The following is a 229,669-nucleotide window of genomic DNA, read 5'->3' on the forward strand; positions in this document are numbered from 1 at the left end:
CCGGTTCGCCGGGCACGAAGTAGGCCGACACCAGGATCAGTTCACGGTGCACGCGCTCCAGGTCCGGCGCCAACTGCTGGCTCATCAGCAGGTGCGGATCGGGGTCGCCGCTGGACAGCACCTTGCTCGGCGCATCCCATAGCGCTTGGCTGTGGGCCCAGATCAGCTCGTTGCGCCAGGTGTCCAGGCGCGGTTCGGTCTGGTAGGCCATCAGGCGGTCGTACAGTGCCGGGCGCTGCACCCGCGCCTGTGCCAGCCAGACCTCCAGCCGTTGTCGGCTGCTGTGCAGGTCGTCGGCGTCCGGGGTGCGCCAGAGAAAATCACCGATCGGCCGACTCAAGGCGCTGTTCCAGTACTGGTCGAAGCTATGCCCGAGCTGTTCGGCCACCGGACCGACGCCGAGCAGGTCGATGTCGGTGAAGTTGAGGTTGGGCTCGGCATCGAAGTACTCATCGCCCAGGTTACGGCCGCCGACGATGGCCATGCTGTTGTCGACCAGGAACAGTTTGTTGTGCATGCGCCGGTGTTGCAGCGACAGGTTGAACAGCCGTCCGAGGGTGCGGGTCAGGCCCGTACTGCGGCCAAGGTGCAGCGGATTGAACAGGCGGATCTGGATGCGCGGGTGGGCGTCCAGGGTGGCGATCAGGTTGTCCAGGCCATCGCTGGTGGTGTCGTCGAGCAGGATGCGCACGCGCACGCCGCGGTCGGCGGCACGCAGTAGTTCGTGGACCAGGGCGCGGGTGCTGAGCCCGTCGTGGACGATGTAGTACTGCAGGTCGATGCTGGTCTGGGCATGGCGGATCAGCTCGGCGCGGGCCCGAAACGCCTCGCTGCTGTTGGGCAGCAGGCGAAAGCCGGAGCGCCCCTCGTAGGGCGCGGCCTGGCGCTGCACCGAGCGGCCGAAGGCGGAGTCGGCGGCAGGCAGCGCCTGGCTGACATCGCGCGGGGTATCGACGCTGGCGCAGCCCTGCAGGCCGAGCAGCAGCGTCAGCAGCAGGGGCAAGGCTCGCTGGAGACTCAAGGGGGATCGTCCTGTGCGACGGGTCACGTGAAAACCTTGGACCATGCAAGGTCGTGCAAAGTTACCCGCCGTTGTCGTCCTGCGCCAGTAGCCGGCACGCGGTTTCACCGACCTTGCGCACGGCCGCCTCGATCTGCGGCGTGGCCCGTGCGGCAAAATTCATGCGCAGGCAATGCCGGTACTTGCCCGAGGCCGAGAAGATGCTGCCCACGGCGATCTGCACGCCTTGATCGAGCAAGGCGCGGTTCAGACGCAAGGTATCGAAACGCTCCGGCAGCTCGACCCACAGCATGAATCCCCCTTGGGGTCGGCTGGCGCGGGTGCCGGGTGGAAAATAGCGGGTGACCCAGTCGCTCATCTGGTCGCGGGCACGCTGATACTGCGCACGCACCCGCCGCAAATGCGGCTGGTAATGGCCCTCGGCGATGAAGTCGGCGATTGCCAGTTGCGGCTGGCAGGCCGTGCTGCCGGTGCTGATGTACTTCATGTGCAGCACCCGCTCCAGGTAGCGCCCCGGCGCCACCCAGCCGACCCGCAGGCCGGGGGCGAGGGTCTTGGAGAACGAGCTGCACAGCAGCACGCGCCCGTCCTCGTCGAACGACTTGAGCGTGCGCGGACGCGGGTAGGTATAGGCCAGGTCGCCGTACACATCGTCCTCGATGATCGCCACGTCATAGCGCTGGGCCAGGGTGAGCAGCGCCTTCTTGCGCGCCTCGGGCATGATGTAGCCCAGCGGGTTGTTGCAGTTGGGCGTGATCTGGATGAGCTTGATCGGCCATTGTTCCAGCGCCAGTTCCAGGGCCTCCAGGCTGATGCCGGTAACCGGGTCGGTGGGGATCTCCAGCGCCTTCATGCCGAACCCTTTGAGGGTCTGCATGGCGCCGTGGAAGCTTGGCGAATCCACCGCGACGATGTCGCCGGGCTCGCACACCGCGCGGATGCTGGTCGACAGCGCCTCATGGCAGCCCGTGGTGACCACCAGGTCGCCCGCTGCCAGGGTGCAACCGGAGTCCAGCGCCAGGCGCGCGATCTGTTCGCGCAGGCCTAGGTTGCCGTGGATGTTGTCGTAGTACAGCCCCGGCATGTCCAGGCGCCGGCTGAGCTGGGCGAGGCTGCGCAGCAACGGCTTGAGGGTGGGGCTTTCGATGTCCGGCATGCCGCGCCCGAGCTGGATCACGTCGGGACGAGGGTTGGCGCGAACCAGTTCCAGCACCTGCTCCCACTGCGAGATATCCACCGGTCGCTGCGCCGGACGGCTGATGGCTGGGAGCGCCGGCACGCTCAGGTGCTCGGCCACGAAATAACCCGATTTGGGCCGTGGCGATACCAGGCCCGCCTCTTCCAACTGCCGATAGGCCTGCTGCACCGTGCTCAGGCTGACGCCGTGCTCCAGGCTCAACGCCCGTACCGAGGGCAAGCGCTCGCCTGGGCGGTACAGGCCTTGTTCGATGCGCGCGCCGAGCAGTTCTGCCAGGTTCATGTACAGGTTCACGGGCATACTCCACCGCAGGTTGATCGGCATGACCATACAGATCGGCTGAAGATACGCCATTCAGGTGAAGTATCGCCACATCTGTATGGCGATAATAAGGTTCTTTTGGATCTGTATCGTCGTCGGCCCACAGCACATGCTTGTGTCAGGTTTCGATCACGGGAAGACACGACGATGACGGGAATGAGCGATGTGCGGCTACTACTGCAGGCTGACGAACTGACTGCAGGGCAGTCACCGAAGGTGTCCTGTACGCCCACCGGGCTCGGGCTCGGGCGCTGGGGGCTGATGCTGCATCGCTGGCAGTCGCGCAAGGCCTTGCGCGAGCTCAGCGACGAGCAGTTGCGCGATATCGGCCTGAGCCGCCAGCAGGCCTGGGAAGAAGGCTGCAAGCCGTTCTGGCGCGGTTGATCAGAGCAGTTCCTTGAGCCGGTACCAGAGCATGCCCAAGGCCAGCAGCGGCGAGCGCAGCAACTTGCCGCCCGGGAAGGTGGCATGGGGTACCTGGGCGAACAGGTCGAAGCGGCCGCTGTGCTGACCGCCGATGGCTTCGCCGAGCAACCGTCCGGCCAGGTGCGTGGCGTTGAGGCCGTGACCCGAATAGGCCTGGGCGTAGTACACATTGGGCTGCTCGGGCAGGCGACCGATCTGCGGCAGGCGATTGGCGCCGATGCCGATCATGCCGCCCCACTGGTAGTCGATGCGTACCCCGGCCAGTTGCGGGAACACCTTGAGCATCTTCGGGCCCATGTAGGCGGCGATGTCCTTGGGGTCACGCCCGGAATAGTGGCAGGCGCCGCCGAACAGCAAGCGGTGGTCGGCGGACAGACGGAAGTAGTCCAGCGCCACGCGTTGGTCGCACACCGCCATGTTCTGTGGCAGCAAATCGCGAGCGCGGGCCTCGCCCAGCGGCTCGGTGGCGATGATGTAGCTGCCGGCGGGCAGCACCTTGCCGCCCAGTTCGCGGTTCAGGTCGTTGTGATAGGCGTTGGTGCACAACACCAGGGTGCTGGCGCGCACCCGGCCGCGCGCCGTGTGCACCTGCACCTGCGGGCCGTAGTCGATGCGGGTCACCTCGGAGCCTTCATGCAGCTTCACGCCCAGGCGCGCCGCGACGGCCGCCTCGCCGATGGCCAGGTTCAGCGGGTGCACGTGGCCTGAGCCCATGTCCACCAAGCCGCCGACGAAGCAGGCCGAATTGACCACGCTGCGGATCTGCGATGCGGGCACCACGCGCACCTCGTGGCGGTAGCCCAGGCTGCGCAACTCATCGGCGTCGGCGGCGAACCCGTCGAGCTCGGCCGGCTTGTAGGCGAGGTCGCTGTAGCCCCAGGTCAGGTCGCAGGCGATGGCATGCTGCTCGATACGTTCGCGGGCAATCTGCACGGCTTCCAGGCCCATCAGCTTGAGGCTGCGTACGCCGTCTGCGCCGATGACCGGCAGGAACTGCTCGACGTCGTGGCCCACGCCGCGAATCAACTGCCCGCCATTGCGCCCGCTGGCGCCCCAGCCGATGCGCCGGGCCTCGAGCAGGACCACGGAGAAGCCGCGTTCGGCCAGTTCGATGGCGGTATTGAGCCCTGAGTAGCCGCCGCCGACGATGCACACGTCGGCGCTGTGCTCGCCTTCCAGGCACGGGTAGTCCGGTTGCGGCAGGCGGCTGGCGGCATAGTAGGAGGCAGCGTGCTGGGCGCTGTGGATCATGACCGGGTTCCTGGGGCTGGGCGAAAAGCTGCGAGGATAAGCGGGGCGCGCGGGGGCGGCAATGGCCCTATAATGCCTGGCCTCTCAATGACACGCCGACCATGTCCTGCACCCACAAGATCCAGTTCCTGCGCGAACTCATCCCCTCGTTCGAATGCGAGCCCGGCTGCCACGACTGCTGCGGTCCGGTCACCACCTCCAGCGCGGAGATGGCGCGTCTGCCGCGCAAGACCGCGGCCGAGCAGGAAGCTGCCTTGCAGCGCCTGGATTGCGTGCACCTCGGTCCTCAAGGTTGCACCGTCTATGCAGAGCGCCCGCTGATCTGCCGCTTGTTCGGCACCACCCCGCGCTTGGCCTGTCCACGCGGTCGCGGGCCGCAGACCCCGATCGAGCCGCAGGCCGAGCAACTGATTCATGTTTACATCGCCAGTACCCGCCAGGTGCTGGTCTGAGGTTCAGTCCGGAATCGGCAGGCAGAGGCTCTCCTTCACCTCCTCCATCACGATGTAGCTTTTCGATTCCCGCACATGGGGCAGCTTGAGCAGGATGTCGCCGAGCAGCTTGCGGTACGACGCCATCTCCGAGATGCGTGCCTTGACCAGGTAATCGAAGTCGCCGGAAACCAGGTGGCATTCCAGCACATGGGGCAGCTTGAGCACGGCGCGGCGGAACTCCTCGAAGGTATCGCCCGACTTGTAGTCCAGGCTGATCTCGACGAACACCAGCAGGCTGCCCTTCAAGTGCTGCGGGTTGAGCCGGGCGTTGTAGCCCATGATGATCCCCTCGCGTTCCAGACGGCGCACGCGCTCGGTGCAGGGCGTGGTGGACAGCCCGACTTTCTCGCCCAGTTCAGTGAACGAGATGCGCCCGTCGCTTTGCAGGATGCGCAAGATGTTGCGGTCGATCTTGTCCAGTTCCCGCTTGCTCTGGTGCTGGGTTCTCATAGGGGATGCCCCTCCGTCTAAGGCGTTCGTGCCGAGAATTCTCGCCAAATATAGGCGCTTATATAGTGAAATGCACTGGCCTGAGATTCTTATACTGCGCGCATCCATGCCATTTCGAACAACACAGCGGTGCGCCGCGCATGAGGGATAGACGATGCGAGTTCTGGTACTTGGTAGCGGTGTGATCGGTACCGCCAGTGCCTACTACCTGGCCCGGCAAGGTTTCGAGGTCACGGTGGTCGATCGCCAGCCGGCGGTGGCCATGGAAACCAGCTTCGCCAACGCAGGCCAGATCTCGCCCGGCTACGCTTCGCCCTGGGCTGCACCGGGCGTTCCGCTCAAGGCCATCAAATGGCTGCTCGAGCGGCACGCCCCGCTGGCCATCAAGCTCACCGGCGATGTCGATCAATACCTGTGGATGGCGCAGATGCTGCGCAACTGCACCGCCAGCCGTTATGCGGTGAACAAGGAGCGCATGGTGCGGCTGTCCGAATACAGCCGCGACTGCCTCGACGAACTGCGCGCCGAAACCGGCATCGCCTACGAAAGCCGCACCCTGGGCACCACCCAGTTGTTCCGCACCCAGGCCCAGGTGGATGCCGCGGCCAAGGACATCGCCGTGCTCGAGCAGTCCGGCGTGCCCTACGAATTGCTCGACCGCGATGCCATCGCCCGAGTCGAACCCGCCCTGGCAGGGGCCAAGCACCTGTTGGCCGGTGCCCTGCGCCTGCCCAACGACCAGACCGGCGACTGCCAGCTGTTCACCACCCAACTCGCGGAAATGGCCGTGAAACTGGGTGTCGAGTTCCGATTCGGGCAGAACATCCAGCGCCTGGATCAGGCCGGCGACCGACTCAACGGCGTGTGGATCGACGGCAAGCTGGAAACGGCTGACCGCTACGTCCTGGCGCTGGGCAGCTATTCGCCGCAGTTGCTCAAGCCGTTGGGCATCAAGGCCCCGGTGTACCCGCTCAAAGGCTATTCGCTGACCGTGCCGATCACCGACGCGGCCATGGCGCCGACTTCGACCATCCTCGACGAAACCTACAAGGTCGCCATCACCCGCTTCGACAACCGTATCCGGGTCGGCGGCATGGCTGAAATCGCCGGCTTCGACCTCTCTCTGAACCCGCGTCGGCGCGAAACGCTGGAGATGATCGTCAACGACCTTTATCCTCGCGGCGGCGACCTGAGCCAGGCCAGTTTCTGGACCGGCCTGCGCCCAGCTACCCCGGATGGCACGCCGATCGTCGGCGCCACCGCGCTGAGCAATCTGTACCTGAACACCGGTCACGGCACCTTGGGCTGGACCATGGCCTGCGGCTCCGGCCGCCTGCTGGCCGACCTGATCGCGCGCAAGAAGCCGCAGATCAGTGCCGAAGGTCTGGACATCTCGCGCTATGGCCAAGCCGGTGAAGTCGCTCGGCAGGGCCGTCCGCTGTCGGCCCATCAGTAACGACGATGACCGGTTGAGCCCGCCCCCGGTAGGCGCGGGCTCAACCGCGATGAATGCCCCATCTGCCCATAACCAGATCCACCAGAAGGCTGCCCCATGCGCCCCGCCCGTGCCCTGATCGACCTCCAAGCGCTGCGTCACAACTACCGTCTGGCCCGTGAACTGGCCGGTGCCAAGGCCCTGGCCGTGGTCAAGGCCGATGCTTACGGCCATGGTGCGGTGCGCTGTGCCCTGGCGCTGGAGGCCGATGCCGACGGCTTTGCCGTGGCCTGCATCGAGGAGGCGCTGGAGCTGCGCGCCGCGGGCATCAAGGCGCCGGTGCTGCTGCTCGAAGGGTTCTTCGAGGCCAGCGAGCTGGCGCTGATCGCCGAGCATGACCTGTGGTGCGTGGTCCATTCGCTGTGGCAGCTCGAGGCCATCGAACAGCATCCGGTGCACAAGCCATTGAACATCTGGCTCAAGCTCGACAGCGGCATGCACCGTGTCGGCCTGCACCCGAAGGACTACCACGAGGCCTATCAGCGTCTGCTGGCCAGCGGCAAAGTGGCGCGCATCGTGCTGATGAGCCATTTCTCCCGGGCCGACGAACTGGACGCGGCGACCACCGAACAGCAGGTTGCCGCCTTCGAGGCCGCGCGCCAGGGCCTGACCGCCGAGTGCAGCCTGCGCAATTCCCCGGGCGTGCTGGCGTGGCCGAACACGCCGAGCGACTGGGTACGACCGGGCATCATGCTGTACGGCGCCTCGCCCTTCGAGGTCGAGCAGGCCCAGGCGGCGCGCCTGCAGCCGGTGATGACCCTGCAATCGCGCATCATCAGTGTGCGTGAGCTGCCCGTCGGTGAGCCGGTGGGCTATGGCGCGCGGTTCACCAGCACGCGCCCGACCCGCGTCGGCGTGGTCGCCATGGGCTATGCCGATGGCTATCCGCGACACGCCCCCAGCGGCACGCCGGTGGTGGTCGCGGGCAAGCGCACGCAACTGATCGGCCGGGTGTCGATGGACATGCTCTGCGTCGACCTCACCGAGGTGCCCGAGGCGACCGTCGGCAGCCCGGTGGAGTTGTGGGGCAAGCAGGTGTTGGCCAGCGATGTGGCGCAGCAGGCGGGCACCATCCCCTATCAGATCTTCTGCAACCTGCGCCGGGTGCCGCTGGAGTACCAGGGCCAATAAGGTCGTTCGCGGCGGTGAGAGGCGGTCGTGTTGTAAATACTGAACGGCATTGCCATGATATCGTTCACACTTTGCCTCCCCACGACCGTTTCTGGAGACCCACGCTTTGGACGTTGGCGAACGACTGCAAGCCATCCGCAAGCTCAAGGGCCTGTCCCAGCGCGAACTCGCCAAACGGGCGGGGGTGACCAACAGCACCATCTCGATGATCGAGAAAAACAGCGTGAGCCCCTCGATCAGCTCGCTGCGCAAGGTGCTCAGCGGCATTCCCATGTCGATGGTGGAGTTCTTCTCCGTCGAACTGGCGCCGGAAAGTCCCACGCAGATCGTCTACAAGGCCCACGAGCTGATCGACATTTCCGACGGCGCGGTGACCATGAAGCTGGTCGGCAAGTCGCACCCCAACCGCGCCATCGCCTTTCTCAACGAGGTGTACCCGCCCGGCGCCGACACGGGTGAAGAAATGCTCACCCACGACGGCGAGGAGACCGGCATCCTGCTCGAAGGTCGCCTGGAGCTGGTGGTGGGCACCGAAACCTTCCTGCTCGAAGCCGGCGACAGCTACTACTTCGAAAGCACCCGCCCGCACCGTTTCCGCAATCCGTTCGATGAGCCCGCCCGGCTCATCAGCGCCGCCACCCCCTCGAATTTTTGATCCAGCTCAGGCTATTGCGTCGCCAATACCCCTTTACGCAGTAGGGTCGTTCACGCCCTCAGGGCTTGTCGCTATACTCGGCCGCGCTCGCCAACCGTGGCCGCGAGCCTGATCAGCCACCATGAGGGTGTACGCGTGAACCCAATCAAGAAGATGCTGGCCGTACCAGCAGCCCTGTTCGCTGTGTGGGCGCTGAGTGCGACCGCAGCGACCAACGACGACATCGCCAAGCGCCTGGAGCCGGTCGGCAAGGTGTGCATCCAGGGCCAGGAATGCCAAGGCATGGCCGTCACCGCTGCGGCCGCCGGCGCTGGCGCCAGAAGCGCCGACGACATTGTCGCCAAGCACTGCAACGCCTGCCATGCCACTGGCCTGCTGAACGCGCCGAAGATCGGCGACACGGCGGCCTGGAAAGAGCGCGCCGATCACCAGGGTGGTCTGGACGGCATTCTGGCCAAGGCCATCACCGGCCTTAACGCCATGCCGCCCAAGGGCACCTGCGGCGACTGCTCGGACGACGAGCTCAAGGGCGCTATCAAGAAGATGTCCGGGCTCTGATCCCACGCCAGAAGACGGTGGTGTAAACGCGGCCTCGTGCCGTGAACCGGTCGCAACGAACGCGGGTCGTCGTAGCATTTGCACGACAGGTCGGGAGCCACACGCTCCCGGCAATGGTCACATCCTGTACGCCTCACACGCCGCAGGAGCTTCCAATGCCCCACCGTTGCTCGATCGACCACGCCGTCGATCAGGCCCTGGCCCGTCTCCCGGCCCATATCCACATGGGCTTGCCGCTGGGGCTGGGCAAGCCCAATGCCTTCGTCAATGCGCTATACGCCCGCATCCGCGCGCTACCCGAGCGCCGCCTGACAATCTATACCGCCCTCAGCCTGGGCCGACCGTCGCTCGGCGAGGGCCTGCAGCAGCGCTTTCTCGAACCCTTCCTGGAACGGGTGTTCGCCGATTACGAAGAGCTCGACTACCTCAAGGACCTGCGCGACGACACACTGCCGGCCAACATCCGCGTCGAGCAGTTCTTCATGCAGCCCGGCTCCCTGCTGCACAGCGCGTCTGCCCAGCAGGACTACGTCAGCAGCAACTACAGCCACGCCGCCCGCGACATCAATGCCAAGGGCCTGAACCTGATCGCCCAATTGGTCGCCGCCACGCCGGAGCGCCCGGAGCACCTCAGCCTGGCCTGCAACCCCGACATCACCCTGGACCTTCTGCCGATGGTCGCCGCACGCCGCGCCGCTGGCGAGACCGTGCTCATGCTCGGCCAGGTGCATGCCGAATTGCCCTACATGCCGGGCGATGCCGAGTTGCACATCCAGGCCTTCGACCTGCTGATCGACGAAGTCGAGCAGCGGCGCCTGTTCAGCACGCCGAACATGCCGGTCACCGTCCAGGACCACTGCATTGGCGTGTACGCCAGTACGCTGGTGCGCGATGGTGGTACGTTGCAGATCGGCATTGGTGCCATGGGCGATGCGGTGGCGGCGGCTCTTCTGGCGCGCCAGGCCGACAACGCCGCCTACCGGGCGCTGCTGGACGACTTCGACCTCAGCCCCTGGCGGTCCCTGATCGACCGTGAAGGCGGGCAGGACGACTTCGCCCAGGGCCTGTATGGCTGCAGCGAGATGTTCGTCAACGGCCTGCTGACGCTGGCCGAGGCGGGCGTGGTGCGGCGTCCGGCTGATGAGCACGGCGTGCTGGTGCACGGCGGCTTCTTCCTCGGCCCGGCCGATTTCTATCAGCGCCTGCGGCACATGTCGCTGGAGCAGCGTGCGCGTTTTTCCATGACGGCCATCAGCTTCATCAACGAGTTGTACGGCGACGAAGCGCTCAAGCGCCGGCAGCGGCGCGACGCGCGGTTCGTCAACACGGTGTTCGGCATGACCTTGCTGGGTGCCGGGGTGGCCGACCAGTTGGAAGACGGCAGGGTGCTCAGCGGCGTCGGTGGGCAATACAACTTCGTCGCCCAGGGCCACGCATTGCAAGGCGCGCGCTCGATCCTGCTGCTGCGCAGTTGGCGTGAAGCCGGTGGCGAAGTGAGCTCGAACCTGTATTGGCAGTACGGGCATTGCACCATCCCGCGCCATCTGCGCGACATCGTCATCACCGAATACGGCATCGCCGACCTGCGCGGGCAGACCGACAGCGAGGTGATCGCACGGCTGTTGGCGATCAGCGACTCACGTTTCCAGCAAACGCTGATGGCCCAGGCCAAGAAGTCCGGCAAACTGGCGCAGAATTTCGCCTTGGACGCCCGCTTCACCGACAACACGCCCGAACGCCTGGAGGCGATCAGGGCGCGGCATGCGTCGATGTTCGCCGAGTACCCGCTGGGCAGCGACTTCACGGCTCAAGAGCAGGACGTGCTGCGTGCGCTGAATTGGCTCAAGAGCAAGTTCAAGCTGAGCGAAGCGCTGGCGCTGGGCAAGGCAGCGCTGGATGCGCCCGAGCCCGAGGCGTATCCGGCGCACCTGGCGCGAATGAACCTGGCGCAGCCCGAAGGCCTGAAGGAGGAGCTGTATCAGCGCTTGCTGCTGGCGGGCCTGCACGCGACCCGCCGCTTGTAGCGGGGGTCACTCGATGAAGGTGACCACACCGCCTGCCAGCGACTGCACCCGCGCCAGCGACTCGACACGGTAGCCCTGGCTGTCCAGCTCGGCGCGGCCGCCCTGGAACGACTTCTCGATGACGATGCCCAGGCCTGCCACGGTGGCCCCGGCCTGCTTGATGATCGAGATCAGCGCCTGCGAGGCCTTGCCGTTGGCCAGGAAGTCGTCGATCACCAGCACGCGGTCGCTGCTGTTCAGGTGGCGCGGCGAAATGGCCACGGTGTTCTCGGTCTGCTTGGTGAACGAGTACACCGACGCGGTGAGCAGGTTCTCGGTCAGGGTCAGCGACTGGTGCTTGCGGGCGAAGATCACCGGCACGCCCAGTTTCAGGCCGGTCATCACGGCCGGCGCGATGCCGGAGGCTTCGATGGTGACGATCTTGGTCACGCCGGCATCGGCGAACAGGCGGGCGAACTCGTCACCGATCAACTGCATCAGGGCAGGATCGATCTGGTGATTGAGAAACGCGTCGACTTTGAGAACCTGATCGGAAAGCACGATGCCTTCTTCGCGAATCTTCTGATGCAGTGCTTGCACTGTGTATTCCTCGATGTAGCAAAAGTCGCCGCATCCAAGGGTCGCGGCACAGGTTGAAAGAGTAGGGGTGATTCAGCGTTTGAGCATGGCCCGAATGTCGGCCAGTGCGTTGTTGCCTCGGGCGGCCTTGACCTCCACCGGGGCGTCGTCCAGGCCTTCCCAGGCCAGGTCGTCCGGTGGCAACTCGTCGAGGAAGCGGCTGGGGGTGCAATCGATGATCTCGCCGTACTGCTTGCGCTTGGCGGCGAAGGTGAACGCCAGGGTCTGGCGCGCGCGGGTGATGCCCACGTAGGCCAGACGGCGTTCTTCCTCGATGGTGTCGGCTTCGATGCTGGAGCGGTGGGGCAGGATTTCTTCTTCCATGCCCATGATGAACACGTAGGGGAATTCCAGGCCCTTGGAGGCATGCAGGGTCATCATCTGCACGCCCTCGGCGTTTTCTTCCTCTTCCTGCTGGCGTTCGAGCATGTCGCGCAGCACCAGCTTGCCGATGGCGTCCTCGATGGTCATGTCACCCTCTTCGTCTTTCTCCAGGGTGTTCTTCAGGGCGTCGATGAGGAACCAGACGTTGCCGATGCGAAAATCCGCGGCCTTGTCGCTGGCGGTGTTCTGGCGAATCCAGTTCTCGTAGTCGATGTCCTTGACCATCTCGTGCAGCGCGGCGATCGGGTCGTCCAGGGCGACCTTGTGGCGCACGCCGTCGAGCCAGTGCTTGAAGCGCTGCAGGCGCTCGGTGTAGCGCGCGTCCAGGTGCTCGCCCAGGCCCAGTTCCTCGCTGGCGGCGTACATCGACACACCGCGCTCGGTGGCGTAGTTGCCGAGCTTCTCCAGGGTGGTCGAGCCGATCTCGCGGCGTGGCACGTTGATCACCCGCAGGTAGGCGTTGTCGTCGTCCGGATTGACCAGCAGGCGCAGGTAGGCCATGAGGTCCTTGACCTCCTGGCGTCCGAAGAAGCTGTTGCCGCCGGAGAGGCGATAGGGCACCTGGTGGTGCTGCAGCTTCAGCTCGATCAGCTTGGCCTGGTAGTTGCCGCGGTAGAGGATGGCGAAATCGCTGTAGGGGCGGTCGGTGCGCAGGTGCAGGGTCAGGATTTCCATGGCCACGCGTTCGGCCTCGGCTTCCTCGTTCTTGCAGCGAATCACGCGGATTTCGTCGCCCACGCCCATCTCGCTCCACAACTGCTTCTCGAAGTCGTGGGGATTGTTGGCGATCAGCACGTTGGCGCAGCGCAGGATGCGGCTGGTGGAGCGGTAGTTCTGCTCGAGCATCACCACCTTCAGGGACGGGTAGTCCTCCTTGAGCAGCATCAGGTTTTCCGGGCGCGCGCCGCGCCAGGCGTAGATCGACTGGTCATCGTCGCCGACCACGGTGAACTGGTTGCGCAGGCCGATGAGCATTTTCACCAGCAGGTACTGGCTGGCGTTGGTGTCCTGGTATTCGTCGACCAGCAGGTAGCGCACACGGTTCTGCCAGCGATCGAGCACGTCCGGGTGCTCCTGGAACAACTTGACCGGCAGCAGGATCAGGTCGTCGAAGTCCACCGCGTTGTACGCCTTGAGCGTGCGCTGGTAGTGGGTGTAGACGATGGCGGCGGTCTGCTCGCGCGGGTTGCGCGCCTTTTCCAGGGCTTCGGCGGGCAGGATCAGGTCGTTCTTCCACGACCCGATCATGTTCTTGATCTCGTCCAGGCCGTCGTCGCCGGAATATTCCTTCTGCATGATGTCCGACAGCAGCGCCTTGATGTCGGACTCGTCGAAGATCGAGAAACCTGGCTTGTAGCCCAGGCGCTGGTGTTCCCGGCGGATGATGTTCAGGCCCAGGTTGTGGAAGGTGCACACCGTCAGGCCCCGGCCCTCGCCCGGGCGCAGCAGGGTAGCGACGCGCTCCTTCATCTCGCGCGCGGCCTTGTTGGTGAAGGTCATGGCGACGATGTACTGGGCACGGATGCCGCAGTTCTGGATGAGGTGGGCGATCTTGCGCGTGATCACGCTGGTCTTGCCGGAGCCTGCACCGGCGAGCACCAAGAGAGGGCCGCCGACGTAGTCTCGGGCTTCCTGTTGCCGGGGATTGAGTCGGGACATGCTAGAAACCGGGGGTGACCAGAAAAATAGCCGCGCATTCTAGCAGGCATGGGGGGGTTGTGGCGCGACCGTCCGACCGGGCACTGTCGGGTTTTGCCACAATTGCCCAGGCGGCGCGTTTGGCGCAGGATGCACCCCGAAATCCGTCGTAAAGCCGGGCAGGGACCGCCACGTTTAAAAGTGAGAATCATTGCTAATTGTCGGTTAGCATATGGCTACTCGACATCATCGGTCCACGGCCTAAGGAGCCCGCTTGTCCACGCCCACCGAACCCTTGCGTCTGCTGCTGTTGGCCGAGGAGCCGCTTTGGGCCGCCCTGTTGCGCGACTGTGCGCGACCGTTGGCCGACAGCGCCGTGTTGCTGACCGCGCCGAGCTGGGAGGCGGTGGACAGCCTCTTCGCCCATGATCGCCAGGCGGTGGTGCTGGCCACGCCCGAGTTGCAGCCAGCGGTGGGCCGCTGCGCGTTGCCGGTCATCCTGCTGCTCGACGCCGAGCCGGATAAGGCGCCGGAGGGCGTCAGCGATTGGCTGGTGCGTGACCAGTTGAGCAGCGATACGCTGCGTCGCTCACTGCGCCATGTGCGCGAGCGCGGCGCGCTGGTGGCCTCGTTGCAGCGCTTGGCCGAGCAGGACCCGCTCACCGGCATCGCCAACCGCCAGGGCTTCCAGGCGCTGCTGGCCGCACGCTTGACCCAGCATGGCGGTCGCGGCCTGGCCCTCGGTCACCTGGACCTGGACACCTTCCGCCACGTCAACGACGCGCTCGGCCATCAGGGCGGCGACCGGGTGATATTGCAGGTGGTGCACCGGCTCAAGCAGTTGCTGGGGGCCGACGATCAGTTGGCGCGCCTGGGTAGCGACGAGTTCGCCCTGCTGATCGACACCCGCCACGACACCGGCCGCGCCGAGCGCATCGCCGAGGCCATCGTCGAAGCCCTGGCCGAGCCCTACTGGGTCGATGGTGAAAGCCTGTTGCTGGGGTGCAGCCTGGGCCTGGCCCACGCCCGCGCACAGGCGGGCGCCGACCCGCTGATGTGGCATGCGCACATTGCCATGCGCCAGGCCAAGGGCGTCCAAGGCTGCACGTACCATGTGTTCAACGAGCGGATCAATCGTCATGCCCGCAGCCTGGCCGACCTGGAAAGCGAGCTGCGGCGGGCGCTGCGCCGCGATGAGCTGGAGCTGCACTACCAGCCGCGCCTGGACCTGGGCGCGGGACGTATAGTCGGTCTGGAAGCGCTGGTGCGCTGGCGCCATCCGCAGCGTGGCCTGTTGGCACCGAGCGAGTTCGTACCGCTGGCCGAGCAGAGCGGGCTGATCGTGCCGCTGGGCTACTGGGTGATCTGCCGCGCCCTGCGCGATATGCAGACCTTGCAACTGCGCGGCCTCGATCCCTTGCACATGGCGGTGAACCTGAGCTTCCGCCAGTTCCAGGACAGCCAACTGCTGGCCACCCTGAGTCGACTGATCGTCGAGCATGGCGTCGATGCGCGCTGGCTGGAGTTCGAACTGACCGAAACGGCGGTGATGCGCCGCAACGAGGTGGTGCGCCAAACCATGGATGCCCTCGGGCGGCTGGGCGTGCGCTTCTCGCTGGACGATTTCGGCACGGGCTTCTCGTCGTTCGTGCACCTGAACAGCCTGCCCATCGCGCTGCTCAAGATCGACCGCAGCTTCGTCGCCGGCATGGAGCAGCGCGAAGAAAACCGCAAGCTGGTGCACGCGATGATCAACCTGGCGCACAACCTCAACCTGGAGGTGGTGGCCGAAGGCGTGGAAAGCGAGGAACAGATGGCCTTGCTGCGCGAGTTTGGCTGCGACCAGGTGCAGGGCTTCCTGGTGAGTCGGCCTCTACCGGTGGACGAACTGATGGAGTACCTGCTGGAGGCGTGCGGCGGGGAGCGTGCGGGTCAGGCGCCGCCGTGAACGGGGCGCGCGTGAACCCGCGCCCATGGATCAACGCCGCGAGATCCCCGAGGCTAGCGGCTGGCCACCACCGGCCCTGTGCAGCAACCGCCTCATCCGCCACTCGAACGCCAGGGTCAGTGCCACCGCGGCGCACGCAAGACCCAGCGCCAGTCCCCACCAGATGCCCACGGCGCCGCCACCGAGGGTGAACGCGAACAGCCAGGCGGCGGGTGCACCGACCAGCCAGTAGCACAGCAAGCCGATAACGAAGGTAGTCTTGGCATCCTTCAAGCCACGGATCGAGCCCATGGCGATGGTCTGGGTGCCGTCGAACAGTTCGAACCACGCCGCCACCATCACCAGTTGCACGGCCAGCGCGAAAATGTCGGCGAAGGCCGGATCATGGCGGTCCACCAGCCAGCCGACCAGGGTGTCCGGGAACAACCAGAACAGCACGGCGAAGGCGAACATGATCACCGCGCCCATGCCGATGCCCACCCGCCCGGCGCTGCGGGCCGCCAGCAGGTTGCCGGCGCCGTAGTACAGCCCGACCCGCATGGTCACCGCGTACGACAAGCCGGTCGGCACCATGAACGCTGCCGAAATGATCGGCAGGGCAATCTGGTGCGCGGCCAGCTCCGTGTTGCCCAGCACGCCCATGCACAGGGCGGCGAAGGCGAACAGGCCCACTTCGACGATGTACGTGCCGCCGATCGGCAGGCCCAGTCGCCACAGTTCGCGCAGCGCCTCCAGCGACGGCCGCAACAGGCCCTGGCGCAGGGGATAGGCGTCGTAGGCGCGGTGCCAGCGGATATACAGCGCCAGGGCGACCGCCATGCCCAGCGACACCACGGCGGTGACCAGGCCGATGCCCATCAGGCCGAGTTTCGGCAAGCCGTACAGCCCCTCGATCAGTGCATGGTTGATCAGGTAGTTGAGCACCGTGCCCACCAGGCTGATGACCATCACCGGGGTGGAATGGCCCAAAGCACTGGTGAAGCCGCGCAGGGCCATGAAGGTGAGGTAGCCGGGCAGCGCCAGGGGTAGCAGCGTGAGGAACTGCATGGCCATCTCGACGTTGTCCGGGCGCTGGCCGAACAGCAGCAACAGCGGCTTGAGGTTCCACAGCGCCAGGCCGGCAGCCAAGGCCAGGCCCCAGGCCAGCCACAGCCCGTTCTGCGCCAGGCGCGTGGCGCCGGCGATGTCGCCTGCGCCCTTGCGGAAGGCCACCAGGGTGCCGACGGCGGCGATCACGCCCAGGCAGAAGATCGACACGAACGAATAACTGGCCGCGCCCAGCCCGCCGCCGGCCAGGGCCTGCGGGCTGATGCGGGCCATCATCAGGGTGTCGGTGAGCACCATCAGCATGTGCGCCAGTTGCGAGGCGACCAGAGGGCCTGCCAGGCGCAGCAAGGCCTTGAGTTCGGTGGTGGGCGCGACGTGCATGGGGCGGAGTCCTTCGGTGTGGGCGCGGCGATGAAAGTAGACGATTCTGCGGCCTCGGTCAGGTTTGCACAAAAGGATAAATGCGATGCGTAGCATGAGTTGAACTCATGCAGCTAAGATCCACTTCGGTCACGCCATGTCCTTTTTACGGGAGCCGCATGTCTCGTCAGTTGCCTGCCCTTTATGCGTTGCGCGCATTCGAAGCCGCGGCGCGGTTATGCTCGTTCACCCGCGCGGGCGAAGAGCTGTCCATCACCCAGAGCGCGGTCAGCCGGCATATCCGCACCCTGGAAGCGCACTTCGGCTGCCGCCTGTTCATCCGCCACGGTCGCAGTTTGCAGCTCACCGAAGCTGCTCGCCTGCTGTTGCCCGGCGTACGCGACGGCTTCGCCGCCCTGGAGCGCGCCTGCAACACCCTGCGTGGCGAGGACGACATGCTGCGCATGAAGGCGCCCTCGACCTTGACCATGCGCTGGCTGCTGGCGCGCCTGAGTCGTTTTCGTCATTTGCAGCCGGGCAACGAGGTGCAACTGACCAGCGCCTGGATGGACGTGGACCATGTGGACTTCAACCAAGAGCCTTTCGATTGCGCCGTGCTGCTCAGCGACGGCAACTTCTCCGCCGACTGGGAAGTGCGTCGACTGTTCGCCGAGCTGTTGATTCCGGTCGGTGCACCGCAATTGCAGGCCGAGGCCCCTTGGGATGCGCAGCGGCTGGCCGGGACCGAGCTGCTGCACCCCACCCCCGACCGCCGCGACTGGCGCAGTTGGTTGGCGCGCATGGGTCTGAGCGAAACGGTGCCGATCACAGGTGGGCAGGTGTTCGACACCCTGGAGTTGGGCATGATCGCCGCCGCCCGTGGCTACGGTGTGTCGATGGGCGACCTGCTGATGGTGGCCGAGGACGTTGCCGCCGGCCGCCTGAGCCTGCCCTGGCCCACCGCTGTGCCCAGCGGGCTGGACTACTACCTGGTATGGCCACGCACGCGGCCCGGTGGTGAGCGTCTGCGGCGCTTGAGCGCCTTCCTGCAGGAGGAAGCCGCGTCGATGGATCTGCCGGACGTGGAAATCCTTGACGCGCGCTGATGGCGTTAATCACGCGATGCCACACTGATTTGTCGCAAGATTTTTCATGAAATCCCTGCGCACCGCTTGAGTGGCGCGAAGTGGAAGTGAACAATGTTCGCTTTCGTATTCCCGCCGAGATTCGCCATGAATTCCCGCTCTTCTTTGCTTGCCTGGCTGTTGTTGCCGGTGCTGGCGCTGTGCAGTTGCCTGGCTGTGGCCGAGTCCCCCGCAGAAGCCACCAAGGCCCTGCATCTGCTGGACTACATCGGCGCCGACTACCCGTCGACGGTGCGCGATGGCCAGGTGCTGGACGACCCGGAATACCGCGAGCAGCAGGAGTTCGGCGCAGTGCTGGCGGAGCTGCTCGCAGGCTTGCCGGCCCATCCCGAGCGCGATGCGCTGGTGCAGGGTGTGCAGGCGCTGCGCCAGGCCATCGACCAGCGTCAAGCGGGCGCAGCGGTGGCCCATCAGGCGCGACAGTTAGGCGCGCGCCTGGCGGTGGCCTACGAGGTCAGCCAGGCCCCGGTGATCACCCCGGACCCGGCGCGCGGCGCATCGCTGTATGCGCAGAACTGCGCGATCTGCCATGGCGACACGGGCGCCGGCGACGGTCCTGCGGGCGTCGGCCTGGAGCCTGCGCCGGCTAACCTGCGCAACGTCGAGCGGCTCGACCAGTTGAGCCTGTTCGACCTGTACAACACCCTGGGGCTGGGCATCGAAGGCACTGAAATGCCGTCGTTCGCCGATCAGCTCGACGAGCGTCAGCGTTGGGACGTGGCCGCCTACATCGCCAGCTTCAGCGCCGACCCTCAGGCTGGCAAAGGCGAGGTCACCTGGAACATCGCCGATCTGGCGCGTCAGACCCCGGCCGAAGTCGCCGCCAACCAAGGCGCCGAGGTCGTGGCGGCATTCCGCGCCCAGCGTGCCCAGCCGCCGCAGGTCAAGCGCGGGCCGGCGCAGTTGCTCGACTACACCTCCAGCACCCTGGACAAGAGCCTGGCGGCCTATCGCGAGGGCGATCACGACCAGGCCTACGACCTGTCGGTGGCGGCCTACCTGGAAGGCTTCGAGCTGGTGGAAAGCTCGCTCGACAACATCGACGCGCAGGTGCGCAAGGACACCGAGAAGTCGCTGATGGCTTACCGTCAGGCGCTGCAGGACGGCTTGCCGGTGGAGCAGGCGGTGCAGCGCCTGGACGAAGCCAAGGTGAAACTGGCGCAGGCCGCCAAGCTGCTAGGCAGCGATGGCCTGAGTTGGTCGCTGAGCTACGTTTCCGGGCTGCTGATCCTGCTGCGCGAAGGCCTGGAAGCGATCCTGGTGCTGGCGGCGATCCTGGCCTTCCTGCGCAACACCGGCCAGCAATCGGCGGTGCGCAGCGTGAACATCGGCTGGGCCCTGGCGTTGCTCGCCGGCTTTGCCACCTGGGCGCTGGCGGCTTACGTAATCGACGTCGGCGGCGCCCAGCGCGAGCTGCTCGAGGGCTGTACGGCGCTGTTCGCCGCCGTCATGGTGCTGTGGCTGGGGGTGTGGATGCATGACCGGCGCCACGCCGACGCCTGGCAGGACTACATCAAGCGCAGCCTGCTCAGCGGTGGTGGGCGCTTCGGCTTCGCCCTGCTGGCGTTCTTCTCGGTGTACCGCGAGCTGTTCGAGGTGATCCTGTTCTATGAGACCTTGTGGTTGCAGGCCGGTCCTGCAGGGCATCAGGCGGTGCTCGCCGGTGGCGCCACGGCGATGGTACTGCTGGTGGGGCTGGCCTGGGTGATCCTGCGTGGTTCGGCGCGCTTGCCGCTGTCGCTGTTCTTCAGCATCAACGCCGCGTTGCTCTGCGCGCTGTCGGTGGTGTTCGCCGGACATGGCGTGAAGGCGTTGCAGGAAGCCGGCGTGCTGGGCACGCGGCCAGTGCCGTTCTTCGAATTCGACTGGCTGGGCATTCATGCCGATGCCTATTCGTTGGCTGCGCAGGCCGTGGCCTTGCTGGCGGTCGTGCTGCTGTACGGACGCTCGTGGATGGCCGAGAAGCGTCGGGCGGCGGCGAATTGAGGTGGCGCTTGCCCTGCGCCAAGTTGGGTCCGACACTAGTGTCCTTTTGAACGACGGAACTCCCCCCATGCGCATATGGATCGACGCCGACGCCTGCCCCAAGGCGGCCAAGGACCTGATCGTCAAATTCGCCCTCAAGCGCAAGCTGGAAGTGGTGATGGTGGCCGGCCAGGCGGTGGCCAAGCCGGCGTTCGCCATCGTGCGCCTGATCGTGGTGCCCAGCGGCATGGATGCCGCCGACGATTATCTGGTCGAGCATGCCGTGCCCGGTGAGCTGGCGATCTGCAGCGACGTGCCTCTGGCCGATCGGCTGATCAAGAAGGGCGTCGCGGTGCTCGATCCACGGGGGCGTGAGTTCGACGAGCGCAACATGGGCGAGCGTCTGGCCGTGCGCAATCTGTTCACCGAATTGCGCGAGCAGGGGCAGGTGGGGGGCGGGCAGGCGCCTTATGGCGAGCGCGAGAAGCAGGCCTTCGCCAATGCCCTGGATCGTATCCTGACGCGGTTGTCCAAAGGCTGAACAGAAGGGGGCGTCTGGCGCCCCCTGGGCATTTACTGATCGTCTTCGTGGGTCAGTTCGAGCACACGGTCGACCAGCTTGTAGATACCGCTCGCCGCTTCGCTGATCGAGGTGGCCAGCATGTAGGCCGGGGTGCTCACCAGCTTGCGCTGGGTGTCTTCGACGATGTCGTGCACATCGCAGTCTTCATGGGTGCCGCCCATCTGCACTACCGCTGCGCTGGTGTCGGCGTCGTTGCCGATGGTGCAGACCACGCCTGGACCATAGATTTTCGCGGCCAGCGCCGGCGAGATGCAGATCAGACCGACCGGCTTGCAGGCGGCGGCGAAGGCTTCAGCCAGCGCCAGCACATCGGGATGCACAGTGCAGTTGGCGCCTTCGACGGCGAAGTTGGACAGGTTCTTGGCGGCGCCGAATCCGCCCGGCACGATCAGCGCGTCGAACTCCTCGGCCTTGGCTTCGCGCACGTCCTTGACCTCGCCGCGGGCGATGCGCGCCGACTCCACCAGTACGTTGCGCGACTCGGGCATGGCTTCGCCGGTCAGGTGATTGATGACGTGCAGTTGTGCCACGTCCGGGGCAAAGCATTGCACTTGGGCGCCGCGCTGGTCGAGGCGCAGCAGGGTGATCACGCTTTCATGGATCTCGGCGCCGTCGTAGACGCCGCAGCCCGATAGAATCACCGCGACTTTTTTTGTCATGTTCGTTACTCCCGTGTCGAGACGCTCGAAATCCTGTCGTGTGACGCATTGGATCGCACGCGCCGCCCGGTGTTCATTCGGCGCGGGAGGTCGCGGGCGATCGTTATGACGTCAGAGGCAAAGGCTTCAGTGCTGTTCGTTGCGCGGCTCGGTTGTCGGCTCCGCCTGGCTGGCCAGCGCGGCGGCCTTGCGCTCGGCGCGGCGATTGCGCACATAACGGCGCAGCCAGAGCAGCGCACCGAGCACCAGCAGGGCGCCCAGCACCCACAGTTCGTAGCGCTTGATGTTGCCCAGCATGCCTTCGAGGATGGCGCCGAAATGGTAGGCGGCCGCGCCTAGGGCCAGGGCCCAGATGGCCGCGCCGATGCCGTTGAGCAGCAGGTAACGCCGGGGTGGGTAGCCAGACAGGCCGATGGCCACCGGCATCACCGTGCGCAGGCCATAGACGAAACGGAAGCTCAGCACCCAGATGTCCGGATGACGTCGGATATGCTCCAGGGCGCGGTCGCCCATGGCCTGCCAGCGCGGCTTGCGGGCGAGGATCTTGCGCCCGTGACGACGGCCCATGAAGTACCACAACTGATCCCCGGCATAACTGCCGCAGAACGCCACCAGCACCACCAGGGAAATGTCCATGTACCCACGGAACGCGAGAAATCCTGCAAGCACCAGGATGGTCTCGCCTTCAAAGAAGGTGCCTAGAAAGAGGGCGAAATAGCCGAAATCATGCAGGAATTGTTGAAGCATGTTCTGAGATGCTGGCGAAATGAACGCGCAGCCTACCCCTTCACGCGTCCGGGGGAAAGTGTCCAAATGTGTCTCAAAGTGAACATTTCCTACACGCTAGTGCCCTGCGGCTACAGGTCGCAGGGTTGCCCTTCCCTGTAACCTAGGCGTCATAATGGACGCTTATAACTGTCGCGCTAGCCCGCCTGCGCGGGCTTCAGGAGTCTGCCGTGAGCTTTACCCCCGCTAACCGTCTGTTTCCTGCCACCCGCCTGCGTCGCAACCGCCGGGACGATTTCTCCCGTCGGCTGGTTCGCGAGAACACCCTGACCGTCGATGACCTGATCCTGCCGGTGTTCGTCCTGGACGGCGAGAACCGCCGCGAGGACGTGCCGTCGATGCCCGGCGTCGAGCGTCTATCGATCGACCTGCTGCTCGAAGCGGCGCAAGGCTGGGTGGAGCTGGGCATTCCGGCGCTGGCGCTGTTCCCGGTCACGCCGGTGGAGAAAAAGACCCTCGACGGTGCCGAGGCGTGGAACCCTGAAGGTATCGCCCAGCGTGCCACCCGTGCCCTGCGCGCGCGCTTCCCGGAACTGGGCGTGATCACCGACGTCGCCCTCGACCCGTTCACCACCCACGGCCAGGACGGCATCCTCGACGAGGAAGGCTACGTACAGAACGACATCACCGTCGATGCCCTGGTACGTCAGGCGCTGTCGCACGCCGATGCGGGCGCCCAGGTGGTGGCACCGTCGGACATGATGGACGGCCGCCTGCAGGCCATCCGTGAAGCCCTGGAGCTGGCCGGGCACGTCAACGTGCGCATCATGGCCTACTCGGCCAAGTACGCCAGTGCCTACTATGGCCCGTTCCGTGACGCGGTCGGCTCGGCGCTGAACCTGGGCAAGGCCAACAAGGCCTCCTACCAGATGGACCCGGCCAACAGCGACGAGGCCCTGCACGAAGTGGCCACCGACCTCGCCGAAGGCGCCGACATGGTCATGGTCAAACCAGGCATGCCGTACCTGGACATCGTTCACCGGGTGAAGACCGAATTCCGCGTGCCGACCTTCGTGTATCAGGTCAGCGGCGAATACGCCATGCACATGGCCGCCATCCAGAATGGCTGGCTCAGCGAAGCGGTCATTCTCGAATCCCTCACCGCTTTCAAACGGGCCGGCGCCGATGGCATCCTCACCTACTTCGCCGTGCGTGCCGCTCAATTGTTGAGAGGGCAGTAACGCCCTCACAGGAACTCAGATGAATAACGAAGTGCTCACCGCTGTCGAGATCAAACACGCCAAGGCCCTGCCGGAGGAGCTGGTGCAGACCCCGCCGGACCTGCCGACGGCGCCTGAGCCGGAGCCGGAACCGGCTGTCGAGGCCGCCGCGCCGGCGCCGGCCCCGGCTCCAGCCATTGCGGTGCCGAGCCTGGACGACAGCAGCCTGTACATTCATCGTGAGCTCTCGCAGCTGCAGTTCAACATCCGCGTGCTGGAACAGGCGCTGGACGAGTCCTACCCGCTGCTGGAGCGTCTGAAGTTCCTGCTGATCTTCTCCAGCAACCTCGACGAATTCTTCGAGATCCGCGTGGCGGGCTTGAAGAAGCAGATCAATTTCGCCCGCGAACAGGCCGGCGCCGACGGTTTGCAGCCGCACCAGGCGCTGGCGCGGATCAGCGAACTGGTGCACATCGAGGTCGACCGTCAGTACGCGATCCTCAACGATGTGCTGCTGCCGGAGCTGGAGAAACACCAGATTCGTTTCATTCGTCGCCGCTACTGGACGCCCAAGCTCAAGACCTGGGTGCGCCGCTACTTCCGCGACGAGATCGCGCCGATCATCACGCCCATCGGCCTCGACCCGACCCACCCGTTCCCGCTGCTGGTGAACAAGAGCCTGAACTTCATCGTCGAGCTCGAAGGCGTCGATGCCTTCGGTCGCGACTCGGGCCTGGCCATCATCCCGGCGCCGCGTCTGCTGCCGCGGGTGATCCGTGTGCCGGAAGAAGTGGGTGGCGCGGGCGCCAATTACGTCTTCCTGTCGTCGATGATCCACGCCCACGCCGACGACCTGTTCCAGGGCATGAAGGTCAAGGGCTGCTACCAGTTCCGCCTGACCCGTAACGCCGATCTGGCACTGGATTCCGAAGAGGTCGACGACCTGGCCCGCGCGCTGCGTGGCGAGCTGTTCTCGCGTCGCTACGGTGACGCGGTACGCCTGGAAGTTGCCGACACCTGCCCGAAACACCTGTCGGACTACCTGCTCAAGCAGTTCAGCCTGAGCGAGAGCGAGCTGTATCAGGTCAATGGACCGGTCAACCTGACCCGCCTGTTCAGCATCACCGGCCTGGACAGTCACCCGGAGCTGCAGTACGCGCCGTTCACCCCGGCCATTCCCAAGACCCTGCAGAACGCCGACAACCTGTTCAGCGTGATCAGCAAGCAGGACATGCTGCTGATGCACCCGTTCGAGTCCTTCACCCCGGTGGTCGACCTGCTGCGCCAGGCCGCCAAGGATCCGCATGTGCTCGCCGTGCGCCAGACGCTGTATCGCTCCGGCGCCAACTCCGAGATCGTCGATGCACTGGTCGACGCAGCGCGTAACGGCAAGGAGGTCACGGCGGTGATCGAGCTGCGTGCGCGCTTCGACGAAGAGTCCAACCTGCAGATGGCCAGCCGCTTGCAGGCCGCGGGCGCCGTGGTGATCTACGGCGTGGTCGGGTTCAAGACCCACGCCAAGATGATGCTGATCCTGCGCCGCGAGCAGGGCGAGATCGTTCGCTATGCGCACTTGGGTACGGGTAACTACCACGCCGGCAACGCGCGTCTGTACACCGACTACAGCCTGCTGACCTCCGACGACGCCCTCACCGAGGACGTCGGCAAGCTGTTCAGTCAGTTGATCGGCATGGGCAAGACGTTGCGCATGAAGAAGCTGTTGCATGCGCCGTTCACCCTGAAGAAGGGCATGCTCGACATGATCGCCCGCGAGACGCAGTTCGCCCTCGACGGCAAGCCGGCGCACATCATCGCCAAGTTCAACTCGCTGACCGATGCCAAGGTGATCAAGGCCTTGTACAAGGCCAGCCAGTCGGGTGTGAAGATCGACCTGGTGGTGCGCGGCATGTGCTGCCTGCGGCCAGGCATCGCCGGGGTGTCGCACAACATCACGGTGCGCTCGATCATCGGTCGCTTCCTGGAGCACACCCGGGTGTTCTACTTCCTCAATGGCGGCGACGAGCAGATCTACCTGTCCAGTGCCGACTGGATGGAGCGCAACCTCGACAAGCGCGTCGAGACCTGCTTCCCGGTCGAGGGCAAGAAGCTGCTGCTGCGGGTGAAGAAGGAGTTGGAAAGCTACCTGACCGACAACACCCAGGCCTGGACGCTGCAGCCCGACGGGCGCTATGTCCGTAGCACGCCGACCGGCAACCAGAACCCGCGCAGCGCCCAGGCGACATTGCTGGAGCGCCTGAGCAATCCGGTGTTGAACGTACGCTAGCCGCGCAGCGGTAGGGCGGTGGCAGCGGCGCTTCGCCGCTGCGACTGATATCCAGCAAAGCGCGTCGCGGGGCCTGACACCGGCCAGGCCGGTGTTCGCGGCACCCGGCCGCTTGCACAGGTTCAGCGAACGCTGAGAATGAACCCCACCCGCGCCAGCCACTCGGCTTCGTTGGCGAAGTCGGCCTGGGTCAGTTGGTTCTGTTCCAGCCAGCCTTCGGGGAAGACCACTTCCAGGCTGTCGTCGTCAGCCTTGAGTTCCACCTTGGGCATCTGCTGGGTGCCGCGAATATGGTGGAAGAGAATGGCGAAGCGCAGCAGCACGCACAGGCGGATCAGCTTCACGCCGTCGTCACCGAATTCGGCGAACTTGTCCTTGGGAATGTTGCGGCGGTGGCCACGCACCAACAGCGCCAGCATCTGCTGGTCTTCGCGGGAGAAGCCTGACAGATCGGAGTGCTCGATCAGGTAGGCGCCGTGCTTGTGGTAGTGGTAATGGGCGATGTCCAGACCGATTTCATGCACCTTCGCCGCCCAGCCCAGCAAGTCGCGCCAGTTGCCGTCTTCCAGGTCCCAGGCCTTGGCCACCTGGTCGAAGGCGTGCACAGCTTTGCGCTCCACGCGCGCGGCCTGACCCTGATCGACGTGGTAGCGCTCCATCAGCGAGTTCAGGGTGCGCTCGCGCACGTCCTCGTGGTGATGGCGCCCCAACAGGTCGAACAGCACGCCTTCGCGCAGGGCGCCGTCGCAGTGGTCCATGCGCTGCAGTTCCAGGGCGTCGAAGATCGCTTCGAGAATCGCCAGGCCCGCCGGGAAGATCGCGCGGCGGTCAGGCTTGACCCCTTCGAAGTCGATCTTGTCGACCTCGCCGAGCTTGAACAGCTTGCGCTTGAGCGAGGCCAGTCCTTCGGCGTTGACTTCGCCGCTGCCCTGGCCGTTCGCCTTGATCGCCGCACCGATGGCCCGAATGGTGCCGGAAGAGCCGATGGCCTCGTCCCAGGTCAGGCGGTGCAAGGCGTTTTCAATGCTCATCAGTTCCAGGCGCGCAGCGGTGTAGGCCTGGGCATAGCGTGCCGGAGTGACCTTGCCGTCGCGGAAATAGCGCTGGGTGAAGCTCACGCAGCCCATCTGCAGGCTCTCGCGCAGCAAGGGTTCGAAGCGCTGGCCGATGATGAACTCGGTGCTGCCGCCGCCGATGTCGGCCACCAGGCGTTTGCCCGGCGTGTCGGCCAGGGTGTGCGACACACCCAGGTAGATCAGGCGGGCCTCTTCACGACCGGAGATGACTTCCACCGGATGGCCAAGGATGGCCTCGGCGCGCTGGATGAACGCGTTGCGGTTGCGCGCTTCACGCAGGGCGTTGGTGCCGACGATGCGCACGGCACCGGCGGGCATGCCGTTGATCAACTGGGCAAAGCGCTTGAGGCACTCGAGGCCGCGCTGCATGGCTTCTTCGCTGAGCAGGCGGTCTTCGCTGATGCCGGCGGCCAACTGAACCTTCTCCCCCAACCGTTCCAGAATGCGGATCTCGGTATGGTGGGCCTTGGCCACGACCATGTGGAAGCTGTTGGAGCCAAGGTCGATGGCGGCGATCAGGGACAGGTTCTTCGCGGTGGTATGCGGCATATCTGGTTGTTCTCGGTCGATAACCCGGCAATCCTGACATGATCGCAGGCTGACGCCAACGCGCGGCATGGCAAGGGTTGACGCAAGGCAATGTGCGGATGGCCTGCATGACTGCTCGATGAAGGCCTGGAACGGATCCTATGACGCTTGTATGACAGTTTCATTCACAGCGTCTTGCCCAACTATAGTGACACTCAATCGCTCGCGACTTCCGATAGGCCGTGGGTACGGCTATGATGGGCCACTTTTTTCGCTTTCGACCTGGAGAACGCCATGAGCAGCGATCTGATCAAACACGTCACCGACGCCACTTTCGAGGCCGAAGTGCTCAAGGCCGAAGGCCCTGTACTGGTGGATTACTGGGCTGAATGGTGCGGCCCCTGCAAGATGATCGCCCCGGTGCTGGACGACATCGCTTTGAGCTACGATGGCAAGCTGACCGTCGCCAAGCTGAATATCGACGATAACCAGGAAACACCCGCCAAGCACGGCGTGCGTGGTATCCCGACGCTGATGCTGTTCAAGAACGGCAACGTCGAAGCGACCAAGGTAGGCGCGCTGTCCAAGTCGCAACTGACTGCGTTCATCGACGCCCACCTGTGATGTGAGGCGCCCCGCCGACGCTTGATGCTGTGCGCATGAGCGTGTCGGGGCTGCTTCGTGGCAAGTCTTGGGTGAACCGCGTCTCCCGTCCCCTGGGTCCGGTTTCCACCGTCAAAACCACTAGACGCCCAAAAAAGCAAGTGTTACATTCGGCCTCGCACTGCTTCTCCAGTGCCCTCTGCATGCCGTCGCCGACGCACTCCCAATTCGAATCAGTACGCGATCCTGTCGCCAATCTAGCGGCGCGGCTTCATTAAGCCAGAAGCTTAATTCCCCCCCTTCTTACATGATTACGTCACTCCCCTTATGAACCTGACAGAACTCAAGCAAAAGCCGATTACCGATCTGCTGGAAATGGCCGAACAGATGGGCATCGAAAACATGGCCCGTTCGCGCAAGCAGGACGTGATTTTCGCCCTGTTGAAAAAACACGCCAAGAGCGGCGAAGAAATCTCGGGTGACGGCGTGCTGGAGATTCTCCAGGATGGATTCGGTTTCCTGCGTTCGGCAGATGCCTCGTACCTGGCCGGCCCTGACGATATCTACGTCTCGCCCAGCCAGATCCGCCGCTTCAACCTGCGCACCGGCGATACCATCGTCGGCAAGATCCGTCCGCCGAAGGAAGGGGAGCGTTACTTCGCGCTGCTGAAGGTCGATACCATCAACTTCGACCGTCCGGAAAACGCGAAGAACAAGATCCTCTTCGAAAACCTGACGCCGCTGTTCCCCAATCATCGCCTGAAGATGGAAGCCGGTAACGGCTCCACCGAAGACCTCACCGGTCGAGTCATCGACCTGTGCGCGCCCATCGGCAAAGGTCAGCGCGGCTTGATCGTCGCCCCGCCGAAAGCGGGCAAGACCATCATGTTGCAGAATATCGCGGCCAACATCACCCGCAATAATCCCGAGTGCCACCTGATCGTCCTGCTGATCGACGAGCGCCCGGAAGAAGTGACCGAGATGCAGCGCACCGTGCGCGGCGAAGTGGTCGCCTCGACCTTCGACGAGCCGCCGACCCGCCACGTGCAGGTCGCCGAAATGGTCATCGAGAAGGCCAAGCGCCTGGTCGAGCACAAGAAGGACGTGGTCATCCTGCTGGACTCCATCACCCGTCTGGCCCGTGCCTACAACACCGTGATTCCGAGCTCCGGCAAGGTGCTCACCGGTGGTGTCGACGCCCATGCCCTGGAAAAGCCCAAGCGCTTCTTCGGCGCCGCCCGTAACATCGAGGAAGGCGGCTCGCTGACCATCATCGCCACCGCGCTGGTCGAGACCGGCTCGAAGATGGACGAGGTCATCTACGAAGAGTTCAAGGGTACCGGCAACATGGAACTGCCGCTGGACCGTCGCATCGCCGAGAAGCGTGTGTTCCCGGCCATCAACATCAACAAGTCCGGTACCCGCCGCGAAGAACTGCTGACTGCCGACGACGAGCTGCAGCGCATGTGGATCCTGCGCAAGTTGCTGCATCCGATGGACGAAGTGGCGGCCATCGAGTTCCTCATCGACAAGCTCAAGCAGACCAAGACCAACGATGAGTTCTTCCTGTCGATGAAGCGCAAGTAAGCGTTTCATCGCGGCAAAAGTGGGGGCCGCTACGTGTTTCATCGCCGGTGAACCTGCTCCTGACGGGGCGGTTCACCGGCGACGAAGCAGGTAGCGGCCCCCACTCATTTCAGCCAAACACGTTACACTCTGCACCCCGACCGATACGGCCAACATGAGGCTCACGCATGCAGTATCGCGATCTACGCGACTTCATTCGCGGCCTGGAGCAGCGCGGCGAACTCAAGCGCATCCAGGTTCCGATCTCGCCCATTCTGGAAATGACCGAAGTCTGCGACCGCACGCTGCGGGCCAAGGGCCCGGCGCTGCTGTTCGAAAAGCCCACCGGCTTCGACATGCCGGTGCTCGGCAACCTGTTCGGCACGCCCGAGCGTGTGGCCATGGGCATGGGCGCCGAGTCGGTGAGCGAGCTGCGTGAGATCGGCAAGTTGCTGGCCTTCCTCAAGGAGCCCGAGCCGCCGAAAGGCCTGAAGGATGCCTGGTCGAAGCTGCCGATCTTCAAGAAGGTCGTGTCCATGGCGCCGAAGGTGATCAAGGACGCGGTGTGCCAGGAGGTGGTGGTCGAGGGTGAAGACGTCGACCTGTCGCAACTGCCGATCCAGCACTGCTGGCCGGGTGACGTCGCGCCGCTGATCACCTGGGGGCTGACCGTCACCCGTGGTCCGAACAAGGACCGACAGAACCTGGGTATCTACCGCCAGCAGGTGATCGGTCGCAACAAGGTCATCATGCGCTGGCTGAGCCACCGTGGCGGTGCGCTGGACTACCGCGAATGGTGCGAAAAGCATCCGGGCCAGCCGTTCCCGGTCGCCGTGGCGCTGGGTGCGGACCCGGCGACCATCCTCGGCGCGGTGACACCGGTGCCCGATACCTTGTCGGAATACGCCTTTGCCGGCCTGCTGCGCGGCAACCGTACCGAACTGGTCAAGTGCCGTGGCAACGACTTGCAGGTGCCGGCCACCGCCGAGATCATTCTCGAGGGCGTGATCCATCCGGGCGAGATGGCCCCCGAAGGCCCCTATGGCGACCACACCGGCTACTACAACGAAGTGGACAGCTTCCCGGTGTTCACCGTCGAGCGCATCACTCATCGGCACAAGCCGATCTACCACAGCACCTACACCGGCCGTCCGCCGGATGAACCGGCGATTCTGGGCGTGGCGCTGAACGAGGTGTTCGTACCGATCCTGCAGAAGCAGTTCCCCGAGATCGTCGACTTCTACCTGCCGCCCGAAGGCTGCTCGTACCGCATGGCCGTCGTGACCATGAAGAAGCAGTATCCGGGGCACGCCAAGCGCGTCATGCTGGGCGTGTGGTCGTTCCTGCGACAGTTCATGTACACCAAGTTCGTTATCGTCACCGACGACGACATCAACGCCCGCGACTGGAACGACGTGATCTGGGCCATCACCACGCGCATGGATCCCAAGCGTGATACGGTGATGATCGACAACACGCCGATCGACTACCTCGACTTCGCGTCGCCGGTATCGGGCCTGGGGTCGAAGATGGGCCTGGATGCCACCCACAAGTGGCCGGGCGAGACGACACGCGAATGGGGCCGGGTCATCGTCAAGGACGATGCCGTCACCCGCCGCATCGATGAGCTGTGGGACCAGTTGGGAATATAGAGTGATGCAGGTGACCTTGCAGCCGTCCGGCGCGGTACTGTCCGTGCAGCCGGGCGAAAGGATTCTGGAAGCAGCGCGGCGCTTGGGTTACGAGTGCCCGAGCAGTTGCCGCAACGGCAACTGCCATGTGTGCGCGGCATTGCTGGTGGAAGGGCGGGTACGCCAGGACGGCGAGGTCCGCGATCAGGGTGAGCTGTTCACCTGCATCGCCGAGCCGCTGGAAGACTGCGTGCTGTTGTGGGATGGGGTGTTGGCACTCGGTGAACTGCCCGTGCGCGCGCTGGCCTGCAGCGTCAGCGAATGCGTCGAGGTCGGCGGCGATGTCTGGCGCGTGCGCCTGCGCGCGCCGGCTGGCAAGCTGCCGCGCTATCACGCCGGGCAGTACCTGCTGATCGAGCGCGACGGTGCGGACAAGGCCGCGTTTTCCCTGGCCTCGGCGCCCCACGCCGGACGGGATCTCGAACTGCACGTGCTGGCCCGCGAGCGCAGCGCCGTGCAATTGATCGAGCAGTTGCAACGCACGGGCATGGCGCGCGTCGAGCTGCCGTTCGGCGATGCCCATCTGGCCGAGCTGCCCGACGGTCCGTTGGTGCTGATCGCCGCCGGCACCGGCATGGGCCAGATGCACAGCCTGATCGAGCATTGCCGTGCCCACGGCTTCGAGCACCCGGTCCACCTTTACTGGGGCGTGCGGCGCCCGGATGAGTTCTACGCCATCGAGCACTGGGCGCAGTGGCAGCGCCTGCCCAATCTGTTCCTGCACAAGGTGGTCAGCGACCTGTGTGGCTGGGAGGGACGCTGCGGGCTGTTGCACGAGGCGGTGCGCGAAGACATCGCCGACCTCAACAGCGTGCATGTGTATGCCAGCGGCTCGCCGAACATGGTCTATGCCACGCTCGATGCCCTGGTGGAAGCGGGCATGGATGCACACCGCATGCGCGCCGACGTCTTCGCCTACGCCCCGCGCAATTGAAGCGACGGACGTGTCGCAATGACACGTCCGCAGTAATAACCAAAGTTGCAGGCGTCGATTATAAGGTCGCCATTATTACTGGATGCATGAATAACTTTTAATCTATTCATAACCGTCGTTCCGGCTGTCGGTATTGTGCATAAAACTGTGTTCTCGGGGCTTGAGATACTCTGCGCAATTGACTTAAGTTATGCGCATGGACTTCACCCAGCGTCGTATGCGCTGCCCCAGACGGCCAGCGGGCGCTGGCGGTGCAAGTTCTTGGGCTCTGTCCGAACTGTATCTGCACTCGCCCATACTGCGTTCAAACAGACCCCAGTCCATGCTTTGCACAGGAAACAACGGCGGCAGCCTATGTCGGTACTTGAAAGTTCTAAGTGGCAAGTGTCCTATCCCCCTTCGCTGGATTTCGGCCAGCAACTGACCCCCGATCAACTGCATCTTTCGATGCAGGCGACCATGTCCCGTCATGAAGGCGGGCCGGTGTGGCTGTTCGCCTATGGCTCGCTGATCTGGCGTCCGGAATGCGATTCGGTGGAGCGCCGGCGCGCGCGCGTGCATGGCTATCACCGCGGTTTGTACCTCTGGTCCCACGAGCACCGCGGCACGCCGGAATGCCCAGGCCTGGTGTTCGGGCTCGACCGCGGCGGCTCGTGCAGCGGCTTCGCCTATCGCCTGGAAGAGCGCTGCCTGGAAGATTCCTTGCGCGCCTTGTGGCAACGCGAGATGCCGTTCCCGGCGTATCGTCCGCACTGGCTGACTTGCCGCCTGGACGACGGCAGCAAGGTACAGGCGCTGGGCTTCGTACTCGAGCGCCACCTGCCGTGCTACGCCGGCAACCTGCCCGACAGCCTGCTCAGCCAGATCCTCGCCAATGCCAAGGGCCGCTTCGGCACCACGCGCGACTACGTGGAACAGACGCTCAAGGCCCTGCGCACGCACCAGATGCCCGACCGTGGCCTGGAGGCGCGTTTCCAACGCTGCCACGACGCCCGCCACGCTTGAAGCTCACTGGCCGACGCCGATCCACTCCACCAGTGCCCGGACCTTGGGCACTTCTGCCGCATGCTCGGCGTAGGCCAGATAGTGCTTGCCCGGGCTTTGCATCGCATGCTCCCAGGCGATCACCAGGCTGCCTTCGGCCAATTCGCGGCTGGCCAGGTAGCGCGGCACCAGCGCGACGCCGCAACCCGACTGAGCGGCACTGAGCGCCATGTAGAAGGTATCGAAGCGCGGCCCCTGGTAGCTGTTGTCGGTGTGCAGGCCCTGCTCCAGGAACCATTCATGCCAAGCCTCGGGCCGCGAGGTGCTTTGCAGCAATACCCTCGCCGCCACATCGGCCGGACCCTTCAGCGCCCCCTCGCTGAGCAGCTCCGGCGCGCACACCGGCACCACCTCCTCGCCGAACAACTCGATGCAGGTCGCGCCGGGCCAAGTCCCTCGTCCATAGAAGAACACCACATCGGCCGAGCCTTGCAGCAAGGCGAAGGGCTCCATCTCGTTGCGGATGTCCAGGTGAATGTTCGGGTGGCGCTTGCCGAAGCCCTTGAGCCGGGGGATCAGCCAGCGCACGCCGAAACTCGGCTGGGTGGCGACCTTGAGCACTTCGGTCTGCTCGCCGTAGGTCAGGACGTAGCGGCTGGACATGTCCAGCTGAGTGAGGATCTTGTTCACCTCGGCCAGGTACAACGCGCCGGCCGGGGTGAGCTGCAAGCGCCGGCGGATGCGCAGGAACAGGTGATGGCGCAGCAGCTCTTCGAGCTGCGCCACCTGTTTGCTCACCGCGCTCTGGGTCAGGTGCAACTCCTGCGCGGCACGGGTGAAGTTCAGGTGGCGAGCCGCCGCCTCGAAACACTGCAGGGCCGTCATCGACGGGACCAGGCGCTTGGACATGGTTGTTCTCGAGGCAGTCAACCATTCCCGAGGGGAATGATTAGAGGAATAAAGGTCATTTGTGGCAGCGAAGCAATCCGATTAATACTGATTGCCAGTCACTTTTCAACTGTCCAAACGATTCCAGGAGAAGCACCATGGTTACTGGATTGCTCGAGCGTCTCGGCGTTGCCGCTGCGGATTACACCCAAGGCGAACACCCTGTCCACACGCCGATCGACGGCAGCCGCATCGCTTCGGTGACACTGCTGGGCAAGGACCAGACCGTGGCCTGCATCGACCGTGCGCAGCAAGCCTTCGAGCGCTGGCGCGATGTGCCGGCCCCGCGCCGTGGCGAGTTGGTGCGCCTGTTCGGCGAGGTGCTGCGGGCGCACAAGGCCGAATTGGGCGAACTGGTGAGTATCGAGGCGGGCAAGATCACCCAGGAAGGCTTGGGCGAAGTCCAGGAGATGATCGACATCTGCGATTTCGCCGTCGGCTTGTCGCGTCAACTGTACGGCCTGACCATCGCCTCGGAGCGCCCCGGCCACCACATGCGTGAATCCTGGCACCCGTTGGGTGTGGTGGGCGTGATCAGCGCGTTCAACTTCCCGGTGGCGGTGTGGGCGTGGAACACCACGCTGGCGCTGGTGGCGGGCAACGCCGTGGTATGGAAGCCTTCGGAGAAGACCCCGCTGACTGCCTTGGCCTGCCAGGCGCTGCTGGGCCAGGCGCTGGACGCCTTCGCCGATGCGCCGCAGGGACTGAGCCAACTGGTGATCGGCGCCCGTGAAGCCGGCGAGGCCCTGGTCGACGACCCGCGTGTCGCGTTGATCAGCGCCACGGGCAGCACCCGCATGGGCCGCGAAGTGGCGCCACGGGTGGCCGCGCGCTTCGGCCGCTGCATCCTGGAACTTGGTGGCAACAATGCCATGATTCTCGCCCCCAGCGCCGACCTGGACCTGGCCGTGCGCGGCATCCTGTTCTCCGCCGTGGGTACCGCAGGTCAACGCTGCACCACCCTGCGCCGACTGATCGTCCACCGTTCGATCAAGGACGAAGTGCTCACTCGCCTCAAGGCCGCTTACGCCAAGGTGCGTATCGGTGATCCCCGCCAGGACAATCTGGTCGGTCCGCTGATCGACCAGCAGTCGTTCGACGCCATGCAGGGCGCGTTGGCCCAGGCCCGTGACGAGGGGGGTGCCGTGTTCGGCGGCGAGCGGCAACTGGCCGAGCGCTATCCGAATGCCTACTACGTGGCGCCGGCCATCGTCGAGATGCCGACCCAGAGCGCGGTGGTGCGTCACGAAACCTTCGCGCCGATTCTCTACGTGCTGGCCTACGACGATTTCGACCAGGCCTTGCACCTGAACAACGCCGTGCCGCAGGGCCTGTCGTCGTGCATCTTCACCACCGACGTGCGCGAGGCCGAGCGCTTCCAGAGCGCCTCCGGCAGCGATTGCGGCATCGCCAACGTCAACATCGGCACCAGCGGCGCCGAGATTGGCGGCGCCTTCGGCGGTGAGAAGGAAACCGGTGGTGGACGCGAGTCCGGCTCGGATGCCTGGAAAGGCTACATGCGCCGGCAGACCAACACCGTGAACTACTCCCGCGAGTTGCCGCTGGCGCAGGGCATCGTCTTCGACTGAGCGATCTGAATACGGGGCCCGGCGTCGGTCCGCGCCCCTGCAAGGCTAGGACAAGAACAACATTGCAGGAGCCGGGCCATGTCCGATCTGCGTCAAGCCTGTCTGTGGGAAACGATCACCCGGCCAAGCGTCGCCGTCCAGCCTCTGGCCGGCGAGCGGCGGGCCGATGTCTGCGTGATCGGCGCTGGCATCACCGGGTTGTCAGCGGCGTTGCACGTGCTTGAGCAAGGCCGTTCGGTGGTAGTGCTGGAAGCGCACGAAGTCGGGCGTGGCGGCTCCGGGCGCAATGTCGGCCTGGTCAACGCGGGCACGTGGATTCGTCCCGACGATGTCGAGGCGACCTTGGGGGCCGAACGTGGCGGGCGACTGAACCAGGTGCTCGGCCAGGCGCCGGCCGAGGTCTTCGCCCTGATCCAGCGTCTGGGCATCGAGTGCCAGGCCAGGCACCAGGGCACCCTGCACATGGCGCACAACGCGGCCGGCATTGCCGATCTGCAGGCGCGCCAGGCGCAATGGCAGCGACGCGGCGCCGATGTGCAACTGCTGACTGGCGCCGCCTGCCGCGAATACTGCGGCACCGAGCAGATTGCCGCCGCGCTGCTCGACCGCCGCGCCGGCACTCTCAATCCCATGGCCTACACCCAAGGGCTGGCCGACGCCGTGCAGCGGCTGGGCGGCGTGCTGTTGCAGCAGTCGCCGGTGCAGGCGCTGGTGCGTGACGGCGACGGCTGGCAGGTGACAACTGCCGGCGGTAGCGTGCGGGCGCAGCAGGTGGTGATCTCGACCGGCGCCTACACCGAAGGCGACTGGAACGTGCTGCGCAAGCAGTTCTTTCGCGGCTACTACTACCAGATCGCCTCGAAACCGCTGCAGGGGGCGGCGGCGGACCAGATCCTGCCCCACGGTCAGGGTTCGTGGGACACCCGCACCGTGCTCAGCAGCATCCGTCGCGACGACCAGGGCCGCCTGCTGCTCGGCAGCCTCGGGCGGGTCGACAACAAGCCAGCCTGGTTCGTGCGCCGCTGGGCCGACCGCATCCAGCGTCACTACTTCCCGGAACTGGGCCAGGTGCCGTGGGAGATGCACTGGACCGGCTGCATCGACTTCACTCCCGATCACCTGATGCGCCTATTCGAGCCGGCGCCGGGGGTGGTGGCGGTGACCGGCTACAACGGCCGGGGCAACACCACGGGCACGGTGATCGGGCGCGCCTTCGCCGAGTTTCTGCTCAAGGGCGACCACCAACACCTGCCCATTACCTTCTCGCCGATGAAGCCGGTCAGCGTGCCGTCGTTGCGTACGCTGTTCTACGAATCAGGCTTCTCGCTGTATCACGCGGGGCAGTGTCTGCGGGTCGTGCTGTAGGTGAATAATGATTTTGGTTATTAATAAATAGCTTCTTATTCCTTTGAGAATATAACTGTCTCCTTATACTGGTGCCCCAAGACACCCCAGTTCCAAGGAGGCGACCCCATGCGCAGTGCATCCATTCGTTACCTGATTGTGCCGGGCTGGCAAGGATCGCCAGACAATCACTGGCAGAGCCATTGGCAGCGCAGCCTGCCCAACAGCGTCAGGGTCGAGCAACTGGATTGGCTGACGCCGCAGCGCGGCGATTGGGTGGCGGCGCTCGACCAGGCCATCGTCGCCGAGCGTTCGCCGGTGATCCTGATCGCCCACAGCCTGGGTTGCATCACCGTGGCCCATTGGGCGGCGCAGGCCAGCCCGAGCGCGCTACGTCAGGTCCACGGCGCCCTGCTGGTGGCGCCGGCGGATGTGGAGCGGCCGACCTGCGCGGCGGCGTTGCGCAATTTCGCACCCATTTCCACGCAGCCGTTGCCGTTCCCCAGCCAGGTGGTCAGCTCGGACAACGACCCGGCCGTGAGTGTGCCGCGCGCACTCGCCTTGGCCAGCGCCTGGGGCGCGGAGGTCGGGCTGCTGAGCAATGCCGGGCACATCAACGTCAAGTCCGGCCACGAACGTTGGGAGCAGGGCTTCGCCTATCTTTTCCGGCTGCAAGGGCGTATCGACCAGCAGGCCCTGCGTCGCGCCTGAACACGCTTTTCACCGTTGCACCGCGCGCTGCGGGGCGGGAGTCTGCCATGAGTTTCAATCACCCTTTTGGCCAGCCGTTGCTGACCTTTCCCGAGCTGGACAAGAGCCCACTGAGCATCCGCGCCAAGGCGCTGGTGTTCGTCGATCCGCGCTCGCAGCAACTGCGTGAGGCGCTGGAGCGCCTGGCGCCACAGCCGCTGCCGGTGTTGATCCGCGGTGAGACCGGCACCGGCAAGGAGTTGTTGGCGCGGCAGATTCACCGCGCCAGCGACCGTGCCGGGCTGTTCGTTTCGGTCAACTGCGCAGGCATCAGCCACACCTACGCCGATGCCGAGCTATTCGGCTACAGCGCCGGCATTCATGGCGGCAGCGCCAGCAGCCGTGCCGGCTGGTTCGGCTCGGCCAACGGCGGCACCTTGTACCTGGACGAGATCGGCGATTTGCCACTGACGATCCAGGGCAAGCTGCTGGCCGCCTTGGAGAATCGCGAGGTGACGCGGGTCGGCGCGCAGCAGCCGCAGGCGGTGGACGTGCGCCTGGTCGCCGCCTCCAGCATCGACCTGGCCCAAGCGGTACGCGCCGGGCGCTTCAATGAACGGCTGTACCTCTACCTGCACGAAGGTGAGCTCGAGCTGCCGCCGCTGCGCGATCGGGTCGGTGACATCCTGCCGTTGGCCGAGTATTTCGTCGGTATCTACAGCGCCCGCCTGGAGCGGGGCGTGGCGCTGATCAGCGAGGCCGCGCAGCAGGCGCTGGAGGCGCACAGTTGGCCGGGCAATACCCGCGAGCTGGAGAACGTCATTCACTTCGCCTTGCTGCAGGCCGAGGGTGAGGAAATCCTGCCGCAGCACCTGGACCTGCCGGACCGTTCGCCTCTGGCCAGCCTGGAGACGCGGCTGTCCCAGTTGGGCCGCAGCCGCGAGCCGCAGACGCTCGCCGCACTGCGTGCACTGCTGCAGAAATATCTGACCGAGCTCAAGCCTGGCGCGGGCTAGAGGGGATTCAAAGTGCTCAGAAGCGAAAGCCATGATGGCTTTTTGTTTTTGGAATAAGCATTGAATTAAAAGATATTGTTAGGGCATAAAAATTACCGGTATTGTCCGCTCCACGCCCGCCGCTTGCGGTGCGGCACCTGAATTCGCCATCGTCGATGGCCTAGGCTCAAGAACAAGGATCACCATGAAGAAGACCCTGCTGACCACGGCGTTCGCCGCTGCGCTGTCCCTGTCTGGCCTGTCCCAGGCGGCCGAGAAACTGGTGGTGGCGGCCACGCCCGTGCCCCACGCCGAAATCCTCGAGCTGATCAAGCCGACCCTGGCCAAGGAAGGGGTGGATCTGGAGATCAAGGTCTTCACCGACTATGTGCAGCCGAACGTACAGGTGGACCAGAAGCGCCTGGATGCCAACTACTTCCAGACCCTGCCGTACCTGAAGAACTTCAACGAAGGCAAAGGCACCCATCTGGAAACCGTGGTCGGTGTGCACGTCGAGCCCTTCGGCGGTTACTCGAAAAAGGTCAAGAGCCTCTCCGAGCTGAAAGACGGCGCCACCGTCGCCATCCCCAACGAGGGCAGCAACAGTGGCCGCGCTTTGCTGCTGCTGCAGAAGGCCGGGCTGATCACCCTGAAAGACCCGAGCAACGCCCTGGCCACACCGAAGGACATTGCCCAGAACCCGAAGAAGCTCAAGTTCCGCGAGCTCGAGTCGGCCATGCTGCCGCGTGTGCTGGATCAGGTCGACCTGGACATGATCAACACCAACTATGCACTGGAAGCGGGCTTGAATCCGGCCAAGGACGCCCTGGTGATCGAGGGCAGCGACTCGCCTTACGTCAACTTCCTGGTCGCCCGTCCTGACAACAAGGACAGCGATGCCATGCAGAAGCTGGCCAAGGCCCTGACCAGCCCGGAAGTGAAAGCCTTCATCGAGAAGAAGTACCAAGGCGCAGTGCTGCCAGCGTTCTGATTCGCCGCTTCAGCGCTCCACCGGAAAACGCCGACGCTTTTGCGTCGGCGTTTTCGTTTGTGGAAACACAGGGCGAGTAACACTCAGCGCGCGCCGTTCAGCGCCTTGTACAGGGCCAGCAGCCATTGCAGTTGTTCAGGGGTGGCAGGAGGAGTGGTGTGGGGCATGGGATCATCGCTCAAGGCCGAAGTGCCTGTCGTCCGGGAGCTGTTTGAGGGCTTGGGACGAGGAAAGATCCGGAGAGGGCAGATGAAATTTCCAAGCCGGTAAGTGGGTGATATCAATATGCAATAAAGGTATTTAGAGAAAATTTCTTATGCCTTTAGAGTCTACCCATGGTGCCCACCGGCGCCCTCCACGATGACCCGCGCCGCTGAGCGAACCTCGCGCCGCACAGGGAATGTTCGCCATGTCGTACCCCGTAGAACCTGCACCGAGACGTCGTCCATGACGTTCGATACCGCCTTCTTGCTCAGCACCTTGCCCGCTTTCGTCAGCGCCGTCGGCGTGACCCTTCAGGTCGGGTTGATCGCCATCGCCACGTCGCTGCTGGTGGCCCTGTTCAACGCCGCACTTCTGGCGCTGCGCACGCCCTACCTGTGGCGCATGGTCAAGGGCTACGTGGAATTGGCTCGTAACACGCCGTTGCTCATCCAACTGTTCTTCGTCTACTTCGCACTGCCGAGCCTGGGCCTGAAGGTTTCCGGCTTCGCGGCGGCGATCATCACCCTGACCTTCATGGGCGGCGCTTACCTCACCGAGGTGCTGCGTGCCGGCGTCGAAGCGGTGCCGCGTGCGCAACTGGAATCCGGGCGCGCCATCGGCCTGTCCGAGGGCCAGTTGCTGCGCCATGTGATCCTGCCCCAGGCCAGCATTCTCAGCCTGCCGGCACTGTTCGCCAACTTCATCTTCCTGCTCAAGGAGACCACTGTGGTGTCGGCGGTGGCGGTGCCGGAAATCCTCTACACCACCAAGAACTACATCGCTTTGTACTACAAGACCTACGAGATGCTCACGGTGCTGACGCTGCTGTGCGTGCTGCTGTTCCTGCCCCTGTCGCTGCTGCTACGGGCACTGGAAAGGAGGCTGCAACATGGCCAGTTCGGCAATTGAGCTGTTGCTGGTGTCCTTGCCGCAACTGACCAGAGGCGCGGCGCAGACCTTGGCCATCTCGGGGCTGGGCATCGTTTTCGCGACCGTGGGCGGGGTGTTGTATGGCGTGCTGGCCACGCTCGGTAGACGTACGCTGAACATCGCCCTGCAGGTCTACCTGGAGCTGTTTCGCGCCATTCCGGTACTGGTCTGGCTGTACCTGGTGTTCTTCGGTCTGCCGATCGTCTTTTCCGTAAGCATTCCCAGCTTCTGGTGCGCCGTCCTGGTGCTGGGACTGTGGGGCGCCAGCGAGATCGGCGAGGTGGTGCGCGGTGCGCTTACCTCGCTGCCGCGCGGACAGCGTGAGGCAGGGCTGTCGATCGGCCTGTCCGGGCTGCAGCTGTATGGCTACGTGTTGCTGCCCCAGGCGCTCAAGCGCATGACGCCGCCGACCATCAACCTCTACACCCGCATCGTCAAGACCAGTTCGCTGGCCGTGCTGATCGGCGTGGTCGAGGTGATCAAGGCCGGCCAGCAGATCATCGAGCGCACCTACGAATCGGTATTGATCTACGGCGCTCTGTTCCTGTTCTTCTTCTTCGTCTGCTATCCGCTTTCGGCCGCCTCGCGCGCGCTGGAGCGCCGCTGGGCACATTCATGAATGCATTGATCGAATTCCAGGGTTTCAACAAGTTTTTCGGCGAGCACCAGGTGCTCAAGGACATCGACCTGCAGGTGCAGGCCGGCGAAGTGGTGGTGATTCTCGGCCCCAGCGGCTGCGGCAAAAGCACGCTGCTGCGTTGCCTGAATGGTCTTGAAGCTGCGCACAGTGGCAGTTTGCGCCTGGACGGGAAGGAATTGTTGCAGCCCGGCACCGACTGGCGCCAAGTGCGTCAGCGGGTCGGCATGGTGTTTCAGAGTTACCACCTGTTCGGTCACATGAGCGTGATCGACAACCTGTTGCTCGGCCCGCTCAAGGTGCAGAAACGTCCGCGCGCCGAAGCCCAGGCGCAGGCCGAGACGCTGCTGGCGCGGGTCGGCTTGCTGGACAAGCGCGATGCCTTCGCGCGCCAGCTCTCAGGCGGCCAGCAGCAGCGTATCGCCATCGTTCGCGCGCTGTGCATGAATCCCCAGGTGATGCTGTTCGACGAGGTCACCGCTGCCCTCGACCCGGAAATGGTCAAGGAAGTGCTGCAAGTGATCCAGGGCCTGGCCCGCGACGGCATGACCCTGCTCATCGTCACCCACGAAATGGCCTTCGCCCGCGCGGTGGCCGATCGCATCCTGTTCATGGAGGCCGGCAGGATCCTTGAACAGAACGACCCCGAGAGTTTTTTCAGTCGACCGCAAACCGCACGCGCGCAGCAGTTCCTGGACAAGTTCTCCTTCGTCGAAAGCCTGCCGAAGACAACGCACAAGGAGCTGTCATGAAAACTGCCCACCTCACCAAGCTGCTGGCACCGCTGTTCGGCCTGGCGCTGCTGGCCGGCTGCGACAAGCCGGCCGATTCCTCGGCGGCAGCCAAACCCGCTGCCTCGGCCAGCTACCTGGACACCATCAAGGCCCGCGACAAACTGATCGTCGGGGTCTTCACCGACAAGCCGCCGTTCGGCTTCGTCGATGAAAAAGGCCGCTATGTGGGCTTCGATACCGACATCGGCCGCCGCTTCGCCAAGGACCTGCTCGGTGACGAGAACAAGGTCGAGTTCGTGGCCGTGGAGCCAGCCAGTCGCATTCCATTTCTGCAGAGCGATAAAGTCGACCTGATCCTGGCCAACATGACCGTCACCCCGGAGCGCAAGGAAGCGGTGGATTTCACCAACCCCAACCTGCGGGTGGCGGTGCAGGCCATCGTCGCCGACGGTAGCCCGGTAAAGGCCCTCGACGACCTGGCGGACAAGACCATCATCGTCACCACTGGGACCACCGCTGATATCTGGCTGAGCAAAAACCACCCCGACTGGAAGCTGCTCAAGTTCGAGAAAAACAGCGAATCGCTGCAGGCCTTGGCCAATGGGCGCGGCGATGCCTATGCCCAGGACAACCTGATCCTGTTCAGCTGGGCCAAGCAGAACCCCGGCTATCGCGTGTTGCCGCAATTGCTGGGCGAGGAAGCGCCCATCGCGCCGGCGGTGAAGAAGGGCAACACCGAGCTGCGCGACTGGGTCAATGCCGAGCTGGCCAGGCTCGGCGAGGAGAAATTCCTGCTCAAGCTCTATGACCAGTACGTGCGCAAGGAGCTGAGCGACGATACCCCACCTGAAAGCGTGATCGTCGAAGGCGGCAAGTGGCAGGGCTGATCGCCCATTCAAGCCCCTAGCGCGCCGGCACCAGGCGCAAGGTGCTCTGCGCCGGGATCACGCCCATCTGCACCTTGCGGTAGCGCCCTTGCACGTAATCCTCGGCCTGGTCGGCGTAGTGTCGGTCGAACGGCACGCCGCTCTGGCCCACGGGGTTGATGGTCAGGGCCTGGGCCGGGTCGGCGAAGTCGATCAGGCGCCGGGTCGAAGGCCCGTAGTTCACTGGCCAGGGCGCCGGGCCGATCTTCGCCGAGAGGTTGTTCGGCACTTCATGGCTGCCGGGCGCGGCGAAGGGGCCGACGTTGAACAGCAGGTTCAACGGCTTCTGCTGCCCCAGCGGGTGATTGTGGCTGAGGGTGTGGGCCTTGCCCCATTGCCAGAGGCCCGGATCGTCGCCGTACAGCTCGCGCAGATGCGCCAGGCTGCGCTGCCAGGCCAGGCGTACGATGGCGGTGCGGTCGGTGGGTTGCGGGCTACCGCGCAGCGTCCACCAGGGCGAGTCCACCTCGGCGGCCAGGCGCGGTAGCGCGGCATCGATGGCGCGGGTGTTGATCAGCGCCTGGAACCAGGTATCGCCCAGTTCGTCGTGCAGCGCAGCGTAGGCCAGCTCGTAGAGGAACTGGTTGAACAGCGTGGCGCTGGTGGACTCCAGCGGATAGTCGCCACCCCAGGCGGCCAGTTGCTCGACCAACTCCTGCTGCTCGACGCCTTCGGCCACCTGCCGCAGGGTATTCAGCAGCGGCGCGAGAGTGCGTGGGCCGTAGTCGGTACGCGTATCGAGCTGCAGGGCCTGGCTGTTGTCCAGGTCCCATTTGACGTGCGCAGCGGACAGTTGGCGCTCCAGTTGTCGACCACGGTCGGGCAGGTTGTAGTAGCCGGGAATGGGCATCGCCGCCGGGGGTTGATAGTTGGCCGAGACGATGTAGCCGCTGGCCGGGTTCTCTTGCTGGGGGTTGGCGCTGAAGGGATAGAAGCCAAGCTTGTCGGCCTGGGCACTGCTGCCGTCGAGGATGAACGTGGGGTTGACGCCCTGTGGACGGATCGGCAATTGCGCGGCTGCCCACCAGCCGATGTCGCCCGCGGCGTTGGCCCACACCAGGTTCAAGCCCGGTGCGTGGATCTGCGCGGCGGCGGCGCGCATCTTGTCCAGGCTGTCGGCGCGATTGATCTGGTAGAAGGCCTCCAGAATCGGATTATCGGTCTCCAGGAAGGCCCACCACAGGGCGACCGGCGTAGCGCCAGCGGTGTCGCCGAGCACGTCGTTGACGATCGGGCCGTGGGGCGAGCGGCGCAGGATGATGCTCAACGGCGCCTCGCCCTTGACCGCGATCTGCTGCTCGGTGTGTTCGAGTCTGTGCCACTGGCCGTCGACCAGCACCTGATTGGCGTCGTCCGGATGGGTCTTTTCGGCGATCAGGTCGACGTCGTCGTTCTGGAACATGGTCAGGCTCCAGCCGAAGTCGCGGTTGTGCCCCAGCAGGGCGAACGGGTTCAGCGCCTGGAAGTGACCGTACAGGTTGAAGCCGGGGGCCGACAGTTCGGCCTCGTACCACACCGCCGGCACTGCGAAGCCGATGTGCGGATCGCCGGCCAACAGCGCTCGGCCGCTGCGCGTGCGGCTGCCGGCCACGGCCCAGGCGTTGCTGCCTTCGAACTGGGCCATACCCGCATCGCCCAATGCTTCGTGGCTCAGCCGCGCCAGGTTTTCCAGGCTGCGCCAGTCGCTGGCGGCCAGGGCCGGGCGCAGTGCGCCGTCCGGATGCCAGTCGAGGTCGAAGATTTTCAGGTAGTCGGGGCCGAGTTGGTCGCGGATGTAGGTCAATGCCGGTTCGGTGCGGAATGCGGCGGCGAAGCTGTAGGCCAGGTAGCCGGCGACGCTCAGGGTGTCTTCGGCGGTGAAGGGGCGTTCGGCGATGCCCAGCAGGTCGAACTCCACTGGCCGCGGATGGCTGCTTTGCCAGCTGTTCACACCGTCGAGGTAAGCCTGCAACGCCTGCCAGGACCGTGATTGAGGATCTGCGCGTGCGGCCATGCGGGCCGCCTGCTCGCGAATGCGCAGGCTGCGAAACAGCGTGTCGGTGGGCACCAGCTTGCTGCCCAGCACCTCGGCCAGCTCGCCACGGGCCAGGCGCCGTATCAGTTCCATCTGGAACAGTCGGTCCTGGGCGTGTACGTAGCCCAGGGCGCGATACAGGTCGGTTTCGTTGGCGGCCTGCAGGTGCGGCACGCCGCGTCCGTCGTAGCGCACGGCCACCGGTGCGCTCAGGCCGGGCACGGTCGCTTCGCCGGCACGTTGTGGCAGCTTGGCGTGCACGTACCAGTAGCCGGCGCCCGCGGCGCTGGCCACGACCACCGTCAGCAGCATCAGACGACGTTTCATGGGACTCCCTGTGATTTTGCGCGGTGCGCGAGGTCAGATGATCAGCGCAAAAGCGCCTCGAAGAACAGACCCCCGCAGGAGTTTCCATGTCCCTGAGCGAAAAACAGAAGATGCTGGCCGGGCAGCTCTATCACGCTGGCTGTCCCGAGCTTCAGGCCGAGCAGATGGCCAACAAGCGCTGGATGCAGCGCTACAGCGAAAGCGCCTTGCTGTCGAAGGAGGCGCGCCATGCCTTGCTGCAAGCGCATTTCGCCGAGGTCGGCGAGGGCGTGGTGATCCGCCCGCCGTTCTACTGCGACTACGGCTACAACATCAGCGTGGGCAGCAACACGTTCATCAACTTCAGCGTGGTGATCCTCGACGTGCTGCCGGTGCGCATCGGCGACGACTGCCAGATCGCGCCCTCGGTGCAGATCTATACCGCTGACCATCCGCTGGATCCGGCCATGCGCCGCACGGGCCTGGAAAGCGGGCGGCCGGTGACGATCGGTAACAACGTGTGGATCGGCGGTGGGGCGATCATCCTGCCGGGCGTCACCATCGGCGACGACGCCGTGGTCGGCGCCGGTAGTGTGGTCACCCGCGATGTGCCGGCCGGCGCGGTGGTGGTGGGTAATCCGGCGCGGGTGCGCGATTGATCAGGACCGCCAGGGGCAGTAGCAGCCGCTGGCCAGGGCGTTGGAGGCATCGACGTGGCGGCCTTGCAGCAGCGCGCGCAGTACCGGTTCGATGAAGCTGTTGCTCGAATTGCACACCGCCCCTGCACTGTAGGGGCCGAAGTAGGCGAGCCGGCCTTCGCGGTCCCAGATGGCCACGGCGGGCGAGGCGGGAAGCTGTTCGCTGCCGGGCAGCTCGGCCAGGGGTTGCAGGGCGTCGAGGTTGGCCGGAAGCTGGCCATGGCTGCCGGGCTTGCGCAGCACATGGAAGGTCACGCCCTGGGGCGCGAAGTGCTCGACCAGCTCGGCCAGGTGCTGCTGGTTACCGACGTTGCACGGGCAGGCCGGGTCCCAGAAGTGCACCACCCGGATCGCTCCCGGCCCGGCGAGCCCGGCCGGCAGGCGCAGTGTGCTGCCCTCGAACAGCGTGGCGGAATCGTCGAAGGTGCGCAGGTAGCGAGACTGGAAGCTGTCGTAGGCCCACCACAAGGCGGCGGCGCAGAGCAGGGCGGCAAGCAGGGTACTGAGGGTCTTCATGGGGTGTCCGCGATGGGGCGGCGGCACTCTGGATCGAGCGCCGGGCGAAGTCGTCAGCTTGCCATGGCCGGGCGCAGAGCTGAATATCGCAGATCAATACTTGCGCGACTGCGGACTTTTCGATGCTGCCGACCTTTCACCCCGACCTGCTGCGCGCCAGCTTCGCCCCCTTGGCCACTCGCCAGCCGCTGTCGCCGCAGGCCCAGGACTACCAGCGCTTCTACGGGCTCGACCTGCCGGTGACGTCATGGCTGGGCGGCTTCAGCGTGGCGGGCTTCGACCTGGCAGGGCAGGTGTGGCTGCCGCAGGCACCGGTGGCGACGCTGTTCCTGCTGCATGGCTACTACGACCACATGGGCCTGTACCGCCACGTGATCGACTGGGCGCTGGGCCAAGGCTTCGCAGTGATCGCCTGCGACCTGCCCGGGCACGGCCTGTCCAGCGGCGCACGCGCCAGCATCGCCGACTTCGCCGTGTATCAGCAGGTGCTCCACGCGCTGTTCGAGCAAGCGCATCTGCTCGATTTGCCGCGGCCTTGGCATCTCTGTGGACAGAGCACTGGCGGCGCCATCGTGATCGATCATCTGCTGCATTGCGCTGAGCAGAGCCCGGCCGACGGCCAAGTGATCCTGCTGGCACCCTTGGTGCGGCCACGGGCCTGGGGCTGGTCGAAGTTGAGCTACCGGGTGCTGCGTCATTTCGTCGATGGCATCGAGCGGCGCTTCACCGCCAACACCAACGATCCGGCGTTTCTCGCCTTCCTGCAGGGCGACCCGCTACAGCCCCGGCGTTTGCCCACGGCGTGGGTCGGCGCCTTGATGGCCTGGGTCCGGCGCATCGAGGCGGCGCCGCACAGTGGGCGTCGGCTGCTGGTCGTGCAGGGGGAGGCCGACGGCACGGTGGACTGGCCGTACAACCTCAAGGTGCTCAAGGACAAGTTCGACGAACCGGACATCCTGCTGCTGCCCCAGGCTCGGCATCACCTGGCCAATGAGCTGCCGGACATCCGCCAGTGCTACTTCGCCTTTCTCGACCAGCGCCTGCTCAGTTGAGCTCGGCGCTGCTCTGCCCCACGGCCAGGCCCGCGCGCACGGCGGCCAGGGCGGCTTGATAGTAGGCCTTGCCTGGCGCCGACTCGGCGAATTCGACGAAGCGCTCCAGCTCGTCGTCGCTCAGGTCGCGGTAGACGTACAGCAGCGTGTTGTTGAGGTCTTCGCCGATTTCGTTCATCAGGCGCTGGCGCTGGCCGTCGAGCAAACCTTGGGCCTGACCGTTGCCGAGCAGGCCGGGAATCATCGAGCTGAGGCTGTCGGCGGCGACCCCGGCGATGGCCAGGCTCACTTCCGCGCCGGCTTCGCGGGCCGGAAGCGCCTGGGCCAGGTGACCGATGGCCAGCAGGCGGTTGTCGCTGGCTTCGATCCTGGGCAGGCCCTTGGCGTTCTTGGCCAACTGATCCTTGCGGGTGGCCAGCAACTCGGCGGCGACCACCTTGCGCCCGACCGAGGACTGGAAGAACGCCAGCGCGGGCGCCGGGTTCTTCAGCTTGGCGCGCAGTTGGGCCTGGGCGCGGGTGTCCATGGCCTGGGCCTGGAAGCGCTGATTGCTGTTGTTGACCAGGGCCTGGAACAGCGCTGGAGGCAGGCTGTTGCGGTAGCGCAACTGGGCGGCGCCGAGGGCGTCGTTGAAGTGGGCGCGTTGCTCAGGCCAACCCGCGGCCTTGTACAACTGGTCGAGGCTGTCTGCCCAGACAGGCATGGTGCAGATCATCAGCAGAAGCAGGGAAAACAGACGGCGCATTCAGGACTCCTGTCGGCAGGTCGCCATTGTCCGTGGGGCGGCAGGCCTTGTCGAGATATCCGCGCGCTTCTCGGCCAAGCGGCGCTGTGCGCGCTCGGGGCGAATGGATATGATGCGCGCCATGCCTAATCCCCTCGAACATCCCTTGCTGTCGGCCGTGGTCGACGACCTGGCCACCCGTGGCTGGTCGCAACAGCCGCTTTTCCTGCCCGACGCGCTGGCCCGTGCGCTGGCGGCCGAATGCCGTCGCCGTCATGCCGAGGGCGAGCTCAATCCCGCCGGGGTCGGCAGGGGCGCGAGCCAGGAAGTGCGCGAAGCGATTCGCGGCGACCAGATCCAGTGGATCGATCCCGGCCAGGCCGAGCCGTGCGACCGCTACCTGGAACTGATGGACACCCTGCGCCTGGCCATCAATCGCGGCCTGTTCCTCGGGCTCGAGGATTTCGAGTGCCATTTCGCCCTGTATCCGCCCGGGGCGTTCTACCTCAAGCACCTGGACCGCTTTCGCGACGACGATCGGCGCATGGTCTCGGCGGTGCTCTACCTCAACCACGACTGGCAACCGACCGAGGGCGGGCAGTTGCGCATGTTCCTCGCCGATGGCGTCGAGCGTGACGTGCAGCCGCAAGCGGGCAGCCTGGTGGTGTTCCTGTCCGGCGATATACCCCACGAAGTGCTGCCAGCGACGCGCGAACGCTTGTCGCTGACCGGCTGGTTCAGGCGGCGCGGCAATGATCCGTTCTGATTTGCCGAAGGTCCTGGTCAGCGCCTGCCTGCTGGGCCAGCCGGTGCGCTACGACGGGCGCGCCAGTGGCCATCCGCAGGTGCTCAGGCGCTGGCAGGCCGAAGGCCGGGTGGTGCCGCTGTGTCCGGAAGTGGCTGGCGGGCTGCCCACGCCAAGGCCGGCAGCGGAGATTCGCGGGGGGCAAGGTGGCCAGGTGCTCGACGGGCAGACCCAGGTGATCACGGTCAGCGGCGAGGATGTCAGCGCAGCGTTTCTCGGCGGCGCCCAACAGGCGCTGGCGCTGGTGCGACGGCATGCGATCAGGGTAGCGGTGCTCAAGTCCGGCAGCCCGTCCTGTGGCAACCGACTGACCTACGATGGCACCTTCAGCGGTGTGAAGGTGCCGGGCGAAGGGGTGGTGGCTGCACTGTTGCGCCGTGAGGGCGTGCGGGTGTTCAGTGAGCTGGAGCTGGAGGAGGCTCGGCAGGCGCTGGAGTGACGGACGGCGCCGTCTCGGCCTTCGTCTCGGGGTCGAGCCACTTGTGTTCCAGCTCGGCGGTTCGTCCGCTGTCCTCAAGCCGCTGCAATGCATTGTTCAGCGCGCTCTGGAACGCAGGGTTGTCTTTCTGGAAGGGGATGACCAAGGTCTTTTCGGCGAACGGCTGACTCAGGTCGAGCGCGCCTTGGCTGGCGGATTGACCTGCTAACGGTGTCAGGGCGATATCGTACATGCCGCTTTGCACACCGGGCAGCACCTCGTTGGCCGGCGCTTCGACGAACTGCGCGCGCACGTCGAGTTCACGCGCCAGTTCCTGGCCGAACTCGATATCGAAGCCGGTCAACTGCTCGTCTTTCTTGAACGCGTAAGGGGCGTTGTCGGCCTGTACGGCGATGCGCAGCTCGCCCCGGTCGTAGATTTCGTCGATCAGCTCGGCCTGGGCCAGTGGGCTGATGAGGGCTGCCAGCAGCAGGCCAGTGGTCAAACGCATGGAATTCCCTTCTGATTCTCGGCAGATGAAGTCAGCTCGCCGAGGCTTTTGGGTCGGCCAGGGTCGAACGCTGCCTATGACCCCGGTTTCGGGCGTATGTTTGAGGCAGGCGGGGAATTTTTCAGTGGGGATATTTCTGAACAGGCGGTAGGCGAGTGCGCAGCCTGTTTGCGACCGGTCCGGTTTCCCGGACCGGTCTTATCGATCAGAACAGCACGCGCGAGCGGATGGTGCCTTTGACCTGTTGCAGCTTCTCCTGCGCCAGGTCCGAATACTCGGCGTCGACGTCGATCACCACATAGCCGACTTTCTCGTCGGTCTGCAGGAACTGGCCGGAGATGTTGATACCGTTTTCGGCGAACACCTTGTTGATCTCGCTGAGCACGCCCGGAATGTTCTCGTGGATGTGCAGCAGACGGTGCTTGCCCGGGTGCGCCGGCAGGGCCACTTCAGGGAAGTTGACCGAGGACACCGAGGTGCCGTTGTCGCTGTACTTGACCAGCTTCTCGGCCACTTCCAGGCCGATATTGGCCTGCGCCTCGGCGGTGGAGCCGCCGATGTGCGGGGTCAGGATCACGTTGTCCAGGCCACGCAGCGGGCTTTCGAATTCTTCGTCGTTGGAGCGCGGCTCCACCGGGAAGACGTCGATGGCGGCGCCGATCAGGTGCTTGTCCTTGATCGCGTTGGCCAGGTGGTCGAGCTCGACCACGGTGCCGCGCGCGGCGTTGATCAGGATCGAGCCTTTCTTCATCGCGCGGATTTCTTTCTCGCCGATCATCCACTGGGTGGAAGGCAGCTCAGGCACGTGCAGCGAGACGATGTCGGCCAGGCCGAGCAATTCGTTCAGGCTGGTGACCTGGGTGGCGTTGCCCAGCGGCAATTTGGTCAGCGGGTCGTAGAAGTACACCTGCATGCCCACGCTCTCGGCCAGGACCGACAACTGGGTGCCGATCGAGCCGTAGCCGACGATGCCCAGCTTCTTGCCACGGATCTCGAAGGAGTTGGCCGCGCTCTTGATCCAGCCGCCACGGTGGCAAGAGGCATTCTTCTCGGGGATGCCGCGCAGCAGCAGGATGGCTTCGGCCAGCACCAGTTCGGCCACCGACCGGGTGTTGGAGTACGGCGCGTTGAATACCGCGATGCCGCGCTCGCGCGCCGCGCCCAGGTCGACCTGGTTGGTGCCGATGCAGAAGCAACCGACCGCGACCAGTTTCTTCGCACAGTCGAAGACCTCTTCGGTCAGCTGGGTGCGCGAGCGGATGCCGATGAAGTGGGCATCGGCGATCTTTTCCTTCAGTTCGGCATCCGGCAGCGAGCCCGTGAGGTACTCGATGTTGGTGTAGCCAGCAGCTTTCAAGGTGTCCACGGCGTTCTGATGGACACCTTCGAGAAGAAGGAACCTGATCTTGCTCTTGTCGAGAGAAGTCTTGCTCATCTGCGTAAACCTGTATCCCGGAGAAAAAATGGCGAAGAGGGGCAAAGCGGCGCGGCGACGGGCTTTGGACGGGCCTTAGCACGATCGGCGGGGGCGCTATGCTAGCATACGCGACACCGTCTGAGCTTATCCCGACAGGTGAAGAGTGCTCAGGGTGACCATGAATCGTTCGAGAGTTCTGCCGATGACCGACCACGCGGTAATTGATGAGCTGAAGACCCTGGTAGACCCTGGCAAGGTCCTCACCGACCCCGCCTCGCTGGAGGCCTACGGCAAGGACTGGACCCAGCACTACCCGCCCGCGCCCACGGCCATCGTGCTGCCCAAGACCGTCGAGCAGGTCCAGGCCATCGTCCTTTGGGCCAATCGCCATCAGGTCGCGCTGGTGCCTTCGGGCGGCCGCACCGGGCTGTCCGGCGCTGCCGTGGCGGCCAATGGCGAGGTGGTGGTGGCGTTCGACGGCATGAACCGCATTCTCGACTTCAACCCCTTCGACCGCACCGTGCGTTGTGAGCCGGGCGTGATCACCCGCCAGCTCCAGCAGTTCGCCGAAGAGCAGGGTTTGTACTACCCGGTGGACTTCGCCTCCAGTGGGTCGAGTCAGATCGGCGGCAACATCGGCACCAACGCCGGCGGTATCAAAGTCATCCGCTATGGCATGACGCGCAACTGGGTGGCGGGACTGAAGGTGGTGACCGGCACCGGCGAGTTGCTGGAGCTCAACCGCGACCTGATCAAGAACGCCACCGGCTACGACCTGCGCCAACTGTTCATCGGCGCCGAGGGCACCCTGGGCTTCGTGGTCGAGGCCACCATGCGCCTGGACCGCGCCCCGCGCAACCTCACGGCGATGGTGCTGGGCACGCCGGATTTCGACTCGATCATGCCGGTGCTGCATGCCTTCCAGGGCAAGCTCGACCTCACCGCCTTCGAATTCTTTTCCGACAAGGGTCTGGCCAGAATCCTCGAGCGCGGCGACGTGCCTGCACCGTTCGAGACGCCGTGCCCGTTCTATGCCTTGCTGGAATTCGAAGCCAGCACCGACGAGGTGGCCAACGAAGCACTGGCCACGTTCGAGCACTGCGTGGAACAGGGCTGGGTGCTCGACGGAGTGATGAGCCAGAGCCAGACGCAGTTGAAGAACTTGTGGAAGCTGCGCGAGTACCTGTCCGAGACCATCTCCCACTGGACCCCGTACAAGAACGACATTTCGGTGACCGTCTCCAAGGTGCCCGCGTTTCTGCGCGACATCGATGCGGTGGTGGCCGAGCACTATCCGCATTACGAAGTGGTCTGGTACGGCCATATCGGCGACGGCAACCTGCACCTGAACATCCTCAAGCCCGAACACATGAGCAAGGACGCGTTCTTCGCCTCCTGCACCACGGTCAACAAGTGGGTATTCGAGATCGTCGAGCGTTACCACGGCTCGATCTCCGCCGAGCATGGCGTGGGCATGACCAAGCGCGATTACCTGGGCTACAGCCGCTCGGCGGCGGAAATCGCCTGCATGAAAGCGATAAAGGCGGTGTTCGATCCGAACGGCATCATGAATCCGGGTAAGATCTTCGCTCCCGAATAAAAGCAGTTCCAGAGGAGTCGGCCATGAGTTATCAGCACCAGTACGTAGACGGTACGCGTATTCATTTCCCGCTGGGCAAGGTGGTGTGCATCGGCCGCAACTACGCCGAGCACGCCAAGGAACTGGACAACCCCATCCCCAGCGAGCCGCTGCTGTTCATCAAGCCGGGCAGTTGCGTGGTGCCTCTGGAAGGCGGCTTCAAGATCCCCTCCGAGCGCGGTTCGGTGCACTACGAGGCCGAGATCGCGGTGCTGCTGGGCAAGCCGCTGTCCACCCAGCCCACCGTCGAGGAGGTGCTCGATGCCATTTCCGGCTATGCCCCGGCGCTGGACCTGACCCTGCGCGACCTGCAGGCCAAGCTCAAGGAAAAGGGCCTACCGTGGGAGTTGGCCAAGAGTTTCGACGGTGGCTGCGTGCTGGCGCCCTTCGTGGCGGCGTCGAGTTTCGCCGACGTGACCGACATACCCGTGCGCCTGACCATCAACGGCGAGGTGCGCCAGGATGGCAGCAGCGCGATGATGCTCAACCCCATCGTGCCGATCATCCAGCACATCGCCGCGCATTTCTCGCTCCAGGCCGGCGACGTGATCCTCACCGGCACTCCCGCTGGGGTCGGGCCGCTGAACGTCGGTGACGAACTGGTGCTGGAACTGCCAGGCGCGAGCCGTTTCGAGAGCCGCGTGCTCTGAACGGACCCATCCAGGCGGGCTGCGCACGCGTTTGCGGCTGCAGCCAGCCTGGGCGATTGACCATTTTTTCACACCCCGTGCGGATAATGCGCGCGTCCTCGCCCGCATCAGGAACCGCGCATGCCCGCTGCCTCCCACGCTTCCGCCCGCCGCAAACGCCCGTTCTACCGACGCTGGTCGTTCGCCTTCGCCGCGATGGCGGTCATCGCCTATGGCGTGGCGATCGCCATGCACTGGGACGATCGCGCGGTGCTGTGGATCAAGGAGCGCTTCGAGAGCAAGGCCGAACGCCAGCAGAGCGTGTGGCTGCCGGACTACCGGGTGGACATCGACGCCAAGCACTTGCCAGGTATGGCGGACGACGAAGCCTCGGACCTGTCCTTCAACCCGCAGACGCGCACGCTGTTCGCGGTCATGGGCAAGAACCCCTTCCTGGTCGAGCTCACCCTCGAGGGTGATGTGTTGCGCCAGATCCCGCTGTTGGGCTGGACCAACCCTGAGGGCGTGGCCGTGCTCGATAACGGTCAGATCGCCATCGTCGATGAGCGCAACCATGACCTGACCGTGGTCAAGGTCGATCCGGGCACCACCGCGCTCACCCGCGCCGACTTCCCCAACTACGACCTGGGTGAATCAGATGAGCGCAACAAGGGCTTCGAGGCCATCGCTTGGGACCCGCAACGCCAGCGTCTGGTGATCGGCGAAGAGCGCCCGCCGCGTCTCTATACCTGGAACACCGATGGACGTGGCCCACTGATGGGCAGCAAGCAGCCGTTGCCCAACGATCAACTGGACCTGCGCAATCTTTCGGCACTGGCGGTCGATCCGCGCACCGGGCATCTGCTGGTGCTCTCGGCGGACTCTCACTTGCTGCTGGAGCTGGACGAGAAGGGCAAGCAAGTCAGCTTCATCAGCCTGCTGGGGGCTTTCAACGGGCTGAAAAGTCGCATTCCACGTGCCGAAGGCGTGACCATGGACGACCAGGGGAACCTGTACATCATCAGTGAGCCAGCGCTGTTCTACCGCTTCAAGAAGTCCTGAAGGCGCGCGTCTGACGATGATGGCATTAAGCTTTGTTTCAGCGGGACGTGGTTAAATCCGCCACCTTTCGTCGAGTCCTGAGCATGCGCCGTCACCTGCGTCTTCCCTTGATTTTCGTGGCTTTCCTGTCCGTGGCCCTGCTGGCGACGGCGGCCCATGAGTTTCGCCTGTTCGAGCGCGGCTGGTTCAACCTGCGCACCTGGTGGCAGCCCAGCGATCAGGGGATGGGCCTGGATCGCTATCGCGCGGTGATTCAAGCCCAGCCTATCGATGGGCTGGACGACGACGTGTCCGCGCTGACCTTCGATCCCGAGCGCAAGACCCTGTTCACCGTCACCAACGCCCGCTCCGAGCTCATCGAGTTGTCGCTGGCGGGGCGCATCCTGCGGCGCGTGACGCTGGTCGGCTTCGGCGATCCGGAGGCGGTGGAGTACGTCGGCCCCAACAGCTACGTGATCACCGATGAGCGCCAGCAGCGCCTGATCCGGGTGCACCTGGACGATGACACGCGCACGCTCGATGCCAGCCAGGCCGAGCAATTGACCCTGGGGATCGGCCTGAACGGCAACAAGGGCTTCGAGGGCCTGGCCTACGACTCGGCCGGCAAGCGGCTGTTCGTGGCCAAGGAGCGCGACCCGATGCTGATCTACGAAGTCCGCGGTTTTCCCCACGACCAGCCCGGCCAACCCTACGCCGTGCAGGTGGTGCAGGACCGTAAACGGGATCGGCGGCTGTTCGTACGCGACCTGTCCAGCTTGCAGTTCGACGAGCGCAGCGGTCACCTGCTGGCGCTGTCAGACGAGTCGCGCTTGGTGCTGGAGCTGGACGTGGAGGGGCGGCCGCTGAGTACCTTGTCGTTGCGCAAGGGTTATCAAGGGCTTGAGCGCACGGTGCCGCAGGCCGAGGGCATCGCCATGGACGATGCCGGGACGCTGTACCTGGTCAGCGAGCCGAACCTGTTCTACGTGTTCAAGCCGGCCGCCGACTGAGCAGGGGCTGCTTACTCCGCCTTCAGGCTCTTGACGCCTTCCGGGGTGCCCAGCAGCAGCAGGTCGGCGGGCCGCGCCGCGAACAGGCCGTTGGTGACCACGCCGACGATGGCGTTGATTTGCGCTTCGAGCTGCACCGGGTTGGTGATCTGCAAGTTGTGCACGTCGAGAATGACGTTGCCGTTGTCGGTCAGCACGCCCTCGCGGTAGACCGGGTCGCCGCCCAGCTTGACCAGTTGGCGCGCCACATGGCTGCGGGCCATGGGAATGACTTCCACCGGCAGCGGGAAGGCGCCGAGGACCGGCACCAGCTTGCTGGCGTCGGCGATGCAGATGAAGGTGCGGGCCACCGCCGCGACGATCTTCTCGCGGGTCAGCGCGGCACCGCCGCCCTTGATCAGGTTCAGGTGCGCATCGCTCTCGTCGGCGCCGTCGACGTAGAACTCCAGTTCGCCCACGCTGTTCAGCTCATAGACCGGGATGCCATGGCCCTTGAGGCGCTCGGCGGTGGCCTCGGAGCTGGCGACCGCACCGTCGAAGGCGCCTTTGTGCTGGGCCAGGGCGTCGATGAAGCAGTTGGCGGTCGAGCCGGTGCCGACGCCGACGATGCTCTTGTCATCCAGCCGCGGCAGAATGAAGTCGACGGCGGCCTGGGCGACGGCCTGTTTGAGTTGGTCCTGGGTCATGCGGGCTCCGGAGGGGCGGGAGGTTTTCTGAAGGGCGCTAGTATAGCCACTCCACAGGCTTTGCTGTGGTCGCCCGACCGGGCGCTGGGGTAGACTTCCAGCCCCTGTCCCGCGGCCCAGTGATGTGTTCAACATGCTCGAACAGTACGTCAAGAAGATCCTCACCTCGCGCGTCTACGACGTCGCGGTCGAAACCCCGCTGCACAGCGCCGGGCAACTGAGCAAGCGCCTGGGCAACCAGGTCCTGCTCAAGCGCGAAGACCTGCAGCCGGTGTTCTCCTTCAAGATCCGCGGGGCGTACAACAAGCTGGCGCAATTGAGCGCCGAGGAACTGGCCCGTGGCGTGGTCACCGCCTCGGCGGGCAACCATGCCCAGGGCCTGGCATTGGCGGCCCGCGAGCTGGGCATCAAAGCGACCATCGTGATGCCCAAGACCACCCCGGAAATCAAGATCGAGGGCGTGCGTTCGCGCGGCGGCAAGGTGGTGCTGCATGGCGACTCCTTCCCCGAAGCCCTGGCCTACTCGCTGAAGCTGGTCGACGAAAAGGGCTTCGTCTATATCCACCCCTATGACGACCCCCACACCATCGCCGGGCAGGGCACCGTGGCCATGGAGATCCTGCGCCAGCACCCTGGGCGACTCGACGCGATCTTCGTGCCGGTCGGCGGCGGCGGCCTGATCGCCGGCATCGCCGCCTACGTGAAGTACCTGCGTCCCGAGATCAAGGTCATCGGCGTGGAGCCGGACGACTCCAATTGCCTGCAGGCGGCCATGGCTGCAGGCGAGCGCGTGGTGCTGCCACAGGTCGGGCTGTTCGCCGATGGGGTGGCCGTGGCGCAGATCGGCCAGCACACCTTCGACATCTGCCGGCACCACGTGGACGAGGTGATCACCGTCAGCACCGACGAAATCTGTGCGGCCATCAAGGATATCTACGACGATACCCGCTCGATCACCGAACCTGCTGGCGCTTTGGGCGTGGCGGGCATCAAGCGCTACGTGGAGCTGACCGGGGTCAGCGGGCAGACGCTGGTGGCCATCGACTCCGGCGCCAACGTCAACTTCGACCGCCTGCGGCATGTGGCCGAGCGCGCCGAACTGGGCGAGAAGCGCGAGGCGATCATCGCTGTGACCATCCCGGAGCGCCCGGGCAGCTTCAAGGCCTTCTGCGAGGCCATCGGCAAGCGCCAGATCACCGAATTCAACTATCGCTACCACGCCGACAAGCAGGCGCACATCTTCGTCGGCGTGCAGACCCACCCGGAGACCGACCCGCGCGCAGCGCTGGTGCAGCACCTGATCGACCAAGGTTTCCCGGTCACCGACCTCACCGACAACGAACTGGCCAAGTTGCACATCCGCCATATGGTCGGTGGCCACTCGGCAGCCGCCAGCGACGAGCGGGTGCTGCGCTTCGAATTCCCCGAGCGTCCCGGCGCGCTGTTCAATTTCCTCGACAAGCTGGGCGGTCGCTGGAACATCTCGATGTTCCACTACCGCAACCACGGGGCGGCCGATGGTCGGGTGGTGGCGGGGTTGCAGGTGCCGGAAGACGAGCGTCACCTGCTGCCCGATGCCTTGGCCAAGATCGGCTATCCCTACTGGGACGAAACCGATAACCCGGCGTACACGCTGTTCCTGGGCTGAGCGGCTACGCTTGGTTGCAGAACGCGCCTGATCGCGGCGGCGGATCGCTGCCGCCACACGGACTCCAGTGCCCGAAGGACATGACATGGAACACCTGACCGCCCTCAAGACCTTGCACGTCCTCGCCACTGCGCTGCTGCTGCTCGGTGCACTGGGGCTGGCGATCCTGACCTGGCGTGCCCGTCGCCAGGGCGATGCCCAGGCTTACGCCAAGCTGCTGCGTCGTCCGCTGGTGTTCGTCTGGTTGGTCATGGGCCTGTGCCTGCTGAGCATGCCGTTCACGGGCTGGTGGCTGGTGCACCTGGTGGGCTGGCCGCTGGGGCAGACCTGGGTGCTGGCCTCGAGCATCCTCTACACCCTGGGTGCGCTGGCCGTCTGGTGGCTGCTGGTGCGCCTGAACCGCCTGCGCAAGGCCGAGCCCGTGGGGCTGCGGCTGACCTTGGCGCTGGCGGTGTTCAGTGGCGTGTGCTTTCTGTCGATCGCCGGCTTGATGGGTGCCAAGCCGGTCTGAGGGCTCATCAGTCGCGCAGCGAAATCACCGGCCAGCCACGGCGTTCGGCTTCTGCCTTGAGCTTGGGATCGGGGTCCACCGCCACCGGGTGGGTGACTTGCTCGAGCAGCGGCAGGTCGTTGAGCGAGTCGCTGTAGAAATAGCTGTCCTGCAGGTCGTAGCCGTTCTCCAGCATCCAGCGCTGCAGGCGCGTCACCTTGCCTTCACGGAAACAGGGTATATCGGTGCTACGCCCGGTGTAGCGCTCGCCGTCGCGCTCGCATTCGGTGGCCAGCAGAGTGCGCACGCCCAGGCGGCGAGCGATGGGTGCGGTGACGAAGCGGTTGGTGGCGGTGATGATCACCAGGTGATCGCCGGCGTCGCGGTGCTGTTGCAGCAGGGCCAGGGCCTTGGGCTGGATCAGCGCTTCGACGCAGTCGCGCATGAACTCGCGGTGCCATTGATCGAGCTGGGCCGGCTCGGTGGCGGCGAAGATTTCCATGGAGAAGGCCAGGTAGGCCTGCAGGTCCAGGGTGCCGTTCAGGTAGTCCTGATAGAACGCGTCGTTGCGGTCTTTGTAGGCGACGGGGTCGAGAATGCCCCGTTCACACAGGTAGTCGCCCCAGGCGTGATCGCTGTCACCGCCGAGGAGGGTATTGTCCAGGTCGAATAAAGCCAAACGCATGGGGTTTTCTCGCAGAAGCCTCCGGGAAGAAGTCCCGCAGAATACGGAGTTTTTAGCGCGCTGCCCATAAGCGATGGCGGGCGCGTTGCTGCGCTCGCAAGCTTTGTGGAACAATGCGGCGACATGCGTTTTCGAGGTTGCTGCCGTGATCGACCCGGATGGTTTTCGCCCCAATGTCGGGATCATTCTCACGAATGATGCCGGACAGGTGCTATGGGCTCGGCGGATCAACCAGGATGCCTGGCAGTTTCCCCAGGGCGGCATCAACCCTGACGAAACCCCAGAAGATGCCCTGTACCGCGAGCTGAACGAAGAAGTTGGCCTGGAACGCGAGGATGTGGAAATACTTGCCTGCACCCGCGGCTGGTTGCGTTATCGTCTGCCTCAGCGCCTGGTGCGTACGCACAGTCAGCCGCTGTGCATCGGCCAGAAGCAGAAGTGGTTCCTGCTGCGCCTGGTGAGCAACGAACAGCGGGTGAGAATGGACCTGACCGGAAAACCGGAGTTCGATGGCTGGCGATGGGTCAGCTACTGGTATCCGCTGGGCCAGGTGGTGACATTCAAGCGCGAGGTGTATCGCCGCGCGCTGAAAGAGCTAGCCCCGCGCCTGCTGACGCGCGACTGACGACGGAGTTCGACCCCGAGCCATGCTCAATACGCTGCGCAAGATCGTCCAGGAAGTGAACTCCGCCAAAGATCTCAAGACGGCGTTGGGGATCATTGTCTTGCGCGTCAAGGAAGCCATGGGCAGCCAGGTCTGCTCGGTCTACCTGCTCGACCCGGAGAGCAACCGCTTCGTGCTGATGGCCACCGAAGGCCTGAACAAGCGCTCCATCGGCAAGGTCAGCATGGCGCCCAACGAGGGCCTGGTGGGCCTGGTCGGCACCCGCGAGGAACCGCTGAACCTGGAAAACGCCGCCGATCACCCGCGCTACCGCTACTTCGCCGAGACCGGCGAGGAGCGTTTCGCCTCCTTCCTCGGCGCACCGATCATCCACCACCGTCGCGTGGTCGGGGTGCTGGTCATCCAGCAGAAGGAACGGCGTCAGTTCGACGAGGGCGAGGAAGCCTTCCTGGTGACCATGAGCGCGCAGCTCGCCGGGGTCATCGCCCACGCCGAGGCCACCGGCTCCATTCGTGGCCTGGGCCGTCAGGGCAAGGGCATCCAGGAAGCCCGTTTCGTCGGTGTGCCGGGCTCGCCCGGTGCCGCTGTCGGGCGTGCGGTGGTCATGTTGCCGCCGGCCGACCTGGAAGTGGTGCCGGACAAGACCGTCGAAGACATCGACGGCGAACTGAAACTGTTCGAGAACGCCCTCGAAGGCGTGCGCGCCGACATGCGCAAGCTGTCGGCCAAGCTGGCGACCCAGTTGCGCCCCGAAGAACGGGCGCTGTTCGATGTGTACCTGATGATGCTCGAAGACGCCGCGCTCGGCGGCGAAGTGGCCGAGGTCATCAAGACTGGTCAGTGGGCCCAGGGCGCACTGCGCCAAGTGGTCGGCGAGCACGTCAACCGCTTCGAGCTGATGGACGACGATTACCTGCGCGAGCGCGCCTCCGACGTCAAGGACCTCGGTCGACGCCTGTTGGCGTATCTGCAGCAAGCACGCTCGCAGACCCTGGTCTACCCCGACAACACCATTCTGGTGAGCGAGGAACTCACCCCGGCGATGCTCGGCGAAGTGCCGGAAGGCAAGCTGGTGGGCCTGGTGTCGGTGCTGGGCTCGGGCAACTCGCATGTGGCCATTCTGGCCCGGGCCATGGGCATCCCGACGGTGATGGGCCTGGTCGACCTGCCATATTCGAAGGTCGATGGCATCGAGATGATTCTCGACGGCTACAAGGGCGAGGCCTACACCAACCCCAGCGAAGTGCTGCGCAAGCAGTACAGCGACGTGGTCGAGGAAGAACGCCAGTTGGCCCGCGGCCTGGATGCCCTGCGCGAGCTGCCTTGCGTCACCCCCGATGGCCATCGCATGCCGCTGTGGGTCAACACTGGGCTGCTGGCCGACGTCGCCCGGGCTCAACAGCGCGGCGCCGAGGGCGTGGGCCTGTATCGCACCGAAGTGCCGTTCATGATCAACCAGCGTTTTCCCAGCGAAAAGGAACAGCTGGCGATCTACCGTGAGCAACTGGCCGCCTTCCATCCACTGCCGGTGACCATGCGCACGCTGGACATCGGTGGCGACAAGGCACTGTCCTACTTCCCGATCAAGGAAGAGAACCCCTTCCTCGGCTGGCGCGGTATCCGCGTCACCCTCGACCACCCGGAAATCTTCCTGGTGCAGACCCGCGCCATGCTCAAGGCCAGCGAGGGCCTGAACAACCTGCGCATCCTGCTGCCGATGATCTCCGGCATCCATGAGTTGGAAGAGGCACTGCACCTGATCCACCGCGCCTGGGGCGAAGTGCGTGACGAGGGCACCGATGTCCCGATGCCACCGGTCGGAGTGATGGTGGAAATTCCGGCCGCGGTCTACCAGACCCGCGAACTGGCCCGGCAGGTCGATTTCCTCTCGGTCGGCTCGAACGACCTGACCCAGTACCTGCTGGCGGTGGACCGCAACAACCCAAGGGTCGCCGACCTCTATGACTACTTGCACCCGGCAGTGCTGCAAGCCTTGCAGACGGTGGTGCGCGATGCCCATGCCGAAGGGCGACCGGTGAGCATTTGCGGCGAGATGGCCGGTGATCCGGCAGCCGCCATCTTGCTGATGGCCATGGGCTTCGACAGCCTGTCGATGAACGCCACCAACCTGCCGAAGGTGAAATGGATGCTGCGTCAGGTGAACTTGAGCAAGGCCAGCGAACTGCTCAGCGAAGCCATGAGCCACGACAACCCGCAGGTCATCCACAGCTCGTTGCAGTTGGCGTTGAAGAATCTCGGTCTAGCGCGGATGATCGGGCCGAACAAGACCCTGTGAGCGAAAAGCGCCCTGATAGCGCGGCCTGGCGCCGATGCGTCAGGCGCTGACTTCGACTTCGCCCAAGTGCCCGCCGAACGGCCCATAGCTGCGCTCGATCATCCGTCTTCTGCCCTGATCGTCGACGATCAACACGGTACTCGCCCGCGTCCCGTAGTTCTGGCTGGCAATGAACACGCTCGACAGCAGCCGCTCGGTCGCGAGGCCAACGCCCGTCTCTGGCAATGCCTCGTCGGGCGCCGTCGCGTCATCGGCCAACATCGCCAAAAAATACTGCGCGCTGGGCGTCTCCAGCGCCGCCTCGAACGCCTGCCGCGCCTTCAGCAGCTTCGGCCACGGCGTATCCAGCGCAGCGTTGGAAAGCCCATAGACGCCCGGCTGCAACAGCCGTGGTAGCGCCTCGTGCGCGTTCACATAGCCCAGCACCTGGCCGTCGCCGGCCAGCAGATTGAACCCTGAGTAGTGGCTGCTGCGTTCGGCGACCTGCTGCAGGTACGTCGTCACTGCCATCTCGCCACGCAGAAACGCCGCCACCAACTCGCCACGCGAGCGCGCCCCCTGCGGCTGACGCGGATCGCGAATATTGGTCAGCGCCGCGAAGCGCCCGCCCGGACCGATGCCCAGCCACGTGCCGCCGGCCTCCAGGTCGCGACCGGCATACACGCCCGGAGCGTCTTCCCAGGCGCTCAGAGACTGGGCAGGGCGGGCGTAGAACTCGTCACGGTTGGCCGCGACGATCAGCGGCTGGGCATGACCCGGCCGCCAGGCGAATAGAATCAGGCACATGCTGGGGCCTCTGGCTGAGTCTGCCACTGTAGCGGCTGCCTGGCGCTCGCGCATCAACCTGACGCAGAGTTCACTAGAGCCGTGGCCCCGGCTTCCGTTACCATGCCGGATCGCATTCTCTGGGCCTGCGAATGGAATTCGTACTCTATCTGCTGTTGGGCGCCTGCGCCGGTGTGCTCGCCGGCCTTTTCGGCGTGGGCGGCGGCATCATCATCGTGCCGGTGCTGGTGTTCAGTTTCACCCTGCAAGGCTTCGATGCGTCGATTCTCACCCATCTGGCCGTCGGCACCTCACTGGCCACCATCGTCTTCACTTCGATCAACGCCGTGCTCGAGCATCATCGCAAGGGCGCCGTGCAGTGGCCGGTGTTCCTGTGGATGACGGTCGGCATCCTCATCGGTGCCGGGATCGGCGCCAAGACCGCCTCGTTGATCCAGGGCCCGCTGTTGCAGAAGATCATCGGCGTGTTCGCCTTGCTGGTGGCGCTGCAGATGACGCTCGACCTCAAACCCAAGGGCCGTGGCGGTGTCCCCGGCAAACCTGGACTGATCGGTGCGGGCGGAGTGATCGGCTGGGCCTCGGCGATCTTCGGCATCGGCGGCGGCTCGCTGACCGTACCCTTCCTCACCTGGCGCAGCCTGTCCATGCAACAGGCCGTGGCCACCTCGTCGGCCTGCGGTCTGCCGATCGCCCTGGCCAGCACCCTGAGCTTCATGGTGCTGGGCTGGGGCGAACCGCACCTGCCCGCGCACAGTCTGGGTTATGTGTATCTGCCTGCGCTGATGGGTATCGCCGTCACCAGCATGTTTTTCGCCCGCTTCGGCGCACGACTGGCGCATCGGTTGTCGCCGCGTCTGCTCAAGCGTCTGTTCGCCGCGTTGCTGTTCTGCGTCGGCTTAAGTTTTCTGATCTAGAGGAACCTCCATGCTGCCTTACCCGCAGATCGACCCCGTGGCCCTGTCACTCGGGCCGCTGAAAATCCACTGGTACGGCCTGATGTACCTGATCGGCATTGGCGGCGCCTGGCTGCTCGCCACCCGCCGACTCAACCGCTTCGATCCCACCTGGAGCCGCGAAAAGCTATCCGACCTGGTGTTCTGGCTGTCGATGGGGGTGATCGTCGGTGGGCGCCTGGGCTATGTGCTGTTCTACGACTTGCACCAGTACCTGGCCAACCCGACCCTGATCTTCGAGGTGTGGAAGGGCGGCATGTCGTTCCACGGCGGCTTCATCGGCGTGATGTTGGCGGCCTTGTGGTTCGGCAAGCGCAACAACAAGTCGTTCTTCGAGCTGATGGACTTCGTCGCGCCGCTGGTGCCTATCGGCCTGGGGGCCGGGCGCATCGGCAACTTCATCAACGCCGAGCTGTGGGGCAAGCCCACCGACGTGCCGTGGGCGATGATCTTCCCGCCGTTCAGCGACCCGGCGCAGTTGCCGCGTCACCCATCGCAGCTGTACCAGTTCGCCCTCGAAGGCGTGGCGCTGTTCGCGATCCTCTGGCTGTTCTCGCGCAAGCCGCGTCCGACCATGGCGGTCTCCGGCATGTTCGCGCTGTTCTACGGGATCTTCCGCTTCATCGTCGAGTTCGTCCGCGTGCCGGACGCCCAGCTCGGCTACCTGGCCTGGGGCTGGCTGACCATGGGTCAGATTCTCTGCGTGCCGATGATTGTCGCTGGCCTCGGCCTGATCTGGTGGGCTTATAATCGCAAACCCACGGCGACACCCGCCCACTGAAATCCCACGGCAGGGGCGATCCCCCTGCCGTGCTTGCCACAGGTAGGCCATGAAACAATATCTAGACCTGGTCCGTGACGTCATCGACAACGGCACGCTGCAGGGCAATCGTACCGGTATCCGCACCATCAGCCTGCCTGGCGCCATGCTGCGCTTCGATCTGCAGAAAGGCTTTCCGGCCATCACCACGCGCAAGCTGGCGTTCAAGTCGGCGATCGGCGAAATGGTCGGTTTCCTGCGCGGCGTGAGGAACGCCGGCGAGTTCCGCGAGCTGGGCTGCAAGGTCTGGGATCAGAACGCCAACGAAAACGCCCAGTGGTTGGCCAACCCGTTCCGTCAGGGCCATGACGATCTCGGCGAAATCTACGGTGTGCAATGGCGCCAGTGGCCGGGTTACAAGCGCATCGCGCTGAGCAACCCGGCCGCCATCGAAAAGGCGCAGCAGGCCGGATTCCGTCAGATCGCCCAGGACGAAGAGGACGGCCAGGCGTTCGTCATCCTGTACAAGGCCATCGACCAGGTGCGTCAGTGCCTGGATACCATCGCCAACGATCCGGGCAGCCGACGCATCCTGTTCCACGGCTGGAACTGCGCCCAGCTCGACGAAATGGCCTTGCCGCCGTGCCACCTGCTGTACCAGTTCCACCCCAATGTCGAGACCCGGGAAATCTCCCTGACGCTGTACATCCGCTCCAACGACCTGGGCCTGGGCACCCCGTTCAACCTCACCGAGGGCGCGGCGCTGCTGTCGCTGTTCGGGCGTCTCACCGGCTATACCCCACGCTGGTTCACCTACTTCATCGGCGACGCCCATGTGTACGAAAACCACCTGGAGATGCTCAACGAGCAGATGAAGCGTGAGCCGCTGGCAGCGCCGAAGCTGATGATCAGCGAGCGCGTACCGGAGTTCGCCAAGACGGGCAAGTACGAACCCGAATGGCTGGAGAAGATCGAGCCGAGCGATTTCTGGCTCGAAGGCTATGAGCACCATGCACCGATGACCGCGCCCATGGCGGTCTGATTCCTACCGCGCTGCCGGGGCGCACCGATCCCCGGCAACGCTGCGACTTCCTACATCCCGACTCCAGTCCGATCAATGCCCGTGGCTACGCCCCACGTGCGAATGCTCGATCTCCGGCGCCGTCACCGCGCCATTGACCTCCAACTGCTGCAAAATCGCGCATTCCTCCCCCTGCACATTGCACTGCCGGCGCAACTCCACCAGTTGCTGTTGCAGCGCCACCAGCCCGTCGATCCTCGCCTGTACGTGCTCGATATGCTCGTCGATCAGCGCATTGACGCTGCCGCAGGCCCCCTCGGGACTGTCGCGCAGGCGCAGCAGGCTGCGGATTTCGTCGAGGGTCATGTCCAGGGTGCGGCAGTTGCGGATGAAGGTCAGACGCTCCACGTGCGCCTGGGTATACAGCCGGTAATTGCCTTCGCTACGGGCCGGTTCGGGCAGCAATGCCTCACGCTCGTAGTAGCGAATGGTCTCCACGGCGCAGTCGGTCACCTTGGCCAATTCTCCGATCTTCATCGCGCGTTCCCCCTTGAGTGCTTGACCCTATAGTGGCTACAGGGTGTTCACTTGGCAACAACACCCCGTCAGTGGGCACTCTCGATCAGGGCGAACCTATGAACCAGCCGGTCAGTCACCACCATACGCATGAGCACGATCACGATCATGGACACGATCACCAGGGGCACGATCACGGCGGCCATGGCCACTCCCATGCCAGCCCCGGCGGCAGTTGCTGCAGCACCCGCGCGGCTGCGCCTGCCTTCGTGCAACTGACCGACAAAGCCAGTGACGGCGCGCGCCTGAGCCGCTTCCGCATCGACGCCATGGACTGCCCCACCGAGCAGACGCTGATCCAGGACAAACTGGGCAAGCTCGCCGGTATCGAGCAACTGGAATTCAACCTGATCAACCGTATCCTCGGCGTGCGCCATACCCTAGACGACACCGCGTCCATCGTGCGTGCCATCGACAGCCTGGGCATGAAGGCCGAACCCCTGGCCGACGCAGACGACGGCAGCGCCAGCGCGCCGGGCGCGCACAAGACCCGCTGGCGGCCGCTGGTGCTTTCCGGGTTGGCCGCCATCGCTGCAGAAGTCGTGCACTTTTCCGGTCTGGCGCCGGAGTGGCTGGTGGCCGCGCTGGCGCTGGCCGCTATCCTCGGCTGTGGCCTGGGCACCTACAAGAAAGGCTGGATCGCCCTGAAGAACCGCAACCTCAACATCAACGCGCTGATGAGCATTGCCGTCACCGGTGCGGTGCTGATCGGTCAGTGGCCGGAAGCGGCCATGGTCATGGTGCTGTTTACCCTCGCCGAGGTGATCGAGGCGCGCTCGTTGGATCGCGCGCGCAACGCCATCAGCGGCCTCATGCAACTCGCCCCGGACATGGCCACCGTGCAGCAGGCCGATGGCCAGTGGCGTGAAGTAGAGGTGCGCGAGGTGGCGATCGGTGCGCGGGTGCGGGTGCGTCCGGGTGAGCGTATCGGGCTGGACGGCGAGGTGGTCGAGGGTCAGTCCAGCGTCGATCAGGCGCCGATCACCGGCGAAAGTCTGCCCGTGGAGAAGGGCCTGGGCGACAAGCTGTTCGCAGGCACCATCAACCAGGCCGGGGCGCTGGAGTACCGTGTCACGGCTGGCGCTGGGCAATCGACCCTGGCGCGCATCATCAAGGCCGTGGAGCAGGCACAGGGCGCGCGGGCACCGACCCAGCGCTTCGTCGACCAGTTCTCGCGGGTCTACACGCCGGCCGTGTTCGCCATCGCCCTGGCGGTGGCGTTGATTCCGCCGCTGTTCATGGCCGGCGCCTGGTTCGACTGGGTCTATCGCGCGTTGGTGCTGCTGGTGGTGGCGTGCCCCTGTGCCTTGGTGATTTCCACGCCGGTGACCATCGTCAGCGGCCTGGCGGCGGCGGCGCGCAAGGGCATTCTGATCAAGGGCGGTATCTACCTTGAAGGTGGTCGCAAGCTCGATTACCTGGCGTTGGACAAGACCGGTACCATCACCCATGGCAAGCCGGTGCAGACCGACTTCACCCTGCTCGACCCGCGTTTCGACAGCCGTGCACAGGCGCTCGCCGCCAGCCTCGGTGAGCGCTCCGACCATCCGGTGTCGCACGCCATCGCCCAGTATGGCCGCGAACAGAACATTGCCCTGAGCCCGGTCAGCGAGTTCGCGGCGCTGGCCGGGCGCGGCGTGCGCGGCGAGATCGACGGTGAGGTCTATCACTTGGGCAACCATCGCCTGGTGGAGGAACTGGGCCTGTGCTCTCCTGCGCTGGAAACACAACTGGACCGGCTGGAGCGTCAGGGCAAGACCGTGGTGCTGCTGCTCGACCGCTCCGGCCCGCTGGCGCTGTTCGCCGTGGCCGACACGGTCAAGGACAGCAGCCGCCAGGCCATTGCCGAGCTGCATGAACTGGGTATCAAGACGCTGATGCTGACCGGCGATAACCCGCACACGGCCCAGGCCATCGCCGCCCAGGTCGGCATCGACCGCGCCGAAGGCAATCTGCTGCCGGCCGATAAGCTCAAGAGCATCGAAGACCTGTATGCCCAAGGGCATCGGGTCGGCATGGTCGGCGACGGCATCAACGATGCCCCAGCCCTGGCCCGCGCCGAGATCGGTTTCGCCATGGCCGCCGCCGGCACCGACACCGCCATCGAGACCGCCGATGTGGCGCTGATGGACGACGACTTGCGCAAAATTCCGGCGTTCGTCAGGCTGTCACGCCAGAGCGCGGCCATTCTGATCCAGAACATCGTACTGGCCCTGGGGGTCAAGGCAATCTTCCTGGCCGTGACCTTCGCCGGCCTGGCCACCCTATGGATGGCAGTGTTCGCCGACATGGGCGTGAGCCTGCTGGTGGTCTTCAACGGCTTGCGACTTCTACGTAAGTAGCAGCGGCAAGTTTTGAGCGGCAAGCTTCAAGCTGATCGAGGGGAATGTGCGATTGATGAGACGACGCCTGACCGCTGTGACTTGCCGCTTGCAGCTCGAAGCTTGCGGCTGGCCGCCCCTCTGGGGCGGCCCCCTATGCTGAGCGCCGAGCTGAGGGCGTTCTATATGGTGGCGCGTCTGGGCAGCATCACTCAGGCGGCGAAGAAGCTTGGGCTGAGTCAGCCGACGGTGACCACGCAGGTGCGCAACCTGGAAAGCCAGTACGGCATCGAACTGTTCTACAGGGGCGGGCGGCGGCTGGTGCTCAGCGACGAAGGCGTGCGCTTGCTGCCACGGGTCAAGGCGCTGCTGCAGCAGGAAGCGGACATCGAGTTCGAGCTGCGCAATGGTGCTCAGGGGCAGGGCAGCCTGCGTCTGGCGGCTACGGCGCCGTACTACATGCTCGACCTGGTGAAGGTCTTTCGTGAGCGGCTGCCGCAGGTCGAGGTGACTGTCGAGATCGGCAACTCTCAGCAGGTGCTGGAGATGCTCGAAGACTACCGCGTGGATGTCGCTGCCTCGTCGCAGTGTGTCGAGGATGCGCGCTTGGTTCGGCGGCTGTTGGGCAGCGATCCGCTGGTGGTGGCGGTGCACCGTAGCCATCCGTTGGCGCAGCGCCAGCACGTGACCATCGAGGCGCTCGCCGGGCACTGCCTGCTGATGCGCGAACGCGGCTCGACCACGCGCCAGCTTACCGAACGGCTGCTCGACGAGGCTGGCGTCAAGGCGGGCGCATTGCTGGAGATCGGCAGTCGCGAGTCGATCCGTGAAGGGGTGCTGCGCAATATCGGCGTCAGTGTCATCGCCCGCCATGAAGTGCCCCTGACCCCGGAACTGCGCGTGCTCACCCTGGAGCATGCGCCGGTGATGCACGAGTACCTGTACTGCCTGAAGGAGCGTCGACAGGCGCGCTTGCCGGCCGCGTTTCTGGGCGTTGCCCAGGAAGTGGCGGGAGTCGGGTTCTAGACGCGGTGTGAAAAGCCCGCGCCAACCCAAATCTGCCAATACCACCATCGCTCACTTTGCCCCAACCGCCACGCAACCTTCGCACGGCATTCCTAGCATGGCTCCATCTCTTCGATGAGGCCTTGCCATGAACCTCGCAACTCCCGGCACGCACCTGCACGTGCGCGGCATTCACAAGCGCTTCGGCGCATTCACCGCGCTGAACGACGTGAGCCTGGACGTCGCCGCCGGCGAGCTGGTGTGCCTGCTCGGCCCCTCCGGCTGCGGCAAGACCACGCTGCTGCGCTGCATCGCCGGGTTGGAACACCAGGACCAGGGCACCTTGTCCATTGGCGAGCGGGACATCTCCGAACTGCCGCCCCAGGCGCGCGACTACGGCATCCTGTTTCAGTCCTATGCGCTGTTTCCCAATCTCACCGTCGAAGCCAACATCGCCTATGGCCTGAACGGTTGCGGTCGGGGCGCGTCACGCCAACGGGTGGGGGAGATGCTCGCGCTGGTCGGCCTGACCGGTAGCGAGAAGAAGTACCCGAGCCAGTTGTCCGGCGGCCAGCAGCAGCGGGTGGCGCTGGCCCGCGCCCTGGCGCCGGCCCCCTCACTGTTGCTGCTCGACGAGCCGATGTCGGCGCTCGACGCTCGGGTGCGTGAGCACCTGTGCGGTGAACTGCGCCAACTGCAACGTCAGCTTGGCATCACCACGCTGATGGTCACCCACAACCAGGATGAAGCCATGCTGATGGCCGACCGTATTGCGGTGATGAACAACGGCCAGGTCGAGCAGTACGCCACTGCGCAGGCCCTCTACGACCGACCCGCCACACCCTTCGTCGCCGAGTTCGTCGGCCAGGGCAACTGGCTGCCGTTCCAGCGCCACGACGACCAGCACGCCAGGGTCGGAGGCCTGAACCTGCGCCTGGCGCCGGGCGCGGGCAAGGCTCGTAGCGGCAGGCTGTTCTGCCGTCCGGAAACGATCACGGTCAACCCCGTCGTGCATGAAGAAAACCTGTTCCCGGCCAAGGTCCGCGAAATCACCTTCCTCGGTAATCGCTGCCGCCTGAGCTTCGAGTTGCAAGCGCTGCCGGGCCATGCCTTGCTCGCCGAGCTGGCACCTGAGGTCATGCCTCGGCTGCGCTTGCAGGACATCTGGGTGGCATTGCCGCCTCAGAGCCTGCAGGTGTTCGCCTGAGATGGGCCTGTCAATATCCGTGTCCTCGCCGTCTGCCAAGGCTGGAGCACGCGCGGGTGTCGCGCTCGGTGACCGGGTCTTCGTGGTCGGTGGCAAGGCTCTGCTGCTGGTGCTTCTGCTGCTGGCGGTGCTGCTGCCGCTGCTGGCGATCTTCTGGCGCGGCTTCAGTGGCGACGCGGGCCAGGGCGGTGGCCTGCAGGCGGCGGGTGAATTATTTGCCAGCGCCCACTTCCGCTGGCTGATCGGCAACAGCCTGACGGTAGGCCTGAGTGTGGCGCTGATCGTGGTGCCACTGGCCTACCTGTTCGCCTACGCCTTGCAACGCACGCTCATTCCGGCCAAGGGCCTGTGGCGGGGCATCTCCCTGTTGCCGCTGTTGGCCCCTTCGATGCTGCCGGCCATCGCGCTGGTCTATCTGTTCGGCAACCAGGGCCTGCTGCGCGGGCTGCTGAACGACAACATCTACGGCTTCTGGGGCATCGTGCTGGGCGAAGCCATCTACACCTTCCCGCATGCGCTGATGATTCTGCTGTCGGCCTTGTCGCTGGCCGACGCCCGGCTGTTCGATGCCGCTTCGAGCATGGGCGCAGGGCCCTGGCGGACGTTTCGCAGCATTACCTGGCCCGCGACGCGGCAAGCGGTGTTCGCCGCATTCTGCCTGGTCTTCACCCTGACCATCACTGATTTTGGCGTGCCCGTGGTGGTCGGCGGCGACTATCAGGTATTGGCCCTGGAGGCCTACAAGGCGGTGGTCGGCCAACAGCAGTTCGGCCGCGGCGCGCTGATCGGCATGGTCCTGCTGGTGCCCGCGCTGCTCAGTTTTGCCGTCGATGCCTGGCTGCGTCGGCGGCAAAGCCAGGCCATGAGCGGGAGGGCCGAGGCCTTCGTGCCGTCACCGTCGCGGGCGCGCGATGCCGTCTTCCTGGTGCTGGTACTGGTGGTCTGCGCGGCGCTGTTGGCGGTGATCGGCATGGCCGTGTACGCCTCGCTGGTCACCTTCTGGCCCTACAACCTGACCCTGTCGTTCAAGCACTACTTGTTCGAGGACACCGCTGGCGGTGGCTGGCTGGCCTACCGCAACAGCGTGACACTGGCGCTGTGCAGCGCGCTGATCGGCAGCCTGGTGATCTTCACCGGCACCTATCTCATGGAGAAGACCCATGGCCAGCGCCTGCTCACCCAGAGCCTGCGCCTGCTCAGCTTCATCCCCATGGCGGTGCCGGGGCTGGTGCTGGGGCTGGGCTACGTTTTCTTCTTCAATCTGCCGGGCAATCCACTGCATGTGTTCTACGGCAGCTTGTCGCTGCTGGTGTTGTGCACCATCGCTCACTACCTGACCACCGCGCAGATGACCGCCAGCACCGCCCTGCGTCAGCTCGACGGTGAGTTCGAGGCCGCCGCGCTGTCGCTCAAGGCGCCGCTGTACCGGCACTTCCTGCGGGTCAGCGTGCCGATCTGCCTGCCGGCGTTGCTGGACATCGTGCGCTACCTGTTCGTCTCGGCGATGACCACGGTGTCGGCGGCGATCTTCCTCTACAGCCCGGACACCCTTCTGGCCGCCGTCGCCGTGCTGAACATGGACGATGCCGGCAATGTCGGCGGCGCTGCCGCCATGTCCACTTTGATCCTGCTGACCAGCGCCAGCGCCTCGCTGCTGCTGGCCGCCGCCTCACGGGGGTTGCTGCGCCGCTCCCAGGCCTGGCGTCAGCGCACCCCCATGCCCTGATCCGACTGCCCACTCCAAGGAACCGACTCATGTTCAAGCCACTCGCTCTTGTCGCTGTCGTCTGCGCCGTGTTCAGCCTGCAGGCCCAGGCGGCGACCACTCAACTGACCGTCTACACCGCGCTGGAGGCCGAGCAGCTCAAGCGCTACAAGCAAGCCTTCGAACAGGCCAACCCGGATATCCAGATCAAATGGGTGCGGGACTCCACCGGGATCATCACCGCCAAGCTGCTGGCCGAAAAGGATCGCCCCCAGGCCGACGCGGTGTGGGGCCTGGCGGCGTCCAGCCTGGCCATTCTCGACCAGCACGGCATGCTCGAACCCTATGCGCCCAAGGACTTGGGCAAGATTGCGCCGAACTACCGCGATGCCGCCAACCCTCCGGCCTGGGTGGGCATGGACGTCTGGGCTGCAACTGTATGCTTCAACACCGTTGAGGCCGAAAAGCAGGGCCTGAGCAAACCGCTGAGCTGGCAGGATCTGACCAAGCCTGAGTACAAGGGCAAGATCGTCATGCCTAACCCGGCCTCGTCAGGAACCGGCTTTCTCGATGTCAGCGCCTGGCTGCAGACCTTCGGCGAGGCGCAGGGCTGGGCGTACATGGACGCGCTGCACCAGAACATCGGGCAGTACGTTCATTCCGGCTCAAAGCCATGCAAGCTGGCAGCAGCAGGAGAATTCCCCATCGGCATCTCGTTCGAGTACCCGGCCGTGCAGCTCAAGCGCCAGGGCGCGCCGCTGGACATCGTGCTGCCCAAGGAAGGCCTGGGCTGGGAGATCGAAGCCACCGCGCTGATCAAGGGCACGCCCCAGGCCGACGCGGCGCGGCGCCTGGCGGACTTCTCGGCGAGCCCGGTGGCGATGGCGCTGTACAAGGAAAACTTCGCCGTACTCGCCGCGCCGGGTATCGCCAAGCCACAGACCGAATTGCCAGCGGACTATGAGCAGCGTCTGATCAAGAACGACTTCGTCTGGGCGTCGACGCACCGCGACCAGATCCTGGCCGAATGGCGCAAGCGTTATGACGGCAAGTCGGAGAAACAGGCGCCTTAGCCGCTTTTCTTGAAGGCCTTCACGCGGTCGATCGAAGCGTTGTGTGCGAACACCACATACACCAGTTGGTGCTCGATCGCCGTGCGGATGCTGTCGATGGTGTCCTGCTGCAGATTGGAATTGCGCATGAGCTTGGCCAGAAACTGCAGGTCCTCGACCAGCATATCGGCGCTCATCTGCAGGCGTTTCAGCGGCCAATCCAGTTCAGGCTTCTGTTCCTTTTTCAGCACATCGTTGACGTGGCTCTTGAGGCTCGCCAGCAAGGTGTCCATCTCGGTGTCGGCCGAGTTACGGATCTTGATGCTTTCCAGTGGGCTGATAGCCTTGTCCGCCTGGAAATCGGCGATGTACGCATCGAACATACGGTCATTGGACTTCAGATGCAGGCTCATTTCACATACCTCATAGGGCGTGAGTGGATGCTTGGAGTCTGCAACCCGCCGCGCTCGGCGGCTACTGACAGAATTATCAGGTGCGGACGCTAAGCGATCTGCCCGCTGAGGATTTCCACCTGCTCCTGGCGCTCCGCCTGATTGACCCGCGCCCCGGGATTGAGCGTCGACCACTGCGGATGCGCCCGCGCTCGGCGCAGGGCCTCTGGCAGCTTGCCTTCACGCCAGGCCTTCTCGTCCAGTTCGGCCAGGTGCACCCGCTCTTGGGCCGCATGACCGCGGCTGTCCAGCGCCTGCATCAGTTGCTGCTGACGCAGGGCCAGCAGGCGCAGCACGCTGTCGTCGACCGTCAGTTCGCGGCGGCCCTTGAACTTGCCCATCAGGCGCGAGCCGTAGCTACGCGCTGTTTGCAAGGCGCCGCCTGCAATCGCGCCGGCCAGGGCGGCTGCGCCCAGGGTCAGACCGCCGACCAGCAGATCGACGCCGGCACCGGCTGCGGCGCCAGCGGCTACCCCGCTGCCCAGGCGCACCCCCAGCAGCTTGAGGGTTTCCGGGTTGAACAGGTCGTCGCCCCAGCGGCCGTCGAGCAGCGGCAGGTCGCTGGCGTGGGCATCATCGCGGCGGAAGGCATACAGCTTGAGCAGCGCCTCGACGCAGCGCTGTTCGCGCTGGCGCACATCCTGGCGCAGGGTTTCCATGGCCCTGGCTTCGGCGGCCGGCTCGGCTTCGACGCTGCGTCGGCAGGCGGCGCAGTCGAGCAGCAGTTCAGCGACCAGGCGCTTGCCGCTGTGCTGGCGGGCCACACGCTGGGCCTGCTGGTCGTCGATCAGGCGCTGCAAGGCCGGACGCGCATCTTCCAGCATCAAGGCCAGGCTTTCGTACAGACGTCGCTCGCCGTCCTCCGGCGGAGCCACGCTGTCGAACCGCACCAGCGCGTGCAGCCCCAGGCGGGCCAGGGCTTCACGCCACTGTGGCTCGCGGTGCGTTTCGCTGGCGACGAAATTGAGTACCGGCAGCAGCGGTTTGCCGCAGCCGGCCAGCACTTCCAGTTCGTCGCGGTACTTGGCCAGGACCGGTTCGCGGGCGTCGATCACATACAGCCCAGCCGTGCTCGCCTGCAACTGGCGCAGCACCTTGGCCTCCTGTTCGAAGCGCTGGCGCGCCTCGGCGCCTTGCAGAAAACGCTCCAGCCGCGCCGGGCCGTCGAGGCGTTCGCCCGGACGTTCGAGGCGCTCCAGGTAATCGAGCAGGGCGATGGCATCTTCCAGGCCCGGGGTGTCGTAGAGCTCCAGCAGCGGCTCGCCCTCCACCGACAGCCGCGCACCTTCCACATGGCGTGTGGTACTGGGCCGATGGCTCACCTCGCCGAAGCCGACATCGCGGGTGAGCGTGCGCAGCAGCGAGGTCTTGCCGACGTTGGTATGGCCGACCACGGCCAGTTTCAGCGGCTCAGTCATGGCCATGCTCCAGCCAGGTCAAAGGGGAGGTGTCGGTATGGGACAGGCCGAGGCGATCCAGGGCCTCGTGCCAGTTGGCCAGGCGCGCGGCGTCCGGGGTTTGTCCGGCAAGCGTGGGCAGCAGCCAGATGTGTGTGCTGCCGGCGTTGCGGGCCAGTTCAGCGAGCAGCGCCAGGCTGCCGCGGTCAGGCGAGCGTTGCGGGTCGCAGGCGATCAGCAGGCGCGCGGGCGGGAAGCGGCTCAGTTGCTCCAGGAGCTTGTGGCGCGAGGCTCGGGAGTCGAGCACGCCGGCATCGGTGATCGCTGCCGGCAGCCTCGGTGGCCAGGTGCGCTGTTCGTCCAGCTCCAGGCCCACCAGTAGGGCGCCACTGCTGCCGGCTTCCAGTTGGCCGGCGGCGAACTGCGGCAACTGTTCGGGCGCTGCGTCCTGTACGCCAAGCCGCTCGCTGTGCGGCATCAGCGCGTCGCGCAAGTGCGCATGGCCGGGCAGGTCGAGGTCCAGCGTCAGCCGTTGGCGCCCCTGATGCCAGCGCCACAGACACAGGCTGGCCAGCAGCAGACGCGGTAGCAAGCCATACACCAGCACCACGCCGAGCAGCCAACTGGCCCAGGCCTGACGGGCGAGGTCCAGACTCGGCGACGTCGCGCCGCTGGCGCGGATCATGGCCTCGTCCGGCACGCTGAAGCCCAGCAGCGAGGGCAGGGCGCCAAGGGTTTGGGTGAGGGCGATGAAAGGCTCGGGGGCGAGCAGCGTGGTTTCCCAGACGAAGCCGTAGCGCCGCGCCGTCAGCAGCGCCAGCAGCATGCCCAGGGCCGCGCTCATGGCCAGCAGCCACAGGCCATGCACCAGCAGGCCCAGCAGCCAGCGGCCCAGGCGTTGGCGCTGCAACAGCACCAGCAGGGCGGGCGCCAGGTGTGCGGCCTTGGCATCGCGGGCGAAGCGTTCGCTGAGCCATAGCCATAGCCGCCCGAGCGCGGCGCCCTGCTCGCCGGCAAAGAAAAAGCCCAAGGCCCAGCCGAGCAGCAGTACCAGGTTCAGCCCCAGCAGGCTGCCCAACGCCCAGAACACGTTCACCGGTCGTTGGCCATCGCCCAGGGCGGCCAGGCCAAGGCCGGCACCGCTGAGTACGGCGATGAGCATCATTGCCAGCAGGGCCAGGCGCGCGCCTTGTTTCCAGTGGCGCAGGGCCTGGCTGATGCCGTCGCGCTCGGCCAGCCACAGGGCACGGGTCTCGATGCGCGTGGCCAGGTCACCGCCTTGTTGGCGGGCGCGGCGGTTGGCCTCCTGGTCTTCCAGGGGGCCGGCCTGTTCTTCGCGCAGGCGCACGGCTTCGGTGAGCCAGCGGCGGTCCAGTTCGGTGGGTGCAGTCACGGGGTTTTCCAGTACACAGGTCGGGCTCAAGCATAACCCAGGCGCCGGGTGCTATCCTCGCCGACATGAAGACATCACTCCCCCTCAGCCTGATCGCGGCGCTCGCCGAGAACCGCGTGATCGGTATCGACAACTCCATGCCCTGGCACCTGCCGGGGGATTTCAAGTATTTCAAGGCCACCACGCTGGGCAAGCCGATCATCATGGGCCGCAAGACCTGGGACTCGCTGGGCCGACCACTGCCGGGCCGGCTGAACCTGGTGGTCAGTCGTCAGCCGGGGCTGACCTTGCCGGGCGCCGAGGTGTTCGCCTCGCTGGAAGCGGCCGTGCAACGGGCCGAGCAGTGGGCGCGCGAGCAGGGCGTCGAAGAGCTGATGCTGATCGGCGGGGCGCAGTTGTACGGGCAGGCGCTGGAAAAGGGTTTGGTGAGTCGCATGTACCTGACCCGGGTGGAGCTGGCGCCGCCAGGCGATGCCTGGTTCCCGGCGTTCGAGCCGGCGCAGTGGACGCTCGCCTCGGCCGCGAGGCAGGTCGAGGAAGGCAAGCCGGTGTATCACTTCGAGGTGTGGGACAAGCGCTAGGCTCTGTCTGAAAAGCCCTGATACTTGGTGATCCTGCGTTGAAAACAGCCTGGATCGCCAGTCCGGTCGGAATGCTCATTTACAACCAGTAAAGTCGAGCGCGACTCCGACCGTTCCTCGGCTGTTTTCGCCTTGTCTCCCCGGCGTTTCAGAACTTTTCAGACAGAGCCTAGGAACGGCGCAGGGCCGTCCCTAGGCTCACGCTCAGGAATGGCTCAGTTCGGCGTGTTCATCGTCCGCCAGCACGGCTTTGTCGGTCTGCTTGAGCAACTGACTGGTGACCACACCGGCGGTCATCGAACCGTTCACGTTCAATGCCGTGCGGCCCATGTCGATCAACGGCTCGACCGAAATCAGCAGCGCCACCAGCTCGACGGGCAGGCCCATCGCCGGCAGCACGATCAGCGCGGCGAAGGTGGCGCCGCCGCCGACCCCGGCCACACCGGCCGAACTCAGGGTGACGATGGCCACCAGGGTGGCGATCCACAGCGGATCGAAGGTGTCGATGCCCACCGCCGGCGCGACCATCACCGCCAGCATCGCCGGATACAGCCCGGCGCAGCCGTTCTGGCCGATGGTGGCGCCGAACGAGGCGCTGAAGCTGGCGATCGACGGCGGCACGCCCAGGCGCTGGGTCTGCGCCTCGATGTTCAGCGGAATGCTGGCGGCGCTGGAGCGGCTGGTGAAGGCGAAGGTGAGCACCGGCCAGACCTTGCGCAGGAAACGCAGCGGGCTGACGCCGGTCAGCGCCAGGATCACCCCGTGCACCACGAACATCAGTCCCAGGCCCAAGTAGGACACCACCACGAAGCTGCCCAGCTTGAGGATGTCCTCCAGGTTGGAGCTGGCCACCACCTTGGTCATCAATGCCAGCACGCCGTAGGGCGTGAGCTTCATCACCAGGCGCACCAGGCGCATGACCCAGGCCTGCAGCACGTCGATGGCCGACAGCGCGCGCTGGCCTTTGTCCTGGTCATCCTTGATCAGTTGCAACGCTGCCAGGCCGAGGAACACGGCGAAGATCACCACGCTGATGATCGACGTGGGCTTGGCCCGCGCCAGGTCGCCCACCGGATTGCTGGGAATGAACGACAGCAGCAGGCGCGGGATGTCGAGGTCGGCGACCTTGCCGGCATAGTCGCTGTTGATGGTCTGCAAGCGCGCGGTTTCCTGCACGCCGGCCACCAGGCCCTCGGCGCTCAGGCCGAACAGGTTGGTCAGGGCGATGCCGATCAGCGCGGCGATGGCGGTGGTCAGCAGCAGCGTGCCGATGCTCAGGACGCTGATCCGCCCCAGCGCCGAGGCGTTGTGCAAGCGCGCCACGGCGCTGAGGATCGACGCGAAGATCAGCGGCATGACGATCATCTGCAGCAGGCCGACGTAGCCGTTGCCGACCAGGTCCAGCCAGCCGAGGGTGGCCTTGAGCACCGGGTGCCCGGCGCCGTACAGCGTATGCAGCACCAGGCCGAACAGCACGCCCAGCACCAGGCCGAGGAGGACCTTCTTGGCCAGGCTCCAGTCGGTACGGCGGGTTTGCGCCAGACCCAGCAGCAAGGCCAGGAATGCCAGCAGGTTGAGAGAAAGCGGCAGGTTCATCGAAGCTCCGTGAAGCACAAGTAGGGATCGCCTCTGTGAGCGATTGCGAACGGAAATGCTAACAGGCTGAAAACAAACGAATTTATACCTAAAGGTAATGTGCATAGTCGCGTATGGAATAACGCGGTGTCGCTCATGGACAATCAACGCGGCGTTTGCAGCCTTTCAAAGGTCGGTGTCAGACGCCTGTCTGTCATCAATCCGCACTAGGCTTCGGCGGTCCCGTCTCAGGAAAACGTAGCTCATGACCGTATCCCGACTGCTTACCGGTAGCCTCGCCCTGCTGCTCAGCGCCAGCACCTGGGCCGCCACCGAGCTCAAGCACTGGCCTGCCGAGGCCGCCAAACAGCTCGACGCGATGATCGCCGCCAACGCCAACCAGGGCAACTACGCGGTGTTCGACATGGACAACACCAGCTACCGCTACGATCTGGAAGAAGCGCTGCTGCCGTTCATGGAGAACAAGGGCCTGCTGACCCGCGACACGCTCGACCACTCCTTGAAGCTGATTCCGTTCAAGGACACCGCCGAGCACAAGGAAAGCCTGTTCAGTTACTACTACCGCCTGTGCGAAATCGACGACATGGTCTGCTACCCCTGGGTGGCGCAGGTGTTCTCTGGCTTCACGCTCAAAGAGCTGAAGGTCCAGGTGGACGAGCTGATGGCGTCGAAGACGCCGATCCCGGCCACCTATTTCGAAGGCGATCAGCGCAAGACCACCGAGGTGCAGCCGCCCAAGGTGTTCGCGGGTCAGGCCGAGCTGTACAACAAGCTGATGGAGAACGGCATCGAGGTCTACGTGATCTCGGCGGCGTCCGAAGAGCTGGTGCGCATGGTCGCCTCCGATCCCCAGTACGGCTACAACGTCAAACCGCAGAATGTCATCGGCGTCAGCCTGCTACTCAAGGACCGCGCCAGCGGCGCGCTGACCACGGCGCGCAAGCAGATCAGCGCCGGTCACTACGACGCCAAGGCCAACGAAGGACTGGAGTTGACCCCGTACCTGTGGACCCCGGCGACCTGGATGGCCGGTAAACAGGCGGCGATCCTCACCTACATCGACGAGTGGAAGCGCCCGGTGCTGGTGGGCGGCGATACCCCGACCAGCGATGGCTACATGCAGTTTCATGGCGTTGACGTGGACAAGGGCGGCATCCACTTGTGGATCAACCGCAAGGCCAAGTACATGGATCAGTTGAACGGCATGATTGCCAAGAACGCGGCGGCGCAGGCCAAGGAGGGGTTGCCGGTGACGGCGGACAAGAACTGGGTGATCGTCACGCCGGAGCAGATCCAGTAAAGGATCTGCCCCGAAGGCGGGGGCTCAGGCCTTGAGCAGATGCTTCCAGGCGCGGCTCTGCTCGATGGCGCGGGCCTGTTCGATGCGCGCTTCGAGCAGGGTCAGGGCAGGCGCGTCTTCGGCCGCTTGATCCTGCGCCTCGGGCTCCGTTTCGCCCAGCGGCTGTTCGGCCAGCTCGTGCAGCTTCTTCAGGTCGCCGTACAGGCGATCCAGTTGCGGGGCTTCGAGCACCTGCCGCGCATGGCGCAGCCAGGCCAGCAGTTGTTCCAGGCGCGGCAACTGCTCGCCGAGGTCTTCCGGGCGCTGGATGTACAGCGGCAGCTTCAGCGCGCGGCCTTCCTCGCCCAGCTCATGCTGCAGCCAGCTGGCCAACTGCGCCAAACCCTGACGCTCGCCGCGGCCCTTGCGCTCGCTGGTCCAGGCACGGGCCAGCAGCCAGCGCGAGGTTTCCAGGGAGAACTGGCCCCAGCGAGTGTCTTCGAGCTCTTCGGCGAACTGCTCGGGCGCGGCGCGACGAATGTCTTCGTCGTGATTGCCGGCCTGCACCAGCGGCCGCCAGTCTTCCAGCAGGGCGTCCAGGCGGCTGCGCAGGTCGCGGGTGCTGGCGCGGGGTGCGGCCTGACCCAGGCTGCTGGTCAGCGCCCGCAGTTCGGCCAGGCACTGCACCCAGTCCTGCAGCAGGCGCCAGTGGCCGTTGTGGCGGTATTGCTCGGCCAGACGCTGGCTGCTGCCCAGCAGTTGCCAGGCCAACGCGGCGTAGGCGTCGTCCACGCTCATCTCGGCATCCAGTTCCACCTGCGGCAGGCCCAACTCGTAGCTGTCCGGCTCCATCAGGCGATAGCCGCGCTCGGCCTTGCTGATGTCGCAAGGCATCAGCGGCAAGCTGGCGGACAGCTCGGCCGCCAGCTCCAGCAGGGCTTCGGGGGCGCCTTCGCGCAGTTCCAGCTCCAGCTCGCAAATGGCTTCCTTGCGCTTGCCGGCGATCACGAAGCCTTGGTCCAGGGCGGCTTCGATCACCACCTTGGCCTTGCCGCGACCCCAGGAGATTTCAGCGTATTCACGGGTGAAGTCGGTGGTGAACAGCGGCTTGATGGTCTTCTTGTCCAGCTCGGCCAACTGCTCGGGCCAGCAGGTGGCGTCGAGCTTCTTCAGGTCCAGCTTGACCTTGTCCAGGTGCCACTCGTACTCGTTGCGCTCCGACAACCCCGCGACGCTCTGGCCGCGGCACTTGAGGGTCTGGATGATGACCTCGCCGTCGCGGCGCAGGCGCAGGGCCACGCGCGCGGCCGCCAGGTCGCGCTCGGGGGTGTCGAAGTACTGGTTGAGCAGCTCGCGGGTCTGCCAGCCGGACTTGTTGCGCTTCTTCAGCAAGGGGTGCTCGCGCAGGGCGGCAAGGGTCTCGCGGCTGGCGCGGAGCTTGAGTTCGGTTTCTGTGTGCATCGCTGGCTCGAAGGAAGGCGTGGTTGGCGCAGAGTCTACAGGAGTTGCCCTGTCAAGGGACGGCATTGCTATGATGGCCGCCATGCTTCCGAGGATTCCGCGCATGCCGTTGCCATCGCTCAAAGACCAGTTCGCCGCGCTGATCGCCGCGCCATCGGTGAGTTGCACCCAGGAGGCGCTGGATCAGTCCAACCGCCCGGTCATCGACCTGCTGGCCGGTTGGCTGGGCGACCTGGGCTTTCGCTGCGAGATCCAGCAGGTCACCCCGGGCAAGTTCAACCTGCTGGCCAGCCGCGGCAGCGGGCCGGGCGGCCTGGTGCTGGCGGGACACAGCGATACCGTGCCGTTCGACGAGCAACTGTGGAAAACCGATCCGCTCACGCTCACGGAAGTGGACGGGCGTTGGGTAGGGCTGGGCAGTTGCGACATGAAAGGCTTCTTCGCCCTGGTCATCGAAGCGGTGCTGCCGTTGCTGGAGCACGACTTCAAGCAGCCGCTGCTGATCCTCGCCACCTGCGACGAGGAAAGCTCCATGTCCGGCGCTCGCGCCCTGGCCGACGCCGGGCAGCCGCTCGGGCGGGCGGCGGTGATCGGCGAGCCCACCGGGTTCAAACCGATCCGCATGCACAAGGGCATCCTCATGGACCGCATCGACATTCTCGGGCGCAGCGGCCATTCGTCGGATCCCAGCCTGGGTCATAGCGCGCTGGAGGCCATGCACGCGGTGATGGGCGAACTGATGGGCCTGCGTCAGCAGTGGCAGCAGACCTTCCGCAACCCTCAGTTCAGCGTGCCCACCCCGACCTTGAACCTGGGCTGCATCCATGGCGGCGACAACCCCAACCGCATCTGCGGCCAGTGCGCCCTGGAGTTCGACCTGCGCCCGCTGCCGGGCATGGACGTCGAGCAACTGCGCGCGGCCATTCGCGAAAAGCTGGTGCCGCTGGCCGAGCGGCATGAGGTGCGCATCGATTACGCGCCGCTGTTCCCCGAGGTGCCGCCGTTCGAGCAGGCCGCTGACACCGAACTGGTGCAACTGGCCGAACGCCTCACCGGCCACCGTGCCGAGGCCGTGGCCTTCGGCACCGAAGCGCCGTATCTTCAGCAGCTCGGTTGCCAGACCATCGTGCTCGGCCCTGGCGACATCGCCTGCGCCCACCAGCCCGGCGAGTACCTTGAAATGTCACGTATCGAGCCTACCGTGCGTGTATTGCGCGACCTGATCCGGCACTATTGCCTGAGCTGAATATCCAACGCCCAGATTCGTCCTGCCCAGAGGAGACCGCGCGTGACCGCAAGCCTGTTCCGACGATGACTTTCCACCGTTGTGCGCCTTCACCCGTCTCGTTCACTTAGCCACAGGCCCTGTCATGCCCGAATACGTCACTTGGCTGCGTCATGCCTCCCCGTACATCAATGCCCACCGCGACTGCACCTTCGTGGTCATGCTGCCGGGCGATGGCGTCGAACACCCCAACTTCGGCAACATCGTCCACGACCTGGTCCTGCTGCACAGCCTCGGCGTGCGCCTGGTGCTGGTCCACGGCTCGCGCCCGCAAATCGAAAGCCGCCTGGCCGAGCGTGGTCTGGCCCCGCATTACCACCGCGGCCTGCGCATCACCGATGCACCGACCCTGGACTGTGTGATCGATGCCGTCGGCGCGCTGCGCCTGGCCATCGAGGCACGCTTGTCGATGGATATCTCCGCCTCGCCCATGCAGGGCTCGCGCCTGCGCGTGGCCAGCGGCAACCTGGTCACCGCACGGCCCATCGGTGTGCTCGAGGGCGTGGACTACCACCACACCGGCGAGGTGCGACGCATCGACCGCAAGGGCATCAGCCGCCTGCTGGACGAGCGCTCCATCGTGCTGCTGTCGCCGCTGGGCTATTCGCCGACCGGGGAAATCTTCAACCTGGCCTGTGAAGACGTCGCCACCCGCGCGGCCATCGAGCTGGGCGCCGACAAGCTGCTGCTGTTCGGTGCCGAGCCGGGCCTGCTCGACGAGCACGGCAAGCTGGTGCGCGAACTGCGCCCGCAACAGGTGCCGGCGCACCTGCAACGGCTGGGGAGCGACTACCAGGGCGAGCTGCTCGACGCCGCAGCCGAAGCCTGCAAGGGCGGTGTGGCGCGCAGCCATATCGTCAGCTATGCCGAGAACGGCGCGCTGCTCACCGAGCTGTTCACCCGTGACGGCGGCGGCACGCTGGTGGCCAAGGAGCAATTCGAGATCGTCCGCGAGGCGAGCATCGAGGACGTCGGCGGCTTGCTGGAACTGATCAGCCCACTGGAGGAGCAGGGCATTCTGGTGCGGCGCTCGCGCGAGGTGCTGGAGCGTGAGATCGAGCAGTTCAGCGTGGTCGAGCGCGACGGCATGATCATCGCCTGCGCGGCGCTGTACCCGATCGCCGAGTCCGACGCGGGTGAGCTGGCGTGTCTGGCGGTGAACCCCGAATACCGCCACGGCGGGCGCGGCGACGACCTGCTCGAACGCATCGAGACGCGGGCGCGGCAGGCAGGTCTGAAAACCTTGTTCGTGCTGACGACGCGCACGGCGCACTGGTTCCGCGAACGCGGCTTCCAGCCCAGTGGGGTGGAGCGGCTGCCGGCAGCGCGAGCTTCCCTGTACAACTTCCAGCGCAATTCGAAGATTTTCGAGAAGGCGTTGTAAGCCTGAAAAAACGCCGCCCCAGAGGGCTAATGCTGTTCACTTAAAGAGTGTTGGGGCCGCTTCGCGGCACAAGGCCGCTCCCACAACGTCCGCGTGACCCCAGAAACATGGGTTTATACGGCTCCTGTGGGAGCGGCCTTGCGCCGCGATGGGCTGCGCAGCAGCCCCAATTCCAGCAATACAGATCTTAAGTGAACCGCGTTACGCCCCGGAGGGCGGCGTTTTCAGTTACACGGTGTGCAGATACCAGTTGTACTCGAGGTCGGAGATCGAGTGTTCGAACTCCTCCAGCTCGCTCTCCTTGCACGCGACGAAGATGTCGATGTACTTCGGATCGATGTACTTGTTCAGGATCTCGCTGTCGTCCAGCTCGCGCAGGGCATCGCGCAGGTTGTTCGGCAGGCTTTGCTCCAACTGCTCGTAGGAGTTGCCTTCGATCGGTTGGCCCGGTTCGATCTGGTGGGTCAGGCCGTGGTGCACACCGGCCAGGACCGCAGCCATCATCAGGTACGGGTTGGCGTCGGCACCGGCCACGCGGTGCTCGATGCGCACCGCATCCGGCGAGCCGGTCGGCACGCGCAGGGCCACGGTGCGGTTGTCCAGGCCCCAGCTCGGCGCGTTCGGCACGTAGAACTGTGCGCCGAAGCGGCGGTAGGAGTTGACGTTGGGGCACAGGAACGCCATGGAGGCGGGCAGGGTCTCGAGCACACCGCCGACCGCGTGACGAAGCGCGGCGTTCTGCTCGGGATCCTCGCTGGTGAAGATGTTGTTGCCATCCTTGTCCAGCACGGAAATGTGCACATGCAGGCCATTGCCCGCCTGGCCCGGGTAGGGCTTGGCCATGAAGGTGGTGTCCATTTCATGGTCGTAGGCGATGTTCTTGATCAGGCGCTTGAGCAGCACAGCATAGTCGCAGGCCTTCAGCGGATCGGGCACATGGTGCAGGTTGACCTCGAACTGCGCCGGGGCGCTTTCCTTGACGATCGCGTCGGCCGGGATGCCCTGCTCTTTCGCGCCTTCAAGGATGTCCTGCAGGCAGTCGGCGTATTCGTCCAAGTCATCGATCAGGTAGACCTGGGTCGACTGCGGACGCTTGCCGGAAATGGGTGAGCGCGGTGGCTGCGGACGGCCATTCACGTTCTCCTGGTCGATCAGGTAGAACTCCAGCTCGAACGCCGCGCAGATGGTCAGGCCCATGTCGGTGAACTTGCTCACCACCTGGCGCAACACTTCCCGTGGATCGGCGAAGAACGGCTCGCCCTCGAGTTCGTGCATGGTCATCAGCAGTTGCGCAGTCGGGCGCTTCTGCCAAGGTTCGTTGGAGAGGGTGTCCGGAATCGGATAGCAGATGCGGTCGGCATCGCCGATGTCCAGGCCCAGGCCTGTGCTTTCGACGGTCGAACCGTTGATGTCCAGGGCGAAGAGGGAGGCAGGCAGGTTGATGCCTTTCTCGTAAACCTTGTGAAGGCTCGTGCGTTCGATCCGCTTGCCACGAACCACACCATTCATATCTGCAATCAGAAGGTCAACGTAGAGAACCTCAGGATGTTCCTTAAGGAACGCGTTCGCTTCGTTAAGCTGAACGGCACGCGGGGGTACCGACATGATGCAACACCTTTGTTGTTAAAAATATCAATCAAGGAGAGCTTGCAGACCCAGTCAATCGAAAAGCCAAACTGATGTCAAGCGGCGCTCCAGATGCCCTGAAATGGCACGTCAACGGCATTTTTGCTGCATTGGAGGGCGTGCCATTATCCGCCAAGTCCGTATGAAAGGGCTACGGCGATGTCGCCGTATTTTATTTTTTACGGGGGTGTTGTGAAAAAAAATGAACGAGGCTAAGCTCGATCGCAACCCATAACAGTAATAATACGAGGGTCACATGGTCCGCCAGCCGCGACCTGAAAGCGCTGTCTGCACGGTGCAGCCAGGTCTTTTCGACGCTTGCCGCCCGGTCCCTGCCCGCCAGTGCCGCACCCGCCGTGCACTGGCCGCAATAATTGACGACCGGCATGCTCGACCCTCGCTCCGTAGCAGTTTACTGCACGCCTTTCCCGCTTCCTGCCCGTTACCGTTTACACCGCCTGGCTGCCTGCGCCAGGGTTTTGCTTTGGTAACGTACTGCATCCAGAATCAATGCACGGGCCCGTTCGGGCTCGGCCGCGCCGTGCGTGCCGCCTTCGGGCCGCGCCAGGCGCCAGTAGCCCCCGGCCCGTTGGGCCTGGGTCAAACGACCTCCTGAGGTATTTATGAGCAACAACCTCGACCAGCTCACCGATTGGTTGAAAGAACACAAGATCACCGAAGTCGAATGCCTGATCAGCGACCTGACCGGCATCACTCGCGGCAAGATCTCGCCCACCAACAAATTCATCGCTGAAAAGGGCATGCGCCTGCCGGAAAGCGTTTTGTTGCAAACTGTGACTGGCGACTACGTCGACGACGACATCTATTACGACCTGCTCGACCCGGCCGACATCGACATGATCTGCCGCCCCGACCAGGACGCGGTCTATCTGGTGCCCTGGGCCATCGAGCCCACCGCCCAGGTCATCCACGACACCTACGACAAGAAGGGCAATCCGGTCGAGCTGTCGCCGCGCAACGTCCTGAAGAAAGTGCTCAAGCTCTACGCCGACAAAGGCTGGCAGCCGATCGTCGCGCCGGAGATGGAGTTCTACCTGACCAAGCGCAGCGAAGACCCGGACTTCCCGTTGCAGCCCCCAGTGGGCCGTTCGGGCCGTCCGGAGACCGGTCGCCAGTCGTTCTCCATCGAGGCCGCCAACGAATTCGACCCGTTGTTCGAGGACGTCTACGACTGGTGCGAACTGCAGCAACTCGACCTCGACACCTTGATTCACGAAGACGGCACTGCGCAGATGGAGATCAACTTCCGTCACGGCGACGCGCTGCACCTGGCCGACCAGATCCTGGTGTTCAAGCGCACCATGCGCGAGGCCGCCCTCAAGCACAACGTGGCCGCCACCTTCATGGCCAAGCCCATGACCGGCGAACCGGGCAGTGCCATGCACCTGCACCAGAGTGTGATCGACATCGCCACCGGCAAGAATATCTTCTCCCATGAAGACGGCAGCATGAGCACGCTGTTCCTGCACCACATCGGTGGCCTGCAAAAGCTCATCCCCGAAGCGCTGCCGCTGTTCGCGCCGAACGTCAACTCGTTCCGCCGCTTCCTGCCGGACACCTCGGCGCCGGTGAACGTGGAGTGGGGCGAAGAGAACCGCACCGTCGGCCTGCGCGTGCCGGATGCCGGCCCGCAGAACCGCCGCGTGGAGAACCGCCTGCCGGGCGCCGATGCCAACCCCTACCTGGCCATCGCCGCCAGCCTGCTGTGCGGGTACATCGGCATGGTCGAAGGCATCGAGGCCAGTGCGCCGGTACAAGGTCGAGGCTACGAGCGCCGCAACCTGCGCCTGCCGCTGACCATCGAGGATGCCCTGGAGCGCATGGAAAACAGCCAGGCGCTGGAGCCGTACCTGGGCAAGAAGTTCATCACCGGCTATGTCGCCACCAAGCGTGCCGAGCATGAAAACTTCAAGCGCGTGATCAGCTCCTGGGAACGCGAGTTCCTGCTGTTCGCCGTGTGATCAACCCTGCGGCCGCCAGCGCGCGGCCCTCGGACCCTGGAGAAACCGATGAGCGTCAACAATCCGCAAACCCGTGAATGGCAGCAGTTGAGCGGCGAGCACCACCTGGCCCCGTTCAGCGACTACAAGCAGTTGAAGGAAAAGGGCCCGCGCATCATCACCAAGGCCAAGGGCGTGCATCTGTGGGACAGCGAAGGCCAGCAGATCCTCGACGGCATGGCCGGCCTGTGGTGCGTGGCGGTTGGCTACGGCCGTGAGGAACTGGTGCAGGCGGCCGAGCGGCAGATGCGCGAGCTGCCCTACTACAACCTGTTCTTCCAGACTGCCCACCCACCGGCGCTGGAGCTGGCCAAGGCGATCACCGACGTGGCGCCGGCGGGCATGAGCCATGTGTTCTTCACCGGCTCCGGCTCCGAGGGCAACGACACCGTGCTGCGCATGGTGCGTCATTACTGGGCGCTCAAGGGCAAGCCGCACAAGCAGACCCTCATCGGCCGGGTCAACGGCTATCACGGCTCTACCGTGGCCGGCGCCAGCCTGGGCGGCATGAGCGGCATGCATGAACAAGGCGGCCTGCCGATCCCGGGCATCGTCCACATCCCGCAGCCTTACTGGTTCGGCGAAGGCGGTGACATGACGCCCGACGCCTTCGGTGTGTGGGCGGCTGAGCAGTTGGAAAAGAAGATTCTTGAAGTCGGCGAAGACAACGTCGCGGCCTTCATCGCCGAGCCGATCCAGGGCGCCGGCGGGGTGATCATCCCGCCTGACACCTACTGGCCGAAGATCAAGGAGATCCTCGCCCGCTACGACATCCTGTTCGTCGCCGACGAAGTGATCTGCGGCTTCGGCCGCACCGGCCAGTGGTTCGGCAGCGACTACTACGACCTGGCGCCGGACCTGATGACCATCGCCAAGGGCCTGACCTCCGGCTACATCCCCATGGGCGGCGTGATCGTGCGCGACAAGGTGGCCCAGGTGCTCAGCGAAGGCGGCGACTTCAACCACGGCTTCACCTATTCCGGTCACCCGGTGGCGGCAGCGGTGGGGTTGGAAAACCTGCGCATCCTGCGCGAAGAAAGCATCGTCGAGCGTGCTCGCGACGAGGTGGCACCGTACTTGCAAAAACGACTGCGTGAGCTGCAGGACCATCCCCTGGTGGGCGAGGTGCGCGGCCTGGGTCTGCTCGGCGCGATCGAGCTGGTCAAGGACAAGGCGACCCGCAGCCGTTACGAGGGGCAGGGTGTGGGCATGATCTGCCGCAACTTCTGCTTCGACAACGGCCTGATCATGCGCGCGGTAGGCGACACCATGATCATCGCTCCGCCGCTGGTGATCAGCCACGCCGAAGTGGACGAACTGGTGGAAAAGGCGCGCAAGTGCCTGGACCTGACGCTGGAAGCCATCCGCTAGCCCTTTGCTAGGCTAGCGATGTGACATTAAGTGCTCGCCAGGCCTTGCCGTTGTTGAAACGGCGCCTGGTAACTTGCCAGACTAGCGGCTGTTTCAGTCGCCCGTCTTGCACCACGGGGACCTGGCCGCTGAACAGATGGCTACTAAGAACATTCTGGAGCACAACGCATGAAGAAAATGGGCAAGACGCTGCTGGCTGCCGCTCTGATGGGCGCCATGGCCACCGCTGTTCAGGCTGAAGACAAGGTGCTGAACGTCTACAACTGGTCGGACTACATCGCACCGGACACCATCGCCAAGTTCGAGAAGCAGACCGGCATCAAGGTCAAGTACGACGTCTTCGACAGCAACGAAACCCTCGAGGCCAAGCTGCTGGCCGGCAAGTCGGGTTACGACATCGTGGTGCCGTCGAATAACTTCCTGGCCAAGCAGATCAAGGCGGGCGTCTACCAGGAGCTGGACCGCTCCAAACTGCCGAACTGGAAAAACCTCGATGAAGACCTGCTCAAGGCCGTCGGCGATGCCAGCGACAAGGGCAACAAATACGCCTTCCCCTACATGTGGGGCTCCATCGGCATCGGCTACAACCCTGAGAAGGTCAAGGCGGCGCTGGGCATCGACAAGATCGATTCGTGGGACGTGGTGTTCAAGCCCGAGAACATCGCCAAGCTCAAGAGCTGCGGGGTGAGCTTCCTGGATGCGCCGACCGAGATGCTGCCGGCCGCACTGCACTACCTGGGCCTGCCCACCGACAGCACCAAGAAGGAAGACCTGGCGGCGGCCGAGGACCTGTTCCTCAAGATTCGTCCGTCGATCACCTACTTCCACTCCTCCAAGTACATCGGTGACCTGGCCAACGGCAACATCTGCCTGGCCGTCGGCTACTCCGGTGACCTGGAGCAGTCCAAAGCCCGTGCCCATGAAGCGGGCGACAAGGTGAAACTGGACTACATCATTCCGAAAGAAGGCGCCGGTACCTTCTACGACATGGTGGCCATGCCCAAGGACGCGGATCACAAAGAAGCGGCCTATGAGTTCATGAACTTCCTGCTGCAGCCGGAAATCATGGCCGAGATCACCAACGCCGTGCGCTTCCCCAACGGCAACAAGGCCGCTACCCAGTACGTGAACAAGGACATCACCAGCGACCCGAGCATTTATCCGCCGGCCGAGGTGAAGAAACAGTTGTACGCGATCGCTGCGCCCGAGGCTGCGGCTCAGCGCGTGATCACCCGTATCTGGACCAAGATCAAGTCGGGCAAGTAACGCCGATGCGTCACCTCTGGGCCGCCGAAGCGCGGTCCAGAGCGCTTTTAGCGCGATTGTCGATTGCGGCATCGACGCCACGCAGGTAAGTTGCGCGGCCGTTTCGCGTGTACGGCCACACCCCGACGCCACCGAAGGCTCTGATTGTGAGGACCCACCCCTTGTCTATCTCTGTAGTGCGCAAGGCCATGATGGCTGGAGCAGGTCTGACGCTGGCCCTCAGCGTTCAAGCGGCGCCCACGGTGCATATCTACAACTGGTCGGACTATATCGGCCCCAACACGCTGGCCGATTTCGAGAAAGAAACCGGCATCAAGCCGGTGCTGGACGTGTTCGATTCCAACGAAACCCTGGAAGGCAAACTGCTGGCCGGCAACACCGGCTATGACGTGGTGGTGCCGTCCAACCATTTCCTCGGCAAGCAGATCAAGGCGGGCGCTTTCCAGCCGCTCGACAAGCAACTGCTGCCCAACTATTCCAATCTCGATCCGGCGCTGATGAAGCGTCTGACCAAGAACGATCCGGGCAACCAGTACGCGGTGCCTTACCTGTGGGGCACCAACGGCATCGGCTACAACGTTGACAAGGTCAAGGCCGCGCTGGGTGTGGAACGCATCGACTCCTGGGCGGTGCTGTTCGAACCGGAGAACATGAAGAAGCTCTCCAAATGCGGCGTCGCCTTCCTCGACTCGGCGGACGAAATGCTGCCAGCGGTGCTCAACTACCTGGGGCTGGACCCCAACAGCAGCAACCCCAAGGACTACCAGAAGGCCGAGCAGAAACTGCTGGCCGTGCGTCCCTACGTGACCTATTTCCACTCCTCCAAATACATCACCGACCTGGCCAACGGCGACATCTGCGTGGCCGCCGGTTTCTCCGGCGATGTATTCCAGGCCAAGGCGCGCGCCGCCGAGGCCAAGAAGGGCGTGAACCTGGCCTACGCCATTCCCAAGGAAGGCGGCAATCTCTGGTTCGACGTGCTGGCCATCCCCAAGGACGCCAAGAACGTCGAGCAGGCCCACGCCTTCATCAACTATTTGCTGAAACCTGAGGTTATCGCCCAGGTCAGTGACTACGTCGGTTATGCCAACCCCAACCTCAAGGCTGGCGACCTGATGGATCAGGCTGTGAGAACTGACGCCGCGGTCTACCCACCGCAGGAAGTGCTGGACAAGATGTTCGTCAACGCGGAGTTGCCCCCCAAGGTGCAACGTCTGATGACCCGCAGCTGGACCAAGGTCAAGTCGGGCAAGTAACCATCCAGACCCGGCGCGGCCCTGCACACAGGCCGTCCGGGCATCAAAATCTTGTTGGGAGTTTCACTCATGGCAGTTGCCTCCGGTGCCTATAAGAAAGCCCTCGAGGGTGGCCAGCAACCCAAGCAGGTGCTGGTCAAGATCGACCGGGTCACGAAGAAGTTCGACGAAACCGTCGCCGTGGACGATGTGTCCCTGGAGATCCGCAAGGGCGAGATTTTCGCTCTGCTCGGCGGTTCCGGATCGGGCAAGTCCACCTTGCTGCGCATGCTCGCCGGCTTCGAACGTCCCACCGAAGGGCGGATCTTCCTCGATGGCGTGGACATCACCGACATGCCGCCCTACGAGCGGCCGATCAACATGATGTTCCAGTCCTACGCGTTGTTCCCGCACATGACCGTGGCGCAGAACATCGCCTTCGGCCTGCAGCAGGACAAGATGCCCAAGGCCGATATCGAAGCCCGCGTGACCGAGATGCTCAAGCTGGTGCACATGACCCAGTACGCCAAGCGCAAGCCGCACCAGCTCTCCGGCGGCCAGCGTCAGCGCGTGGCCCTGGCCCGTTCGCTGGCCAAGCGCCCCAAGCTGCTGCTGCTCGACGAACCGATGGGCGCGCTGGACAAGAAGCTGCGCTCGCAGATGCAACTGGAACTGGTGGAGATCATCGAGCGGGTCGGCGTGACCTGCGTGATGGTCACCCACGACCAGGAAGAGGCCATGACCATGGCCCAGCGCATCGCCATCATGCACCTGGGCTGGATCGCCCAGATCGGCTCGCCTGTGGATATCTACGAGACCCCCACCAGCCGCCTGGTCTGCGAGTTCATCGGCAACGTCAACCTGTTCGAAGGTGAAGTGATCGACGACGCCGAAGGCCACGCGCTGATCGCCTCGCCGGAGCTGGAGCGCAAGATCTACGTCGGTCACGGCGTCAGCACCTCGGTCGAGGACAAGCACATCACCTACGCACTGCGTCCCGAGAAGCTGCTGGTCACCACCACCCAGCCCGATTTCGAGCACAACTGGTCGCGTGGCAAAGTCCATGACATCGCCTACCTGGGCGGTCACTCGGTGTTCTACGTGCAACTGCCCAGCGGCAAGATCGTCCAGTCCTTCGTCGCCAACGCCGAGCGCCAGGGCGCACGGCCGACCTGGGACGACGAAGTGTTCGTCTGGTGGGAAGACGACAGCGGCGTGGTACTGCGCTCATGAAACCACGAAAGCTCAAACGAGCCCTCAAGCGCATCGTCCCGGAGGGACGCCACCTGGTGATCGGCGTGCCGTTCATCTGGCTGTTCCTGTTCTTCATGCTGCCGTTCTTCATCGTGCTGAAGATCAGCTTCGCCGAAGCCGACGTGGCCATTCCGCCGTACACCGAGATCTACACCTACGTCGAGGACAAGATCCAACTGGTGCTGAACCTGGCCAACTACGGCCTGCTCACCGAAGACGACCTGTACATCTCGGCCTACCTGGGTTCGCTCAAGGTCGCCTTCTTCAGCACCCTGCTGTGCCTGCTGATCGGCTACCCCATGGCCTACGCCATCTCCAAGGCGCAGAAGGAGTACCAGACGGTGCTGCTGCTGCTGATCATGATGCCGACCTGGACCGCGATCCTGATCCGCGTCTATGCCTGGATGGGCATCCTCAGCAACAACGGGCTGCTCAACAGCTTCCTGCTGTGGACCGGGCTGATCGACCAGCCGCTGCAGATCCTCAACACCAACCTGGCGGTGTACATCGGCGTGGTCTATTCGTACCTGCCGTTCATGATCCTGCCGCTGTACGCGAACCTGGTGAAGCATGACCAGAGCCTGCTGGAAGCGGCCAGCGACCTGGGCTCGAGCACCTTCAACAGCTTCTGGAAGATCACCGTGCCGCTGTCGAAGAACGGCATCATCGCCGGCTGCATGCTGGTGTTCATCCCGGTGGTGGGCGAGTTCGTCATCCCCGAACTGCTCGGCGGCCCGGAAACCCTGATGATCGGTAAAGTGCTCTGGCAGGAATTCTTCAACAACCGCGACTGGCCGGTGGCCTCGGCATTGGCCGTGGTGATGCTGGCGATCCTGATCGTGCCGATCCTGCTGTTCAACCGCAGCCAGGCCAAGGAAATGGAGGGCAGGGCATGAAGCGCTTCGGTTTCTCCAAGCTGATGCTGGTGCTCGGCTTGCTGTTCATCTACTTGCCGATGCTGATCCTGGTGATCTACTCGTTCAACGCCTCGAAGCTGGTGACGGTGTGGGGCGGTTGGTCGGTGAAGTGGTACGTCGGCCTGCTCGACAACACCCAGTTGATGGGGTCGGTCATGCGCTCGCTGGAAATCGCCTGCTACACGGCGGTGGCCGCGGTGGCGCTGGGCACGTTGGCCGCCTTCGTGTTGACCCGGGTCACCCGCTTCAAGGGCCGCACCCTGTTCGGGGGCCTGGTCACCGCACCGTTGGTGATGCCCGAGGTGATCACCGGTCTGTCGCTGTTGCTGCTGTTCGTGGCCATGGCGCAGATGATCGGCTGGCCGCAGGAGCGTGGCATCGTCACCATCTGGATCGCCCACACCACGTTCTGCGCGGCCTATGTGGCGGTGGTGGTGTCGGCACGCTTGCGCGAGCTGGACCTGTCGATCGAGGAAGCGGCGATGGACCTGGGTGCCAAGCCGTGGAAGGTGTTCATCCTGATCACCATCCCGATGATCGCGCCGTCGCTGGCGGCCGGTGGCATGATGTCCTTCGCCCTGTCGCTGGATGACCTGGTGCTAGCCAGCTTCGTGTCCGGCCCCGGCTCGACCACCTTGCCGATGGAGGTGTTCTCGGCGGTGCGTCTGGGCGTGAAGCCTGAGATCAACGCCGTGGCGAGCCTGATCCTGCTCTCGGTGTCGTTGGTGACCTTCCTGGTGTGGTACTTCAGCCGTCGCGCCGAAGAACGCCGCCGCAAGGCCATCCAGCAGGCCATCGAGGAAGGGGCTGCGGCGAACGTCGGCCAGCCCCAGGTCCGGCGTCCGGTGCAGACGGCTGCGTCGACCTGACCGGGCCTGTCGCGGGTAAGTCGCTGCTGCGATCTACCCGCGACCGGCACGCCCGCGTATCCACGCCAGACCGCATCTCCCTGCCAACGCCGACCGATCCGCTCCACCCCGCACGATCACCCGATCGTGCACCTTCGGCTAATCGGGCCAGTTCCACATCGGTCGATCCAGCATGCCTTGGCCCACCAGCACGGTCTGGCCCAGGGCCTTGTCCAGTTGGATCGAATTGCACCGTTCATCCTGTTCCAGCGCCGCCACCAGACGCGGCGCGTGGGACACCACCCATACCTGGCAGTCGCGCGAGGCCCGCACGATCAGCCGCGCCAGCGCCGGCAGCAGGTCCGGGTGCAGGCTGGTTTCCGGCTCGTTGAGCACCATCATGCTCGGCGGCCTGGGCGTGAGCAGCGCCGCCACCAGCAACAGGTAGCGCAGCGTGCCGTCCGACAGCTCTGCAGCGCTGAGCGGGCGCAGCAGGCCGGGCTGGTAGAAGCGCAGGCTGAACAGCCCACCGGCCTCGGCGTCGACCTTGACCTGGGCGCCGGGAAAGGCGTCGCTGACCGCCGCGTTCAGCGCCTGCAGGTCGCCGATCTCGTCGATGGTCTGCAACGCCGCCGCCAGGTCGCGGCCGTCGTGATGCAGCACCGGGGTGCGGGTGCCCAGGCGCGACTGGCGTGCCGGGGCGTCGGGGTCGGTGCGGAAGTGGTCGTAGAAGCGCCAACTGCGGATGCGCTCACGCAGGTGCAGCACCTCGGGCGAGCCGTGCAGACTGCCCACCTGGTCGAACAGGCTGTCGAACTCGCTCAGGTGCTGGTGCAGGACCTGCCACTGACGCCCGTCGCGCGCCTTGACCATCGCGGCCTTGCGCTGCACCAGCAGGCTGGCGGGTCGGCACACCGGTCCTGCCCACAACGCCTCCTGCTTGATCTGCGGATCGAGGGCGAACTTGGAGCGGGTCGGTGGCGGTAAACCCAGGCTGATGGCATAGCCGAAGTCGTCCCCGGCGAAGCCCATTTTCAGGCGCTTGACCTCCTGACGCGGGCCACCCTCGACCGCGACCTCGCCCGACAGCATGCGCCGGGTGATGTGTTCCGGCCCGGCCCAGAACGTGGAGTCCAGACCGCCCTCGGCGGCCAGGGCATTGATCACCCCGCCGCGACCGGTTTCGGCCAGCAGGCGCAGGGCCTTGTACAAATTGGATTTACCACTGCCGTTGGCACCTGTGATCACATTCAGTGGTCCCAAGGGCATGACCAGTTCGTTGATCGAGCGGTAGTTGGCGATGGCCAATGTGGTGAGCATGTGCGGTCCTCGACGCGGGTGCGAGGGCGCAGTATGGTCCATCGGCAAGCTTGGCCGCTGTACGTCGTTACTGTTTGTGGAACCCTGAACTACCCTGAGCAGTCGCATCCCACGAATCATTTGCGCGCAAGCAAGGAGCCGGCATGTCGTTTACGCGTGCGCTGTCGATCGTCTTTCTGGGGGCGATGAGCGTGCTTTCAGGCTGCGAGGGAAAACCGCCCGCCGCAGAGCTGCCGCGTGTCGGTGTGACGCGCGTGGAGTCGCGCGACTTCGCCGCCAACGTCACCCTCACCGGCGATATCCAGGCACGGGTGCAGACCGACCTGTCGTTCCGCGTGGGCGGCAAGATCATTGCCCGCAGCGTCGATGTGGGCGACCACGTGAAGGCCGGGCAAGTGCTTGCGCGCCTGGACCCCAAGGATCTGCAGAACAACGTGGACTCGGCCAAGGCTGCCGTGTTCGCCGAGCAGGCGCGGGTCACCCAGACCCGCGCCGCGTTCGTGCGCCAGCAGAAACTGCTGCCCAAGGGCTACACCAGCCAGAGCGAGTACGACTCGGCCGAGGCCGCCCTGCGCAGCAGCCAGAGCGCGCTCAAGGCTGCCCAGGCGCAACTGGCCACGGCCCGTGAGCAGTTGGGCTACACCGGGCTCGTGTCCGAGGCGGACGGGGTGATCACTGCGCGCCAGGCCGAGGTCGGGCAGGTGGTGCAGGCCACCATGCCGATCTTCTCCCTGGCTGCCGATGGCGACCGCGATGCCGTGTTCAACGTCTATGAATCACTGCTGGTGGCGCCGTCCAGCGACGAAAGCATGACGGTGCGCTTGCTGGACAACCCCAAAATCCAAGCCCAGGGGCGCATCCGCGAAGTCACGCCCACGGTGTCCGCCCAGAGCGGCACGGTGCAGGTCAAGGTCGCCCTGCGCGAGGTGCCGCCGGCCATGCAGCTCGGCTCGCCGGTCACCGCCACTGCCCGTGCCCAGGCCCGGCCCAGCGTCGAGCTGCCCTGGTCGAGCCTGACCAAGGCCCTGCACGCGCCGGCGGTGTGGGTGGTCGGTGACGGCGACAAGGTCGAGTTGCGCAAGGTTCAGGTGGCGCGTTATCTCACCGGGCGCGTGGTGATCGGCGAAGGCCTGAAAGGCGGCGAAGCCGTGGTGGTCAGCGGCGGGCAACTGCTGCATCCCGGCATGCAGGTCGAGACCGTCGATGCCAAGGCCCCGGAGGTACAGCCATGAAGGTGCTGCTGATGATGCTGGGCGCCCTGGTGCTGTTGGGCGGCTGCAAGGGCGACGACGACAAGCCCGAGCCGGTGCGGCCGGTGCTGTCCACCGTGGTGCAGCCTTTGTCCCAGGCGCAGTTGGGCCGCTTCGCCGGTAACATCGAGGCGCGTTATGAAAGCACGCTGGGCTTTCGCGTGTCCGGTCGCATCGCCCGGCGCTGGGTGGATGTCGGCGCGCAGGTCGAGGCAGGCCAGACCCTCGCCACCCTCGACCCCACCGATCAACAGAACCAACTGCGCGCTGCCGAGGGCGACCTGGCCAGGGTCCAGGCGCAGTGGATCAATGCCCAGGCCAACGCCCGCCGCCAGCAGCAACTGTATGACCGTGGCGTCGGCGCCCAGGCTCAACTGGACATCGCCCAGACCGACCTGAAGACCAGCAGCGCCTCGCTGGAGCAGGCGCGCGCGTCGGTCAGCCAGGCCCGTGACCAGTTGGGCTACAGCACGCTCAAGGCCGATCACGCCGCTGTGGTCACCGCTTGGCGCGCCGAGGCTGGGCAAACGGTGAGTGCCGGCCAGGAAGTGGTCACGCTGGCGCGCCCCGACGTCAAGGAGGCGGTGATCGACCTGCCGATCCCGGTTGCCGAGCAGCTCAGCCCATCGCTGGTGTTCACCGTCGCCTCGCAACTGGACCCGAGCATCGCCACCACCGCCACCCTGCGCGAGCTCGAGCCCCAGGCCGATGCCGCCACCCGGACCCGCCGCGCGCGGCTGACCCTGGCCAGCACGCCGCCGGCCTTCCACCTGGGCACTGCAGTGGGTGTCACCCTCAGCTCGGCCATCAGCCCACGTAGCGAGCTGCCGGCCACCGCGCTGATCGAGCGCGAGGGCAAGACCCTGGTGTGGGTGGTCGATCCGCAACAGCACAGCGTAGCGACCCGCGAGGTCACGCTCATCGACCGCGACGCCAAGCGCATCGTGGTCGCCAGCGGCTTGCAGCCGGGCGAGCGCGTGGTCACTGCGGGCGTCAACAGCCTCAAACCGGGCCAGCCGGTCAAAGTCGACGAGGACGCACGATGAAAGGACGCTTCAACCTGTCGGACTGGGCGCTCAAGCACCAGTCCTTCGTGTGGTACCTGATGTTCGTCGCCTTGCTGATGGGCGTGTTCTCCTACATGAACCTGGGACGCGAAGAAGATCCGTCCTTCACCATCAAGACCATGGTCATCCAGACCCGCTGGCCGGGCGCGACCCAGGACGAAACCCTGTACCAGGTCACCGACCGCATCGAGAAAAAGCTCGAAGAGCTGGATTCACTCGACTACGTCAAGAGCTACACCCGCCCCGGCGAGTCGACGGTGTTCGTGTACCTGCGCGACACCACCCAGGCCGAGGACATTCCGCAGATCTGGTACCAGGTGCGCAAGAAGATCCAGGACATCCGTGGCGAGTTTCCGCAAGGCTTGCAGGGTCCGGCCTTCAACGACGAGTTCGGCGACGTGTTCGGGTCGATCTACGCCTTCACCACCGATGGTTTGGACCTGCGCCAGTTGCGCGACTATGTCGAGCAGGTGCGCGCCGAGGTGCGCGAAGTGCCGAACATCGGCAAGGTCGAGACCATCGGTGTGCAGAACGAGGTGCTCTACCTGAACTTCTCCACCCGCAAGCTGGCGGCGCTGGGCATCGATCAACGCCAGGTCATGCAGGCCCTGCAAGCGCAGAACGCGGTGACCCCGGCTGGGGTGATCGAGGCCGGTCCCGAGCGCATCTCGGTGCGTACCACGGGCCAGTTCGCCTCGGAGAAAGACCTGCAAGTGGTCAACCTGCGCATCAACGATCGTTTCTTCCGCCTGGCCGACATCGCCGACATCGAGCGCGGCTTCCAGGATCCGCCGGCGCCTATGTTCCGCTACAACGGCCAGACCGCCATCGGCCTGGCGATCGGCATGAAGAAGGGCGGCAACATTCAGGAATTCGGCAAGGTCCTGCGCGAGAAGATGGACGCCATCACCGCCGAGTTGCCGGTCGGGGTGGGCGTGCATACCGTGTCGAACCAGGCGCGGGTGGTCGAAGACGCCGTCGGCGGCTTCACCAGCGCGTTGTTCGAGGCGGTGATCATCGTGCTGGTGGTCAGCTTCATCAGCCTGGGCATCCGTGCCGGGCTGGTGGTGGCCTGCTCGATCCCGCTGGTGCTGGCGATGGTCTTCGTGTTCATGGAGTACAGCGGCATCACCATGCAGCGCATTTCCCTGGGCGCGCTGATCATCGCCCTGGGCCTGCTGGTGGACGATGCGATGATCACCGTGGAGATGATGGTCACGCGCCTGGAAATGGGCGAGAGCAAGCAGGAGGCGGCCACGTACGCCTATACCTCGACCGCCTTCCCGATGCTCACCGGCACCTTGGTCACGGTGGCCGGCTTCGTGCCCATCGGCCTCAACGCCAGCTCGGCGGGCGAATACACCTTCACCTTGTTCGCGGTGATCGCGGTGGCGCTGCTGGTGTCCTGGGTGGTGGCGGTGTTTTTCGCCCCGGTGCTCGGGGTGCACATCCTCAGCAGCAAGGTCAAACCCCATGACGAAGAACCGGGGCGCATTGGCCGCGCCTTCGAGGGCAGCCTGCTGTGGTGCATGCGCCATCGCTGGCTGACCATCATCGGCACCGTGCTGCTGTTCGCCCTGGCGCTGTTGAGCATGCGCTTCGTGCAGAACCAGTTCTTCCCGTCCTCGGACCGGCCGGAAATCCTGCTCGACCTGAACCTGCCGCAGAATGCCTCGATCCAGGAAACCCGTCGCGTGGTCGATCGCCTCGAAGCGACGCTCAAGGACGATCCGGACATCGACCACTGGAGCACCTACATCGGCCAGGGCGCGGTGCGCTTCTACCTGCCGCTCGACCAGCAATTGCAGAACCCGTATTACGCCCAGTTGGTGATCGTCAGCACGGGCCTGGAGCAGCGCAACGCGCTGATCGCCAAGTTGCAGGAGCGTCTGCGCAAGGACTTCGTCGGCATCGGCACCAACGTGCAATCGCTGGAAATGGGGCCACCGGTGGGCCGGCCGATCCAGTACCGCGTAAGTGGCAAGGACATCGACGAGGTGCGCAAGCACGCCATCGACCTGGCCACCCTGCTCGACAAGAATCCCAACATCGGCGAGATGATGTACGACTGGAACGAGCCGGGCAAAGTGCTGCGCGTGGAGATCGCCCAGGACAAGGCGCGGCAGTTGGGGCTGTCGTCCGAGGACGTGGCCAATGTGATGAACAGCATCGTCAGCGGCGCGCCCGTCACCCAGGTCAACGACGAGATCTACTTGATCGACGTGGTGGCGCGGGCCAAGGACAGCGAGCGCGGCTCGCCGGACACCCTGCAGGACCTGCAGATCGTCAGCCCCAGCGGCGTGTCGATTCCGCTGCTGTCGTTCGCCACGGTGCGCTACGAGCTGGAGCAGCCGCTGGTGTGGCGTCGCGATCGCAAACCGACCATCACCATCAAGGCCTCGGTCAATGGCGACATCCAGCCCACCGACCTGGTGGCCCAGCTCAAGCCGAAGATCGACGAGTTCGCCGGTTCCCTGCCGGTCGGCTACGAAGTGGCCACCGGCGGCACGGTGGAGGAAAGCGGCAAGGCCCAGGGTCCGATCGCCAAAGTGCTGCCGCTGATGCTGTTCCTCATGGCGACCTTCCTGATGATCCAGTTGCACAGCGTGCAGAAGCTGTTCCTGGTGGCCAGCGTGGCGCCGCTGGGGTTGATCGGCGTGGTCCTGGCACTGGTACCGACCGGTACGCCGATGGGCTTCGTGGCGATTCTGGGGATACTCGCGCTGATCGGCATCATCATCCGCAACTCGGTGATCCTGGTGACCCAGATCGATGCCTTCGAGGCCGATGGCTACGCGCCGTGGGATGCCGTGGTGGAGGCTACCAATCACCGCCGCCGACCGATCCTGCTCACCGCCGCGGCGGCCAGCCTGGGCATGATCCCCATTGCCCGCGAGGTATTCTGGGGCCCGATGGCCTACGCCATGATCGGCGGCATCATCAGCGCAACGCTGTTGACCCTGCTGTTCCTGCCAGCGCTGTACGTGGCCTGGTACAAGATCCGCGAGCCGCAGGAAAAACACTGAGGCCGCTGGCTGCACGCTCCTGTAGGCGCACTGGCGCCGCGCCTACAGGGATCGCGGGGTCAGGCCTGGATGTGACCTTACTAAAAGTTATATAAACATTCTTAAACATTATTTTTAAGAATATCCCGCCCTCACTACTATTGCCCTCAAGCCAGGCGCAATTCCTCCCCTCTGCCCGGCACCCCGACTCAACGGAGAACGAGCATGAGTGCATCGCTGCGCAGCATCGACGGACAGGACGAAGCCACCATTCTGCGTGAGATCCAGAGCGCCCTGCGCGACCTGCGCTATGGCGCGGTGGAGATCACCGTGCACAACGCCCAGGTGGTGCAGATCGAGCGCAAGGAGAAGTTTCGCCTGCAGCAGCCAGGGCAGAAGTCCGGCTGATCGCCAACACCTCTAATTAGAAAACACCCTTTTCAGGAGCTTCAGCATGTCCATCCGCCGTTACGCGCTCGCCGCCCTGGCCAGCGCTGTGTTTGCCGGTTCCGCGATCGCCAAGGACTACGAACTGCTCAACGTGTCCTACGACCCGACCCGTGAGCTGTACCAGCAGTACAACGCCGAGTTCATCAAGCACTGGCAACAGGCGCATCCGGACGACAAGGTGAAGATCCAGCAGTCCCATGGCGGTTCGGGCAAGCAGGGCCGGGCAGTGATCGACGGCCTGCGCGCCGACGTGGTGACCTTGGCGCTGGCGGGCGACATCGACGAAATCGCCAAGCTCGGCAAGACCTTGCCCGAGAACTGGCAGACCCGCCTGCCGGACGCCAGCACCCCCTACACCTCGACCATCGTGTTCCTGGTGCGCAAGGGCAACCCCAAGGGCATCAAGGATTGGGGCGACCTGATCAAGAAGGACGTTTCGGTCATTACCCCGAACCCGAAAACCTCCGGCGGTGCCCGCTGGAACTTCCTGGCTGCCTGGGCCTACGGCCTGAAGAGCGGCGGCAGCGAGGACAAGGCCAAGGCCTACGTGCAGGAGCTGTTCAAGCATGTGCCGGTGCTCGATACCGGTGCGCGCGGCTCGACCATCACCTTCGTCAACAACGGTCAGGGTGACGTGCTGCTGGCCTGGGAAAACGAAGCCTTCCTGGCGCTCAAGGAAGACGGTGGCAGCGACAAGTTCGAGATCGTCGTGCCGTCGCTGTCGATCCTGGCCGAGCCGCCGGTGGCGGTGGTGGACAAGAACGCCGAGAAGAAAGGCAATACCGCGATCGCCACCGAATACCTCAAGTACCTGTACAGCCCGGCCGGGCAGAAGATCGCTGCCGAGAACTTCTACCGTCCCCGTGACGAGAAGGTCGCTGCCGAGTTTGGCAAGCAGTTCCCGAAACTGGACCTGGTGACCATCGACAAGGACTTCGGCGGCTGGAAAACTGCACAGCCGAAGTTCTTCAACGATGGCGGTGTGTTCGACCAGATCTACCAGGCGCAATGAATCACCGGGGCTGCGTTGCGGCCCCCGAATGCAACACCCTTCAGTAGCCTGCAGCGGCCCGGGAGCGCTCCCGGGCTGCGTGCGTTCAACCAGGGATTCCTATGTCACGTCGCATTTCCCCCGTCATACCCGGCTTCGGGCTGACGCTGGGCTACACACTGGTGTACCTCAGCCTGATCGTGCTGATACCGCTGGCCGCCATGTTCATTCATGCCGCCCAGCTCACCTGGGAGCAGTTCTGGACCATCGTCAGCGCACCGCGTGTGCTCGCTGCGCTGAAGCTGAGTTTCGGCACTGCCCTGTGCGCCGCGCTCATCAATGGGGTGATCGGCACCCTGTTGGCCTGGGTGCTGGTGCGCTACACCTTTCCCGGCCGCAAGATCATCGACGCGATGATCGACCTGCCGTTCGCCCTGCCCACCGCCGTGGCCGGCATCGCCCTGACCGCGCTGTATGCGCCGTCCGGCTGGGTCGGTCAGTTCGCCACCGACCTGGGCCTGAAGATCGCCTACACGCCGCTGGGCATCACTCTGGCGCTGACCTTCGTCACCCTGCCGTTCGTGGTGCGCACGGTACAGCCGGTGCTCGCCGACATCCCGCGTGAAGTCGAGGAAGCCGCCGCGTGCCTGGGCGCCAAGCCGTTGCAAGTGTTCCGTCATGTGCTGGCGCCGGCGCTGCTGCCGGCCTGGCTCACCGGTTTCGCCCTGGCCTTCGCCCGAGGCGTGGGCGAGTACGGTTCGGTGATCTTCATCGCCGGCAACATGCCGATGAAGACCGAGATCCTGCCGCTGCTGATCATGGTCAAGCTCGACCAATACGACTACACCGGCGCCACCGCCATCGGCGTGCTGATGCTGGTGGTTTCCTTCATCCTGCTGCTGCTGATCAACCTGCTTCAGCGGCGCATCGAAACCCCTTGAAGGAGGCCCGGTCATGTCTTCATCCACTCTGAACGCAAGCGCTGCCGCCAATGCCGCCCGCCGTGGCAGCGCCACCTCACGGCGCGTGCTGATCGGCCTCGGTTGGCTGGTGTTCGCGCTGTTCCTGCTGCTGCCGCTGGTGATCGTGGTGTCGCAGGCGCTGAAAAACGGCTTCGGCACCTTCTTCGAGGCGATCTTCGAGGCCGACGCGCTGGCGGCGCTCGAACTCACGTTGCTCGCCGTGGTGATCTCGGTGCCCTTGAACCTGGTGTTCGGTGTCAGCGCTGCGTGGTGCGTGAGCAAGTACAGCTTCCGTGGCAAGAGCGTGCTGGTCACCCTGATCGACCTGCCGTTCTCGGTCTCGCCGGTGATCGCCGGCCTGGTCTACGTGCTGATGTTCGGCGCCCAGGGCCTGTTCGGGCCGTGGTTGCAGGACCACGATATCCAGATCGTCTTCGCCCTGCCGGGCATCGTCCTGGCGACCATCTTCGTCACCGTGCCCTTCGTCGCTCGCGAACTGATCCCGCTGATGCAGGAGCAGGGCACCCAGGAGGAGGAGGCCGCGCGCCTGCTGGGCGCCAACGGCTGGCAGATGTTCTGGCACGTCACCTTGCCGAACATCAAGTGGGGCCTGATCTACGGCGTGGTGCTGTGCACCGCCCGGGCCATGGGCGAATTCGGCGCGGTGTCGGTGGTGTCCGGGCACATTCGCGGCGTCACCAACACCTTGCCGCTGCACGTGGAGATCCTCTACAACGAGTACAACCACGTGGCGGCCTTCAGCGTGGCCAGCCTGCTGCTGATCCTGGCGCTCTTCATCCTGCTGCTCAAGCAGTGGAGCGAGAACCGAATTAACCGCCTGCGCCACAGCGCCGCGGAGGAATGAGTCATGTCGATCGAAGTTCGTAACGTCAGCAAGCGCTTCAACAGTTTCCAGGCCCTGAACGCCATCAACCTGGATATCCACAGCGGTGAGCTGGTGGCGTTGCTCGGCCCGTCCGGCTGCGGCAAGACCACCCTGCTGCGCATCATCGCCGGTCTGGAAACCCCGGACGATGGCAGCATCGTGTTCCATGGCGAGGATGTGTCCGGCCACGACGTGCGCGATCGCAACGTCGGCTTCGTGTTCCAGCACTACGCCCTGTTCCGTCACATGAGCGTGTTCGACAACGTCGCCTTCGGTCTGCGCATGAAGCCCAAGGGCGAGCGGCCGAGCGAAAGCCGCATCGCCGAGAAGGTTCATGAGCTGCTGAACATGGTGCAGCTCGACTGGCTCGCCGACCGCTACCCCGAGCAGTTGTCCGGCGGGCAGCGTCAGCGCATCGCCCTGGCCCGCGCCCTGGCGGTGGAGCCCAAGGTGCTGCTGCTCGACGAGCCGTTCGGCGCCCTGGATGCCAAGGTGCGCAAGGAGCTGCGCCGCTGGCTGGCGCGTTTGCACGAGGACATCAACCTGACCTCGGTGTTCGTCACCCACGATCAAGAAGAGGCCATGGAAGTGGCCGACCGCATCGTGGTGATGAACAAGGGCGTGATCGAGCAGATCGGTTCGCCGGGCGAGGTGTACGAGCAGCCGGCCAACGACTTCGTCTATCACTTCCTGGGCGACTCCAATCGCCTGGCCCTGAGCGAAGGCAACCACGTGCTGTTCCGTCCGCATGAGGTGTCGCTGTCGCGCCACGAGACCGAAGGCCATCACGCCGCCGAGGTGCGCGACATCCGCCCGCTGGGCGCGACCACGCGGGTGACCTTGAAGGTCGAAGGGCAGAGCGAGCTGATCGAGGCCGAAGTGGTCAAGGACCATGACAGCCTCACCGGTCTGGCGCGCGGCGAGACGCTGTTCTTCCGGCCCAAGGTCTGGCAGAAGGTGACGGACGTTTGAGTTCGCGTGCCGCTCATGAGGGCTGCCGAGCAGCCCTCTGAGGTTCAGTCGTTGTCGGACTCGAACAAGCGCTGCAGCTCGACCCGGGCTTCCTGCGCGGTCTGCATCACCTTGGCGCGGTCGTCACGCACACGCCCCTGGGCCTCCAGCACCTGCTGGTCGTGCTCGGTGAAGCGCTGGATGCGATCGGCCGCCTGGGCCTCGCTCAGGCCCAGGCCGATCAGGGTCAGGCGGGTCATCTCCAGGCTCGAGTAATACGTCTCGCGAATCGGCTCGGCACCTACGTCCACCAGCTTGTGCACATGCTGGCGGTTACGCGCCCGGGCGATGACTTTCAGGTGCGGGTATTCCTGTTTTACCCGTTCGGCGATGCGCACGGCGGCCTCGGCATCGTCGATGGTGATCACGAAATACTCCGCCTGGCCGACCTTGGCCGCATGCAGCACCTCCGGGCGCAGCGGATCGCCATAGAACACCGGCGCCTGCTCGAAGGAGCGGGTCATTTCGATCGCATCCACCGAGGTGTCCAGCGCGATGAACGGCACCTTCTGCGCGCGCAGGATCCGCGCCACGATCTGGCCCATGCGGCCCATGCCGATGATCACCACCCGTGGCGTATCGGCCTGGATGCTGCGGTAATGCTCGGGCACCTCGCGGGCCGGCGCCGGGCGTTTGATCAGCCGCGCGCTGGCCAGCAGCAATAGCGGCGTGAGGGCCATCGACAGGGTGATGGTCATCAGCAGCAGGTCGTAGGTGTAGGCGTCGAACAGGCCCTCGTCCTTGCCCAGCTTGAACACCACGAAGGCGAATTCGCCGCCAGCGGCCAGCACCAGTCCCAGGCGTAGCGCGCTGACTCGGCTCAGCCCGCCGACCGCGCGTCCCACCAGCATCAGCAGCGGCAGTTTCACCGCTACCAGCAACAGCGTCAGGCCCAGCAGCAGGACAGGTGCGTCGAGCAGAAGACCGAGGTTGGCGCCCATGCCCACGCTGATGAAGAACAGCCCCAGCAGCAGCCCCTTGAAGGGTTCGATCTGCGACTCCAGTTCGTGCCGGTACTCCGAGTCCGCCAGCAGCAGGCCGGCGAGGAAGGCGCCCAGGGCCATGGAAATGCCGGCCTCTTCCATCAACCAGGCGGTGCCGATCACCACCAGCAGCGCTGTGGCGGTGGACACCTCCGGCAGCCCGGTACGAGCGACGATGCGAAACAGCGGGCGCAGCAGGTAGCGCCCGCCGACGATAACGATGGCGATGCTGCCGACGATGCGCAGGCCATGCTCGAGGTTGTCGCCGTGGCTGTTGTCCGGTCCGCTGGCCAGCAGCGGCACCAAGGCGATCAACGGAATGGCTGCGATGTCCTGGAACAGCAGGATGGCGAAGGCCAGACGGCCGTGCGGGGCATTCAGTTGCCGGCTTTCGGCCAGGCTCTGCAGGCCCAGCGCGGTGGACGACAGCGCCAGGCCGAGGCCCAGCACCACCGCAGCAGACAGCGTCTGGCCGAAGCCGAACCAGGCGATGGCGCCGATCAGGCAGCCGGTCAGCAGCACCTGCGCCAGGCCTGCGCCGAATACCGCCTTGCGCATCAGCCACAGGCGCCGCGGCGAGAGTTCGAGGCCGATGATGAACAGCAGCAGGACCACGCCCAGCTCGGAGATGTGCGCCACGCTTTCGGTGTCGCGAATCAGGCCCAGTGCCTGCGGGCCGATGGCGACCCCCGCCAGCAGGTAACCGATTACCGCGCCCAGTTGCAGGCGTTTGGCCAAGGGCACGGCGACCACGGCGGCAAGCAGGAAGATGACGGCGGTCTGCAGCAGGCTGCCTTCTGGGGGCATGGGGAAACTCCGGAAAAAGAGGCGTGGTCATAATGCCATCAGAAAAAAGTGCACGCTTGCCACTAAAGCGCTAATCTCCTGCGTGAAGCGCTCCCTTGCGCGTTCAGATCATCTGCCAGCCCGCAGCTTCGGGTTGTCCGGCAAAGGTCATACAGGATATCCGTCGACAGACCGGCGGACAGGAGCACAGGATGCTTACCCATCGCGTAGTGGTTGCTCAGCTCGATCCGCGGGTGCTGATTCCAGCCACCCCTGTCTTTCCAATCGTTTCTACCGTTCCGATTTAACCCCTGCATGACTCACTCCGAGGCTCATTCGCGCGTCTCGGCGCACAGGTGAGCCTGAGTTTCGACAACGTGGAAATGGACTTACAGCCGCTTCGATATTCGACGACTGTGCTTTGAAACCGCTGTGCCCTCCCAACTTGCCTAAAGGAATCTGAGCAAGATGAAACTCTCCTCACAGAAATCCGTTTCTGCGCTAGCACTGTCCTGTGCCCTCGGCTTCATGGCCTGGAGCCCTTCCAGTTCCGCCTGCAACATGGAGCCTTACATCGCCAGTGTGTGCGTCATGGCGTTCGGCAATGGAACGCCTCAACTGCAAGGCTTCGGCAACAACCAGTACGTTCAGGCCGCAGGCCAGACGCTCAACATCAGTCAGTACAACGCGCTGTTCGCACTCATTGGTACGACGTACGGCGGGGATGGGCGAACCAACTTCATGTTGCCTGACCTGCGCGGTAGGGTCATCGTCGGTTTCGACAGCCGCAACAGTGCGCAGCCGATCGGGAAAACGGGGGGCGCCGTGTCGCTCAAGCTGAGCATCGCGCAATTGCCCCCGCACGCGCTGCCGCTGAACAACCTGCCGGTGTCGATGAGCACCGTAACGGCGACCACCACGCTCTCCAGCCTCAGCGCCACTGCCAATCTGTCTGGCGTGAAGCTGGTCGGGCCGACCACCGGCCTGAAGTTGAACGGTTCTTCCTCGGGCGGGACCGGGACTCCAGGCGGGAACCTTCTGGGCAAGAGCGGCGGCGCGCAGGGCAACCTCTACAGCACCGCTGGTACGCCTGACGCGGTCCTCAATGCCGCGTCCATCTCGGGTGACCTGACGATGACGGTGAATAACGGCATCACCGCACCGGTCACGGTGACAGGCAATGCCACCACGACGCTGAACGGCAGCGCCCAGGTGAGTGGCGCGACCGGATCCATTGGTGGCGGTGCCGATGTACCGACGATGCCGCCCTATCTAGTCATGCCTTATTTCATCGCCGTCAGTGGCATCTTCCCCTCGAACAATTAGTCGGCGTTCGGCGTCGGGCGCGCGACTCCGCGCGTGCCGGCGCATGATTCGGACAAGGAGTCGTCGTGCGTCCAATCCTGTGGTTATTACTTTTGTTGAGTACGGGCGCGAGCGCTGCCCTGACGCCGTCCCCGGTACGTGATTTGCGTGTGGGCCTGGAGCGTGCGGACAAGGCCATGGCCGAGGCCGACTATCGGGTGGCCTATCAAGAGTATTCCCTGCACGCCGATAACAATGGACTGGCTCAATTCGCCCTGGGGCTTATCGAACAGCGGGGCTGGGGCCGGCCTGCCGACCCCACGGCAGCCTGTGGATGGTTCGGTCGTGCAGCGCACGCCTCGATCCCGACGGCCCAGCAATTTTACGGTGACTGCTACGCCCAAGGCATCGGTCTTGCGGTGGATGGTCAGGCGGCACTGAAGTGGTATCAGGCGGCAGTGAACGGTGGACTGGTCGCGGCAGCCTGCGCAGCCGGGCAGCTGTATATCGAAGGGCGACTGGTGGACAAGGATATCCCGCGCGGTCTGGCCCTCTGTACCTCGACCGCCCAGGCGCAGTCGACGCCCGCGATGATGACTTTGGCGGCGTATTACCAGAAAGGCAGTGAAGTGCCGCAGAACCTGACTCTGGCCAGGTTCTGGTACGAGCAGGCTGCACAACGGCATGTTCATGAGGCGCAATTTCAGCTCGGCCTGATGTTGAGCGAGGGGCAGGGCGGGGAGGCCGATCCGCAGAACGCCCGGTTCTGGCTGGAGCATGCGGCGATGGAGGGCTACGCACCGGCCTACCTCGCCACCGCCATCCTGTATGCCAACGCACCCGTCGATCCTCAGACAGGAGTGCTGACGCCCAAGGACCTGGCGAAGATCTACATGTGGAACAGCGCCGCGAAATCGGCGACGCACAATCAGCAGCAACTGGCCGAGATCGAGCGCATAGAAAAGCTGGTCCTGGCCGTAATGCCCGAGCAGTGGAAACCCGAGCTGGACCGCCGGGTGGCGGAGCATCTAGCCAATGCCAGCAAACCCGATGCAATCGCGCAGTAAGCATCGGCATATAACAACGAGCGTATGCATCCGCATGGGAAGTCGACCATGAATCACGTCTACCGTCTTGTCTGGAGCCCGGCGCAACAGGCTCTGATCGCAGTCTCCGAGCTCACCCTCGGGCCTGGCAAGAAATCCCTGCGCAAGCTGTCCGTTGCCGTGATGGTGATGGCGAGCGCGGCCACTCCCCTGGCGCATGCGGGGCCACAAGGCGGTGAAATCACGGCGGGTGCCGGTAGCATCAGCCAGGCGGGCACCACCACGACCATCACTCAGGGCACGCAGAACCTCTCGGTCAACTGGCAGTCGTTCAACACCAGCAGTGCCGAATCGGTCAAGTTCGTGCAGCCTTCGAGCAGCGCCATCGCCGTCAACCGTATCAGCGATGTGAACCCCACGCAGTTCTTCGGCCAGTTGGACGCCAATGGCAAGGTCTATCTGGTCAACCCCAACGGCATCGTGTTCGGCGCGGGGTCGCAGGTGAACGTCGGTGGACTGGTGGCCTCCACACTCGATATCAGCGACCGGTCGCTGTCCGATCCGGCCCGCACGTTCAGCGGCAACGGTGCGGGCAGCATCGTCAACCAGGGCACCATCACCACCGCGCAGGGCGGCTACGTCGCTTTCCTCGGCAACAAGGTCGATAACCAAGGAACCATCAATACGCCGGGCGGCACGGCCGCGCTGGCCGCAGGCAGCGAGGTCACGCTGTCGTTCACCGGTGACAAGCTGGTCAACCTTCAGGTGGACAAGGGCACCCTGCAAGGGCTGGCGAGCAATGGTGGGCTGGTGCAGGCCGATGGCGGTACCGTGCTGATGTCGGCCGGGGCCAAGGACGCCGTGTTGGCCAGCGTGGTCAACAATACCGGCATCGTCCAGGCGCGCAGCGTGCAGAACATCAACGGCACCATCGTGCTGGGCGGCGGCGCTGACAGTACCGTCAGCAACAGCGGCACCCTCGATGCGTCCGGCACGCAGGTCGGCCAGACCGGGGGCACGGTGAAGGTGCTGGGCGAGACGGTGGCGCTGGCCGCCCAGAGTGCGATCGACGTGAGCGGCGACCTGGCGGGCGGCACCGCACTGGTGGGTGGCAACTTTCTTGGCGCCAGGCCTGAGCGCAATGCCAAGGCGGTCACCGTGGCGGCCGGCAGCCGCATCAAGGCCGACGCCATCAGCCAAGGCAAGGGCGGCAAGGTCGCGGTGTGGTCCGATGGCAGCACCACGTTCAACGGCGCCATCAGCGCCCAGGCCGGGCGCAACGGTGGCGACGGCGGATCCGTAGAGACGTCGGGCAAGCAGTTGAGCGTCGGCGCTGCGGCTGCGGTGACCACCCAGGCGTCCAAAGGCCAGGCAGGCGAATGGTTGCTCGATCCTCAGGACCTGAGGATCGGTGGTTTCTCTTCTGATCCATACGACATCAACTACGACCAGATCTCGCAGGCACTGGCCAACAACAACGTCACCATCAAGACCGGTCAAAGCGTGTCGTGTGCCGGCGTGGGTTGCAGCGCGGGTGTCTCGGGTAATGGCGACATCATCCTGCTGGACGGTATTTCCATCGGCAGTGGTTACTGGACCGGTTCGACTACCTTGACCCTGAGCGCTCTGCGCAACATCAGCTTCCGAGGCTCGGCGAGCATCGACGCCAGCGGCGGCAACGGCAGCATCGTGTTGCGTGCCGACAACATGGCCAGCGGAATCGGCACCATCGACATGGGCCGCAATGGCACGGTCTACGCCAACACTGGCTCGGTCAAGTTCTACTACAACCCCACCAGCTACACCTCGCCGACCGCGTATGAAAGCCTGATCGATCCGGACTACGGCAACAACCTTGTCAACGCGAGTAATTTCAATGCCTACATGCTGGTCAACGTCGTGGGTAGTGCTGCCAGCAAGACCTACGACGGCACAACGTCTGGTGTTGTCAGCGGCCTCTCGGTGCTGGGGAGCGGCCCGTCCGATGCCACGGTCGATTTGAGTGCTGCTACGGCGTCCTTCGCAGACAAAAATGCAGGGGCCAACAAAGCGGTCACGATCAGCGGTGTGACCCTCAGCGGCCCTGGTGCAAGCAAATACGCGCTCAACGGCTTGGACAGCAAGACCGCCACGATCAACAAGGCGACGCTCACCCTCACTGGCGTTACCGCGAACAGTAAGACCTATGACGGCACCACCGCCGCCACGCTCAGCGGTACTGCAACAGGCAACGGCCTCATTGCCGGGGATGTGGTTTCGGTCGTGGGCTCTGGCGCAGGCAGCAGCTTCGACAGCAAGAACGTGGGCACCGCGAAGGCCGTTACCCTCAATGGCTACACGCTTTCCGGCGCATCCGCAGGCAACTACAACCTGGTCATGCCAACGGGGCTGACTGCCAATGTCACCAGGGCCAACCTGGCGGTATCGGGCGTCAGCGCACAGAGCAAAACCTACGATGGCGGTACGGGCGCTACGCTGTCTGGCACGGCTGCCGTGTCAGCGTTGGGCAGTGATGTCGTGGCCGTGTCCGGCACGGGGACGGGCACTTTCGCTGACAAGAACGCAGGTTCGGGCAAAGCGGTGACTGTGGGTGGGTATACCCTGGTTGGCACCGATGCAGGCAACTACAACATCGTTCAGCCCACCGGCGTGACGGCGACCATCAGCAAAGCCAACCTGGCCGTCTCGGGCATCGCTGTGGCCGACAAGGTCTACGATGGCACTACGGCGGCGTCACTGGCCGGCAGCGCAACGGTCGCGCCGATTGGCGCCGATGTGGTGTCGGTGACAGGCTCAGGCAGCGCCAGCTTCGCCGACAAGAACGTCGGCGCCAACAAGGCGGTCAGTGTGTTCGGCTACGCGCTGTCGGGCGCGGATGCTGGCAACTACCAACTGGCGCCATCCTCAGGCCTGACGGCATCTATCAGCAAAGCGGACCTGGCGCTGTCGGGCATCGTTGCCAGCGACAAAACTTACGACGGCACCCGCGCGGCCACCCTCAGCGGGTTCGCCGTGGTTCAGCCGATTGGCGCCGATGTGGTCTCCGTATCGGGTAGCGGCAGCGGGCAATTCGTCGACAAGAACGCGGGCACTGGCAAGACGGTGTCGGTGACCGGCTACGGCCTGAGCGGTGCTGACGCCGGAAACTACAACCTGGTGTTGCCGAGCAATCTCACGGCCAACATCGGCAAAACCAGCCTGGTCGTTTCTGGAATCACCGCAGGTGACAAAACCTACGATGGCGGTACCGCCGCGACGCTGAACGGAACGGCCTCTGTGGCCGCGCTGGGCAGTGATGTGGTGTCGGTAGGCGGTACCGGCACTGCCGAGTTCGCCGACAAGAATGCTGGCTCGGGCAAGGCTGTGAGCGTGACCGGATACACCTTGGTCGGCGCCGACGCGGGCAACTACAACGCGGTCCAGCCCAGCGGCCTTACGGCCACCATCAACAAGGCCGATATCACCGTCAGCGGACTGAGCGTCGCTGACAAGACCTACGACGGCACCACCGCCGCGACTTTGTCGGGTAGCGCTTCGTTGACCCCATTCGGCAGCGATGTACTGAGCCTCAATGGCGCGGCTTCGGCTGCGTTCAGCGACAAGAACGCGGGCGTTGGCAAGTCGGTGCTCGTCAACGGCTTCACCCTCAGCGGTGCTGACGCTGGCAACTACACTTTGCGCCAGCCCACCGGGCTGACGGCCACCATCGCCAAGGCCGATCTGGCCTTGTCTGGCCTTGCGGCCAGCAGCAAGACCTATGACGGCACCACGGCCGCTACGTTGAGCGGAACCGCCAGTGTCACGGCGCTTGGGTCGGATGTCGTGTCGATTGCCGGGACTGCAAGCGGCAATTTCGCCAGCAAGCAAGCAGGCGTCGGAAAAGCGGTTTCCGTGACAGGTTATTCATTGGTCGGCGCCGATGCCGGCAACTACAACCTGGTGCAGCCAAGCAACCTGACGGCCGATATCGGCAAGGCCACGCTCGGCATCGTGGGTATTTCGGCAGCAAACAAAACCTACGACGGTACCACCGCCGCGAATCTCACCGGCACCGCCACGGTCAATGCCTTTGCTAGCGATGTGGTGTCGGTGGGCGGCCCAGTCACGGCGTCCTTCGCCGACAAGAACGTCGGCGCGGCCAAGGCTGTCACCGTAACCGGCTTCACCCTGTCCGGCGCCGACGCGGGTAACTATGACGTGCTCCAGCCCAGCGGCCTCTCTGCCAGCATCGGCAAAGCTGACATCAGCGTCACAGGCGTGAGCGCCGCCAACAAGACGTACGACGGCACCAGCGCCGCGACCTTGTCGGGTATCGCTACGGTGAGCGGGTTCGGCAGCGATGTGCTGAGCCTCAATGGCACTGCTTCGGGCGCCTTCAGCGACAAGAATGCGGGCGTTGGCAAAGCGGTCCTCGTCAACGGCTACACCCTCACCGGTGCCGACGCTGGCAACTACAACCTGCTTCAACCTGTGGCGTTGACCGCCACGATCGACAAGGCGAACTTGGCGTTGACCGGGTTGAGCGCCAACGGCAAAACCTACGACGGCACCACCGCCGCCACGCTGAGCGGGATCGCCAGTGTCTCGGCGCTCGGGGCAGATGCCGTGTCTGTTGTCGGCAATGCAAGCGGCAACTTCGCTGACAAGCAGGCCGGTCTTGGAAAGACGGTCTCCGTCACGGGTTACTCGCTGGTCGGCGCCGATGCCGGCAACTACAACCTGATGCAGCCAGCAAATCTCACTGCGGACATTGCCAGGGCCACGCTGGGCATCGTCGGTATCACGGCAGTGAACAAGACCTACGACGGCACCGCCGCCGCGAATCTCACCGGCACCGCCACGGTCAATGCGTTTGGCAGCGATGTGGTGTCGGTGAGCGGCCCTGTCACGGCGTCTTTCACCGACAAGAACGTCGGCGCGGCCAAGGCTGTCAGCGTAACCGGATACACCCTGTCCGGCGCCGACGCCGGCAACTACGAGGTGGCACCGCCCAGCGGCCTCTCTGCTAGCATCGACAAAGCTGATATCAGCGTCACAGGCGTGAACGTCGCCAACAAGACCTACGATGGCACCACCGCCGCGACCTTGTCGGGTATCGCTACAGTGAGCGGATTCGGCAGCGATGTGCTGAGCCTCAATGGCACTGCTTCGGGCGCCTTCAGCGACAAGAGTGCGGGCGTTGGTAAATCGGTCCTGGTCAACGGCTACACCTTGACCGGCGCGGACGCGCGCAACTACGCGCTGATCCAGCCAAGCGGCCTGACCGCCACGATCAGCAAGGCCAACCTAGCGCTGACCGGGCTTGGGGCCAACGACAAAATCTATGACGGCACCACGGTGGCGGCTTTGAGCGGAACCGCCAGCGTCTCGGCCATCGGGGCTGATGCCGTTGCGCTTTCCGGCAGTGCAATCGGCCGCTTCGCCGACAAGAACGTGGGCGCGGGCAAGGCCATTTCGGTCACTGGCGTGACGCTGGTGGGCGCCGATGCCGGCAATTACAACTTGGTGCAGCCGGCCAACCTGTCGGCCGACATTGCTAAAGCCACGCTTGGCATCACCGGTATCGCGGCCGCCAGCAAAACCTATGACGGCTCCACGGTGGCGACCCTGACGGGGACTGCTTCGGTCAATGGGTTCGGGTCCGATGCGGTTGCCGTCGGCGGTACGGGCACGGCCACCTTCGCCGACAAGAACGTCGGCACGGGCAAAGCCGTCACGGTCAGTGGCTATAGCCTCAATGGCGCCGACGCGACCAACTACAGTCTCGTCGCGCCCAGCGGGTTGACCGCAGCGATCACCCCGGCCAGCGTGTCACTCGCCGGCATCAATGCCCGCTCCAAGGTGTTCGATGGCACCACCACGGCCTTGGTCGATGCCAGCAGCGCGTCGTTGACAGGAGTGTTCACGGGCGACGACGTGGCGCTCGTGACCGCAGGCGCATTCGCCGACGCCACCGTCGGTGCGGGCAAGACGGTGAATCTGACCAGCCGGCTGCTGGGCGCTGACAGCTCGAACTATCTGCTCACCGGCCAGACGGTGGCGCTGGCGGACATCACGGCGGTTTCAGTCACCGTGCCCGTCACCCCGCCGGCACCGGTCCTGCCTGTCGTCAGGGTGCAGACCGCGGTCGCGCAGGTGCAGTCGTCCATCCTCGCGCCGCAGGCCACCGCGCAGCCGCAAGCGTTGAACCTGTCTTCGACCCTCGACATCCGCGATGACCAACAGGTCAAGACCGACCAGCAGCGTACAGAAGGCGATCGCAAGACCGCCCTGCTCAACACTGCCTCCGGCTTCGCCACGCCTGCTCCCTTGTTGAGCATCCAGAACGGTGGTGTGCAACTACCGCCCGTAGCCGCCCGCACCCAGCGATAATTTCAATGAAAAAAACTACCGTATCGTCGCTCCGTTACCGCCCCATGGCCGCCGCTCTGATGGTGGCCTGCATCACCCAGCCCTTGTCCGCCCAGACATTCCCGGACGCGGGCGTGATCCTGCAGCAGGTAGAGCCGAGCCTGCCACCTGTCCCGTCGTCGTCGGCACCGGCCTTGCAAACCCAGACCGGGAGCCCGACCGCGCTGCCCGAGTCGCCGCCGTTTCTGGTCAAGAAGCTACTGATCACTGGCAACACCCAGTTCACGGCCGATGAGCTGCATGCGTTGGTCGCGGACCAGGAGGGCCAGGCGCTGACCCTCTCGCAAATCAACGCAGTGGCCGGTCGGATCACGGCCTACTACCAGCAACGGGGCTATCCGTTGGCGCGGGCCATCATTCCTGCCCAGACGATCCAGGATGGCAACGTCACGCTCCTGGTCGTCGAGGCGCGTTACGGCCAGGTGCGACTGGACAACCGCAGCGACGTGCGCGACGGCCTGCTGAACTCCACGTTGGAACCGCTGCGCAGTGGCGCCGTGATCGATGACCCGTCACTTAACCGCAGCCTTTTGCTGCTCTCGGACATTCCGGGCGTGGGCGTGGCGGCCACGCTCAAACCGGGCGCGGCTGTCGGCACCTCCGATCTGGATGTCGCGACGGTGGACAATCCGGCGCCGCTGGCGACCGTTGCGCTGGACAACTTCGGCAACCGCTACATTGGCCGCGAGCGTCTGTCTGCCAACCTGAGTCTGCTCAACCCACTGCGACTGGGTGATGTATTCACGGCGACCCTGGTGTCCGCCGGAAGCGACATGAACTACGGGCGTCTGTCCTATGAGGCCTTGCTCAATGGACAAGGCACGCGCGCCGGAGTGGCCTACTCGCATCTGAAGTACCGCCTGGGCAACGACTTCGACGAATTGGATGCCAACGGCACCGCCGACTTGGCCAGCGTCTGGATCAGGCACCCGCTGTTGCGCAGCCGGGACAGCAACCTTTACGTGCAGGCGCAGTTCGACAACAAGCGTTTGCGCGATGACATCGATGCCACCGGCATCAGCAACGATCGTCACCTCAACAACTGGGTGCTGAGCCTCAATGGTGACCTGCGAGATGACCTGCTGGCGGGCGCTGTCAGCGCCTGGAGCGTCGGCTTGACCAGTGGCCGTGTGATCACCGATGAAGCGCCCGTGCAAAGGCAGCCCGAGGGTGGATTCTCCAAGCTCAATGCCAACTTCTCCCGCTTGCAGGGGCTGACGGCGAGCGACGCGATCTACCTGAACCTCGCTGCGCAGTGGAGCGATGTCAATCTCGACTCGGCGGAAAAACTGACGGTCGGCGGCCCCTATAGCGTGCGCGCCTACGACATCGGCGCGTTGTCGGGCGATACCGGCTATGCCGGCACGCTCGAATGGCGCCACGAGCTGGGTGCAGGATGGGCTGGCCGTTGGCAAGCGATCACCTTCTTCGACAGCGCCTACGTGAAAATCAATCGCCGACCCATTGGCGGCACCGATAACAGCGCCACCTTGTCCGGTGCGGGCGTGGGCTTGAACTGGAGTGGCCCGCAGCAGTGGCGTGCCTCTGCTTCAGTGGCTACGCCGGTGGGCAATGAGCCTTCGGTGGCGGGAAGTCAGTCGTCGGTGCGGGTCTGGGCGACGCTCAGCAAGGCGTTTTGAGCCGGTCGCCAACGGCTTGGCGTTAACTGCCTGGCCGATACTGCAGAGCCTCGGCCAGGTGCGCGCGTTCGATACGCTCGGCCTGTTCGAGGTCGGCCAGGGTTCGCGCCACCTTGAGCAGCCGGTGGGCCGCGCGCAGCGACAGGTTGAGCCGTTCGCAAGCGTTCTCCAGCCAGGTCATGTCGGCGCTGTTCAATGCACAGTGCTGACGCAGGCCCGGCAAGGTGAGAAACGCATTGGCGCAGCCCTGGCGCCGCTGCTGGCGTTCGCGGCATTCGGCGACCACGGCGGCGACGCTGGCGCTGCCTTCGCCGCTGGCCTGGTGGCTGAGGGTGGTGCTCTCGCGCGCCACGGTCAGGTGCAGGTCGATACGGTCAAGCAGGGGACCAGAGAGTTTGTTGCGGTAGCGCTGGATCTGTTCCGGGCTGCAACGACAGCGCGCTGCCGGGTCGCCCAGATAGCCACAGGGGCAGGGATTCATCGCTGCCACGAGTTGAAAGCGTGCTGGAAAGCGCACCCGGTCTCTGGCCCGCGATACCACGATCTCTCCAGACTCCAACGGCTCGCGCAGCACCTCCAGCACCCCCCGCTCGAATTCCGGCAACTCGTCGAGAAACAGCACCCCTTGGTGCGCCAGGGTGATTTCGCCGGGCTGTGGCCTGCTGCCTCTGTAGGCTTTCGAAATAGCTGCGAACCCATTACGCTAGAGGCCGCGGACCATGGCATCTGGTTGCATAAATAGATGCGAAAAATTTTCGAATTGGATGCGACAGAATTGAAAATTACTCGAAATAGCTGCGACCAGCCTAAACAGGTCCGCACGATCAAGCCGACTCGTCGCAGCGTCTCGGGCTTTCTGCCCTTCCGAGGTGCAGGTGGCGTGCCGTTCGAGTCGCTGCTCGAGCGCGACTTCCTCAAGCGCATGAGGTTCTCTCATCGCGTTGAATCAGTGATTGCTCAGCCTGTTCGGGTGGATTTTGTCGACGCACTCGGGCGTGCTCAGACCTATACCCCCGACTTCCTCGTGCACTACCGCCAGCCACTGGGCGTCGACTACATGAACTACATCAAGCCGATGCTGGTCGAGGTCAAGCCCGCCTACGAATGGCGCAAGAACTGGCGCACCTGGCTGGGGAAATGGAAGGCAGCGCGTCGCTACGCGCGGCAGGAAGGCTGGACCTTCAGCATCTACGACGAATCGCGCATCCGTGGACTGCCGCTCGACAACATCACGTTCCTGGAGCGGTTCGAGCGTTTGGACTTTGATCGGGAAGATATCGACATGGTCCTGAAAACACTCCACGAGATGGAGTTTGCTCCTGTGCACTATTTGCTTGCGCGCCACTTCAAGGGCGTATACCGCGACCGTGGTGTGGCACTGTTGTGGCACCTGATCGCAACTGGACGGGTAGAGTGCGATATCACCGAGCCTTTGAACGAATATCTTGAGCTTTGGGTGGCCACGCCATGAACATCTATGAAATCGACACGGACGAGCACCTCGTCCCATTCGAGCCGTCCAGGGAGCGTGTGCGTGTCGAAGTGGGCGAGATGGTCCGCCGCGACAAGCAGGTCTACCGCATTGTCCAGTTGCTCGACTTTCAGAATGTCGTCGGCGTGGAGGTCGAGACTGGCCGAAGTGTCTCGCTCCGAATTCCAGAATTGCAGACCGTAGAGCAAGAGCGAGTTGATGGTCTTTACGTCAACTACGACATCTCGACAATCAGCTCGGATGAATGGGCTGTTGCCCAAAAGCGCTTTTCGGCGATCAAGCCTCTATTGCGTGACTCGGTTCTGCCAAGAAGCAGCGTAGAGGCGCGCGCCAAAGAGGTTGGTGTCGACACTGCCACGCTTTATCGTTGGTTGGATCGGTACCAAAGTTGGCAGGAGGTGCTGGCGCTAGTCCCACGCAAGCGTGGCTGGCAGTCCGGCAATAGCCGGTTGAGCGCCCAGGCGAATCAGCTCATTGATGAGGTGGTTGATAAGCACTATCTGACAACTCAGCGTCATTCCGTCCAGTCGACGATCAAAGAGATCGAAAGGCAGGCCAAAGCGCTTGGTCTCACCCCCCCTAGCGCATCAGCGATCAGGGCCAGGATCAAGCGAATTCCAGAGAAGATCGTGTTGCGTCGGCGAGGTTTCGCTGATCAGGCTCGTAATCGGCACACACCATCCGTTGGCCAATTCCCCGGAGCCGACTATCCGCTGGCAGTCGTCCAAATTGACCACACGCCAATCGATCTGATCATTGTGGATGACCGGCACCGCAAGCCGATTGGCCGTCTGTGGCTGAGTTTGGCAATCGACCTGAACTCGCGGATGGTCGATGGCTACTACCTTGCGTTGGAAGAGCCCTCCGAGATCTCTGTCGCTATGTGCCTGGCGCACTCCATTCTGCCTAAGGAGGATTGGCTTAATCTCCATGGCATCCAAGGCGAATGGCCAGTGTGGGGTTTCCCTCGTGTTGTCCATACGGATAACGGCCCTGACTTCCGGACCGAAAACTTCCGCCGCTCGTGCGCGAACTACAACATCGAGAACCAGTTCCGGCCGGTGAAGCGGCCTAAGTATGGTGGCCATATCGAGCGGCTACTCGGTACGTTCATGAGAGAGCTGCATGCGCTGCCTGGTACCACGCACAGCAACGTTTCCGATCGAGAGGGCTACGATTCAGACAAGCACGCGGCCCTCACGATGAGTGAGTTTGAAGAGTGGCTGGTGCGGACCATCATCCTCTACCACAACAACTACCACTCCGCGATTTACATGAGTCCGGCGCGTAAATGGCATCTCGGATTCTTTGGAAGTCGTGAGGTCGATCCATTGGTGAGCATCCCACCGCGGCCTGCGGATCCTCTCACGGTCCAGCTGGATTTCATGCCGTCTTACCGTCGAACGGTGCAACATTATGGTGTGCAGCTTGATGTGTACTACTACTCGGAGGCTTTGCGGCACTGGATCGGGACGACGGACCCTGAAACCGGCCAGGCTCGCAAATTCGTTTTCAGACGAGATCCTCGTGATATCAGCGTAATCTGGTTCTACGACCCTGTACTCAAGCAGTACTTCCGGGTGCCAGTGGCCAACCAGGCGTTTCCAGCAGCAACGTTGTGGGAATTCCGTGCCGCGAAGAAGCAGGCCGTTGACGAAGGACGGAAGCACATTGACGAGGCGCTGATCGCCAGGATGATCCTGGAGCGTCGTCAGATCGTGGACACGGCTTCGGCAACTACCAAGAAGGCGCGTCGGGACGCGCAAAAGAACAAGGTGCACAGCAAGAATTCCACGCCGGCGCGTCCTGTTAAAGTACCCGTGGAGGCGCCACCTTCAATTTCTGCGAGTGACGGGCTGCTGCTCGATGATGTTGATCTGATCGGTGATATCCAATGACTGAGTACGCACATCTACACGCAGATTTCAGACCCGTGCTGCAACTGTCGGACCGCGAGCGTATCCGATTCATGGGCGAGCCTCGCTGGATTGGGTATCAGTCTGCCCATCACATCTTGGACAGCTTGGAATGCCTGCTTGATGCGCCTAAGCGAGCGAGGATGCCCAATTTGCTGATCGTGGGGGAGCCGAACAATGGCAAGACGACGATTATTCAGCATTTCGACAATACTCATGGTAAAGGCTATACCAACGACAACGCCGAGCCTGTCAGGCCGATTATCGTGGCGGAGGCCCCACCTTCGGCGGAGGAAAAGGATCTCTACGTTGCTATCCTGGACCAGCTGTGGATGCCATACCGAACCACGGATTCCAAGGTCACCCTTCGCTTTCAGGTCATCCACGCATTGCGCCATCTCAATGTGCGCATGTTGATCATCGATGAGATCCACTCACTGCTTACAGGGCCTGCTACGAAGCAGCGTGAGGTGATGAATGCGATCAAGATGCTGTGTAACACGTTGGTGATCCCGATCGTTGGTGTCGGAACACCTGATGCCGTACAGATTCTTCATCTCGATCCTCAGCACGCCAGTCGATTCGATGTCATCAAACTGGATACTTGGAAGCTCAATGCCGACTTCCAGCGCCTGTTGAAGGCTTTTGAAGCAGTGCTGCCGCTCAAGAAGCCATCATCGTTGTTCAAGCCAGAGCTAGCTCAGCTGATTCATTCGATCTCGGGGGGAAATACCGGTGACCTGCATGGCTTGTTGATGGAGTGCGCCAAGGAAGCCATTACTTCTGGTAAGGAGTGCATTGATCGACAACTCATCGAGAGTAAGTCGTGGAAACGACCTACACGTGGCATCCGGGAGCTCATTGTTTGAGCCCCAGATGGCCACTCACTCCAGCGCTGCTGCCCGACGAGCTTTTTTCGTCCTGGTTGGTGAGAACAGCGCATGCTCATGGTTGCACCTTGGATGTTTTGACGGGGGCGACCGAGACTGGCCCGAAGGCCTGGCACCATGATGTTGATCGAGGCGTCAGCGAGCTGCAGATTGCTGGGCTTTCCAGGCAGGCGGGTATCTCGCCTCAAGCGTTGTCAGCTAGTACCCTCTTACCCACAGCCCAGGGCTTGCATCGGTTAGATTGGTTGCATCGGAGCAGCGTCTGGCCCTGGTTGCTGGTTGCCGGCTGTCGCAACGCGGCCCGCGCAGGTGGCCTGCAGTGTTGTCCTGCCTGCATCAGCACATGCCCACCGCATTATCAGATCCAAGCTCGTCTGGCCTGGCACACGTGCTGCGTAACGCACCACATCCAATTGATCGACCGTTGCTCTAGCTGTTACGCAGTGCTCCAGCCAGCTCTGCTCAAGCCCACTGTCACCTTGGATCACTGCCACCAGTGTCTATCTACGCTGCACGGGGCGCCCTTTCCTGAAGTGGACCCAGGCGCCCTGGCTTTCCAGGTATATGCTGACCAGACTTTTGGTCGGACAGCATTCTTCGGGAAGGTTGAGCTGACCTTCAGCGACTGGATGTTCGTCTCGCGCGTTATGGTTTCCATGATCCAGGGTTTCTTGAGACATCCCTCTACCAGCGCGAAAGCGTTTTGCCATTCGATGGACCTAGAGGGTTTCGACAAGCTTCAGCGCTCGACTCTGGGGCTGCCCTTTGAGTACTTGAGCTGTGCAGAGCGCTCTGGGCTGCTCGGGGTGGTTTGGGCAATAATGCAGGCTGGGCCCGAGCGATTTTTACTCGCTGCAGCCGAAGCATCTCTTCCGTTGTCGTCCCTACCGTTGCCAAGAAGATCGGCATCTTTGATTTTGTCAGCGTTGTCCACAGCCCTAACCAAGCACACGCCTCATCAATGCCCCCAGCATGCAAATGACCCAGGCCTGCATAAGGCGGGCGATGTGCTGCGGTCTTGGGTGCGCTTGCAGAGAAGGATTCGTAGAGATGGTATCCCCTGAAATACCCCATGGTGCGGGATGCCATGGTTGCGGTCGCGTAATGGCTAAGACCAAGAAAATCTACAAAGGGCAACGCTATTGCAGTACGTGTTACCCGCGGCTATTCAAACGACGAATGTGTCCGGGGTGTGGGAATCATGCTCGACTTCCCATTAAGCAACTGAATCCGGCGCTGGATGCTCACTGCAGTGCATGTGAACGCGCGGGACCCTGCGTACGCTGCGGTAAGACGGAGTTCGAAGTGGGTATGCGCACGGCGTATGGGTCGGTGTGCAAGAGCTGTATCCCGTATTTCCGACATCCTGAGCCGTGTGAGGCCTGTGGGAAGCTTTCTCAGCGGCTCGCCATCAGCTCAGTTACAGGGCAACGAAGTTGTCAGAAATGCCGAGAGCCCGCAAAGGCGACATGTCCAAGCTGCCGCCGGCACAGGGTGTTAGTCGAAAATGCGCACGGCGAAATGCGGTGTAAAGCTTGCCACGAGGACGGCGAGCGACCGTGCCCATCATGTGGAAAGCACATGCCGGCCGGTCGCGGCACTGAATGCGAGCCGTGCTATTGGAGTGCGCTTCTGTCCAAGCGTGTTGCGATCAACTTAAATGGTCTCAGTGCAATTCTGGGCGAAGCCTTTAAGGCGTTTTCACTCTGGTTGCTCGAGCGGAGCGGCCCACACAAGGCGGCTCTGAGCATCAATGGTCACTACCTCTTCTTCCGCGAACTGGAGGTGACCTGGGGCAGCGTGCCGTCCTATGAGCTGCTTCTCGATCATTTCGGGGCAGCCAAACTGCGTCGTGCCGAAAACCCAATGCGCTGGCTCGCTGAATCCGGTCATGTGCATGTCTGCGAAGCGAGTCGTGAACACCACACTGAACAACGCCGGATCGATGCTGTTTTGGCTGAGCTGGAGGAAGGCTGGTCACGAAAGCTGTTGTCCGGTTACTACGCGGTCTTGTCGTCTCGCGTCAGTCGACAGGAAGCAGATCTGCGCTCTGTCCGGCTGGCTCTGAGGGCTGCAACGAACTTCCTCAAAAGTGCGCGGCTGGCTGACGAGGTGAGTCCTGGGATGAAGGCGGTAGAAGCCTTTTGGCGGAGTTCTCCAGGTCAGATTGCAGCCGTCACCGGATTTATTGGCCACCTAAATAGAACCTATGGCCTGCAGCTGGAAGCGAAGCCGGACAAGCGCTGGCTGCAGAAAGCGAAGAAGGCGAAGGCCGAGCGAGAGCTCGTGGCCTTGCTATGCAATCAGGACCAGCGAGACTTCGAAGTTCGCTGGATCGCCAAGGCGCTGCACTATTTCCATGATCTGCCTCGTATTAGCCGGAAAGCGCTGGCGTACAGGGCCGAGCGTTTCGATAACACGGACGGTTTCAGCGTTGAGCACGGCACCTCCAGGCTGTGGGTACCTGCAGCCAGCAGTTTCCTTGGCTCGCAGGAACTGAGGAAATCCTAAACAAGTTTGATCTTCATCTGCCCGAACGCATTTATGAACCTGCGACGGTGAACGAGAGCCTTCCCGTGCGGGCGGTGGCGGAAAATTATCGTTTCGTTGGGGAAGAGCCCAAGAACGTCCCAGAAATTGCCCAGCGCCCGGCGCGTTGCATTGCATACCCTGTTGATGAATTGCTCCATCTCCACTGGATCAGTGATGTTGCAAGGCATCAATACTCCAGAGTAACCAATAGGCTTCTTGTTCTTTTCGTCCGGTTCAGCCCGCTGGATCTCGAAACAGAGGTAAGCCTGACCATCAACGGTGATGCGTAGCACCATCATCCCTCGACGCTCAGTAAATTCTGCGTCGAGGTAAATCCACCGCAGGGCTTTACCCTGATCAGGTCTCAGCCCCTCGGCAGTGAATAGGATGATTCTAGGTGTAGTGCTCGAGCAGAATCTCGGCGGCGTGTACCAGCTCACATCGGTTACACGACCAGGGTTGTCTTTCTTGATCGATAAAAATGCGTGCCAGACGTCGTTCAAGAACCCAAACGACTCCACTTCAGCATCGGGAGTGTTATCAGCCACATGCTCTGATTTACCCACACCTTTTCTTCGGCCGGAACCTGTACCGTTCGCGTGCGTCTCTGGTTTCGGGGGGCGTGGTCCCAGACGGCCTCGATCTGTTTGGATGACATTTCTGACCGTTATGACTTTACGTGCTTTACCTAAACGAGCGAACGGTGGGGTTTTGACGATAGTGATTTCGGCATGACCATCCGGTTCGATGTAGGATTCTTCGGCAAGGAACTCCTCGGCCTCAGCGGTGCGTACAGTTACCGGCATGACAATGCGGCCTCCGTCCTTCCCATCGCTGCTATCGAACTGGTTTGTGGTCCACTCCACCGGCGTACCGTCGGGCTCGCTAGCACCGGCCAAGTTCAGTGACAGGAACGTGCTCCCGTTGTTTATCCATTTGCCATAGCAGCGCAGTCTCGCGGGTCCGGAGAACCAAGGTTCAACTCGAGGAAAGACTGCGTCCCCAGGTCTGGACGTCACGAACTGGTTGTTCAACCTGCGCACCTGTTCCTCGGTGTAGTCGTCATAGAGCAGGTGGCCCAGAAAGGCGGAATCGTATTTTCGGGCCTTGTGTGTGGGCCTGACGATCCAGGCGTGCTCGTCCCGTTCGGGAGGGTCGTAGAACACGGACAAAATGTTTGGATAGAGCAACGTGGTGATAGCGCGGCAGACGTCCATGTTGCGGGCATAGGCTTTGACGAAAAAGTCGATGCAGGGGACCAGCAGGTTCTTTTTATTCCCGTCTTCGTCTTCCTCTTCGAGCTTGAAGTTAAGTAAATGGCCCCGGTCGTACTTGTATCTCAGGGGATACTCACTGTCAGAGAAGACGTGCTCCATGTCTTCATGAATTAACTGCTCTCTGGAGGTGATGGACCATCCTCCTGGTGAGAAATCCACATCACGTTCTAGGCGTGTGAGCTTGGTATCCGAGATGCACCGGCCTTCGCGCCAAATTGTGCCGATGCCGTAATGAGGCACGTTACTCAGTGGGACTAGCGCACGCGTGTCTGGACCTGGGACATTGTCATAGAGCCGTTTGAGATGGAGCTCCACCAGCGGCATTGTTTTGGCACGTGCGTTGTGCCGGATATGGTTATGCCACCAGACAATGTGGTCTCCGTGCAGCTTTGCGATTGCGCTGTCAGGGGTGCGCAGGTCTGATCTGGGGTACGAAAAATCGATTCGTTCAACCGGCTGGACCAAAACTCCGCTCCCATAATGGTAATGTGCCAGCCTGGAGTGTACCCAGCCGGCAGCTAGCTTGCGACGCAAAAATGACGCTTTTTTTTCGGCGCAAGGCGTCTAGTGCGGTGCGTCCGATCGTGCGACATCAGTGACGTGCTGAGCTACTGCAACACCTTTGATGCCTGTACCTTCTCTATCCTTGACCCAAAAGAGGTCGCTCCAATCGAGCTGTGCCTGCCTACCCCGAAGAATTCAAGATCGAAGCGGTCAAGTAAGTGACCGAAAAAGGCAAACCTGTCACCGAGGTCGCCCAGCGCCTGGGCATGTCCGTGCACAGCCTTTACGCCTGGATCTGTAACTTTAAAAATCCCCAAGGAGATAAGCTGATGTAGCGGGGTAAGCCACTGCGGCAGTAGAAAAAGTTCGTATCGGTTTAGCTTAAGCTCATTGGATTTACTAAGTCGAGGGTCTTGATAAGCGGTAATTTACGATTCCTAAGCGCATTCAAACAGGTGGTTTCATCGTAAGGTGTTCCGGAGTTCTATGGGGCCCCACGTAAATTCGAAATGGTACTAAAGTTTCTTCCTGATCGTGATTGTGACTGGGTTATTTGTCTATTTTAATTGGCGCATAGATCTCGGGAGAGCATATCATTATCCCGGCAAGCAATTCGGATTGCTTCATGGACTGATTTGGCTCGAGTGGGAACCCAGTAGTTATCAACTACTACGTATCGTATTTCTTCTGCCCTATTTCTGAGCGCCATTCGCTTCAGTGTCGCATCGATTATACTAAGTGCTTTATTTCTGGGCTCTACTTCATAGGCTATGTCGAAGACGGCGGCCTCTAGCTGTAGATAATCTCTGCTATTCAGGGGGGGAAGTCTGAATCTATGGTTTTCTCCTGCAGAAATAGTTTCGCCATCCAGTTCGTGGAACTCAATAATTGGGACCGTGCTAGTGTTCCCACCGGGTATAACGGCTTTGCCATTCCTCATTTCTCCATAAATTGCACGGGTAGTTTTTGCAATGACCGGCTGTGCGGGATATGAAATCTCAAATTTCTTTACGACGATGTCGGCAGGTGAGTCATTATTTAGAGAAAAAATGTAGGAGCGACCATGCGGCTTCTCGAAGGTGAGCTTTGGGTCGCTAATTAAGAATTTGTAGGAAGTCGCAACTATAATCCCAAGCAAGCCTGCGCCAGACAATGCTTGAAGTATCGAGAAAACCGATTTTTTGTATTTCCCTTTTCGGGTCTTTCGTCTATGTTTTTCTTTATGTTTCATTTGGATTCCCTGTCTGGAAGACATCTTGCGCGTCGTTAGCTACAATATGATATTGGATTGTAAGGAGACATGCGAACACGGCCACGCCTTTTGACTGGATTCTTGGCAAGGAAGCATGCTTCTGACAGCAGCTTTTGACGCTAAGGATTGCTGCGTTGATCGTCGAGCGTATTCGGTCGGGTAGTCACATTTCCCAATGCGATCGCCGAAAGCCAAGCTCTTAACTCTGTGCTGTGAGGGGGCGCTTACCAGTGAAGCACTGGAAACAGGTCGAGCAACAAAGATAAACTGACCGCCGCAGGGGAGGTACGAGCATGAACAGCATTAGGGCTCTCACTCAGGAACAATCCTCGACCGGCCTGAAGGTGGCGCTTCGGATAATCAATGCCTGGCAAGCTACGCCTGCACAAGCGTGCAGTATTCTCCGCATCTCATCGTCCACGTACCGACGGGCAGTGAAAGGGCTCGCTGCCGGTCGCCGGCTCGATCTCGACCAGCAACAGCGCATCGGGTTGGTGCTGGGAATACATGCATCCCTGCGCGTCGTCTTCACTAATCAGGCGAACGTCCTTGGTTTCCCTGCCCTTAAGAATGACAATCCCTTCTTTGAAGGCCGCTCTCCTGTTGAGGTAATGGCTCAGGGTGACCTAATTTCTATCTACGAAACGTTCAAGCGCATCCAGCGTCTGGAATGGCTCGCTCAGCCTTGAGCGTGTGGTTCAAGATTGTATAACTAAGGTCGGTATCCAGGCTTAAAACTGACATATACACTTCAATTGCAATTGGTTAGTTTAGCATCAGCAGTATTGGGTGCCGCATATCTGCCATCGCGTTGATGGCTGCAATGCGCTCGATCAATAGAAGTTGTCGATCACTTGCTCCTCAGGATAAGATAGTTGCGAGGAGTTTATTGATATTAAAGGTGAGGTGATTAGTCGCCCTGCCGATGTTCGCCTCCTCGGTTTGCCGTCTACCACGGCAGGCTAAAGCGCGTGGTTTACGAGTTGCCTGCCACTCGTCGACTAGTGGAAGAAAACCTAGGAATCGCTGGAGAAATACTGGACAAAAAGCCACCATAAGCGATAATCTTACGCATAGCTTAGTGCAATGGCTTTTTACTGCTCAGCACTTTAAATGGAATGGAGTCCTAAAAATGTTAGCTCGCAATGATTCAGCCTGTTAGTTGTACTGCTTAGGGCAAGAATTGGTTTCATGAGTTGACGACTCTGAGAAACAACCTTATGGCAGGGCATATAAAATGGCGAACGGAAAAATACTTAGGCAGCTCTTAAAGGCGGGGGCGATCGGAGACCAGGCGGCGTTCCGCCGTGCCTCTGAAGCTATTATCGAAGAAGAGCGCCAAAAGCAGCATCACTTACTTGCAAACGATTTAGAGCAAATCCTCTATGGCGGGGATATGCATATTCAGTCTGCCCGAAAGCCCCAGTTTGCTGCAGACATCCCCGTAGACAAGGAGCGTGGGCTCCCTTTGCTCGACATCAGACCTCCCAAGCGATCGCTGGAGGAGATCATTCTCCCCGAGAGCAGTGCGTCGATGATCGAGGAAATGCTGGAGGAACATCGCCGATCAGACGTGCTGCGCAGCTATGGCATGAAGCCGTCAGGCAAAGTGATTTTCTTTGGCCCGCCCGGATGTGGTAAGACCTTGGCTGCGGAGGTCATTGCCTTCGAACTGGATCGTCCGCTTGCCATTGTCCGTCTCGATGCGTTGGTCTCCTCTTTCCTGGGTGAGACAGCAGCCAATTTGCGGAAGGTTTTCGATTTCATCGCCAAACATCAATTGGTCGTTCTTTTTGATGAGTTTGACGCCATTGGGAAGGAGCGCGGCGATAGCGGTGAGCACGGTGAACTCAGGCGCGTAGTTAATGCCGTTTTGCAGATGATGGATGCCTATGACGGGCAGAGCCTGATCCTGGCGGCAACCAACCATGAAAATATTCTCGATTCGGCAATTTGGCGTCGATTTGATGACGCTATTGAGTTTCCGCTGCCCGATCGTAAACAACTGACAGCATTGTTGCAGCTCAAGCTGCGGGGCATTCGCCGCCAGTTCGAGCTAGATGACGCCGAATTACTGAAAGAATTCGATGGCAAAAGCGGTGCGGATGTTGAACGTGTTGTTCGGCGGGCTGTTAAGCGTATGATATTGCGGAACCAAGAGTTCCTTACCGTCAAAGAGCTGCGTAATGCACTGGTGCGAGAGGGACTTCGAAAGCACTAAACCGCTGCTATCAAGGATGATGAATTGGCCACTTACAAGCACCTCAGCTTCGAGCGCGAGAACCTGGACAACCGCCGGCGGACGAAAAATCCGCCTAAGTTCACCAAGCGTGATGACCTGCGCGGTCATGGGCAGAAGCTCAATGGTTACTTCGCAACAGCGGCAGGTCTCGCAGCGAAGCAGCACAAGTCTGCGGAGAATTCCCCGTTTGTGTTCAAGCTGCAGTACGACGGGGCCATGACCTTCGAGAATCTCCAGAAGCATGGATTGGAGTTCATCAGTCAGGAAGGCAAGCAGGTTTGCGTGGTGTTCGCGACTGAAGCGGGCTTGGCCATTTTCCAAGACCACCTAAGCAGGCTGGGCGTGCTCGGACAGAGTGTCAGCTACAAGCAGATCCTTGAGGCCATTGAGGTTATTGATGCGTGGTCTGCCGAGGACCGAAAGAGCTGGGCCTTGCGCAACATTGGCCTGCCAGATGACGAAACGTTCAAGCTGGATGTAGAGCTGTGGCCGCATCATGTAGCCAATCACCCTGCACGTATTCGCCTTTGCGCAGCATTTGAGAAGTGGCTGGGTGAGGTCGACATTAAGACTATCCACAAGCTAAATTTCGACAGCCTGGTGATGTACCGCGTCGAGGTAAACAATGCTCACGCGGAGATGTTGCTGGAGCATAGTGACGTGCGCTTGGTCGACCTAATTCCTCAGACCGGTATTTCCTATCCCCAGCTGAACCGCGACATTGTCGACATTCCAGCGAACATCCCGCGGCCTCCTGAAGATGCGGCGCGTGTTTGCATCCTCGACAGCGGAATCAATACCAACCACCCACTGCTCCGTTCGGCCATAGCGGAAAGCGAATCGTTCGTTGCTGATCAGGACGCCTTCGACGAGGCCGGCCATGGCACCGCCGTGGCCGGCATTGCACTTTATGGTGATGTGGAAGCATGCGATCGAAGCAACTTCTGGCATCCCCAGTTCTGGCTGTACAACGGCAAGGTCATGCGCAAGTGCCCAGACACCAGCAATGCTGTGTATGACGAGCACACGGTAGAGGCGACGTTGACAGAGGCGGTGGAGCACTTCGTAGATCTGGGGTGCCGGATCTTCAATTTGTCGTTGGGGAACAGTAATGCCCCCTACGACGGAACACACATCCGGGGCCTGGCCTATATCCTTGATGTGCTCGCTCGCAAACACAACGTGCTATTCGTCGTTTCAACCGGCAATTTCACCGGTTCTGAGGAGCCGCCGGTGCCCTTGAACAGCTGGCGGGAGGAGTACCCCGAATATCTCTTGCACGAGCGCAGCGTGATCATTGACCCTGCACCTGCGTTGAATGTGCTCACCGTGGGCAGCATTTCCCGACATGACGCCACTTTCGATAGTCAGCGACATCCTGAAATCCACCAGCTGTCGCCCGCATCGGAGAACCAGCCTTCGCCGTTCACCCGGCATGGCCCATCAGTAAAAGGCGCTTTGAAGCCCGAGCTGGTGGCCCATGGCGGTAACCTGGCGTGTCCGGTGCATTACAAGGATCAGCAGTGGAAGACCGACATGCGCGGTCTGGGCGTGCTGACCATGAACCATCAGTTCCAAGGCAATACGCTGTTCAAGGAAATCAGTGGTACTAGCTTCTCTGCTCCTTATATCACTCACCTGGCAGGCCGGCTGCTAAACGAATACCCAGAGGCTTCAGCCAATCTTCTTCGAGCAATGCTTGTGAACCATGCCTCGCTGTCGAGTGAGGTGGAAAGCACCTTCTCTGACGAGATGCGGAAGGGATACAAAACCAACAAGGCCACCTACAACCGTGAGATTTCTCGTGATGTCGGCGGATACGGACAGGTGAGTGAGAGCGACTTGTTCAGATCCTCGGATCAGTGCGTGGTGTTGATGTGTGAAGAAAGTATTGAAAAGGACTCGTGTCAATTCTTTGAGCTGCCGCTTCCGGCTACCTACCTCCGTAAGACCAGGGGGCTAAGGGAATTGAGCGTCACTCTGGCCTATTCGCCAGCTGTGCGAACTACACGTCTGGATTACCTAGCAACTCAGATCAGTTTCCGTCTGGTCAAGGGGGCTTCACTGGATGAGGTGGAGGCCTACTTCAACAAGGACAAGCAAGACGAGAATGAAACCCGTAGGGATGATGCCGAGCAGAACCGAGATATCTCCGCTCAGTTGAGAAGCCGCGGCACCGTGCAATCGTCCAGATGGACCTTCAAGCAGCGCAACCCTACGGAGAAATGGTTTGTCGTCGTGATCCGTCAGGATCGAGAGTGGAACCATCAGGACGTTCTAGACAAAGAGCCCTATGCGCTTGTGGTGACGGTAGCTGACCGCGACAACGAGCAAGCTCAGCTGTACACCGAAATCCAAGCCCAGCTCGAGTTGCAGCTTCAGGCACGGGAAGAAGCGCGTCAGCGGGCGGCATTGTAGGCACTCTGCGGCTCAACGAATAATTATTAAAGCTTGCCCTGCACTGACCTCGGCGCTTGAACTATCTGGTATCGGGATCTTCAGTTCGACCATTCGGCGCCCCGTTGGGGGACGGTGTGGGGCTACTCGTTCGGCGAGTCGCCACATAAGCTCGGGGTTGGTCGCATTAATTTCGATTTTCACATATATTTCGAAAACATATATCTGCTTTAGTTACTTATCATGGAGGTTGAGATCGTGGCGTATCCAGACTATTACGTTTCTGCTGTCAATTATAATAGTGACAATACTCATATTTCAAAGCTGAGGGTGCATGCCGTCAATCAGGAGAATGGCAACTTCAATGTCGGGAAGTTTGAGGACTTGACCCGTCCCCAGGTGATCGAGTTAATTCGCAAGAAGAAAACCTTTACCACCATCGTCAAGAAAGATAATAAATGGAGCTTGGGGGCCAATCTCGAGATTATTTCAGTTACTACTGATTACCTGAAAACAAAGAACGACAGCTCGACCAAGGACAATCTTGAGAACCTGCCGACTATCTAGCTGCTTCATGTTGCTTTTGGTCATCAGGGCTGAGTGCCTTGATGACCTCTGTCGATCGCCACCCTTTACCCTATGGTAGAAACTGAGGTGCGAAGACCACCGTACGGTATTGACCTCCAACGGTGCTCGACTTATTACCCTGCGGGCTGATGCAATATTCCTAATTGGAATTCATTGCGACCACCGCATTTGTTACACACCCAATGCACACCTTGAGAGAATTCTCGAGGGTAAATAGGCTTTGGGTGACCGCAGCCAGGATTTGGACACGGTATTTCTTCTGTGCGAGCATCCACTTCGAATCTACCGTCCAGTGTGCGTCTGATGGCGTAGCTAGCCATACACCTAAAGCAATCAGCTATTACTTCAACCTTGTCGCGGGGTATTCTCTTGCGAATACGTGCGTTGCACTCGCCGCAGTCAAAGCTGGAGAATATTCCAAGCGTGCTGTTGAAAACTTGAGAAGCTAGGACCTTATCGAGGTCTCTCGAAACTTCCTCACACCGCTTGCGTACTGTCTCAGGGGGGGGGATTGATCCTGAAAGAGTTTGCTTTATTGAGGGTACATGCAAAAAACTACCCAGCGCGTCGTAGTGCCGCCTGATCGCCTTAATATTAAATACAACTTCTTTCCCCAAATTGTGCATTACCTCAGGTTTTTCCCCTGGGGACGATTCAATTCCAAAGCTGATTGTACTGTCTGAATCTGCAGTCGGATCAATCTCCAAAAGAACGGCCATAACCTTCTTGGGCTGCCAGGTCTCATACTCTTTGGGTGGGAACTCGCTTTTGTAGGCAGAAGCTCTGTCGTAAGTGACGGCTTCGATCGCCATGCGGAGCTCAAGGGCGGCATATTTCAAACGATGATCTTCGTTGCTGGCGAGTTCAGACTGCGCCGACGCCAGCGCGATCCTTGCCCTAGATCTGTAGGTGCTCATGGAGACTCTCCCTTCAAGACACGCTCGCAGCTTCCAACGCTGCCATTAATTTCCGCTCAGTGTAGCCGGTATGAAGTCAACTGAAGCACCGTACGGTTTGCTGGAGCCATACTGTTTGGACCTCGGTCATTCTGCCGGCGCAGGAGTCAGTGCTTGCAGGCCTACGAAAAGCTCCTTGTACCCACGCAGGAAATACTTGTTCGGCTGCTTCTTCTTCGCATCTTCAGAATGCTCGCACGACAAGTTAGCCAGCAAGCCGCAGTTGATGAAAAACGCGTTCGCCCTTGGAATACGCTTTTCAGGTACACCTGTCTTTTGTAAGCGGACGCTCAATACACCTTGACGAGCTTTTCGTGTCATTCGGTTCCGATGGCAGCCTGCTTCCCTTATGCTGCTCGACTCACATGAGGATGACTGAAAAGGTGTCGCGGTATGGCAGCAAACAAATCTTGTCCTGTGGTTCTCCGAGCCCGCGAACTACTGAGGTGGGGGTGTTTCCGACTTGTGTGGGCCCAGACGCATGAGTCATTTCTGACATATCTAGCGTTGGAACGATGTGGTAATTCCACCTAATTAGGCTGCGAGCTGTAGCGAGAGAGGATCTTCGCCCTTCAGGGTTGTGGCCCAAGCACCTGGAGCGAGCAGCCTTGGGATGGCCCTAGAACAAAACCGCGCTGATTGCCGGGGTTTTTGATTAGCAAATTGATCAAAAATGGTTGCTCAAATTCTATCAATTTGTGATTATGGGTCTGCACCTAGGTGTGAACCATAGGGTGGTTACAGGGATCCAAATGAGGATTGCACCCCGCTTCTGATAAATCAGATGGCACAATGCCAGGTAACAGTGTCCTGCCCTGCCGTAATGTGCGCAAAACGGCAGCTGAGAATCCCGCTTCGAGCGGGATTCGCCGTTTCTGGGCTTTTCATTTTTTTAGCCGTGGTCGATTCCGTACTTCCTTGGGGCATTGGCCCTTCGGCTTCTGCTGCGTGTCCTTGGCAACCTTGAAGAGACTCAGCCCCTTTTTTGATTGGCGTATCCGGTGAGCCCTCACCGGTGCGTGCAAAATACGCATCGGTAACGTGGATGCGTAGCATCCGGTGTTCGCGGAAGAATGCCGAGCACACCTTGTATGGATCGAGCAGGCCAGTGGCACTGTTGAGCACCGTAAGCATGAAAACCGCTCGGCCTCGGTATGATAAATCGTCGCTGCATCCGGTTTTCGAGGATGCCCCTGAGCTGTTTTGACGCTTCGTAGCGTTTCAGGCAGACCATTTGCGTATGCCGGCCATCAGCGTAGAAATAGGGGATGTTATGGCCGCTTTCATCTTTCGTGAAGCAGTGCAGGCCAGGTGGTGCAGTATGCACGCTGTGAGGGCGTGTCATGGACTCCTGATACACCCCCGAGGAACCCGCTCAAATGACTGGCCGACGTCCGCACGGACGGAACTACAGGATAACTTTACCAACAGTAGGTAATTAAGGCCAAAGCAGCTGTTCATGACCGGCAGCTGCTGGGGCGCTCGCGAGCCTCAGTCAGGTGCGCTAGAGTCATGTTGAGAACACAAACAACCTAGGGAGAGTGGCCATTTTCTTCACTGTACTCGACGGTAACGAGCGGATGCCAGGCGACGCCAAGCGCAAGGCTTTCCTCTACATTGATAAGTGGGACGACTGGGGCAAATACAGGACGCAGTTCTTTCTTCAGGTCGCCGACGAGAAAGGCCAAGTCCATGAAATCGGCTCAGTGAAGATCGGTCGCAAGGGCCTGATGCCGTCCCAAAAAGTCTCTAAAGATCATCGCGCGCCGTCCTTGCCCTCGACCTTTAAAACGCTGTCCGAGGAATACTTTTCGCTCGGACAGAGCGAGAGTTACTACGAGTCACTGAACGAACTGAGCGATGCACTCCGGAAGCTCGTGCTAGTCGGACTGCGCGACTGCGCCGCCGACCTCAATATCTTCGAGGCTTATCGCGATGAAATGGTGATGCGTGAGTCTCTTCTGCGCGGCGTTCATGATTCGAAAGTCACTGGCCGACTCAACCGCTTAAGCCGCGGCGATGCCAAACTCACCGAATTTCAGTTCACATATTGCTTTCCCAAGGTTGGTCGCACACCGTCTGCGTCGATGACCTTCAAGGTCACCCCCGATTCTCAGCCGCCGACGAACGTTCACGTTCTCATTGGCCGTAACGGCGTAGGCAAGACACGAAGCATGCGGCAGTTGACCCTTGCTCTTCTTGGCCGCGAGGGTGATGACGGAGCTTCCGCTGGCTCGATTAAGATGCTGGCAGAGGATACAGGCGGCGTAGTGGCCTTTGCCGGGCTGGTACTTGTTTCATTCAGTGCCTTTGACGACTTCGAATTGAAGCCGCCAGAAGCAGGAGATTCCATGATCTGCAGGCAAGTCGGCCTCAGGCATGTCGAATCCTCCGACCACAGTTCGACAACGAAGAGTTTCGCTGAACTGGGAAAGGACTTCGCGAATAGCCTGGCTCGGTGTCAGTCAGGCGTACTGGCGGAGCGCTGGCGCAAGGCTGTGAAAACGCTCGAAGAAGACGATCTCTTCGCGGAGGCGGATGTCACTTCCCTGTTCGACGACGAAAGTGATGTGAGCCTCAAGGTCCGCGCACGCAGGTTGTTTAAGAAGCTCAGTTCAGGTCATGCCATTGTCCTGCTGACCGTAACCCGGCTGATCGAGCTGGTCGATGAACGAACGTTGGTGCTTCTCGATGAACCCGAAGGGCACCTGCATCCGCCGCTGCTTGCCTCCTTTGTGCGCTGCTTGTCGGATCTGCTCATCAGCCGGAACGGCGTGGCTATTGTGGCAACACACTCGCCGGTGGTCCTGCAGGAAGTGCCTCGGTCCTGCGCATGGAAGCTAAGGCGAAGCGGAAGGAGGTCCATTGTTGAGCGTCCGACTGTTGAGACGTTCGGCGAGAACATCGGTGTCTTGACCCGAGAGGTCTTCGGCTTGCAGGTCACACAGTCTGGCTTTCACAAATTGCTGCGGGATGCCGTGTCGGACAACTACTCCTACCAGCGGGTTCTAAAGAGGTTCGGCGGACAGTTGGGTGATGAGGCCAAAGCAATCGTTCAGGGACTCATAGTGGAGCGCGATGGGGGCAACGATGCGTAGTTTGCCGAAACCAGGCACTACAGGAGCCGAAGCGCTGGAGCTGTGTGCGTCCAGCATCAGAGATGGTGACCTGAGGAACCGGATGCGCCTCGCCGTGGCCAGCGTAGAAGCAGCCGAAGCGGTATATGCAAAGAACGGTGAAGGTGCGACGCTGTATGCCATAGTAAGGGCGGCGACTGTAGGCGGACACGTCGCAGGCAAAGAGATGGAGCGTATATACAACGGTACTTTCGTCAAGAGTAGTAAGACGCGCAGCGCATACGCGTCTCTTAAGAAAGCGTGTGTAAACGACATCTGCCCATTGTGCGGCCAAGGCACAGTCCATCAGCTCGATCACTATCTACCGATCACAAGTTATCCAACCTTTGGCGTGACCGCAATGAACCTGGTCCCCGCCTGCAGCGACTGCAACAAGTACAAGCTCGCGCATGTGCCGATGACCGCCGCTGAGCAGACTATCCATCCATACTTCGACGAGGTAGACGATGAGAGATGGCTGTTCGGTGAGGTTGTGCAAGGCACGCCTGCAGCAGTGCGATTCTCTGTCATCCCCCCAGCATCATGGGATGCAGTAAAAGTAGAGCGCATGAGGACACACTTCAAAATTTATAGATTGGGCGCGCTCTACGCAACACATGCTGCAGTGGAAATTGGCAACTTGCGCTATGGCTTCAGGAGGATGGCCGAAACCGCAGGCTTCGAACAACGAGTCAGGCAAAACTTGCGCGAGCGGGCTGAGAGCTGCGCCGATGTCTATGAAAACTCGTGGCAAAGAGCGACTTTTGACGCGCTCGCGGACTCCGACTGGTTTTGCTCTGGAGGATTCGACAAGACGTAGACATTCCTGATCGAAGGTCATGGACCTTCGACGGCTTCCCTCGATGGCCCAAGTTCCGCTTTTATCGACCTCCTGCAGAAGCTTGTGCGCCTACCGCCGTACCGCGCTTAGGGATAGTCTGTTGAAATGGCCGCGCGGCATGATACCCAAGCTCTCTCGGCGACCGAGCTTTGACGAGTACGCGGTTTGGACAGAAACCAACCGATGATAGTCTTCACCTGCGACTGCACATTAAGGTACAGCGTGTGCGGTACAACAACCATTAAGGAGTTCGAAGCATGGCACTCGACGGCCAGGGGCTGATTCTGCTGACTTATCTTGTTGACAAGCTGCCTCAGATAGCGCCTGGTAGGCCGCAGGGCTATGTGGGCTACAAGCAGATTCATGAGGATCTGGGGCTCGCGCTCGAGGGCAGAACCTACGGTGAGAGCTTGCAAGTCCAGGGCCTAAACAGTCTTGCAGAGTGGACGGCTGATTTGTCATTGCCCGCCATTACAGGGTTGATCATCGATCGCGACCCTCAGAAGATGCGTCCTGGTCCTGGCTACTTCACGTTGTTTGGTCAGAGAGACGAAGACTATCCTTGGTGGGAAAGCGAAATCAGGAAGGCGAAGGGCTTCGATTGGGCGCCATTCATCGCGAATAAACCATTGCCCGTCTCGCCGCCGGCAAATGACTTATCAGAACCACCAGACCGTGTGGAAACTACGATGAGCCGCATTATCCGCGATAGTCTGCTCTCCCGACGTATCAAACAGATGAACGATTACAAGTGCCAGCTATGCCGGCACTCCATCAAACTTCCGAACGGATTGGGTTATGCAGAGGCGCACCATCTTCAACCGCTCGGTTCCCCGCATGACGGACCCGACATCGAAGGGAACGTAATCTGCCTTTGTCCGAACTGCCATGTCGAACTCGACTACGGTATCCGTAGCCTGCGTATGGAAGACATCACCATCGTCGCTGGTCACGTGATCGACGAACGGTTCATCAAATATCACAACGTAAAGTGCGTCGGACAGTAGATCGACGCGCCATCCCCCTTGACGACGCGCTTCTGTGAGCGGGTTCGAAGTCAGTACGCCAGGTACCATTGATCCGCGCGGAGTGAAGTTCTGCATATTTGACGCCAAACTATTCGACGAAATTTTCAGTCGTGCTTTATAGTTAATTTCTCCATATCCATTGATTGCTCTAAAATCCCCGTAATGAATCGGTGAGTTAAAAGGCTATATTTAGTAGGGTGAGGGGTGTAAGCCGGCGCCTACTCGCGGGCGGATATCGTTACGCAATATAATATTCATTGTTATCGGATTTTCTGGATCCCGCTGATCAATTTCTTTGACTATTTTTAACAGTGTATCAATGTAGCTCAATATAGTATTTAAATTAGACCTGTCGACATCTGCACTCTGGGTAGGGTAATCATCAGGGTACACCTTGGCTTGGCCTTGTGAAACTGCATGCTGATGAAGTTGTTTGTACATTTCTGGAATTTTATAATAACCATGTCGGCTCAGGTTTGTGAGGGTAACAAGAGTCGGCACTGGTAATGCGTGCGCAAAAATCACTAAATACTTATCAAGATTTGTTAGGAAGTTATTGTTTTTCCGAATGAAAACCTCGTACATCGGTTCTGAATAGTTAACGTAATCGTAACGCTTGTAGTAAATCATCTTGTTTATTTGTTCGGAGAATTCGTTATTCAAGAAATCCTTTGGGTTGACTTTATAACTGGGCTTATCAATGAGGGCTGTATATTTGTATAGTTCGGCCAATATGTGCAGGCTTTCTTCCATGATTGGGCGGAGCAGTATCAGGGCCTTTGAAACTTGCTCTTCCTTTAAAGTTTTTTCAAGCGCCTGCATCTCCTCGTCTTTTTCCTGACTCATGCGATGAGACAATGCATTTAGGAAAAAGCCGATCAGTGCAACACCGATTAACACCTGTAGAGATACCAGTAGCGGCATAAATGGATGAGTTAATTTTGGAGCAATATCTCCATACCCAAGCGTAGTTGCGGTTATCACGCTGAAGTACATGGCTATACCCAGATCTGGCGCCTGTGTTAGACTATCTGGTACAAACCGATACACGAAGCCGAAGGCAAAAATATTCACAAAATATAGAACACCAAATATAAAGGGTTTTTGACGTGCAAAAACCCGTGTCAAATGCGAGCTAAGCTCTAGATCTAGATTTTTCTTAAGACTGTTTTTCAAAATCCTCTCCACTTTCTATGCGCAGCGTAATTGGTCGCTCACTAATTCGTTAAGCCAGATATCTAGAGCCAAGAATATTGGAAGTCGGCCATTTAATCTACAGCGCTGTGGCACCTCCCTCGATCTCAAGAACCGAGTGCTCTGAATAGCTTTATCGATTTTGGAATTTTATTCAGTTAGATTGACGGAGTTTAGCTAGTCTGGTAGCTGTGACTCCTGGTGTTTCAGTAAGCTACTATCGCGAGAGAAATCACATGGGCGAATATTTTTATCGGCCAGCTGAGGATCTTCGTGCCATCGTAGGGGAGTTAAAAATGCAAGCCTCAGCGATCTTTATCCTTTTTGCTGGCTGCTATATTCAATAGCAGCCATTTTGCGTGATTAGTGTCATAGCCCCTGTCTTGCATGAGCTTGCGGCATCGTTCACGATGCCTGCACCAGCTGATTGGAACCTTTAACCGTCAAGCAATGGTGGGGCATGTGAAATCTCGCTGGCTGTCTGGGTGAGGCAGTCGGCCAAAAAGTCGCTTATAAGGCCTGATCGCAACACCGATGCCTCTGCCGAGAAACCTCTTAGTCCAGATTCAGCCGCTTTCGTGTCTCATCGCTCATGAAGATATCGTAGATATGGTGGTACTCGCGGGCTTTGGTCTCAATCGCGGTGACCTTGTGGTACCGAATTGAGCCGTGCACAACAATTACCTTGGTAGGCGGCTTAAACGGGTTGTCCAATTCGACCTCGACCACAACAGGGGGCACTTCGTCGCCAAGTCTTTCCGCGTCGGCCTCCGGCGGTGGTACATAGGCGAGGCGGCTGGCCTCAGGGAACAAGACTACATTAGTACCTGTCTCACCCGTTTGCACGGATGGGAAGACCAGACCGTCGACCTGCTTGCCAAAGCGCAGCCGTAGGTACTCGAATACCACCTGGGTCGACAGATAGCTAAGTTCATCATTGCGAGCCTTTGGCCTGGACATCTTTTTGACAAGCGAGCCCAAGAATATCTTACGGTGTAGCGCCTCACGAAATCCAACGTCCAGAAGCGACAGGTCCGGAGGTTCAACCTTGTCCAGAGCCGTTAGGTCAAGGAGCTTCAGTTCGGCGACTGGAGTCAGCGCCGTGCTTACCACATGATCCCCAGTGATGGAGCGGATTTCGCTCAGACATGTTTCCCGCTCCAGCGCGCAATACAGAGCGGAGATACCGTTCGGTGTCATCCTTTGACTGCTCGCTAGGAATCTCGGAGTAGGGCCGAATTGGCCAGCAGGATCATGAGTTATCTTCTCCGCCTCGCTGAAGGATTTAGCAAGACGCGCACGGTACATAAATTCGCCATTGGCGATAGTCCGGATAGCTTCAGACTTAAGGCCTTCGTTATCGGCGACCAGCAAAGAGAAAATTGAGTCTAGGAATTCTCCGGCTTTTGCGTTGAAGAAGCGGTGCGTGTATTGCACACCCTCAACGAACTGATCCCAAGGGCGTTCGTAGCGGTTCACTTCCATTGCGTCGTCGTCGCCATAAAAGTGCGTAGTGTCGCCGGCGTCATCCAGATTGAATTCATCTGGAACACTGCTACACAAATCGTCGAAATATGGTTCGTTACCCAGGTCGAACCATTCCGAGAGAACAATATCTATTTCTGCAATGGGGAAAAGCTCAACTCTGGCCCCATACAACATGCTGAGCTCGTAGTCCGAGAGATCCTCCTTGCGCGCAATGTTTTCGCGAACCCGTGCATAGATATATTCAAATAGAATCCGGGGCTCAATTACTTTCCCATGGTGGTGGCAATACTTACAGCTCGCTTCCTGTCCGTGCGCACCGAACAACTTCTTGAGAGGCTCCGGAGTGACGCATTCAATGCAGATCATTGCTTCTTCCTGAAGGTTGTTTTTTCATGGGAATGCTGGAACCATCGGCATCTAAATAGCAGAACTGGTGGCTCCCGTGTAGCCCCAAAAGCGGCAGCTGATTGCACTGGACCATTGAGGTAATCTCCACCAGGGACCATTTGAGCAGATACATTCCTAGGAGGGCCGATCCACTCATGTCCGCAGATAAAGCGCTTGTCGCTGCCCTTCAAGCATTGTGGGATATCCGGCCACCCGGCCCACAGAATCTCTGGAGCAGCCGTGAGTTCGTCGCACTGAAGGAGTTGCTCACTAATCGCTACCTCAATGGAAAATCCACCTTTGGGCTGGAGAGCTCCATCGGCAATGCGCTTAGGTCGCTGGGGCTGCCATGCAGCACCCCTCATTTGCCCAATCGGCCCAAGCCAGATATGGCTAAGGTTGCTGCCGCGCTGGCTCACGAGTTACAGCGCACCACCATTAGGCGGCGTTATCTCTGCCCGCTCGATATGGCCGATGAACTCCCATCCTTCCAGTTTGGCGATGCTAAGATGGGCAGATTCACTGCTGCCGAACTTGAGACTTTGTTCGATGCCCCCCGTTTGGAGCGCTGCTATCCCTCCACACGGCTGGATACCCAGCGCCTGTCCCAGTTCCATTGGATGGTCGTAGAGGAAGACATCTCGGTTCGAGGCGAATCGGGCAACCGCCAGTTTTCCTGGCTGGACTCTCCATTCGGAAAGGATCTGGGTGAGATTGTTCCCCATAGCGGGCGCTTCCCCGCAGCGGTAGAGCGCGCGCTGTTCTTCCTACTGCTGGCACCATGGGAAGACTGGGCTCAGATGACCGAAGTGGACTGGCGAGGTTTCCGGCTCCCTTGGATATACATTGTTGACGATGACCTGTGCGAGTTCCCGTCTCCGCCGCCACTCCCGGAGAGGTTGTCGTGGGAACCTTGCTGGCACCAGGTGGACCACGATGAGTGGGAGGAGCACGAATGTCCGATCTCGCTGAAAATCTGGGAAGACGCCGAGGGTGTGCGGCAGGCACTGGACGCGAGATGGGCACTGCTGCAGGCGACCAGAATCCAGCTGTCAGAGTTGTTCTCAACTCCCGTAGAGCACTTCTTGGTCCGTGCGTTTCTTTCCGATGGCATCGATGAGGTGATGGCGCACCTCATCATGATTGAGGCCGCATTTGGTTCCGAGGCAGACCATAGACGCAAGCTACGGCTGAAAGGCGATAGTAACGACGAATCGCCAACTCGGAGAGTTGCGGCTCGACTGAGTGCCGCCATAGACAAGCCGGGCGCAGCGAAGGAGTATCTAGATCTTTACGACATGCGATGTACCTACGTTCACGGGCGGCCGGAAGGTCGTATCATCTCTACCCACCAGCGGGTCTTGGCACGTCGCCTTGCATGCCAAGCGGCAAACGCACTGGTTGGCCTAGCGCAAACACAACAGGTCCGTGAAATTGTCCTGCTCGACTTGCTCAATCGCGGGGTGGCATATCTCCCACCCAAGCCATGACCATGTGGCTAACTCAAGCGCAGCCTCATGAAGGTAGGCGGCGTGTGGCGACTGTCCGCATTGCGTTGTTGATTGCGGCCGGTCAAGCTCGCTCAGTGTATTGAGTAAGTCTGATGAAAACGACTGATAAGTACCAATGCAAATGCGGTGATCAAGTCCTTGCCATCACATATTGGCTACCACGCAGTCTCAATTCGGGCCAGTAATGACCCCGGACACCCCAAATACAAAACAGCATCAGGCTGTTAATTGATCATCGAGGCCGGCCAGGAGGGTCTTACGGTACACCGGGCCAAGCTGCCCAGCCTGCGTCAGTCGCATCTATTTCGAAAAAATCGCATTTATTTCGAAAGCCTACAGCCTCCGCCCACCAGCGCCGGGCCGGACGCCGAGTGGTGCGGATGGCGAAAGGGTCTTTGCGGCCAGCAGTCCAGCGGCGCCTTGCCGCTGACCGACTGGATCGCCGCGACCTCGAGCGCCTCGTGCTCGTCCAGGGGCGGCAGCAAGCCGGGCAGGCGACTGGCCAGAAGTGTCTTGCCGGTGCCGGGCGGGCCGGTGAACAGCAGGTTGTGCGCTCCGGCGGCCGCCACCAACAGGGCGCGCTTGGCAGCGACCTGCCCCTGCACTTCGCTGAGGTCGGGATAGGGCCGCGTGCGCAGGGTCAGCCCGTTGGCCGCATAGGTCGGCAGCGGCACCTGGCCGTTGAGGTGCGCGACCAGTTCCTGCAGATGCCCGACGGCATACACCACCAGACCGCCCGCCAGGCTCGCTTCCTCGGCGTTCTCACGCGGCACCACCAGTGCCCGCCCGGCTTCGCGCGCGGCCAGCGCCGCCGGCAACACGCCCTGGACCGGCCGCAGCGCCCCTGAAAGCGCCAACTCGCCCAGGCATTCGAAGTCGGCCAGAGTGGCTACCGGCACCTGCCCGTTGGCGGCGAGAATGCCCAGGGCGATGGCCAGGTCGTAGCGCCCGCCGTCCTTGGGCAGATCGGCCGGGGCAAGACTCTGGGTGATGCGCCGCGCGGGATACTCCAGCCCGGAATTGACGATGGCGCTGCGCACCCGGTCCTTGCTTTCCTTGACCGTGGCCTCGGGCAGGCCCACCAGCGTGAGGTTGGGCAGGCCGTTGGCCAGATGGGTTTCGACGCTGACCGCCGGCGCCAGCACCCCGACCTGGGCGCGGCTGTAGACGAGGGCGAGGGACATGGACACTCCTTGATCGCTGGGGACGCCGCGTCCTGCGGCTGGGGGCAAGGATAGTGGTGGGATTGGGTGTGGGCAGGGAAAGAGTGAGACGGGGTTTTGCGACAAGCGAGCCATGAGCCATGCTTGCGCCGGGGTACCTGCATGATTGCCGAGAGCTTTCGCGATCGACCGGTGTGATGCTTTAGAAAGAAGCGCGAGGTGGCTAGAATGAGCGAGTCTCTGTCCATTTCCCCTCAGGAGAAAGGTATGTCGAGTACAAGGCGCCTTACCGAAAAGGAGATTCAACATCTCGAAGGTGAGATTCCTGCAGTCGCAACAGGTGCAACGCGTATGGCCTTCTTGCGAGCGCTCGCGGCCGGACATACCGTCATGACGGTGCAGGGCAGCTATCTCGTTGAGTCCAAGGCCGATGGATCCGAGACGGTCGTCGGTAATTCCAGGCCTCGCCGCAAAGTGAGTGTCGGTCAGGCCATCCAGGTCCACCGAGTAGGTTCAAGTGCTAACGCCTAGCTACGCGTCTTTGCGGGGCCGAATGGTTCGGGCAAGAGCACCATCAAAGAGCAAGTTCCGGCCAATCTGATCGATACCTACGTGAACGCAGACGAGATCGAAAAGGCCGCGAAGGCAGACGGTTTTGTCGATCTCAGTCCATTCAAAGTTAAGGCGACCGCCGATCACGTTCGAGCCTTCTTTGCCACCCACGACTTGATCTTGAAAGAGCGTCTTGAAGGTCAGGCTGCATTGTTCGACATGGACGGCCCGCGCATCGACGTTCGCCGCCTCGACTTCAATTCGTATCACGCCTCGGTAATTGCTGATTTCATCCGGCAGAAACTCGTGGAGGAACGTGTGAGCTTCACGTTCGAGACGGTGATGTCGTCGCAAGACAAGGTCGCCTTCATGCGCCGTGCGCAGGAACTGGGTTATCGCACCTACCTCTACTTCGTGGCCACTGACGACCCAAGCATCAACATAAACCGCGTGGCTAACCGTGTAGACGATGGTGGACACAACGTCCCGGCTGACAAGATCGTTCAGCGTTTCCACCGGTCACTCAAGCTACTGCCGGAGGCAGTTGCAGCGTCCAACCGTGCTTACATCTTCGATAACTCGGGTGAGCACTCTGTCTGGTTGGCCGAGATCACCGACGGCACCAGCCTTGAATACAAGGTTGAAGACCAGCCTGATTGGTTCATGCAGGCCTACGTAGATAAGGTCACGAGCGACGCGAGCTAATGGTAGCTGGATGTTGCGCCACCGCCAGCCTTCTTGACCTACAGTGACAGCATCCTCGATTTTCTCTTCCGGATAAGGATGTCGACATGAATGGCTTGGCAGTGGTGACGGGCGGCAGCCGCGGGATCGGTGCGGCGATCGCCCGGCAGCTCGGGCAACAAGGGTACGAGGTCTGCCTGACCTACGAGCAGAACAACGAAGCGGCACAGCAGGTGGTGGATGCGATTGGCGCGGCGGGTGGTCGTGCCTGGAGTTTCCCGTTGAACCTCGCCTCGCCGGAGGCCGTGATGGCGTTGTTCGACGCCGTGGACCGACGCGGCACGCCGCTGTCGTTGCTGGTCAACAATGCGGGCATCACCGAAGGCTTTTCCAGACTTGAGGCGCTGTCCTACGAACGGCTGGAACAGGTCTTCCAGGTCAACGTCTTCGGTGCCTTCCTGTGCGCCCGCGAGGCGGTGCGGCGCATGGGGTATTCCCATGGCGGCGCGGGCGGGGTCATCGTCAACGTGTCATCGCGTGCCGCCGAGTTGGGTGGGGCGGGCGAGTGGATTCACTACGCGGCGAGCAAAGGGGCTATCGATAGCCTGACCCGTGGCCTGGCCAAGGAGGTCGCCGGCGACGGGATCCGGGTCAATGCGGTCGCTCCGGGGTTGATCGAGACCGAGTTGCACGCGGCGGCCGGCAAGCCCGAGCGGCTGGCCGAGATGTCCAGTGGCGTGCCAGCCGGTCGCGCCGGTTTACCCCAGGAAGTGGCCGATTGCGTGTGCTGGCTGGCCTCGGAGGCAGCCAGCTATGTCACAGGGACCATCGTGCCGGTGGCCGGGGGCCGCTAAAAGTGGCCAGTACCCGCCAGCCCCTGCCGGCGGGCAACCGGTTCAGTCCAGTGGCTTGCGCATCAGGATGTCGATGGCAAAAGCACCGAGCACCCCACCGGATACCCACCGGTGCAGGCAGAGCACGTAGCTCATGCCTTGGGCTCCATGATGAAGTGCACCGCCTGCACCAATTCATCGCCGATGCGCACGGCATCCTCGCGTGAGCTGCCGGTGGCCAGCACATAGCCCGACACGCAGTCGGCGACCGTATCCAGGGCCGGTATCGTGTCGCCTTCGTGTTTCTGAATGACCACCGCCTGTTGCGCTTCGCCCAGCTCGAACAGGAAGGGCAGGAACACGCGTGGGGTCTCGCCGGGGCGGGTGTGACGGACATCGACATCGGGTTTGAGGTCGAGCTCGACCTTGCGCACCGTGCCCGGCGTCGGCACGAAGAACTGGATCGCAGCGCCGGCTTTGGGCTGGGGCGATTGCAGTGGCAGTTCGTCGATGCCCAGCGGCACGGTCAGCAACATCCGGTTCAGGTCCAGGCCGAATGCGCGGCGCACCAGTTCCGGGGCCCCGGAACCGGCCAGACGTGCGTGCGACTCCAGCACCCGTGGGCCTTTGTCGGTGAGCACGAACTCGCTGTGCGACGGACCTTCGGCAGGCTTGAGCACCGACCGGCCGTGCTCGGCCACGAAGTCGATGGCGTCCTGCGCGCAGGTCACATGACGGTAGGCGACCGGGCTGAGGTCATGCTCGGCCAGCAGCTTGCGCATGGCGACCTTGTCCTTGAGCAGGTGGGCCGTCTTGTACGACACGCCGGTGAGCTGGAAATGATCGACGACCTTGCCGGTCGACTCGCCCGCCACTTCGGTGGTGGTGATGATGCGAACGGGTGGTATAGGCCAGATAAGACAAAAACCACCGAGCACGCTCAAGGAACTGGGATCAATGAGGTGCCGGGCGGCTTTCAATAGTGCATTACCGCGCTTCAAGGGGTTTCAGGCAGCACCTAGAACCACTGGCCGAACCGGCGGATGTACAAAGTCTTCATGCCCTGAGCCACCACGCAGTAGCCCAGCAGCGTGGCGGCCAGCCAAGGGAAGTATTCCCACGGCAGCGGTACGAGTCCCACCATCGCGCCCACCGGCGAGAACGGCAGGTAGATGCCCAAGGCCATCACTGCACCGGTGGCCAGTAGCACCGGTAGCGCTGCGGTGCTCTGGAAGAACGGCACCTTGCGGGTGCGCAGCATGTGCACCACCAGCGTTTGCGACAGCAGGCCCTCGATGAACCAGCCGGACTGGAACAGCGCCTGCATTTCGACGCTATTGGCGGCAAACACGTACCACATCAGGGCGAAGGTGGTGATGTCGAAGATCGACGAGGTCGGCCCTATCCACAGCATGAAGCGGCCGATGTTGCCGGCATCCCACTTGCGTGGCTGGCGCAGGAACTCCTTGTCCATGCGGTCCCACGGCAGCGCCAACTGGGAAAAGTCGTACATCAGGTTCTGCAGCAGCAGATGAATCGCCAGCATCGGCAGGAACGGGATGAAGGCGCTGGCCACCAGCACCGAGAACACGTTGCCGAAGTTGGAGCTGGCGGTCATGCACAGGTACTTCATGATGTTGCCGAAGGTTTCGCGGCCTTGTACCACGCCTTCCTCGAGCACCATCAGGCTTTTCTCCAGAAGGATGATGTCGGCCGACTCCTTGGCGATATCGGTGCCGCTGTCCACCGAAATCCCCACATCGGCGTCACGCAGGGCCGGGGCATCGTTGATGCCGTCACCCAGGAAACCGACGGTGTGACCGTTGGCCTGCAGGGCCTTGAGCACCCGTGATTTCTGCAGCGGGGTGAGCTTGGCGAACACGGTGCGGGCTTCGACCTGGATGGCCAGGGTGGTGTCGTCCATGCGTTCGATGTCGCGACCCAACAGTGGCAGGCCGGGATCGAGGCCCACTTCACGGCAGACTTTGCAGGTGACCACCGGGTTGTCGCCGGTCAGCACTTTGACCTGCACGCCCTTGTCACGCAGCGCGGCGATGGCGGGGCCGGCGGTTTCCTTGGGGGGATCGAGGAAGGTGAGGAAACCCTGGATCACCAGGTCGCACTCGTCGTCGGTGTGGTACTGCGCCTTTTCTTCGGTAGGGGGAATGTGCCGGGTGGCGACCACCAGCACGCGGAAGCCATCGCGGTTGAACGCGTCGGCGCTGTCGAGCAGGCGCTGGCGGCGCAGAGGATCGAGTGCCACCACGTCATCGCCTTCCTGGACATGGGTGGCGATGGCGAGCATTTCTTCGACCGCGCCCTTGCTCACCATCAGGTGCTGGCCCAGGACGTTCTTCACCACCACCGACAGGCGCCGGCGAATGAAGTCGAACGGCAACTCATCGACCTTGGTATAGCTGCGCGGCGCCTCGAAGGCGTGGTCCTGGCCGGCGAAATGCAACACCGCCTGGTCCATCAGGTTGCGGATACCGCTCTGGTGGTAGCTGTTGAGCCAGGCCAGCTCCAGCACACGACGGTCGCGTTGACCGTCGAGGCGTACGTGGTGTTCGAGAATGATGCGGTCCTGGGTGAGGGTACCGGTCTTGTCGGTGCACAGCACATCCATGGAGCCGAAGTTCTGGATGGCGTTCAGGCGCTTGACCACCACTTTGCGTCGGGCCATGGCGACCGCGCCCTTGGCCAGGTTGGCGCTGACGATCATCGGTAGCATTTCCGGGGTGAGCCCCACCGCCACGGCCAGGGCGAAGAGGAAGGCATCGCCCCAATCACCCTTGACCAGGCCGTTGATCATGAACACCACCGGCACCATCACCAGCATGAAGCGGATCAGCAGTGCGCTGACGCTGTTCACCCCGCGATCGAAGGCGGTCTGGGTGCGCGACCCGGCGATGGCCTTGGCCAGGGAGCCGAAATAGGTACGCTTGCCCGTGGCCAGCACCACCGCACGGGCCCGGCCGCTGACCACGTTGGTGCCCATGAAGCAGATGTTCGACAGCTCCAGCGGGCTGTCGGCGTCGCCGGCGTCTTCGGCCGATTTCTGCGCGACGTGGCCGAGGGTGTCGTACTTCTCCACCGGCAGCGCTTCGCCGGTCAGCACCGCCTGGCTGATGAACAAGTCACGCGATTCGAGCAGGCGCACGTCGGCGGGGATCATGTCGCCCGCCGAGAGCTGTACCAGATCGCCGACCACCAATTCGTTCATGGGCACTTCACGCAGGGCCGGTGCTTGGCCGAAGCGTTCGCGGCGCAGCACCGTGGCGGTGGTGCGGACCATCGCCTTGAGCGCATCGGCGGCCTTGTTCGAGCGGTACTCCTGCCAGAAGCGCAGCAGGCTGCTGACGCTGACCATGGTCATGATGATGATGACCTTGGTCAGGTCGGCGTCGTCCCCTTCGCCGGCACGGATCGGCAGCCAGTAGTCGGTGACGAAGCTGATCGCGGCGAGGGTCAGCAGGACATAGATGAAGGGGTTGTTCAGGGCCTTGAGCAGTTGCACCACGGCGGGTGCCTGACGGTCCTGGGCCACTTGGTTGGCACCGTCGCGCTGCAGGCGCTTGGCGGCTTCCTGCTCGGTCAGGCCCAACTCGCTGGTGTCGAGGTTGGCCAACGTCACGGCCAGTCCATGGTGCGCCTCACGGGCGGCCTGGGTGGACAGGCGGGTTTCGCGCTCGGCCTTGGCCGACGGGGTATTACGGTATTTGGCGGTCATGTTGCTGTGCTCCTGCCGCTGCGGCGGCACGCCACACAGACGTTTCACTCACGGGGTGAACGGCGGTATGTCGGGTCGCATGAAAAAACCAGGTTTTTCCGACGGTTGTCTGTTCGCTGCCGAGGGTCGGAAGTTGATCCGGCAGCGAACTTTCTACTCGCGCAGTCCATGGGTTTGTCCTCGTTCAAATAATTCAGGCAATAAGGAACCCTCAAACTTTTAAATTAAAAAAGTTTGCACGGAAGTGACCGTTTAAATACGGTTTTCAGATGAAGTTCGAGGGCCTCAGGCAGGCGCGAAACCAGGCCATCGGCCCGCTGCGACTCGGAGGTTCCTGAGGGGCGTCATGGCACCAGTGCAGGCGCAACTGGAGTTTTCCGTGACCAGGATGGGCCTGCCATACGGCGCGCAGTTGCGGGCCGCGTGCAGCGGCCGTGGGAACGTCTTCAAGCCTCGCGCCGAGTGGTCTGCGGGCGCGCGCATGCAGCGCGGCCAGGCAGGCGTGCAGGCGATGTGAAACGAACGAGGTGAGGGTCATGAGCTTGCCTCCGACCGGCGGGCACCGGGCGAGGCAAGTCACGGCGGAGCGTCAGGCTCTGGCGCGGCGTGCCCGATCCAGGTGTCGGGACCGGTGTTCCGATTTCAGTGCCTGACCGGCCCGTGGGGCGCCGATCAGGCAGCGACTAGATACTGTGTCCATTGAATGCTTCATTGAGTGGAGTAAGGGCCTTTTCCCAAGGCGAGCGAACTTTATTCAAGGGTAGTATCGAAGTCAATCGCAGAGGGGGTCGTTAAATAACTTTCATCTTGTCGAATGCGATATTTAGTGTGTAGGAAAGCATTCTTCATAGGCTCGGCCTGCAGGCGGCATTGCACCGTGCAGGCTCTGCCAACTGGGGGCTCAGTGGTCCGCTGAAGGCGCCAGGCGGGCCTCGAGGTCGGCCACCTGCTTTTCCAGTGCTTCAAGGCGGGCACGGGTGCGGGCCAACACCACCATCTGGCTGTCGAATTCTTCTCGGCTGACCAGGTCCAGCTTGCTGAAGGTGCTCTGCATCAGGGCCTTGAACTGGCTTTCGAGTTCGGCGCGCGGTTGCGCAGTATCGCCGCTGAACAGGCGCGAGGCCTGGTCGCTCAGGGCATCGAGGAGGGCTTTGGGCGCGAGCATGGGGCAGGCTGTCCATCAAGAGGGAAGGGTTGGCAGTGTAGCACGGTGCCTCGGAACGGCTGGATGCACACTTTTTGCGCAGCATGCAGGGGTTGGATGCACCGGAATTGTGCGCCTTCTTCTCTGAGGGCCTCAGGCCAATCCTCGAGCGATAACGTAATGGCCTGTAATTCCGAGCTTTTTGAGAAATGGCAAGGTTTCTGCAATGACTCTCGCAAGCCATGCACTGATGACGTCCTGAGTGATCGGGCAGTGTGCAGGCGCAATCGCTAGGTCTCACGTCACCCACCGAAGCGTGCGTCGGAGGGGGGAAGGAAACCAACGACGCGTTACAAAGCCAGGCGCTGCGCTTAGACTTGAGACGGGTTTGTTTTCCTGGGGCAAGTCCACCAAATCGGGAGAAGAGTTTCATGAAGCTAGTCACTGCCATCATCAAGCCGTTCAAGCTGGACGACGTGCGCGAGTCGCTGTCGGAAATCGGCGTGCAGGGCATCACCGTGACCGAAGTCAAGGGCTTCGGCCGGCAGAAGGGCCATACCGAGCTGTACCGTGGTGCCGAGTACGTGGTCGATTTCCTGCCCAAGGTCAAAATCGATGTCGCCATCGACGACAAGGACCTGGACCGGGTGATCGAAGCCATTACCAAGGCTGCCAACACCGGCAAGATCGGTGACGGCAAGATCTTCGTGGTGAATCTGGAGCAGGCCATCCGCATCCGTACCGGCGAGACCGATACCGACGCGATCTAAGCGACGCAACACCGCCTCACCAAACCCAACACGCCCCAGGAGAAAACAAATGACTCTGCGCAAGATCGCAGGGCTAGGAGCCCTATTGTCCCTCGTCATGCCTGGCCTGGCCTTGGCAGACGAAGCCGCCGCCCCGGTGCTGAACTCCGGCGACACCGCCTGGATGCTCACCGCCACCGCGCTGGTACTGTTCATGACCATCCCGGGCCTGGCCCTGTTCTACGGTGGCATGGTGCGCTCCAAGAACCTGCTGTCGGTGATGATGCAGTGCTTTGCCATCACTGGTCTGATCAGCATCCTGTGGGTCGTCTACGGTTACAGCATCGCCTTCGATACCGCCGGTATGGAAAAGGGCGTGCTCAACTTCAATTCCTTCATCGGGGGCTTCTCCAAGGCCTTCCTCGCGGGCGTCACGCCATCGGGCCTGACCTCGGCCACTGCGCTGTTCCCCGAGGCGGTGTTCATCACCTTCCAGATGACCTTCGCCATCATCACCCCAGCGCTGATCGTCGGCGCCTTCGCCGAGCGCATGAAGTTCTCCGCCATGCTGGTGTTCATGGGCGTGTGGTTCACCCTGGTCTATGCGCCGATCGCGCACATGGTCTGGAGCGGTGACGGTGCGCTGATGTGGGACTGGGGCGTGCTGGACTTCGCTGGCGGCACCGTGGTGCACATCAACGCCGGTGTCGCGGGCCTGGTGGCCTGCGTGGTGCTGGGCAAGCGCAAGGGCTACCCGACCACGCCGATGGCACCGCACAACCTGGGCTACACCCTGGTCGGTGCGGCCATGCTGTGGATCGGCTGGTTCGGCTTCAACGCAGGCTCCGCCGCGGCCGCCAACGGTACCGCCGGCATGGCCATGCTGGTGACCCAGATCGCCACCGCCGCCGCCGCGCTGAGCTGGATGTTCGCCGAGTGGATCGGTCATGGTAAACCGAGCGCGCTGGGCATCGCGTCGGGGGTGGTCGCGGGTCTGGTCGCCATCACTCCGGCGGCGGGCACGGTAGGTCCGATGGGCGCTCTGGTGATCGGCTTGGCGTCCGGCGTGATCTGCTACTTCTGCGCCACCAGCCTCAAACGCAAGCTGGGCTATGACGACTCGCTCGATGCCTTCGGCGTGCATGGCGTGGGCGGCATCGTCGGCGCGATTCTCACCGGCGTGTTCGCGGCACCTGCGCTGGGCGGCTTCGGCACGGTCACCGATATCGGTGCGCAGGTCTGGGTACAGGCCAAGGGCGTGATCTTCACTGTGGCCTATACCGCCATCGTCACCTACGTGATTCTCAAGGTACTGGACGCGGTGATGGGGCTGCGGGTCAACGAAGAAGAAGAGTCGGTCGGTCTCGACCTGGCTCAGCACAACGAGCGTGGTTACAACCTGTAATCGCCACGCGGTAAAAAACTTGCCCGGCTCGTCCGGGCATTTTTTTGCCTGATTTTTACTGTTTCGCCTTGGGGCAAACGGTTTACCCGACACGTTCGTGACGTAGGGCGAATACTTACAAAATGACGGGTATTGATGGAGCTTTGCTTTTTCTCCCGGCGCGCTAGAATGCGCGCCGGAGGGGGCCTTCGAGGCGCCCTGCGCACGTCGGTGCCAGCTTTGCTAGGCTGGCTCATAGCGCAAGGCCATCGGCCCCCGCCGAAGATTTCGCCAGTGCTGGCCTTAGGCCGGAACCTGCTGGCAAGCGCTCCCTGTACGCAGCGCATACTCCAGGCCGTGGCCAATCCACGGTCGGTGGAATTTTCACCGGTGGCTGCCGGTCTACGGCATCACTGGGCCATAACTAATCTGCTTTTCGCAAGTCATGAGGTAGAACATGAGCGACGACGATCTGGAAAACGATGACCTCGAAGTCGGCGACGACGAAGAGGGTGACGAGGCCCTCGAAACGGCGGCCGACGACGGTGCCGAAGATGCCGGCGACGACGACAGCAGTCCGGCGCCGGCGGCCAAGGGCAAATCCAAGGCCGCTGTCTCGGTAGACGAGATGCCGAGCCTGGAGGCCAAGCAGAAAGAGCGCGATGCGCTGGCCCGGGCCATGGAAGAGTTCCTGGCGCGCGGTGGCAAGGTGCAGGAAGTGGAGGCCAACGTGGTCGCCGATCCGCCCAAGAAGCCGGACAACAAGTACGGCAGCCGCCCTATCTGAGTGGCTGAGTGCGAAAGAGCCCGCCGTCGCTGCGGGCTTTTTTGTGGGCGCTGAAAGGACAGGCGCTCAGCGCCAACGCGCCAGCACCTCGGGAAGCTGCGACAGCTGCCGGACCTCGGCGTCCGGCGCGCGCTCGCCGGTCCAGTCCTTGCCCTGGGGGTTGAACCACACCGCGCGCAGGCCGGCGCGCTGGGCGCCGGAAATGTCATCACCCGGATGGTCTCCGATGTGTACTGCGGCGGCTGCCTCGACCCCGCCGCGCTTGAGCGCTTCGAGAAACGGTGCCGGATCCGGCTTGCCCACGCCCAGGTCCTCGGCGCACAGGGCGAAGCGGAAGTAGTCGGAGATGCCCAGCCGGCGCACGTCGGCGTTGCCATTGGTCACGACGCCCAGCACATAGTGCTGGCGCAGGATCTCCAATACGGGCTCGACTTCTGGGAACACTTTGACCTGGTGCCGGGCCTGCAGGAACACCTCGAAGGCTTCGTCTGCCAGCGCCTGCGCCTGCTCTTGGGCGTAGCCGACTTCCGCCAGCGCGTTGTACAGCACGCGTCGGCGCAGCGCACTGATGCGGTGCTTGAGCGCTGGTTCGGCCTGGACCAGGCGTTCGCGGATGGCAAACAGGTGTTCGACCGGCACGCTGCCCAGGCGTGGGGCATTGGCAGCCAGCCAGTCGCGCAAGAGGATTTCGGCGCTGGCGATCACGGGCGCGGTGTCCCACAAGGTGTCGTCCAGGTCGAAGGTGATCAGTTTGATGGTCATGAGTCGCTATCCTTGCTGCGTTTGGCCCGTGGGTGGGCGCTGTCGTAGACGGCGGCCAGGTGCTGGAAGTCCAGGTGGGTATAGATTTGCGTGGTACTGATGTCGGCGTGGCCGAGCATTTCCTGTACCGCCCGCAAATCCTGGGACGATTCCAGCAGATGGCTGGCGAACGAATGGCGGAGCATGTGCGGGTGCAGGTGCTGGCCCAACTCGCGCTCGCCGGCGGCCTTGACCCGTAGCTGAATGGCCCGCTGGCCCAGGCGCTTGCCTTGGCGGGTGACGAACACCGCGCTGTCACGCGGGGCGCTGATGCCGCGCAGCTTCAGCCAGGCTTGCAAGGCTTCGCGGGCCTTGCGCCCGACCGGCAGCACGCGCGCCTTGCCCCCTTTGCCGTGGACCTGCACCAGCGCGCCAGCGAGGTCGAGTTGCTCCAGGTCCAGCTGAGTCAGCTCCGACAGGCGCAAGCCCGAGGAATAGAACAGTTCGAGGATGGCCTGGTCGCGGCGGGCGATGAAGTCGTCATCGACGCCGCCGTCGAGCAGTTGCAGGGCGCGGTCGGTGTCGAGGGTCTTGGGCAGGCGGCGTTCGCCTTTGGGCGGTGCCAGGCCGTTGGCCGGGTCGTGCTCGCACAATCCTTCGCGGTTGAGGTAGCGATACAACCCGCGCACTGCCGAGAGCAGGCGCGCCAGGCTGGTCGAGGACTGGCCATGATGGTGCAGACGCGCCACCAGTTGACGCAACTGCTGGATCTGCAATGTCTTCCAACTGGCGATGCCTTGGTTATTGCAGAATTCGAGCACTTTGGTCAGATCGCGCCGGTAGGCGAGTTGGGTGTGCTCGGACACCTGGCGCTCGTTGCGCAGGTGCGCGCAATAAGCCGCCAGCTCACGTTCCATCAGCGCACCGAGCGCAGCGTCTGCGTCACCCGTGGAACCACGCGGCCGAGGATTTCGGCGATGTAGGTGAGGAACAGGGTGCCGACGCTGCTCTTGTAGTGCTGCGGGTCGCGACTGCCGATGGCCAGTACCCCGTGCAGCCCCTGGTGCTCCAGCGAGGCCACGGCACTGGAGCCCACCTCCAGGCGCTGTTCGTCGCCGAACAGGAATGCCAGCTCATGCTCGCGCAGGTTGCCGCTGACCGTCTTGCCGCTGCCCAGCAGCCCACCGATGGCCTGTTGCGCCTCGGCGCTGCTGACCCAGCGCCCGACGGGCGCGGCGTTGTCGCCGAACAGGATCAGGCTGACGAAGGGCACCTGGAATTCCTGGCGCAGGCTGTCTTCGACCGCCATCACCACTTCTTCCAAGGTGTTGGCGTCAAGCAGGTCGAGAATCAGCCGACGGGTTTTTTCGAACAGTCGGTCGTTGTCGCGGGCCACGTCCATCAGTTGCGACAGGCGATGGCGCATCTCGATGTTGCGCTCGCGCAGCAGCGTGAGCTGACGTTCCACCAGCGATACGCTGTCGCCACGCTGGTGGGGGATGCGTTGCTCGACCAGCAGGTCGTCGTGCTCGGCGAAGAAGGTGGGGTGGGCGCGCAGGTAGGCGATCACCGCCTCGGCGTCGAGATCGGCGGCTTGCTCGGGTACAACCTGTGGCTGATCGGTCATGGCGGATACTCGTTTAGAAACGGACCTGTCCTTCGTAGACGCGCACGGCGGGACCGGTCATGCGTACCGACTGGCCCGGGCCTGCCCATTCGATGCTCAGGCGTCCGCCCGGCAGCTCGATGCACACGGGCGAGTCCATCCAGCCCTGCGCGATGGCGGCCACGGCGGCGGCGCAGGCGCCGGTGCCGCAGGCCTGGGTCTCGCCAGCACCGCGCTCCCATACCCGCAGGTAGGCGCGGTGACGGTCGACAACCTGGAGGAAGCCGGCGTTCACCCGTTGCGGGAAGCGCGGATGGTGTTCGATCTTCGGTCCCAGCTCGTGTACCGGTGCGCGCTGCACGTCATCGACGCGCAGCACCGAATGAGGGTTGCCCATCGACACGGCGGCGATCTGATGAACCTGTCCATCGATCTGCAGCGGGTAGCTGAGCGCCTGCTCGTCGGCAACGAAGGGGATGTCGGCCGGCACGAAGCGCGGTGGCCCCATGTCGACGCAGACCTGGCCATCGTTCTGGATGTCCAGCTCGATGACGCCGCCTTTGGTCTCGACACGGATGCGCTTCTTCGCCGTCAGGCGCTTGTCCAGCACGAAACGGGCGAAGCAGCGCGCGCCATTGCCGCATTGTTCGACCTCGGAGCCGTCGGCGTTGAAGATCCGGTAGCGGAAGTCCACCTCCGGATTGCTCGGCGCCTCGACGATCAGCAGTTGGTCGAAACCGATGCCGGTGTGGCGGTCGCCCCATTGCTTGGCGTGCTTGGGCTGGATGTGCGCATGCTGGCTGACCAGGTCGAGCACCATGAAGTCATTGCCCAGTCCGTGCATCTTGGTAAAACGCAGCAGCATGGGTTCACTCCGGCAGCAGGCTTTCGCCGGCGAACAATTCAGCGATGGTTTCGCGGCGGCGCACTTCGAAGGCCTGGTCGCCATCGACCAGCACCTCGGCGCAGCGGCCCCGGGTGTTGTAGTTCGAGCTCATGACGAAACCATAGGCGCCCGCCGAACGCACGGCCAGCAGATCGCCTTCGGCCAGGTTCAGCGCACGGTCCTTGGCGAGGAAGTCGCCGGTTTCGCAGATGGGCCCGACCAGGTCGTAGGCGCGTGTCTGGCCTTCGCGCGGGCTGACGGCGCTGACGTCCATCCAGGCCTGGTACAGGGCCGGACGAATCAGGTCGTTCATCGCCGCATCGATGATGGCGAAGTCCTTGTGTTCGGTGTGCTTGAGGTACTCGACGCGGGTCAGCAATACGCCGCCGTTGGCGACGATGTAGCGGCCCGGTTCGAACACCAGCGCCAGATCGCGCGCGCCGACGCGCTCGCGGATGGCCTGCAGGTAGTCGGCCACCTGCGGCGGCTGCTCGTCGCGGTAGCGCACGCCGACACCGCCGCCCAGGTCCAGGTGACGCAGGTGGATGCCGCACTCGGCCAGGCGATCGACCAGGGCCAGCAGGCGATCCAGCGCGTCGAGGAATGGATCGACGGTGGTCAACTGCGAGCCGATATGGCAGTCGACGCCGACCACGTCCAGGTTCGGCAGTTGTGCGGCGCGCACGTAGAGGGCTTCGGCATCGGCGATGGCGATGCCGAACTTGTTTTCCTTCAGGCCCGTGGAGATGTACGGGTGGGTGCCCGCATCGACGTCCGGGTTGACCCGCAGCGACACCGGGGCCACTTTGCCCATCTCGGCGGCCACGGTTTGCAGGCGCTCGAGTTCGTCGGTGGATTCGACGTTGAAGCAGTGCACGCCCACTTCCAAGGCGCGGCGCATGTCTTCACGGGTCTTGCCGACGCCGGAGAACACCACGCGGTCGGCGCGTCCGCCTGCGGCCAGCACGCGCTCCAGCTCGCCGCCGGAGACGATGTCGAAGCCTGCGCCCAGGCGCGCCAACAGGTTCAGCACACCCAGGTTGGAGTTGGCCTTGACCGCAAAGCACACCAAGTGCTCGACCCCTTGCAGGGCGTCGGTGTAGCTGCGGTACTGGGCCTCGATATGGGCGCGCGAATAGACGTAGGTCGGGGTGCCGAAGCGCTCGGCGATAGCCGACAGGGCCACGCCCTCGGCGAACAACTCGCCGCCGCGGTAGTTGAATGCGTCCATGGGATTTCCTTACTGCGCTGGCGACTGCTCGGGCAGCGGTTCTTCGGCTTGCGGCGCGGCCTGGGCCGGCTGCCCGTGGTGATGCGACGACTTGCGTGCGCTCTTGCCGTCCTTGCCGTCTTCAGGCAGGTACAGGGGGCCTTTCTGGCCGCAGGCCGAAACGAGGCAGGCAACAGCGACCAGCGCCGCAACGGAGGAAATCAGGCGCTTCATGGGCGAAATCCTTTGAATTAAGCAGTATTGCGCCCGAGTATACCGAGCGCCCGGCAGATTGCCTATGCGAGGGTCCGGGCGAGTCGAGCCGCAAGCCGCGAGCGGCAAGTTGGTGGCGCCGGTCGTCTGCGCTGGGCGGTTTTTCTTGTCTCTTGCCGCTTACGGCTTGAAGCTGGGCGCCTTGCGCCGGTATCGTGCCCGGCTTGCGTCCCTGCAGCCATTTCCGAGGTTCCTGCAATGAGTTTGAGCGAAGCGCGTTTCCACGATCTGGTCGACGCCACCCAACAGGCCCTGGAGGATCTGTTCGATGACACCGACCTGGATCTGGACATGGAAAACTCCGCCGGGGTGCTGACCATCAAGTTCGACAACGGCAGCCAACTGATCTTCAGCCGCCAGGAACCGCTGCGCCAACTGTGGCTGGCCGACCGTTCCGGCGGTTTTCACTTCGACTACGACGAAGAGAGCGGCAAGTGGGTGTGCGAGAAGAGCGAAGAGCTGCTCGGCGAGATGCTCGAACGCATCGTCTGGGAGCGGGTCGGCGAGAAGCTGGACTTCGACGAGATCTGACATGAGCGATCAGCCGCGGCCTCCCAAGCCGCTCTACAGCAACGTCAGCCCAGCCGTGCCTTCGCCCTGCATCAATGTGTGTCGGCTCGATGAGCGCCGTGTCTGTACCGGCTGCTACCGGCACGTGGAGCACATCCGCGAGTGGCGCGCGGCTGACGATGAACGGCGCCGGCACATCTGCCGCGAGGCCCGGGCGCTGAAGGCGGCGACGCCTGAGGCTTGAGTATTTGTCCGGCTGTGGTAGTGTCGAGCCATTACTGGCCTCGCCAGAAGCCATCAGCAAACCCCGCCCTTGGGCGGGGTTTTGCTTTATCTACAGCCTGAAATGCCCCGTTGAAAGGAGTCCGACTGGATCATGAGCACCCAACCTACCCTTATCCTCACCCGATTGGACGTGCAGCGTCTGGAGCGTCTGATCGACAGCCTCGACGACAGTACGCCGGGTGTGCTCGCCCTGCAGGACGAGCTGGACCGCGCCGATCAGGTGGTCGGTCACGAGGAAGTCCCGGCCGGTGTGGTGACCATGAACTCGCGCGTGCACTGCCGCGAGCAGGCCACCGGCAAGGATTACCACTTGACGCTGGTGTACCCGAAGGACGCGGGCGTGGAGGGCAACGTCTCGATCCTCGCACCGATCGGTTGCGCGCTGCTCGGCCTGTCGGTGGGCGACCAGATCGACTGGCCGGCACCGGGCGGCAAGACCCTCAAGCTCAAGCTGCTGGCGGTCGAATACCAGCCCGAAGCGGCGGGCGATTTCGATCTGTAAGCTGGCCGAGACTTGAGGCCTTGCCCGACAAGCGTCAGCGGGCCTGCCTGGCCCGCAGTTGGCAGGCATGGATGCAGTTGTCGACGATGCGGCTGCGCAGCGACCAGTCGGTGTTGATGATGCGGAATTTCTGGATGTAGCTGTTCAGGTCCTGCGATTCGAACCACTCGTCGATCTTGTCGCTGAAGTCATCCGGGCGGAACAACTCGGCCACGTTGTACTTGGCGCACTGAATCGCGCTCAGCTCGCCCCTGGTATCGTCCACCGGTGGTTGCTTGTCCATGAACGCCTTCAGCGTGGCGGCCGAGGGTGTGTTTTCACCGATCCACACCTGACGCACGCCAGGCCAGTAGTCGCCGCGGTCTTGATGGTTGTAGGCGATCACGATGTTCTTGCCCGGGTGCTGGCTCCACAACTCGTCCAGTGTCAGGTGACTCAGGGACTTGGGGATGAACATCGAGCCGAAGTGCCGGTTCATCGCCTCGCGCAGCCAGCCGTGTTCCTTCTCGCCGAAGCGCTCGAATTGATGGAAGTCGAGGATCACGATTTCCTTGGCGTTGGCCGGCGTTTTGAAAAACTGCTTGAGCTGATTGAGGACGTCGCCGAACAGGTTGCGCCCGGAACTGCTCATGTGGAACAGCTGATAGCGGTAGGCTTGATCCGGGGTGTATTCGTGGTATGCCCGCACGCGCAGGTCCAGCACGCGAATACCGCCACGGACCTGATCGATACAGGGAACGTCCTGGGTGAGCTCCTGGGCGATTACGCCGCCGACCTTGGTGTCCATGCCCGAATCGTGGCTGCCGGGCAGAATCAGTTCGTGAATACGCAGGCTGCCCAGTTCAGGGGTCGAGCCCATCCAACATGCTTTGTTCATCATCAAGTACTCCAGTGCCAAGAGCCCTTGATGGTGGTGCGCCCGATGGATTGGCAGCAGCGGGAATCGGTGCAGGGTCAGGGCTGCGATGTGCGCTGTTGCAGATGCAGGCCATCGTTCAGCGCCTGCTCAAGGGCTTGCTTGTGGCGCAACAGAACCGCAGTCGAGGCCGGTCGTTCGTCGTCCAGGCCCGACAGGTCCAGGTCAGTGATATAGCAGCGGTAAACACCTGCGCTGTGGCGCTGCTCGAGGATCTGTCGCGCGACCACGGCATACAGCTGATCGCCATACTCCAGCTCGGAATACTCGAGCTGATCGCAATACAGGGTGACCTGTGGCGCCTGCTGTGGGGCGGCCTGAACGATCGCCTGCACTTCGTAGTAGGGCTGGGCTTCGTCCACGGCCGGTGTCGGGCGCCGCTCCACGCTTCGAGCCTTTCCCGGGCCATTGGGCAGCAACTGGTAATAGTGGATATCCAGCGCCGCTTGGCGACCGTCCAACGGCAGGCGCGCCTTGCGGCGCATGGCCACCGAATTCAGGAAACGCTGCAAGGGCAGCAGCAGGTGCTCTTCATCCTGCAGCGGTGATTGCTGTTGCCACAACACCCCGTGCTCGTCGAGCACGTAGAGGTCGGCGAACCCTTCATGCAGGCGATAGAACACCTGGATGCACTCGGGCTGACCCAGTGCCAGCAACAGCGGCAAGTCGTGGTCCGTCAGGGCTTGGCCATCCAGCTGCAAGGGGCTGTAGTGCGTGCGCTCTTCGCCCAGGTGGGTGAGCAGGGCCGCGTGCCCGTCCAGTGTGGTCAGCTCGACCTGGCCCGCGTCGAGCGCCAGCACATGGGTATGCTGCGCCACTTGCAGCAGGAACCGATGACCGAGGTCACGCTCCAGCAGGCCTTGGGCGGTGTCGAACAGTTCCTCGACGCGCTGGGCGATGGCCTGGGCGCGGTTGTGGCAGAAGCAGCGCACCGTCAGGCGCGGGCGCGGGGTGCGTGAGCCACGGCTGTTGAGAAAATCGCGCAGGCAGCGCATCAAGGCATGTTCGCCGTCGTAGCGCTGCACCAGCACCTCGTTCCAGCTGTTGAGGGTGACCTGGTCGAGCGTCAGCACCAGGTTTTCGCGCACCCCGGCGTAGCTCAGCGAGTCGGTGCGCTCGGTGGTCATCAGAATGTTCAGGTCACGGTGTTGACGCAGCGGATCGAGGCCGACATTCACCAGCAGCAGGACTTCCTGGGCCACGCTCGGTTGCAGCAGGTCGATGTCGCTGACGTTCTGCAGCGGCAGGGGCAAGCTCTGCTGCAAGCTTCCCATCAGGTTGAACAGTTCGAATTCGCTCAGGTCGCTGACCCCAGGGTGCAGAGCCAGGCGCGTGCTGCTGTCGATGACGCCGTTGCGGTGCGCCCAGGCCAGCAGTTCGATCAGCTCGCGGCAGCGCTTGAGCGGGTGGGTATGCTCCCATTCATGCACGCCCAGGCTGCCGGGGTAGAGTCCCCAGAGGTAAGTGCCAGGCTCCTTGCGGTTGGGCGATTGCACCAAGGTCAGGGTGTCCTCGGCCACGTCCGGAGCAATACCGGGGTTGATGACTTCGATCTTGCCGACGCGGCGTTCGAAGGCGGCATACAGGCGCCGTCCGAGTACGTTCAGGTCGCGCTGCTCGGCGCGGCTGCCGGCGCCTTTTTCGCGGGCGAATTGACTGACGAAGCGATAGCTGTGATTGAGTTCGCTCACCAGCTCGCGGCGCTCCAGCGCCACTTGGCGGACCTTCCATTGACTGCGGGTATCGAGCAGGGCCAGTTGCTGATCGCTCCAGCCCCATTCGTCGGTCAGGCGGGCGAGCAGGCGCTGTTGCCAACCGTCGCGGGTCGAGCGTGCGCACAGGCTGAGTTTCTTGTTCACCTTCAGATACAGGCTGCGGCGTACCCGCTCCAGGCGCGCGCGCTCGTTGCGCTGCAGCAGGTAGCGTTCGATGCGCCGGTAGACCAGTACATAAGGGTCGAGCTCGTCCAGGTCCAGGCAATTGGCGAATACGGCGCGTTTGTAGTCCAGGCTCAGGCAACGCACTTCGGGGTGCTCGCTGGCGTAGGCTTCGGTGAGCAGCAGCTTGAGCAACGATTTGTAGGGCGAGTCGATGCCCTTGAACAGTTGCCACAGCCCGGCGCCGACGAATTCCTGCGCGGGAATGTGCGCCAGGTGGCCAAGGTCGAGCGCCTCATGGGGGCCGATGAAGCGCTTGGAGAGCAGCGTGCAGGTGTAGGCCTGATAGTTCGACTCTTCATACACCGGCACCAGCCACCACAGCGGGGTGCGCCCGGCCAGCCAGATCGCCGTGCGGTAGAACTCGTCGAGCAGCAGAAAGTGCTGCGTGGTACCGCAGTCGTCGGAACTGAGTTGGCCGTCGCGCTGGCCCTGGGCGAAGCCGTGCGGCTCGATCATGAACAGGTGCGCCTCGGCGCCCTGGGTGGCCGCCCAAGCCTCGAGCAATTGACACTTGCGCCGCAGTTCGGCCAGCTCAGGTTCGGCCAGGTCCGGCGCGTGGCAGACCCACAGGTCCATGTCGCTCTGTTCGGCCTGGGCCAGGGTGCCGAGGCTGCCCATCAGAAACAGTCCATGGATCGGCTGAGGCGGGTTGCCGTGGCGTGCCTTGTAGGTGAACGAGCGGGTCAGGCGCTGGGCTTCGGCCAGCAGTTCAGCGTCCGGCTCGAAACCCGATACGCCGGCCGGCGTGCCGCCCGAGACGTAGCCAGGCAGCAGTGGATGATTGACGTGGAAGAACAGTGGCAACAGCTTGAGCACTGTCTGCTGGCGGCTGGAGAGCCCGTCCATGGCCCGTTCCAGGCGACCTTGATTGATCTGCAGGAAGCGCCCACGCAGGGTCGACAGCACCTTGCGGTCAATGCCTTGGTCCAGGTCGGGGCGAATTTCGTGAGGGTGGCTCATGACGTGCTCAGGCAAGTCGGGATGCGTCGGCGAGTGTAACCTGAGCGACAAGAATGCATAAGAGAGTGGATGGCATTTTGACGCCATTTTTCCAGCGGTTGGCGACTTGGCAGGCAGGCGTCGTGAGGGACGCCTGTGCGGTGCGATGCCGAGAAGGCGTCTTTACGTGGCTAGGCCGGCTGTGGTGACTTGAGCACGTTCAGCAGCAGTTGCACGCTCTCGACCGCGTCGTGACCGAGGCTGGTCAGGTAGCCGCCATCGGGCTGATCGGTGAGCTGCTTCTCATGCAGGCGCTTGGCGGCGGCGATGAGCGAGGGCGAAGCGTTGGCGTGAATCTTGATCCCTTCCTGGCTGCTGTCCAGGTTGAACAGGGCAAGCACTTCCAGTTCGGCGATCAGATCGGGGGTGAAGGACATGGGCAACTCCTGACTTCCAGACGAGGATGGAAGTCAGGAGTGTAGTCAGACTTGTTCGTCGTCGCCTTGATTTGCCTCAGGCGGCAGTTCCGGCAGGGCGCGCAGGGCGTTTTCGTACCATTCGGTATTGAACGCGCGGTCTTCATTGAGCAGCGCGTCGATCTCGATGGCCAGCACGTGGGCCATGAGGTTGAGGATATCCTCATGCGCGTAGCCGACCAGGCTCAGCTTGTTGTAGGTGGCCTTGGCGGCGGGCGGATTGCCGCTTTCGATCTGGTTTTCGATAGCCTGGGTCAGGGTGGCTTCGGCGAAGGCTTCGTCTTCGTTGTCGAGGTCGGTGGGTTCGCTCATGGCGCTGCTCCTGTGGATAAGGCGCACAGTGTGCCATGCCTGCCTGGGCAATGCCCCATCATCGACGTGCGCCATGATGCTGGTCAGAGCAGGGCCAGTGCGGCTATAAACGTGCGGGCCAACCCCTCACACGGCCTGGAGGCTGTACCCCATGCTCAAGCTCTACGGATTCGCGGTCAGCAACTACTACAACATGGTCAAACTGGCCCTGCTGGAAAAAGGCGTGCCTTTCGAGGAAGTGCTGTTCGTCTCCGGGCAGACCCCGCAGGTGCTGGCGGTGAGCCCGCGCGGCAAGGTGCCGGCGCTGGAAACCGAGCACGGTTTTCTCAGTGAAACCAGCGTGATCCTCGAGTACATCGAGCAGACCCACCCCGAGCATCCGCTGCTGCCCCGCGATGCCTTCGAGTTGGCCAAGGTGCGCGAGCTGCTCAAGGAAATCGAGCTGTACATCGAACTGCCCGCGCGCACCTGCTATGCCGAGGCGTTCTTCGGTCAGCCGGTGGAGCCGCTGGTCAAGGAGAAAGCCCGCGCCGAACTGTTGGTGGGCTTCGCCACGCTCAAGCGCAATGGCAAGTTCGCGCCTTATGTGGCGGGCGAACGCCTGACCTTGGCGGACCTGATGTTCTGCTTCTCGGTGGATCTGGCCTGCGCGGTAGGCAAGAAGGTGCTGGGCATCGATTTCCTCGCTGACTTCCCGCAGGCCGCAGCCTTGTTGCAGAAGTTGCAGGAAAACCCGCACATGGCGCGGATCGTCGCCGACAAGGAAGCGGCGATGCCGGCGTTCCTGGAAATGATCAAGAACAAGCGCTGAAGGGGCCGGGGCTGGCGGGCAGCCCCGACCGTTGCTCGATCAGCGTGCGGCCAGCAGCGCCTGGCCGCGAGCGACGGCGGCGCGCACCTGGGCAGGTGCGGTGCCGCCGATGTGGTTGCGCGCGTTCACCGAGCCTTCCAGGGTGAGCACGGCGAACACATCCTGCTCGATCTGGTCGCTGAACTGGCGCAGCTCTTCCAGGCTCATCTCGGCCAGGTCCTTGCCGTGGTCGACGCCGTACTTGACCGCGTGCCCGACGATCTCGTGGCAGTCACGGAACGGCAGACCGCGACGCACCAGGTAGTCGGCCAGGTCGGTGGCGGTGGAAAATCCGCGCAGCGCGGCCTCGCGCATGATCGCGTGCTTGGGCTTGATCGCCGGAATCATGTCGGCGAAAGCGCGCAGCGAGTCGCGCAGGGTATCGGCGGCGTCGAACAGCGGCTCTTTGTCTTCCTGATTGTCCTTGTTGTAGGCCAGCGGCTGGCCCTTCATCAGGGTAAGCAGGCCGGTGAGGGCGCCGAACACACGGCCGGTCTTGCCGCGCACCAGCTCCGGGACGTCCGGGTTCTTCTTCTGCGGCATGATCGAGCTGCCGGTGCAGAAGCGGTCGGGCAGGTCGATGAACTGGAATTGCGCACTGGTCCACAGCACCAGCTCTTCGGAGAAGCGCGACAGGTGCATCATCGCCAGGCTCGCGGCCGCGCAGAATTCGATGGCGAAATCGCGGTCGGACACGCCGTCCAGCGAGTTGCCCGAGACTGCCTCGAAGCCTAGCAGCGTGCAGGTGAGATCACGGTCGATGGGGTAGGTGGTGCCGGCCAGTGCGGCGCTGCCCAAGGGCATGCGGTTGACGCGCTTGCGGCAGTCGACCAGGCGCTCGTAGTCGCGGCTGAGCATTTCGAACCAGGCCAGCAGGTGATGGCCGAAGGTCACCGGTTGGGCGGTCTGCAGGTGGGTGAAGCCGGGCATGATGGTCTCGGCTTCGCGCTCGGCCTGGGCCAGCAGGCCCTGCTGCAGGCGGGTGATTTCGGCCAGGATCAGGTCTATTTCGTCACGCAGCCACAGGCGGATGTCGGTGGCGACCTGGTCGTTGCGGCTGCGGCCGGTGTGCAGCTTCTTGCCGGTGACGCCGATGCGGTCGGTCAGGCGCGCTTCGATGTTCATGTGCACATCTTCCAGATCGACGCGCCAGTCGAACTGGCCCGCTTCGATTTCGCCCTGGATGGTGTTCAGCCCGTCGATGATCGCGTCGCGTTCGGCGTCGGACAGCACGCCGACCTGCGCCAGCATGGTGGCGTGGGCAATCGAACCCATGATGTCGTGACGGTACAGGCGCTTGTCGAAATCGACCGAGGCGGTGAAGCGGGCGACGAAGGCGTCGACGGGCTCGCTGAAGCGGCCGCCCCAGGACTGGTTGGTCTTGTCGGTGCTCATGGATCCACTCATAGAAGGCGTGAATGAAAAAGTGGCGCCGATGATAGCAGGGTTGGGCTGCCGTCCGTAGGACAGCGGTCGGCGCGATGGCCGTTTTGCGGCATGCCAGCGGCGCTACAGGATATTCAGCGATTGAACGGCAGCGTTCCACGGACCGTCTACAGTTTCACAGAGGGCCGGCAGCGATTCTGTCGGACCAGTGAATCTTTGGCCTTCGCATGGGTCTGTAGCGTGACCGCAACACGGTCCACCGACTCCTGTCACGCAGACCCACCTTGCGAGACTCACTCAGGAATCCAGCGCAATTATGAATGTCCTGATCGTTGACGATGAATCCCAGGCCCGTGACCGCCTGAGCCGCCTGCTTGGCGAGCTGGAGGGCTACAACGTGCTGGAACCCAGTGCCACCAGCGGCGAGGAGGCCCTGGCACTGATCGACAGCTTGAAACCCGACGTGGTGCTGCTCGACACCCGCATGCCAGGCCTGGACGGCCTGCAGGTCGCGGCTCGCCTGTGCGAACGTGAGGCGCCGCCAGCGGTGGTGTTCTGCCTCGATGACGACGAGTTGGAGGCGTTCAACCACAGCACCCTCAGCCACGTCGGCCACGCCACCCAACCCCAGGCATTGCGCGATGCCCTGCGCAGGGCCGACAAACCCAACCGTACCCAGCTCGCGGCACTCACCCGGCCCGCCACCGAAGCCGGTGGAGGCCCACGCAGCCATATCAGCGCCCGCACCCGCAAAGGTATCGAACTGATTCCGCTGGGTCAGGTGATCTACTTCATCGCCGATCACAAATACGTGACTTTGCGCCACGAAGGCGGCGAGGTGCTGCTGGACGAGCCGCTCAAATCCCTGGAAGACGAGTTCGGCGAGCGCTTCGTGCGCATCCATCGCAACGCGCTGGTGGCGCGCGATCGCATCGAGCGGCTGCAACGTACGCCGCTTGGCCACTTCCAACTGTTTCTCAAGGGCCTGAACGGCGATGCGCTGACCGTCAGCCGCCGGCATGTAGCCGGTGTGCGCAAGATGATGCAGCAGCTCTAAGCCTTGCCCGCGCATGGCCGTCGCCAGGGATGGCAGGCCTTGTAATGACCTGGATCTGCTAGCCAAGCGAGCCGAGCTGTTATCATCGCCGGCATTTCTCTGCTTCGGTGCGTCAGATGTCCACTCGCGAAATCCGCATTGCCACCCGTAAAAGCGCCTTGGCCCTGTGGCAGGCCGAATACGTCAAAGCGCGCCTGGAACAGGCGCATCCCGGCCTCATCGTGTCCCTGGTGCCGATGGTCAGCCGTGGCGACAAGCTGCTCGACGCGCCACTGGCGAAGATCGGCGGCAAGGGGCTGTTCGTCAAGGAGCTGGAAACCGCCCTGCTCGACAACGAGGCCGACATCGCCGTCCATTCGATGAAGGACGTGCCCATGGACTTCCCCGAGGGCCTGGGTTTGTACTGCATCTGCGAACGCGAAGACCCGCGCGATGCCTTCGTTTCCAACACCTTCGACAGCCTTGATGCGCTGCCGGCCGGGAGCATCGTCGGCACGTCCAGCCTGCGCCGGCAGGCGCAGCTGCTGGCCCGTCGTCCAGACCTGGAGATCCGCTTCCTGCGCGGCAACGTCAACACGCGCCTGGCCAAGCTCGATGCCGGCGAGTACGACGCGATCATCCTGGCGGCAGCGGGGCTGATTCGCCTGGGCTTCGAAGCACGTATCACCTCCAGCATCGGCATCGACGACAGCCTTCCGGCGGGTGGCCAGGGCGCAGTGGGCATCGAGTGCCGCAGTGCCGACCGGGAAATCCATGCGTTGCTGGCGCCGCTCGACCATGCCGACACGGCGGATCGGGTCAAGGCCGAGCGGGCGATGAACAAGCGTCTGAACGGTGGCTGCCAGGTGCCGATCGCCTGCTACGCCGTGCTCGAGGGCGATGACCTGTGGCTGCGCGGGCTGGTGGGCCAGCCCAGCGGCGGGACGTTGCTGATGGCCGATGCCCGCGCGCCGCGCGCCGAGGCTGAGCGCCTGGGTGTGCAGGTGGCCGAAGCACTGCTGGCGCAGGGCGCCGAGGCGATCCTCAAGGACGTCTACGGCGAGGCCGGTCATCCGTGAGCAACTGGCGCCTGCTGCTGACTCGGCCTGCCGAGGAATGCGCGGCGGTGGCGCAGGTGCTGAGCGCATCGGGTATTGCCAGCAGCAGCCTGCCGTTGTTGACCATCGCGCCTGTCGCCCTGGACGCTGCCGCGCGGCAGCGACTGGACGCTATCGGCAGCTATCAGGCGATCATCGTCGTGAGCAAGCCGGCTGCGCGCCTGCTGCTGGATCGGCTCGCCGACGCCGCGCTCGCCGCGCCGCGCCACGGCTGGTTCAGCGTGGGCGAAGCCACGGCCCGGGTGCTCCAGGCCGCGGGTCTGCAGGTGACTTACCCTACAGCCGGCGATGATAGCGAGGCCTTGCTCGGTGTGTCCGTCCTGCGCGAGGCTATCGCGGTTCCTACAGCACGTGTCCTGATCGTCCGTGGCAAGGGAGGTCGCGAACTGCTGGCCGAGCGTCTTGGTGAGCAAGGTGCTAGTGTCGATTATCTGGAACTGTATGAACGTCGCCTGCCGGATCATCCGCCAGGCAGCCTGCTGCAACGGATCGAAGCGGAACGCCTGAACGGGCTGGTGGTCAGCAGTGGGCAGGGTTTCGAACATCTGCAGCGGCTCGCTGGCGCCCAGTGGCCCCGCGTTGCGCAGATGCCTCTGTTCGTGCCGAGCCCGCGGGTCGCCGAGCAGGCCAGGGCAGCAGGTGCCCAACAGGTTGTGGATTGCCGTGGCGCCAGTGCCACGGCTTTGCTGGCAGCCGTGCAGCGCAGCGCTGCACCTGCCTCTTAAGGCGCCCAGCGCAGAGCGACGGCGCCCCCATGCAAAGGATGGATACGTGAGCGAGACTGTCTTGTCCAACAACGAACAACCCACGGCGGCCGAGGCGCCGCACACCCCCGTCGAGCAGCCGGCCAAGCGGGCTGGCAACGGCCTGGCCATGCTGGCGCTGCTGTTTGGCGCGGCCGGTCTGGGCGTTGGCGGCTGGGGCGCATGGCAGGTGCATCAGTTGCAAGGCAACGAGCAGGGCCAGGGCGAGCATATCGAGGCGCTGAACCAGCGCGCCGAGGCGTTGCAGCAGCGTCAGCAACAACTGGGCTCGCAGCTCGCCGGACTGCCGGCAGCCAGTGAACTGGAAGACCGCCGGCGTCTGGTGGCGCAGTTGCAGGGCGACCAGCAGCGGCTGAGTCAGCGCCTGGAAACGGTGTTGGGCGAAAGCCGCAAGGAATGGCGGCTGGCCGAGGCCGAACATCTGCTGCGCTTGGCCACCCTGCGTCTGTCAGCCTTGCAGGACATCACCAGCGCCACGGCACTGGTCGAAGGCGCCGACGAGATTCTGCGCGAGCAGAGCGATCCTGGTGTGTTCGCCGCGCGTGAGCAGTTGGCGCGCAGCCTGGCGACCCTGCAAAGCACCCGGCAACCTGACCGAACCGGCCTGTTCCTCAAGCTCGCCGCGCAGCGCGAGCAGGTCCAGCAACTCAGCGCCCTGGCGCCGGAGTTCGACAGCGATGCCAACGCGGTGGGTGCGCTGACCGAAGACGGCGACTTCAGCACGCGTCTGTCGAACTGGTGGGCAGAAATTTCCAAATACTTCCAAGTCGACTTCAATGCCGACCAGAACGTGCGTCCGCTGTTGGCCGGGCAGTCGCTCAGCCAGGTGCGCCTGGCGTTGAGCCTGACCCTCGAACAGGCCCAGTGGGCCGCGCTCAACGGTCAGGACAAGGTGTACACCCGTGCCCTGGACGATGCCCGCAGCGTGCTGCTGGCCAACTTCAATGCCGACAATCCGCAGAGCAAGGCCATGCTCGACAGCCTCAACGCCCTGGCCGATCAGCCGGTGTCGGTGCAGGTTCCCGATCTGGCTGAAAGCCTGGCGGCGGTGCAGGCCTACATCCAGCGCCGGCACCTGCCGGCCGAGGGTGAGGGGGCCAAGCCATGAAGCGTGTCTACCTGCTGGCCGTGCTGGCAATCGTCGTTGCGGCGGGGCTGGGTGTGGCCATCGCCAAGCACAGTGGCTACGTGTTGATCGCCTACGGGGGCTTCCGTTATCAGTCGGGCTTGTGGGCGGCGCTGGCGGCGTTGGTAGTGTTCGTGCTGGCGCTGCTACTGCTGCGTTATCTGGTGGGGCTGGTGCTGACTTCCAGCGGCGTGGTCAACCCATGGTCGCGACGCAACCGTCGCCGTCGTGTGCGCATCGCCATCGAGCAGGGGCAGTTGGACCTGGCCGAGGGGCGCTGGGCCAGTGCTCAGCGTCACCTGCACCGTGCCGCCGAGGCCGAGCGTCAGCCGCTGTTGTATTACCTCGGTGCGGCGCGCGCCGCCAACGAGCAGGGGCGTACCGAGGACAGTGACAATTTGCTCGAACGCGCCTTGGAGCGTCAGCCCCAGGCCGAGCTGGCCATTGCGCTGACCCATGCGCAACTGCAGATGGACCGCGGCGATACCGACGGTGCGCTGGATACCCTGCTGGTGATGCAGGAGCGCCATCCGCACAACGTCCAGGTGCTGCGTTTGCTGCAGCGTCTGCACCGCGAGCGCGGCGACTGGCCTGCGTTGATTCGCCTGCTGCCCGACTTGCGCAAGGGCAAGGTGCTGCCGGCCCCAGAGCTGGCCGAACTGGAACAGCGTGCCTGGGGGCAGAACCTGAGCCTGGCTGCCACGCGGGGTGAAGATCCACAGGCGGCGCGTCAGTCGCTGGAGCGTGCCTGGCAGCAACTGACCTCGGCCCAGCGCCATGAGCCGCAGTTGGTGTTGGCCTATGCCGAGCAACTGCGTCAGGTGGGCGCCCAAGGGGAGGCGGAGCAGGTGCTGCGCAGCGCCTTGAAGCGTCAGTATGAAAGCCACTTGGCGCGTCTGTACGGGCTGGTGCGTGGTGACGATCCTTTGCGCCAGTTGCAGACCGCCGAAGGCTGGCTCAAGGACCACCCGCAGGACCCGAGCTTGCTGCTGACCCTCGGTCGTCTGAGCCAGCAGAACCGCCTCTGGGGCAAAGCTCGCGACTACTTCGAGAGCAGTCTGCGCATGCAACGTAACCCGGAAACCTGTGCCGAGCTTGCGCGACTGTTGGCAGGGCTGGGCGAGACCGAGCGCAGCAATCAATTGTTCCAGGAGGGTCTGGGGCTGCTCGACGAGCGCCTGCTGGCCCTGCCGTTGCCTGAGACAGTCCAGGCCTGAGCGGCGTCTGGGTGCCGGAGCCGCGTGATTCTGCTGCGTGGCCCGGCATCGCCTGTGCCTTGATCGGGTGCCGCTGGGCACCCTGACCGCTGCGGTATTTACGGCCTATTTCAATCAGGCGGGTCAGACGCTACTTCATTGTCGTTACGGCCTAGGATTCTTCCTACCGACATCAGAAATCTTTCCCTTCCAATGAACGACTTCTTCCCTCTGTAGCAACTTGAAACAGCGGTCCTCTTTCCTCTACCGTTTCAAACCACTCCGAACACCATGGGATTCGCATCGGTCATGTCGCAGGTTCGCTCGCGCCCTCTGTTCTTCTTAGGCTTGCTCGGCTCGGTGCTGGCCTTGGCGGCAGCGTTCGTCCTTGAGAACTGGCTGGGGTTGGTGCCGTGCCCGCTGTGCCTGAGCCAGCGCTTGCTGCTTGCGCTCTACGGCGTCATCTGTGTGTGCGCTGTCCTGCACGCACCGGGGCTCAAAGGTGCCCGCGCCTATGCGTCGATAGCAATGGTCGTGGCCACTCTCGGCCTGGCCTTGGCCGCCCGGCATGTCTGGTTACAGGGCGAGTGGCCGACCGTCTCGGCCGAACCGTTCGAGCATACCTTCCAGCGCTCCTGGGCGCAGGCGCTGGCGCGCTTGTTGGTTGGTAACTCCGAGTGCGTGTCGATCAGTTGGAGCTTCCTCGACCTCACCCTTCCAGAATGGAGCTTGCTGGCCTTCCTGGCGCTGGCGGCACTGCCCTGCTGGCATCTGTTGGCGTGGTGCCGACGCATGCCGGGCAAGGGTTGATCTGGGGCAAGCGCACGACCAGCGGCTTGGCCAAGGCTATCGAACGCTTGTATGAACTTAGTCCACTGCGTACCTTGATGGGCAGCACGTGCGGGAATAATCTGCCCTGCACACATACCTAAATCACACGGTTCGATGCCGTTGCGCTGATTTCACCGCTGTGTCGCCCGATCGAGGCGCCGGGTGCAGCTGCATCTGCCCAGCTAGGGAAGAGACTGCCATGCTCGATAGTTGCCAGAACGCCCAGGAACGGTGGGGCGGGGTCCACAAGCTGATCGACCGTTGGCTCAAGGAGCGTCACGAATTGGTGCAGGCGTTCTACGCCTTGCGTGACGCCAAGCCTGCCTTCGCCGACAAGGACAAGAATCGCGACTTCTGCGCGGCGCTGGTCGACTATGTATCGGCGTGGCACTTCGAGATCAGCGAGCAACTGGTCAGCGAAGCCAAGGCCTTTGGCGACACCCGCGGCCTTGAACTCGCCACCCAGATCAACCCGCGCATCGATGACAGCACTCAGATCGCCCTGGCGTTCAACGATCACTGCGAGAAAGGCGAGTGCACCGATCCGGAGCGATTCGCCGAGAAGCTGGGCAAGCTGGGCGGGCTGTTGCATGAGCGCTTCGAGCTGGAAGACTGCCTGATCGAAGTGCTGCACACCGCGCACAAGGTCGAGGGCGCGGTGCAGGCCTGACTCAGTCGCCCACCGCCAGCAGTTCGATCTCGAAGACCAGTGGGGTGTAAGGCGCGATCAGGTCGCCCGCCCCGTCGGCGCCGTAGGCCTGCGCCGAAGGGATCACTACTCGCCATTTGGCGCCGGTCTTCATCTGCGGTAGCGCCACCTGCCATCCCGCGATGACCGAGTCCAGGCTGAACCATTGCGGCTGCTGGCTCTGATCGAACACCGAGCCGTCCGGCAACTTCCCCACATAACGAACCTGCACCCTGCCGCCGGCCTTGGGCTGTGCGCCGCTGCCGCTGGCCAGTTCGCTGTACAAGATTCCCTCGGGCAACTCATGCACACCGGCGCGTCCGCGCTCGGTGGCCATGAAGCGCTTCTCGGCGGCCAGCAACTGGTCGGTGTGGGCCTGTGCGCCGGCCGCTGCCGCCTGTTCTTCATGCTGTTGCAGGATGGCTTGCATGCGTGACTTGTCGATACGCGGCGGTTGACCTTGATAGGCCTGGCGCAGCCCTTCGACCAAGGCGTCGAGTTGCAGGTCGGGCATTTCCTGGCGCAGGCGCTCGCCCAGGCTGGCGCCCAGGCTGTAGGCCAGGTCCTGGTCATTGGGCGGCGACGTGGGCGTGGCGGCGACGGCCGAGAAGGCCAGCGCGCTCAGCAGCAATATCGAAAGACGGTGCACGGGCGACTCCTGCGGCGTTGAAGGCGAAGTATGTCAGTCTTTCCCAGTGGCCGGGAGGCCGCCATTATCGAACAGTCACACGACGGCGGCAGACCGGCGCAGATGCAAGTTTCAAACTTTGCCCGAACATGCAACGCGTCGCCGAGAATACTGTCAACATGGCCTAGCGGCGTTAGCAGCAGAAGCATAGTATGAGCCGCACTCTCGTCAGCCAGGAGGTAAGCCATGTCGGCCAAGAAGAAGCCCGTTAGTACGCCGTTGCACCTGCTCCAGCAACTTTCCGGTAGCCTGCTCGAACATCTGGAAGAGGCTTGCTCGCAAGCGCTGGCGGATGCGGAGAAACTGCTCGCCAAGTTGGAAAAACAACGCGGTAAAGCGCAGGAGAAACTGCACAACGCCCGTCTGAAGTTGCAGGACGCTGCCCAGGCTGGCAAAGCCAAGGCGCAAGGCAAGGCCCAAGGCGCCATCGGTGAATTGGAAACGCTGCTCGATTCGCTGAAAGAGCGTCAGACGCAAACGCGCACCTATATTCAGCAACTCAAGCGCGATGCCCAGGACAGCCTGAAACTGGCGCAGGGCGTCGGTAAGGTCCGCGAGGCGGCCGGCAAGGCGCTGGATCAGCGTGCCGCCGCCAAACCCGCCGCCAAAGCAGCGTCCAAACCTGCCGCTAAGCCGGCTGGCAAGGCTGCAGCCAAGCCAGCAGCGAAGGCTCCCGCCACCAAGGCGGCCAAGGCACCTGCGGCCAAGCCTGCTGCGAAAACTCCGGTGAAGTCCGCTGCCGCCAAGCCGGCTGCTGCGAAAGCTCCGGCCAAAGCGACGCCCGCCAAAGCGACTCCAGCCAAAGCGACCGCGGCCAAGCCTGCTGCCGCCAAGCCTGCAGCGGCCAAAGCGCCGAGCAAAGCAGTTGCCGCCAAGTCCACCGCTGCGAAACCTGCTGCTGCCAAACCTGCCGCCGCCAAGGCTTCGACCGCCAAGCCTGCAACCGCGAAGCCTGCGGCCAAGCCAGCCGCTGCGCGCGTCGCTCGCAAACCGGCGGCGGCCAAGCCGGCAGCCAAGCCCGCTGCCGCCAAGCCAGCCGACACTGCCGCATCGTCGTCCAACTCGGCAACCCCTGCCGCGGCTCCTGTGGCCAACGGCAACGCTCAGTCGTCCTCTTCGGCCTCCTGAAGCGCAGCGGCCGCGGCGCGCAATTGATGCAGCGCGTCGTGGTCGTGGGTCGGCGCCGGCGCCAGCCGTAGCAGCCAATCATCGGCGTGTCCGTGTGGACTCGCCGACCACCCGCAGGTAATGCCCTGCAAGCGCTCCAGCACGGTGCGCTCAGCCTCCAGTTCCAACCTCTTCACCTGTTCGCGTAGCGCCGCCAACGCAGCGTCGTGCGCCGCCTGCCCGCGCCATGCCTGACGCAACGCCCGCAGCGGCGCCACCACGTCGCGTTGCCACGGCCCGCTGAGCGCCAGCAACGCCTCCACCCGCTGCGGCTCTGCCGCCACGCCCCGCGCTTGCAACCAGGTGGCGCACAGCAGCAGGCAGACATCGCCGCCCAGCGACTGCAAGGCAAGACAGGCGTGCTCGACGCCTGGCCGGGCATACAAGGCCCGCGCGTGATCCCATAGATCGGTGTGCATTGGTTCGACTCGCGTCAGTGATCGAGCGCCCTGTGTGGGCCACCCGGAAGCTGATAGACTCCGCGACCATCATGATCAGACTATCCAACCTCACTTTACAGCGTGGTCCGCAGCGCTTGCTAGAAGGCGCCGAGATGACCCTGCACACCGGTCACAAGGCCGGCCTCATCGGCGCCAACGGTGCTGGCAAATCCAGCCTGTTCGCTTTGCTGCGCGGCGAGCTGTCGCCGGACGCCGGCGACTGCCAGATCCCCGCCGACTGGCGCATCGCCCACATGCGTCAGGAAGTCGATACCCTCGACCGCCTGGCCGTGGACTACGTGCTCGATGGTGACCTGCGCCTGCGCAAGGTCCAGGCCGACCTGGCTGCCGCCGAGCACGCCCACGACGGCACCGCGCTGGCGCGCTTGCACAGTGAGCTGGACAGCGCCGACGGCTACACCGCCGACGCCCGTGCGCGCAAGCTGCTGGCCGGGCTGGGCTTCACCAGTGCGCAGATGGATCGCCGCGTCGGCGACTTCTCCGGTGGCTGGCGCATGCGCCTGAACCTGGCCCAGGCGCTGATGTGCCCCTCCGACCTGCTGCTGCTCGACGAGCCCACCAACCACCTGGACCTCGATGCCATCCTCTGGCTCGAAGACTGGCTCAAGGGCTATCCGGGCACGCTGCTGCTGATCTCCCACGACCGCGACTTCCTCGATGCCGTGGTCGACCACGTGCTGCACGTCGAGCAGCGCAAGTTGAACCTGTACAAAGGCGGCTACAGCGCTTTCGAACGCACCCGTGCCGAACGTCTGGCGCAGCAGCAACAGGCCTACGAGAAGCAGCAGGCGCAGCGCGCGCACATGGAAAAGTACATCGCCCGGTTCAAGGCCCAGGCCACCAAGGCACGTCAGGCGCAGAGCCGGATCAAGGCCCTGGAGCGCATGGAGGAACTGTCGGCGGCGCACGTCGATTCGCCATTCGATTTCGTCTTCCGCGAAGCGCAGAAAATCTCCAGTCCGCTGCTCGACCTGTCCGAAGGCCGGCTGGGCTATGGCGACAAGACCATCCTGGAGAAGGTCAAGCTGCAACTCACTCCCGGCGCGCGCATCGGCCTGCTGGGCCCCAACGGCGCGGGCAAGTCCACCCTGATCAAGAACCTGGCCGGCGAGCTGGAGCCGCTGGGCGGTCGCCTGGCACGCGGCGAGAACCTGGCAGTGGGCTACTTCGCCCAGCACCAGCTCGACTCGCTGGACGACAAGGCCAGCCCGCTGCTGCACCTGCAACGTCTGGCGCCGAGCGAGCGCGAGCAGACCTTGCGCGATTTTCTCGGCGGCTTCGATTTTCGCGGCGATCGCATCGACGAGCCGGTGCTCAACTTCTCCGGTGGCGAAAAAGCCCGGCTGGCCTTGGCGCTGATCGCCTGGGAGCGGCCGAACCTGCTGCTGCTCGACGAGCCGACCAACCACCTCGACCTGGAAATGCGCCTGGCGCTGACCATGGCCTTGCAGGAGTTCGCCGGTGCCGTGGTGGTGGTCTCCCACGACCGTCATCTGCTCAAGAGCACCACCGATGATTTCCTGCTGGTGGCCGACGGCAAGGTCCAGCCTTTCGACGGCGACCTGGACGACTACAGCCGCTGGTTGATCGACTATCGCCAGCGCACCGCGCCGGTCAGCAGCACCCCGGTCAACCCGGACAAGACCGACAAGAAGGCCCAGCGTCAGGCCGCCGCCGCGCTGCGTCAGCAACTGGCGCCGCACAAGAAAGCGGCCGACAAGCTGGAAACCGAACTGGGCCAGGTGCACACGCAACTGGCGCAGATCGAGACGGCCTTGGGCGATGCCGAACTTTACGAAGCGGCGCGCAAGGACGAGCTGCGCGAGTTGCTGGCGCGTCAGAGCAGCCTCAAGCAACGTGAAGGCGAGCTGGAAGAAGCGTGGATGATGGCGCTGGAAACCCTGGAGAGCATGCAGGCGGAGCTCGAAGCGCTGTCCTGAGCGGCGCTGCTGCGTGGGCATTCGCGCAAAAACCACTGGTGCTTTTTTGGCCAGGATCGTAGCTTAACGTTTTGCAACATTAGCGCGAGTGAGGTGTGCGATGTCGATGGAGACCTGGTTGGCGTTCTTCGCTGCGTGCTGGGTGATCAGCCTGTCGCCGGGCGCCGGGGCGATCGCCTCGATGTCCAGTGGGCTGCAATACGGTTTCTGGCGCGGCTACTGGAACGCGCTGGGCCTGCAACTGGGCTTGATCGTGCAGATCGCCATCATCGCCGCCGGGGTGGGCGCCATCCTCGCCGCCTCGGCCACCGCGTTCCAGGTGATCAAATGGTTCGGCGTCGCCTACCTGGTGTATCTGGCTTATCGCCAGTGGCGGGCGTTGCCGATGGACCTCACCGACCCCTCGGCGGTGCGCCCCATTGGCAAGCCGCTGAGCCTGGTGTTCCGGGGCTTCCTGGTCAACGTCAGCAACCCCAAGGCGCTGGTGTTCATGCTGGCGGTCCTGCCGCAGTTCATCGACCCGCACGCACCGTTGCTGCCCCAGTACCTGACCATCACCGTCACCATGATCAGCGTCGATTTGCTGGTAATGGCCGGTTATACCGGCCTGGCCTCGCGGGTGCTGCGCCTGATGCGCACGCCCCGGCAGCAGAAGCGCCTGAACCGCACCTTCGCCGGGCTGTTCATCGGCGCCGCGACCTTTCTCGCTACCCTGCGCCGCGCGCCTCTGTAGGCGGCGCGGCGTTTTTTCCAGCGGATAGGTGCATCGGATCGAGTCAGTGCGGCCTGCGAGCTGTCTAGAGGTAGGCACCCCTTAGACCTACCCGGAGGTACGCACCATGGACGCAACGACTCACGAGTTCTCGGAAATCTTCAAGCAGATGGGCCTGGACGACGATCCTGTCGAGATCGACCGCTTCATCACCACCCATTCCCCGCTGGACGACGACGTCAAACTGGTGGACGCGCCGTTCTGGAGCGACTCGCAGCGCGCCTTCCTCAAGGAAAACTACATCGCCGATTCCGACTGGATCGTCATGATCGACCAGCTCAACGAGGCGCTGCACAAGCCCAAGGCCTGAGGCCTCACTCGCCGCGGATGTACTGCTCCAGTTGCAGGATCAGGTTGGCCTGCTCGGCGATGGTTTCCTTGACCAGGTCACCGATCGACAGCAGGCCCAGCAACTTGCCGTTGTCCACCACCGGCAAGTGGCGCAGATGCCGGTTGGTCATCAGGTTCATGCAGTATTCGAGGTTGTGCTTGGGTTCCACGGTGACCACCGGCGCGCTCATGATCTCGCGCACGGGGGTGACCGCCGACGAGCGGCCTTTGAGCACCAGCTTGCGCGCATAATCGCGCTCGCTGACGATGCCCACCACCTGATCGTCTTCCACCACCGGCAGCGCCCCGATATTCACTTCCGCCAGGAGCTTGAGTGCGTCGAGCACCGAATCGTCAGGGCCGATGGTGTAGACGGTCTGATGCTGGGATTTGCTCTTGAGGATGTGTTCGACGTTCTTCATGGCGGCCTCGGCAGTGAAAAAAGCTGTCCTGGAAAGCCTCAAGCATCCAAGACCGCGCGTGGCCGGGCAATGCAGGAAACGGCATGGAGCCGATTGAAAAACGTCATTGGCGGGAAAAATCCGAGGGCTGGCAGGCAGCCCTCGGCAGGCGTCGCTAGAGCGTGGGCATCTGCCCGATGCGCGCGACCATTTCACTGACCACCTGCAGGTCGAGCATGAACTGCTCTACGGTCTTGAACTCGTTGTCGTTGTGACCGGTGTACTTCACGCCGGGCATGGCCAGACCGAACTGCACACCATTGGGTAGGTCATGCACCGAGGTGGCACCGGCGGAGGTGCCGAACTCATGGGGCAGACCGAGGTTCTGGCTGGCAACGTCGAGCAGCGCCTTCACCCACGCGCCTTCGGGGTTGCGGTACATCGGCTCGTCGAGGCTGTAGTCGAAGGCCACGGCGGTGTGGGTGTCGTTCGACCAGGCGCCGAGCTTGCTGCCCAGCTCGTCCTTGATTGTCTGGATCGACTTGCCCTTGGGAATGCGCAGGTTCACCGCCAGCTTCAGGCCCTTGTCGTCCACGCCAACGAACGTCGGCGAGGCGGTCAGCGGCCCCATGAAGTCGTCCTTGAAGCCGATGCCCAGCTTGCTGCCCAGGTAGTCCAGGCCCCAGTTGTCGGCGGCGTAGCGCGCAGCGTCGGTGAAGTGGTTGCGCTTGAGCGGCACGCGTTCGCCCAGGCCGTTGAGGAAGTCGAGCATGCGCGCCACCGGGTTGACCCCCGACTGCGGCGAGGAGGAGTGCGCAGACACGCCGGTCACGGTCAGGATCACGTGCTTGCCGGACACCACGCTGTCGATGCGGAAGTCCTTGCCGTGGGCTTTGCGATAATCGGTGCCGGCCTTTTTCAGGCGTCGGGCCAGGTCCACCGGGTGGTCGCCGACCAAGGTCGCCACCGAGGTGGTGGGAATCTGGTTGGTGGCCAGGCCGCCAGTGAGGTTGATCACTTCCGCGCCTTTGCCTTCGCCCGCGCGCTTGGCGAAGCTGGCCATCACCGTGCCGTAGCCTTTCTCGGCGATGACCACCGGATAGCCGCCGTCCAGGGCCAGGTTGTAGTCCGGCGTGGCGTTGTGGGCGAAGTAATAAGGAATCGCGTCGCCGGAGGTTTCTTCGGTGGTGTCGATCAGCAGCTTGAACTGGCGCGCCAGCGGCAGCTTCTCGTCCTTGGCCACTTTCAAAGCATAGAGCGCGACGACGATGCCGTTCTTGTCGTCCTCGGTGCCGCGCCCGTACATGCGATCGCCCACCAGGGTGACCTTGAACGGGTCCAGGCGAGTACCGTTTTCCAGCTTCCAGTTGTCCGGGTTCACCTGCACCACGTCGGCGTGGGCATGCAGGCCGACCACTTCCTTGCCTTCGCCGAGGGTGATTTCGTAGACGCGGTTGTCGACGTTGCGGAAGGCCAGGCCAAAGCCTTCGGCCAGCGCCTGGATCTTCGCGGCGATCTTGTGGAACTGCGGGTTGTCGTGCTGCGCCACGCCCTCGACCTGGAAGGTCGGAATCTCGACCAGCTCGCGCAGCGTCTCGGTGGCCGCCTTGCCGTACTTGATGCGGGTATAGAGGCCCAGCAGACGGTTGATCTCGTTTTGCTGCTCGGCATTCAGTGGCGTGCCGGCCTGATAGGCCTGGAGGGTCTGTTCGAGCCCATCGGTCTTGGCCAGCTCATGCGTGGCCAATTGGCCGATGAACTGCTTGAAGTCGGCCGGCTCGCTGCCGTCGTAGGCTTTGAGGATGGCGGCGGATTGTTGCGGGCTGAGATTGGCGTGGGCCGGCACGCTGAGCAAGGCAAGGCTGGCCAGCAGCAGGGAGGCGGCAGAGAACTTGGGCAAGGGCATGATCGAGCGCATTCCTTCGCGAAGGGTTTAAAGGGCAAGTGCAAAAGTAGGAACGTGCCCACGCTACCATCAATGGCGGTGGTGAGGGGAGGGGCGCGGGAGGGTGGCGCAGGAACGAAAAAGCCCCGGGAGATTCCCAGGGCTTTTGGAGATGGCGCACTCGGCGGGATTCGAACCCACGACCCCTGCCTTCGGAGTCCTAAAAGTCGGCGTTTGGAATCAGTACGTTAGCGGGGATTAGCTGGGAAATCAACGGGTTGTGTTAGCTGGGGTTAGCGGGATTTCGCCCCGGTTAGCGGAGCGAGTGTGGCAAATTTGTGGCAAACCAGTCTTTGGGCCGACGCTCATTCATCTAATGTTCGGACGAATGTCACTGGTAACAGGTATCAACGTCTGCTTTATCCGATTAGCTGCTGTCTAGGTGCCATTGACTTTGACTGGTTCATCAAACATCCCAACTGCCTTGCAAGCTTGTAAGAATCCGTGCTTCAGGAAGTTTTCATTGGCATATGGAAAATTGCTGGCATGGCAGGTTACTGCTTCCAAATAGGCTTCTGGTGTCCTGCCTTTTACGCCGGCTGTTTCGCTATGCCAGCGCTGTTCGGTCAATACCTCTTCGAGCCACGCCTTCGCACTAGGACTTAGAAACTTAGCACGGTATCGCTCCTCTATTCCGTATACATCTTTCCAGGTAGAAATTTCTTCGGTAAGCATTGGGGGGCTAAAGCTCAAGTCTATATCTGAGGGAACTAAATTTTTGATGTCGGCATGCAGCAGTTTAACTTCAAGTCCGATGCTATAGGGTATAGTTGAAAATGGGTAAAATGCCTTGCGACGACTCATTACGCCAGCGGGATCTTTAGGCGAGTATGCGGGGTTTTTGGTGCTTTTATAGCTGCTGTTGCAATGATGACAGGAAGGCGCTAGGTTTTTCAGGTTTATCGAGTTGAAGGGATAGATTGCTTTTGGTAAGTAGTGGTCGTAAGCCTCACGTTTAGTATGGTATTCAATAAATAAGTCGTTAATTCCGCAAAATGGACATTTGCCCTGACTGTTAACTTGGACAAAGGACTTGTAGTGCTCATCAATGTTGCCAACTTTTTGTTTGAGGGGGGCAGCATCAAAGTCATAAAGCCCGTAAAAAAATTTATGCATGTCAGCAGCGAGGGTCGGAAATTTCTTTTCCAGATCTGAGTATTTCGCAGCATAAATTCCAGCGTCATTATTGCATAGTTTTTCAACACTATTATTGCTTTTGTACCACCATTTTAGCCGTCGAATTTGTTTACTATTGAGACTACGGAAGTGTCCAAAGATACGCTCGACGCAACTATAAAAAAATCTGCATTCTTTTTATCTGAATAGTAAAAAATCTCCATTACTTCTCTTAGTTCAGAATTGGCATCGAATAACTCTAAACAAAAATTGTTGTTGCTTGGGGCATTACACCAGACATCAAAAAAAATATAGTCCACAAACTCCTGCATCTTATCCATTTGATGTGGGACATAAGTGTAGGGGAACAACATCAGCGTGATCCCTCTTCTGTTTTCGGTAGACTCCGGTCAATCATAGCTTTGACCAATAGGACTTTTTCAACTGAGTCACCTAGTTCACGATCCATCTCGGTAATTAGCTTTGTTACATCCTCACCGTGCTCAAAGCGCGTACGCCATTCCTCAAGCAGTACATGGGCGTGTCCGCCAATAGTTTCGCGCTTCCCGAAGGTCGTCATGGTGATCTTGTTGATTGACGCGCCTAGGGTATTGTATTCCGGGTGTTCAATATTTACGGTGCCAGTGTCCGAGCTCTTTTCAAAAATCAGTACATTTTCAGGTTTGCTGTCGGAAATTAGGAAAGGTGAGTGAGTTGTAATCAACATCTCCTGGCTAGTTCCTTCTTGCCCTGCCAAGCAACTGCGTAGACGGCTAATGAAGCTGGCCCGCCATGCGGGGTTAAAGTGAGTCTCTGGTTCATCTAGTAAAAACAGGCTATTCGTATTACGGAATAAAAGGCATAGGCCAAGGCTATGTAACAACTGGTGCTCACCATCCGATAGCTCCTTAAGCGTCATCGATTGCGATACACCGGATTTGGTGAATCGTACGAATTTAAAGCGCATAATGCGTTGGTCAGATGCAAGAGTGGGTACGGTTTCACTTACATAATGGCTTTTTGAACGATAAAGATCGGTTTTGAGGTCATCGCTTACTGCATAGAGATTAAGTATAAGTAGTACTTGGAAAGCCTGGAAAAGTTCCAAGGGTGAATTATCAAAATTATTACGAAATGCCTCTTTAGTAGCGTCATTTACCCAGTAATCAAGAATCAGAGTATCTTTCGCCTCATCCTGATAGCTTGCTGTAGCACAACGCTTTAGTTTGTCAATGATTGAAGATCTTTTGTCTCCCTCCAAAAGGTATATAAGATTTACAGTGTAGGAGCCAGATTCCGGATTTAATAATATTGCCGGATTGTCGGAAAAATACCCATCCTGCGTATATTCTGGTACTGCGTAGTCGCCTGAAGCTAAGTGCGCAGCTTGGTCCGCCGATACCTCTATGCTTCTTTTTATTATGATGCGGAACTCTTTTAATGCATCAATGCCTATATCTTCACGGAAGGGCTGCAAGGTGGCTTCATCCTGAAAAAGCAAGTTGCACAACAGAATAGCTTGACTGAAACCGTTATCAAGGTAGGCTAGTCGTGTTTCGGGACGTCCGGCATAGCTCAATTGCCGCGAAAGAGCGTCCCAGTACTCGTCAAATTGAACAAAACGTAGTTTAAAAAATGGCAGGCTGAGGATTTCATTCTCACCTGATGAGTAGCCAAGCACATATTGGGGTATTAGATTGTCGGCATAACTAGCTTCAAATGCTTCATAAGCATCCGAGTCGAATTCACCTTGGTTCTCCCAGTGAAGGCGAACCGATTCTCCTTGGCGTTTACTGACAGCTACTCTGGCCCACGCCAAACCGTTGGACCGGATATATTGCACTGGTGGACGGATCAAATAGTCCAGCTCAAATGCGACGGGTGAGAAATCCTCACCCGCGTTTTGCAATACTTCTGGTAAAAAGCTGCGGCGTACGCGTAACACTTCCAGTTGAAAAAAAATTGCTGCCAGCACTTCAAGCAGATTGGACTTGCCGCTGCCATTAGGACCAGCGCAAACGAATGGGGCAAACCCCTCAGAGTTGGCTAACTCGTTCTGCAACGTCCATTCATTACGGAAGTGATGCTCAAAGCCGCATGGTAAACTTCGAAATCCTTTTGGGTCGTTTATCTTAAGGCGTAGTAGCTTCATCTTGGTGGCACTCTAAGTTGAACGCTGTTTTCAGCTTCATCAAATTCCTGCGTAAGCGCGTCTAATGTGAGCGCTTTAAAGCACCACGTCTTAATATGCTCATAATCCTCCATATTTAATAGGAATTCGTTGTCTGGGTCTAATTCTCTCAAGCGAGTTTGCGCTGCAGTCATGAAGCGCTGTACTGAAAATGGTGCGACACTCAGTTGTGCTTGATAGGACTCTAGCCATAGTGTTATCAATGTCTCTCGGGCTTCGGCGCTTTCAAGAGCATCTGACATGTGTTCGGTATCGGGCAGATAGATAGCGACCTCATCGTCAGAGGAGGCAGGTGATCGTTCTAGCGTTTCCCCAACCTCTTTCTGAAGCTTTATGTCAGATAAGGGGACGTGCGACAAGTCTATCTCACCCTTAAATGCCTGTTGGCTCAGGGCGCCGAAGAGACTGTTGAGATTGGAGAGACTTCCCTTAGTATCTGCAATCAGACGTCCTATACTGCTAGCCACTTTTTCAAAATCATACTGCGCTTCTAGTGGGGGGCAGATAATATCGATCTGACAAAGTGTTTTTTGATTGATTTTATATGTGCCATTTGCTGTTCGAGCAGCTTTTTCAAGCTGGTTACGGATAAAGCTTGTTTGCCAGAGCGCTTCTAAAAATGGCTTTCGGACTGCCCCATCTTTAATTGTCAGGGCAATCACCGTATCCGGGAACATTATATCCACACGTTTTCCCGGGTAAAAGTGGCCTTTTCCGACTAGGTTAACGTTTCCATTACCTCGGCATACCAGAAAGTCTCTAGTGGTTGGTATATAATTTTTATCGAGTTTTGAGAAAGAGTCTTCTTTAAAAATCTCTCGAAATACATCCCCAGTAACTGCTGATAGGGTATAAACCCTTCCCTTGAATGTTCCACCCTTCGCCGGAGAAAGCCCATTTCTAGCATTCTCCACAATTCGTTCTAGCGGGAACTTGGCCCAACCTTTTTCATTCGGCACTGGGTCGCCAAATACGTTCAGGAAAACGCTTTTAAGCAGTGTGCCGAGTTGCTGTAGTTGCTCAGTGCGCTGGGTGATTAGTCCTTCCACTTTCTCTAGAAGGGTGGCGATTCGTATTTGATCGTCTACCGGAGGAAATGGAATCTCTAAACTGAGAAAGTCTGATTTTGTTAGGCTCCGCCTGCGCGCAACGGCACCCTGCATGCGAGAGGCGTAAATTCTTCGCGCAATTGGCGACCGTAGGTATTTTTCAAGGTAAGGAATGTGGCACTCTGCCTCATCTCTTAGTTTCCAGATGTCATACGCAGGGCTCACTATTCCAGCCGGATACTTAGTCTGAAACCCAAGCACACCTTCGTCTATTGGAAATCCGACCACAAGCTCGTTCATGTAAGCAATGCGGTAGTTTGAGGTGTCTGTGCTAGCGACTCGCTTTTTAAATTTATTAGCTTGATCGACTAGCCCACGTCTCATTGTGATCGAGAGAACGGGTAGGTTCTGATCGCCGGCGCGATGATTACCGGAATAATCAAATATTTCGCCAAGTGCCTTGGATGGCCACCTCATCCGATCATTTCCTTTAACTCAAGTAGCTGACGTACTATGCCGCTTTGTATTTTGGAGAGTTCCGGCGCCTTTATATCACCAACCTCAGCATTAATCAGCATCTCTAAAATTTCGCTCGGCTCGCCATAGTGTTCTTCTTTAAACACGTCGATTGTGTAGCGAGACATAGATAGATCATAGTTGTTCTTTTCTTCCGTGATCTCGTTAAGCGGAACCATGAAGTATTTCGATGTGCGGTCGGTGTCACTAGCGGCATTTCGAGCACGATACCTCGTTAGAAGGTCATGCAAGTCGCCGAGAGGGTTGCTTTGATCTTTTTGTCGCCTGTCGTCGAGGCTATATCCGTCGACTGCCATCTCGTAAAACCATACATGCTCTGTACCAGGCTTAGTGACTTTATCTTTCGGGTCCCAAACTTTTGTGAATAATAGAATGGCAGTACTCACTCCTGCATAAGGCTTAAATACACCGCTGGGCATGGAAATTACTGCTTTTAGGTCGCAACGCTCTACTAGTAACTGGCGTAGAGTTTTGAATGCTCCTCCAGAGCCGAAGAGCACACCTTGTGGGACGATTACACAGGCTGTACCGCCTTTTTTTAGCAAATGGTAGATTGTCTCGACGAATAACAGTTCGGTTTTGGTCGTGGCTAGGTGCAGGTTTTCGTTTATGTCGCCCTTATCAATGCTGCCGGTGAATGGCGGGTTAGCCATTACGATGTCGTATTCAGCATCCTGGTTGTAGCTCTTAGAAAGCGTATCTTTATAGTCGATATGAGGCTCATCAATGCCATGCATCATTAAGTTCATTAGTCCGAGGCGGACCATGGTGCTGTCGATATCGTAGCCCCAGAGCGACTCCTGCAAAACGGACTGGGCCTTTTCCGTGAGCGCAGCTGCAACTGAGGTGCGAACGAAACCGTCTTCATCAGTTGCAAGGTCCTCCGATCCCCCTTTGATGGCCAACTGAGTAACGATGTACTGGTATGCGCCTAGTAAGAAGCCGCCCGACCCGCACGCCGGGTCTGCGATCCTATGCCCTAATTGTGGCTGTACTAGATCAGCCATCAGCTTGATGATGTGTCGCGGGGTACGGAACTGGCCATTTTTTCCTGCAGTAGCGATTTCTGAGAGCAAATATTCGTAGACGTCGCCTTGAATATCCTGAAATGCTTGGCCTTTCTCCCGAGAGTCGCGCTCCATTACTTCGAAAATTTCGTCGATTGTTTTCACAGCCTCCACCAACAGCGCAGGCTTAGGGATGATGAAAACCGCATTCTTCATATGATGCGTGAAGTTGGACTCCGAGCCATTTAAATCCTTGAGGAAGGGAAATACCCGAAGCTGTACATGCTGCAGCATTTCCTCAGCCTGCATGTGCTTGAACTCACTCCATCTTAAGGAAGTCTTGGCAATACCATGCTCGCGTTGATCGTTTGCGATAATTTCAACCAGTTCCACTGGGCTCTCACGACCACTTCGCTTCGTTCTGTATTCCGGTGGTACCCAAAGGCCGTCGAACTTTGACGTGTATTTTTCACCTGTCCATTCTGCATCGGCCTGCTTTTTCTGATCCAACTCGTCCAATCGTTTCATGAACAGCAAGTAGGTGATCTGCTCAATGGCTGTAAGTGGATTGCTGATGCCACCACTCCAGAACTTGTTCCAGAGTTGGTCGATTTGACTTTTGAGCTCGGGGTTATTTTGTAGCATCGGACGGCCTGTTCTTTAGGCTGCTAACCGTTCGGTCAGCAGCAAAATTTCGTTGATTTCGGTGGGGCTGAATACCCCACGGATACCTTGCGGGTGAATTACTGTGAACGGGGCGCTGATCAAATCTCTCCTTTCAACCTTTTCACGCTCGACAATGAAGTTCTTCAATAAATTGAGGAACTCCAGTTGGCGGCTACTAAGCGTGGTGTGGGCGCGAATGAACTGATCAAACGCGGTGCTGACCTCGTCCGGGAAGCTTTTCAGCACTTCAATGCCCAAAATGTGACGGATGAACTGGATAAATCGGGCCTTGCGGTTTTTGTAGACCTGGCGCATCAGGTCTTCAGTAATATTCGGGTATTCTTCGTGCAGCAGCTCGGCTAGTTGGTTGGTCTCTTCTGCGCTAACGGCTTCGCCGTTTTTGATCTTTTGCAGCACAGGGTTGTGCTCAGTCAGCTCGCTAATCAAGGTCTCGACCATTTCGCGATAGCGGGTGATGCTCACGGCTTCATGCTGCGGGCCGAACTCTACCCACTCCTTTTTATACAACTCGTCAGCCAGTTCAAGATGCGTTTGCTCCTGGCCAATGCTTTGTTCGCGGAATTTCATCAGCGGGCCGAGCTTGGCCACCATGTCATCAAAGGCGTCTTCATCGGCATTAGCCCAGTAGTGGCTGGTTTGTGAGGCGCGGATCAGTACCTCTTCCTGTTTAACGAAGGTTACCGACAGTGGCAGTTCGCTAATCTGTTCAATAATGCCTGTCTTAATCGTGTCGGCTTGCTCTTTGGCTTCATTGAGAATGGCCAACGAGTATTCCAATATGTCGCGCTCGAACCGCATGGCTTTGAAGTCGGCCTCGGAGACCGCACGGAACAGCGGCTTGATTTTTGTGCGTAGGAACTCTAACCGGTCGTGGTTGAGGCTAATCCAAAAATCCCCCTCTTCTAGCCGCTCCAATGTAGTGGCTGCTTCTTTGATAACGACGGATGCTTGGGGTAGTGCAATAATCTGCAAACGGAGCTTGGCGATTTCGCGCGCGGCTGTTTCAGCATGATCGCAATTATTGGTTTTCTCGATTTTTTCGAGCCGCAAGCCAAACAGGCGGACAGGGAGTGGCAACCGTGACTTGAGTTCTTTGCCCTTGGGGTTGAGCTTGAAGTATTCGAAGTTGTCCCAGCAATCGAGAATCAGGAACACGTCTTTCTCTGGGCACCAGGGTTTGGGTTTGCTGGTTTCCAGCAAACGCGTACCTCGTCCCACCATTTGCCAGAACTTGGTATAGGAATACACCGGTTTGGCAAATACGAGGTTAACGATTTCGCGCACATCTATGCCCGTGTCGAGCATGTCCACGCTGAGTGCGATGCGAGGCATGTCGTTGTTAGTGAATTGGTCGAGCAGGCCGCCTTTGCCATAAACGCGCGGATCTTCCGACACTAGCACCTTGGCGAGCTCACCATGGTGATGGGGATAGAGCTTGTCGAAAATCTCTTCGATCCTTCGGGCATGTGCCTTGGTGGCACAGAAGAAGATAGTTTTCCCAGGCAGTACGCCGTTGGCGTCCTTGATAGCCTCTTCCATGAACTCACGAACGATGAGCGTGTTGGTGCCCTTGTTAATCACCTGCTTTTCGAGCTGTGAACCTTCAAAGTTGATTTCTTCAACCTCCTTGCCTTGCAAGATCAGATTTTTCTGATCTTCGAGCGAAATGGTGCGCTTACTGATGCCTTCCACTTGGAACTTGGTCTGTATCTTCATGACCTGGAAATTGCAGAGGTAAGGTGGCACGTTGTTAACGGCCTCCTCGAAGGTATAGGCAAATGTTGGGAGGCCGTCTTCGCAATGGAAAAGTTGGAAGGTGTTATGGTCGATATTGTCGGTTGGCGTGGCTGTTAACCCCAAGGTGATAGTTTTGAAGTAGCTAAGTACTTCACCGAAAGTATTGTAGATGGAGCGATGGCTCTCATCGACGACAATGAAATCAAAGAAGTGCGGCGATAGGAGCTGTGCATCGTCTCGAATAATGTTGAGCATCGTTGGGTAGGTTGCAACGTATACGCGGCGGTCTTTGGCGATTAGCTTTTCGCCCACGTTAGGCCACCGCGGCTCGTTGGGCATATGTTCTTTGAACGCCGACAGTGCTTGCTCACGTAGAGCGATACGGTCAACGAGGAATAACACCTTCTCAGCATGGCCAGCGCGCATCAGCGCATCGACCATGGCAATGCAGGTGCGGGTTTTGCCAGTGCCAGTAGCCATCACCAGTAGGAAGTTGCGTTTTTTTTGTTCTATGCCGTCGAGCACCGATCGAATCGCACGGATTTGGTAATCACGCCCGGCGATCGAGGTGTTGATAAACTTTTGTGTCAGGGGTTTGCGGTTGCGGCGGATATAGGCGAAGCGCTCAAGATCGTCCCGCGTGGGAAAACCGACCACCTTCCGCGGCGGCGCGCTCCCTAAATCCCAGAAGTAGGTTTCGTGGCCGTTGGTGTAGAAGCAGAACGGCAGCTCACCACCTAACTGCTGCTGGATGTTGTGGCAATACTGCTTGGCTTGTTCGCGGCCTATGGCAGCATCCCGACTGGTTTTTTTTGCCTCGATGACAGCCAGGGGTTTGCGGTCTTTACCAAGCAAGACGTAATCGCTGAACTGATGGCGTTCGTATGGGGAACGCACTTCGGCTACGCCTTCGGGCAACGCGGTCAAAATGTCGAACTCTTCGATGACCTGCGTAGGGTCTTTGACGTTCCAACCGGACAAGGCGAGCTGCTGGTCGATCAGGCCGGCACGAGTCTGTGCTTCGGATATCGACATGCCTACCATCCTCCTGGGAGGTAAAAGGACTTCTGACCTGTAATACTTGCGGCTACATTTTGTTCATTCGCTTTGGGGAGGCTATTGAGTGCCACGGAACTCTTGACCAGTACTTCCCACTCAGCCGTTTTGCACAGTACGGAGTGCAGCAATTTCTTATTTAGCATTTGCCCATCCTGGCTCATAGATAGACTTCCCTCATCCGCGACCTTCAATCCAGCACGACCAAAAAATCGGTCGCCAAGGCTGTCGGCTGGACATCCCGGACGTTGCGTTGCAACGAAACCAAACCGTAGTCCGCCATTAAGCGAAGGGTGCGCGACAGATTCGGCACCTTTCGACCGCTGAGTACTGCTAGCTCCGTAAGGGATTTGGGCTGCTTTTCATGGATCAGTCGCAGCAAGCGCCGGTTGTCGTCCGACAGTACGGCGGCCAAGGAGGCTAGAGAAGGGAACCAGATGCTCGGTGTCTCTTTTAGCTTTGGTAGCGAACCCTCGGGGTGTCGGATACCGACGATGCAGCTCTCCATGGCCCATAGCTCCTAATAATGACCTAATCGCCAATTGTATCCGTGCCTGATAATCATCGTCGATCAATGGCGCTCCTTTGCCGTAATTGGCCAGGATGACCCGGCCATCGGCCCGAGCCAGGCCGATGCTCTTGATCGTCTTCCCTACCATTTGCGCCAAGCTGGCGAAGATATGTTCGACCCTCGCTCTGGGGCTGGCGATAGGTCGATTGCGCGCCTTGTCGCGTTCGCTAATCGGCTACCCGGCTTGACCTTTGCGCTGGATGTGGGGTCGCCAAGCGATCTGCTTGAGCCAACGCTCGCGGGGCTTGTCGTGATAACCCCGATCGGCCCATAAATCGCGGCTGCTATCGTCTCGATCCAGTACCTTTACCAAATGCAAGGTATCGGCCACGCTGGCGTCACTCACCTCGACCTGACGGATCAGCTTATGCCGCCGATCCACACTGACCGAGAGCTTGTAGCCGAGGTACGCTTTGCCATGCTTTGTCGTCCAGCGTGCCTGGGCATCCTTTTGCCGGCGCTTGGCCGGCGACCATTCGGTCGGCACCCTACCGGCCTTGACCTGGGCCTGCTCCTCGGTGCTGCTGTGCTGGGTCGGGGCCAGACGATGCTGGCGTCGATGATCTGCCCCTCGCGCGCGCTGAACCCGTGCAACTGAAGTTGGGGTTGCACTTCGTCGAAAATCAGCTCCTCGACCTTGGCCTGCACCAAGCGCTCACGGAAGTTCCAGATCGTATTGCGATCCGGTACGCCGGACGAGTTCTTCAGGCCAGCAAAACGCTGGAAGCTCATGCGATCAAGCAGTTAAAACTCCATCTGCTCGTCGGACAGGTGCTGAAGCACCAGCAGGCGAGTCATTAGCTCGGTGGAATACGGCGGCCTGCCGCCTTTAGCACAGCTCGGGCGCGGAACCTATCGGTCAATCTCGGTGGCCAAGGTTAGTCGACATGCTTGTTCAGCAAGGCCAGCGGATCACCCAGGCTATCGAGTTTTGCTTCGCGTTCTTGGTCGGCAAACAGGCTGAGCATGGGAGAAATCCTGGCGGTCAAGGGCTCGCAATCCTACCTGACGGCAGGATTTTTAGAAGTGCCCTGAAAGGGCCATAGAAGCGAAAGAGGGGGGCATCGTGGTTTTTGGCTAACGTTAACTTTCGCGAATACCTAATGAACACTCAGGAAACCACAATGGCCAACAGCTTGTCTTGACAGCTTTGCACCGCGCTACTGCGCAAGCTTCCTTCAGGGATGCCCATCTATGAAGTCTTGCACCTGAGGGCTTGCTCGAAGGATTTGCTAAAGCTGACCAGATCGCTACCCAAGACTTGGCACAAATCACGGAGCTGGACCAAATCCAGTCGTCTGACACCTCTTTCCACATCACTCATGAACGACTGCGGCCTCGCTAGGGCGGCAGAGCACTGGGCCTGGGTCATCCCAGATTCGACGCGCATGCGCTTGAGCTCCTGCAGGAAGATCACATGCTCGCGTCGATAGATAGCTTTGGTCATAGCCGTATCCGTGCGAAGGGCGGCCAACCAAGCTATATCTGCTTTTGGGATATCTGATTTTCAGTTATTTTGAGATTGTTCAGTTTGTCTGGGAGGCTGTATGAGACTGGTCTGGGAGCTGTTTCGAGTCGCGTGGGCCGTGGGGTGCGTGCCGGTGGGTGTGCTCTTACTGGTTGTGGTGGTTTTCTCTGGCTTCAACCTGCCATTTTTTCTTGGGTTCACCAGCGGCGAAGACCCCGCAATCCGCTGGCTGTTCTGGGCCCTGGCCCTTTATTTTGTTGGAGGAGGGTGGCTGTTCTATCGAATCAACCAAAGCTATGCCGAAAAGCTAAGGAGCATGGCCGCTGGTTATCGAGCTGAGGGATTCAATCCTGAGGTAGAGGTGTACGCAAAAATCAACGATGCGTACGTTGGTGTCGATCTGAAATCGAATCGGTTGCTAGCCTATCCAGTAGGTCGCGAGGCCCACTTCTTCCGATTAGACGAAATTCGTTCGTGGCGCATCCTGCCCGTGGGCAGAAGCAATCACCGACTTGAGCTGTTGACCAGCGACCTGAAGATCCCGACGTTCAGCCTAGCGCTGAGGTCGTCTGACGTTGCCAGTACTGAGGCGCAGTTGCGTACCGTCTTCGACACCTAAACTGCTGAAGGAGCCTTTAGTTATCCACTCGGGGTGGCCTAATGAGTGACGTGAGCGTTCATAATGTTTGGCATGCGGATATCGTCCAGCTGAAGAGGGCGAATGTCACCATGCGGTTGGCCAACCAAGCGCTGGCCTCTAGGGACCGTGCCAGGTTGTACGCGCTGGGCTTCTCACATGCTCATATTCGAGAGCTGGAGATCAACGGTGGTTTCCGGTCATCCTCCATTGGGCAGAACACTCGATTGATCAATCTCCTGCAGAGAGGGACTAGCTAATGCTGACTGATTACGAACCGTTAAAAATTGCCTCTGGGGTCTTGGCGCGTACGACCATCGATTCTGTCCTCCAGTCGACCTCGTATCACGCACGTGGTTGGCAAATCCTTGACCGCTGGGCACTCAGTTCTTCTGGGCGACTTCGTGAGCTTGAAGCCGATGGCGAGTTGTTGTTGCTGGAGCGATTGCTCGAACAGCAACGTCTGGAGCAAGAGGCGCTTGCATCGCCTTACGGGCTGGCGCAGCGGGCTCAAGGATTGGCTGAGCATGAGATTCTTGCTCTGTGTGGCATACCTGATGGTCTGTGACAGATCAGCTTCAAGGGGAAAAACGAACACCATGAGGCTTTTCGCTTCAACGGGTCTCGGGGCTTGCCCTGAGCAGGGACGGTAGGCAAAGCAAGGGAGTGGAACGACTGCCGCTTTGCCGGTTGTACGTACGCCATTAATGGCGGGAGTACAAACCCTACCCTGTCCTGATTCCAGCTAGCTTCGACGTAACAACTTCGGGAATAGGCGAGTGAGTTTGCGGGTTGCAGGTTCATAAGGATGCCAAGTTCGAGTATGCGGAAGCAGCAAGAGCATCCTTTGAGGGATGGTGGCGGGGACGTGGCCGATGAGTAAGCAGAGACTCGTACGCGTACATGTTCGCTACCCTGGCGGTTTACGGTATCTGCAAAAAACAGGACCTCGATAAATTTTCTGAAGAAGCATGTTGAAGACGATTGGGGGCAACGGTTAAGTAGCGGGAACGGAAGATTTTTGCCTACCGCTAGCGCACAAATGACCAGGTACGAGGTGCAGTGAGATGGTGACTGAGTGGTTGAAGAAAAATTGGCGGCTGGCATTGCGGTCAGTGCAGAAAACCGAATCTGACAGGAGTGCTGTATTTACCAGATGCGGTACACCCTTGGTTTACGCTGGCGAGCTTGAGATTGTGCCCAGCTTGCTCCAGGGCACCCGTCCCAACGGTGGGCAGGTGATGACTGCCCAAAAGTGAACGAGGGCACCTTGTCTGGGGGGACGAACGCCACAATTGAAAGGCAGCATCGCTTTGACAGATCAGCGGAGTGATCGAACAATAGCTATATGAAGCTAAGTACCCAGGATATTGAGCCAACTGAAGCCCTGCAGGCTGTCTTTCATGAGATCAGGCATCATCAAGACACCGGCAGGAAAAACTTCGTGGTCCGTGTGCCCATTGATTTGATCGAGTACCTGTTCACCGGGATAGGCTTGAAATCAGGCATGTCTAAAGTGAAGCTTGAACGTCAGCTTGCTGAGCTGAAAGTGTCCGGCTTCGGAGATGCTAACGGTCGAGTGCTCAGGCGCTACCTCAGCGGGCAATCACGCATGGCTTGGGATACCTTCCAGCGTTTGGCGTTTTGGGCATTCACGAAAGGTTGGATATCGGACTGGGTTTTTCGAGATGTCCTCATGCGTGCGCATGTGGGTATGTCAGAAATTTTGTGTTCGGGCATAACATGAGCAAGAGGTGCATGTATGCCAACCAAGAAGAAACCCCTGCGCGACCTACCAAAAATCCCCAAGGAGCTGCTTGAGCAGTTCGGTGAGGGCCTGATGACTGCGGAGGCTATCGAAGACGTCTCTGCGGCGTTCAAGAAGGCGCTCATCGAACGAGCCTTGAACGCCGAGCTCAGTCACCATCTGGGCTATCCGCCGGGCGCGCAGCGTCCAGAGGATGGAACCAACCAGCGCAACGGCAGGACTGGCAAGACGGTTCTGACTGGAGAGGGGCCGCTGCGGCTGGATATCCCCCGTGATCGAGACGGTAGTTTTGCGCCCATCCTGATTCCCAAGCATGAGCGCCGTTACACCGGCTTCGATGACAAGATCATCGCCATGTATGCCCGAGGCATGACCGTTCGGGAAATTCGCGCATTCCTCTCTGAGCAGTACGGAACGGATGTTTCGCATTACTTCATCAGTTCGGTCACGGCCGAGGTGATGGAGGAAATCGGCGCGTGGCAACAGCGGCCGCTGGAGCCGATGTACCCGGTTATTTTCTTTGATGCACTGCGAGTCGAGATTCGCGAAGAAGGCCTTGTGCGCAATAAAGCGATTTACTTGGCGCTGGGCGTTCTACCCGATGGAACGCGCGATATTCTCGGGATCTGGATCGAAAATACCGAAGGTGCGAAGTTCTGGATGAAGGTCTTCAATGACCTCAAGACGCGCGGCGTTGAGGATGTGCTGATCGCCGTCACCGACGGCCTCAAAGGGATGCCAGAGGCGCTAAGCGCCGTGTTTCCGGCCACCACGCTGCAAACATGCATCGTCCACTTGATCCGCAACAGTCTCGATTATGCGGCGTGGGATAAGCGTCGTGATCTGGCCAAAGCGCTCAAGCCGAGCTATCAGGCCATCAACGCCGAGGCGGCTGAGCAGGCACTGGATGCCTTTGAAAACGGCCCTTGGGGCAAACAGTACCCAATGGTAGTTGCGGCATGGAGAAGAGCCTGGGATCGAGTGATTCCATTCTTTGTCTTCCCGTCAGGCATTCGAAAAGTGATCTATACGACCAACGCGATCGAAAGCATCAATGCCCGGCTACGCAAGATCATCAAAACGCGCGGTCACTTCCCAACGGATGAGGCCGCCACCAAGCTGATCTGGCTGGGGCTGCGGAACATCACGGCAAACTGGGGCTCAGCGGCCCATGATTGGAAAAATGCGATGAATCAATTCGCGATTCTGTACGGAGATCGATTTATCAGGCCGACCTGGTAGAAGCATGGCCAGCCTGACGGCAGGCCGTTATCGGCCCGCACACAAAAAATCTGACACTCTCGCGCATGTGCGAGAGGCAGCCCAGCTCAGCGCTCGAAAGATAATCAATCGGCTAAAACGACAGGTCTCGGCGAAAATCCTGAATGAGCAGGACATCGTGCAATGCTTTGACGATGCCTATCTGCTCAAACAGCAGGAGCGAGAGCAGGGACTGGTTAGCCGCCTTCGTGTCGATTCATCCAATCGCGAATTGGCACTGATCCTAGGTTTCGAATCAGTCTCGGACGAATGACAGCAACCGTAGCCGTCACCCCCGCATTTCTCGCTTGAACGAGCTCACCGCCTTGAGCCGTTGGCTGAGGGGGCGTTATTCAGGTGCTCTGCTAAGTACAGCGTGAGGGCCATTGCGTTTTGTGGCTTGCTTGAGGCCGAGCGGTAATTTTCAGCCATTGCGTTAACGACCACCTGGGCCGCAAAGCGGAGCTTACCGCTGGTCATGGCTTTGACTATTCCCCTGTGTACATCTGTGTGGTGTTCGGAAGGAATGCCCGACATATCCAGCTCACGAGAGCCCACACCCGACGTTTCGGTTAGTGATTTCTGTTGAGATTTGTTGTTAGGCCGGACATTGGTAGATAGGGTATCGATACCGCATTTCTGTGGTATGGGTACCTCTCCAGTTGCACGTGTACGGTCTGGTTGCAGCAATTCCTCCACCAGGTGTTGCTGATCGCCAGTTAGTCGATCTTTGAAGTCATTCAGGAATTCATCAAGCCATTCGCCAGGTATCCGACGGATTTCTCCGATCGCTCTGTCTCTCAGCTTCGGCCCCGTTACTTGACTTGCCGAGTGGTGGTCCCACCAAAGGCGCACCCAGACAACGAAGCGGTTGTGGTCATACCTGACAAGGTCTCCGTCCTGCAGCCGATGGATGACCTGTAGCCATTGATCTGCGTCCAAGCTCAGCGCCCGCAATTCGCGGTACAAGCGGGTAGACACCTGTGATGTTGCTGTCAGGCGCGGTCAATAGGTGTAGCAATGCAACCTTATCTTCGGTTGTGCAATTCAGGAGGCGTGGCGAGCGCCAGAAATTCTGATCTCTGATGGTTCTCTGTCTGCCCATGATTATTGCTCCGCGGTAGACAAAAATAGGAGTCGGATCGAGGCATCGATCATTGCCGTGCCTCCACTTGTGCCTTTTTCGTAGGCCGGCCCGTGCGTTTCGGCTTTGAAAGCACAACCTCTCTTGGTGGCTGATGCGGGCTACTTGTATCCCCGGTACGCATCCAGGTCCTGAGGTCTCCGAGTCTCCACCTAAGCCTCGATAACCCATGTACAGGCTCAAGGCCGGGCAGTTTGCGCTGGCGTACAGTGAGTACGCTGAACCCGGTCAATGCGGCGACCTCTGCAACACCCACGAGAACGTCGTCGCCGAGCTTCTGTATTTTTTGGATGGTTTCGTAATCTACTGACATCTGGCTATCTCTCAATTGATCTGAGAGGTCAGTTTTTGCTTGTGGCGAAGCGATCAGGTAGGACAGATTTTTAACCGGATCTTCGCTTAGTGATTTCAAGCGGACCGCACTCGCTGAGTAAGGATCCCACGACCATCATCTCTCGCTGATCCTCTACGCCTGAGGTTTGGGCGGTTAACGCTGCGCAACGACACAACATGCTCGAGTCGCTGAACGACTGCTACTGCAATCGGGCGGCGCTGATGAGCAGCCAGATGCCGGTGGACAAGTGGTACGCGCAGTGGCGTAACGAAATTGACGGCGGCGGGGGCTTCAGATTAACAATGCCAACCACCTACGTCGATGCACTCCTACTGCCAGGTCGGGCGGCCGGAAGCGTTGGGATCCGCGCTGCAGGGACGGTGGTGGATTATGTCGCCAAGTAAGGAGCTAAAGGTGGAAATCGAAAGCAAGCCCTGGCATGTCGCATGTTTCTTGACAATCGTTATGTCGATTGCCACTGGCATAGGCACGGTGTGCTCGTCATACCTTCTTTTGACCGTAAAAAACGAGGAAGAGGTGAGTCGGGCTGAGATTGCTAGGAAAGCAAGAGGGGCAGAAATGCATTGCGACAAACTGCGCGAGGCGGCTTCACTAGCGGCTGAAATCGAATTCAGTGCCGATAGGGGATATCCCAACAGGGTCAGCATCGGTGACCTCCTCGCTGGAGAAACATTTGAGCAGCATCAAAAGGTTCCACGTGAGGTGATCATCGATGAGCAGTTGGCGTACGAGAAAAGAGCATCCGCGCTTGTACCAATGCTCACCGAGAACGAGGCCAGCATTCTCAATAGAGTGACGCTGCACCATTACGTCGTTACGAGTTTGCGAACCAGTAAGGTCCCGCCTGAGTTGCGAGCATCTCCCCGAGAAGGTGGATTTAACGCAAATGAGGAGTTGCAAGGTATTCGCGACGGCGGAGCTTTGCTCGCGGCTACCTACAGGCAGATCTGTACTTAAGTGCGGTAAACCCTAAAAGTGGTAATTGCGCTGATTTTCCCCCTGTTTGCATTCGACTTGGCCAGCACCGAATATGACCAGCGCACAGGTACGTCTTGACCGGCAGGAATCGACCCATAGCGGAGACTCACGATGGCCAGCTTTGGCTTGCCGGAGATCAATCCGGGGGCAGGGAAATGCCATATCTCGTAGCTAAACCTGTGCTCGCTACAAGCTCCAGGGTGCACCTTATGTCGATACACGCCTCGACGCATGCATTCTGTTCTCGCGGTTAAAATAGACGCTTCAAGTAGCTATTGGCTATCATAGGGCATACCCGAGAATCGGCATTTTTCGGATCGCTCCCCCAGTGCTTTCAAGCCACTGGCTTGCGATTGAGGGCGCCCATTCGATCTGAGCCACACTTGACTGCTAGCCAGCAGGCATGACAAGGATCGTTTCATGCACAGCGACAAAACCGACCCTAATGGTTTCTATGCAGTCCTGGGCGTTACCCCCGCGGCCACTGATGAGCAGATCAAGGCAGCATATCGCAGGCGTGCAATGGACCTGCACCCGGACCGTAACCCCGCGAAAGACACCACTAAGCAATTTCAATTCCTGAATGAGGCTTACGCAGTCCTTTCAAACGCGGAGTTGAGAGCCGAGTACGATCGAGGGCGGCCCGACGACACAAGCGCCGAACCGACATCGCCTGCGATCCCGGACCCTATCATCTGTACGATCTGCGCAAAGGTTTCAGCCCAGCCTAGGATAGTGGTTTTTCGCTCCGTGAAAAGCTTCCTTTTGGTGACTCTGCGGAAGCCTATAGCTGGTGTCTACTGTAGTGACTGTGCTCAGAAGCAGTCGTTGAAAGCGTCTGCAATCACATGGTTGCTGGGTTGGTGGGGCTTTCCGTGGGGGCCGATTTATACGCTACAGGCGCTCGTGACGAACATGTTTGGAGGTACGCAGCCACCTCTTGAGAATGCCCGGATGCTGGGCTACCAGGCTTACTATTTCTACGCGATTGGACGGCCCGACTTGGCACAGTCACTTGCTAAAAGCGCGGTGAAGTACTGCAAGAAAATCCCAAGCGAATCGAGCCCTGGAGGGGCATCAATCAAAGAGAGAGAGAGCCTAACCGGCAACCTTGAATTGTTTATGCGGGAGCTAGGAGGCCACACCGAGGCCAAGCAGCTAAAAAGCAGCTGGGGGCTGATCCATAAGCGCTTCTTCATCCATTTGGGTGCAGTTGTCGTCGTAGGCTTAGGGATTGCCGTTGCTGTGATCAATGCACCAGCATCTCATCAAACCCCGCCGCGAGGACCAATGCCCTACTCAGCTCAGCCTATAGCAGCACAATTACCAAACGACCCTAACGGAAAAGCAGCTCAAAACAGCCCTGCCGCAGCGCCAGCAAAGGCAGTCGCAAGGCAGATGTATGTCAGGCCTAAAACAACTCCAAATGGCAGGCCATGGCCGAAAAACGCGGGTTATCTAGCAGGCGAGGCTCAAACCCACACCTCCGGTCATTCAGAGATCACAATCGACAATGGGCGAAACAGTTCGGATGTCTTTCTGAAGCTTGTGGCGCTACAAGGGACTGTGGCTCGTCCGGCACGACAGGTATTCATCCCAGCGTATAGCAAATTCACGATCAAAAACCTCACGCCGGGCCGCTATGATGTTCGCTACCGAGATCTCAACTCCGGTGGATTATCTCGATCGGAACCCATGCAATTAACTGAAAAGACTACGTATCGCGGTACTGAATACGCCGTGATCACACTCACCCTCTATAAAGTCGTGAATGGTAACGCAGCGACCTACGCGCTATCTGAGGATGAATTTTAGCTCAGAGGTTGGCTTGCGAATCGCCAACACATTCAAGACGGATAGCTATAGGCATTGCTGGATCGATGCGGGGCGGGGCACATAAATCTTGCTTAACCGACCTCTGCTTCTGGCCAATTACTGCTCTCAACAAAGGGCAGCATTGGGTCCATAGCCTCATCGTAGACTCTACTAGTTGTATTCGGAGTCCGTAATTTCGTTCACTTTTTTAAAGTAAGCGCGGCATGAGCGGTACGACTGATTTTAGAGGAATTTTTAATTTGATAAACCTTGCCAAAACTAAGTGCTGGTAAGAACTTGGGGGTTGAGATGTTCGACGGCGGACAGAATAAAATTGATGAGGTAGTAGACGATCCTGTGCACTATAAGCAGATGCAGCGCGATCGCCTAAAGAAATTTTTCATCGGGGGTAAGGATATATCTGGGCACACAATCGTGAATGTTTTTACACGAGGGGACGAGTTTGTTGTGTACGCGATAGCTGATGCCGATGAGCCTGAAACATTTAAAGTTTATGTTGATACAGAGATTGAATCGGATCCGCAAGGTGTCATGGGAAGACTTGAGTCGATAAAAGAAGAGCTAGCAGATTTTAGATCGATCTTGCACAAAGGGGTACACGATAAGTCCATAAAGCATCGTGCGGCAAACGCTGTTTCTACCGCTCTTCGTGGAGATCCTGAAGGGGCAAAAAAGATATTTATAAAGATACATGAGCAGGTAAGCAAAGAATATCTTGTAGTGCAAAGGGGAAGGGTCCTTTACCTTTCTGGGGCATTTTCTTCGGTGGTAATACTGGTCTTGCTTGCTTTGATATTGTACTCGGTCCGAAATTCAGGATTTGCACAAAACGTTGGCGTGATTAGGGAGTTTTCCTATGCTGCGTCTTTTTCTGCACTTGGCGGGCTTCTCTCAATATCCCTGAACTTGAAGTCTATCGCTTTTGAACGGGAGTTGCAGCTTTATGCGTATTTTGTTTATGGAGTTCAGCGTATTATTTTAGCCGCCCTGGGTGGTGTTTTTGCATATGTTGCGGTAAAAAGCGGCCTAGTGCTTGGTCTCGTTCTGACATCTGCTGAGCCTATGTATGCAATGCTAGCCGTTTGCATAGCTGCGGGATTTAGTGAAACACTTATTCCAAATGCGCTCCAAAAGCTTGAGTCTTCTGATTTAGCCGGTCGGTAGACAAGCAGGTCCCTACCATCCCTAACTCTGATCTATCGATGCTATGCACAGAGGCGAAGGTGGCTATGCCACCTTTTTTTGAATGTCCGCTAGGGGTCGATTCCTGCCGGTCAACACGTACCCGTGCGCTGGTGCATCCGATGTAAATAGCTGGTCAAGTCGAATGCAAGCAGATGGTCAAGTAGGATGTAAACGCATGGTCAAACTAGGTGTAAGTTCCCAAAAAGAATTCGTTGACGCGGCGAGGGGCGTCACGCGAGCTTCGCTGCCAGTTCCTCCGCCGTAATGTTGTAATATCGCTTCAGCATGTTCACCTCACGGTGCCCAGTCACGCTGGCTAACTCGATGAGGTTTGGCAGTTTGGTGGCAAGCCGACAAGTAGCCTCGTGCCGAAGGTCATGAAAACGCAGGTCCAGCAGGAAATTCTCTTGGGGCACCACGCCAGCTTGATCGCAGTCTGCCAAGTACTTTGCCCGTGCACGCTCCAGACCTCTTACGAACGCCTTTTTGAGAGCATCAGCGGTGGTGGGGAAGACCCGACCGCACAGGGAGCGCGGTAGTCCTCTCAACAGATGGATGGCATTGGGTGAGAGCGGGATCGTCCTTGGCAATCCATTCTTGGTCGCTGGCAAATGCGCGGTTCTGCGATCTAGGTTCACATGCTTCCAGCGCAGCTCGAAAATCTCGCCACGGCGCATGGCCGTTTCAATCGCCAGTTGCACAATGGGGCGTGTCCAAGGATTGTGAGAGGCATCAGCATAAGTCCCGTCTGCACGACGTTCGCAAAGCTCCAACGCGCCGAGGATGTATTGCTCTTCAACCGGATCGAGCCGCCGTGAGCGTTCATCGTTGTAGCTTGGGCGGCTAACCATCCTCACCGGGTTCTCCGCAAGATGAATACCCCACTCGCGGCGGGCGACCTCAATCACGCACTGGAACAAAGCCAGCTCACGCTTCACCGTATTGCCCTTGCGGATCTTCAGGCGCTCATCGCGGTAGCGGGCAAAATCTGAAGAGGTGAGGGTGGCGACGATGCGCGTAGCCAGCGGATGACGCTTGAGTGCTTCCAGGCGTTTAATTTCCGAATACGCGCCTTTGTGCTTCGGAGCAATCTCGGAGATGTAGCGATCAATGAGTTGATGAAAGGCGGTGCGTTCAGCCTCGACCCGAGAGACAAAGATGCCTCGGTCGATTTCGCTTTCGATCATGCGTGCCCAGGCTTGGGCGTCGGCTTTGGTTTCGAAGGTTTTGCGCTGGGCTGGATAGCCCTTACGGCGAATTTGCGCTTCCCACTGATACTCGCCGCGATTCCTGATTGTTGCCATTTCGACCATCCCCGCCACACTTGAGTGTGGCAAATTTGTGGTAAAAACGACTTTCAGGACTAGGACAGGTTTCTGTCAGAAGCGCTAACCCCTTGTGACACAAGGGAAAGAAGATGGCGCACTCGGCGGGATTCGAACCCACGACCCCTGCCTTCGGAGGGCAGTACTCTATCCAGCTGAGCTACGAGTGCAACGCGGGCGCCATGATACCGGTCTGTGTCGATGGCGTCCATCGCCTTGATCTCTGGCAGGTTTTCCCGCAGCGCCCGGGTGGTCATCGAGCTGAATGAAACGTGTCAGTTCACCGTATTAAGGACGATCTCCGGATCGTAGCTATAAGCACCCATCCAGGGACGGTTTCACGCGCCTATCACATTTGCGTCAACCCGCTCATTTAACCTGCAGGCAGTGTTGCCGTCGGCAAGCTCGTCGCTCCACCTCCGGCCCGTGAACTTCCCGACTGGACGCCACTCACCGCATTTGCCCATTCGTTCTTTTTTTCGAACAGGCTATTGTCCAACACCCCAGCAGCCGCTTAGCATTCGTTTGAGATTTCAAACGCTCGATGCCCATATCGAACACCGATTCGACCGGGTGCCAGCATCCATGACGGTCGCCTTAGCCGGCGCCTGAAGCACAATCAACCATTCGCGCCGTGCGTGTACGGTGCGGTCAAGGGAAGCCGACATGCAGCTCAAAGACGCTCAGTTGTTCCGCCAGCAGGCCTTCATCAACGGTGAGTGGCTGGACGCGGACAGCGGTCAGACCATCCAGGTGACCAACCCGGCCACCGGCGATGTCATCGGCAGCGTGCCGAAGATGGGCGCTGCGGAAACCCGCCGCGCCATCGAGGCCGCCGACAAGGCCCTGCCGGCCTGGCGCGCGCTGACGGCCAAAGAGCGTTCGGCCAAGCTGCGTCGCTGGTTCGAGCTGATGATCGAGCACCAGGACGACCTGGCCCGCCTGATGACCACCGAACAAGGCAAACCGCTGGCCGAAGCCAAGGGCGAGATCGCCTACGCGGCGTCGTTCATCGAGTGGTTCGCCGAAGAAGCCAAGCGCGTCTACGGCGACACCATTCCTGGCCATCAGCCGGACAAGCGCCTGATCGTCATCAAGCAGCCGATCGGCGTCACCGCCGCCATCACCCCGTGGAACTTCCCGGCGGCGATGATCACCCGTAAAGCCGGCCCGGCCCTGGCCGCTGGCTGCACCATGGTGCTCAAGCCCGCCTCGCAGACCCCGTACTCCGCCCTGGCCCTGGTCGAACTGGCCACCCGCGCCGGCATCCCGGCGGGCGTGTTGAGCGTGGTCACCGGCAGCGCCGGCGAAGTCGGCGGCGAGCTGACCGGCAACGCGCTGGTGCGCAAACTGTCGTTCACCGGCTCGACCGAAATCGGTCGCCAACTGATGGAAGAATGCGCCAAGGACATCAAGAAAGTGTCCCTGGAGCTGGGCGGCAACGCGCCATTCATCGTGTTCGACGATGCCGACCTGGACAAGGCGGTCGAAGGCGCGATCATCTCCAAGTACCGCAACAATGGTCAGACCTGCGTCTGCGCCAACCGCCTCTACGTGCAGGACGGCGTGTATGACGCCTTCGCCGAGAAGCTCAAGGCGGCGGTCGCCAAGCTCAAGATCGGCAATGGCCTGGAAGACGGCACCACCACCGGCCCGCTGATCGACCACAAGGCCGTGGCCAAGGTCCAGGAACACATTGAAGACGCCGTGTCCAAAGGCGCCAAGGTGCTGTCCGGCGGCAAGCTGATCGAAGGCAACTTCTTCGAGCCGACCATTCTGGTGGACGTGCCCAAGCACGCGGCCGTGGCCAAGGAAGAAACCTTCGGCCCGCTGGCCCCGCTGTTCCGCTTCAAGGACGAGGCCGAAGTCATCGCCCTGTCCAACGACACCGAGTTCGGCCTGGCCTCCTACTTCTATGCCCGCGACATGAGCCGCGTGTTCCGCGTCGCCGAGGCGTTGGAATACGGCATGGTCGGCATCAACACCGGCCTGATCTCCAACGAAGTCGCGCCGTTCGGCGGCATCAAGGCCTCGGGCCTGGGTCGCGAAGGTTCCAAGTACGGCATCGAGGACTACCTCGAAATCAAATACCTGTGCATCAGCGTCTGATGCGCTAAGGGATTTACCTCGCCAGCGGGGCGCGAGAGCGACGTCCCGCTGGTTTTTTTGACAGCGCAGTACCTGGTGGCCAGGGCGTGCGCGGCAGTCGATCAACGAATACTGTCCGCCGCTCACCCAGCCACCCCCGAATAACAGCGCCGTAAGCTTCGGCGCGAATGAGGGCATTATGAGCAAGACCAACGAATCCTTGATGCAACGCCGTGTCGCCGCCGTCCCACGTGGCGTCGGCCAGATTCACCCGATCTTCGTCGAGTCGGCGAAGAACTCCACGGTGATCGACGTCGAAGGCCGCGAACTGATCGACTTCGCCGGCGGCATCGCAGTGCTCAACACCGGCCACCTGCACCCGAAAGTGGTCGCAGCCGTCCAGGAGCAGCTGACCAAGGTCAGCCACACTTGCTTCCAGGTGCTGGCCTATGAGCCCTACGTCGAGCTGGCCGAGAAGATCAACAGCCTGGTGCCGGGCGACTTCGCCAAGAAAACCCTGCTGGTCACCTCCGGCTCCGAAGCCGTGGAAAACGCCGTCAAGATCGCCCGCGCCGCCACCGGCCGTGCGGGCGTGATCGCCTTCACCGGCGGCTACCACGGCCGTACCATGATGACCCTGGGCCTGACCGGCAAGGTCGTGCCGTACTCGGCTGGCATGGGCCTGATGCCCGGCGGCATCTTCCGCGCCCTGTTCCCGAGCGAACTGCACGGCGTGAGCGTCGATGACGCCATCGCCTCGGTCGAGCGCATCTTCAAGAACGACGCCGAGCCGCGCGACATCGCCGCGATCATCCTCGAGCCGGTACAGGGCGAAGGCGGTTTCCTGCCGGCGCCGAAAGAGCTGATGCAGCGTCTGCGCGCCCTGTGCGACCAGCACGGCATCCTGCTGATCGCCGACGAAGTGCAGACCGGCGCTGGCCGTACTGGCACCTTCTTCGCCATGGAGCAGATGGGCGTCGCGCCTGACCTGACCACCTTCGCCAAATCCATCGCTGGCGGCTTCCCGCTGGCCGGTGTGTGCGGCAAGGCCGAGTACATGGACGCCATCGCCCCAGGCGGTCTGGGCGGCACCTACGCGGGTTCGCCGATCGCCTGCGCCGCGGCTCTGGCCGTCATCCAGGTGTTCGAGGAAGAGAAACTGCTGGAGCGCAGCAAGGCCGTCGGCGAGCGCCTGACTGCTGGCCTGCGTGAAATCCAGCAGAAGCACCCGATCATCGGCGACGTCCGTGGTCTGGGCTCGATGATCGCCGTGGAAGTGTTCGAGAAGGGCACCCACACGCCGAACGCGGCGGCCGTGGCACAAGTCGTGGCCAAGGCGCGCGACAAAGGCCTGATCCTGCTGTCCTGTGGCACCTACGGCAACGTCCTGCGCATCCTGGTGCCGCTGACCGCCGAAGACGCGCTGCTGGACAAAGGCCTGGCCATCATCGAAGCGTGCTTCGCCGAACTGGCGTAATTCACGGTTTCGCTGGAAAAACCCGCCTCGGCGGGTTTTTTTATGCCCAAGTCCGGCAGGTGGCGCTATGGTGTCCAGAGGATGTTTCCGGAAGCTGCGAAGGATCGTGCGTCACTGATTGCCAGGAGTTGCCCATGAATGCTGCAGATCCCCTTCCACCGCGCGTGCTGATCGCCGAAAGCGACCCCTGGGTTCGCGACATGCTGCGCGAGATGCTGCTGAGCGTGCGCTGCGACGCGCGCCTGGAAGTCTGCGCCGACGGCTCCCAGGCGCTGAGCGCCTTGTCCAGCAAGCCCGACCTGATCATCGCCGCCCGCGAGCTGGTGGGCCTCGATGGCCTCGATCTGCTGCGCAGGGTGCGTGGCCGGCGCGAACAGGCCGCGCTGCCGTTCATTCTCATGAGCGAGCGCAACGACAGCGCCAGCGTCAAGGAAGCGCTGCCGCTGCACCCTACCGCCTACCTGAGTAAGCCGCTGAACCTGGACAACCTGCGCAAGCGTCTGGAAAACCTGTTGCTGGAAGTGGGCGAGCAGATCGCCTGCCCGGTGCCGCCGCTGCAGCCCGGCGCTCGCCTGCCGGCGTTCCTCGAACAACGCCGCGCCAGCGCCGACGGCGGTCCGCTGCTCGCGGACGTGCAGGCGGCGGTCAAGCGTGCGCTGAGCCCGCAGGGCCTGGACCTGCGCGTGCTGGAGGAAGACATCCGCACTGATCCGCAGATCACCGCCGTGCTCATCGCCGCCGCCAACAGCGCCGCCCTGCACCGCGAGAAGCCGGTGCAGACGCTGCTTCAGGCGCTCAACCAATTGGGCAGCACCCAGAGCATGAACCTGGTGCTGGGGCTGACCCTCAAACGCAGCGCGCGCCTGAGCGATCCGCTGCTGACCCACCACGCGGCGCATTACTGGAACCTCTCGCTGCGCACCGCCGACTACGGCCGCACCCTGGCGCAACAGCTCGACCTCGACCCGGAGCGCTGCTACTGCGCCGGCCTGCTGCATTGCCTGGGCGATCTGGCGGTGCTGCGCACCTTGCAGGAGTGGCGGCTGGCCGGGGGCGAGCTGGACGAAGATCAGGTGCAACTGTCGCTCAACGAATTCGGCGCGCCGTTCGGCTCGGCCTTGCGCACCCGCTGGCGCCTGCCGCTGGACCTGCGCGAACTGATCGCAGCTATCTACCAATTGGGCGGCGGTGTGTATTCGCGGGAGATCCTGGCGATGAACCTGGCCGGGCAACTGTCGCGCCTGCCGGCTTCGCAGAACAACGCCAAGGTCGCCAGCAGCAAGACCGCGCGCCTGCTCAAGCTCGGCCTGCCGGAGCTCAACCGTCTGCGCGAGCCGCCTGCGACACCGGCCATCGAGACCGTGCCGGACGCGCCTCTGACCGAACAAGCGACCGATTCAGAACCCGCGTCGCAACCGCCAGCGGTGTCAGGCGAGGAGACGGACACGCCCCCCACCGCCTGATCCGCTCAGCGCTGATGAACGCACGACGAAATACGCCGTGCGTTTCGCGATCCCGTTCACAGATTCGCGCTTTGTACGACTATTCCTACGAACGGTCGCAACTTTCCGACTAATCCCCCGTCTCAACGCTCGGCTGACCGCGCTTCATTCCTTCCCTGCGCGGCGCCCCTTCTTACCTGATCTTCGGCCCACAAGGATGTGCCATGCTGCCACTCGCCCGTCGTTCGGCGTTGGTTGCGCGCGTCTCGCGCGTCACCGCTGCTCACTGCCTGTCATCCGCCTGGCTATTGCTCGCGGGCCTGCTCGCCACTCAGACGTCCGTGGCGGCCGGTCCCGAAGAAGAACTGCAGCGCCAGCGTGAGCGTGAGCGGGTGCTGCGCGAGCAACTCGATACCCGCCCCGACGTGCGCCTGGAAGCGGCGCCTGCCGAGGGCGCCACCGGGCGCCTGCCGCAAAACGAAACCCCGTGCTTTCGCATTGAGCAGATCCGCCTGATCGGCGACGCCGCCGAGCAGTTTCAGTGGGCCTTGCGCGCGGCCAACCCCGCGCATGACCCGGCGCTGGGCCAGTGCCTGGGGGCAGGCGGTCTGAACCTGACCATGAAGCGCGTGCAGAACGCGATCATCGAGAAAGGCTTCGTCACCACCCGCGTGCTCGCCGAAGCCCAGGACCTCAACAGCGGCATCCTGGTCTTGACCCTGTTGCCCGGACGCATCGGCCAGATTCGCTTCGACGCCGCCACCAGCAGCCGCGCCAATGCCTGGAACGCGCTGCCGGCCCGGCCGGGCGACCTGCTCAACCTGCGCGACATCGAGCAGGGCCTGGAGAACTTCAAGCGCGTGCCCACCGCCGATGCCGACATCCGCATCGCCCCGGCCAGCGCCCAGGACGCCAAGCCCGGTGAAAGCGATGTGATCATTGCCTGGCGCCAGCGCTTCCCGGCCCGCCTGAGCCTGTCGGTGGACAACAGCGGCAGCAAGACCACCGGCAAGTATCAGGGCGCCGTGGCCTTGTCGCTGGACAACCCGCTGTCGCTCAACGACCTGTTCTACGCCAGCTTCAACCACGACCTGGGTGGCGGCGAGTCCGGCAGCAAGGGCACCAAGGGCCACACCCTGCATTACTCGGTGCCGTTCGGTTATTGGCAGTTGGCCTTCACTACCAGCGAGTACGACTATCACCAGACCGTCGCGGGCGTGAACCAGAACTTCAGCTACCGGGGCGAAAGCCGCAATAACGAGTTGCGCCTGTCGCGCCTGGTGTACCGCGATGCAGTGCGCAAGACCACGCTATGGAGCAGCCTGTGGACGCGCTCGTCGGACAACTTCATCGACGACACGCAGATCGAGCAGCAGCACCGGCGCATGGCCGGCTGGCAGGCCGGTGTCGGTCACCGCGAATTCATCGGCGCCTCCACCCTCGACCTGGGCCTGAGCTATCGCCGCGGCACCGGCGCGCACGGCGCTCTGGCCGCGCCCGAAGAAGCCTTCGGCGATGGCAGCGCGCGCGCCAAGATCATCCTCGCCGACGCCCAACTGCAAGTGCCGTTCACCGTCCAGGACCAGCGCCTGCGCTACATCGGCGCCTGGCGTGCACAGTGGAACCGTACCGAACTGGTGCCCCAGGACCGCTTCACCATCGGCACCCGCTACTCGGTGCGCGGCTTCGATGGCGAGAACATCCTCTCCGGCGACCGTGGCTGGACCCTGAGCAACGAACTGGGCCTGGCCTTGGGCAACAGCGGCCAGGAAGCCTACGCCGGTATCGACTATGGCGAAGTGGGTGGCAACGCCGCCGACTACCTGGTGGGCCGCCGCCTGGCCGGCGCGGTGGTCGGCGTGCGCGGCGGCTACCGCAACCTGACCTACGACTGGTCATGGGGCACGCCGCTGAAAAAACCTGACGGCTTCGACACCGCCCACTTCACCAGCGCCTTCACGGTCGCCCTGTCGTTCTGAGGTCACGCCATGCGTCTGGACACGTTCGAGATCACCGCCCCGGCCGTCTTTGACGAGCCGTGGAACGAGGCCACGGTGCTGGGTTGCGCCACCTGGTTGTGGATGCAGTCCGAGGCGCACCGCGATGCGCCGCTGCACACCCTGTCGAGCCTGCTGCTGCCGGCGCTCAAGCAGCGCCAGTTCGTGCTCGGCAGCGAGCACGGCAAACCCGTGTTCTACCTGTCGTGGCTGAGCCTGAGCGAGGAGGCGGAACGGCGCTACCTGACCCGCTCCCCGGTGGAAATGGACCCGGACGACTGGCACAGCGGCGAGCGCCTCTGGGTCAACGACTGGATCGCCCCGTTTGGCCACACGGCGGTGCTCAGCCGCCTGCTGCTCAGCCGCGTGTTTCCCGACCGCTGCGCCCGCGCGCTGTATCACAAGGGCGAGCAGCGCGGTTTGAAGATCAAGACATTTCACGGCATCGGCGTGATCCCCGAACAGGCTCGCGCCTGGTTCGCCGCTCATCCACTGGCCACCGGCGCCTGAGTCGCCAGCAAAGGGACTTGCATGAACAAGCATCTGCACCGCGTCATCTTCAACAAGGCCCGTGGCCTGCTCATGGTCGTGGCCGAGAACGTCAGTCTCCAGGGCAAGGCGCCGGGTACCCGTGAGGCCGCCAGTCACGCCGACGCGTCGTGCGTGGTCACCCTCGGCCGCCTGCGCTTCGCGCTGATGGGCGCGCTGGGGCTGATCAGCCTCGGCGTGGCACCGGCCTGGGCCAACGGTATCGTCGCCGACCCCAGCGCGCCCGGCGGGCAACGGCCGATGGTCATCGAAAGCGCCAACGGCACGCCGCAGGTGAACATCCAGACGCCGAGCGCGGCCGGGGTTTCGCGCAACCAGTACAGCCAGTTCGACGTCGACTCGCGCGGCGCCATCCTCAACAACGCCGGCAACAATGCCCAGACCCAGCTCGGTGGCTGGATCGAGGGCAACCCCTACCTGGGCAACGGCAGCGCGCGGGTCATCCTCAACGAGGTCAACGCCAGCAATCCCAGCCAGTTGCGCGGTTATGTCGAGGTGGCCGGACAACGCGCCGAGGTGGTAATCGCCAACCCGGCCGGTATCACGTGCGACGGCTGCGGCTTCATCAACGCCGACCGCTCCACCCTGACCACTGGCCGCGCCCAGCTCGAAGACGGGCGCATCGTCGGCTACCGCGTCGAAGGCGGTACCCTGACCATCACCGGCAAGGGCCTGGATGCCCGCGACAGCGACTACACCGACCTGATCGCCCGAACCGTGCAGGTCAACGCCGGGGTCTGGGCGAACGACCTCAAGGTCACCACCGGTCGCAACCAGGTCAGCGCCGACAACAGCCAGGCCAGCGCCCTGGCCGATGACGGCAGCGCCAAGCCCGAGGTGGCCATCGACGTCGCCGAGCTGGGCGGCATGTATGCCGGCAAGATCAAGCTGGTGGGCACCGAAGCGGGCGTCGGCGTGCGCAACGCCGGGCAGATCGGCGCCATGGCCGGTGAAGTGACCGTCACCGCCGACGGACGACTGGTCAACCAGGGTTCCATCAGCAGTGCCGCCGACACCGGTTTGGCCACCGGCGGCGGTGTGGATAACCGCGGCAGCGTCTACGCCAAGGGGGCAGTGCAGGTGAGCACGGCCGGGGCTGTGGATAACACCGGCACCGTGGCGGCCCAAGGCGATGTGCGCATCCAGGCGGCCAAGCTCGACAGCGCCCGCGACGGCCTGCTGGCGGCCGGTGTCGATACGCAAGGTGTATCCAGCGGCAACGCCACCTTGCAGGTCCAGGCGCAGCAGATCGCCGCCAACGGCCAGAACCACGCCAGCGGCGCGGTCGATCTCAAGGCTGGCACATTGGACCTGCGCCACAGCAAGACCCAAGGCGCCACGCTGGCGCTGAGCGCAGACAAGGGCGACCTGGACCTCAGCGACAGCACCCTCGACAGCCCCGGCGCGTTGCAGGCCAGCACGGGTGGCACGCTGCGCAGCGATCGTGCGCAGGTCAACGTCGGCCAGTTGCAGGTCGATGCGGTCGGCTTGAGCAACCAGGGCGGGGAGCTGGTTCAGACCGGCACTGCCGACAGCCGTATCAAGGTCCGCGACAACCTCGACAACAGTGACGGTCGCATCGCCAGCAACGCGCGCAACCTCAGCCTCGACAGCAGCACCCTGAACAACCGCCAGGGCAAGGTCGAGCATGCCGGCAGCGGCCAGTTGGACGTGCGCGCCCGCGAAATCGACGGCACCGCTGGCACTTTGGCCAGCAATGGTGCGCTGCAGATCAGCGCGCAGAAGGCCGTGCTCGCCCAGGGCCAGGTTCAGGGCCGCCAGGTGACCCTGGACAGCCCTCAGCTCGATACCCGCAACGCCACTGTGATCGCCACCCAGGGCGGCGCCTTGCAGGTGCGCAACGCCACGCAACTGGACAATCGCGGCGGCACGCTGGCCGCAGGCGGCAGCCTGGACATCGCCGCGACCGCAGTGCGCAACGACGGCGGCACCCTCAGCGCAGGTGGCACCCTCGACCTGCGCAGCGACCGTGTGGATAACCTTGCCGGCACCATTGCCGCCACCCAGGCCATGCAGATCATCGCCGGCCAGTTGGACAACACCGGGGGCACCTTGGGCTCGGTCGCCGGCAGCGTGCGCCTGGACGTCACCGACGGCACCCTGCTGAACGCGGGCGGCCGTATCGAAGCCGCAGGCCTGGTCCAAGTCGCGGCCAACGGTGTGGACAACCGCCAGGGCACCCTGAGCGCGGGCCAACTGTCGCTCGACAGCCGCCGCCAGACCTTCGACAACGACGGCGGCACCCTCGACGCCGGCGCCACGCTCGACGTGCGCAGTGGCGAACTGCGCAACAGTGCCGGCCTGATCCAGGCCGGTGGCCGCCTATTCATCGACACCGGTAGCCAGGCCCTGCGCAACGCCAATTCCGGCAGCGACAAAGGCATCGTCGGCCAGGACGCGGTCGAGCTGCGCAGCGGCCACTTGCTCAACGACCGTGGTTTCATCGCCGGTAAAGGCGATGTGCTGTTGGTCGCCCCTGTGCTGGAAAACCGCGGGGAGGTGGTCGGCGAGCGTCAGGTGCAGGTGCAGGGCGAGCAGTTGGACAACCAGGGCGGCAAAATGCAGGCCCGCGGCGACCTGCAATTGACGCTGCGCGACGCTCTCGACAACCGCGACGGCCTGCTGCGCAGCGCCGGGCAGCTCAGCGTGCAGACCGCCCAGGTGGACAACCGCGCCACGGCCGTCACCGACAAAGGCATCGAAGCACAATCCCTGCTGCTGCGCGCCGACGCGCTGGACAACCGCGAAGGCGCCCTGCGCGCAGATCAGGCCATCGACCTGGGCCTGGCAGGCACCCTGGACAACGACAAGGGCCTGGTGTCGGCGGGCGGCGAACTGCGCCTGGCCGACCGTGACGCGGCGCAGTCGCGGCTGCGGCTGGAAAACGGCAGCGGCACGCTGATCGCTGGGCGTCTGCTGGCGATGAACGTCGCCTATTTCAGTGGCAGCGGCCGGGCGTTGAGCCTGGGCGATCTGCTGCTGCAACAGCAGGGCGACCTGACCCTGGCCGGTCAGGTGCAAGCCAACGGCACGCTGACGCTGGAGGTTGGCGGGCAATTGAACAACAGCGGCAAGCTGCTGGCCGGCAAAGCCCTGAGCCTGCGCGCCGCGCAGTTGGACAACCGCGCCGAGGGCGAGCTGTCGGCGACCCAGGTCGATCTGCGCCTCAGTGGCCAGTTGACCAACCGTGGCCTGATCGACGGCCAGCAGGTGCGCGTGCAGGCCGATGAACTGTTCAACCTCGGCACCGGGCGCGTGTACGGCGACCGCCTGGCCATCGCCAGCCGCAGCGTGGTCAACCGCGACGAGAATGACCGCGCGGCCACCATCGCCGCCCGCGAGCAACTCGACATCGGCAGCCAGCAACTGGACAACCGCGAGCAGGCGCTGATCTTCAGTGCTGGCGACCTGGCCATCGGCGGTGCGCTGGACAGCGATGACCATGCCAGCGGCCGCGCCACGCTGCTCAGCAATGCCAGTGCCACCCTCGAAGCCTTGGGCGACCTGCGCCTGGCGGTGGGCGAGCTGCGCAACACCAACGAGCATTTCAGCACCACCGAGGTGCTGGTGAGCACCGAGCAGTTGCGCGAATACCAGCTCAGCGGCTCGCCGAATCGCTACCGGCCGGACCAGATTTCCGTCTACAACGACGAAGTGGACCACCTCAATACGCCCGAAGGCACCCGCGACAACTTCAACCGCTACGACTACACCCGCAGTGTCAGCGAGACCCGCATCGCCACTTCCGCGCCAGGCCAGATCCTCGCCGGGGGCGACCTGACCTTCAGCGGCGATACGGTGTTCAACGACAAGAGCCGCATCCTCGCCGGTGGCCTGTTGCAGGCTGGCGCGGCGCAGGTGACCAACACCGAAGTGGATGGTCGGCGGGTGACCACCGATGCGGGTACGGCCACCAACTTCTACCGCATCCAGCGCAAAGGGCGCGACCGCCAGGGCACCAACGTCGCGGCTTACCGCCCGGCGCCGCTGATCCAGGACATCGACCTGACGCCGACCGAGTACGGCGAGCACGCCACCATCAACGGCAGCGGCACGCAGATCGCCGGGCGCGACCAGCAGCAGGTCGGCCAGCAGGTGGCCACGGTGGGCGCGGTCGATACCCCGGTCGCTGAGCAGTACCGTGTCGGCGCGGTGGTCTCGGTCAAGCTGGCTGACGGCCAGGGTGTCGCCGACCAGGTGCGCAGCGGCGGGCTGAACCTGGCGCTGCCGAGCAACAGCCTGTTCCAGACCAACCCCGATGCCGTGCGCGGCTATTTGATCGAGAGCGATCCGCGCTTCACCAGCTACCGCAACTGGCTGTCGTCGGACTACATGCTCGACCGCCTGCAGGTCGATCCGGCGCAGACCCAGCAGCGCCTGGGCGATGGCTTCTACGAGCAGAAGCTGATCCGCGAGCAGATCGCCCAGCTCACCGGGCGGCGTTTCCTCGACGGCTTCGCCAACGACGAAGCGCAGTACCGCGCCTTGATCGACAACGCAGTGACCGTCGCCGACACCTGGAACCTGGTGCCGGGCGTGGCCCTGACCGCCGAGCAGATGGCTCAACTTACCAGCGATATCGTCTGGCTGGTGTCGCGCGACGTCACGCTGGCCAACGGTCAGACGCGCCAGGTGCTGGTGCCGCAGGTCTACGTGCGGGTGCGCGACGGCGATCTCGACGGCAACGGCGCCTTGATCGCCGGTCAGCAACTGCGTCTGGACCTCTCCGGCGACCTGCTCAACAGCGGCAGCCTGGGCGGGCGCAGCGTGGTGGCGCTGACCGCCCAGAACATCGACAACCTCGGTGGGCGCATCCAGGGCAACAACGTCGCGCTCAAGACCCGCGACAACCTGAATAACCTCGGCGGCCTGATCGGCGCCACCGACAGCCTGGCGATCGAAGCTGGCCAGGACATCAACGTGCGCTCCCTGACCCGCGACAGCAGCAGCGAGCAGGGCAGTCGCAGCAACGTCTCGCGGGTCGCCGGCCTGTTCGTCAGCGGTGAAGGCGGCGCCATGCGCGTGGCCGCCGGTCGCGACCTCAACCTGCTGGGCGCCCAGGTGGTCAATGCCGGCGCCGGTAGCGTCAGCCAGCTCGAGGCTGGGCGCGACGTCAACCTGGGCACTGTCGCCGAGCAGCACCAGCAGGCGATCAGCTGGAACGCCAGCAACTGGCGCAACGAGGCCAGTCGCGGCGAAGTGGGCAGCACCGTGCAGAGTACCGGCGATCTGCGCATCAAGGCCGGGCAGGACATCGCCGCGCGTGGCGCGACGGTGGCCAGCGACCAAGGCATGGTGATGGCCGAGGCTGGGCGCGACATCAGCCTGAGCGCCGCCGAGCAGTACCAGTTCGCCGACGAAGCCCACAAGTTCAAAGGCAAGAGCGGGCTGTTCTCCAGCAAGACCACCACCCTGCGCGACACCGTCAGCCAGACCCAGGCCCAGGGCAGCACCGTCAGCGCCGAGCAGACCTACCTGCAGGCCGGGCGCGATATCCAAGTGCGTGGCAGCGACGTGGTGTCGACCCAGCAGACCGTGCTGGTGGCCGATCGCGATATCAACGTCGAGGCGGCCAGTCAGAGCAGCAGCGAGCGCCACGACAAATCGGTGAAGAAGAGCGGCCTGTTCAGCGGCGGCGGTCTGGCGCTGACCATCGGCACCCAGCAGCAGAGCGTCAAGGACCTCACCACCCGTGAAACCGCACGCGCCAGCACGGTGGGCAGCACCGAGGGCGATGTGCTGATCGAGGCCGGACGCCAGTATCGCCAGGTCGGCAGCGACGTCATGGCGCCCAAGGGCGACGTGGACATCCTGGCTCAGCAGATCGCCATTACCGAGGCTCGGGAAACCACCGACCGCACCCGCGAAACGCTGTTCAAGCAGACCGGCTTCACTGTGACCATCACCAACCCGGTGATCAGTGCGATCCAGACCACCCAGCAGATGCAGCGGGCGGCGAACAAAACCGAGGACGGGCGCATGCAGGTGCTGGCCGCTTCCACGGCCGCGCTGGCGGTGAACAACGCGGCCATGGCGGTGGCGCAGGATCCGGGCGCGGCGGGCGGGGTCAACATCAGCCTGTCGCTGGGCACCAAGAAACAGCAGAGCACCACCGAACAGCACAGCGACACCGCGGCCGGCTCCAAGGTGGTGGCGGGCAACGACGTGCGCCTGCGTGCCACCGGCGCCGGTGCCGACAGCGACATCACGGTGCAGGGCAGCGAGATCCGCGCCGGTCGCGATGCCACGCTGGCCGCCGACGGCGACATCAACCTGCTGGCCGCCCGCAACACCAGCCAGTTGGACAGCGACAGCAAGGGCAGCAGCGCCAGTGTCGGCATCGGCCTGTCGTTGGGCGGCACGCGCAACGGCTTCACCCTGGACGTCGGGGTCAACGGCAACCGTGGCGAGGCCGACGGTGAGACGCTCACCCACCGCAACGCCGTGGTCGAGGCTGGCAACCGCGCCACGCTGGTGTCCGGTGGCGACAGCAACCTGCGCGGTGCGGTGGTCAGCGGGCGGGAAGTGATGGCCGATGTCGGCGGTGACCTGAACATCGAAAGCCTGCAGGACACCGACACCTTCAAGGTCGACGAGAAGAGCATGGGCTTCGGCGTCAGCCTGTGCATTCCGCCGTTCTGCGTGGGCATGAGTTCGATCAGCGGGGCCAGCGCCAACTTCGGCGGCACCGACATGGATTCGGACTTCGCCAGCGTCACCGAGCAGTCCGGGATCAAGGCCGGCGACGGCGGGTTCGACGTCCGCGTGGGCGGCAACACCGATCTCAAGGGTGCGGTGATCGCCAGCAGCGAGCAGGCCGTGGCCGAGGGCCGCAACCTTCTGGTCACAGGCAGCCTGACCAGCAGCGATATCCGCAACAAGGCCGAGTACGACGCCAGCACCTTCAACGTCGGCGGTGGCTTCAACGAGATCGGCAAGGACCAGCAGGGCAACGTGCAGACCGGTGGCAGCATCACGCCAGGCACCGAGATCCCGACCAACGAGCGCGAGCTGGGCGCCAGCCTGCCGATCGCCATCAGCGCGAGCGACAGCGCCAGCAGCGTGACCCGTAGCGGCATCAGCGGCGCTTCGATCCTGATCACCGACGAAGCCGCTCAGCGCGAGCGCAGCGGTCAGAGCGCCGAGCAGACCCTGGCGGGCCTGGACCGCGAGGTGTCCAGCGAGCGTGACGGCAGCAATGCACTCAAGCCGATCTTCGACGAAGAGCAGATCCGCTCGGGCTTCGAAATCGTCCAGGCCTTCGCCAACGAGGCCGGCACCTTGCTGGCGAACAAGGCCAAGGAGGTCGATGCCAAGCGCAAAGCCGCCGAAGAGGCCGAGGCCCAAGCGGACAAGGCCGCAGACCCCACCGCCGCGCTGGCCTTGCGCACCCGTGCGCAAAGCCTGCGCAACGAAGCCGACGGCATCGCCGGCAACTGGGGCGCCGGCGGCACCTACCGGCAGATCACCACGGCATTGGTGGCGGCCGCCAGCGGCAATATCAGCGCCAGCAACGGCGCCTTCCTCCAAGGCATGGTGGTCAACTACGTGCAGCAGCAGGGCGCTGGCTACATCGGCGACCTGGTGGCCAAGGGCACCTTGGTCGAAGGCACGCCGCTGCACGCCGCACTGCATGGCATCCTGGCCTGCGCCGGTGCTGCCGCCAGCAGCCAGAGCTGCGGCAGCGGGGCCGCTGGCGCGGCGGCGTCGAGCCTGCTGACCGGGCTGTTCTCCGAAGCCAGCCCGAACGAGAGCGAACGCGAGCGCGAGGCCAAGCGCAACCTGATCGTCAGCCTGGTCACCGGGCTCGCCGCCACCTCGAACCTGGACGCCGCCACGGCCACTGCGGCGGCCTCCGGGGCTGTGGATAACAACTGGTTGGCGACGCAGCAGTTGGTGCAGGCCAGGAAGGAGCTGAAGGAGGCCGATGGGCGTATTGCCGAGCTGCAAGTGCTGGCCAAGTGGGCCTATATCAGCAAGAAGCAGGATCTGCTGACCCAGAGCGGGGTTGGCCAGGGCTTGATCAAGGCGGGCTTCGACGATATCTCGGGGCTGACCCAGATGCTTCTGCATCCGATCCAGACGGTCAAGGCCATCGGTAGCCTGATCGAAGACCCGAGCGCATTGGCCGGCTACCCGGAACAGGTCAAACAAAACCTCAAAGCCAAGGTCGCCCGCATCGAGACCGCGCTCACCGTCGGCGGTGACGCCAACGCCGAGCAGATGGGCTACGACATTGGCGAACTGGTGTGGGACGTTGGTGGCCTTGTCACTGGGGTTGGCGGGGTTGCGAAAGGCGGCGTCAAGCTGGCCAAGGTCGGTATCAAGCTAGGTGCCGACAAGCTTGAGCAGATGGCTGAACGGCAGGCCGTGAAGAATCTCGAGTGGCAGGCGGGCAAAGGCGATTACAGCCCCCAACCTGGTGGCAGCTATGGCCCGCCATCGACGGTGACCTACAATGGTCAGGCGGTGGATAATGCCGGAGACTTCTCTGCTTCGCTGCCCAAGCCTGTGGGGCAGGCTACCCCAGATGCAATCAGCCCGCCCAAGTTCAGCTCGATTGAAGAACTGTTTGGTCAAACGTTCGAAAGTATCCCCCTGTCACACCTCCCTAATCCGAAGACAGGCGCTCTGGTAAATGATGGCAAACTTGGCGAGCAACTGGCCCTGCAAGTCCTTAACGAGAAGACCGGCCTCAATTTCAAACCTCTGCAAAATAGCAGCAATCACGGCTGCGATGGCTGCGCGGTTGCGATCAATGGCGATACGATCACAGTGGTGGTGATGGATGCGAAGTCTTCGGTGAATGGTGTGAGTGGGGCGCGCACGCCGCATGGGGATCCGGCGACGAGATTGAGAGGGTGGTTGGCTAAGGAGCCAATAACCCAATCCGATCCTGCATTGGCTCGAGCCTTGAGATTGGCGATGGGAAGGAGTGACGTCAAAGTGCAAGGTGTTACCGTTAAAGTCGGTTTGCCTGCACCTGGTAAAACAGGTCAAGCAGAATTCAAGGTGGAACCATGGCTCAAGAAATAAACCCATTTGAACGCCCGGGTGTTAACCCAAAATGGCCTTCCTACAAGAGCGTATGTGCTCGCGTCGCTAGAGGGCCGCATGCTGATGACACATTTTATGTCAACGCGATACGCGAGTATGTCACACGGGAGGATGCAAGGCCCACGGACCCAATGATGGCTCCAAATAAAGATAATGCGACAGAAACCACCCCGGAAATAATGGTGCGGGGTCGACTTCATAAAATACTTGCCACCGCACCCAGTAACCCGGAATGGTTGCAAGAATTGGCTCACTGGATGCGTTACTACCAAGTGGGCATTTGGCAATTATTTTTTTGGGCACACCAATACGATCAATTTACCGGGACCCACATTCGCCAAGAGAACTACAGCCTGCAAACCGCTACCAACATGATGGGCGCAATGTCGATCCTGGGTTGGAAGGATGCCGTAATCCATCAAGGCTATCTCACACATGCGGCGCTTAACCGTAGGCATCAGTTGGTAATCGAATACGAAGAGGAGCACCGCCGCGCTCATGCCTTTATGCTGCGTGTGTTCGCCGATTGGGTGGGCGATGTCTCGCATCAATGGCCAGCCTACGCGTATGACGAGCCTATCTACGAAGCGCTACTGGCCAACTGGCGCACTCCAAACCCCGATGACTTGTTGCCAGGCCTGCTCGCTGCTTGTGACCGCCACACTTGGCAAACCGGCAGAGACAGCCAGAAGCACTCCTACGATTTCAATCAGGATTGGCACATGGAGCGCGTGCCAGTGGAGATCCTCTACCTGCTGCGTCTACGCGAATGGGAAGGCTTGCCCAATCCGCAGCAGATTGATCATCCGCTGATGGCCGCGCCCTTTGACCAATTGCCGCCCGAGCAGCCAGTGCCTGAATTCGACGAGTTGATGCAAGGTGTGCTCAACCGCGCGAGAGAAGACTGGCCACAGTACGATGAGGTGCTGTCTTTGCCAGCGTTGAAGCGCTGACTAGGGACACGGCTCATCTGGACTCTGCCAGCAGGCAGTGGGTCGAAACGTTGCAGGTGAGCTCGTGGCGCTGAAGAACCCATTGCAGCGTATCAAGCCCGATCCCGACCAAGGCCTGGGTCTATTTCTTGGCTCGTCACGTAAAGACAGTCTGAGCTTCGATGATGAGCAAGGCAGGCCTCTGTTCGAGCGTGCGCTCGGCCAGCTGGGCCCTGTGTCCGTGGACGAGATGTACACATTTGAGCCAGCGCTGTGTGTTGGCGGTAAAGCGACTATCGAGAATCTGGTCAAAGTCAAAATGGATATTCAACTGATGATTCTTGATCAGCTGAGACGGTGATGGGTAGGTGCATGTTCTTGAGTCGCCGCCGTTGGGGGGCTGAACTAATGGCGGTGATCCTCGAGGAGGGCCGGACGCTGATGATAAGAGCGAACCGAGGAGATTCGGCATATTGGAAGGGCTGGGTTACTTACGGGGAGGAGTCTATCTGTCAGGCAAGGATGCACGCCAGCACGTCACCTGGCGACCCCAGCTATGAGCCACAGTACCTTTTCACATTGATGCAGAAGCACTTGCATCAGATGCTGAGACTCTATTCAGCGGGAAATGCAGTGGCGCAAATGACCGCCTACTTTCCCGGCTTGCTCGACGCCTGGGACCGCTCCAAGCGACTGGGGGCTGAGCAGTGGAACGAGGATGAGCAGTACACGCGTAACGCCTGGCGGGTTAATTACGACCACTACATCGTTTGCTTCTGGCTGGTCGGCTTGGCATTGGCTCTGGAAATACCGGACCAGCAGTGGGAGCAATTGCTCACACTCGTAGGGAATGAGGGCGAAGACCATCTGTTGGACCGAATCATCGCCTCCCGCTCCCCGCAACGGCGTATAGGTGATGTGCTGCTTTATCCCAAACCCTATGCCCGCTTGCTCAAGGCGATCGATGACCAGCCTGACCAACGAGCGTCTGCATTGTTTGATTTCGTTCAACATTGGTATGGCGAAGTCGGTGCAGGGGCGCGCTCAGGTGTGGGTAAGCAGGCAACGGCATTCAAGCACCCTTATTGGTACCGCTATGGTGATGAAAACTTTGAGGGGGGAGCCTATTTCGGCCGTTGGTGCGTGGAGGCTGTGGCGGCGGTGAAGGCGTTTGGGCTCGACGATAGGCTATGTCTAGGGCAGGAGCACTATCCCCAAGCGTTGCTCCATCCCGAGCCGCTGCCAGCGCAGCAGAGCCTGGAAGCGCAACCCGAGGCGCGTCGAGGATTCTGGTCGCGGTTATTCAATCGGAAGTCAGGGTAAGGCTGGTGGTGACGATCAGCACATTTCGATTGAACTCCCCGCCTTTCAGTGATCAAGCCGCTTGTGAGATCGTCGAGTTGAGCGAGGGGTTCGATGTAAATGCGCTGTGGCTCAATATATTTCAGGCGTTACCGGAGTCAGCTTTTGAGGAGCGCAAGGCTTTTTTTCTACAGATTTTGCGCAGGCTACTTACCGAGGGACGGGTCAAGTTAGCGGCTGATTCATTTTTGGATGGCAGCGTTGAGGAACAAGTTGAAGCCTACCGCCTAGCCTTTCCTGATGAACACCAGTTGGATGAAGATATATTCTGGCTAAACAGGGATGGTAAATGCTGGGTGCCAGGAGGCTTCGTTTGGTGCTTTGAGGACGGTCGTGAAGCGTGGACGTGATCCGATTGAATACAATAAAGATGCGTGAGTGTTTTCGCTCCATTCGATAAGTCGTGAAACTATGGCGGGTGCTCAAAAAATGGATGAATATTTCCGGACATTTACTGCCCATTTTGGCGAGCCGCAAGGTCGGAGAAGCGCTCCAGTCTCAAGTATCGAAAAATATCGCTCGAAGCTTCCCGACGCGTTGCTTAGCGTTTGGCAAAGTGAGGGTTGGAGTGCTTACGCGGACGGTCTTTTCTGGATCGTCGATCCCGATCAGTACACGGCCATGCTGAAGCAATGGCTGAGTGGCTCGGACTTAGAGCATGTCGATAACTATCATGTCATTGCGAGAGACGCCTTTGGTTCTCTGTATGCCTGGGGCGAGCGCTACCAGCGTAGCATCACGATATCGAGCCTGGCGGGTGGCATCGTCGCGCTGAAGAGCCAACTGCAACAACGCCAGACGAATCCTGACCGGGCGCTGGGCATCTTTTTCGCAACCGCTACAAAAGCCGACTTCGACTTCGAAGACCGAATGGGTAACCCTTTGTTCGAGCGTGCGCTCGCCAAGCTAGGGCCCTTATCGGAGAGCGAAATGTACGCTTTTGAGCCCGCGCTGAGTCTGGGGGGGCGTGCGGACCTAGATGGTCTGGTAAAAGTCGATATGGATGTACATCTGACACTGCTTCACCCATTCAGGCGTTGAGTTGACTGATGCTGTCTGGGTCCGTGCGTCTTTGTGCCGCGGTTGCTATCGGAGCCAATCGAGATTCTGGACCCGGCCGTAAATCGTCGAAGGACACGTGCCCATGACCGCTATCAGGAGCGATGAGTTTTTTCCGTAGCGCGGCGCCAGCGTGCTCTCCTACCCACACACAATCCGATTCTTCCCCTCCCGCTTGGCCTGGTACATCGCCGCATCGGCGCGGCTGAACAGGCTGTCCAGGTCGGTGTCCTGGGCTGAAAGTGCAGTCAGGCCCTGGCTGATGGTGACGCTGTAGCGCTGCTCGCCATGGCTGAAGGCCAGGCGTTCGATTTCCCGTTGCAGGCGTTCGGCGATCTGTGCGGCCACCTCGGCGCTGCAGCCGGGGAACACGGCGGCGAACTCCTCGCCGCCGATGCGGCCGAACAGGTCGCCCCGGCGCAGGATGGTCTTGCCGCTGTCGGCGATGCGCTGCAGCACTTGGTCGCCCTCGGGGTGGCCATAACTGTCGTTGATCAGTTTGAAGTCGTCGATGTCCAGCAGCAGGAAGGCCAGCGGCGTGCCGTTGTCGCGGGCGCGGTTGAAGGCCTGGCGGGCACATTCGAAGAAGTGCCGGCGGTTGCTGCTCTGGGTCAGCACATCGGTGGTGGCCAGGCGCTTGAGTTCGCCTTCCAGGTGCTTCTTTTCGGTGATGTCCTCGGCGATGCCGACGATGATCACCCGCTCGCCCTCGCGCTGCTGGTTGATGTAGCACTTGTCGCTGAGCCAGCGCACTTCGCCCTGGCCGTTGACGATGCGGTACTCGCGGTCCTCGACCGTGCCTTTGACCAGCACCTGGGCCAGGCTGCGCTCGGCGTAGTCGAGATCGTCCGGGTGGATCGCGTCGCGCCATTCGTTGAAGTCGGCCATCAGCAGGCTCGCGGAGCGTCCGTAGATGCGCTCGTAGGCGGGGCTGATGTAGAGCACCTGACGCTTTTCCCAATCGAAGGCCCAGAGCACCGCGTTGACGCTGTCGAGCAACGAACTGAACAGTTGTTCGCGTTCGCTCAGGCGCGCCACTTCGCCTTGGGCATGCAGCAGGGCCAGGAGCATCTGAGCGGCTTCGGGGCGGGAGTCGCCGGTGTGCGAAGAGGGACGTTCTTTGGCCATGAGCACGGATCGGTTCTCGACGAGAGGGCGTGCGGCCGCCAGACAGCCCGCCACGCGGGCGATGATCCGATTTCGAGTCGAGGCAGGGGGTGAAGTTCCGGAGGGCGTGCCCCGAACGAGGGCACGCCGATCAACGGCGGTCAGGCGGCGCCGGGGCGCAGGGAGTAGGTCTTGAGCTGAGCGGCGAAGTCGCGCAGCGACTGGATGCCGCTGGCCTCGGCCTCATGTACCCAGTCTTTGATCGCCGCCAGCATGTCGTGGCCGTTGGCGCTGGTGCGTGCCCAGATGTGCTGCAGAGCCAGGCGTTTCTCGTAGATGGTTTTCAACGCCTGGCTGTGTTCGAGCATCGACTCGATGCGCAGGTGATGGCGGTCCTGCAGCAGGCTGGGTTCACGCGACAACAGGCGCTTGGCACGGCGGAACTGGTGGCGCATCGAGGCATCGACCTTGTTCAGTTCCTGCTTGACCAGCGGGGCGATCACCAGCTTGCGGTACTGGGCCATGATCTGGAAGCGGTTGTTGAGGATCGCCATGGCGGTGTCCATGTCCAGCGACGCCTTGCCCTCGACCCGATGGGCGATGGGCGCCACGCGCTGCACCTTGGCCAGGCGCAGCAGGCACAGTAGGCGAATCCACATCCAGCCCATGTCGAACTCCCAGCGGCGCACCGACAGCTTGGCCGAATTGGGGTAGGTGTGGTGATTGTTGTGCAGTTCCTCGCCGCCGATGATGATGCCCCAGGGCACCAGGTTGGTGGCGGCGTCGCGGCACTCGAAGTTGCGGTAGCCCACCGCATGGCCCAGGCCGTTGACCACGCCAGCGGCCCAGAACGGAATCCACATCATCTGGATGGCCCAGATGGTGATGCCGATGGTGCCGAACAACGCCAGGTCGATCACCGCCATCAGGGCGATACCGCCGAGCTTGTACCGCGAATACAGGTTGCGCTCGATCCAGTCGTCCGGGCAGTTCTTGCCGTAGATGCGCAAGGTGTCCGGGTTGCGGGCCTCCTCGCGGTACAGCTCCGCGCCCTTGCGCAGCACGGTGCCCAGCCCCTTGTGCACCGGGCTGTGCGGGTCGTCGGGAGTTTCGCATTTGGCGTGGTGCTTGCGGTGAATGGCGGTCCATTCGCGGGTGTTCTGCGCCGTGGTCAGCCACAGCCAGAAGCGGAAGAAGTGCTTGAGTCCGGCGTTGAGCTCCAGGGAGCGGTGCGCGGAATAGCGATGCAGATAGATGGTGACGCTGACGATGGTCACATGAGTCATCAGCAAGGTGACCGCGACCAGTTGCCAGGCCGAGAGGTCGAGTAGACCGTTATGCCACATGGTTGGAAAAGCCCTCGAGAGTAGGGTGGACAACGGGCGCATTATCCCTGGGCGGGGAAATAAAACCAGTCGAGCGTCGCCGGGCAGGCGTGCCATCGGTCTGGTGCTGGCCACCGGCCAGGCCGCAAAGGCAGGCCAGCCGGGAGGCGTCGGCGCGAAACACGACTTATTAATGAGCCCGGAATTAAAGTCACGGCATGTTTCAGCATTTATACTGCGCCATCATTTTCCCAGGACCGATACGCCCGACATGTCTGTTTCTGTTCGCGACGCCTTGCGCATGGCTGCGCTCTACGTTGTGTTGTCGTTCCTCTGGCTGGCCCTGTCGGAGGTGGTGTTGCGTGGCATGACCGACGACGACCTGGCCCTGACCGTCGGCCGACAGATCAACCTGGTGGTCTGGGTGTTGCTCAGCGCCGGCTTGATCTTCGTCTCGCGGGTGCGCCTGCTGAACTTCATCGGCGTCGGTGCGCGTTTGCGCAGCGAAGACCGCGAGCGCCTGCGCATGGCCGCCGCCGTGTTCGACAGCACCCTCGAAGGCGTGCTGGTGACCGACCGTAACGGTTTGATCGTGCACGTCAATCGCGCCTTCATGCGCATCACCGGCTACCAGCAGGACGAAGTACTCGGCCAGCGCCCTAACAAGTTCAAGTCCGGCCGCCACGACGCGGCGTTCTACAAGCAGATCTACGACACCCTGGAAGCCTGTGGCGAATGGAGCGGCGAGATCTGGAACCGGCGCAAGAGCGGTGAAATCTACCCGCAGTGGCAGACCATCTGCGCCATTCGCGACGACGCAGGCGCGCTCAGTCATTACGTCGCAGTGTTCAGCGACATCAGCGCGATCAAGCATTCCGAGGAAGAACTGACCTACCTGGCCCACCACGACCCGCTCACCGGCCTGCCCAATCGTCTGCTGTTCAGCGACCGTGCCGAACAGGCGCTGACCGCCGCGCAGTCGAACAAGCGCGGCTGCGCCCTGTTGCTGCTGGACCTCGATCACTTCCAGAGCATCAACGACAGCCTCGGCCATGCCGTGGGCGACCAGTTGCTCAAGTTGGTGGGCGACCGCCTGCGCGATCAGGTCGGCACCGGTGTGACCCTGGCGCGGCTGGGCGGTGACGAGTTCGCCGTGCTGCTCGAAGGCGGCCAGCAGGTGGCTCAGGCCGCGAGCACCGCGCAGTGCCTGATCGAGCGTCTGCACGAGCCGTTCGAGGTCGAGGACCAGCGCCTGTTCATCAGCGCCAGCATCGGCATCAGCCTGTTCCCCAGCGATGCACAGAGCGCCGAGCAACTGCTGCGCAATGCCGACTCGGCGCTGTTCAAGGCCAAGAACAATGGACGTGCCTGCTATGCGCTGTACACCGAAGAGCTGACCGCCCACGCCCAGCACCGCGTCGAGACCGCCGGCGAGTTGCGCCGCGCCTTGGCCCAGGAGGAACTGCGGGTGTTCTACCAGCCGGTGCACGACCTGCTGACCGGCACCCTGGTCGGCGTCGAGGCTCTGGTGCGCTGGCAGCATCCCGAGCGCGGCCTGGTGCCGCCGGGCGAGTTCATCCCGATTGCCGAGCGCACCGGCCTGATCGCCGATATCGACGCCTGGGTGCTGCTTCAAGCCTGCCGGCAGATGGTCCAGTGGCAAGCCGAAGGGCGCGCGCTGAGCTTCGTTGCGGTGAACCTGTCGAGCCGGCTGTTCGGTCAGCGCGAACTCTATCGTCAAGTCGCCGAGGTGCTGCACGACACCGGCCTGGACCCGGCGCTGCTGGAGCTGGAAGTCACCGAGAGCGCGGTGATGGAGGACCCGGAGGTGGCCATGCAGCAACTGCACCGGCTGCGCGAACTGGGCCTGCGCCTGGCGATCGACGATTTCGGCACCGGCTATTCGTCGTTGCTGCGCCTCAAGCGCCTGCCGGTGCAGAAGCTCAAGATCGACCAAGGTTTCGTCGCCGGCTTGCCGCAGGATGACGACGACGTGGCCATCGTTCGGGTGATCATCGCCCTGGCGCGCAGCATGGGCATGCAGGTGCACGCCGAGGGCATCGAGCAGGCCGAGCAGGCGCGCTTTCTGCTGGAGCAGCAGTGCGACCTGGGGCAGGGCTACTGGTTCGGTCGGCCGGTGGCGCCGCAGGCGTTGAGCTGGGGGTGACGAGGTCGTGCGCTGGCGCACTCACTCTTGAATCGAAAAGACAGTTTCGTTCTGACCCGCCTCTAATCACGGCCCCTCAGCGCTTGTTCAACCCCCTGGCCAGGCGATCCCCGCCCAACTGAATCACCGCCACCAACGCCACCAGCATGACGATCACCGTGAGCATGATCTGGCTGTCGAAGCGCTGGTAGCCATAGCGATAGGCGATGTCGCCCAGGCCCCCGGCGCCGATGGCACCGGCCATGGCCGAGGAGTTGATCAGCGTCACCAGGGTGATGGTGAAGCCGCCGACGATGCCGGGCAGCGCTTCGGGCAGCAATACGTGCCAGACGATGTGCCAGCGCCGGCAGCCCATGGCCTGGGCCGCTTCGATCAGGCCATGGTCCACTTCACGCAGGCTCACCTCGGCAATGCGCGCGAAGAACGGCGTGGCCGCGATGGTCAGCGGCACCACGGCAGCCCATACGCCGTAGGTGGTGCCGACGATCAGGCGGGTGAAGGGGATCAGCGCCACCATCAGGATCAGGAACGGCACCGAGCGGAACAGGTTGACGAAACCGCCCAGCACGCGGTTGAGCAGGGGCGCCTGGTAGATGCCGCCCTTGTCGCTGGTGACCAGCAGCACCGCCAGCGGGATGCCCACCAGCAACGCGATCAAGGAGGACACGCCGACCATCAGCAGGGTGTCGAGCAGGCCTTGCAGCAAGCGTTCAGTCCACATGGCCGAGCACCTCCACGTCGGTCGTCCAGCGCCGGGCGCGCTCGAGCAGTTGCGCCGCGCTGTGCGGCGAGCCGCGCACGGCCAGTATCAGCTGGCCCAGGGTCTGGCTGCCGAGGGTGTCGATGCCGCCCTGCAGCAGGGTCACGCGCCCACCCAGGTCGTGCCACAGCGCCGTCAAGTCCGGTTCGCCGAGTACGTGCAGGCGCAGCACCACGGCCGCTTCGGGGTGGCCGGGTCGGGCCTGCAGCGTGCGCTGCAAGCTGTCCGGCAGCTTGGCTTGCAGAGGCGCGAGCAGGCTGCAGGTGACGGCATGGCGCGGTGTGCCGAACACCTGCCAGACCTCGCCCTGCTCGACCGCCTCGCCGCGCTCGAGCACCACCACGCGGTGGCAGATCTCGCGGATCACCGCCATTTCGTGGGTGATCAGCACGATGGTCAGGCCCAGGCGCTGGTTGATGTCGCGCAGCAGGTCGAGGATCG

192 protein-coding genes, 1 tRNA gene and 4 pseudogenes (2 of these 197 running past the window's edge) are annotated in these 229,669 nt (G+C 62.2%); 126 read left to right on the forward strand and 71 right to left on the reverse strand.

What is annotated here, in order from left to right:
* Positions 1-1,021, reverse strand: the 5' portion of a protein-coding gene (locus ACK2SD_RS00565; RefSeq protein ID WP_412461090.1) for a phospholipase D family protein. 539 nt of this gene lie to the left of the window's left edge; 1,021 of the gene's 1,560 nt are visible here — the first part of the coding sequence; its start codon is at positions 1,019-1,021; the stop codon falls past the left edge of the window.
* A gap of 61 nt (positions 1,022-1,082) precedes the next feature.
* Positions 1,083-2,513, reverse strand: coding sequence for a PLP-dependent aminotransferase family protein (locus tag ACK2SD_RS00570; RefSeq protein ID WP_412461091.1), 1,431 nt, complete (start codon positions 2,511-2,513; stop codon positions 1,083-1,085).
* A gap of 174 nt (positions 2,514-2,687) precedes the next feature.
* On the opposite strand from ACK2SD_RS00570, the gene ACK2SD_RS00575 reads away from it, so the two are divergent.
* A complete protein-coding gene (locus ACK2SD_RS00575) occupies positions 2,688-2,924 on the forward strand; it encodes a DUF1127 domain-containing protein (RefSeq protein WP_412461092.1) in 237 nt (78 codons plus the stop codon).
* Here ACK2SD_RS00575 and ACK2SD_RS00580 read toward each other — a convergent pair whose 3' ends face one another.
* A complete protein-coding gene (locus ACK2SD_RS00580) occupies positions 2,925-4,217 on the reverse strand; it encodes an NAD(P)/FAD-dependent oxidoreductase (protein WP_039581956.1) in 1,293 nt (430 codons plus the stop codon).
* 101 nt (positions 4,218-4,318) lie between these two features.
* Here ACK2SD_RS00580 and ACK2SD_RS00585 point away from each other — a divergent pair, with 101 nt between their 5' ends.
* Positions 4,319-4,669 (forward strand): YkgJ family cysteine cluster protein, encoded by a 351-nt coding sequence (locus ACK2SD_RS00585; RefSeq protein ID WP_412461093.1) that lies wholly within the window; start codon positions 4,319-4,321, stop codon positions 4,667-4,669.
* 3 nt (positions 4,670-4,672) lie between these two features.
* Here the strand turns inward: ACK2SD_RS00585 and dadR are convergent, their stop codons facing one another.
* Positions 4,673-5,161, reverse strand: coding sequence for a transcriptional regulator DadR (dadR, locus tag ACK2SD_RS00590; RefSeq protein WP_039581953.1), 489 nt, complete (start codon positions 5,159-5,161; stop codon positions 4,673-4,675).
* Positions 5,162-5,315: 154 nt separating this feature from the next.
* Here dadR and dadA point away from each other — a divergent pair, with 154 nt between their 5' ends.
* From dadA to ACK2SD_RS00615, 5 genes are all read left to right on the forward strand, one after another.
* Complete coding sequence (gene dadA, locus ACK2SD_RS00595; RefSeq protein WP_116889849.1) at positions 5,316-6,617, forward strand: D-amino acid dehydrogenase; 1,302 nt, start codon at positions 5,316-5,318, stop codon at positions 6,615-6,617.
* Positions 6,618-6,713: 96 nt separating this feature from the next.
* Positions 6,714-7,787, forward strand: a complete 1,074-nt coding sequence (alr, locus tag ACK2SD_RS00600) for an alanine racemase (RefSeq protein WP_412461094.1) — start codon at positions 6,714-6,716, stop codon at positions 7,785-7,787.
* 106 nt (positions 7,788-7,893) lie between these two features.
* Positions 7,894-8,442 carry a cupin domain-containing protein gene (locus ACK2SD_RS00605; RefSeq protein WP_039581939.1) on the forward strand — a complete coding sequence of 183 codons (549 nt, stop codon included), beginning with the start codon at positions 7,894-7,896 and terminating at the stop codon, positions 8,440-8,442.
* Between the two features lie 135 nt (positions 8,443-8,577).
* Positions 8,578-9,000: a c-type cytochrome gene (locus ACK2SD_RS00610; protein WP_240326934.1), complete on the forward strand. Its 423-nt coding sequence runs from the start codon at positions 8,578-8,580 to the stop codon at positions 8,998-9,000.
* Between the two features lie 155 nt (positions 9,001-9,155).
* The gene (locus ACK2SD_RS00615) at positions 9,156-11,024 is read left to right on the forward strand and encodes an acetyl-CoA hydrolase/transferase C-terminal domain-containing protein (protein ID WP_412461095.1); all 1,869 of its coding nucleotides are present in this window, start codon (positions 9,156-9,158) and stop codon (positions 11,022-11,024) included.
* 6 nt (positions 11,025-11,030) lie between these two features.
* Here ACK2SD_RS00615 and ACK2SD_RS00620 read toward each other — a convergent pair whose 3' ends face one another.
* On the reverse strand, positions 11,031-11,603 hold the full coding sequence (locus tag ACK2SD_RS00620) for a xanthine phosphoribosyltransferase (protein ID WP_029614720.1): 573 nt from the start codon (positions 11,601-11,603) through the stop codon (positions 11,031-11,033).
* A 72-nt stretch (positions 11,604-11,675) separates the two neighbouring features.
* Complete coding sequence (rep, locus tag ACK2SD_RS00625) at positions 11,676-13,685, reverse strand: DNA helicase Rep (protein WP_412461096.1); 2,010 nt, start codon at positions 13,683-13,685, stop codon at positions 11,676-11,678.
* 253 nt (positions 13,686-13,938) lie between these two features.
* On the opposite strand from rep, the gene ACK2SD_RS00630 reads away from it, so the two are divergent.
* Positions 13,939-15,612, forward strand: coding sequence for a putative bifunctional diguanylate cyclase/phosphodiesterase (locus tag ACK2SD_RS00630; RefSeq protein ID WP_412461097.1), 1,674 nt, complete (start codon positions 13,939-13,941; stop codon positions 15,610-15,612).
* 30 nt (positions 15,613-15,642) lie between these two features.
* Here the strand turns inward: ACK2SD_RS00630 and ACK2SD_RS00635 are convergent, their stop codons facing one another.
* Complete coding sequence (locus ACK2SD_RS00635) at positions 15,643-17,040, reverse strand: NorM family multidrug efflux MATE transporter (RefSeq protein ID WP_412461098.1); 1,398 nt, start codon at positions 17,038-17,040, stop codon at positions 15,643-15,645.
* A 158-nt stretch (positions 17,041-17,198) separates the two neighbouring features.
* Here ACK2SD_RS00635 and ACK2SD_RS00640 point away from each other — a divergent pair, with 158 nt between their 5' ends.
* From ACK2SD_RS00640 to ACK2SD_RS00650, 3 genes are all read left to right on the forward strand, one after another.
* Complete coding sequence (locus ACK2SD_RS00640; RefSeq protein WP_304482957.1) at positions 17,199-18,125, forward strand: LysR substrate-binding domain-containing protein; 927 nt, start codon at positions 17,199-17,201, stop codon at positions 18,123-18,125.
* Positions 18,126-18,218: 93 nt separating this feature from the next.
* Positions 18,219-20,150 (forward strand): FTR1 family protein, encoded by a 1,932-nt coding sequence (locus tag ACK2SD_RS00645; RefSeq protein ID WP_412461099.1) that lies wholly within the window; start codon positions 18,219-18,221, stop codon positions 20,148-20,150.
* 67 nt (positions 20,151-20,217) lie between these two features.
* A complete protein-coding gene (locus tag ACK2SD_RS00650) occupies positions 20,218-20,670 on the forward strand; it encodes a YaiI/YqxD family protein (RefSeq protein WP_029614727.1) in 453 nt (150 codons plus the stop codon).
* 32 nt (positions 20,671-20,702) lie between these two features.
* On the opposite strand, the gene elbB is transcribed toward ACK2SD_RS00650, so the two are convergent.
* A complete protein-coding gene (elbB, locus tag ACK2SD_RS00655) occupies positions 20,703-21,371 on the reverse strand; it encodes an isoprenoid biosynthesis glyoxalase ElbB (protein ID WP_412461100.1) in 669 nt (222 codons plus the stop codon).
* Positions 21,372-21,497: 126 nt separating this feature from the next.
* Positions 21,498-22,118 (reverse strand): DedA family protein, encoded by a 621-nt coding sequence (locus tag ACK2SD_RS00660; RefSeq protein ID WP_412461101.1) that lies wholly within the window; start codon positions 22,116-22,118, stop codon positions 21,498-21,500.
* A 209-nt stretch (positions 22,119-22,327) separates the two neighbouring features.
* Between ACK2SD_RS00660 and hemB the strand changes: the two genes are divergently transcribed.
* Together hemB and ppk1 are read left to right on the forward strand one after the other, a co-directional pair.
* A complete protein-coding gene (gene hemB, locus ACK2SD_RS00665; protein WP_039581910.1) occupies positions 22,328-23,338 on the forward strand; it encodes a porphobilinogen synthase in 1,011 nt (336 codons plus the stop codon).
* Between the two features lie 19 nt (positions 23,339-23,357).
* On the forward strand, positions 23,358-25,601 hold the full coding sequence (gene ppk1 / locus ACK2SD_RS00670) for a polyphosphate kinase 1 (protein WP_412461102.1): 2,244 nt from the start codon (positions 23,358-23,360) through the stop codon (positions 25,599-25,601).
* 122 nt (positions 25,602-25,723) lie between these two features.
* Here the strand turns inward: ppk1 and ppx are convergent, their stop codons facing one another.
* Complete coding sequence (ppx, locus tag ACK2SD_RS00675) at positions 25,724-27,226, reverse strand: exopolyphosphatase (RefSeq protein ID WP_295484063.1); 1,503 nt, start codon at positions 27,224-27,226, stop codon at positions 25,724-25,726.
* A gap of 273 nt (positions 27,227-27,499) precedes the next feature.
* On the opposite strand from ppx, the gene trxA reads away from it, so the two are divergent.
* The 5 genes from trxA to ACK2SD_RS00700 all read left to right on the forward strand — a co-directional run bounded on the left by trxA (position 27,500) and on the right by ACK2SD_RS00700 (position 33,004).
* Complete coding sequence (gene trxA, locus ACK2SD_RS00680) at positions 27,500-27,829, forward strand: thioredoxin TrxA (RefSeq protein ID WP_412461103.1); 330 nt, start codon at positions 27,500-27,502, stop codon at positions 27,827-27,829.
* A gap of 306 nt (positions 27,830-28,135) precedes the next feature.
* Positions 28,136-29,395, forward strand: a complete 1,260-nt coding sequence (rho, locus tag ACK2SD_RS00685; protein WP_039581904.1) for a transcription termination factor Rho — start codon at positions 28,136-28,138, stop codon at positions 29,393-29,395.
* A 167-nt stretch (positions 29,396-29,562) separates the two neighbouring features.
* Complete coding sequence (gene ubiD, locus ACK2SD_RS00690; RefSeq protein ID WP_412461104.1) at positions 29,563-31,026, forward strand: 4-hydroxy-3-polyprenylbenzoate decarboxylase; 1,464 nt, start codon at positions 29,563-29,565, stop codon at positions 31,024-31,026.
* Between the two features lie 4 nt (positions 31,027-31,030).
* Positions 31,031-31,999, forward strand: a complete 969-nt coding sequence (locus ACK2SD_RS00695; protein WP_039581898.1) for a CDP-6-deoxy-delta-3,4-glucoseen reductase — start codon at positions 31,031-31,033, stop codon at positions 31,997-31,999.
* Positions 32,000-32,353: 354 nt separating this feature from the next.
* Positions 32,354-33,004 carry a gamma-glutamylcyclotransferase gene (locus ACK2SD_RS00700; RefSeq protein WP_029614735.1) on the forward strand — a complete coding sequence of 217 codons (651 nt, stop codon included), beginning with the start codon at positions 32,354-32,356 and terminating at the stop codon, positions 33,002-33,004.
* Between the two features lie 3 nt (positions 33,005-33,007).
* On the opposite strand, the gene ACK2SD_RS00705 is transcribed toward ACK2SD_RS00700, so the two are convergent.
* The gene (locus ACK2SD_RS00705; protein WP_304482949.1) at positions 33,008-33,892 is read right to left on the reverse strand and encodes a LysR family transcriptional regulator; all 885 of its coding nucleotides are present in this window, start codon (positions 33,890-33,892) and stop codon (positions 33,008-33,010) included.
* Positions 33,893-34,029: 137 nt separating this feature from the next.
* Here ACK2SD_RS00705 and ACK2SD_RS00710 point away from each other — a divergent pair, with 137 nt between their 5' ends.
* The 9 genes from ACK2SD_RS00710 (at position 34,030) to ACK2SD_RS00750 (ending at position 42,932) form a co-directional block, all read left to right on the forward strand.
* Complete coding sequence (locus ACK2SD_RS00710) at positions 34,030-35,520, forward strand: aldehyde dehydrogenase family protein (RefSeq protein WP_412461105.1); 1,491 nt, start codon at positions 34,030-34,032, stop codon at positions 35,518-35,520.
* Positions 35,521-35,598: 78 nt separating this feature from the next.
* A complete protein-coding gene (locus ACK2SD_RS00715; protein ID WP_412461106.1) occupies positions 35,599-36,885 on the forward strand; it encodes an NAD(P)/FAD-dependent oxidoreductase in 1,287 nt (428 codons plus the stop codon).
* A gap of 108 nt (positions 36,886-36,993) precedes the next feature.
* Positions 36,994-37,575, forward strand: coding sequence for an alpha/beta hydrolase (locus ACK2SD_RS00720; protein WP_039581886.1), 582 nt, complete (start codon positions 36,994-36,996; stop codon positions 37,573-37,575).
* A gap of 47 nt (positions 37,576-37,622) precedes the next feature.
* Positions 37,623-38,570, forward strand: a complete 948-nt coding sequence (locus ACK2SD_RS00725; RefSeq protein ID WP_039581885.1) for a sigma 54-interacting transcriptional regulator — start codon at positions 37,623-37,625, stop codon at positions 38,568-38,570.
* A 184-nt stretch (positions 38,571-38,754) separates the two neighbouring features.
* Positions 38,755-39,540 (forward strand): MetQ/NlpA family ABC transporter substrate-binding protein, encoded by a 786-nt coding sequence (locus tag ACK2SD_RS00730; protein WP_029614738.1) that lies wholly within the window; start codon positions 38,755-38,757, stop codon positions 39,538-39,540.
* A gap of 447 nt (positions 39,541-39,987) precedes the next feature.
* Positions 39,988-40,653: an amino acid ABC transporter permease gene (locus tag ACK2SD_RS00735; RefSeq protein WP_412461107.1), complete on the forward strand. Its 666-nt coding sequence runs from the start codon at positions 39,988-39,990 to the stop codon at positions 40,651-40,653.
* Positions 40,634-41,293: an amino acid ABC transporter permease gene (locus ACK2SD_RS00740; RefSeq protein ID WP_029614740.1), complete on the forward strand. Its 660-nt coding sequence runs from the start codon at positions 40,634-40,636 to the stop codon at positions 41,291-41,293. The genes ACK2SD_RS00735 and ACK2SD_RS00740 overlap by 20 nt, the downstream gene beginning before the upstream one ends.
* Entirely contained in the window at positions 41,290-42,063 is a 774-nt protein-coding gene (locus ACK2SD_RS00745) for an amino acid ABC transporter ATP-binding protein (RefSeq protein WP_029614741.1), read from the forward strand. Before ACK2SD_RS00740 ends, ACK2SD_RS00745 begins: the two co-directional genes overlap by 4 nt.
* On the forward strand, positions 42,060-42,932 hold the full coding sequence (locus tag ACK2SD_RS00750) for a transporter substrate-binding domain-containing protein (RefSeq protein WP_295484035.1): 873 nt from the start codon (positions 42,060-42,062) through the stop codon (positions 42,930-42,932). Before ACK2SD_RS00745 ends, ACK2SD_RS00750 begins: the two co-directional genes overlap by 4 nt.
* 16 nt (positions 42,933-42,948) lie before the next feature.
* On the opposite strand, the gene ACK2SD_RS00755 is transcribed toward ACK2SD_RS00750, so the two are convergent.
* The gene (locus ACK2SD_RS00755) at positions 42,949-45,312 is read right to left on the reverse strand and encodes a penicillin acylase family protein (protein WP_412461108.1); all 2,364 of its coding nucleotides are present in this window, start codon (positions 45,310-45,312) and stop codon (positions 42,949-42,951) included.
* An 86-nt stretch (positions 45,313-45,398) separates the two neighbouring features.
* Between ACK2SD_RS00755 and ACK2SD_RS00760 the strand changes: the two genes are divergently transcribed.
* Entirely contained in the window at positions 45,399-45,950 is a 552-nt protein-coding gene (locus ACK2SD_RS00760) for a sugar O-acetyltransferase (RefSeq protein ID WP_029614743.1), read from the forward strand.
* On the opposite strand, the gene ACK2SD_RS00765 is transcribed toward ACK2SD_RS00760, so the two are convergent.
* Positions 45,951-46,505, reverse strand: a complete 555-nt coding sequence (locus ACK2SD_RS00765; protein ID WP_412461109.1) for a DUF6436 domain-containing protein — start codon at positions 46,503-46,505, stop codon at positions 45,951-45,953.
* A gap of 122 nt (positions 46,506-46,627) precedes the next feature.
* On the opposite strand from ACK2SD_RS00765, the gene ACK2SD_RS00770 reads away from it, so the two are divergent.
* Complete coding sequence (locus ACK2SD_RS00770) at positions 46,628-47,557, forward strand: alpha/beta hydrolase (RefSeq protein ID WP_412461110.1); 930 nt, start codon at positions 46,628-46,630, stop codon at positions 47,555-47,557.
* Here ACK2SD_RS00770 and ACK2SD_RS00775 read toward each other — a convergent pair.
* Positions 47,550-48,302 carry a DUF2059 domain-containing protein gene (locus ACK2SD_RS00775; protein WP_116889814.1) on the reverse strand — a complete coding sequence of 251 codons (753 nt, stop codon included), beginning with the start codon at positions 48,300-48,302 and terminating at the stop codon, positions 47,550-47,552. The genes ACK2SD_RS00770 and ACK2SD_RS00775 overlap by 8 nt on opposite strands.
* A 112-nt stretch (positions 48,303-48,414) precedes the next feature.
* Here ACK2SD_RS00775 and ACK2SD_RS00780 point away from each other — a divergent pair, with 112 nt between their 5' ends.
* Together ACK2SD_RS00780 and ACK2SD_RS00785 are read left to right on the forward strand one after the other, a co-directional pair.
* Positions 48,415-49,047, forward strand: a complete 633-nt coding sequence (locus ACK2SD_RS00780; protein ID WP_039583307.1) for a 2OG-Fe(II) oxygenase — start codon at positions 48,415-48,417, stop codon at positions 49,045-49,047.
* Positions 49,034-49,525, forward strand: coding sequence for a DUF523 domain-containing protein (locus tag ACK2SD_RS00785; RefSeq protein ID WP_412461111.1), 492 nt, complete (start codon positions 49,034-49,036; stop codon positions 49,523-49,525). The genes ACK2SD_RS00780 and ACK2SD_RS00785 overlap by 14 nt, the downstream gene beginning before the upstream one ends.
* Here the strand turns inward: ACK2SD_RS00785 and ACK2SD_RS00790 are convergent.
* Both ACK2SD_RS00790 and serA read right to left on the reverse strand, forming a co-directional pair.
* Positions 49,482-50,015 (reverse strand): transporter substrate-binding domain-containing protein, encoded by a 534-nt coding sequence (locus tag ACK2SD_RS00790; protein ID WP_412461112.1) that lies wholly within the window; start codon positions 50,013-50,015, stop codon positions 49,482-49,484. The two genes, ACK2SD_RS00785 and ACK2SD_RS00790, sit on opposite strands and share 44 nt — an antisense overlap.
* A 205-nt stretch (positions 50,016-50,220) precedes the next feature.
* Complete coding sequence (gene serA / locus ACK2SD_RS00795; RefSeq protein WP_039581865.1) at positions 50,221-51,450, reverse strand: phosphoglycerate dehydrogenase; 1,230 nt, start codon at positions 51,448-51,450, stop codon at positions 50,221-50,223.
* A gap of 184 nt (positions 51,451-51,634) precedes the next feature.
* On the opposite strand from serA, the gene ACK2SD_RS00800 reads away from it, so the two are divergent.
* The 4 genes from ACK2SD_RS00800 to ACK2SD_RS00815 all read left to right on the forward strand — a co-directional run bounded on the left by ACK2SD_RS00800 (position 51,635) and on the right by ACK2SD_RS00815 (position 55,751).
* Positions 51,635-53,032, forward strand: a complete 1,398-nt coding sequence (locus ACK2SD_RS00800; protein ID WP_412462366.1) for an FAD-binding oxidoreductase — start codon at positions 51,635-51,637, stop codon at positions 53,030-53,032.
* Positions 53,033-53,055: 23 nt separating this feature from the next.
* Complete coding sequence (locus tag ACK2SD_RS00805; protein WP_029614749.1) at positions 53,056-53,721, forward strand: fumarylacetoacetate hydrolase family protein; 666 nt, start codon at positions 53,056-53,058, stop codon at positions 53,719-53,721.
* Positions 53,722-53,841: 120 nt separating this feature from the next.
* The gene (locus ACK2SD_RS00810) at positions 53,842-54,762 is read left to right on the forward strand and encodes an SdiA-regulated domain-containing protein (protein WP_412461113.1); all 921 of its coding nucleotides are present in this window, start codon (positions 53,842-53,844) and stop codon (positions 54,760-54,762) included.
* An 83-nt stretch (positions 54,763-54,845) separates the two neighbouring features.
* Positions 54,846-55,751, forward strand: coding sequence for an SdiA-regulated domain-containing protein (locus ACK2SD_RS00815; protein WP_412461114.1), 906 nt, complete (start codon positions 54,846-54,848; stop codon positions 55,749-55,751).
* 11 nt (positions 55,752-55,762) lie between these two features.
* On the opposite strand, the gene rpiA is transcribed toward ACK2SD_RS00815, so the two are convergent.
* On the reverse strand, positions 55,763-56,437 hold the full coding sequence (gene rpiA, locus ACK2SD_RS00820) for a ribose-5-phosphate isomerase RpiA (RefSeq protein WP_039581854.1): 675 nt from the start codon (positions 56,435-56,437) through the stop codon (positions 55,763-55,765).
* A 133-nt stretch (positions 56,438-56,570) separates the two neighbouring features.
* Between rpiA and ilvA the strand changes: the two genes are divergently transcribed.
* Together ilvA and ACK2SD_RS00830 are read left to right on the forward strand one after the other, a co-directional pair.
* A complete protein-coding gene (gene ilvA / locus ACK2SD_RS00825) occupies positions 56,571-58,085 on the forward strand; it encodes a threonine ammonia-lyase, biosynthetic (RefSeq protein ID WP_039581850.1) in 1,515 nt (504 codons plus the stop codon).
* A gap of 85 nt (positions 58,086-58,170) precedes the next feature.
* A complete protein-coding gene (locus tag ACK2SD_RS00830) occupies positions 58,171-58,596 on the forward strand; it encodes a DUF2269 family protein (RefSeq protein WP_304482926.1) in 426 nt (141 codons plus the stop codon).
* Positions 58,597-58,603: 7 nt separating this feature from the next.
* Here the strand turns inward: ACK2SD_RS00830 and ACK2SD_RS00835 are convergent, their stop codons facing one another.
* Complete coding sequence (locus ACK2SD_RS00835; protein ID WP_029614754.1) at positions 58,604-59,260, reverse strand: HAD family hydrolase; 657 nt, start codon at positions 59,258-59,260, stop codon at positions 58,604-58,606.
* Between the two features lie 145 nt (positions 59,261-59,405).
* On the opposite strand from ACK2SD_RS00835, the gene ACK2SD_RS00840 reads away from it, so the two are divergent.
* Entirely contained in the window at positions 59,406-59,885 is a 480-nt protein-coding gene (locus tag ACK2SD_RS00840; RefSeq protein ID WP_029614755.1) for an RNA pyrophosphohydrolase, read from the forward strand.
* Positions 59,886-59,907: 22 nt separating this feature from the next.
* Positions 59,908-62,181: a phosphoenolpyruvate--protein phosphotransferase gene (ptsP, locus tag ACK2SD_RS00845; protein WP_029614756.1), complete on the forward strand. Its 2,274-nt coding sequence runs from the start codon at positions 59,908-59,910 to the stop codon at positions 62,179-62,181.
* A gap of 39 nt (positions 62,182-62,220) precedes the next feature.
* On the opposite strand, the gene ACK2SD_RS00850 is transcribed toward ptsP, so the two are convergent.
* The gene (locus ACK2SD_RS00850; RefSeq protein ID WP_412461115.1) at positions 62,221-62,967 is read right to left on the reverse strand and encodes an NRDE family protein; all 747 of its coding nucleotides are present in this window, start codon (positions 62,965-62,967) and stop codon (positions 62,221-62,223) included.
* A 131-nt stretch (positions 62,968-63,098) separates the two neighbouring features.
* Between ACK2SD_RS00850 and ACK2SD_RS00855 the strand changes: the two genes are divergently transcribed.
* From ACK2SD_RS00855 to ACK2SD_RS00865, 3 genes are read left to right on the forward strand one after another with little or no spacing between them, the layout of a single operon-like run.
* A complete protein-coding gene (locus ACK2SD_RS00855; protein ID WP_412461116.1) occupies positions 63,099-63,881 on the forward strand; it encodes a sulfite exporter TauE/SafE family protein in 783 nt (260 codons plus the stop codon).
* A 10-nt stretch (positions 63,882-63,891) separates the two neighbouring features.
* Positions 63,892-64,701 carry a prolipoprotein diacylglyceryl transferase gene (gene lgt, locus ACK2SD_RS00860; protein ID WP_116889794.1) on the forward strand — a complete coding sequence of 270 codons (810 nt, stop codon included), beginning with the start codon at positions 63,892-63,894 and terminating at the stop codon, positions 64,699-64,701.
* A 49-nt stretch (positions 64,702-64,750) separates the two neighbouring features.
* On the forward strand, positions 64,751-65,722 hold the full coding sequence (locus ACK2SD_RS00865) for a thymidylate synthase (RefSeq protein ID WP_295486485.1): 972 nt from the start codon (positions 64,751-64,753) through the stop codon (positions 65,720-65,722).
* A gap of 72 nt (positions 65,723-65,794) precedes the next feature.
* Here the strand turns inward: ACK2SD_RS00865 and cadR are convergent, their stop codons facing one another.
* The gene (cadR, locus tag ACK2SD_RS00870) at positions 65,795-66,238 is read right to left on the reverse strand and encodes a Cd(II)/Pb(II)-responsive transcriptional regulator (protein WP_412461117.1); all 444 of its coding nucleotides are present in this window, start codon (positions 66,236-66,238) and stop codon (positions 65,795-65,797) included.
* Between the two features lie 98 nt (positions 66,239-66,336).
* On the opposite strand from cadR, the gene ACK2SD_RS00875 reads away from it, so the two are divergent.
* The 5 genes from ACK2SD_RS00875 (at position 66,337) to ACK2SD_RS00895 (ending at position 73,588) form a co-directional block, all read left to right on the forward strand.
* Entirely contained in the window at positions 66,337-68,619 is a 2,283-nt protein-coding gene (locus ACK2SD_RS00875; protein ID WP_412461118.1) for a heavy metal translocating P-type ATPase, read from the forward strand.
* A gap of 135 nt (positions 68,620-68,754) precedes the next feature.
* Positions 68,755-69,624 carry a LysR substrate-binding domain-containing protein gene (locus ACK2SD_RS00880; RefSeq protein ID WP_317872136.1) on the forward strand — a complete coding sequence of 290 codons (870 nt, stop codon included), beginning with the start codon at positions 68,755-68,757 and terminating at the stop codon, positions 69,622-69,624.
* A gap of 127 nt (positions 69,625-69,751) precedes the next feature.
* Positions 69,752-70,810, forward strand: coding sequence for a putative 2-aminoethylphosphonate ABC transporter ATP-binding protein (locus ACK2SD_RS00885; RefSeq protein WP_412461119.1), 1,059 nt, complete (start codon positions 69,752-69,754; stop codon positions 70,808-70,810).
* A 1-nt stretch (position 70,811) separates the two neighbouring features.
* A complete protein-coding gene (locus ACK2SD_RS00890; protein WP_412461120.1) occupies positions 70,812-72,536 on the forward strand; it encodes a putative 2-aminoethylphosphonate ABC transporter permease subunit in 1,725 nt (574 codons plus the stop codon).
* A 29-nt stretch (positions 72,537-72,565) separates the two neighbouring features.
* A complete protein-coding gene (locus tag ACK2SD_RS00895) occupies positions 72,566-73,588 on the forward strand; it encodes a putative 2-aminoethylphosphonate ABC transporter substrate-binding protein (RefSeq protein WP_412461121.1) in 1,023 nt (340 codons plus the stop codon).
* Here ACK2SD_RS00895 and ACK2SD_RS00900 read toward each other — a convergent pair.
* The 3 genes from ACK2SD_RS00900 to ACK2SD_RS00910 all read right to left on the reverse strand — a co-directional run bounded on the left by ACK2SD_RS00900 (position 73,585) and on the right by ACK2SD_RS00910 (position 76,821).
* Complete coding sequence (locus ACK2SD_RS00900; RefSeq protein WP_295486469.1) at positions 73,585-73,980, reverse strand: hypothetical protein; 396 nt, start codon at positions 73,978-73,980, stop codon at positions 73,585-73,587. The two genes, ACK2SD_RS00895 and ACK2SD_RS00900, sit on opposite strands and share 4 nt — an antisense overlap.
* 89 nt (positions 73,981-74,069) lie before the next feature.
* Positions 74,070-75,437: a GTPase/DUF3482 domain-containing protein gene (locus ACK2SD_RS00905; RefSeq protein ID WP_295486467.1), complete on the reverse strand. Its 1,368-nt coding sequence runs from the start codon at positions 75,435-75,437 to the stop codon at positions 74,070-74,072.
* Positions 75,430-76,821, reverse strand: a complete 1,392-nt coding sequence (locus ACK2SD_RS00910; protein ID WP_412462367.1) for a DUF2868 domain-containing protein — start codon at positions 76,819-76,821, stop codon at positions 75,430-75,432. The genes ACK2SD_RS00905 and ACK2SD_RS00910 overlap by 8 nt, the downstream gene beginning before the upstream one ends.
* 53 nt (positions 76,822-76,874) lie before the next feature.
* On the opposite strand from ACK2SD_RS00910, the gene ACK2SD_RS00915 reads away from it, so the two are divergent.
* Positions 76,875-77,390, forward strand: coding sequence for a dihydrofolate reductase (locus tag ACK2SD_RS00915; protein ID WP_412461122.1), 516 nt, complete (start codon positions 76,875-76,877; stop codon positions 77,388-77,390).
* Between the two features lie 204 nt (positions 77,391-77,594).
* Here ACK2SD_RS00915 and ACK2SD_RS00920 read toward each other — a convergent pair whose 3' ends face one another.
* Positions 77,595-78,986 carry an L-cystine transporter gene (locus tag ACK2SD_RS00920; protein ID WP_295486464.1) on the reverse strand — a complete coding sequence of 464 codons (1,392 nt, stop codon included), beginning with the start codon at positions 78,984-78,986 and terminating at the stop codon, positions 77,595-77,597.
* A gap of 244 nt (positions 78,987-79,230) precedes the next feature.
* On the opposite strand from ACK2SD_RS00920, the gene ACK2SD_RS00925 reads away from it, so the two are divergent.
* On the forward strand, positions 79,231-80,286 hold the full coding sequence (locus ACK2SD_RS00925) for a haloacid dehalogenase-like hydrolase (RefSeq protein ID WP_412461123.1): 1,056 nt from the start codon (positions 79,231-79,233) through the stop codon (positions 80,284-80,286).
* Positions 80,287-80,310: 24 nt separating this feature from the next.
* Here ACK2SD_RS00925 and ACK2SD_RS00930 read toward each other — a convergent pair whose 3' ends face one another.
* On the reverse strand, positions 80,311-81,726 hold the full coding sequence (locus tag ACK2SD_RS00930; RefSeq protein ID WP_295486460.1) for a CYTH domain-containing protein: 1,416 nt from the start codon (positions 81,724-81,726) through the stop codon (positions 80,311-80,313).
* A 103-nt stretch (positions 81,727-81,829) separates the two neighbouring features.
* Here ACK2SD_RS00930 and argE point away from each other — a divergent pair, with 103 nt between their 5' ends.
* Positions 81,830-82,972 carry an acetylornithine deacetylase gene (argE, locus tag ACK2SD_RS00935; RefSeq protein ID WP_412461124.1) on the forward strand — a complete coding sequence of 381 codons (1,143 nt, stop codon included), beginning with the start codon at positions 81,830-81,832 and terminating at the stop codon, positions 82,970-82,972.
* Between the two features lie 124 nt (positions 82,973-83,096).
* Positions 83,097-84,395: an amino-acid N-acetyltransferase gene (gene argA, locus ACK2SD_RS00940; protein ID WP_039581750.1), complete on the forward strand. Its 1,299-nt coding sequence runs from the start codon at positions 83,097-83,099 to the stop codon at positions 84,393-84,395.
* A 228-nt stretch (positions 84,396-84,623) separates the two neighbouring features.
* On the opposite strand, the gene ACK2SD_RS00945 is transcribed toward argA, so the two are convergent.
* Positions 84,624-86,000: a glutamine synthetase family protein gene (locus tag ACK2SD_RS00945; protein WP_029614915.1), complete on the reverse strand. Its 1,377-nt coding sequence runs from the start codon at positions 85,998-86,000 to the stop codon at positions 84,624-84,626.
* Positions 86,001-86,644: 644 nt separating this feature from the next.
* Here ACK2SD_RS00945 and ACK2SD_RS00950 point away from each other — a divergent pair.
* The 7 genes from ACK2SD_RS00950 to ACK2SD_RS00980 all read left to right on the forward strand — a co-directional run bounded on the left by ACK2SD_RS00950 (position 86,645) and on the right by ACK2SD_RS00980 (position 94,954).
* Positions 86,645-88,003 carry a glutamine synthetase family protein gene (locus ACK2SD_RS00950; protein ID WP_039581747.1) on the forward strand — a complete coding sequence of 453 codons (1,359 nt, stop codon included), beginning with the start codon at positions 86,645-86,647 and terminating at the stop codon, positions 88,001-88,003.
* A 48-nt stretch (positions 88,004-88,051) separates the two neighbouring features.
* Entirely contained in the window at positions 88,052-89,413 is a 1,362-nt protein-coding gene (locus ACK2SD_RS00955) for an aspartate aminotransferase family protein (protein WP_412461125.1), read from the forward strand.
* A gap of 168 nt (positions 89,414-89,581) precedes the next feature.
* The gene (locus ACK2SD_RS00960; protein ID WP_412461126.1) at positions 89,582-90,679 is read left to right on the forward strand and encodes a polyamine ABC transporter substrate-binding protein; all 1,098 of its coding nucleotides are present in this window, start codon (positions 89,582-89,584) and stop codon (positions 90,677-90,679) included.
* 161 nt (positions 90,680-90,840) lie between these two features.
* Positions 90,841-91,935, forward strand: a complete 1,095-nt coding sequence (locus tag ACK2SD_RS00965; RefSeq protein ID WP_029614918.1) for a polyamine ABC transporter substrate-binding protein — start codon at positions 90,841-90,843, stop codon at positions 91,933-91,935.
* A 69-nt stretch (positions 91,936-92,004) separates the two neighbouring features.
* Positions 92,005-93,147 (forward strand): polyamine ABC transporter ATP-binding protein, encoded by a 1,143-nt coding sequence (potA, locus tag ACK2SD_RS00970; RefSeq protein ID WP_029614919.1) that lies wholly within the window; start codon positions 92,005-92,007, stop codon positions 93,145-93,147.
* Complete coding sequence (locus ACK2SD_RS00975; protein WP_029614920.1) at positions 93,144-94,064, forward strand: ABC transporter permease subunit; 921 nt, start codon at positions 93,144-93,146, stop codon at positions 94,062-94,064. The genes potA and ACK2SD_RS00975 overlap by 4 nt, the downstream gene beginning before the upstream one ends.
* The gene (locus ACK2SD_RS00980) at positions 94,061-94,954 is read left to right on the forward strand and encodes an ABC transporter permease subunit (RefSeq protein WP_029614921.1); all 894 of its coding nucleotides are present in this window, start codon (positions 94,061-94,063) and stop codon (positions 94,952-94,954) included. The genes ACK2SD_RS00975 and ACK2SD_RS00980 overlap by 4 nt, the downstream gene beginning before the upstream one ends.
* A gap of 138 nt (positions 94,955-95,092) precedes the next feature.
* On the opposite strand, the gene ACK2SD_RS00985 is transcribed toward ACK2SD_RS00980, so the two are convergent.
* Positions 95,093-96,253 carry an AAA family ATPase gene (locus tag ACK2SD_RS00985; protein ID WP_039581740.1) on the reverse strand — a complete coding sequence of 387 codons (1,161 nt, stop codon included), beginning with the start codon at positions 96,251-96,253 and terminating at the stop codon, positions 95,093-95,095.
* A 143-nt stretch (positions 96,254-96,396) separates the two neighbouring features.
* Between ACK2SD_RS00985 and ACK2SD_RS00990 the strand changes: the two genes are divergently transcribed.
* The 8 genes from ACK2SD_RS00990 to ACK2SD_RS01025 all read left to right on the forward strand — a co-directional run bounded on the left by ACK2SD_RS00990 (position 96,397) and on the right by ACK2SD_RS01025 (position 105,836).
* Positions 96,397-97,485 carry an efflux RND transporter periplasmic adaptor subunit gene (locus ACK2SD_RS00990; RefSeq protein ID WP_412461127.1) on the forward strand — a complete coding sequence of 363 codons (1,089 nt, stop codon included), beginning with the start codon at positions 96,397-96,399 and terminating at the stop codon, positions 97,483-97,485.
* Positions 97,482-98,549, forward strand: a complete 1,068-nt coding sequence (locus ACK2SD_RS00995; protein WP_412461128.1) for an efflux RND transporter periplasmic adaptor subunit — start codon at positions 97,482-97,484, stop codon at positions 98,547-98,549. The genes ACK2SD_RS00990 and ACK2SD_RS00995 overlap by 4 nt, the downstream gene beginning before the upstream one ends.
* Complete coding sequence (locus ACK2SD_RS01000; RefSeq protein WP_039581732.1) at positions 98,546-101,596, forward strand: efflux RND transporter permease subunit; 3,051 nt, start codon at positions 98,546-98,548, stop codon at positions 101,594-101,596. Before ACK2SD_RS00995 ends, ACK2SD_RS01000 begins: the two co-directional genes overlap by 4 nt.
* A gap of 204 nt (positions 101,597-101,800) precedes the next feature.
* Positions 101,801-101,983 (forward strand): sulfur starvation response protein OscA, encoded by a 183-nt coding sequence (gene oscA, locus ACK2SD_RS01005; RefSeq protein WP_029615266.1) that lies wholly within the window; start codon positions 101,801-101,803, stop codon positions 101,981-101,983.
* Positions 101,984-102,029: 46 nt separating this feature from the next.
* On the forward strand, positions 102,030-103,037 hold the full coding sequence (locus ACK2SD_RS01010) for a sulfate ABC transporter substrate-binding protein (protein WP_039581729.1): 1,008 nt from the start codon (positions 102,030-102,032) through the stop codon (positions 103,035-103,037).
* Between the two features lie 101 nt (positions 103,038-103,138).
* Positions 103,139-103,957 carry a sulfate ABC transporter permease subunit CysT gene (gene cysT / locus ACK2SD_RS01015; protein ID WP_039581727.1) on the forward strand — a complete coding sequence of 273 codons (819 nt, stop codon included), beginning with the start codon at positions 103,139-103,141 and terminating at the stop codon, positions 103,955-103,957.
* 13 nt (positions 103,958-103,970) lie between these two features.
* Positions 103,971-104,843, forward strand: a complete 873-nt coding sequence (cysW, locus tag ACK2SD_RS01020) for a sulfate ABC transporter permease subunit CysW (protein ID WP_029612536.1) — start codon at positions 103,971-103,973, stop codon at positions 104,841-104,843.
* A gap of 3 nt (positions 104,844-104,846) precedes the next feature.
* Complete coding sequence (locus ACK2SD_RS01025; protein WP_039581723.1) at positions 104,847-105,836, forward strand: sulfate/molybdate ABC transporter ATP-binding protein; 990 nt, start codon at positions 104,847-104,849, stop codon at positions 105,834-105,836.
* 44 nt (positions 105,837-105,880) lie between these two features.
* On the opposite strand, the gene ACK2SD_RS01030 is transcribed toward ACK2SD_RS01025, so the two are convergent.
* The gene (locus tag ACK2SD_RS01030; RefSeq protein ID WP_039581721.1) at positions 105,881-107,665 is read right to left on the reverse strand and encodes a monovalent cation:proton antiporter-2 (CPA2) family protein; all 1,785 of its coding nucleotides are present in this window, start codon (positions 107,663-107,665) and stop codon (positions 105,881-105,883) included.
* A gap of 447 nt (positions 107,666-108,112) precedes the next feature.
* Here ACK2SD_RS01030 and ACK2SD_RS01035 point away from each other — a divergent pair, with 447 nt between their 5' ends.
* The 4 genes from ACK2SD_RS01035 to ACK2SD_RS01050 all read left to right on the forward strand — a co-directional run bounded on the left by ACK2SD_RS01035 (position 108,113) and on the right by ACK2SD_RS01050 (position 118,046).
* Positions 108,113-108,970, forward strand: coding sequence for a phage tail protein (locus ACK2SD_RS01035; protein ID WP_412461129.1), 858 nt, complete (start codon positions 108,113-108,115; stop codon positions 108,968-108,970).
* A 65-nt stretch (positions 108,971-109,035) separates the two neighbouring features.
* Positions 109,036-110,016, forward strand: coding sequence for a tetratricopeptide repeat protein (locus tag ACK2SD_RS01040; protein ID WP_412461130.1), 981 nt, complete (start codon positions 109,036-109,038; stop codon positions 110,014-110,016).
* Between the two features lie 48 nt (positions 110,017-110,064).
* Positions 110,065-116,367 (forward strand): YDG domain-containing protein, encoded by a 6,303-nt coding sequence (locus ACK2SD_RS01045; protein ID WP_412461131.1) that lies wholly within the window; start codon positions 110,065-110,067, stop codon positions 116,365-116,367.
* A gap of 5 nt (positions 116,368-116,372) precedes the next feature.
* A complete protein-coding gene (locus ACK2SD_RS01050) occupies positions 116,373-118,046 on the forward strand; it encodes a ShlB/FhaC/HecB family hemolysin secretion/activation protein (RefSeq protein WP_412461132.1) in 1,674 nt (557 codons plus the stop codon).
* 22 nt (positions 118,047-118,068) lie between these two features.
* On the opposite strand, the pseudogene ACK2SD_RS01055 reads toward ACK2SD_RS01050, so the two are convergent.
* Positions 118,069-118,713: pseudogene (locus ACK2SD_RS01055) on the reverse strand (ATP-binding protein); the annotation flags it as partial.
* Between the two features lie 255 nt (positions 118,714-118,968).
* Here ACK2SD_RS01055 and ACK2SD_RS01060 point away from each other — a divergent pair.
* From ACK2SD_RS01060 to ACK2SD_RS01080, 5 genes are all read left to right on the forward strand, one after another.
* Positions 118,969-119,517 carry a TnsA endonuclease N-terminal domain-containing protein gene (locus ACK2SD_RS01060; RefSeq protein ID WP_330125837.1) on the forward strand — a complete coding sequence of 183 codons (549 nt, stop codon included), beginning with the start codon at positions 118,969-118,971 and terminating at the stop codon, positions 119,515-119,517.
* Entirely contained in the window at positions 119,514-121,436 is a 1,923-nt protein-coding gene (locus ACK2SD_RS01065; protein ID WP_412461133.1) for a Mu transposase C-terminal domain-containing protein, read from the forward strand. The genes ACK2SD_RS01060 and ACK2SD_RS01065 overlap by 4 nt, the downstream gene beginning before the upstream one ends.
* Positions 121,433-122,323 (forward strand): TniB family NTP-binding protein, encoded by an 891-nt coding sequence (locus ACK2SD_RS01070; RefSeq protein WP_050703248.1) that lies wholly within the window; start codon positions 121,433-121,435, stop codon positions 122,321-122,323. Before ACK2SD_RS01065 ends, ACK2SD_RS01070 begins: the two co-directional genes overlap by 4 nt.
* Before the next feature lie 59 nt (positions 122,324-122,382).
* Positions 122,383-123,408 carry a TniQ family protein gene (locus ACK2SD_RS01075; RefSeq protein WP_412462368.1) on the forward strand — a complete coding sequence of 342 codons (1,026 nt, stop codon included), beginning with the start codon at positions 122,383-122,385 and terminating at the stop codon, positions 123,406-123,408.
* Positions 123,409-123,925: 517 nt separating this feature from the next.
* Entirely contained in the window at positions 123,926-124,855 is a 930-nt protein-coding gene (locus ACK2SD_RS01080; RefSeq protein ID WP_412461134.1) for a hypothetical protein, read from the forward strand.
* On the opposite strand, the gene ACK2SD_RS01085 is transcribed toward ACK2SD_RS01080, so the two are convergent.
* On the reverse strand, positions 124,852-126,477 hold the full coding sequence (locus ACK2SD_RS01085) for a hypothetical protein (RefSeq protein WP_412461135.1): 1,626 nt from the start codon (positions 126,475-126,477) through the stop codon (positions 124,852-124,854). The genes ACK2SD_RS01080 and ACK2SD_RS01085 overlap by 4 nt on opposite strands.
* A 398-nt stretch (positions 126,478-126,875) precedes the next feature.
* On the opposite strand from ACK2SD_RS01085, the pseudogene ACK2SD_RS01090 reads away from it, so the two are divergent.
* Positions 126,876-126,974 (forward strand): annotated as a pseudogene (locus tag ACK2SD_RS01090) (helix-turn-helix domain-containing protein); the annotation flags it as partial.
* Positions 126,975-127,219: 245 nt separating this feature from the next.
* On the opposite strand, the gene ACK2SD_RS01095 reads toward ACK2SD_RS01090, so the two are convergent.
* The gene (locus tag ACK2SD_RS01095; RefSeq protein WP_412461136.1) at positions 127,220-127,888 is read right to left on the reverse strand and encodes a hypothetical protein; all 669 of its coding nucleotides are present in this window, start codon (positions 127,886-127,888) and stop codon (positions 127,220-127,222) included.
* A gap of 314 nt (positions 127,889-128,202) precedes the next feature.
* On the opposite strand from ACK2SD_RS01095, the gene ACK2SD_RS01100 reads away from it, so the two are divergent.
* The 4 genes from ACK2SD_RS01100 (at position 128,203) to ACK2SD_RS01115 (ending at position 133,115) form a co-directional block, all read left to right on the forward strand.
* Entirely contained in the window at positions 128,203-128,598 is a 396-nt protein-coding gene (locus ACK2SD_RS01100; protein WP_412461137.1) for an antitoxin Xre-like helix-turn-helix domain-containing protein, read from the forward strand.
* Positions 128,599-129,146: 548 nt separating this feature from the next.
* Entirely contained in the window at positions 129,147-130,130 is a 984-nt protein-coding gene (locus ACK2SD_RS01105) for an AAA family ATPase (RefSeq protein WP_050703253.1), read from the forward strand.
* Between the two features lie 24 nt (positions 130,131-130,154).
* On the forward strand, positions 130,155-132,569 hold the full coding sequence (locus ACK2SD_RS01110; RefSeq protein WP_412461138.1) for a S8 family peptidase: 2,415 nt from the start codon (positions 130,155-130,157) through the stop codon (positions 132,567-132,569).
* 237 nt (positions 132,570-132,806) lie between these two features.
* The gene (locus ACK2SD_RS01115) at positions 132,807-133,115 is read left to right on the forward strand and encodes a DUF3892 domain-containing protein (protein ID WP_412461139.1); all 309 of its coding nucleotides are present in this window, start codon (positions 132,807-132,809) and stop codon (positions 133,113-133,115) included.
* Between the two features lie 134 nt (positions 133,116-133,249).
* On the opposite strand, the gene ACK2SD_RS01120 is transcribed toward ACK2SD_RS01115, so the two are convergent.
* From ACK2SD_RS01120 to ACK2SD_RS01130, 3 genes are all read right to left on the reverse strand, one after another.
* Complete coding sequence (locus ACK2SD_RS01120; protein WP_412461140.1) at positions 133,250-134,053, reverse strand: hypothetical protein; 804 nt, start codon at positions 134,051-134,053, stop codon at positions 133,250-133,252.
* A gap of 126 nt (positions 134,054-134,179) precedes the next feature.
* Positions 134,180-134,413 (reverse strand): hypothetical protein, encoded by a 234-nt coding sequence (locus ACK2SD_RS01125; RefSeq protein WP_412461141.1) that lies wholly within the window; start codon positions 134,411-134,413, stop codon positions 134,180-134,182.
* Positions 134,414-134,872: 459 nt separating this feature from the next.
* Entirely contained in the window at positions 134,873-135,226 is a 354-nt protein-coding gene (locus ACK2SD_RS01130) for a hypothetical protein (protein WP_412461142.1), read from the reverse strand.
* Positions 135,227-135,633: 407 nt separating this feature from the next.
* On the opposite strand from ACK2SD_RS01130, the gene ACK2SD_RS01135 reads away from it, so the two are divergent.
* From ACK2SD_RS01135 to ACK2SD_RS01145, 3 genes are all read left to right on the forward strand, one after another.
* A complete protein-coding gene (locus ACK2SD_RS01135) occupies positions 135,634-137,190 on the forward strand; it encodes an AAA family ATPase (RefSeq protein ID WP_412461143.1) in 1,557 nt (518 codons plus the stop codon).
* Between the two features lie 82 nt (positions 137,191-137,272).
* Positions 137,273-138,028: an HNH endonuclease gene (locus ACK2SD_RS01140; protein ID WP_412461144.1), complete on the forward strand. Its 756-nt coding sequence runs from the start codon at positions 137,273-137,275 to the stop codon at positions 138,026-138,028.
* A gap of 278 nt (positions 138,029-138,306) precedes the next feature.
* Entirely contained in the window at positions 138,307-139,056 is a 750-nt protein-coding gene (locus ACK2SD_RS01145) for an HNH endonuclease (RefSeq protein ID WP_412461145.1), read from the forward strand.
* A 210-nt stretch (positions 139,057-139,266) separates the two neighbouring features.
* Here the strand turns inward: ACK2SD_RS01145 and ACK2SD_RS01150 are convergent, their stop codons facing one another.
* Together ACK2SD_RS01150 and ACK2SD_RS01155 are read right to left on the reverse strand one after the other, a co-directional pair.
* On the reverse strand, positions 139,267-140,253 hold the full coding sequence (locus ACK2SD_RS01150; RefSeq protein WP_412461146.1) for a potassium channel family protein: 987 nt from the start codon (positions 140,251-140,253) through the stop codon (positions 139,267-139,269).
* Between the two features lie 573 nt (positions 140,254-140,826).
* A complete protein-coding gene (locus ACK2SD_RS01155) occupies positions 140,827-142,125 on the reverse strand; it encodes an RES family NAD+ phosphorylase (RefSeq protein ID WP_412461147.1) in 1,299 nt (432 codons plus the stop codon).
* A 176-nt stretch (positions 142,126-142,301) separates the two neighbouring features.
* On the opposite strand from ACK2SD_RS01155, the gene ACK2SD_RS01160 reads away from it, so the two are divergent.
* Positions 142,302-143,636, forward strand: a complete 1,335-nt coding sequence (locus ACK2SD_RS01160) for a hypothetical protein (RefSeq protein WP_412461148.1) — start codon at positions 142,302-142,304, stop codon at positions 143,634-143,636.
* Positions 143,637-143,989: 353 nt separating this feature from the next.
* On the opposite strand, the pseudogene ACK2SD_RS01165 reads toward ACK2SD_RS01160, so the two are convergent.
* Positions 143,990-144,841, reverse strand: a pseudogene (locus ACK2SD_RS01165) (YifB family Mg chelatase-like AAA ATPase); the annotation flags it as partial.
* A gap of 552 nt (positions 144,842-145,393) precedes the next feature.
* Here ACK2SD_RS01165 and ACK2SD_RS01170 point away from each other — a divergent pair.
* Complete coding sequence (locus ACK2SD_RS01170; RefSeq protein ID WP_412462369.1) at positions 145,394-146,077, forward strand: zeta toxin family protein; 684 nt, start codon at positions 145,394-145,396, stop codon at positions 146,075-146,077.
* Between the two features lie 86 nt (positions 146,078-146,163).
* A complete protein-coding gene (locus tag ACK2SD_RS01175; protein WP_412461149.1) occupies positions 146,164-146,910 on the forward strand; it encodes an SDR family oxidoreductase in 747 nt (248 codons plus the stop codon).
* 131 nt (positions 146,911-147,041) lie between these two features.
* Here ACK2SD_RS01175 and ACK2SD_RS01180 read toward each other — a convergent pair whose 3' ends face one another.
* Entirely contained in the window at positions 147,042-147,827 is a 786-nt protein-coding gene (locus ACK2SD_RS01180) for a hypothetical protein (RefSeq protein ID WP_412462370.1), read from the reverse strand.
* A gap of 80 nt (positions 147,828-147,907) precedes the next feature.
* Positions 147,908-150,619 (reverse strand): magnesium-translocating P-type ATPase, encoded by a 2,712-nt coding sequence (gene mgtA, locus ACK2SD_RS01185; RefSeq protein ID WP_412461150.1) that lies wholly within the window; start codon positions 150,617-150,619, stop codon positions 147,908-147,910.
* 346 nt (positions 150,620-150,965) lie between these two features.
* Between mgtA and ACK2SD_RS01190 the strand changes: the two genes are divergently transcribed.
* Entirely contained in the window at positions 150,966-151,136 is a 171-nt protein-coding gene (locus ACK2SD_RS01190) for a hypothetical protein (RefSeq protein WP_412461151.1), read from the forward strand.
* A gap of 384 nt (positions 151,137-151,520) precedes the next feature.
* Here ACK2SD_RS01190 and ACK2SD_RS01195 read toward each other — a convergent pair whose 3' ends face one another.
* A complete protein-coding gene (locus tag ACK2SD_RS01195; protein WP_029612547.1) occupies positions 151,521-151,784 on the reverse strand; it encodes an accessory factor UbiK family protein in 264 nt (87 codons plus the stop codon).
* Between the two features lie 410 nt (positions 151,785-152,194).
* Between ACK2SD_RS01195 and glnK the strand changes: the two genes are divergently transcribed.
* The 3 genes from glnK (at position 152,195) to sutA (ending at position 154,683) form a co-directional block, all read left to right on the forward strand.
* Positions 152,195-152,533, forward strand: coding sequence for a P-II family nitrogen regulator (gene glnK, locus ACK2SD_RS01200; protein ID WP_002555808.1), 339 nt, complete (start codon positions 152,195-152,197; stop codon positions 152,531-152,533).
* Between the two features lie 49 nt (positions 152,534-152,582).
* Complete coding sequence (locus ACK2SD_RS01205; protein ID WP_039581549.1) at positions 152,583-153,917, forward strand: ammonium transporter; 1,335 nt, start codon at positions 152,583-152,585, stop codon at positions 153,915-153,917.
* A gap of 436 nt (positions 153,918-154,353) precedes the next feature.
* On the forward strand, positions 154,354-154,683 hold the full coding sequence (gene sutA, locus ACK2SD_RS01210) for a transcriptional regulator SutA (RefSeq protein WP_039581546.1): 330 nt from the start codon (positions 154,354-154,356) through the stop codon (positions 154,681-154,683).
* Between the two features lie 66 nt (positions 154,684-154,749).
* Here the strand turns inward: sutA and ACK2SD_RS01215 are convergent, their stop codons facing one another.
* The 6 genes from ACK2SD_RS01215 to lptM are packed head-to-tail and all read right to left on the reverse strand — an operon-like array spanning position 154,750 to position 159,360.
* On the reverse strand, positions 154,750-155,445 hold the full coding sequence (locus ACK2SD_RS01215) for an HAD family hydrolase (RefSeq protein WP_412461152.1): 696 nt from the start codon (positions 155,443-155,445) through the stop codon (positions 154,750-154,752).
* The gene (gene xerC, locus ACK2SD_RS01220) at positions 155,442-156,341 is read right to left on the reverse strand and encodes a tyrosine recombinase XerC (RefSeq protein WP_029612551.1); all 900 of its coding nucleotides are present in this window, start codon (positions 156,339-156,341) and stop codon (positions 155,442-155,444) included. The genes ACK2SD_RS01215 and xerC overlap by 4 nt, the downstream gene beginning before the upstream one ends.
* Positions 156,341-157,051 carry a DUF484 family protein gene (locus tag ACK2SD_RS01225; protein WP_039581543.1) on the reverse strand — a complete coding sequence of 237 codons (711 nt, stop codon included), beginning with the start codon at positions 157,049-157,051 and terminating at the stop codon, positions 156,341-156,343. Before ACK2SD_RS01225 ends, xerC begins: the two co-directional genes overlap by 1 nt.
* A gap of 13 nt (positions 157,052-157,064) precedes the next feature.
* The gene (dapF, locus tag ACK2SD_RS01230) at positions 157,065-157,895 is read right to left on the reverse strand and encodes a diaminopimelate epimerase (protein ID WP_039581540.1); all 831 of its coding nucleotides are present in this window, start codon (positions 157,893-157,895) and stop codon (positions 157,065-157,067) included.
* Between the two features lie 4 nt (positions 157,896-157,899).
* Positions 157,900-159,147 carry a diaminopimelate decarboxylase gene (gene lysA, locus ACK2SD_RS01235; protein ID WP_039581537.1) on the reverse strand — a complete coding sequence of 416 codons (1,248 nt, stop codon included), beginning with the start codon at positions 159,145-159,147 and terminating at the stop codon, positions 157,900-157,902.
* A gap of 9 nt (positions 159,148-159,156) precedes the next feature.
* Positions 159,157-159,360 carry an LPS translocon maturation chaperone LptM gene (gene lptM, locus ACK2SD_RS01240; protein WP_412461153.1) on the reverse strand — a complete coding sequence of 68 codons (204 nt, stop codon included), beginning with the start codon at positions 159,358-159,360 and terminating at the stop codon, positions 159,157-159,159.
* 237 nt (positions 159,361-159,597) lie between these two features.
* On the opposite strand from lptM, the gene cyaY reads away from it, so the two are divergent.
* The 3 genes from cyaY to rnk all read left to right on the forward strand — a co-directional run bounded on the left by cyaY (position 159,598) and on the right by rnk (position 160,696).
* A complete protein-coding gene (gene cyaY, locus ACK2SD_RS01245; protein WP_029612555.1) occupies positions 159,598-159,930 on the forward strand; it encodes an iron donor protein CyaY in 333 nt (110 codons plus the stop codon).
* Between the two features lies 1 nt (position 159,931).
* Positions 159,932-160,153 carry a DUF1289 domain-containing protein gene (locus ACK2SD_RS01250; RefSeq protein ID WP_304482859.1) on the forward strand — a complete coding sequence of 74 codons (222 nt, stop codon included), beginning with the start codon at positions 159,932-159,934 and terminating at the stop codon, positions 160,151-160,153.
* A 132-nt stretch (positions 160,154-160,285) separates the two neighbouring features.
* On the forward strand, positions 160,286-160,696 hold the full coding sequence (gene rnk / locus ACK2SD_RS01255; RefSeq protein WP_029612557.1) for a nucleoside diphosphate kinase regulator: 411 nt from the start codon (positions 160,286-160,288) through the stop codon (positions 160,694-160,696).
* A 34-nt stretch (positions 160,697-160,730) separates the two neighbouring features.
* On the opposite strand, the gene ACK2SD_RS01260 is transcribed toward rnk, so the two are convergent.
* The 4 genes from ACK2SD_RS01260 to ACK2SD_RS01275 all read right to left on the reverse strand — a co-directional run bounded on the left by ACK2SD_RS01260 (position 160,731) and on the right by ACK2SD_RS01275 (position 165,279).
* Positions 160,731-161,573, reverse strand: a complete 843-nt coding sequence (locus ACK2SD_RS01260) for a hypothetical protein (protein WP_412461154.1) — start codon at positions 161,571-161,573, stop codon at positions 160,731-160,733.
* A 77-nt stretch (positions 161,574-161,650) separates the two neighbouring features.
* The gene (locus tag ACK2SD_RS01265; RefSeq protein ID WP_295481260.1) at positions 161,651-164,512 is read right to left on the reverse strand and encodes a class I adenylate cyclase; all 2,862 of its coding nucleotides are present in this window, start codon (positions 164,510-164,512) and stop codon (positions 161,651-161,653) included.
* Between the two features lie 170 nt (positions 164,513-164,682).
* Positions 164,683-164,928, reverse strand: a complete 246-nt coding sequence (locus ACK2SD_RS01270; protein ID WP_039581529.1) for a TIGR02647 family protein — start codon at positions 164,926-164,928, stop codon at positions 164,683-164,685.
* A gap of 45 nt (positions 164,929-164,973) precedes the next feature.
* On the reverse strand, positions 164,974-165,279 hold the full coding sequence (locus ACK2SD_RS01275; protein ID WP_412461155.1) for a hypothetical protein: 306 nt from the start codon (positions 165,277-165,279) through the stop codon (positions 164,974-164,976).
* 151 nt (positions 165,280-165,430) lie between these two features.
* On the opposite strand from ACK2SD_RS01275, the gene ACK2SD_RS01280 reads away from it, so the two are divergent.
* On the forward strand, positions 165,431-166,090 hold the full coding sequence (locus ACK2SD_RS01280; protein ID WP_029612560.1) for a glutathione S-transferase: 660 nt from the start codon (positions 165,431-165,433) through the stop codon (positions 166,088-166,090).
* Positions 166,091-166,129: 39 nt separating this feature from the next.
* Here the strand turns inward: ACK2SD_RS01280 and argH are convergent, their stop codons facing one another.
* Entirely contained in the window at positions 166,130-167,524 is a 1,395-nt protein-coding gene (gene argH, locus ACK2SD_RS01285; RefSeq protein ID WP_412461156.1) for an argininosuccinate lyase, read from the reverse strand.
* Between the two features lie 307 nt (positions 167,525-167,831).
* Here argH and ACK2SD_RS01290 point away from each other — a divergent pair, with 307 nt between their 5' ends.
* From ACK2SD_RS01290 to rsd, 7 genes are all read left to right on the forward strand, one after another.
* Positions 167,832-168,572: a LytR/AlgR family response regulator transcription factor gene (locus ACK2SD_RS01290; protein ID WP_295481257.1), complete on the forward strand. Its 741-nt coding sequence runs from the start codon at positions 167,832-167,834 to the stop codon at positions 168,570-168,572.
* Positions 168,573-168,688: 116 nt separating this feature from the next.
* Positions 168,689-169,630, forward strand: a complete 942-nt coding sequence (gene hemC / locus ACK2SD_RS01295) for a hydroxymethylbilane synthase (protein ID WP_116889730.1) — start codon at positions 168,689-168,691, stop codon at positions 169,628-169,630.
* Positions 169,627-170,394 (forward strand): uroporphyrinogen-III synthase, encoded by a 768-nt coding sequence (locus ACK2SD_RS01300; protein WP_412461157.1) that lies wholly within the window; start codon positions 169,627-169,629, stop codon positions 170,392-170,394. Before hemC ends, ACK2SD_RS01300 begins: the two co-directional genes overlap by 4 nt.
* Positions 170,395-170,440: 46 nt before the next feature.
* Positions 170,441-171,541, forward strand: coding sequence for a uroporphyrinogen-III C-methyltransferase (locus ACK2SD_RS01305; protein WP_412461158.1), 1,101 nt, complete (start codon positions 170,441-170,443; stop codon positions 171,539-171,541).
* Positions 171,538-172,776 carry a heme biosynthesis protein HemY gene (locus ACK2SD_RS01310; RefSeq protein WP_412461159.1) on the forward strand — a complete coding sequence of 413 codons (1,239 nt, stop codon included), beginning with the start codon at positions 171,538-171,540 and terminating at the stop codon, positions 172,774-172,776. The genes ACK2SD_RS01305 and ACK2SD_RS01310 overlap by 4 nt, the downstream gene beginning before the upstream one ends.
* 288 nt (positions 172,777-173,064) lie before the next feature.
* Entirely contained in the window at positions 173,065-173,565 is a 501-nt protein-coding gene (locus ACK2SD_RS01315) for a disulfide bond formation protein B (RefSeq protein WP_342650212.1), read from the forward strand.
* 220 nt (positions 173,566-173,785) lie between these two features.
* Positions 173,786-174,256, forward strand: coding sequence for a sigma D regulator (gene rsd, locus ACK2SD_RS01320; RefSeq protein ID WP_295481254.1), 471 nt, complete (start codon positions 173,786-173,788; stop codon positions 174,254-174,256).
* A gap of 1 nt (position 174,257) precedes the next feature.
* On the opposite strand, the gene ACK2SD_RS01325 is transcribed toward rsd, so the two are convergent.
* Complete coding sequence (locus tag ACK2SD_RS01325; RefSeq protein WP_412462371.1) at positions 174,258-174,902, reverse strand: FKBP-type peptidyl-prolyl cis-trans isomerase; 645 nt, start codon at positions 174,900-174,902, stop codon at positions 174,258-174,260.
* A 246-nt stretch (positions 174,903-175,148) separates the two neighbouring features.
* Between ACK2SD_RS01325 and ACK2SD_RS01330 the strand changes: the two genes are divergently transcribed.
* Positions 175,149-176,090, forward strand: a complete 942-nt coding sequence (locus tag ACK2SD_RS01330) for an AlgP family protein (protein WP_412461160.1) — start codon at positions 175,149-175,151, stop codon at positions 176,088-176,090.
* Here ACK2SD_RS01330 and ACK2SD_RS01335 read toward each other — a convergent pair.
* Positions 176,066-176,548 carry a TIGR02444 family protein gene (locus ACK2SD_RS01335; protein ID WP_412461161.1) on the reverse strand — a complete coding sequence of 161 codons (483 nt, stop codon included), beginning with the start codon at positions 176,546-176,548 and terminating at the stop codon, positions 176,066-176,068. The genes ACK2SD_RS01330 and ACK2SD_RS01335 overlap by 25 nt on opposite strands.
* Positions 176,549-176,619: 71 nt before the next feature.
* Between ACK2SD_RS01335 and ACK2SD_RS01340 the strand changes: the two genes are divergently transcribed.
* From ACK2SD_RS01340 to ACK2SD_RS01350, 3 genes are all read left to right on the forward strand, one after another.
* Positions 176,620-178,530, forward strand: a complete 1,911-nt coding sequence (locus ACK2SD_RS01340) for an ATP-binding cassette domain-containing protein (protein WP_317872096.1) — start codon at positions 176,620-176,622, stop codon at positions 178,528-178,530.
* A gap of 100 nt (positions 178,531-178,630) precedes the next feature.
* Entirely contained in the window at positions 178,631-179,263 is a 633-nt protein-coding gene (locus ACK2SD_RS01345) for a LysE family transporter (RefSeq protein ID WP_295481251.1), read from the forward strand.
* 106 nt (positions 179,264-179,369) lie between these two features.
* Positions 179,370-179,612 carry a DUF2789 domain-containing protein gene (locus ACK2SD_RS01350; protein ID WP_412461162.1) on the forward strand — a complete coding sequence of 81 codons (243 nt, stop codon included), beginning with the start codon at positions 179,370-179,372 and terminating at the stop codon, positions 179,610-179,612.
* Between the two features lie 4 nt (positions 179,613-179,616).
* Here ACK2SD_RS01350 and ACK2SD_RS01355 read toward each other — a convergent pair whose 3' ends face one another.
* The 11 genes and pseudogenes from ACK2SD_RS01355 to ACK2SD_RS01405 all read right to left on the reverse strand — a co-directional run bounded on the left by ACK2SD_RS01355 (position 179,617) and on the right by ACK2SD_RS01405 (position 193,376).
* Entirely contained in the window at positions 179,617-180,054 is a 438-nt protein-coding gene (locus ACK2SD_RS01355) for a CBS domain-containing protein (RefSeq protein WP_412461163.1), read from the reverse strand.
* 154 nt (positions 180,055-180,208) lie between these two features.
* Complete coding sequence (locus ACK2SD_RS01360; RefSeq protein WP_412461164.1) at positions 180,209-181,939, reverse strand: dipeptidase; 1,731 nt, start codon at positions 181,937-181,939, stop codon at positions 180,209-180,211.
* A gap of 417 nt (positions 181,940-182,356) precedes the next feature.
* Positions 182,357-183,094 (reverse strand): HNH endonuclease, encoded by a 738-nt coding sequence (locus tag ACK2SD_RS01365; RefSeq protein WP_412461165.1) that lies wholly within the window; start codon positions 183,092-183,094, stop codon positions 182,357-182,359.
* A 373-nt stretch (positions 183,095-183,467) separates the two neighbouring features.
* On the reverse strand, positions 183,468-185,246 hold the full coding sequence (locus ACK2SD_RS01370; protein WP_412461166.1) for a restriction system-associated AAA family ATPase: 1,779 nt from the start codon (positions 185,244-185,246) through the stop codon (positions 183,468-183,470).
* Positions 185,243-186,811, reverse strand: coding sequence for a hypothetical protein (locus ACK2SD_RS01375; RefSeq protein WP_412461167.1), 1,569 nt, complete (start codon positions 186,809-186,811; stop codon positions 185,243-185,245). Before ACK2SD_RS01375 ends, ACK2SD_RS01370 begins: the two co-directional genes overlap by 4 nt.
* Positions 186,808-188,523 carry a type I restriction-modification system subunit M gene (locus ACK2SD_RS01380; protein ID WP_412461168.1) on the reverse strand — a complete coding sequence of 572 codons (1,716 nt, stop codon included), beginning with the start codon at positions 188,521-188,523 and terminating at the stop codon, positions 186,808-186,810. Before ACK2SD_RS01380 ends, ACK2SD_RS01375 begins: the two co-directional genes overlap by 4 nt.
* Positions 188,524-188,538: 15 nt before the next feature.
* Positions 188,539-191,337: a DEAD/DEAH box helicase family protein gene (locus ACK2SD_RS01385; RefSeq protein ID WP_412461169.1), complete on the reverse strand. Its 2,799-nt coding sequence runs from the start codon at positions 191,335-191,337 to the stop codon at positions 188,539-188,541.
* A gap of 211 nt (positions 191,338-191,548) precedes the next feature.
* On the reverse strand, positions 191,549-191,866 hold the full coding sequence (locus ACK2SD_RS01390; protein ID WP_412461170.1) for a helix-turn-helix domain-containing protein: 318 nt from the start codon (positions 191,864-191,866) through the stop codon (positions 191,549-191,551).
* A 238-nt stretch (positions 191,867-192,104) separates the two neighbouring features.
* Positions 192,105-192,416, reverse strand: coding sequence for a transposase (locus tag ACK2SD_RS01395; RefSeq protein WP_412461171.1), 312 nt, complete (start codon positions 192,414-192,416; stop codon positions 192,105-192,107).
* Between the two features lie 182 nt (positions 192,417-192,598).
* Positions 192,599-192,661: pseudogene (locus ACK2SD_RS01400) on the reverse strand (hypothetical protein); the annotation flags it as partial.
* A gap of 460 nt (positions 192,662-193,121) precedes the next feature.
* Positions 193,122-193,376 (reverse strand): helix-turn-helix domain-containing protein, encoded by a 255-nt coding sequence (locus ACK2SD_RS01405; protein ID WP_412461172.1) that lies wholly within the window; start codon positions 193,374-193,376, stop codon positions 193,122-193,124.
* 100 nt (positions 193,377-193,476) lie between these two features.
* Here ACK2SD_RS01405 and ACK2SD_RS01410 point away from each other — a divergent pair, with 100 nt between their 5' ends.
* From ACK2SD_RS01410 to ACK2SD_RS01430, 5 genes are all read left to right on the forward strand, one after another.
* On the forward strand, positions 193,477-194,016 hold the full coding sequence (locus ACK2SD_RS01410) for a hypothetical protein (RefSeq protein ID WP_412461173.1): 540 nt from the start codon (positions 193,477-193,479) through the stop codon (positions 194,014-194,016).
* 277 nt (positions 194,017-194,293) lie between these two features.
* Complete coding sequence (locus ACK2SD_RS01415) at positions 194,294-194,602, forward strand: hypothetical protein (protein ID WP_412461174.1); 309 nt, start codon at positions 194,294-194,296, stop codon at positions 194,600-194,602.
* 780 nt (positions 194,603-195,382) lie between these two features.
* Positions 195,383-195,781: a hypothetical protein gene (locus tag ACK2SD_RS01420; protein ID WP_412461175.1), complete on the forward strand. Its 399-nt coding sequence runs from the start codon at positions 195,383-195,385 to the stop codon at positions 195,779-195,781.
* A gap of 15 nt (positions 195,782-195,796) precedes the next feature.
* The gene (locus tag ACK2SD_RS01425; RefSeq protein WP_412461176.1) at positions 195,797-197,044 is read left to right on the forward strand and encodes an IS256 family transposase; all 1,248 of its coding nucleotides are present in this window, start codon (positions 195,797-195,799) and stop codon (positions 197,042-197,044) included.
* A 4-nt stretch (positions 197,045-197,048) separates the two neighbouring features.
* A complete protein-coding gene (locus ACK2SD_RS01430) occupies positions 197,049-197,336 on the forward strand; it encodes a hypothetical protein (protein WP_412461177.1) in 288 nt (95 codons plus the stop codon).
* A gap of 44 nt (positions 197,337-197,380) precedes the next feature.
* On the opposite strand, the gene ACK2SD_RS01435 is transcribed toward ACK2SD_RS01430, so the two are convergent.
* Complete coding sequence (locus ACK2SD_RS01435) at positions 197,381-198,031, reverse strand: hypothetical protein (RefSeq protein WP_412461178.1); 651 nt, start codon at positions 198,029-198,031, stop codon at positions 197,381-197,383.
* A gap of 685 nt (positions 198,032-198,716) precedes the next feature.
* On the opposite strand from ACK2SD_RS01435, the gene ACK2SD_RS01440 reads away from it, so the two are divergent.
* From ACK2SD_RS01440 to ACK2SD_RS01455, 4 genes are all read left to right on the forward strand, one after another.
* On the forward strand, positions 198,717-198,944 hold the full coding sequence (locus tag ACK2SD_RS01440; RefSeq protein WP_412461179.1) for a hypothetical protein: 228 nt from the start codon (positions 198,717-198,719) through the stop codon (positions 198,942-198,944).
* 10 nt (positions 198,945-198,954) lie between these two features.
* Entirely contained in the window at positions 198,955-199,518 is a 564-nt protein-coding gene (locus ACK2SD_RS01445) for a hypothetical protein (protein ID WP_412461180.1), read from the forward strand.
* A 441-nt stretch (positions 199,519-199,959) separates the two neighbouring features.
* On the forward strand, positions 199,960-201,354 hold the full coding sequence (locus tag ACK2SD_RS01450) for a J domain-containing protein (RefSeq protein WP_412461181.1): 1,395 nt from the start codon (positions 199,960-199,962) through the stop codon (positions 201,352-201,354).
* A 309-nt stretch (positions 201,355-201,663) separates the two neighbouring features.
* Positions 201,664-202,539 carry a hypothetical protein gene (locus ACK2SD_RS01455; RefSeq protein ID WP_412461182.1) on the forward strand — a complete coding sequence of 292 codons (876 nt, stop codon included), beginning with the start codon at positions 201,664-201,666 and terminating at the stop codon, positions 202,537-202,539.
* 251 nt (positions 202,540-202,790) lie between these two features.
* Here ACK2SD_RS01455 and ACK2SD_RS01460 read toward each other — a convergent pair whose 3' ends face one another.
* On the reverse strand, positions 202,791-203,873 hold the full coding sequence (locus tag ACK2SD_RS01460; RefSeq protein WP_412461183.1) for a site-specific integrase: 1,083 nt from the start codon (positions 203,871-203,873) through the stop codon (positions 202,791-202,793).
* A 105-nt stretch (positions 203,874-203,978) separates the two neighbouring features.
* Positions 203,979-204,055: transfer RNA gene (locus tag ACK2SD_RS01465), tRNA-Arg, on the reverse strand.
* 496 nt (positions 204,056-204,551) lie between these two features.
* Between ACK2SD_RS01465 and gabD the strand changes: the two genes are divergently transcribed.
* The 11 genes from gabD to ACK2SD_RS01520 all read left to right on the forward strand — a co-directional run bounded on the left by gabD (position 204,552) and on the right by ACK2SD_RS01520 (position 223,851).
* Positions 204,552-205,994, forward strand: a complete 1,443-nt coding sequence (gene gabD / locus ACK2SD_RS01470) for an NADP-dependent succinate-semialdehyde dehydrogenase (RefSeq protein ID WP_039581491.1) — start codon at positions 204,552-204,554, stop codon at positions 205,992-205,994.
* Positions 205,995-206,172: 178 nt separating this feature from the next.
* Positions 206,173-207,450 (forward strand): 4-aminobutyrate--2-oxoglutarate transaminase, encoded by a 1,278-nt coding sequence (gabT, locus tag ACK2SD_RS01475; RefSeq protein WP_116889714.1) that lies wholly within the window; start codon positions 206,173-206,175, stop codon positions 207,448-207,450.
* Between the two features lie 134 nt (positions 207,451-207,584).
* The gene (locus ACK2SD_RS01480) at positions 207,585-208,913 is read left to right on the forward strand and encodes an HDOD domain-containing protein (RefSeq protein ID WP_412461184.1); all 1,329 of its coding nucleotides are present in this window, start codon (positions 207,585-207,587) and stop codon (positions 208,911-208,913) included.
* A 203-nt stretch (positions 208,914-209,116) separates the two neighbouring features.
* Positions 209,117-210,871 carry a ShlB/FhaC/HecB family hemolysin secretion/activation protein gene (locus ACK2SD_RS01485; RefSeq protein ID WP_412461185.1) on the forward strand — a complete coding sequence of 585 codons (1,755 nt, stop codon included), beginning with the start codon at positions 209,117-209,119 and terminating at the stop codon, positions 210,869-210,871.
* A 9-nt stretch (positions 210,872-210,880) separates the two neighbouring features.
* Positions 210,881-211,399 (forward strand): toxin-activating lysine-acyltransferase, encoded by a 519-nt coding sequence (locus ACK2SD_RS01490; RefSeq protein ID WP_029614153.1) that lies wholly within the window; start codon positions 210,881-210,883, stop codon positions 211,397-211,399.
* 21 nt (positions 211,400-211,420) lie between these two features.
* Positions 211,421-220,495, forward strand: coding sequence for a hemagglutinin repeat-containing protein (locus tag ACK2SD_RS01495; RefSeq protein WP_412461186.1), 9,075 nt, complete (start codon positions 211,421-211,423; stop codon positions 220,493-220,495).
* Positions 220,496-220,773: 278 nt separating this feature from the next.
* On the forward strand, positions 220,774-221,469 hold the full coding sequence (locus ACK2SD_RS01500) for a hypothetical protein (protein WP_412462372.1): 696 nt from the start codon (positions 220,774-220,776) through the stop codon (positions 221,467-221,469).
* Between the two features lie 64 nt (positions 221,470-221,533).
* Positions 221,534-221,809, forward strand: coding sequence for a T6SS immunity protein Tdi1 domain-containing protein (locus ACK2SD_RS01505; protein WP_412461187.1), 276 nt, complete (start codon positions 221,534-221,536; stop codon positions 221,807-221,809).
* Between the two features lie 161 nt (positions 221,810-221,970).
* Positions 221,971-222,771 carry a PoNe immunity protein domain-containing protein gene (locus ACK2SD_RS01510; RefSeq protein ID WP_412462373.1) on the forward strand — a complete coding sequence of 267 codons (801 nt, stop codon included), beginning with the start codon at positions 221,971-221,973 and terminating at the stop codon, positions 222,769-222,771.
* A gap of 5 nt (positions 222,772-222,776) precedes the next feature.
* The gene (locus ACK2SD_RS01515) at positions 222,777-223,160 is read left to right on the forward strand and encodes a DUF596 domain-containing protein (protein ID WP_412461188.1); all 384 of its coding nucleotides are present in this window, start codon (positions 222,777-222,779) and stop codon (positions 223,158-223,160) included.
* 79 nt (positions 223,161-223,239) lie between these two features.
* Positions 223,240-223,851 carry a GAD-like domain-containing protein gene (locus tag ACK2SD_RS01520; protein ID WP_412461189.1) on the forward strand — a complete coding sequence of 204 codons (612 nt, stop codon included), beginning with the start codon at positions 223,240-223,242 and terminating at the stop codon, positions 223,849-223,851.
* Between the two features lie 159 nt (positions 223,852-224,010).
* Here ACK2SD_RS01520 and ACK2SD_RS01525 read toward each other — a convergent pair whose 3' ends face one another.
* On the reverse strand, positions 224,011-225,039 hold the full coding sequence (locus ACK2SD_RS01525; RefSeq protein ID WP_039583297.1) for a GGDEF domain-containing protein: 1,029 nt from the start codon (positions 225,037-225,039) through the stop codon (positions 224,011-224,013).
* A gap of 98 nt (positions 225,040-225,137) precedes the next feature.
* Positions 225,138-226,322 carry a delta-9 fatty acid desaturase DesA gene (gene desA / locus ACK2SD_RS01530; protein WP_039581479.1) on the reverse strand — a complete coding sequence of 395 codons (1,185 nt, stop codon included), beginning with the start codon at positions 226,320-226,322 and terminating at the stop codon, positions 225,138-225,140.
* A gap of 250 nt (positions 226,323-226,572) precedes the next feature.
* On the opposite strand from desA, the gene dibA reads away from it, so the two are divergent.
* On the forward strand, positions 226,573-228,468 hold the full coding sequence (gene dibA / locus ACK2SD_RS01535; protein WP_412461190.1) for a phosphodiesterase DibA: 1,896 nt from the start codon (positions 226,573-226,575) through the stop codon (positions 228,466-228,468).
* Positions 228,469-228,544: 76 nt separating this feature from the next.
* Here dibA and ACK2SD_RS01540 read toward each other — a convergent pair whose 3' ends face one another.
* Both ACK2SD_RS01540 and ACK2SD_RS01545 read right to left on the reverse strand, forming a co-directional pair.
* Positions 228,545-229,189 carry a methionine ABC transporter permease gene (locus ACK2SD_RS01540; protein ID WP_039581473.1) on the reverse strand — a complete coding sequence of 215 codons (645 nt, stop codon included), beginning with the start codon at positions 229,187-229,189 and terminating at the stop codon, positions 228,545-228,547.
* Positions 229,179-229,669, reverse strand: partial view of a methionine ABC transporter ATP-binding protein gene (locus tag ACK2SD_RS01545; protein ID WP_412461191.1) — the end only. It continues 619 nt past the right edge of the window; only the last 491 of its 1,110 coding nucleotides appear in the window; its start codon lies off the right edge, out of view; the stop codon is at positions 229,179-229,181. Before ACK2SD_RS01545 ends, ACK2SD_RS01540 begins: the two co-directional genes overlap by 11 nt.

The sequence above is a fragment of the Pseudomonas sp. SC11 genome (genome assembly GCF_047039205.1).
Lineage (GTDB): Bacteria > Pseudomonadota > Gammaproteobacteria > Pseudomonadales > Pseudomonadaceae > Aquipseudomonas > Aquipseudomonas boreofloridensis.

What these genes read in the sequence shown, in the direction of transcription:
- ACK2SD_RS00575 (WP_412461092.1), top strand. Translation starts at nt 2,688, where the DNA reads ATGACGGGAATGAGCGATGTGCGGCTACTACTGCAGGCTGACGAACTG.
- ACK2SD_RS00580 (WP_039581956.1), bottom strand. Translation starts at nt 4,217, where the DNA reads ATGATCCACAGCGCCCAGCACGCTGCCTCCTACTATGCCGCCAGCCGC.
- ACK2SD_RS00585 (WP_412461093.1), top strand. Translation starts at nt 4,319, where the DNA reads ATGTCCTGCACCCACAAGATCCAGTTCCTGCGCGAACTCATCCCCTCG.
- dadR (WP_039581953.1), bottom strand. Translation starts at nt 5,161, where the DNA reads ATGAGAACCCAGCACCAGAGCAAGCGGGAACTGGACAAGATCGACCGC.
- dadA (WP_116889849.1), top strand. Translation starts at nt 5,316, where the DNA reads ATGCGAGTTCTGGTACTTGGTAGCGGTGTGATCGGTACCGCCAGTGCC.
- alr (WP_412461094.1), top strand. Translation starts at nt 6,714, where the DNA reads ATGCGCCCCGCCCGTGCCCTGATCGACCTCCAAGCGCTGCGTCACAAC.
- ACK2SD_RS00615 (WP_412461095.1), top strand. Translation starts at nt 9,156, where the DNA reads ATGCCCCACCGTTGCTCGATCGACCACGCCGTCGATCAGGCCCTGGCC.
- rep (WP_412461096.1), bottom strand. Translation starts at nt 13,685, where the DNA reads ATGTCCCGACTCAATCCCCGGCAACAGGAAGCCCGAGACTACGTCGGC.
- ACK2SD_RS00635 (WP_412461098.1), bottom strand. Translation starts at nt 17,040, where the DNA reads ATGCACGTCGCGCCCACCACCGAACTCAAGGCCTTGCTGCGCCTGGCA.
- ACK2SD_RS00640 (WP_304482957.1), top strand. Translation starts at nt 17,199, where the DNA reads ATGTCTCGTCAGTTGCCTGCCCTTTATGCGTTGCGCGCATTCGAAGCC.
- ACK2SD_RS00645 (WP_412461099.1), top strand. Translation starts at nt 18,219, where the DNA reads ATGTTCGCTTTCGTATTCCCGCCGAGATTCGCCATGAATTCCCGCTCT.
- ACK2SD_RS00650 (WP_029614727.1), top strand. Translation starts at nt 20,218, where the DNA reads ATGCGCATATGGATCGACGCCGACGCCTGCCCCAAGGCGGCCAAGGAC.
- elbB (WP_412461100.1), bottom strand. Translation starts at nt 21,371, where the DNA reads ATGACAAAAAAAGTCGCGGTGATTCTATCGGGCTGCGGCGTCTACGAC.
- ACK2SD_RS00660 (WP_412461101.1), bottom strand. Translation starts at nt 22,118, where the DNA reads ATGCTTCAACAATTCCTGCATGATTTCGGCTATTTCGCCCTCTTTCTA.
- ppk1 (WP_412461102.1), top strand. Translation starts at nt 23,358, where the DNA reads ATGAATAACGAAGTGCTCACCGCTGTCGAGATCAAACACGCCAAGGCC.
- ppx (WP_295484063.1), bottom strand. Translation starts at nt 27,226, where the DNA reads ATGCCGCATACCACCGCGAAGAACCTGTCCCTGATCGCCGCCATCGAC.
- trxA (WP_412461103.1), top strand. Translation starts at nt 27,500, where the DNA reads ATGAGCAGCGATCTGATCAAACACGTCACCGACGCCACTTTCGAGGCC.
- rho (WP_039581904.1), top strand. Translation starts at nt 28,136, where the DNA reads ATGAACCTGACAGAACTCAAGCAAAAGCCGATTACCGATCTGCTGGAA.
- ubiD (WP_412461104.1), top strand. Translation starts at nt 29,563, where the DNA reads ATGCAGTATCGCGATCTACGCGACTTCATTCGCGGCCTGGAGCAGCGC.
- ACK2SD_RS00695 (WP_039581898.1), top strand. Translation starts at nt 31,031, where the DNA reads ATGCAGGTGACCTTGCAGCCGTCCGGCGCGGTACTGTCCGTGCAGCCG.
- ACK2SD_RS00700 (WP_029614735.1), top strand. Translation starts at nt 32,354, where the DNA reads ATGTCGGTACTTGAAAGTTCTAAGTGGCAAGTGTCCTATCCCCCTTCG.
- ACK2SD_RS00705 (WP_304482949.1), bottom strand. Translation starts at nt 33,892, where the DNA reads ATGTCCAAGCGCCTGGTCCCGTCGATGACGGCCCTGCAGTGTTTCGAG.
- ACK2SD_RS00710 (WP_412461105.1), top strand. Translation starts at nt 34,030, where the DNA reads ATGGTTACTGGATTGCTCGAGCGTCTCGGCGTTGCCGCTGCGGATTAC.
- ACK2SD_RS00715 (WP_412461106.1), top strand. Translation starts at nt 35,599, where the DNA reads ATGTCCGATCTGCGTCAAGCCTGTCTGTGGGAAACGATCACCCGGCCA.
- ACK2SD_RS00720 (WP_039581886.1), top strand. Translation starts at nt 36,994, where the DNA reads ATGCGCAGTGCATCCATTCGTTACCTGATTGTGCCGGGCTGGCAAGGA.
- ACK2SD_RS00725 (WP_039581885.1), top strand. Translation starts at nt 37,623, where the DNA reads ATGAGTTTCAATCACCCTTTTGGCCAGCCGTTGCTGACCTTTCCCGAG.
- ACK2SD_RS00730 (WP_029614738.1), top strand. Translation starts at nt 38,755, where the DNA reads ATGAAGAAGACCCTGCTGACCACGGCGTTCGCCGCTGCGCTGTCCCTG.
- ACK2SD_RS00735 (WP_412461107.1), top strand. Translation starts at nt 39,988, where the DNA reads ATGACGTTCGATACCGCCTTCTTGCTCAGCACCTTGCCCGCTTTCGTC.
- ACK2SD_RS00740 (WP_029614740.1), top strand. Translation starts at nt 40,634, where the DNA reads ATGGCCAGTTCGGCAATTGAGCTGTTGCTGGTGTCCTTGCCGCAACTG.
- ACK2SD_RS00745 (WP_029614741.1), top strand. Translation starts at nt 41,290, where the DNA reads ATGAATGCATTGATCGAATTCCAGGGTTTCAACAAGTTTTTCGGCGAG.
- ACK2SD_RS00750 (WP_295484035.1), top strand. Translation starts at nt 42,060, where the DNA reads ATGAAAACTGCCCACCTCACCAAGCTGCTGGCACCGCTGTTCGGCCTG.
- ACK2SD_RS00755 (WP_412461108.1), bottom strand. Translation starts at nt 45,312, where the DNA reads ATGAAACGTCGTCTGATGCTGCTGACGGTGGTCGTGGCCAGCGCCGCG.
- ACK2SD_RS00760 (WP_029614743.1), top strand. Translation starts at nt 45,399, where the DNA reads ATGTCCCTGAGCGAAAAACAGAAGATGCTGGCCGGGCAGCTCTATCAC.
- ACK2SD_RS00765 (WP_412461109.1), bottom strand. Translation starts at nt 46,505, where the DNA reads ATGAAGACCCTCAGTACCCTGCTTGCCGCCCTGCTCTGCGCCGCCGCC.
- ACK2SD_RS00770 (WP_412461110.1), top strand. Translation starts at nt 46,628, where the DNA reads ATGCTGCCGACCTTTCACCCCGACCTGCTGCGCGCCAGCTTCGCCCCC.
- ACK2SD_RS00775 (WP_116889814.1), bottom strand. Translation starts at nt 48,302, where the DNA reads ATGCGCCGTCTGTTTTCCCTGCTTCTGCTGATGATCTGCACCATGCCT.
- ACK2SD_RS00780 (WP_039583307.1), top strand. Translation starts at nt 48,415, where the DNA reads ATGCGCGCCATGCCTAATCCCCTCGAACATCCCTTGCTGTCGGCCGTG.
- ACK2SD_RS00785 (WP_412461111.1), top strand. Translation starts at nt 49,034, where the DNA reads ATGATCCGTTCTGATTTGCCGAAGGTCCTGGTCAGCGCCTGCCTGCTG.
- ACK2SD_RS00790 (WP_412461112.1), bottom strand. Translation starts at nt 50,015, where the DNA reads ATGCGTTTGACCACTGGCCTGCTGCTGGCAGCCCTCATCAGCCCACTG.
- serA (WP_039581865.1), bottom strand. Translation starts at nt 51,450, where the DNA reads ATGAGCAAGACTTCTCTCGACAAGAGCAAGATCAGGTTCCTTCTTCTC.
- ACK2SD_RS00800 (WP_412462366.1), top strand. Translation starts at nt 51,635, where the DNA reads ATGACCGACCACGCGGTAATTGATGAGCTGAAGACCCTGGTAGACCCT.
- ACK2SD_RS00805 (WP_029614749.1), top strand. Translation starts at nt 53,056, where the DNA reads ATGAGTTATCAGCACCAGTACGTAGACGGTACGCGTATTCATTTCCCG.
- ACK2SD_RS00810 (WP_412461113.1), top strand. Translation starts at nt 53,842, where the DNA reads ATGCCCGCTGCCTCCCACGCTTCCGCCCGCCGCAAACGCCCGTTCTAC.
- ACK2SD_RS00815 (WP_412461114.1), top strand. Translation starts at nt 54,846, where the DNA reads ATGCGCCGTCACCTGCGTCTTCCCTTGATTTTCGTGGCTTTCCTGTCC.
- rpiA (WP_039581854.1), bottom strand. Translation starts at nt 56,437, where the DNA reads ATGACCCAGGACCAACTCAAACAGGCCGTCGCCCAGGCCGCCGTCGAC.
- ilvA (WP_039581850.1), top strand. Translation starts at nt 56,571, where the DNA reads ATGCTCGAACAGTACGTCAAGAAGATCCTCACCTCGCGCGTCTACGAC.
- ACK2SD_RS00830 (WP_304482926.1), top strand. Translation starts at nt 58,171, where the DNA reads ATGGAACACCTGACCGCCCTCAAGACCTTGCACGTCCTCGCCACTGCG.
- ACK2SD_RS00835 (WP_029614754.1), bottom strand. Translation starts at nt 59,260, where the DNA reads ATGCGTTTGGCTTTATTCGACCTGGACAATACCCTCCTCGGCGGTGAC.
- ptsP (WP_029614756.1), top strand. Translation starts at nt 59,908, where the DNA reads ATGCTCAATACGCTGCGCAAGATCGTCCAGGAAGTGAACTCCGCCAAA.
- ACK2SD_RS00850 (WP_412461115.1), bottom strand. Translation starts at nt 62,967, where the DNA reads ATGTGCCTGATTCTATTCGCCTGGCGGCCGGGTCATGCCCAGCCGCTG.
- ACK2SD_RS00855 (WP_412461116.1), top strand. Translation starts at nt 63,099, where the DNA reads ATGGAATTCGTACTCTATCTGCTGTTGGGCGCCTGCGCCGGTGTGCTC.
- lgt (WP_116889794.1), top strand. Translation starts at nt 63,892, where the DNA reads ATGCTGCCTTACCCGCAGATCGACCCCGTGGCCCTGTCACTCGGGCCG.
- ACK2SD_RS00865 (WP_295486485.1), top strand. Translation starts at nt 64,751, where the DNA reads ATGAAACAATATCTAGACCTGGTCCGTGACGTCATCGACAACGGCACG.
- cadR (WP_412461117.1), bottom strand. Translation starts at nt 66,238, where the DNA reads ATGAAGATCGGAGAATTGGCCAAGGTGACCGACTGCGCCGTGGAGACC.
- ACK2SD_RS00875 (WP_412461118.1), top strand. Translation starts at nt 66,337, where the DNA reads ATGAACCAGCCGGTCAGTCACCACCATACGCATGAGCACGATCACGAT.
- ACK2SD_RS00880 (WP_317872136.1), top strand. Translation starts at nt 68,755, where the DNA reads ATGCTGAGCGCCGAGCTGAGGGCGTTCTATATGGTGGCGCGTCTGGGC.
- ACK2SD_RS00885 (WP_412461119.1), top strand. Translation starts at nt 69,752, where the DNA reads ATGAACCTCGCAACTCCCGGCACGCACCTGCACGTGCGCGGCATTCAC.
- ACK2SD_RS00890 (WP_412461120.1), top strand. Translation starts at nt 70,812, where the DNA reads ATGGGCCTGTCAATATCCGTGTCCTCGCCGTCTGCCAAGGCTGGAGCA.
- ACK2SD_RS00895 (WP_412461121.1), top strand. Translation starts at nt 72,566, where the DNA reads ATGTTCAAGCCACTCGCTCTTGTCGCTGTCGTCTGCGCCGTGTTCAGC.
- ACK2SD_RS00900 (WP_295486469.1), bottom strand. Translation starts at nt 73,980, where the DNA reads ATGAGCCTGCATCTGAAGTCCAATGACCGTATGTTCGATGCGTACATC.
- ACK2SD_RS00905 (WP_295486467.1), bottom strand. Translation starts at nt 75,437, where the DNA reads ATGACTGAGCCGCTGAAACTGGCCGTGGTCGGCCATACCAACGTCGGC.
- ACK2SD_RS00915 (WP_412461122.1), top strand. Translation starts at nt 76,875, where the DNA reads ATGAAGACATCACTCCCCCTCAGCCTGATCGCGGCGCTCGCCGAGAAC.
- ACK2SD_RS00920 (WP_295486464.1), bottom strand. Translation starts at nt 78,986, where the DNA reads ATGAACCTGCCGCTTTCTCTCAACCTGCTGGCATTCCTGGCCTTGCTG.
- ACK2SD_RS00925 (WP_412461123.1), top strand. Translation starts at nt 79,231, where the DNA reads ATGACCGTATCCCGACTGCTTACCGGTAGCCTCGCCCTGCTGCTCAGC.
- ACK2SD_RS00930 (WP_295486460.1), bottom strand. Translation starts at nt 81,726, where the DNA reads ATGCACACAGAAACCGAACTCAAGCTCCGCGCCAGCCGCGAGACCCTT.
- argE (WP_412461124.1), top strand. Translation starts at nt 81,830, where the DNA reads ATGCCGTTGCCATCGCTCAAAGACCAGTTCGCCGCGCTGATCGCCGCG.
- argA (WP_039581750.1), top strand. Translation starts at nt 83,097, where the DNA reads ATGCCCGAATACGTCACTTGGCTGCGTCATGCCTCCCCGTACATCAAT.
- ACK2SD_RS00945 (WP_029614915.1), bottom strand. Translation starts at nt 86,000, where the DNA reads ATGTCGGTACCCCCGCGTGCCGTTCAGCTTAACGAAGCGAACGCGTTC.
- ACK2SD_RS00950 (WP_039581747.1), top strand. Translation starts at nt 86,645, where the DNA reads ATGAGCAACAACCTCGACCAGCTCACCGATTGGTTGAAAGAACACAAG.
- ACK2SD_RS00955 (WP_412461125.1), top strand. Translation starts at nt 88,052, where the DNA reads ATGAGCGTCAACAATCCGCAAACCCGTGAATGGCAGCAGTTGAGCGGC.
- ACK2SD_RS00960 (WP_412461126.1), top strand. Translation starts at nt 89,582, where the DNA reads ATGAAGAAAATGGGCAAGACGCTGCTGGCTGCCGCTCTGATGGGCGCC.
- potA (WP_029614919.1), top strand. Translation starts at nt 92,005, where the DNA reads ATGGCAGTTGCCTCCGGTGCCTATAAGAAAGCCCTCGAGGGTGGCCAG.
- ACK2SD_RS00975 (WP_029614920.1), top strand. Translation starts at nt 93,144, where the DNA reads ATGAAACCACGAAAGCTCAAACGAGCCCTCAAGCGCATCGTCCCGGAG.
- ACK2SD_RS00980 (WP_029614921.1), top strand. Translation starts at nt 94,061, where the DNA reads ATGAAGCGCTTCGGTTTCTCCAAGCTGATGCTGGTGCTCGGCTTGCTG.
- ACK2SD_RS00985 (WP_039581740.1), bottom strand. Translation starts at nt 96,253, where the DNA reads ATGCTCACCACATTGGCCATCGCCAACTACCGCTCGATCAACGAACTG.
- ACK2SD_RS00990 (WP_412461127.1), top strand. Translation starts at nt 96,397, where the DNA reads ATGTCGTTTACGCGTGCGCTGTCGATCGTCTTTCTGGGGGCGATGAGC.
- ACK2SD_RS00995 (WP_412461128.1), top strand. Translation starts at nt 97,482, where the DNA reads ATGAAGGTGCTGCTGATGATGCTGGGCGCCCTGGTGCTGTTGGGCGGC.
- ACK2SD_RS01000 (WP_039581732.1), top strand. Translation starts at nt 98,546, where the DNA reads ATGAAAGGACGCTTCAACCTGTCGGACTGGGCGCTCAAGCACCAGTCC.
- oscA (WP_029615266.1), top strand. Translation starts at nt 101,801, where the DNA reads ATGAGTGCATCGCTGCGCAGCATCGACGGACAGGACGAAGCCACCATT.
- ACK2SD_RS01010 (WP_039581729.1), top strand. Translation starts at nt 102,030, where the DNA reads ATGTCCATCCGCCGTTACGCGCTCGCCGCCCTGGCCAGCGCTGTGTTT.
- cysT (WP_039581727.1), top strand. Translation starts at nt 103,139, where the DNA reads ATGTCACGTCGCATTTCCCCCGTCATACCCGGCTTCGGGCTGACGCTG.
- cysW (WP_029612536.1), top strand. Translation starts at nt 103,971, where the DNA reads ATGTCTTCATCCACTCTGAACGCAAGCGCTGCCGCCAATGCCGCCCGC.
- ACK2SD_RS01025 (WP_039581723.1), top strand. Translation starts at nt 104,847, where the DNA reads ATGTCGATCGAAGTTCGTAACGTCAGCAAGCGCTTCAACAGTTTCCAG.
- ACK2SD_RS01030 (WP_039581721.1), bottom strand. Translation starts at nt 107,665, where the DNA reads ATGCCCCCAGAAGGCAGCCTGCTGCAGACCGCCGTCATCTTCCTGCTT.
- ACK2SD_RS01035 (WP_412461129.1), top strand. Translation starts at nt 108,113, where the DNA reads ATGAAACTCTCCTCACAGAAATCCGTTTCTGCGCTAGCACTGTCCTGT.
- ACK2SD_RS01045 (WP_412461131.1), top strand. Translation starts at nt 110,065, where the DNA reads ATGAATCACGTCTACCGTCTTGTCTGGAGCCCGGCGCAACAGGCTCTG.
- ACK2SD_RS01050 (WP_412461132.1), top strand. Translation starts at nt 116,373, where the DNA reads ATGAAAAAAACTACCGTATCGTCGCTCCGTTACCGCCCCATGGCCGCC.
- ACK2SD_RS01060 (WP_330125837.1), top strand. Translation starts at nt 118,969, where the DNA reads ATGAGGTTCTCTCATCGCGTTGAATCAGTGATTGCTCAGCCTGTTCGG.
- ACK2SD_RS01065 (WP_412461133.1), top strand. Translation starts at nt 119,514, where the DNA reads ATGAACATCTATGAAATCGACACGGACGAGCACCTCGTCCCATTCGAG.
- ACK2SD_RS01070 (WP_050703248.1), top strand. Translation starts at nt 121,433, where the DNA reads ATGACTGAGTACGCACATCTACACGCAGATTTCAGACCCGTGCTGCAA.
- ACK2SD_RS01080 (WP_412461134.1), top strand. Translation starts at nt 123,926, where the DNA reads ATGCCGGCCGGTCGCGGCACTGAATGCGAGCCGTGCTATTGGAGTGCG.
- ACK2SD_RS01085 (WP_412461135.1), bottom strand. Translation starts at nt 126,477, where the DNA reads ATGCCGCTGGTGGAGCTCCATCTCAAACGGCTCTATGACAATGTCCCA.
- ACK2SD_RS01095 (WP_412461136.1), bottom strand. Translation starts at nt 127,888, where the DNA reads ATGAAACATAAAGAAAAACATAGACGAAAGACCCGAAAAGGGAAATAC.
- ACK2SD_RS01100 (WP_412461137.1), top strand. Translation starts at nt 128,203, where the DNA reads ATGAACAGCATTAGGGCTCTCACTCAGGAACAATCCTCGACCGGCCTG.
- ACK2SD_RS01105 (WP_050703253.1), top strand. Translation starts at nt 129,147, where the DNA reads ATGGCGAACGGAAAAATACTTAGGCAGCTCTTAAAGGCGGGGGCGATC.
- ACK2SD_RS01120 (WP_412461140.1), bottom strand. Translation starts at nt 134,053, where the DNA reads ATGAGCACCTACAGATCTAGGGCAAGGATCGCGCTGGCGTCGGCGCAG.
- ACK2SD_RS01125 (WP_412461141.1), bottom strand. Translation starts at nt 134,413, where the DNA reads ATGACACGAAAAGCTCGTCAAGGTGTATTGAGCGTCCGCTTACAAAAG.
- ACK2SD_RS01130 (WP_412461142.1), bottom strand. Translation starts at nt 135,226, where the DNA reads ATGCTTACGGTGCTCAACAGTGCCACTGGCCTGCTCGATCCATACAAG.
- ACK2SD_RS01140 (WP_412461144.1), top strand. Translation starts at nt 137,273, where the DNA reads ATGCGCCTCGCCGTGGCCAGCGTAGAAGCAGCCGAAGCGGTATATGCA.
- ACK2SD_RS01145 (WP_412461145.1), top strand. Translation starts at nt 138,307, where the DNA reads ATGGCACTCGACGGCCAGGGGCTGATTCTGCTGACTTATCTTGTTGAC.
- ACK2SD_RS01155 (WP_412461147.1), bottom strand. Translation starts at nt 142,125, where the DNA reads ATGATCTGCATTGAATGCGTCACTCCGGAGCCTCTCAAGAAGTTGTTC.
- ACK2SD_RS01160 (WP_412461148.1), top strand. Translation starts at nt 142,302, where the DNA reads ATGTCCGCAGATAAAGCGCTTGTCGCTGCCCTTCAAGCATTGTGGGAT.
- ACK2SD_RS01175 (WP_412461149.1), top strand. Translation starts at nt 146,164, where the DNA reads ATGAATGGCTTGGCAGTGGTGACGGGCGGCAGCCGCGGGATCGGTGCG.
- mgtA (WP_412461150.1), bottom strand. Translation starts at nt 150,619, where the DNA reads ATGACCGCCAAATACCGTAATACCCCGTCGGCCAAGGCCGAGCGCGAA.
- ACK2SD_RS01190 (WP_412461151.1), top strand. Translation starts at nt 150,966, where the DNA reads ATGGCACCAGTGCAGGCGCAACTGGAGTTTTCCGTGACCAGGATGGGC.
- ACK2SD_RS01195 (WP_029612547.1), bottom strand. Translation starts at nt 151,784, where the DNA reads ATGCTCGCGCCCAAAGCCCTCCTCGATGCCCTGAGCGACCAGGCCTCG.
- glnK (WP_002555808.1), top strand. Translation starts at nt 152,195, where the DNA reads ATGAAGCTAGTCACTGCCATCATCAAGCCGTTCAAGCTGGACGACGTG.
- ACK2SD_RS01205 (WP_039581549.1), top strand. Translation starts at nt 152,583, where the DNA reads ATGACTCTGCGCAAGATCGCAGGGCTAGGAGCCCTATTGTCCCTCGTC.
- sutA (WP_039581546.1), top strand. Translation starts at nt 154,354, where the DNA reads ATGAGCGACGACGATCTGGAAAACGATGACCTCGAAGTCGGCGACGAC.
- ACK2SD_RS01215 (WP_412461152.1), bottom strand. Translation starts at nt 155,445, where the DNA reads ATGACCATCAAACTGATCACCTTCGACCTGGACGACACCTTGTGGGAC.
- xerC (WP_029612551.1), bottom strand. Translation starts at nt 156,341, where the DNA reads ATGGAACGTGAGCTGGCGGCTTATTGCGCGCACCTGCGCAACGAGCGC.
- ACK2SD_RS01225 (WP_039581543.1), bottom strand. Translation starts at nt 157,051, where the DNA reads ATGACCGATCAGCCACAGGTTGTACCCGAGCAAGCCGCCGATCTCGAC.
- dapF (WP_039581540.1), bottom strand. Translation starts at nt 157,895, where the DNA reads ATGCTGCTGCGTTTTACCAAGATGCACGGACTGGGCAATGACTTCATG.
- lysA (WP_039581537.1), bottom strand. Translation starts at nt 159,147, where the DNA reads ATGGACGCATTCAACTACCGCGGCGGCGAGTTGTTCGCCGAGGGCGTG.
- lptM (WP_412461153.1), bottom strand. Translation starts at nt 159,360, where the DNA reads ATGAAGCGCCTGATTTCCTCCGTTGCGGCGCTGGTCGCTGTTGCCTGC.
- cyaY (WP_029612555.1), top strand. Translation starts at nt 159,598, where the DNA reads ATGAGTTTGAGCGAAGCGCGTTTCCACGATCTGGTCGACGCCACCCAA.
- ACK2SD_RS01250 (WP_304482859.1), top strand. Translation starts at nt 159,932, where the DNA reads ATGAGCGATCAGCCGCGGCCTCCCAAGCCGCTCTACAGCAACGTCAGC.
- rnk (WP_029612557.1), top strand. Translation starts at nt 160,286, where the DNA reads ATGAGCACCCAACCTACCCTTATCCTCACCCGATTGGACGTGCAGCGT.
- ACK2SD_RS01260 (WP_412461154.1), bottom strand. Translation starts at nt 161,573, where the DNA reads ATGAACAAAGCATGTTGGATGGGCTCGACCCCTGAACTGGGCAGCCTG.
- ACK2SD_RS01265 (WP_295481260.1), bottom strand. Translation starts at nt 164,512, where the DNA reads ATGAGCCACCCTCACGAAATTCGCCCCGACCTGGACCAAGGCATTGAC.
- ACK2SD_RS01270 (WP_039581529.1), bottom strand. Translation starts at nt 164,928, where the DNA reads ATGTCCTTCACCCCCGATCTGATCGCCGAACTGGAAGTGCTTGCCCTG.
- ACK2SD_RS01275 (WP_412461155.1), bottom strand. Translation starts at nt 165,279, where the DNA reads ATGAGCGAACCCACCGACCTCGACAACGAAGACGAAGCCTTCGCCGAA.
- ACK2SD_RS01280 (WP_029612560.1), top strand. Translation starts at nt 165,431, where the DNA reads ATGCTCAAGCTCTACGGATTCGCGGTCAGCAACTACTACAACATGGTC.
- argH (WP_412461156.1), bottom strand. Translation starts at nt 167,524, where the DNA reads ATGAGCACCGACAAGACCAACCAGTCCTGGGGCGGCCGCTTCAGCGAG.
- ACK2SD_RS01290 (WP_295481257.1), top strand. Translation starts at nt 167,832, where the DNA reads ATGAATGTCCTGATCGTTGACGATGAATCCCAGGCCCGTGACCGCCTG.
- hemC (WP_116889730.1), top strand. Translation starts at nt 168,689, where the DNA reads ATGTCCACTCGCGAAATCCGCATTGCCACCCGTAAAAGCGCCTTGGCC.
- ACK2SD_RS01310 (WP_412461159.1), top strand. Translation starts at nt 171,538, where the DNA reads ATGAAGCGTGTCTACCTGCTGGCCGTGCTGGCAATCGTCGTTGCGGCG.
- ACK2SD_RS01315 (WP_342650212.1), top strand. Translation starts at nt 173,065, where the DNA reads ATGTCGCAGGTTCGCTCGCGCCCTCTGTTCTTCTTAGGCTTGCTCGGC.
- rsd (WP_295481254.1), top strand. Translation starts at nt 173,786, where the DNA reads ATGCTCGATAGTTGCCAGAACGCCCAGGAACGGTGGGGCGGGGTCCAC.
- ACK2SD_RS01330 (WP_412461160.1), top strand. Translation starts at nt 175,149, where the DNA reads ATGTCGGCCAAGAAGAAGCCCGTTAGTACGCCGTTGCACCTGCTCCAG.
- ACK2SD_RS01335 (WP_412461161.1), bottom strand. Translation starts at nt 176,548, where the DNA reads ATGCACACCGATCTATGGGATCACGCGCGGGCCTTGTATGCCCGGCCA.
- ACK2SD_RS01340 (WP_317872096.1), top strand. Translation starts at nt 176,620, where the DNA reads ATGATCAGACTATCCAACCTCACTTTACAGCGTGGTCCGCAGCGCTTG.
- ACK2SD_RS01345 (WP_295481251.1), top strand. Translation starts at nt 178,631, where the DNA reads ATGTCGATGGAGACCTGGTTGGCGTTCTTCGCTGCGTGCTGGGTGATC.
- ACK2SD_RS01350 (WP_412461162.1), top strand. Translation starts at nt 179,370, where the DNA reads ATGGACGCAACGACTCACGAGTTCTCGGAAATCTTCAAGCAGATGGGC.
- ACK2SD_RS01355 (WP_412461163.1), bottom strand. Translation starts at nt 180,054, where the DNA reads ATGAAGAACGTCGAACACATCCTCAAGAGCAAATCCCAGCATCAGACC.
- ACK2SD_RS01360 (WP_412461164.1), bottom strand. Translation starts at nt 181,939, where the DNA reads ATGCCCTTGCCCAAGTTCTCTGCCGCCTCCCTGCTGCTGGCCAGCCTT.
- ACK2SD_RS01365 (WP_412461165.1), bottom strand. Translation starts at nt 183,094, where the DNA reads ATGCATAAATTTTTTTACGGGCTTTATGACTTTGATGCTGCCCCCCTC.
- ACK2SD_RS01370 (WP_412461166.1), bottom strand. Translation starts at nt 185,246, where the DNA reads ATGAAGCTACTACGCCTTAAGATAAACGACCCAAAAGGATTTCGAAGT.
- ACK2SD_RS01375 (WP_412461167.1), bottom strand. Translation starts at nt 186,811, where the DNA reads ATGAGGTGGCCATCCAAGGCACTTGGCGAAATATTTGATTATTCCGGT.
- ACK2SD_RS01380 (WP_412461168.1), bottom strand. Translation starts at nt 188,523, where the DNA reads ATGCTACAAAATAACCCCGAGCTCAAAAGTCAAATCGACCAACTCTGG.
- ACK2SD_RS01385 (WP_412461169.1), bottom strand. Translation starts at nt 191,337, where the DNA reads ATGTCGATATCCGAAGCACAGACTCGTGCCGGCCTGATCGACCAGCAG.
- ACK2SD_RS01390 (WP_412461170.1), bottom strand. Translation starts at nt 191,866, where the DNA reads ATGGAGAGCTGCATCGTCGGTATCCGACACCCCGAGGGTTCGCTACCA.
- ACK2SD_RS01405 (WP_412461172.1), bottom strand. Translation starts at nt 193,376, where the DNA reads ATGACCAAAGCTATCTATCGACGCGAGCATGTGATCTTCCTGCAGGAG.
- ACK2SD_RS01410 (WP_412461173.1), top strand. Translation starts at nt 193,477, where the DNA reads ATGAGACTGGTCTGGGAGCTGTTTCGAGTCGCGTGGGCCGTGGGGTGC.
- ACK2SD_RS01415 (WP_412461174.1), top strand. Translation starts at nt 194,294, where the DNA reads ATGCTGACTGATTACGAACCGTTAAAAATTGCCTCTGGGGTCTTGGCG.
- ACK2SD_RS01420 (WP_412461175.1), top strand. Translation starts at nt 195,383, where the DNA reads ATGAAGCTAAGTACCCAGGATATTGAGCCAACTGAAGCCCTGCAGGCT.
- ACK2SD_RS01425 (WP_412461176.1), top strand. Translation starts at nt 195,797, where the DNA reads ATGCCAACCAAGAAGAAACCCCTGCGCGACCTACCAAAAATCCCCAAG.
- ACK2SD_RS01430 (WP_412461177.1), top strand. Translation starts at nt 197,049, where the DNA reads ATGGCCAGCCTGACGGCAGGCCGTTATCGGCCCGCACACAAAAAATCT.
- ACK2SD_RS01440 (WP_412461179.1), top strand. Translation starts at nt 198,717, where the DNA reads ATGCTCGAGTCGCTGAACGACTGCTACTGCAATCGGGCGGCGCTGATG.
- ACK2SD_RS01450 (WP_412461181.1), top strand. Translation starts at nt 199,960, where the DNA reads ATGCACAGCGACAAAACCGACCCTAATGGTTTCTATGCAGTCCTGGGC.
- ACK2SD_RS01455 (WP_412461182.1), top strand. Translation starts at nt 201,664, where the DNA reads ATGTTCGACGGCGGACAGAATAAAATTGATGAGGTAGTAGACGATCCT.
- ACK2SD_RS01460 (WP_412461183.1), bottom strand. Translation starts at nt 203,873, where the DNA reads ATGGTCGAAATGGCAACAATCAGGAATCGCGGCGAGTATCAGTGGGAA.
- gabD (WP_039581491.1), top strand. Translation starts at nt 204,552, where the DNA reads ATGCAGCTCAAAGACGCTCAGTTGTTCCGCCAGCAGGCCTTCATCAAC.
- gabT (WP_116889714.1), top strand. Translation starts at nt 206,173, where the DNA reads ATGAGCAAGACCAACGAATCCTTGATGCAACGCCGTGTCGCCGCCGTC.
- ACK2SD_RS01480 (WP_412461184.1), top strand. Translation starts at nt 207,585, where the DNA reads ATGAATGCTGCAGATCCCCTTCCACCGCGCGTGCTGATCGCCGAAAGC.
- ACK2SD_RS01485 (WP_412461185.1), top strand. Translation starts at nt 209,117, where the DNA reads ATGCTGCCACTCGCCCGTCGTTCGGCGTTGGTTGCGCGCGTCTCGCGC.
- ACK2SD_RS01490 (WP_029614153.1), top strand. Translation starts at nt 210,881, where the DNA reads ATGCGTCTGGACACGTTCGAGATCACCGCCCCGGCCGTCTTTGACGAG.
- ACK2SD_RS01495 (WP_412461186.1), top strand. Translation starts at nt 211,421, where the DNA reads ATGAACAAGCATCTGCACCGCGTCATCTTCAACAAGGCCCGTGGCCTG.
- ACK2SD_RS01500 (WP_412462372.1), top strand. Translation starts at nt 220,774, where the DNA reads ATGCGTTACTACCAAGTGGGCATTTGGCAATTATTTTTTTGGGCACAC.
- ACK2SD_RS01510 (WP_412462373.1), top strand. Translation starts at nt 221,971, where the DNA reads ATGCACGCCAGCACGTCACCTGGCGACCCCAGCTATGAGCCACAGTAC.
- ACK2SD_RS01520 (WP_412461189.1), top strand. Translation starts at nt 223,240, where the DNA reads ATGGATGAATATTTCCGGACATTTACTGCCCATTTTGGCGAGCCGCAA.
- desA (WP_039581479.1), bottom strand. Translation starts at nt 226,322, where the DNA reads ATGTGGCATAACGGTCTACTCGACCTCTCGGCCTGGCAACTGGTCGCG.
- dibA (WP_412461190.1), top strand. Translation starts at nt 226,573, where the DNA reads ATGTCTGTTTCTGTTCGCGACGCCTTGCGCATGGCTGCGCTCTACGTT.
- ACK2SD_RS01540 (WP_039581473.1), bottom strand. Translation starts at nt 229,189, where the DNA reads ATGTGGACTGAACGCTTGCTGCAAGGCCTGCTCGACACCCTGCTGATG.